A 204514-nucleotide genomic window follows, 5' to 3' on the forward strand; every position below is an offset into this window, starting at 1 on the left:
GCGCGGACGATCCGCCTGCGGAAACCGACTTGCGCGGAGGCGACGGTGATGGAGAACTCGCGGGGAACACCGAATTCTTCAATGAGGCCGCACCTGTACCTGGCGGACCGGGGTGCGCGGCGGATCATGCTGCTTGGAATCGGGACGGCGAGGGACTGATGCGCGAGATCAAGCCGGGCTGTTGCCATCGGCCGCCGTGCCCGCGTTTCAGCTGGCTCAGCGGCGCCTGGCGGAGTTCGCCAGACGCCGCTGAGCTGGTGGTGGATTCGTCAGGGCTCGGTGGGCGTCAGTTCCCATCCGGTGACGACCATGTCCGACTCGAAGCCGTCCGCGGTGCGGGCACGGGCCATGACCTCCAGGTATCCCGCTCCTGGGGGCGTGGTGTGAATGAAGGTGGCGTTGCCGTTCTCGTCGGCGGCCACCACCTGCTCGGTGTTCCCGAAGTCGACGGAATAGACGAACTCGGCGACGTCCGGTGAGTCTGTACGCAATACGATCGTGACCGGCCGGCCCGCGGGTGACGGGGTGCCGTCGGTCGGCAGGTCGGGCGAGCTGATGGCCGGTCGCGGAACCTGCACCGGCACGTAGAGGTTCGCCCTGGCCTCGGGGGAGACCACGCCCTCCGTGGTCTGGCTGGTGACGGTCAGGAAGTTGTCTCCTCGCCGGTCAGGGGTGACGACGACGGTGCTGCGGCCCTCGGCATCGGCGGTGGCGGTCGCCGACGGGCCGTCGTTCAGCCGGTAGGTGAACGACACCGTCCCGGGCACCTGACTCGAGAGTTGGATCGTCCGCGGCTCGCCGACTGCGGCGCCCCAATTCTGGTCGAAGACCTTCGGCGTGTGGTCGATGACCCGGAAGGAGTAGTTCGTCTCGGGCGAGCGGTTGAGGGTACGGTCGATCGCCTGAACCGTGAGGACGTCCGTGCCCAGCATGGTCGGCGTGATCTCGACGGTGGCCCGGCCGTCACGGCCCACCGGCACCTCGCGCAGCCCGGACGTGGTCGTCGAGTACCGGAACTTCGCCACGTCCCGGTCGCCGCCGGCCACGGCGAACGTGAACTTCCCGGTGATGCCGACGCCGCCGCCCGGAGCGTTTTCCGGATAGTCGGCGGAGGTCACGACCGGGGCGTGCGGACGGGTCGTGTCGATGGTGAGGGTGCAGATGGGTGACCACGCCGACACGGCGCCCGCGGCGTCGGTGGCGCGAGCCTTCAGGTGATATTTCTGGCCGTTGGTCAGAGTGGCCGGGACCGTGGTGAACGCCGTTCCGGAATACGTCATCTCGGTGGCGGTCCAGTCGATGCGCCGAGCGGGTTCGCCGGCCGGCCAGATCACGAACGCCGGGGTCAGCGTCTCGCCCGGGATCGTGCCGAAGTCGGCGTCGGTGAACTGGGCGGTGACCTGCGGGCCGGTGGTGCCGACGAAGATGCCGCCGGGCGCGCAGGCAATGCCGCCGACCCTCAGGGACGTGGGGACGGCCGGCGGATTGTTGGCGGCCGCCGCCCAGCTCGGGGAGGCGGACAGGGCAAGGACGACGGTCGCTGCGGCGACTGTGGAGGCGCGGTAAGCAAGGAAGGCCATGAATCCCCCGCGGGTAGTGATGTGCGCCGATCCTATGGGTGATCGTCCACCTGGGTTGATCGGCGCCAGCGGGTGAGGATCCGGTCGATGGCGTCCCGGATCCGGATTCGGGCCTCGTCCCGGGGGACGCCGGACATCAGCAGGTCGTCGTACGGGGTTTCCTCGTGCCGGATCGACGCGATCACCGCGCGGGTCACCGCGTCCTGGTCGAGGGCCCGGCCCGCGGCGCTGCGGCCCACCCGGCCGCTGCCGCGGATGCTCGTGTGCCGGCTGATCGACTCCGCGCGGTCCGGTGGGCAGCCGGGGAACAGCCGGGTGATCTCGGCGGCCAGGTCGTGCTGGAATGTCTCGTCGGCGGCCTCGCGGCGTTCCCGGTCGCGTTCGCGGCGGCGGGCGCGGGCCTCCTCGTCGGACAGGCACTGCTGTTCGGCCTGGTCGAGTGCGGCCTGTTCGACCAGCAGGCCCTGGCGTTCGTGGCGTTTGCGGGAGCGGTTGAAGCGGACGACCACCGCGGAGAGCCGGCTGGCCGCCTTGGCGCGACGGGTCAGCGCCGCGTCGCCGGCCGGGAGGAACACCAGGTGGTCGAGGTCGGCACAGGTGAGGCAGATCGGGCCGGCGTCCTCCATCGTCAGCATCTCGGCGCCGCTGTGGCCGCAGCTCGCGCAGGTGAAGTCGCGCAGCGGCAGCACCACCACGAGATCCGGGGGCCGGCTCTGCCGGGCGGTCAGCCGGTCCCGCTGGCGCTCCGGCAGGTCCGCGGGCATCCAGTGGGTGCGGTAGGCCCGTTCCAGCGCGGGGTCGGCGGCGGCGGTGAAGCGCAGCGGCCGGCGGTCGCGGGTGGCGGACGGGTAGTCGACCTCGCTGGGGCGCAGACCGCGGCCCTCCACCCAGCGGTGGAAGATCTCCAGGGCGTCGGTGAGCCGGTCGGCGGAGACCGCCGCGACGGACTCCAGGTCTGGGGCCCGGCCCTGCCGCCAGTCGGTCACCAGCCCGGGTGGCAGCCACCCCATCCCGGTGAGCACGTCGAGTGGGCACACGTGACGCTGCCGCTCCAGGGCCTGCTCGGCCGCGGTCACCACGCGGCGTTCCAGCTTGGCGGCGGGCGGCATGGAGGCACGCTACCCCGCCCCGGGAACGGGTGGGCACAGATGGGCCACAGGTTTCGTGATCCGATCCGGTCAATGCTTCGTATCACCCTGTGTCCGCAAGTGTCGACGGGACTCGATGGGCCCTGGGCGGCACATGAGAACGAGGGAGGTTTGATGTCCGTGTGGCGCCGTCTGTGCAGTGCCGCGGTTCTCTCCGCCGCGCTGGTCATGCTCGTCCCGGATCCGGCGCGGGCCGCGCCGGACGTACCGGTGCCTCCCGAGAACCTGCTGCTGGACCGGGGGACCGGTTCGATCTCGGCCGCTGACAAGGATCTCGTCGTGAAGGTCCGTCTGGCCGGCCTGTGGGAGATCCCGGCGGGGGAGATGGCCCAGCAGAAGTCGAACAGCGCCCGGATCAAGCGGATCGGCCAGAACATCGCCGACCAGCATGCCGCGCTCGACGAGCTGGCCCGTGCCGCCGCGAAGGAACTGAAGATCGCCCTGCCCAACGAGCCGAACAGCGACCAGCAGGGCTGGCTCGACGAGATGGAGGCGGCGGACGGTCCCGAGTTCGACGCGATCTACATCGAACGGCTGCGGTCCGCGCACGGCAAGATCTTCCCGGCGATCGCGACGATCCGGGCGAGCACCCGCAACGACACCGTCCGCAAGCTGGCCCAGCAGGCGAACCAGTTCGTCATGACGCACATGACCCTGCTGGAGAGCAGCGGGATCGTGGACTTCGCCGCACTGCCGACCGCGCCGGCCCCGAACGCGGCGGCCAGCAGCAAGCCGGCCACCCAGGTCCTCTCCGCGGCCGAACAGAACTCCGGTGAGAGCGGCACGAACATGCCGCTGATCGCCGCGGCCCTGGCCGGCGGGCTGGTCGTGGGCGGCCTCGTCACCCGGCAGATCGTCGGTGGCCGCGGCCGGAACGGGTACCGGTCGAGGCGCCCACGCTATTACGGAGGCTGAATCCTCGTCGCTAGGGTGTCGCGATGACCTCGTCGACGGATGGTGTGATCGTCACCGATTGGCTCCGTAGGGTCCTGCACCCGCGCCGGGGTGGCATCGTCACCGGCATCCGGCCGCTCGCCGGGGTCGACGACGCCTGGGCCGGGCTGCGGCGCGGCGTCTGGGCGCAGGACGCCGCGATCCGGGCGAACTCCACCGAGTCGTCGCGGGTGTGGCAGCTGGTCACCTCGTCCGCCGTGGAGGACCGGGCTCTCGGCGCCCGGCTGCTCGGCGAGGCGGCCCGGATCGGTGACGAGGGGGAGGACCACGCGCTGGTCCGGGCGGTCCGCGAGCGGTTCCAGTACGTCGATCACGGCGCCGACGAGTGGCTGGCCGACTTCCTGGTGGCCGCCCACGGTCTGCCCGAGGCGTGCCGGCGGGTGCTCGGCGGCTTCCACGCCGACCTGCCGTACACCGGGGTGGGTGTCTTCGGCCGCCTGCGGGAGCTGCTGGTGACGGCCGACGCGGCGACGTACGCCCAGGCCCGTGACGTGCTGCTGGACGTCCGGGACCGGATGGCGAAGGAGATCACCGGCAGCCTCCGCGCCGACCTGTTCTGGGCGGTCACCTATCTGCTGCCGCTCGGTCCGCAGGCGGGGCCGGAGGAGCGGGCCGCGCACGCCGAGGCGATGTCGTACGTCGGCCGGTTCGGCAACGCCGCGGTGCACGCCTCCGGGCTGGCCGCCGGCGACCTGGACACCCTGGAACGCTTCCTGCACGCCAACGACCGGGTGCGGCACGAGTTCTTCGCCGGCCGGATCTACCTGTCCGGTGTCGTGGAGACGGCGGGCGCGGCGGCCGGCCCGGTGCTGGCACGGATGCGGCCGGACTCCCCGTACCGCGACGACCCGCACTACAACGGCATCTGGTGCGGTCTGCTCGCTCACGTCGACGACGACACGGCCCGGGCCGCGCTGGACGAGCAGCGCCGCGCCGGGCACACGTGGGCGACCGGATTCACCGTTCCGGAAACGGCGCGGGTGGGCGTACAGGATGGATCGCCTTGTCCTTATCAGCCGCCGAAGGCGGTTTTTCCCGCCTGGCTGGACGTGGCCGTGCCGGTGGAGCCGGTGCTGCGCCTCCGCGACGCCGAGCGGGAGGAGGCCGAGCAGAAGGGCGTGAACGAGAGCGCCGAGCAGTGGGACGGTGTGCCGATCGGGCGGTGCGACACCGCCGCGGTGACCGCCTGGCTGGAGCATCGCGAGCGCTGGGCGATCCCGGCGACGCTGCCCGCACTGGCTCTCGCGCCGCGCTGGACCCATGAGCGGCTGATGGCCCTCGGCTTCACCCACTACCACTACTGGGTGCGGTCGCTGGTCCCGTTGCTGCTGCTCAGGCACGGGGTGAGTCACGTCGCGCCGCTGCTGTCGGCGTTCGGCGACGCGGCGTGCGCGGAGGCGGCGCTGGAGGTGGCGCAGCCGGTCGGGCACGCGTCGCTGGCCGCGCCGATGGCCCGCGCCTTCGCCGGGAAGAAGCATCGCCGCCTGGCCCGTTCCTGGCTGCTGCGCCATCCGGAGCACGCGGCCGCCGGGACGGTGGCGCTGTGGCGCACTGAACCGGACGACCCGGCGACCGGGCGGGTGCTGCGCTGTCTCGACGCGCAGGGGCACCGGGCGCTGCTCACGGCCCAGGCCGCCGACCGGGCCGCGGACCTGGTCACGCTCCTGGAACGGGACCCGCTCGACGCGCCGAAGGCCAGGAAGCCGAAGATCCCGGCCTATCTGACGGGCACGCCGCTGCCTCCGCTCACGGCCGCCGACGGCAGCCGGGCGACAACCGACGATCAAGACCATTTCCTGGTACGCCTGGCGTCGTGCGACACCGACGAGGTGCACCCGGCCGTCCTCGCCGCCCGGAACCGCTGGACCGCCGTGTCCCGGGCCGCCTTCGCGGACGCGCTGTTCGACCGCTGGGTGGCGGCCGGGGCGCCGGCCGCCGACGGCTGGTGCATGCAGGCGGTGGGCCTGATCGGCGACGACGCGGGCGCCCGGCGGCTGGCCGCGCACGCCCGGCAGTGGGCCGGGAACAACGCGGCGGCCCGTGCCCAGGCCGCCCTCGACGCGCTGCGGCACCGCGGCACCGACGCCGCCCTGATCGAGTTGAGCCTGCTCGCCGAGCGTTCCCGGTTCCCGGTCTTCAAGAGCCGCGCCCGGGAGCACATCGAGTCGATCGCCGACCTGCGCGGGCTCACCCCGGACGAGCTGGCCGACCGGCTGGTGCCGTCGCTCGGCCTCGACGAGGAGGGCGGGGACGTCCTCGACACCGGCGCCGGCACGTTCCGGGTCGGCTTCGACCACCAACTGGCCCCGGTCCTGCGGGACACCGGCGGCCGGATCCTCGCCGACCTGCCCCGGGGCGGCGACCCGCAGCGACGTAGGGCGGCCAAGGACCGGCTCACCGCGCTGCGCAAGGAGGCCCGCGCCTCGGCGTCGCTGCACGTGGCCCGGCTGGAACGGGCGATGTGCGCCCAGCGGCGGATCCCGGCCCCGATCTTCCGGGACCGGTTCGCGGCCCACCCGTGGACGACCCACCTGGCCCGCCGCCTGGTCTGGGGCGTCTTCGACGGCGAGACCCTGACCGGCACGATCCGGGTCGCCGAGGACGGCACGCCGGCCACCGTGGACGACGACCTGGCCGCGCTGCCGGACGACGCGACCCTCAGCGTGCTGCATCCGCTGCTCCTCCGGGACGGCGAGCCGGCCGCCTGGGGCGCGGTCTTCGCCGACTATCAGCTGCTCCAGCCGTTCGCGCAGCTCGACCGGCCGGTCCATCGGGACCTTCGGGACCTGCACCGGTACGCCGGGCGCGAGACCACCTACGCCGTGCTGCGCGGCCTGGAACGACGAGGCTGGACGCGCTGGTACGACGCCGCCGTCCAGATGGCGAAACCGCTGGGCGGGGGTGTGCACGCGCTGCTGCGCACCGATCCGGGCTGGCACGCCTCGGACACCGTCGACACCGCCCCGCCGCAGACCGTCGTCGACGTGATCCTGGTCGGTGCGGGCGGTCGGGGTCCCGGGGATCTGCCGCCGGTGGTCTTCTCGGAACTGGTGCACGATCTGCGCGTATTCGACTGAGTCGGTCGCGCATCCAAGAATTGCTATAATCCGGTATGCAATTCAACCGTGCAGCTCTGGACTCGCTCAAAGCCGATCCGGCGGCCTCGCCCATTCACCGGTCGCTCGGTTTCTACTACGGAAATGCGGAGCACGACGCGGCGCTGGACGCGTTCTACGCGCGTTTCGTGGGGCCCGGCGATCTGGTCTTCGACGTCGGGGCGCACGTGGGGGACCGGATCGGGAGTTTCCGGCGGCTCGGGGCGCGGGTCGTCGCGGTGGAGCCACAGCCGCTCTGCCTGCGCGCGATCCGGGAGATCTACGCAGGTGACGACGATGTGGTGGCGATTCCGGCGGTGTGCGGCGGGTCCACCGGGACGGTCGACTTCTATGTCAACTCGGCGAATCCCACGGTGTCCACGGCGTCCAGCGACTTCGTCCGGGCCGCCGACGGCGCCGACGGGTGGCAGGGTCAGGTGTGGGACGAGCAGTTCCGGGTCAGGTCCGTGACGCTCGATTCACTGATCGCCGAACACGGGATTCCGGCATTCGTGAAAATCGACGTCGAAGGGTTCGAGGAAACGGTTCTCTCAGGCCTGAGCAGTTCCGTTCCGGCGCTGTCCTTCGAATTCACGACAATTGAGCGGGAAGTGGCGCTGCGCTGTCTCGACCGGGTCACCGGGCTCGGTTTCAAGGAGTTCGACATCGCGATGGGCGAGTCGATGTCGATGACCTTCCCGGAGTGGGTGGGCCGGGACGAGATGGCCACCCACGTCCGGGAGCTGCCGCACGAGGCGAACGCCGGCGACATCTACTGCCGCTGAGCCCTAGACGGTGGTGGCGGCGGGTTCCGCCTCCAGGGATCCGCTCCACCAGGGGGCCTCACGGCGCAGCGACTCCTGCTGCCACAGCCAGCGGACGTCCTTGCCGAACGACCAGACCAGCGAGGCGATGCTGACCGCGATACAGGCCTGCGCCAGCGGGACCGGCAGCAGGCCGGCGCTCGTCACCACCAGGACGGCGCCCTGCGAGGCGGCCACCACCTTGCGGGAGAACCGCGGCGGCAGCGCGCCGTTCAGCCAGGGCATCGGGTAGGACGCGAGCACGTAGGCGTACCGGAAGAGGCCGATACCGACCGCCCACCAGCCCAGCGTGGTGCCCAGGTAGACACTCAGCGTGATGGCCAGGACCGAGTCGGCCTCCATGTCGAACCGGGCGCCGAACTGCGAGGTGGTGCCGGTCCGCCGGGCGATCTGGCCGTCCAGGCCGTCGCACGCCAGGGACACCGCGGCCAGCCCGATCAGCGCGACGTGGTGGGTGTTCCCGGCGACCGCGTCGGCGGTGAGGGCGATCACCCCGCCGGTCAGGATCAGCCGTCCGAAGGTGACGGTGTCGGCGTGCCCCCAGCGGTGGCCGTGGTGGTGTTCCAGGGAACGGCCCAGCAGCGTCCACGTACCGGCCGCGAAGACGATCCCGGCCAGCCAGCCCGCCGCCCCGAGCCCGACGGTAGCCCCCAGCAGGAGCAGGACGGTTGCTTGCACGATGCCGCCGAGGACCAATGGGCGTGCCGGAACCGTCACTATTCCTCCTGTAGCCGCTCGTTCACCTGCCGTCCGGTAACACGGCTCGGGGCGGCGGGCGGTTCAGCCGGAGATCTTGAATTCGGTGGGCGCGCCGAGCCGGTCCGCGATCCGCTCGGCGTACGCGGTCAGGAAGGACTGCCGGACGGTGCGGCTCTTCGAGTCGATCAGGTTCATGGCCCGGGCCGCCTGCGCCAGCAGCGAACCGAACAGCAGCTCGGTGGCGTACAGGCCGGTCACCGGCCCGGTGACGTCGACCAGGCCGAACTCCTGCATCCAGACGGCGTGGCAGCCGTTCGCCGCGGCCACCGCCCGCAGCAGCTGTGCCTTCGGCTGCTCGTACGGGTTGTCCACGGCGATCCGCCGCCCACCCGTGCGCCCGTCCCCGGTGTTCTTCCGGAGCAGTTCCTGTGCCGCCAGGGTGCGGGCCTCCGCGATCTCGGCGTCGTCGGTGCCCTCGGCCTCGGCCAGCAGCCCCCGTACCCGGTCCAGCAGTTGCCGGCCGGGCTCACCGGCCGGCGCCGGGCTGACCGGCCCGACGTGCGGCATCGACGTGAGCAGGCGCAGCACCTGGACCATCGACTCGATGGCGGTGGTCCGGTCGAGCCCGTTGCGGTCCGCCCACTCCGGCAGTGGTTCCGGCCCGGTGACGAGCCGGCTGTGCCGGGCGCTGTGCTCCCGCCGTACCGCCCGGACCATCTCGGACGTCTGCCATCCACGCTGTCCGGCCCGTTCGATCTCGCCGTGCAGGGCCGCGAGCAGCCTTCGGTCGACCTCGCGCGGGTCGGCGCTCGCGGCCAGCCGGAGGCCGGCCCCGCTGTCGAGATCGAGCGGGGTGTCAGCGACCGGCCGTTGGGCCGGGATGCGAGGCCGGCCTGCCGCCAACCGCTTCACCTTGTGTCGTTTCCGGCTGTTCCAGCGCACGGGAGGTTCACCTTGCTGTCGGAGTCGGGTTTCTTCCGGCCACCTCACCATCCGGGGTGGAGGGCCCGCCGGGTTTCGTGGGCCGTTGCACCCGATCGGGCAGTCGGCTACCGATCCGCAACCTCCGGCTGGGTCACCGACCGCTGGCGGGTAGTAACCCGGGAGCAGGTACCCCATTTGCAACCTTTCTGCAGGGGGTCAAACTTTGCAGCATCAGCCGCAGCCCGCCGAACGAGAGGCTTACCACCGAAGAGCAACAATGAGAGAGGCGTGATCTTTCCTTGCGCAGCTTCCGTGCCCGTGCCGCTGTTGTCGCCTCCTCCGTCCTGATGAGCCTCGGTCTCTGCGCCGCGCCCGCCCTGGCCGAGGGCCAGACCTCCACCATGGCGCTGACCTCGGCCACCCTGGCCGACCGGCTCACCGCGGTGAAGTCGGCCAAGTCCATCAACTACTACCCGTCGAACGCCGGCTGGTCAGCGATGTGGACCGGCTTCGACGCCGTCCAGATCGACACCGACCTGGCCAAGGTGGCGGAACTCGGCGCGGACAACGTCCGGGTGATCGTCTTCCCGCAGGTGTTCGGCTACCCGGCGCCGAAGGCGGAGTACACCGAGAAGCTGCGCAAGTTCATCAGCATCGCCGACGCGCACGGGCTCACCGTCAAGGTGACCCTCTTCGACTGGTGGGCCGGTTACTCCGACGTCGCCGGCAGCGTCGCCTGGGCCAAGGCCGTGCTGGACCCGTACGCGGGTGACCCGCGGGTCCTCGCCGTCGAGGTGAAGAACGAGATCCAGCCCGGCGACGCGGCCGCGATGACCTGGGTGAAGCAGTTCATCCCGGCGTTCCGGTCCGCGATCCCGAACCTGCCGCTGACCCTCTCGGTGGACGGTGGCACCGGCGCGGCCGGCATGGCGCAGATCAAGTCGGCGCTGACCGCCGCCCCGCTCGACTACTACGACTTCCACTTCTACGGCAACTCGGAGCGGGCTCTCCCGGAGATCCGCAAGGCGCAGTCCGCCGTCGCCCCGACCCCCGTCGTGATCGGTGAGACCGGCGTCAGCAGCGCGGTCTACAGCGAGGGCGAGCAGGCCATCTACCTGGCCCGGGTCTTCCGCGCCGCGACCGAGGCCGGAATCGCCTCGGTTTCGCCGTGGACGCTGAACGACTTCTCGGCCGGCGCCATCCCCACCAACTCGGTCGTGTCGACGATGCCCGCCCAGTACAAGTTCGGCCTGTTCCGCGCCGACGGCACCCCGAAGCTGGCCGCCACCGTGGTCCGGACCGCCTTCTCCGGCGTGCCGATGCCGAACAGCCTCCTCAACCTGAGCTTCGAGGCGGCGGAGATCGACTCGCCGTGGCGGCTGACCAACACCGCCGCCGGTACGGCCGTGATCACCACCGGGATGGCCCGTACCGGGGTCCTGTCGGCGTGCTTCTCCGGCACCACCCGCACCGCCGGCGGTCTGCCCGGCCTGGTCCTCTCGCCGATCACGCCGGTGCAGCCCGGCTACCGCTGGCGGGCCGAGGCGTACGCCCGCGGCGTCAACGCGACCGGCATCACCGAGATCGCGCTGAGCTGGTTCGACGCGAACGGCAAGTGGATCAGCCAGAACACCTCGAACCGTCTCCCGGCGGGCAACACGAGCTGGACCAAGCTGGTGGTCGAGACGGTCGCCGCTCCGGCCGGCGCCTACGCGGTGCAGCTGCACCTCAAGTCCGGCGACAACACCGGGACCGTGTGGTTCGACGACGCGGCGATCAGCTGACCGATGCGATACGAAAGGCGGGCGCGAGCCCGCCTTTCGCCGCTTCAGGCAAGCTGGAGAGACGGGCTGGGACGGACCGCGGTGCCGCCCAGCGGGATTCTCTGTAGTGGATGGAGCGTCATGACTCGCCGTTGGCATGTTGTTGCCCTGGCCCTGCTCGCCGTGTTCGCCCTGGCCTGCGAGGGCAGCGGCAACGCCCAGCCGAAGCCGACGAGGACCAGCGCCAAACCGGCCACCGGCTATCCGGCCTCGATGGTGGCGCTCGGCGACTCGATCACCGCGGGGCTGGGCAGCTGCGCCGTCTATGTGGCGTGCACCCGCAACTCCTGGTCGACCGGGAACAACGCGGCGATCGCCAGCCACTACGACCGGATCCGGGACAAGAACCCGAAGATCAAAGGGGAGGCGGACAACCTGGCCGAGCCGGGCGCCGAGGCCGACGCGCTGGCCGGGCAGGCCCGCCGGGCGGTCGACCTCGAGCCCCAGTACGTGACGATCCTGATCGGCGCCAACGACGCGTGCGCCCGCCGGGTGGAGGACATGACCTCGGTGGCCACCTTCCGTGACGAGATCGGCGCGGGGCTGACCCGGCTGAAGAAGGGCCTGCCGAAGACCCGGGTCCTGATGGTCAGCATTCCGGACCTGTACCGGCTGTGGCAGGTCGGCCGGGAGAGCGACAAGGCGGTCGAGGTGTGGAGCCGTGGCGGGATCTGTCCGTCCATGCTGGCCGAGCCGACCTCCACCGCGGCGGCCGACCAGCAGCGGCGGGAGCGGGTCCGGGACCGGATCGAGGCGTACAACACCGAACTGCGGAAGGCGTGCAGGGCGTACGGCGGCCGGTGCCGCTGGGACGGCGGCGCCGCGCACCGGATCCGGTTCGATCTCGACCTGGTGAGTGAGTTCGACTACTTCCACCCGAACGCGGACGGCCAGAAGGAACTGGCCGAAGTGGTCTATCCCGGTCGTTTCACATGGTGACGGTCATCACAGTCCACCAGAATGGCACTCCTTTACCAGCAACGGGTGATTTCCGGACACCGGACGGCGAGATATACAAGCGACAGAGCGGCAGCGAACGACTGAAAGGAGCCCGATGGCCACCTGGATCCTGGTGCCATGCCTGGGCCAGTTGCGCACCGAGCTGAACCGGATCGCGCCCGGCCGGGACACATCGAGCGACGGCACGATCGGTGACGTGGCGCACCAGAGCCGAAGCTCCGACCACAACGACGACGAGGTCGGGAACGTGCCGATCAGAGACGCGGACTCCAAGCACGAGGTGCACGCCGTCGACCTCGACGCCGATCTCCGCGAGTCGGACCTGACCATGGAGAAGGTGGTGCAGCACATCGTGGCCCGCTGTCGTAGCGGCGCCGAGAAACGGCTGCGCTACGTGATCTACAACCGGCGCATCTGGGAGGCGTCGAACAACTGGCGCCAGCGCTCCTACAGCGGGGACAACGCGCACACCCAGCACGCGCACTTCTCATCCTCGTACGAGACACGGTACGAAGCCTCGACCGCATCCTGGCATCTGGAGGACATTCCCGTGGCACTGACCGAAGCGGACAAGAAGTGGCTGGCCGCCCAGATCGACAAGGCGGCCACCACGGCCGCCGAGCGGGTGTGGAAGACGAAGTGGAACATCAACTTCGAGCCCGGCAGCACGCCGTACCTGGCGGAGGCCGGCAACATCCTGGCCCACGTCCCCGGTGAGCACGCCCGCGGCGAGGCTCTGCTGAACGAGATCAAGACGGACGTGGAAAAGCTGCTCGCCGAGTAGTGGACGGGAAGGGGCCGGCGACGGCCCCTTCCCGCACCTCAGACGGTCAGGGCCTGGCGGACCGTGCCCTCGGCCCCGGCGCCGCCGTCACCGGTCGAGGTGACCCGGCCGGCCTCCAGCACGTAGTAGCGTTCGGCGGCCCGCAGCGCGAAGCCGACGTGCTGTTCCACGAGCAGCACCGACATCCCGCCCCGGGCGGCCAGCGACAGGATCGTCTGCTCGATCTCGGCGACCACCGACGGCTGGATGCCCTCGGTCGGCTCGTCGAGCAGCAGCAGCCGGGGCCGGGTGATCAGCGCCCGGGCCAGGGCCAACTGCTGGCGCTGACCACCGGAGAGCAGCCCGGCCCGCCGTGACATCAGCTCCCTGAGCGCCGGGAAGAGGTCGAGCGCCTCGGCCATGGCCTCCCGGCCGCCCCTACGGCCGTCCGCCACCAGGCGCAGGTTCTCACTCGTGGTCAGGTGCGGAAAACTCTGCTGGCCCTGCGGCACGTACGCCATCCCGCGCGCCACCCGCTCGTGCGGCGCCAGCCGGCTGATGTCCTCCCCGTCCAGCAGCACCATGCCCGACCGGAGCCGGATCAGGCCGACCGCCGCCCGCAGCAGGGTGCTCTTGCCGGCGCCGTTGTGGCCCAGCACGGCCGCCACCCCGTCGTTCGGGACCGCCAGCGAGACGCCGTGCAGGACCGTGCTGCGGCCGTACCCGGCGTGGACGTCCTCGAATCGCAGCATCACGCCTCCTGAACCGCATGTCCGAGATAGACCTCCTGCACCCGGGGGTTCGCCTGCACCTCGGCGACCGAACCCTCGGCGAGCTTCCGCCCGGCGTGCATGACGGTGACGGTCCGGGCGAACCGCCGCAGGAAGTCCATGTCGTGCTCGATCACCACCACGGTGTGGTCCTCGCTGAGCCGTCCGAGCAGCTCTCCGGTGGCATCCCGCTCGTCGTGGCTCATCCCGGCGACCGGCTCGTCGAGCAGGAACAGCTCGGCGTTCTGCACCAGCAGCATGCCGATCTCCAGCCACTGTTTCTGGCCGTGCGCGAGCGTCCCGGCGGGCCGGTCCCGCACCGCGCTCAGCCGTACCGTCTCCATGGCCTTCTCGACCTCGGGTGGGACGGCCTTGCGCCTGCGCAGAAGGGTGAGCGGCCGGCGTGCCCATCCGGCCGCGATGTCGAGGTTCTGCAGGACCGTGAGCTCCTCGAAGACCGTCGCGGTCTGGAAGGTGCGGCCCACGCCCAGCCGGGCGATCCTGTGCACCTTCCTGCCGAGCAGGTCGTGGTCGCCCCAGGTGACCTTGCCGGTGGCCCTGGCCAGACCGGTGATCGCGTCGACCAGGGTGGTCTTGCCGGCGCCGTTCGGGCCGATGATGAACCGCACGTCACCCCGGGGCACGTCCAGATCCACACCGTCGACCGCGACGAACCCGTCGAACACCACCCGCAGGTCACGAACCGACAGTCCGCTCATGTCGTCACCTCCACCTTCGCCGGCGCCGGTGTCTCCACCACTGCCGAAGGCCGCGAGCGGCGGCGGATCATGCCGGCCAGCGAGGCCAGGCCACCCGGCAGGAAGACGATCGGCAGGATGAAGAGCAACCCTTCGAAGTACGTCCACGCGCTCGGCACCCGCTCGGACAGCGCGGTCTTGGCCCAGGCCACCGCGATCGCGCCGAGCGCCGGCCCGAGGAGGCTGGCCCGGCCGCCGACCGCGACGCCGATCACGAACTCGATCGACGGCACCACACCGATCATGGCGGGGGAGACGATGCCCACCGCCGGGACGAACAGCGCCCCGGCCAGGCCCGCCATGCCCGCCGCCGCCACGTAGGCGACCAGCTTGACGTTCGCCGGGTCGTACCCGAGGAAACGCACCCGCTCCTCGCCGTCGCGGACCGCCACCAGCAGCTCGCCGTAGCGGCTGCGCATCAGCTGCCAGGTCAGGGCCAGTACGCCGAGCAGGGCGGCGGCCACGATGAAGTAGACCGTCCGCCGGTTCACCGGGTCGTTCAGGTCGTACCCGAAGAAGCCCTGGATGTTGGTGAGCCCGTTGGTGCCGCCGGTGGTGCCCTGCTGGCCGATCAGCAGGATCGCGAACGCCGCGCAGAGCGCCTGGGACAGGATCGCGAAGTACGCGCCCCGCACCTTGCGCCGGAAGATCAGCAGACCGAGCAGCAGTGCCGTGAACATCGGCAGCAGGACCGTGGCGGAGAGCGCGAACAGGGGATTCGCGAACGGTCTCCACCACCAGGGCAGCTCGTCCAGTTGCCCGTACAGAAGCATGAAATCGGGCATCTGACCGGGACCCGCGTCGGCGAGCTTGAGATGCATCGCCATCGCGTAGCCGCCCAGGCCGAAGAAGAAGCCCTGGCCGAGCGTCAGCATGCCGCCGCGGCCCCAGGCCAGGCCGATGCCGACCGCCACGATCGCGAAGCAGAGGTACTTGGTGAGCAGGTCGAGCCGGAAGTCGCCGAGCGCCAGCGGCGCCACGCCGAACAGCAGCACCGCTCCGATCGCGAAGCCCGTCACGGGCTTCTTGAGGTGTCTCACGCCATGCTCCTCGTCCGGAGGGTGAACAGCCCCTGCGGGCGCCACTGGAGGAAGGCGACGATCGCGATGAAGACGATCACGCTGGCCACGCTGACCGTGGTCGTGTACTCCACCATGGACTGGAGCACGCCGAGGGCGAACGCCACGATGACGGTGCCCTGGAGCTGACCGATTCCGCCCACCACGACGACCAGGAACGCGTTGACGATGATGTTGGTGCCCATGGTCGGGCCGATCGGGCCGATCAGGGTGAGGGCCACCCCGGCGATGCCGGCCAGGCCCGAGCCGATGAAGAAGGTCAGCCGGTCCACCCGGGCGGTGGCCAGGCCGGACACGGCGGCCAGGTCCCGGTTCTGCACGACGGCGCGGATCCGGCGGCCCAGCGGGGTGGTCTTCAGCACGATGGTCAGGGCGGCGACCGCGGACAGTGCCAGGACCAGGATGAACACCCGGCTCGACGAGATCACCAGATCGTCGGTGATCCGGATGCTGCCGGTGAGCAGTTCGGGCGCGCGGGTCTGCACGTTCGGCGCGCCGAAGACGTCCCGGGCCAGTTGCTGGAGGACCAGCGAGACGCCCCAGGTCACCAGCAGGGTGTCCAGCGGCCGCGCGTAGAGACGGCGGATCAGCAGGAACTCGAGCAGCACACCCATCGCGCCGGCCACCACGAAGGCCACCGGCAGCGCGACCAGCAGGGACCGGCCGGCGTCGGTGATCACCTGCTGGAGCACGTACACGGTGTAGGCGCCGGCCATGATGAACTCACCGTGCGCCATGTTGATCACGCCCATCTGACCGAAGGTCAGCGACAGGCCGAGAGCGATCAGCAACAGCACCGCTCCGATGCTGATGCCGGTGAAGAGCTGACTGAGGACGAGAGTCACGGGAGGTAACCCTTCCGATGGGCCGCCCGGCGACGGGCGGCCCATCACGATCGTCAGGACAGGCCGGAGGCCCAGGGGTAACCCTTGAGGTACGGGTCCGGCGTGATCGCCTGACCGGAGTTCCACACCTCGGTGATCAGGCCGTCGTCGCCGATCCTGCCGATCCGGGCGGTCTTCGAGATGTGCTGCGTCGTGCCGTCCACGGTGACCTTGCCCTCGGGGGCGTCGAAGGTGATCCCCCCGGAAGCCGCCCTCACCTTCTCCACCTCGAAGGAGCCGGCTTTCTCGACCATCGCCTTCCACAGATAGACCGAGACGTACGCGGCCTCCATCGGGTCGCTGGTCGGCTTGTCGTCGCCGTACTTCGCCTTGTAGGCCTTGACGAACTTGTCGTTCGCCGCGCCCTCGGTGGTCTGGTAGTAGTTCCAGGCGGTGAGCTGACCGGCCAGGTACTGGGTGCCGATGCTCTTGACCTCCTCCTCGGCGATCGAGACGGAGACCACCGGCATGCCGTCGGCGGTGAGGCCGGCCGCCTTGTACTCCTTGAAGAAGGCCACGTTGCTGTCGCCGTTGAGGGTGTTGAACACCGCGCTCGCGCCGGCCGCCTTGACCTTGTTGACGATCGTGGAGAACTCGGTGGAGCCCAGCGGCGCGTAGTCCTCGCCGAGCACCTTCATGCCGTTCGCCTCGGCGTACGCCTTGATGATCTTGTTGGCGGTGCGCGGGAAGACGTAGTCCGAGCCGACCAGGTAAACGCTGGTCTTCCCCTGCGCCTTCAGGTAGTCCAGGCCGGGCACGATCTGCTGGTTGGTGGTGGCGCCGGTGTAGAAGATGTACGGCGACTGCTCCAGGCCCTCGTACTGCACCGGGTAGAACAGCAGCGACCTGTTCTTCTCGAAGACCGGGAGCACCGCCTTGCGGGAGGCCGAGGTCCAGCATCCGAAGACCGCCGCGACCTTGTCCTCGCTGATCAGTTTCTGCGACTTCTCGGCGAAGGTGGGCCAGTCGGAGGCGCCGTCCTCGCTGATCGGCTCGATCTTCTTGCCCAGTACGCCACCGGCCGCGTTGATCTCCTCGACGGCCAGCAACAGCGAGTTCTTGACCGTCACCTCACTGATCGCCATGGTGCCGGAGAGCGAGTTCAGCAGGCCGACCCTGATCGCCGAGCCGGAGGTGTCGATGGTGGCGCCGGCGCCGGCCGCGGTGGTGCTGTCGGTGGTCTTGGCGCCGCACGCGGTGAGTGTCACGGCTGCGGTCAGTGCCGCGACGATGGCCGCCGTGCGGCGTCCGCGATTCGAGAACATGAAACCTCCGTCAAAATCGGAGAGAGGCAACGCTAAAATTGACGTCCATGATTGCCCTGACCTGCGTCACTGCGGGTCGCCGGGTAACGCCAGTTTCGAATGCCTCGATTTCCATGCCGTTTCCCTCCGCTTAATACGCGGTTTCCGAGAAGATCGGCCGGGAAATGAAAAAAGCCGACCACAATGGGTCGGCAAATAGCGGTTACTTCCTGCTGGAAGCATCCTCGCGGCGGACGGCGATCCTGTCAAGGCAGCTGGGTGAGGACGTCGAACTCGACGCCGCGCGCCTCGGCCAGATAGATCCGCTGGTTCACGTGCCGCTGCCGCAGGCGCAGCAGACCCCGCGGGCCCTCGTAGCAGACCGACTCCGCGTTCGCCCCGATGGCGCCCAGGTCCAGCACGCCGGCCCGTTCCACCAGCGCGGCGAGCAGCAGCACACCCTCGTGACAGGACTCGCCGAGACTGCCCAGCGGCGGCGCCTCCGGGCCGAAGCGGGCCGCGTACCGGCCGTGGAAGTCCAGATTCTCCGGCGTGATCATGGAGGCGAAGAAGCCCGCCGTGCTGAACAGGTCCGCGGTGGCCGAGGCGCCGCTGGCCAGCAGCATGTTCTCGTCCATCAGGGTGCTCAGCCGCAGGCAGCGGGCGGCCAGGCCGGACCGCGCGAAGGCCCGGTTGAACCGCACCGCGTCCATGCCGACCAGCAGCATCAGCACCGCGTCCGCACCGGACCGCTCGATCCGGCGCAGCACCCCGGCGAAGTCGTGGGTGCCCAGTGGCACGTAGCTCTCGCCGGACACGGTCATCCCGGCGCCGGTCGCGTACCGGCGGGCGGCCCGGGCGGTCCGGCGCGGCCAGACGTAGTCGTTGCCCACGATGTACCAGTCGCGGACCGACCGCTCCCCGCCGAGCAGGCTCATCGCCGGGAACAGCTGCACATCCGGTGTCTCGCTGGTGAGGAAGACGCCCTCGGCGCGCTCGCCGCCCTCGTACAGCGCGGTGTAGACGTACGGCACCCGGCCGGCCACCCGCGGGGCCACCGCCTGCCGGACCGTCGAGATGTGCCAGCCGGTGACGCCCTGCACCGCGCCGGCCGCCACCAGCGCCCCCACCTCGGCGGCCACCTCGTGCGGGGGAGCGCCGCCGTCCACCGGCACCAGCCGCAGCTCGCGGCCGAGGACACCGCCGGCCCGGTTGACCTCCTCGGCGGCGAGCTCGGCACACAGCTCCGCGCTCGGCCCGAAGATCCCGGCCGGCCCCCGCAGCGGCAGGACGAGGGCCACGTCGAAGGACGACATGGCCCTCATGGTTTCGGATCGTTGTCATGAGTTCCAGGAGATCCGGTCCCCGTTCGGTAACATCCCGACGATGCGGGGATCCACCGACCTCATGTACCTGCTCACTCGTGCCGAGCGGCTGCTGACACGCCGGCTGGCCGCCATCCTCGACGTTGAGCGCTGCTCGATGGACGCGTGGCGCGTCGTCTCGGTCCTGTCCGACGGCCGGGGCCACTTCATGACCGAGCTGTCCGAGCTCAGCTTCCTGCCACCGGGCAGCCTCACCCGGCTGATCGACCACCTGGTCGAGGAGAACCTGGTCTACCGCCGCGGCGACGACGTCGACCGGCGGCGCATCCGGGTCCACCTGGCCGCCCGCGGCCGCCGCCTGCACGACCGGGTGGACGCCGGGATCAGGCGCAGCGTCGCGGACCTGCCGGCCGACGGCGAGCTGCTGGACCGCCTCGGCGACCTGATCGCGGCTCTCGATCCGAAGGTGGCGCCGGCCGTCACCCTCTGAACCGCCTGACGAACCGCTTCTGCCAGGGCGTCTCCACCGCCTGCGGGTGATAGTGCCGCCGGACCCAGGCCACCGCCTGATCCGGCGGCACGCCGTCGAGCACGGCCAGGCAGGCCAGCGCGGTGCCGGTCCGGCCGATGCCACCACCACAGGCGACCTCGACCCGCTCACCCTCGGCGCGGCGCAGGGCTTCGGTCAAGACCTCTTCGGCGTACGCGCGATCGCGCGGCAGCCAGAAGTCGGGCCACCTGATCCACCGGCTGGTCCACCCGAACTCCGGCGGCGGCGAGCCCAGCAGGTAGACCCCGAACCGGGGCGGGTGCCCGGTCGGCATCGCCCGTCGCAGCCCGCGGCCCCGGATCAGCCGTCCGGACGGCAGCCGCATCACCCCGTCGGCGTCCTCGTCCCAGCCATCCGCCATGGCTAGATCGTGCCAGTAGGGTGCTCACCTTGTGAGTCCCCTCGTCCAGACCCTCCTGCCCACCCGCCTCGGAACGAGTTTCCGCTGGCTGCTCGCGTCGTCCTGGACGACCAACCTCGGTGACGGCATCGCCGCCGCGGCCGGTCCGCTGCTTGTCGCCTCGCTCACCTCCGACGAGTTCCTGATCGCCCTGGCCGCCCTGACCACCTGGGCGCCGCCGCTGATCTGCGGTCTCTGGGCCGGTGTCCTCTCCGACCGGTACGACCGCCGAATGATCGTCCTGGCCGCCAACGCCTTCCGGGCCGTGGTCCTGCTGGCCATGATCGCCGCGCTGACCACCGGCCACCTGACGGTGGTGGCGGCGCTGACCGGCGTCGCGCTGATCAGCACGGCCGAGGTGTTCGCCGACAACACCACCGGCACGCTCACCCCGATGCTGGTGGACCGGGACGACCTGGCGCTGGCCAACGCCCGCCTCCAGACCGGCTTCATCACTCTCAACCAGCTGGCCGGGCCGTCGATCGGCGCCGCGCTGTTCACCCTGGGCCGGTCCTGGCCGCTGGTGTCCGAGGTGCTGCTGGTCCTCGCCGGGATGCTGCTGGTGAGCCGGATCAAGCTGCCGCCGCACGGCCGTACCGGCGGCCCGAGCGTGCGCCACGAGATCGTCGAGGGCTTCCGCTGGGTGCTGCACCACCCGCCGGTCCGTACCCTCTGCCTCACCATCCTGATCTTCAACCTGGCGTTCGGCGCCGCCTGGTCGGTGCTGGTGCTCTACGCCCGGGACCGGCTCGAACTCGGCGACTTCGGGTTCGGCCTGATCACCACCGTCTCGGCGGTCGGCGGCCTGTTCGGCACCGCCCTGTACGGCTGGATCACCGCCCGGGTGAGCCTCGGCAACGTGATGCGGATCGGCCTGATCATCGAGACCCTGACCCACCTGCTCCTGGCCGCGACCCGTTCACCGCTGGTGGCGCTGCCGGTGTTCTTCCTGTTCGGCGCGCACGCCTTCATCTGGGGCACCACCTCCACCACGGTCCGCCAGCGGGCCGTGCCGGAGCATCTCCAGGGCCGGGTCAGCGCGGTCAACACCATCTGCGTGTACGCCGGTCTGGTCGCCGGGTCGGTGATCGGCGGACTGCTGGCCAAGCAGTACGGCATCGTCGCCCCGTTCTGGGCCGCGTTCGCCGCCTCGGCCGTCTTCCTGATCCTCCTCTGGCCGCAGATGACCCGGATCGCCCACGACGATCAGCTATAGTCCCCGGCATGTCTTGCTTCAGCGTGCGACGCCGGCGTCCCGAGGGCCGCCGCTGAAGCTCTGCTTTCCTCCCGGCGGGTCGACACCCGCCGGCACTGGACAGCAGTGGTCGGTCCGACCCGCCTCCGCATTCGTCGAGAGGCCGGACCATGAATCTCGAATCACTCCTGCACGACCGGCTGGCGCCCGCCTTCGCGGCGGTCGCCGGCACACCGGTGGACCCGGCCGTCCGGTCCTCCCCGCACGCCGATCTCCAGTCCGGGGCGGCGCTCGCCCTGGCCGGCCGGCTGCACCGGCCACCGCGGGAGATCGCCGCCGACGTGGCCGCCACCGCTGACCTGACCGGGATCGCCGAGGTCACGGTCTCCGGGCCGGGCTTTCTCAACCTGACCGTCGCCGACGACTGGATCGCCGCGGCCCTGGACGCGATCGCCGGCGATCCGCGGCTGGGCGTGCCGCCGGTGACCGATCCGAAAAGGATCGTGATCGACTACTCCTCGCCGAACCTGGCCAAGGAGATGCACGTCGGCCACCTGCGGTCCACGATCATCGGCGACTCGCTGGCCCGGCTCCTCGACTGGCAGGGCCACGACGTGCACCGGGTCAACCACATCGGCGACTGGGGCACCCCGTTCGGCATGCTGCTCGAACACCTCGCCGAGGCGGCCGACGGGACCGGGCACTCGCTCGCCGATCTGACCGCCTTCTACCGGGCGGCCCGGGTGCGGTTCGACACCGACGACGACTTCCGGACCCGGGCCCGGCTGCGGGTGGTGGCGTTGCAGAACGGCGACGGGCCGACCCGGGAGCTGTGGCGGCGGCTGGTCGCCCAGTCGGAGAAGGCGTTCCTGGGCGTCTACGACCGCCTCGGGGTCACCCTCGGCCCGGAGCACTTCGCGGGGGAGAGCACCTACCAGGACGAACTCGCCGGCATCGCTGCCGAACTGGCGGAGAAGGGCCTGCTGACCGAGAGCGACGGCGCCCTCTGCGCCTTCCCGGCGGGCTTCACCGGCCGGGACGGGGCGCCGCTCCCGCTGATCGTGCGCAAGGCCGACGGCGGATTCGGGTACGCCGCGACCGACCTCGCCGCACTCCGGCACCGGGTGTCCGATCTCGGCGCGGACGAGTTGCTCTACGTGGTCGGGTCACCGCAGCGGATCCACTTCCGGATGGTCTTCGCGGTGGCCCGGGCGGCCGGGTGGCTGCCGGAGACGGTCAGCGCCGAGCACATCGGGTTCGGCTCGATCCTGGGCGCCGACGGCAAGATGCTCAAGACCCGGGCCGGTGACACGGTCCGGCTCTCCGGGCTGCTCGACGAGGCGGACTCCCGGGCCACCGATCCGGCGCTGGGCATCGCCGCGATCAAGTACGCCGACCTCTCCGGGGACCGGCGGGGCGACTACGTCTTCGACTGGGACCGGATGCTCGCCTCGACCGGGAACACCGGACCGTACCTCCAGTTCGCGTACGCCCGGATCTGCTCCATCTCACGTAGGGCCGAGGGCGCGCCGGGACCGATCCGGATCACTGAGCCCGCGGAGCGGGCGCTGGCCCTCGCGCTGATGGGTTTCGAACCGGCGCTGACCGCGGCAGCCGGACCGCGGGAACCCCATCGGATCGCCACCTATCTGTACGAGCTCGCCAGCACGTTCAGCCGGTTCTACGAGCGGTGCCGGGTGATCGACGCCGAACCGGAGACGCGGAGCAGCCGGCTGGCCCTCTGCGAGCTGACCGCACGGACCCTGCACACCGGAATGTTTCTCCTCGGTGTCGAGGCCCTCGACCAGATTTGATCACCACGCAATCCCCGATTCATCGACCGATCAGGTGATCGGCCGTTAGGGTGCTGGTTTCGGCGCCCACAAGGCGCGATCGATCCGATGTTGAGAGGTTCGCAATGACCCTTCCCACCGGCGTCTCGCGGCGGAGCGTCCTCGCCGCGTCGGCAGCCGCCACCGTCGCCGCGCCGCTCGTCTCCTCCTCGGGCGCGCAGGCCGGCGGCACGGCCGTGGAGAAGACCTACCGGCTCACCGTTCTGGGCACGTCGGACACCCACGGCAACGTCTACAACTGGGACTACTACAAGGACGCGGAGTACGACGACAGCGCCCACAACGATGTCGGCGTGGCCAAGCTGGCCGCGCTGGTGAACAGGCTGCGCGCCGAGGCGACCGGCCCGGTGCTGGTGCTGGACGCCGGTGACACCATCCAGGGCACCCCGCTGGCCACCTACTACGCCAAGCAGGAGCCGATCACCGCGACCGGTGAGAAGCACCCGATGGCCCGCGCCATGAACGTGCTGCACTACGACGCCGTCACGCTGGGCAACCACGAGTTCAACTACGGTCTGCCGCTGCTGAACCTGTGGATCCGTCAGCTCGGCTTCCCGGCCCTGGCCGCCAACGCGATCAGTGCGAAGACCGGAAAGCCGGCGTTCACGCCGTACGTCATCAAGAAGGTCTCGCTCGGCCGGCACGCGCCCACCCTGCGCGTCGGCATCCTGGGTCTCACCAACCCGGGCTCGGCGATCTGGGACCGGGCCAACGTCGAGGGCAAGATCGAGTTCACCGACATGATCGCCACGGCCGCCAAGTGGGTGCCGATCATGCGGGCCCGCGGCGCCGACGTCGTGCTGATCTCCGCGCACGGCGGCGACAGCGGCACCTCCAGCTACGGCCCGGAGCTGCCGAACGAGAACCCCACCGCGCTGATCGCCGAGCAGGTGCCCGGCATCGACGCGATCCTCTTCGGCCACGCGCACCGCGAGGTGCCGCAGCGGTTCGTCACCAACCTGAAGACCGGCGAGCAGGTGCTGCTCTCCGAGCCGTCGAAGTGGGGCCAGCGGCTCACGAAGATGGACTTCGACATCACCCGCGTCAAGGGCCAGTGGAAGATCACCACGAAGGCCGCGACGTCGCTGAACACCAACACCGTCGAGGCCGACCCCAAGGTCCTCGCCGCGGTGCGCAGGCAGCACGAGAAGACGGTGGCCTACGTCAACCAGGTCGTCGCCGCCTCGACGGTGGAGCTGTCCGCCGCCACCAGCCGGTACGAGGACACCCCGATCCTCGACTACATCAACAAGGTGCAGACCGACACCGTCACGGCGGCGCTGGCCGCTTCCGAGTACGCGAGCCTGCCGGTCCTGTCGATCGCCGCGCCGTTCAGCCGGACCGCGGTGTTCCCGCGGGGCGACGTCAAGATCAAGGACGTGGCCGGGCTCTACATCTACGACAACACCCTGGAAGCGGTCGTGCTGACCGGCGCCGAGGTGAAGGCGTACCTGGAGTACTCGGCGAAGTACTTCGTCACGCACGCGGTCGGCGCACCGGTGAACCCGGAGACGATCAGCGACCCGGCCGTGCCGGACTACAACTACGACGTGCTCTCCGGCGTCGACTACGACATCGACATCAGTAAACCGGTCGGCAGCCGGATCACCCGCCTCCAGATCGGTGGGGTGGACGTCGCCGCCGACGCGCGGTTCGTGGTCGCGGTCAACAACTACCGGCGCTCCGGCGGCGGCAGCTTCCCGGGCATCGTGAAGACCCAGGTCTACAACGAGCAGCAGGAGATCCGCCAGCTGCTCATCGACTGGGCGCAGGCGAAGGGCCGGATCGACCCGGCCGACTTCTCGGTGCGGAACTGGCAGCTCGTCCGCGAGGGCGTGCCGGTCTTCTGATCGGGGGAGCGGGCCGGGTGACCGGCCCGCTCACTCCGGCTCCTGCCAGTTGCCGCGGGCGTCGGCCGCCACGTACATGCCGGTGCTCTTGCCGGTGGGCAGCTCGAACGTGCACAGATAGGTGCGCAGCCCCTCGGTGTTCCGGTCGCTCTCGCCCAGGCAGGCCACAGCGGTGAACTCGCCGACTTCTCTGGTGATCCGGCTGTCCACGGCGAGGGTGTCCTGGAGGACCGTGGTGATCCGGTCCTCCTGATAGGCGTGGTAGGCCGGAACGACCACGGTGAAGGTCAGCGCCGCCCAGACGGCGGCGCCGCCCAGCACCGTCACGCCGTAGGCGATCCAGTAGGGCGAGCGCTTGCGGCCGTACCCGCGGGCCTGACCGGACCTCCGCAGCGCCGAGATGATGCCGAGCGCGCTGAGGAAGAACGTCCAGTACACCACCGGGCGCCAGGACGGCGCCTCCGGGCGGCCCGCCGCGTGCACCTCCCCGGGGAAGCGGACGAGCAGCTGGCCGTGCTTGTGACCGGTCGGGTCGACCGGCGGGGCCACCGGTGCCGGATCGGGTTCCGGCGGTCTGGCCCACGGCGGAGCGGTGGGGTACCGCCCCGGCTCCGGTGGAAGGTGGACTGTCATCGTTCCTCTTCCCTAGCGGCCGGATGCTTCTCCGTGCCGTCGGGAACATCGGCTGTGGTCCGCCCGAGTTGAGGATTAGTTGTTTTTCAGGTGCGGGGCTCAGCCGCCCGGGTTCACCGGTGGGTCGGTGGCCGGATCCGTCGTCGGTGTCGTCGGCGCCGTGGTCGTCGGGTCGGTCGTCGGGTCGGTCGGCGGGGTGGTCGTCGGGTCCGTGGGATCCGGCGCCGACGACGACACCGACGGCGAGGCCGACGACGGGCTGGCCGAACGGCTCGACGACGTCTTCTTCGTCCTGGTCGGCCGGGTGTTGGTCTCCGAGGTCTCCACCGCGGACGGGGAGTCCTCCGCGCTCGGCTGCGGCGGGAGGATCGGGTCGGCCTGGTTGCCCTGATTCTGCTCGCCGGTGCTGCCCTGGACCGGCTGGTCGCTCTTGAACGCGAACGCCACGCCGATGCCGCCGGCCACCAGGAAGAGGGCCAGGATCGCGAACATCAGCAGACGCTGCGCCGGTGGCTGCGCCGCCTTGGAGCCCGGCCGGGAGAACGGGACCGGCGCCGGGACGGCACGCTGCATCGGCGCCGGCCGGGGCGTGGCCGGGCTGATCGGCGTGGTCGGGAACTGGCCGGTCCCCATCCGGGTGACCGGGAACTGCCCGCTGCCCATCCGGGCGGCCGGGCTGATCGGGGCGGCCAGCGTGGTGCCGGTGAGCCGTTTCCAGTCCATCGGCCCGGCCACGGCGAACGCCGCCTCGGCGAACTCGGCGGCGCTCTGGAACCGGTCAGCCGGCTGCTTCGCCATCGCCCGGGCGATCAGGTCCCGAACCTCGTACGGAACGTGGTCGGGCAGTGGCTCCGGATCGTCCTCCAGATGGCGCAGCGCCACCTGGAGAGCGTTGTCCCCGTCGAACGGCGGCACACCGGCGATGCAGTGATAGGCCACCGCTCCCAGCGCGTAGATGTCGGTGGCCGGTGTCAGATTGCCCTTGGCCACCTGCTCCGGCGCCATGTAGAGAGCGGTGCCGACGATCGCGTTGACACCGGTGACGCTGGTCATCGCATTGGACCGGGCCACGCCGAAGTCGACCAGGATCACCGCGCCGGTCGGCTTCACGATCAGGTTGCCGGGCTTGACGTCGCGGTGGACGATCCCGTTCTCGTGGGCGGCGTGCAGCGCGTCGGCCGCCTGCGCCACGATCGACATGGTCTCGGCGACCCCGAGCGGGCCCTCCTTGACCCGGGCGGAGAGCGGCTCGCCCTCCACGAAGGCCATCACCAGATAGGCGACCTTCTCCGGGCCCTCGTAGTCGCCGTCGCTCGCGTAGTCGTAGACCTCGACCACGCCGGGGTGACGGAACGCCGCCATCATCCGGGCCTCGCCGTAGAAGCGGGCGGCGAACTCCGGATCCTCCAGCATCGCGGTGCGCAGCACCTTGACCGCGACGGTCCGGCCCAGCACGACGTCGGTGCCGCGCCAGACGTCGCCCATCCCGCCGGTGGCGACGCGCTCGTCCAACCGGTAACGGTTGTCCAGGAGGTTTCCCGCGTTGAGCACCAGCGGACCTTATCTGTAGGAGTTCAAGCCGAATGCCGCTCAACTGTACAGAGCCGTGGCCTTTCGTGGGAGGTCGGCAAGGGCCTGCGGAAACGGCCCCGCCGGGTCACCTCTCGCCGGGCGCCGGAGTCACCACGACGGCCGTCTCGGCCAGCTCGATCTCCTCGTTCTCGGCCTGCCGCTCCAGGGCGGCCCGCGCGGTGCCGGCGGCCACCCAACCGGCGGCGATGCCGACCAGGCCGGCCACGACGATCAGGCCCCAGGGGCGTCGCGGCCGCCGGCCGGCGAGGGCGCTCGCGGCCGCGTTGGCCCGGACCCACGCCTCGTCGGTGACATAGGTCACTCGGTCGCCGGCCCGCCCGGCGAGCTTCCGGCTCTTCCGCCCGGCCCGGCCGGCGCTGTCCCCGGCCGTGGCCCACGCGCTCTGGAGTTGCTCCCAGGCCTCCTCGGCGGTCTTCTCGGCCTGGTTCTTCCTCGAGAACATCGTCTGCACCTCCGGTTGCACGGACTTCCCGGCAGAGCTTGCCCCGGATCAACCCTCCGCAAACGTCCGCTGTGGACGCCATCACGGTTCCAAAACGATTTGACGCGGCGCAGTAGGGTTGACCGGGTTCACACGGACCACTCAGGTGACTAACAGGTTCGGCGCCTAACCTTTCGGGCAGTTTCTACCGAACCTTCCGGGGAGGAGTCGTGCTGACTTGTCCAAGGTCGGCATGGCCGATTCTCGCGTTTAAAGGAACAACGCCCGGAGCGACCGGGCGGGTGGAGGGAAGAGGCGTGACGCTGTCGATAACGACGTCGACGCTGGCCGACGGCGCGGTGGAGGTCTCCCCGCGAGGCGAGATCGATGTCGAGAACGCGTACGAGATCCGTGAGGCCGTGGCGGCTCAGCTGTCCTCCGGATCCCCTGCCCGGATCGAGCTCAACATGCGGCATGTGACCTTCATCGACTCGGTCGGCATCAGCGCCCTGGTGGCCGCGTTCCAGCTTGCCGGGGTCAGCGGTGTCAAGCTGGTGGTCACCCGGCCCAGCCGCTTCGCGCACCGGCAGCTCTGGGTCACCGGGCTCCTCGGCCTCTTCGGCAACCCGCAGCCCTTCGACGAGACCGTCAACGCCTGACGCCTGCCGCGGCGCCCGCTCAGAAGGCGGGCGTCTGCACCTGGACGGCGCCGACGTTGATCCGGACGTCGGCCTCCGCGGGCGCCCGGATCGGGGTGACCACGGCGAAGTTCTCGGCGAGCGCGGCCAGGTCGGTGCCGGGGTCCGGGGTCTCCTCGGCGGCCTGTACGGCGGTCCGGACGTAGCCGTCACCCGCCTCGGCGATGCTCATCTGCACCTGGCCGAAACCCGCCAGGGTCGCCTGCCGTAGTCCACGGATGCCGTCCACGTGCAGGTCCGGGACGTTCAGGTTGAAGATCGTGCCGGGTGGGGTGTGCAGCAGCGAGGGCAGCAGGCGGACCGCGAGGTCGGCCGCGCTGCCCCAGTGGTGCTGCTCGTCGTCGAGGTGGTCGAGGGCGGCGATGGCGGCGCCGCCACTGGCCGCGGTGGCCGCCGCCGGGGTCAGCACGTCGAGCGAGACGGCCAGGCCGTGCATCCCGGCGTGCGAGGCGGTGAGGCAGGCCCCGACCGTGCCCGAGTGCACCACGGCGGCACCCGCGTTGGCGCCCCGGTTGATGCCGGAGAGCACGATGTCCGGCGCCGGCCCGAAGGCGTCGCGCAGCGCCAGCAGGACGATGTAGGCGGGGGAGGCGGCCACCCCGTACGCCGGAATGTTCTTGATCCCGGCTAGCTCGCGCTGCTCCGAGACGATCTTGCCGTCCTTGACGACCGCGGTCATCGAGGCACTGCTACCACTGGACTCACTCAGCGGCGCGGCCACCACCACGTCGTAGCCGGCGTGCGCCACCGCGTGGGCGAGCCAGCGGATCCCGGGTGCCTCGATGCCGTCGTCATTGGTGATCAGAATGCGCATTCGGGGTTGCTTGCCCGGTTGAGGGGTCATCATGCCTTCTCTATCGGGGTCAGCCGGACCCGCTCGGTGAGGACCCGGACCGCGTCCACGTGCCCGGTGCCGAGCCCGTGCCGGGTGACGTTCAGCGCCCCTGCCGCCGCCCCGGTACGTACAGCCTCCTCGATATGGCCCCCGTGGGCCAGGGTGGCGGCGACCCCGGCCGTCATCGAGTCGCCGGCGCCCCGGTGTTCGGCGGGGGTGAGCCGGGGCAGCGCCACCGTGTAGATCTCCCCGTCGAAGAGGGCCAGCGCGCCCTCGTCGGCCCGGGAGACCAGCACCGTCTCGGCGCCGCTCTCGTGCAGCTGGATGAGGGCCTTCACCAGGGATCCGGTGCTGCCGTCCGGCGCCATCCCGTCGGCGATCAGCTCCTCGTGGCTGATCTTGAGGACGGTGATGCCGGCCTCCAGCACCGCGGCCAGGTGGCGGCTGCACAGGTCGGCGATCACCTTGCAGCCGTTCGACCGCAGATCGGCGGCGAGGCGGCCGTACACCTCGGGTTTGATCACCGAGGGATGGGCCGGGCCGCTCAGGATGGCGATGCCGGCCCGCAGGCCCTCGGCGAGCGTCAGGTTGTACAGCTCGTCCAGCTCGTGCCGGGACAGGGGGGTGCCGGGACGCTCGGCGATCTCCTGGCGGCTGCCGCCCCGCCGGTCGTGCACGTACCAGCCGCTGCCGTGCTCGCGCATGACCAGCCGCAGCGTGACGCCGGGCAGGGCCAGCAGCGGGGCCAGAACCCGGCCCACCTCGCCGCCGGCCGCCGCGCAGAGCGTCACCCGGGCCCCGAGCGACGTGATCATCCGGGTCTGCCAGATGCCCTGGCCGCCCGGATGGACGTGCAGCTCGGGCTCGTCGTGGTGTTGCTCGATGGTCACCGTCAGCTGTGGGGCCGGCGCGAAGACCATGACTCGCCCGTCACTCATGTCTCGCATTGTTATCTTTTCGCGCATCCGGCGTGGCGGTTCGCAAAAAGTACAGATCAGGTTTAAAGCTCGACGTTTACCAGCTGACCGGCGTGCAGTCCCGTGCCGCCCCGGCCGGCTCCACCTGGAGCGTGGCGTGGTCGATCCGGAAGTCCTCGTGCAGCGCCTCGCGCGCCGCGGTGAGCACCGTGCCCAGCTCCGCCTGCGGGTCCAGCCGCAGGTGTGCGGAGGCCACGTCCATGCCCTCGGTGAGCGTCCAGACGTGCAGGTCGTGCACGTCGCAGACGCCCGGCACGGCGGCCAGCCGCTCCCGGACCCGGGCCACGTCCAGGTGCTCGGGGGCGGCCTGGACCAGGATCCGGATCGCCGAGCGGCCCAGGGCGAAGGTGCGCGGCAGGATCATGAGGGCCACCAGGACGGCGACGATCGGGTCCGCGTACGCCCATCCGGTGCGCCAGATGATCAGCGCCGCCACGATGACCCCGGCCGACCCGAGCAGATCGCCGAGCACCTCCAGGTAGGCCCCGCGCACCCCGATGTTCTCCTTGGCCCCCGAGCGCAGCAGCGCGAACGCCACCAGGTTCGCCAGCAGGCCGCCGACCGCGACCACCAGCATCCAGCCGGCCGGCACGTGCGGCGGATCGGTGAACCGTTGCACCGCCTGCACCAGGACGAACCCGGCCACCACGGTGAGCAGTGCCGCGTTGGCGAGCGCGGCCAGCACCTCCAGCCGGTAGAGCCCGTAGGTGCGGCGCGAGTCGGTGCTCGCCCGGTGCGCGGCGGTGATCGCGGCCAGGGTCATCGCGATCGCCAGCACGTCGGTGAACATGTGCCCGGCGTCGGAGAGCAGCGCCAGCGATCCGGTGATCCCGGCCGCGACCGCCTCGACGACCATGAAGACGGTCAGCAGCCCGGCCGCCCACCAGAGGCGCCGTCGATGCCCGGACCCGCTGGTGAGCAGGTCCCGGGTTCCGTGGTCGTGGCCGGCTCCCATGTCGTTTACCCTCCGTCGTCCGGCAGGCCGCCGCTAATGTATGCGGACATTGCTATATGTGCAAACGGTTGTGACCCCGGTGCCGTGCGATGAGAATCTCGATGACCCGTTCCGCATCGGAAAGGAAGTTTCGTGCTTCGACGTACCCTTGCGAACGTTCTCTGCCTCACCGCGTGTGCGGTGACCGTAACCGCCGCACCCGCCTCGGCGGCCCTGACCAGCCCACTAACCAGCACAATCACCCTGCCGAGCGGCTTCCAGCCGGAGGGGATCGCGATCGGTGGGAAGCCCTACGCCTACTTCGGCTCCCGCGTCGACGGCGACATCTACCGCGCCGATCTGCGGACCGGAGAGGGCGCCGTGTTCAGCGAGGGCCCGGGGACCGCCTCGCTGGGCCTCAAGATCGACGACGGCCGGCTCTTCGTGGCCGGCGGCGCGGGCGGCGACGCCCGGGTCATCGACCTGGGCACCGGCCGGGTCATCCGGTCCTACCAGCTGCAACCGGTGGGCTCGACCACGTTCATCAACGACGTGATCGTCACCGATGAGGCCGCCTGGTTCACCGACTCGCGCAACCTCGTGCTGTTCAAGGTGCCCTTCGGCCGGCACGGCAAACTGCCCGGGGCGGCCACCGCGGTCCCGCTCACCGGCGACATCGCGCTGCTGACCGGCAACAACGCCAACGGCATCAGCCGGACGCCGGACGGCCGCGGCCTGATCATCGTGCAGTCCAACACCGGATTCCTGTTCCGGGTCTCCTACTCCGGCGTCACGTCACGCATCGACGTCGGGGACACGCTGCTCACCAACGGCGACGGCCTCTGGCTCCGCGGCCGCAACCTCTACGTGGTGCAGAACCGGCTCAACCAGATCGCCGAGATCAGGCTGAACCGGTCCGGGACGACCGGGACCCCGGTGTCGGTGACCACCGACCCGAGCTTCGACGTGCCGACCACCATCGCCGAGTACCGCGAGCGCTTCTACCTCCCGAACGCCCGCTTCACCACCCCGCCGACCCCGGAGACCACCTACGACGCGGTCTCCGTGCCGATCCCCTGAGGAAGCCAGCCGGGGTTCGTGCCCACCGTGGTCAGTCGCTGCGTCGCGCGGGACAGGGCCACGTAGAGGGTGCGGACCCCGGCCGGGTCGGTCGCGATCTGCGACGGCTCGACCAGCACGACGGCGTCGTACTCCATGCCCTTGGCCTCCAGCGCGGTCACCACCTGGACCCGCTCCGGCAGCCCGGCCACCCAGCCGGCCACCTCGTCGTGCCGCGGCACCGGCATGATCACGCCGATCGTGCCGTCCACCTCGGCGAGCTGCTTCTCGGTCAGCTCCCGCACCGCCTCCGGAAGACCGCCGGTGGTCACCGACACATCGGCCGGTTCGACGCCGGTGCTGCGCACCGCGGAGGGCAACGGCAGATCCGGCATGATCGTACGGATGACGCGCGCCGCCACCTCGAAGATCTCCGACGAGTTCCGGTAGTTCGTGGTCAGCGCGTAGCTGTTGCGCTTGCGGCTGCCCAGCGCGCGTTCGCGGGCCCGGTCCAGCTCGTCCAGGTCGCCGGACCACGCGGTCTGTGCCGGGTCGCCGACGATCGTCCAGGACGCGTACTGCCCGCGCCGCCCGATCATGCGCCACTGCATCGGCGTCACGTCCTGCGACTCGTCGACGACCACGTGCGCGAACTCCCGGTAGTCCTCCTCGCGCCGCACCTGCTGGGCGCGGGCCGCCGCCTGCCGGTCCGCGAACGTGCTGACCTCCTGGATCCCGTCCCGGACGTGGAACGGGTTCTTCGTCTTCCGCTGCGGCTGCCGGGGTCGGCCCATCAGCTCGTCCAGCTCGTCCAGCAGCGCCACGTCGGAGATCGTCGGCCCGTGCTCGCCCAGCGCGTCGAACGAGCCCTGCAACGCGGCGATCTCGTCCCGGGAGAGCAGCCCGTTCGCGTACGCCCGGAGCCGTCTCGGGTCGGCCAGCCAGCGCAGCACCCGCATCGGGGTGAAGCGTGGCCACCACGCCTTCAGGAACTCCCGGAAGTCGTTGCGGTCGGCCAGCTCCGACTCGAACTCCTTCTTCTCCGGCAGCCCGGTCACCCGCGCCTCCCGGGCCTGCGCCCAGAGCGCGTCGAAGACCCGGTCGAAGCCGTGCCCGCGGACCTCGTTGCGCCGTGCCCCGCGTTGCAGCACCTTGCGCCGGATCTGGTCCAGCGCCTGCGCGTCCAGCCGCAGCAGCGTGCCCCGGTAGAGCAGGCGCAGCTCGGTCGGCGCACCCGGCACCGCGTCGTGCGAGGCCCGCTCCAGCACCCGCCGCATCCGCAGCGAGCCCTTGATCGCGGCCACCTCGCCGGAGTCGACCCGGGTGGCGTCGTAGCCGGGCACCAGCGAGCCGAGCGAACGCAGCGTCGCCGTCTCCTCGCCGAGCGACGGCAGGACGGTCGCGATGTACTCCACGAAGACGCCGGACGGGCCCACCACCAGGATCCCGCCGCCCGCGAACCGGCTGCGGTCCGAGTAGAGCAGGTAGGCCGCCCGGTGCAGCGCCACCGCGGTCTTCCCGGTGCCCGGTCCGCCGGTCACGATCGTCACACCGGAGGCGGGGGAGCGGATCGCCTCGTCCTGCTCGCGCTGGATGGTGGCGACGATGTCCCGCATCCCGCGGCCGGTCGCCTTCGCCAGGCTGGCCAGCAGCGCGCCGTCACCGACCACGCGCATGCCGTCGGGGGCCGCGTCCGGATCGAGGAGGTCGTCCTCGATGCCGATGACCTTCTCCCGGCTGGACTGGATCATGCGGCGCCGGACCACACCGAGCGGCTCGGCCGCGGTGGCCCGGTAGAACGCCGCCGCGGCCGGCGCCCGCCAGTCCACCACCAGCGGTTTCGAGCCGTCGTCGCGGATGCCCATCCGGCCCACGTAGTGGGTGGCGCCGGTCTTGAGATCGAGGCGGCCGAAGACGAGCCCCTCGTACTCCGTGTCGAGGGCGTGCCGGCGGCGGGCCGCGTGGAAGACCATCGCGTCGCGCTCCACCAGCGCCCCGAAGGTGCCCACCCCGGCCAGGCGGTAGCCCTCCTTCTCGGCACGGGAGGCGTCCCGGCGCAGTTCGACGAGGCGGGCGTAGACGCGGTCCACGTGCTGCTGCTCGACCGCGATCTCCTGTTGCAGGACGGTGGTGTCGCTCAAGTCCGCTGTTCTCCCTCTCATGGCGCACCACCAAAGCGCGTTCGGCGCGAAGGGGGCAATCGAACTTACTCCTACGCCCCGGTCCGCGTCGAACGAGCCCCGGCGTCACCCCGTGGTCGGAACTTCCCAGGATCCTCGCCGAAACCTCGCGAGATGTGTATTTCCGGAGGAAACGATCGGGGTGGACCCTAGGCGGCGCGGGAGCAGCGGCTCGGGCGTGTCATCGCGCGCCGGGACCGCTTGGCGTCCCGGGCGGCCCGGCGGACGATCGCGACCAGCGCCTCCGACACCTCCGCCGGCCGCTCCAGCGGGAGCATGTGCCCGGCCCCGGCCAGCACGGTCAGCCGGGCCCCGGTGAGCGCCCCGGCGATCGACTCCGCGCAGGCCGGCGGGGTGAGCCGGTCCCGGTCGCCGACCAGCACCGTGGCCGGCATCCCGCTCAGCTCGGCCAGCGTGTCCAGCCGCAGCTGGGCGCCGATCGACTCGCGGAAGCCACCGATCGACCGCAGCGGCGCCCGGCCCAGGCTGCGCATGGTCAGCAGCATGGCCTCCTCGGCGCAGTCGTCACCGAAGAGCAGCCAGCGCAGGGCCGGCCGCAGCGCGGGCAGCACGGCCCGGTGCGGGCGCCAGGTGCCGGAACGGGCGAGCAGCCCCGCCCCGAAGGTCTCGCCGGCCCGCAGCAGGTTGGCCAGGCTGCCGGGCAGTCCGTACCGGGTGTGGGTGTGGCCCTCGGCGGTGGTCGAGATCAGGAGCAGGCCGGCCACCCGCGCGGCGAACTCGCCGGGATGGCGGTGGGCGTACTCCATGATCGTCATCCCGCCCATCGAATGCCCGGCCAGAACGACCGGGCCGGTTGGCGCGCAGCGGCGGATCACCTCGGCCATGTCGTCGCCGAGCCGGGCCAGCGTGGCCTCGCGCAACCGGGTGGCGCCGGACCGGCCGTGGCCGCGGGTGTCGAAGGCGATCACCCGTGGGGCCCGGCGGCCCATCCCGGCGAGAGCGGTGATCTGGTGCTGCCAGGTCCGGCGGTCGAGGCACCAGCCATGCGCCAGCACCACGGTGACCTGGGCGTCCTGGGGGCCGGAGATCGACACATGCAGCTTGACGCCGTCGGTCGTGGTGATCTCTGAACGCGTCTGCATGGGTACCTCCGTGATGGTCACGGTCCCCGTTTACCCACGGGTAATAATCATCACTCGCGATCATCGCGATTACCAGCGCGTTTCGATCCGATTTCCGGCTGACGCGGGCCGAAGGCCTCTGGACCGTGAGTTAGCTCGCAAACACTGTTGCGAACCGCCGGGCCGACGAGAATCACCTTCATGACGGCCACTCGCGATGCCCAGGTCAGCACGCCCGCAGCCGCCTTGAGCGAGCTCATCTCGGGCAACAAACGTTTCGTCTACGGCCACCCCCGCTACGGCCACGACGTCGCTCAGGCGGCGGCCACCGCGCAGGGGCAGAAGCCGCACTCGCTGGTTTTCGGGTGCATCGACTCCCGGGTGCCGCTGGAGGCGATCTTCGATCAGTCGTTCGGCTCGATCTGTGTGGCCCGTTCCGGGGCGCACGTGCTGGACCGCTCGCTGATCGGCTCGATCAACTTCGCGGTGACCGAGCTGGGCGTCGCGCTGATCCTGGTGGTCGGGCACAAGCGCTGCGGCGCGGTGCACGCCACCGTGCAGGCGCTGCGGGACGGCGCCACCCCGGGCAGCGACTCGGGCTCGGTCGGCTACCTGGTGGACCAGCTGGCGCCGGCCGTGCACGAGGTGGGGCTGGACGACGAGGACGCCGCGGAGAAGGCGATCCGCAAGCACGTCGCGCGTACGGCGGAGCGGCTGCGCGAGAACCCGGATCTGGCCGGGGAGATCGCCGCCGGCCGCGTCCGGGTGGTCGGCGCCGTCTACGACCTGGACAGCGGATGGGTCGAATTCCTCGACTGATCTTGTGCTGATCATGCGAAAAGGCGCCTCCCGGGAAAACCGGGAGGCGCCTTTTCGATGCGCTTGCTCAGCCCTCGAAGACGCCGGCGTCCACGAGACGCTTCTCGACGTCGGCCCAGCCGTGCTCCGGGTTGACGGTGTTCAGGCTGGTCAGCTCAGCACGGATCTTGGCACCGTGACCGGCGGCCGCCAGCACCCGGATCTCCTCGACGAACGCGTCCGAGTTGGTCTGCAGGTGCGTGGTCTTGCCGTTGGTCAGGTTGCGCACATACGCGAAGCGTCCGTTGGCGAGCGGGATGAGGTATTTGTACTCACCGAGCACGCTGAGGGCGCCACCGCTGCCCTGGCCGGCGCGGACTGATGCGCGGGCGGTCTTTGAAGTGTTGCTCGCCACGGCGGTACTCCTTGAAGGAAAGCTGAAAAGGCAGAAAAAAGGCCGTGGCAACTCTACACGACGGCACCGGGACCATACCGTCGGAGCAGGTAACGGCGTTGGGCAGGGTATGCCACTACGGCCGCTCCCATAGTCGATGTTGCGGATTCTCTGGCGCACCGTCCGTACCACCCGGCATCATGGGACACGATCAACCGCGGGTCGAGGTCGTAGGGGAAGACGCACCTCGGTCTCCGGGAGGTCACCGTGCCAACGTGTGGCGTCGTATACGTCCACTCGACCCCACTCGCCGTGTGCCAGCATGTCGAGTGGGCGATCGCGCGCGTCCTGACCGCGCCGGTCAATCTGCAATGGACCGTGCAACCGGTCGATCCGAGCATGCGCCGAGCCGAGTGCAGCTGGACCGGTCGCGCCGGTACTGGCGCCGAGCTGGCTGCTGCCCTGCGACAGTGGCCCATGATCCGATTCGAGGTCACCGAGGAACCCAGCCCGGGTGTCGACGGGGAGCGGTTCATGCACGTCCCCGGCCGTGGGCTGTTCCACGGGGTGACGGGCGCTTCGGGTGACATCCAGATCGGTGAGGACCGGCTGCGCGCCATCATGTCCTCGGTCCGTGCGCCCGAGGCGCTGTCGCATGCGCTGGAGAAGGCGCTGGGCACCGCGTGGGACGTCGAGCTGGAGCCCTACCGTTACGCCGGTGACGGTGCGCCGGTGACCCTGCTCACCCGGGTCGGCTGACCGTCTTGCACCCGGCTACCAGGGCAAAACTGCCTGAACCGTGCCCAAAGCGCGGGTGGGGGTCAAGTAGCGACGTTTGCCGTGAACTGGTTCGATGGCGATCGTGAAGACTCTGTCGCGCGCTCTCGTCGTACCTCTGCTCCTGCTTCTCGGAGCATGTGGCGACGAGCCGGCGCCGACCCCGGCCGCGACTGGATCCGTCCCTCCGGCGGCGAGCGTCCCGCCGTCGGCGCCCGGCGCCCCCGTGGGCGACCCGGCCGCGCGGGCCGCCGAGGTGGTCGCCCGGCTCAGTGACGAGGACCTGGCCGGGCAGGTGCTGATGCCCTACGCCTACGGCAGCTCGGCCACCGCGGTCGACCCGGACAACGCGAAGGCCAACCAGGGCCTGGCCGGCGTCGACACCCCGGCCGAGATGATCACGAAGTACCGGCTCGGCGGCCTCATCCTGGTCGGATTCACCGTGGACGACCCGACCAGCAAGACCAACCCCACCACCAACGTGGAGAACCCGAAGCAGGTCCGCGAGCTCACCGCCGGGCTCCAGCAGGCGGCCGCGGGACTGCCCGCCACCGCGCCGCTGATGATCGGCATGGACCAGGAGTACGGCGTCGTCACGCGGGTCGCCGACGGGGTCACCATGCTGCCGTCCGCGATGGCGTTCGGCGCCGCCCGGGAACCGGCCCTCACCGAGGCGGCCTGGCACGCCGCCGGCGAGGAACTCGCCGCGATGGGCATCACCGTCGACTTCGCCCCGGTCGCCGACACGCTGAACACCGGCGGCGGGGGCGTGATCGGATCACGCTCCTTCGGCAGTGACGCCAGGGTGAACGCCGGACAGGTCGCCGCCGCGGTCCGCGGCCTCCAGTCGGCCGGGGTCGCCGCGACGCTCAAGCACTTCCCCGGGCACGGTCACACCACCGCCGACAGCCACAGCGAGCTGCCGCTGATCGGCCAGAGCCGCAGGACGTGGGAGACGCAGGACATGCCGCCGTTCCGCTCCGGGATCGAGGCGGGCGCCGGCCTGGTCATGTCCGGCCACCTGAACCTGGCCTCGGTCGACAAGGGCGTCCCGGCCACCTTCTCCCACAAGATCATGACCGATGTGCTGCGCGGGCAGCTCAAGTTCACCGGGGTGGCCGTCACCGACGCCATGAACATGGCCCCCGCCAAGAAGTGGCCGGCCGGCGAGGCGGCCGTGCGGGCCCTCAACGCCGGCAACGACATGCTGCTGATGCCACCGGACATCGGCGCGGCCCGGGACGGCATCCTGGACGGCCTGAAGACCGGCAGCCTCAAGCGGGAACGCCTCACCGAGGCGGTCACCCGCATCCTCACCCTCAAGTTCACCACCGCGCTCACCCCGCAGCCGGACCTCACGGTGGTCGGTTCCGCGGCCCACGAGAAGGCCGTCGCCGCCGCCGATGCCGCCGCCGTCACGATCCTGCGGGGCCGGTGCGCCGGGCCGCTCACGACCGGGCCCGTCTCGGTCACCGCCCCGGCCAGCCGCGAGGTCGCCCGGACCAACCTGATCAAGGCCCTCCAGGCGGCCGGCGTCCCGGTCCAGACGGCCGGCGGCACGGTCATCCACCTGACCGGCTACGGCGACGAGCGAGTCGATCTCAACGACCGGGCGGCGATCACCGTGATGATGGACTCGCCCGGCCTGCTCGCGGCGGCCACCTCGCCGACGCTGATCGCCACCTACTCGTCGAGCAGGCTCTCCATGGAGGCGCTCGCCGCGGTGATCGCCGGAAAGGCCGCGGCGCCGGGCCGGTCACCCATCGCGGTCGGCAAACTCCCCCGGACCGCCTGCGCCGCTTAGACCCGTTCCGGTACGGGTGACCCCGCCCTCCGCCGAGATTCCCCGTCCCGCCCGCTCCGCGCGAGCAGGCTGCCGGGTCGCGCCCGTGCCGCGCCCGCCGGGCTGAGCTCGGTGGTCCGGCTCCCCGCGCGACCTGGCCGCGGGTCCAGGCCGTAGCGCGCCCGCCGGCCAGGAGATCCACTTCGGCTGGCCGCCAGGGCGGTCTCGCGGCCCGCGAGACAGCCCCAGCGCCAGCCGGGGTCGTGCCAGGGCTGTCCTCAATGCGTTTGGGGCAGCCCCCAGGGTCGGCCGGGACCACCGATCTCCGCCCGGCGGGCGCGGCACAGGCTGGACCCGGCAGATGCTCGCGTGGCGCCGGCGGGACGGCCGCAATACGGCGGGGCGGCGTCACGCGTACCGGAAATGGGGTTCGGTGGTTTCAGAGGGGGATGCTGCCGTGGGCGCCCCGGCCGGCGGGGGCGGCGGCCAGGGCCAGCGCGATGCGGCGGCGGGTGTGGGTGGGCTCAATCACCGCGTCGACCACGCCGATCTCCACCGCCCGGTCTATGCCGCCGGTCTGGGCCGACTCGTGGGTGGCCAGGTGCTCACGGACGCGGGCGCGTTCGCCGGGTGGGGTGGCGGCGAGGCGTTTGCGGTGCAGGACGTTCACGGCGGCCTCGGGGGTCAGGGCCGCCACCTCGGCGGTGGGCCAGGCGAAGACGGCGGTGGCGCCGAGGGCGCGGGAGTTCATGGCGATGTAGGAGCCGCCGTAGGCGCGGCGGGTGACCAGGGTGACCCGGGGCACCACCGCTTCGGCGAAGGCGTGCAGGAGCTTGGCGCCGCGGCGGACCACGCCGTCCCAGTCGCGGCCGGGGCCGGGCAGGTAGCCGGGAGTGTCGGCCAGGACGATCAGCGGGACGGCGAGGGCGTCGCACATGCGGACGAAGCGGGCGGCCTTCTCCGCGGCGTCGGCGTCCAGGGAGCCATCCAGGGCGATGGGATTGTTCGCGACCACGCCTACCGTGCGGCCGGCGAAACGGCCCAGGACGGTGACGATGTTCGGCGCCCAGTCGGCGTGCAACTCCGTGCCGGCAGCGTCGAACAGGGCCTGGACCAGCGGTTTCACGTCATAGGGCAGGTCCGGGGAGGACGGCAGGAGAGTGTCCAGGGAACCGCCGGCCCGGCTGCCGGGGGTCACGTCGTCGGGGGAGAGGCGGCCCTGGCGGCCCAGTAGGAGGATCATCTCGCGGGTCCGGCCCAGGGCTGCGGCGTCGTTCTCGGCGGTCAGATGGACCACCTCGGAGCCGGTCGCGCCGGAGCGACCGGAGGGGGCGTCGCCGGTCACGAAGACCCGGCCCGCCCGGCTCGCGATCACGATGTCGGTGAGGGCCGGACCGTACGCGGCGCTGCCCAGCGCCGGGCCGAGCACCGCGGAGATCTGCGGCACCCGGCCGGACGCCCGGACCATGGCCGCGAAGACCTGGCCGGCGCCGTCCAGCGCGACCACGCCCTCGGCCAGGCGGGCGCCGCCGGAGTGCCAGAGGCCGGCGACCGGGACGCGGTCGCGGACCGCGGTGTCGATCGCCGTGACGATGCGCCGGCAGCCGGCCAGGCCCAGTGCGCCGCCCATCCGGGTGGCGTCGGTGGCGAAGGCGACCGCCGGTGTCCCGTCGACCTGGCCGCGCCCGTGCAGCACGCCCGAGTCGTCCTTCGCCGCCAGCAGCCGAAGCGTGCCGCGGTCGAAGAGCGCCTTGAGCCGTTGTTCCGGATCGCGGTGGTCGACGGGATCGGTGTGACCGGAGGGGATCAGCGTCAGACCTTGGTGAAGATCAGTGCCACGTTGTGGCCGCCGAAGCCGAACGAGTTGTTCATCGCCGCGCGGATGTCCGCGGTCCGGGCCTTGTGGGCCGCGACCTCCAGGTCGAGGCGCTCGTCGGGTTCGTCGAGGTTGATCGTCGGAGGGATGATGCCGTCCCGGAGGGCCAGGATGGTGGCGATCGACTCGAGCGCGCCGGCCGCGCCGAGCAGATGGCCGGACATCGACTTGGTCGACGTCAGGATGGGGTGCGTCCCGACGGATGCCTTGATGCCCTTGATCTCGCCCATGTCGCCGACCGGGGTCGAGGTGGCGTGGGCGTTCACGTGGTGGATGTCGGCTCCGGTCAGCCCGGCGTCCTGGATGGCCATCCGCATGGCGCGGATGCCGCCCCGGCACTCCGGGTCGGGCTGGACGATGTCGTACCCGTCCGAGGTGATGCCCGCACCGGCGAGTCGCGCGTAGATCCGGGCGCCACGGGCCACGGCGTGATCGGCCCGCTCCAGGATCAGCGCGCCCGCGCCCTCACCGAGGACGAAGCCGTCCCGGTTCTTGTCCCACGGGCGGGACGCCTTCTCCGGCTCGTCGTTGCGGGTCGACATGGCCCGCATCGAGGCGAAACCGGCGAGCGGCAGCGGGTGCACCACGGCCTCGGTGCTGCCGGCCACCACCACGTCGGCCCGGCCGGCGCGGATCAGGTCGAGCCCGAGCGCGACCGCCTCGGCGCCGGTGGCGCAGGCGCTGGCCATGGCCCGGACACCGGCGCGGGCGCCGAGTTCCAGACCGATGTACGCGGCCGGTCCGTTCGGCATGAGCATCGGCACGGTGTGCGGGCTGACCCGCCGCGGCCCCGACTTCTCCAGGATGTCGTCCTGTTCGAGGGTGGTGATCGCACCCCCTATGCCGGTGCCGTAGCTGACCGCGAGCCGTTCCGGGTCGAGCCCCGAGTCGGCCAGGCCGGAGTCGGCCCAGGCCTCCTTCGCCGCGATCAGCGCCATCGCCTCGGCCCGGTCCATCCGGCGCAGCTTGACCCGCTCGATGACCTCGATGGGCTCGACGGCGAGCTGGGCGGCGATGCGGACCGGGAGTTGGCCGGCCCACTCCTGGGTGAGAGGACTCACCCCGGAGCGGCCGGCGAGCATTGCGTCCCAGGTGGACGCGACGTCCCCGCCCAGCGGGGTCGTCGCGCCGAGCCCGGTGACGACGACGTCTACGGTGCTCATGTCAGTGGTTCGCCTCGATGTAGCTGACGGCGTCGCCGACGGTCTTGAGGTTCTGCACCTCGTTGTCGGGGATCTTGACGCCGAACTTCTCCTCGGCGGCCACCACGACCTCGACCATGGACAGCGAGTCGACGTCCAGGTCGTCGGTGAAGGACTTCTCCTCGGCGACGTCGTCCGGGTTCACCCCGGCGACCTCCTCGAGGATCTCGGCGAGGCCGGAGGTGATCTCTGTGCGAGTTGCCATTGTGGGAATCTTTCCTCTCGATGGTGCGGTTTGGCGACGGTCAGGTGACGTCCGTGCTAAGGGCAGCGGACGACCTGGCCGGCGTAGGTGAGGCCACCGCCGAAGCCGAACAGCAGCACCGGCGCCCCGGAGGGCACCTCCCGCCGCTCGATCAGCTTGGACAGGGCCAGCGGGACGCTCGCCGCGGACGTGTTGCCCGACTCGACGAGGTCCTTGGCGACGATCACGTCCGGGCCCAGGCCGAGCCGCTTGACGATGCCGTCGATGATCCGGGTGTTGGCCTGGTGCGGGACGAAGGCGGCCAGCTCGGACGGCTCGATGCCGGCCCGCTTGCAGACCTCGATCGCGAACGGCGCGAGGGCGGTGGTGGCCCAGCGGAAGACCGTCTGGCCCTCCTGCTTGATGTAGGGCTGCCAGCCCGCGATGGTCAGGGCGTCGCCCTTGTCCGGGGCGGAACCCCACAGCACCGGGCCGATCGCGGCCTCCTCGCCGTCCGGGACGGCGCTGACCACGGCCGCGCCCGCCGCGTCGGCGAACAGGACGGCGGTGGTGCGGTCCGACCAGTCGACCACGTCGGAGAGCTTTTCGGCGCCGATGACCAGGGCGTTGCGGGTCGCGCCGGCCCGGATCGCGTGGTCCGCGGTGCCCAGCGCGTACGAGAAGCCGGAGCAGGCGGTGTTCAGGTCGAAGGCGGCCGGGGCGGCGATGCCGAGCCGGGCCGCGACCCGGGTCGCCACGTTCGGGCAGCGGTCGACCGCCGAGCAGGTGGCGACCACGACCATGTCGATGTCGGCCGCGGTGAGCCCGGAGGCGGCGAGTGCCTTCTCCGCCGCCCAGGTGGCCATGTCGGCGACCGACTCGGTGCCGGCGATCCGGCGCTCGGCGATGCCGACCCGGTCCCGGATCCACGCGTCGTTGGTGTCCAGCGTACGGGCCAGGTCGTCGTTGGTAACCACGCGCGAGGGCTGGTAGTGCCCCATCGCGACGATGCGGGAACCCGCGGTCATCGTGTTTCTCCTTCGTGGCGGGCGATCAGGTCGAGAGCGGCGGGCAGGTCGTCCGGGGTGTTGAGCGTGACGATCTCCGGGGCTCCGTCGCCCTTGAGTTCGCGCTTGACCAGGCCCGCGAGGGTGCCGGCGGGGGGCAACTCGATGATGCCCGTGACGCCGAGCTCCTTGAGGGTGCGCATGCACAGGTCCCAGCGGACCGGGGCGGTGACCTGACGGACCAGACGCTGGATGATCTCCGCGCCGTCCGTCACCGCCGTGCCGTCGGAGTTCGACAGCAGGGTCCGGACCGGATCATGCGCGACAACCTTACCCGCGGCGGTGGCCAGAACGGCCTCGGCGGAAGCCATGTAGGGGGTGTGGAACGCGCCCGCTACGGGTAGCGCGATGACCCGGGCGCGGGCCGGTGGCTCGGCGGCGAACTCGGCGAGCGCGGGCAGCGCGCCGGCGGCGACGATCTGGCCGGCGCCGTTGCGGTTGGCCGGGTGCAGGCCGTGCTTCTCGATCGCGGCGACCACCTCCTCGGGGTCACCGCCGAGGACCGCGCTCATCCCGGTCGGCTCGAGGGCGCAGGCGGCGGCCATCTCCCGGCCGCGGATCCCGGCCAGGGTGATCGCGTCCTCCGGCGACAGCACACCGGCCAGGGCGGCCGCGCCCAGTTCGCCGACGCTGTGGCCGGCGACCAGCCGGACGCCGGCCAGTGGCAGGTGCTCACCGGCCAGCAGGGCGGCGGCGACCAGCAGCGGCTGCGTCCGTGCGGTGTCCTTGATCTCGTCGGCCCCGGCCTCGGTGCCGAGATGAACCAGGTCGACGCCGGCGAGCGCGGACCATCCACGGAGACGGGACTCCGCGTCCGGGAGGTCGAGCCAAGGAGTCAGGAAGCCGGGCTTCTGCGAGCCCTGGCCTGGCGAGAGTACGGCGAGCACGTCTTCGACTCTTCCGGATCGGAGGCCTTTGCGCGGTAGCCGGGCACGACCAAACCCTACGACCAGCATTGTAGGGTTCCTACAAAACAGGGGCCTACTTGGGCAACTTTCACCCCATTCGTGACTACCGCGATCGTGTCTGATGGTGCGAGATCCGGCTCACGTCCCGGGGTCGAGGCGTCCCACCGTGAGGGCCATCCGCAGGGCGAAGGCGTCCCGGCCGTCCAGCGGGGAGAGGGCGGTGACCTCGGCGACCCGGCGCAGGCGGTAGCGGACGGTGTTCGGGTGGACGTAGAGCTCGCGGGCCGCGCTCTCCAGCACCCCGCCGGAGGCGAAGAACGCGTCCAGGGTCTCCAGCAGGCCGCTGCCGGCCCGGGTCAGCGCCCCGAAGACGTCGTGGCGCAGCTTGCGCCGGGCGTCCATGTCCCCGGAGAGGGCGCGCTCCGGCAGCAGGTCGTCGGCGGCCACCGGGGACGGCGCCCCGGGCCAGGCCGGCGCGGCCCGGAAACCGGCCAGCGCGGCGCGCGCCGACTCGGTGGCCTGGTCCAGGGACGGCACGGCCGGGCCGACCACCACCGGTCCCTCGCCGAACCCGCCGCTGAGCGCGGACGCGGCCGCCACCGGGTCGGTGGCGCCGCCGACCACGACCACCAGACGATCGCCGTGCACGCCGGCGATCACCTCGAGCCGGGCACGGCGGGCGGCCCGGTAGACGGCGTGCAGCACCGCGGTGACGTCGCCGCCGGGGGACCGGCCCACCACCACGGCCACCGGCGGCGCGTCCGCCCAGCCGAGCGCGGCGGCCCGGCTGGCCAGTACGTCCGACGAGTCGCCGCGCAGCAGGGCGTCCACCAGCAGGGCCTGGAGCCGGGCGTCCCAGGCGCCGCGGGACTCGGCGGCCCGCGCGTAGACCCGGGCCGCGGAGAACGCGATCTCCCGGGAGAAGCGCAGGATCGCCTGGATCAGGGCCTCGTGCTCGGCCGGCTCGGCGAAGCCGGGCACCTCGGCCTCGGCCACGTCGACCGTCACCTTGATCAGCTGGACGGTGTGGGTCAGCGTGATCACCCGGGCCAGCGCCCGGGGGGCGGCGGCGAACACCTCGTCGGAGATCTCGGTGCTGGCGGCGACCGTGCCGCCGGAGCGCAGCCACTCGACGAGCGACCGGACGCCGGCCTGTGCGACGAGCATCACCCAGGAGCGCTGGTCGGCCGGGAGCGCCCGGAACCACGGCAGCGTCTCATCCATGCGGGCCACGGCGGCGCTGGCGAGTGCGCCGGCGTGCCGTTCGATCCGGCGCAGAGTGCCGGGGAGCAGCGGATTCGCCGGCGTCTCCGGTCGCCCGGAAGGCGCGGGAGTGGCGCCGGTCTCAGTTTCTGCCACTGGCACAGCGTGCCACGGCGCCGCGGGTGTCCGGCATCCGGATGACAGGTGACGGAAGCGGAGACGGCATGCATTTTAGGGGTTTTTATGACATTCGACCGGCGTAGCGGTGCGCCTCTCCCGCGATTTCGGTCGGTGACCTGGCAAGGTGTCGGACTAGTGCGCTTCGGACCGGGGGTTAACGCCGGGCGTCACGGTGCCGATGAGGAAGCGGTGCCGGGAGCAGCCCGGTGCCGTGGGTATGTGATCGAGGAGGCGAGATGATGGAACGGGACGACGCGTTCGCGTACACCGACAGGGATCCCGCCCTCGACGACCTGCCGGCAGTGTCGCCGGCCGACGAGGAGCAGATCAGCGACCCGGGCACCGGACGGGTCGGATGCCGCACCGAACTGCGCGGCTGGGCCGGGGCCCACCTGCACGGCGCGGTCCGCCCACGCCGCCGGGCCGCCGGACGGGGGCGCCCACCGGGCCGCTGGTGCTGAGTCTCGTACGGGTGAGTGGCGGGCGCGTTTCCCCGTCCTGAGCGGCCCGGCCTGGTCAGGTGGAAACGGTGGACGACAAGAGACGGCAGATTCTCGACCAGGCACTCGCGCTGGTCGACGAGCGCGGGCTGGCCGCCATGTCGATGCGGGCGGTGGCCGAACGGGTCGGGCTCACCTCGATGGCGCTCTACCCGTACGTCGGGGGGAAGGACGCCCTCCTCGACGGACTGGTGGATCTGCTGCACCTGGAACTGGGTGCGGCGTTCGGCGACGACCTCGCGAGCATCGGCTGGCGGCAGCGGCTGTGCGCGCTGGGCCGGGCGGTCCGCTCGCTGGCCCGGGCCCATCCCAGCGCCTTCCCGCTGCTGCTGAACCGCTCCGCGGCCGGCCCGTCGGCGGCCTGGCTCACCGGAGCGCTCCAGGGCGTCCTGAGCGACGCCGGGGTGCCCGGGCCGGACGTGCCCCGGATCGCCCGGATGATCTGCGCCTTCCTGCTCGGCTACACGACCGGCGAGGTGACCGGCGGGCTGCCCGGATCGACCCCGGAAATGCTGGAGGGCGCCGCCGAGTTCGACGCCGACCTGGAGGACCTGGTCCGCCTGGTGGAGAACTCGGCAGCGCCCGCCACCGCTCAGGAGAGCGCGATCACACTCGGCGGCGAATGAGGAACGCCATGCCCGCCAGACCGGTCAGGATGACCAGCAGGACCGCGCCGTTGAGCAGGAACAGCCGGCGCATCTCGGTGAACGCCTCGGACATCTCCTCGACCGGGTTCACCTCGGCCCGGAGGTCCTCCCCGACACCACCGCCGATGCCGCCGTGCACCACGTCCGGTTTGGTCTCCAGCGGGGCGCCGGCGAGCCGCAGCGCCTCCGGCATGGACATCCGGCCGTAGAACCAGCCCTCGGTCTTCTTCCCGGACGGCTGCTTGGCCGGCCGATGCGCCCGCGGGCCGCCGGCGGCCAGAGGGTACAGGTGGTAGATCTGGTTCGGCGCGTCCTTGACCAGCAGGGTCACCGTGTATTTCGGCCCCAGCTTCGCCGCCTTCGGCGCCGACGTCGACGCCGTGGCCGTGGCGAGCCAGCCGACCTCGCTGACCAGCATCTCGAAGAGCTGCGGCCGCTCGTCCTCCCGGACCAGGACCGGCTCCGGGATGTCCGTGCCGGTGAGCTGAAGCGCCGTCGGCTTCGGTGGCGCCTTCGGCGCGGCCCGCACCGCCCCCGGCGCCGCCCCGACCGCCAGCGCGAGCGCCACGGCAAGCGCCGTCACCGCTGACGCCAGCCTCCTGATCGTCGTCCCCCGCACCATCCGACCTCCCCGCCCGTGGATGGACATGGCCCCACTCAACCTGCTGCTCGTGCCCGGCGGTGGAGCCGTGCACGGCCCAGGCCTCCAGCCTTCCCGGACACCGGCCCGGCCGCATCTCGAGGCAGGGTGAATTGGAGCCATGTGGGGGATGGCCGCGGAGACGGAACGGCCGTTGATCAGCGGCCGAATAGTACCCACCTCGCGCAAACGGCGGGGGTGGTGGTCACCCTCGTGACGGAGAGCATCACCGATTTCGGCGACCAGCTGTGGCAACCGGTCGCCGAATGCGGTAAGCGTCAGCTCAGACGCGCGCGAGCTGCGGAGATGCGAGCCAGTGTCCGCTCGCGGCCGAGCAGCTCGATCGACTCGAACAGCGGCAGGCCGACCGTGCGGCCGGTCACCGCCACCCGTACCGGTGCCTGAGTCTTGCCCAATTTGAGACCTCGCGCCTCACCGACCTGCTCGAGCGTGGTCTTGAGGGCCTCGGCCGACCAGTCGGTCAGGGCGGCGAAGGCGGCCGCCGTGCCGTCCAGGATGTCGTCCGCGCCGTCCTTCATCGCCTTCGCCCAGGACGCCTCGTCGTGCACCGGCTCGTCGAGGAAGAGGAAGTCGACGTTGTCGACGATCTCGGAGAGCACCCCGATCCGGGTCTGGGCGAGCGGGGCGATCGCGGCGAACACGTTCGCGTCGAAGGCGGCCGGCGACCACGGCGGGGCCGGGATCGTCTCGGTGCCGGTCAGCCACGGCGCGCACACCTGGGTGAACTCGCTCACGGTCAGCGCCCGGATGTACTCCCCGTTGAAGGCGCGCAGCTTCTTGACGTCGTAGAAGGCCGGGGCGTGGTTGACGTCCTCGATCCGGAACTCCTCCTCGATCACCGACCACGGGACGATCTCCCGGTCGCCGGTGGGCGCCCAGCCGAGCAGCATCAGGTAGTTGCGCATGGCGGCGGCCAGGTAGCCCTCGTCCCGGTACTGCTCGAGAGCGACCTTGTCGCGGCGCTTGGACAGCTTCTGCCGCTTCTCGTTGACGATCACCGGGACGTGGCCCCAGACCGGCGGCGTGGCGCCCAGCGCCTCCCACAGCAGCTGCTGCTTCGGCGTGTTCGGCAGGTGCTCCTCGGCACGGAACACGTGGGTGATGCCCAGGCTCATGTCGTCGACCACGTTGGCCAGCAGGAAGACCGCCGAGCCGTCGCTGCGGGCGATGACGAAGTCCTCGATCAGCCGGTTCTCGAAGGTGGGCTTGCCGCGGACCAGGTCCTCGACCACCGTCTCGCCCTCGTCGGGAGTCCGGAAACGCAGCGCGCGGCCCTCACCCGGGCCGAGTGCCCGGTCACGGCAGAAGCCGTCGTAGCCGGTGTGCTTGTTGCCCGAGCGGGCCACCACGTCGTCGCGGGTGCAGTCGCAGTAGTACGCCCGGCCCTCGCCGTACAGCCGGGTGGCGGCGGCGGTGTGATCGGCCGCGTAGGACGACTGGAAGTGGGGACCCTCGTACGCCCCGCGTTCGATGCCGATCCAGTCGAGCGCCGAGATGATGCCCTCGGTCCACTCGGGCCGGTTACGGGCTGCGTCGGTGTCCTCGATCCGGAGCACGAAGACACCGCCGTGCTGCTGGGCGTAGATCCAGTTCTGCAGCGCGGTGCGGGCGCCGCCCACGTGGAACATGCCGGTCGGAGAGGGAGCGAAGCGTACGCGAACAGTCACCGCCCCAGACTACCGACGTGGACGAGTGAGTTACGGGGAAGGGCCCGCGCTCGGAACCGAACGCGGGCCCAGCCCTCTTAGGAGTCGCCGCCGGTCTCGCCGACCGGAGCCGCGTTGACGTCGTCGATCGCGTACTTCTTGGCCGCCTCGGCCGGAACGTGCGCCGGCACCAGGCCCCGCAGCGCCAGCTCGCGCAGTGTCGCCACGGTGACCGACTCGCCGTCCACGTGGAAGTGGCGGCGCAGGGCGTGCCGGGTGTCGCTCATGCCGAACCCGTCGGTGCCCAGCGAGGTGTAGCCGTTCGGCACCCAGCGGGCGATCAGGTCGGGCACCGCCCGCATCCAGTCGCTGACCGCCACCGACGGACCCTCGGTCGCCTCCAGCTTCTGCTGGATGTACGGCTTGCGCGGGGTGTCGCCCGGGTGCAGCAGGTTGTGCTCCTCGGCCTCGATGGCGTCGCGGCGCAGCTCGGTCCAGGAGGTGACCGACCAGACGTCGGCGCTCACCCCCCAGTCCTGGGCGAGCAGCTCCTGAGCCTTGAGCGCCCACCGCATGCCGGTGCCGGAGGCGAGCAGCTGCGCCTTCGGGCCCTCCTTGAGCGAGTTCTCGCTGAACCGGTAGATGCCCTTGAGCAGTCCCTCGGTGTCGAGGCCGGCCGGCTCGGCGGGCTGGATCGCCGGCTCGTTGTAGATGGTGAGGTAGTAGAAGATGTTCTCCTGCTTCTCGCCGTACATGCGGTGCAGGCCGTTCTCCATGATGTGCGCGATCTCGAACCCGAAGGCCGGGTCGTAGGACACCACGGCCGGGTTGGTCGCCGCGATCAGCAGCGAGTGCCCGTCCTCGTGCTGGAGGCCCTCACCGTTGAGCGTGGTCCGGCCGGCGGTGGCGCCGAGCAGGAAGCCGCGGGTCATCTGGTCGGCGGCCGCCCACAGCTCGTCGGCGGTGCGCTGGAACCCGAACATCGAATAGAAGATGTACAGCGGGATCATCGGCTCGTCGTGCGTCGCGTACGACGTGCCGGCCGCGATGAAGCTCGCCGTGGAACCCGCCTCGTTGATGCCCTCGTGCAGGATCTGGCCGTTCGTGGCCTCCTTGTAGGACAGGAACAGCTCCCGGTCCACGGAGGTGTACGTCTGACCGTGCGGCGAGTAGATCTTCTTGGTCGGGAAGAGCGAGTCCATGCCGAAGGTCCGGGCCTCGTCCGGGATGATCGGCACCCAGCGGGCCCCGAACTCCTTGTCCCGCATGAGGTCCTTGAGCAGCCGGACGAACGCCATCGTGGTGGCGATCTTCTGCTTTCCGCTGCCGCCCTTGAGGCCGCTGAACGCCTTCGAGTCCGGGATCGCCAGCGACTTCGCCTTGGTCCGCCGGGTCGGGATCGACCCGCCCAGCTCACGACGGCGCTCGACCATGTACTGGAACTCGTCGGACTTCTCGCCGGGGTGGTAGTACGGCGGGAGGTACGGGTTCTCCTCGAGCTGCTTGTCGCTGATGTCGAGGTAGAGGCGGTCCCGGAAGCCCTTCAGGTCCTCCAGGGTCAGCTTCTTCATCTGGTGCGTGGCGTTGCGGGCCTCGAAGTGCGACCCGAGCGTCCAGCCCTTGACCGTCTTGGCCAGGATCACGGTCGGCTGGCCGGTGTGCTCGGTGGCCGCCTTGTACGCCGCGTACAGCTTGCGGTAGTCGTGCCCGCCGCGCTTCAGGTTCCAGATCTCGTCGTCGGTCATGCCCTCGACGAGCTTGCGGGTCCGCGGGTCACGGCCGAAGAAGTGCTCCCGCACATACGCCCCGGACTCGCCCTTGTAGGTCTGGTAGTCGCCGTCGGGCGTCACGTTCATCAGGTTGACCAGCGCGCCGTCGGTGTCGCCGGCGAGCAGGCCGTCCCACTCGCGGCCCCAGACGACCTTGATCACATTCCACCCGGCGCCGCGGAAGAAGGCCTCCAGCTCCTGGATGACCTTGCCGTTGCCGCGCACCGGGCCGTCGAGGCGCTGGAGGTTGCAGTTGACCACGAAGGTGAGGTTGTCCAGCTCCTCGCGGGCGGCCAGGCCGATCGCGCCGAGCGACTCGACCTCGTCCATCTCGCCGTCGCCGAGGAACGCCCAGACACGCTGCTGGCTGGTGTCCTTGATGCCGCGGTTGTGCAGGTAGCGGTTGTACCGGGCCTGGTAGATCGCGTTCAGCGGGCCGAGACCCATGCTGACCGTCGGGAACTCCCAGAAGTTCGGCATGAGACGCGGATGCGGGTACGACGGGAGGCCGCCACCCGGGTGCGACAGCTCCTGCCGGAAACCGTCGAGCTGGTGGGTGGTGAGCCGGCCCTCGAGGTAGGCCCGTGCATACATACCTGGGGAGGCGTGGCCCTGGTAGAAGATGTGGTCGCCACCGCCCGGGTGGTCCTTGCCCCGGAAGAAGTGGTTCATGCCGACCTCGTAGAGGCTGGCGCTCGACGCGTACGTCGAGATGTGACCGCCGACGCCGATCTCCGGGCGCTGCGCCCGGTGCACCAGCATCGCCGCGTTCCACCGGATGTAGGCCCGGATCCGCCGCTCGACGAACTCGTCGCCGGGGAACCAGGGCTCGTGCTCCGGCGGGATGGTGTTGATGTAGTCGGTGGACGTCAGTGGCGGAACGCCGACCTGTCGCTCCCGGGCCTTCTCGAGAAGGCGCAACATCACATAACGGGCTCTCTTAGCGCCTCGTTCGTCGATGACTCCGTTGAGCGACTCGACCCATTCGTTGGTCTCTTCAGGGTCGATGTCGGGAAGCTGGCTCGGCAGGCCATCGCTGATCACCGGGCGCTTGCGCTCCGTGGCCACAGGCAATCCTCTAGGTGTGAGTGACGGGATCCGTGCGACCCAAGGTGGCGAATCGCTCGGAATAGGTCTCCATCCTGCCCCCTCGCGGTGTGACTCGTCACGCCTACCGGCCGTCTCAGCGATGCTCGACACACGTACTGACCAGTAACTTTGTGACCCGGCGGGGACGTCAGCCCTTGACGAACGAGAAACGCACCTGACGGGACGGATTGTCGCCGTTCGGGTCGACCAGGCAGATCGACTGCCACGTGCCGAGCGCGATCTGGCCGTCGATCACCGGCAGAGTGGCGTACGGGGCGATCCACGCCGGAAGGACGTGGTCCCGGCCGTGCCCCGGCGAGCCGTGCCGGTGCTGCCACCTGTCGTCGGTGGGCAGCAGCTCGCCGATCGCGGTCAGCAGGTCGTCGTCCGAGCCGGCCCCGGTCTCGATGATCGCCACCCCGGCGGTCGCGTGCGGGACGAAGACGTGCAGCAGACCGTCCTTCTCGGACCGGACGAACCGGGCCGCCTCCCGGGTGATGTCCGTGACGGTGGCGGAGCGGCCGGTCCGGACGGTGATCACTTCAGTGCGCATCCGCCGACCCTAACGAGACCTTCTCAGGACGGTGGAGAACGAGCCGCCGAGCTGCGGCTGAGTGCGACTCAAGGTAGGTCCTGAAAGAGTCTCGAGATGTAGAGATCGAGCACCAGGAACACCGCCGCCGCGCAGAGCAGCCAGCCCACGCACCGGGCGACGGCCAGGGCGGCGGCCGACAAGATCATGTCACTGAGTACACCATCGGGTGACGCGATGTGTGCGTAGATCGAACTTTCTCGCAGTGGCACGGCTGGCGCGGGTCGGGAATGCTGAACTCCGTGACCACTCCGCAAAGCCTCGACGAGCGGTTCCGCGATGCGGTCTCGGCCCTTCGGCCACCGGAGTCCGGGCGTGCCCCCGGCGATCCGGTCCGCGACGGCAGCACCCTGACCGGCGCCCGTGCCCGGGACCTCTTCGACGCCCAGCTCACCAGCCGCCACCTCGACCTCGCCGCGCGCTGGCTGCGCAGCTTCAACGAGGGCTTCCACACCGGCGGGTCGGCCGGCCACGAGGGCAACGCCGCGGTCGCCGCGGCGCTGCGCGCCGACGATCCGGCCCTCCTGCACCATCGATCATCGGCCTTCTATTGCGTACGGGCGGCGAGCGCCGCCGGGGGAGGCGCCCCGGACGCGTCCCGGCGGCTCGAGGAAGCCGCCCGCGACATCCTGCGGGGTGTGGTCGCCTCGGTCCGCGACCCGATCACCGGCGGCCGCGACAAGATCTTCGGCAACCCGGCGCTGCACCTCGTCCCGGCGCTCTCGGCCGGCGGCGGCCACCTGCCCCGGGCGGCCGGCCTGGCGCACGCCCTCACCCGGCCCGGTGGCACCGCGCCGTGGCCGGCGGACGCCATCGTGGTGGCCTCCTTCGGCGACGGCGCGACGGCCCGCCCCGGCGCGTCGGCCGCCCTCGACACGGCCGGCCGGCTCGGGCACGCCGGGCAGCCGGCGCCGCTGCTGCTGATCTGCGAGGACGACGCCCCCGGCGGGGCCGGGCCGGACGGCTGGGTGGCCGGCGTGCTGCGCGGCCGACCAGGCCTGCGGTACTCGTTCGCCGACGGCTGCGACCTGGCGGCGGCGTACGACGCGGCGGCCGAGGCGGCCGAGTTCGTCCGCCGCGAGCGCCGCCCCGCCGTGCTGCACCTGGCCACCCTGCACCTGCTCGGCCTGCCCGGCGACCCCGATCCCGGCGACACCCTGGACCGCGACCCGCTGATCGGCACCGCCCGGCTGCTCGTCGAGGCCGGCCTGCTCGGCCCGGACGAGGTGATCACCCGGTACGACGAGGTCGGCTGGCAGGTCCGCAAGGCCGCCGAAGAGGTGCTCGGCGAACCGAAACTCGCCTCGATGGGGGAGATCGTCGCCTCCCTCGCGCCGCGCCGCCCACTGCGGGTCGCGCACGCCGTCTCCGAGGCGGCCGGGCACGCCCTCGGCCTCGGGGCGCCCACCCGCCTGCGGGCCTTCGGCGGCCGCCTCCCCGAGGACGCCGGGCCGATGACCCTGGCACAGACCATCGGCGCCACCCTCACCGACGCGCTGCTGGCCGGCCCCGGCACGCTGGTCTTCGGCCCCACGGTCACCCGCGGCGGACGGCACGGCGTCACCACCGGGCTGTCCGACTACGCCGCCGACCGGGTCTTCGACAGCCCGCCGGACGCCACCACGATCCTCGGGCTGGCCCTCGGCGCCGGGCTCGCCGGGCAACTGCCGGTGCCCGAGCTCGACTGCCTGGCCGCCCTGCACAGCGCCATGGAGCAGCTGCGGGCCGAGGCGGCCACCATGGCCTACCTGTCGGCCGGCGCCTACCGCAACCCGCTGGTGCTGCGCGTGCCCGGGCTCGCCCAGCCGTACGGGATCGGGGGTCACCTGGACAACGACAACGCGCTCGCCGCGCTCCGGGAGATCCCCGGTCTCGTGGTCGCGGCGCCCGCGCGGGCCGCCGACGCGGCGCCGATGCTGCGCTCCTGCATCGCCGCGGCGGAGGTCGACGGCAGCGTCTGCGTCTTCCTCGAGCCGGCCGCCCTCTACCAGACGAGGGACCTCTATCAACAAGGCGACAACGAGTGGCTGGCGCCCTATCCCGCCCCCGGCGGATGGGCCGAGGAGCACGTGCCGATCGGCCGCGCGCGGATCTACGGGCTGGGCGCCGCACAGGACCTGACCATCGTGACGTACGGCAACGGCGTCCGGATGTCGCTGCGGGTCGCCGCCCAACTGGCCGCCGACGGATACGGCTCCCGGGTGGTCGACCTCCGGTGGCTGAACCCGCTGCCCACGGCCGATCTGCTGCGTGAGGCCGCGGCCACCGGGCGGGTGCTCGTCGTCGACGAGACACGGCGCTCCGGAGGGGTCGGCGAGGGAGTGCTGGCGGCCCTGGTGGATGGGGCATTTGTCGGTTCCGTGCGCCGGGTGGCGGCCGCCGACGTGCCGGTTCCCCTGGGTCCCGCCGCCCAACAGGTCTTGGTAGGAGAGGATGCCATCACACAGGGTGCCCACGCCCTGCTGGCACGGTAAATTGCCACACACTCGGTGCGCCACTTGCGTACCGGCCCCGGAATGTGTGGACTACCCCCAGGTTCCGGAACAATTTTAGACGGCTAGGAGGATTTGGACAGTGAGCGCGACCGCGGGTCAGGCCGACGGCGTACGCAGCCTGGCGGACCGGTTCGGCTTCGAGCCGAACATGGTGGTCATGGAGATGGGTTACGACGAGGACGTCGATGAGGATCTCCGTGACGCCCTGACCGAACGCGTCGGAGAGCTGGTCGACGAGGACACCGACGAGGTGGTCGACGCGGTGCTGCTGTGGTACCGCGACGGCGACGACGACCTTTTCGAAATCTTGACCGACGCACTCGGCCCCCTCGCCGACAACGGCGTGGTGTGGCTGTTGACCCCGAAGGCCGGGCGTGACGGGCACGTCGAGCCGAGCGAGATCAGCGAGGCGGCCCCCACCGCGGGCCTCCAGCAGACCTCGACGGTGAACGCCGGCAAGGACTGGACAGGCGCGCGCCTGGTCTCCCCACGGGGTGCCAAGAAGAAGTAGCTCACTGCCCTCACCCCTCTCTGGTCGGCGCCCGGCGGGCGCCGACCATGCGGCGTTCGCCTGGTCTAGGCTGGGCGGATGCCGATCGAGCTGGGCGTGCCGGCGCCGGACTTCGTCCTCAAGGACCAGAACAACCAGGAGGTCCGCCTCAGCGACTTTCACGGTCGCAAGGCGGTCCTGCTGGTGTTCTACCCGCTGGCGTTCAGCCGCCGCTGCCACGGCGAGCTCACCGAGATCCAGGAGAACCTTCCGGCGTACGTGAACGACCACGTCCAGGTGCTGACGGTGAGCGTCGACTCGGTCTACGGCCACAAGGTCTGGGCCGAGCAGGAGCGCTTCGACTTCCCGCTGCTCGCCGACTTCTGGCCGCACGGCGAGGTGGCCCGCGCCTACGGCGTCTTCGACGACGAGCGCGGCTTCGCCAACCGCGGCACCTTCCTGGTCGACCCGGCGGGCCGGATCGCCTTCGCCGAGATGAACGGCCCCGGCGAGGCCCGCGACCAGGCCCCCTGGCGCGCCGCCCTCGCCACCCTGAGCCGCTGATCCCCGGCAGGGTAGGATGGCGACTCCGGCTTTCGCCGAGCCGGGCGCGTAGCTCAGTGGGAGAGCACTCGCCTTACAAGCGAGGGGTCGTAGGTTCGAAACCTACCGCGCCCACCAGTCGATTCACATCCGTGGGGGCGTTGCGCCCAGGCGGGTCATCCAGCTCAGGGCATGTGTGCCGAAGGGCTCGTCCGCTCCGGTCAGCGCGTCGCGTAGGTAGGTTGCCGCGGCGGTGGCCCCGGTGACCACCTCGGGTGGGTAACCGAGTTCCCGGCGGTGGGCCTCGAACTCGTCCTCGTCCTCGATCAGGACCCGGCCGTCGGGGCGGGAGCGGGTCACGTCGATGTCCAGGTCGACGACCGTGATGCGGCCGGGGGAGTGCTCGGCCGGGGTGGTCACGTCGCAGTAGACCTCCTGGGTGGAGGGCTCGGCCAGGAACATCGCCATCCACCAGCCGTCGTGCGGGATCAGGCGGACCGCGTCGTGGCGGGTGTGCTCGACCGGGCTGGCGCCGTAGCTGAAGCGGACCACGCTGCCCCTCGGGGTGCCGATCCACGTGCCGTGCTCGTCGTCGCCCAGCAGCAGGCCGGTGACGCTGCGGTGCGGGCGGCCGTCGTATTTGCGCAGCACCAGCTCGACCCTGTCCACGACGGCGAGACTATCCGCAACCGGGGCGCAACGGGGTGGGCGCTCAACCGGGGACGGACCGGACCGATCACTGTTGGTGTCCGCGGGGAACACCCGCGGTGGGCGGGTCCCGGCCGGTTTCCCCTTGGCAGCCAGGGCCCGCCCGGACGCACCAAAGGCCGTGATCATGGCCTACCGGGATCTCGCCATCTGAATTCATTCACGAGTCTCACCTTTTCGGGGGACGCGCGGAGCACCCTGGTTCGGGCTAGGGTTGTCGAGTGACATGTGTACCCGTGCAAAGAGCCTCAGGCGGCCCGGCGAGCGGTGGACAGCTGCCGGGGGATGTTCGGTTGTCCCGGCCGGCGAGCCGGGCCCAGCGCGATCACCAGTCGCTCCTGTACCCGGGCCGAGTCCGGCAGACGCCACTGTGACCGGCCGGGCGGCACTTCCCAGCGGACCGGTCCGTCGGCCGTCCGGCTGGGCGGCACCGGGATCCACGAGCCGGTGCCGTGGCGCACCACGTCGAGGCGCCGTTCCAGTTCGGGTCGCAGTGCGGTGCCCGGCTGGACGAGGAACATCCAGCTCCCGGCCGGGGTCACGGCGACCGGCCCGGCGTCCGGGCCGTGCCTGCCCAGCGACGCGGGCACCTCCAGGACGTCGAAGGCCGTTCCCGTGGTGAGGAGAACGGTGTAGGGGTGCCGCCGCCACCAGTCGGTGATCCGGGCCGGATCGTCGGTGGCAGAGGTGACCCAGGAGTCGATCGCCGGATGGCATCCGGTGATGGGACAACCCGGCCGTCCGCAGTCGAACCGGTTTCCGGTCAGGTACGAGCCGGGCATCACGGGCCACCCGTGTGCCGCATACCGCAGGGCGGCGCGGCGCAGGAGTGGCCGGTCGAGGATTGACGGTGGGACGAACGGCTGACGGCTGGTCCACTGCATAGCTCGATACCCCCGGGATCGGGCGGGAGTGCCGTTACCCGTCACGACAACCATCGTTGGGCTCGGCGGATCCACCCTTGCAACTTGCAGAAAAACTACGAGCATCGGTGAGCAGGCGATCACACACGCTGTGCGATCTGTGCACACGTGAGCGGTCCACACTGCGAGTGACACCGGATTGCTCGCCGGCGGAAAGACCGCCGGTTGAGTGGGGAGGCACCGTGGACGAGCTGCCGATCGGCCGTCGCGTCGCCTACTGGCGGGGCCGACGCAAAATGTCACAGCAGGTCTTCGCGGACCGGCTGGGTAAATCGAAGAGCTGGGTCGACAAGGTGGAACGCGGGGTTCGCCGGCTCGACAAGTTCTCAGTCGTGTACGACATCGCCGACGTGCTCCAGGTCGACGTCCAGCTGTTGCTGGGCAAAGAGGTGGAGCGCAAGCCGGAGACCCAGAACTGCATAGACCAGGTCGAGGTCGAGGAGATCCGCGCCGCTCTCGAGCGGTACGACCAGATGAGCGCGTTCTTCCAGGCGGTGCCGCACTCGCCGCCGCTCGCGGAGATGCGCAAGGCCGTCAGCCACGCCTGGCTGACCTATCAGCACGCCAAGTACGGGGTCCTGGCGCGCGCCCTGCCCAAGCTGCTCCGCGACGCCCAGGCGGCGGACAGCGCCCACGCCAACAGCGACGAGGCGTCGCACGCCGCGCACCTGCTCGGCCAGGTCTACCAGATCGCCTCGTCGGCGCTGCGCAAGGTCGGCGAGCACGAGCTGTCCTGGCTGGCCGCGGACCGTTCGATCGCGGTTTCCCAGCGGGCCGGTGACCAGTTGCTGGCCGGGCTGGCCAGCTACCGGGTCGGCAGCGCCCTGCTCGCGCTCGGCCGGGTCCGGCCGTCGCTCGAGGTCAACGTCAACATCGCCAACCGGCTGGCGCCCGGCCCGGAGCGGCCGCGTGCCGAGCAGCTCTCGGTCTACGGGATGCTGCTGCTCAACGGGGCCATGGCGGCCGCCCGGATCGGGGACAGCGCGACCGTCCGCGATCTGCTCTGCGGGGCCGACCAGGCGTCACTGGAGCTGGGTGGCGACTTCAACCACTACTGGACCAGCTTCGGGCCGACCAACGTGCAGCTGCACCGCTGCGCGACCGCGGTCGAACTCGGGGACGGGAAGCTGGCGGTGGAGACACACCTGGGCATGGACCAGAACGGGTTCCACGCCATGCTCCCGGAGCGGCGGGCACACCACTTCCTCGACATCGCGCGTGGTTACACGCAGATCGGCGATGTGGAGAAGGCGGGCGAGATGCTGCTGGAGGGCGACCGGCTCGCCCCTTCCGAGATCCGGTGCCGGCCACTCGCCCACGAAGTCCTTTCCGACGTGCTCCGGCGGACCCGGGGCACGCCCCCCGCTCCGATCGCGGAGCTGGCTGAACAGATGGGAGTCGGTGTATGAGGTGGGTCTGCGAGTGATGACGGGTAACCCCTCACCCGGTGTGCTGTACGTGCTGGTGTGCGGCTCACCGATGGCCCGGGACGTCGGGATCCTCGTCACCCTCGCCCAGAACGAGGGCTGGGACGTGTGCGTGATCACCTCGCCGGACGGCCGCAAGTTCGTCGACGTGGCGGCGCTGCAGGCGCAGACCGGACATCCGGTTCGATCCGCGTACAAGAGTCCCGGCGACCCGGACACGTTGCCGCAGGCGGACGCGATGATCGTCGCGCCCGCCACGGTCAACACGGTCAACAAGTGGGCCGCCGGGATCACCGACACGCTGGTGCTCGGCCTCCTCGTCGAGGCGTACGGCTACGGCGTCCCGATCGCCGTGGTGCCGTACACCAACAAGGTCATGGCGCTGCATCCGGCGTTGCACGAGAGCCTCGCGAAACTTCGCGACTGGGGGGTGCACGTCCTCTACGGGGAGGACGTGTGCCGTCTCGGCGGCCCCGGGCAGACCGACCGGTACCGGGGGCAGTTCCCCTGGCGGCGGGCCCTCCAGGCGGTCAGCAACCCGGTCGCCGCCCGAGTCGAGCCGGGGGCGGTCACCTAGCGGTATAGGCTCAGCCCTCGTGACCGACTCAACCGTCCGGACCGTGGTGGACGCCCTAGACACGCGATACCCGCGGAGCTGGGCGGAGTCCTGGGACCGGGTCGGGCTGGTGCTCGGCGAGTTCGACCACCCCGTCACCCGTGTCCTCTGCGTCGTCGACTGCGTGCCGGAGACCGTGGAGCAGGCCGTCGACCTCGGCGCCGACCTGATCGTGGCGCACCATCCGCTGTTCCTGAAGCCGGTGTCGTCGATCGCCCCGGACACGTTCAAGGGGCGCATCGTGCACCGGCTGATCCGTGCCGGTGTGGCGCTCTACACCGCGCACACCAACGCCGACGTGGCCAACCCCGGCGTCTCCGACGCGCTTGCCGCCCGTCTCGGCCTCACCGACCTGCGCCCGTTGGCGCCCGCCGAGGGCGCGGCCGCCGGCGAGGGGCGCGGTCTGGGCCGGATCGGCGTGCTGCCCGAGCCGCTCACACTGGCGGAGTTGACCCGGCTCGCGGCCGAGCGGCTGCCCGCCACCTCGGCCGGTGTGCGTTCCGCCGGTGACCCGGACCGGCCGATCCGTACGGTCGCCGTCTGCGGTGGCGCGGGCGACTCGTTCCTGCCGGACGCGACCCGGGCCGGCGTCGACGCGTACCTCTGCGCTGACCTGCGGCATCATCCGGTGAGCGAGCATCTCGCCGCCGGTGGCCCGGCGCTGCTGGACGTCGCGCACTGGGCGAGCGAGCGTCCCTGGCTCGACGACGTGGCGGCCTGGCTGCGCGAGGTCTTTCCCGTTGAAGTAGTGGTGTCGGACGTGGACACCGACCCCTGGACCGTCCATGCGAACCGCGATGATTTGGAGATCCGCCCGTGAAGGCCGCCCCGGAAGCCCAGCGCCGTCTGCTCGACCTGCAGGCCATCGACACCACCCTGGCCCAGCTCGCCCACCGGCGTAAGTCGCTGCCCGAGCTGGCCGAGATCGACGCGGTCGCGCGGGAGATCTCCGCGCTGGAGGACGAGCGGGTCCGCGCCCAGGTGGTCGTCGACGACCTGGACCGGGACATCGCCCGCCTGGAGAAGGACATCGACCAGGTCCGGCAGCGCAAGGACAAGGACCAGAAGCGGCTCGACGCGGGTGGTTCGCTGCGTGAGGTCGAGGGTCTCCAGCACGAGCTGGCCACGCTGAACCGGCGGCAGTCCGAGCTGGAGGACGCCGAGCTGGAGCTGATGGAGCAGAAGGAGACGGCGGAGGCCACCCTGGCCGAGGTGCAGGGCCGGCTGTCGGCCGCCGTCGGCCGGCGCACCGACGCCGAGCGCCGCCGCGACGAGGCGAACGGGGAGATCGCCAAGGAGCTGGAGTTCAAGACCCAGTCCCGGGGGCCGCTCGCCGCCGACCTGCCGTCCGACCTGGTCACCCTGTACGACAAGATCCGCACCGAGACCGGGATGGGCGCGGCCCTGGTGTACGCCGGGCGGTGTGGCGCCTGCCGGATCGAGCTGTACGGCGCCGACCTGAACCGGGTGAAGGCGGCCCCCAAGGACGACGTGGTCCGCTGTGAGGAGTGCCGCCGGATCATGGTGCGCACGTCGGAGTCTGGCCTGTGACCGGTCTGCGGGTGGTCATCGAGGCGGACGGTGGGTCGCGCGGCAATCCCGGCCCGGCCGGATACGGCGCGGTGGTCCGGGACGCCGCGACCGGTGAGGTCCTGGCCGAGCGGTACGACTCCCTCGGCGTCACCACCAACAACGTGGCGGAGTACTCGGGCCTGATCGCGGGTCTCGCGGCGGCCGCCGAGCTGAACGCCGAGCGGGTCGCCGTCAAGATGGACTCCAAGCTGGTCATCGAGCAGATGTCCGGCCGCTGGCAGATCAAGAACGCGGGTCTGCGCCCGCTCGCCGCCGAGGCCGCGGCACTGGTCGGCAAGTTCGCCGGGGTGACCTACGAGTGGATCCCGCGGGAGCGCAACAAGGCGGCCGACGAGCTGGCCAACCGGGCGATGGACGAGGCGGCCGGCGCTCCGGTGAGGCAGGCCCCGGTGAAGGCGGAGTCGCCCAAGTCGTGGGCGCCGCCGGCCAGCCTGGAGGACGCCACCCGGATCATCCTGGTCCGGCACGGCGCCACCCCGCTTACCGCGCAGGGCCGTTACTCGGGGCGCGGCGACGTGCCGCTCACCGATGAGGGCGAGGCGCAGGCGATGGCCGCGGCCGGGCGGGTGGCGGGCATTTCCCGCGACGTCGCGGCGGTGCTGTCGTCACCCCTTTCCCGGTGCATGCGTACGGCTGAGCTGATCGCGGCCGAGGCCGGTGGCGTGCCGGTGACCGTCATGGACGACCTGATCGAGTGCGACTTCGGCCAGTGGGAGGCGAAGACCTTCGCCGAGGTGCAGGAGCGGTGGCCGGACGAGGTGGCCGCGTGGCTGGCGTCGACGAGTGTGGCGCCGCCGGGCGGGGAGTCGTTCCAGGCGGTCGCGAAACGAGTGCGTGGTGCTCTTGCGTCGGTGCTCAGCGCGTACCCGGGAAAGGTCGTCGTTCTTGTCTCTCACGTGTCGCCGATCAAGTTGATCCTGAGGGACGCGCTGGCGGCGGGGGATGCCTTCCTGCACCGGTTGTTCCTGGACGCGGCGGGTGTGTCGACGATGGACGTGTGGCCGGACGGGAACATCGCGGTCAGATCGGTCAACGAGACAGCCCATCTTCGATGAGTAGATATTGACCCTCGCAGGGCGGACGTTTAGCTTCCTCGATTAGGAAACTTTCTTCAACGTTTCGCCCTGGAGGGCTCATGCGCGGTTTCACCCGCCGCCTCGTCGCCGGGGTGGCTGTAGCCTCGGCCGTCGTGGCCGCAGCACCCGCTCCCGCACAGGCACATTCGGACGACTCATATGCCAAGGTCGCGTACTTCACGCAGTGGGGTATCTACGGCCGTAACTTCCAGCTCGCCGACGTGCAGAGCTCCGGTGCGGCCGCCCGGCTGACCCACCTCAACTACGCGTTCGGCCCGGTCACCGCGGACGGCGTCTGCGCCTCCGCCGACCCGTGGGCCGACTGGCAGACGCCGTTCTCCGCGGAGAACAGTGTGGACGGTGTCGCCGACGTGGCGGGCCAGCCGTTCGCCGGTAACCTCAACCAGATCGCCGAGATCAAGGCGAAGAACCCGAAGCTCAAGGCGCTCATCTCGCTCGGCGGCTGGTCCGGCTCCAGGTACTTCTCCGACGCGGCCCTCACCGACGCCTCCCGGAAGAAGCTGGTCAGCTCCTGCCTCGACCTGTGGATCAAGGGCAACCTGACCGGCCTGCCCGAGGGTGTGGCGGCCGGCGTCTTCGACGGCGTCGACCTGGACTGGGAGTGGCCCGGCTCCGCCGGCGAGGTGGGCAACGTCATCCGGCCCGAGGACAAGCAGAACTTCACCCTGCTGGCCGCGGAGTTCCGGGCCCAGCTCGACCGGCTCGGTAAGGCGAACCGGAAGAAGTACCTGCTCACAGCGTTCGTTCCGGCGGCGCCCGCGAAGATCACGGCCGGCTTCGAGGTCAACAAGATCTTCAAGTACCTGGACTTCGCCACCGTGCAGGGCTACGACTTCCACGGCACCTGGGAGCCGGTCACCAACCAGCAGTCGGCGCTGCGCGTACCGGCCGGGGCGCCGGACAACCCGGACTTCTCGGCGGAGAACACGATCAACGCCTGGATCGCCGGTGGCGCACCGAAGCGCAAACTGGTGCTCGGCGTGCCCTACTACTCGCAGGGCTGGACCGGGGTCACCGGCACCGGCAACGGCCTGTACCAGCCGGCCGCCGGCCCGGCGCCGGGCGTCTTCGCCAACGGCACCGAGGACTGGAAGACGCTCAAGAAGCTGCCCGCGCAGGGCTTCACGGTGCACCGGGACCTGCGCAACGGTCACGCCTGGCTGTTCGACGGCACCACCTTCTGGACGTACGACGACCCGGCCGTGATGGTGCAGAAGGCGCTCTACATCCGGGTCAAGGGCCTGGGCGGCGCGATGATGTGGTCGCTCGACGGTGACGACGAGAACGCTTCGCTCACCAAGGCCATCTCGGCCGGTCTCCGCTAGCGGAACCGAGGCGGTGCGCCCCTTTCGGCGCACCGCCTCGCCCGTTCAGCGCATAGGGGATCGCCCGATCTTCCGATGTCTCGTTAGCGTGACGTAACGCACACGCAACGGAAGTGACAGAGGTGACCCATGGCTGAGCCGGAACGTCCCCGAACCGATAGAAGTCCCTGGAACTGGCTGCTCCTGGTGCCCATCGTGGTGCCGTTGCTGACCTTCCTCTACAACCACGACGAGCCGCGGCTCGCCGGATTCCCGCTCTTCTACTGGCTGCAGCTCGCCTTCATCCTGCTCGGCGTCGGCACCACGACCCTCGTCTACCAGATGACGAAGCGGAACCGGGGCCGGTCATGAGCGATCACATCACTGAGATCGTCATCTTCACGGTTCTGTTCCTGCTGGTCAGCGGGATGGGCTTCGTCGCCTCCCGGTGGCGGGCGCCGCAGGACATGGCCCACCTCGACGAGTGGGGGCTGGGTGGCCGCAGCTTCGGCGGCTGGATCACCTGGTTCCTGGTCGGTGGCGACCTCTACACGGCGTACACCTTCGTGGCGGTGCCCGCGCTGATGTTCGGCGCCGGAGCGGCCGGGTTCTTCGCGGTGCCCTACACCGTGATCATCTACCCGCTGTTCTTCCTCATTCTGATCCGGCTCTGGTCGGTGTCGCACCGGCACGGCTTCGTGACGCCGGCCGACTTCGTCCGCACCCGGTTCGACTCGCCGACGCTGGCCCTGGTGGTCGCGATCACCGGGATCATGGCGACGATGCCCTACATCGCCCTCCAGTTGATCGGCATCGAAGCGGTGCTCAAGACGATGGGCGTCACCGGCGAGAGCACTCTGGCCCGGCACCTGCCGATCATCATCGCGTTCGCGATCCTGGCCGCCTACACCTACCAGTCCGGACTGCGGGCGCCCGCGCTGATCGCCTTCGTCAAGGACACGCTGATCTACATCGTGATCCTGGTGGCGGTGCTGTGGCTGCCGTACAAGCTGGGCGGCTGGAACGCCATCTTCGACGCGGCCGACGCCAAGTTCCAGGCGTCACCGGCACCCAACGACGGCATCCTCCTGAACGCCAACAACCAGATGCAGTACATCACCCTGGCACTCGGGTCGGCGCTCGCGCTGTTCCTCTACCCGCACAGCATCACCGGTGTGCTGGCCAGCCGGAACCGGGGCGTGATCAAGCGCAACATGTCCGCGCTCCCGGCGTACAGCCTGCTGCTCGGCCTGATCGCGCTGCTCGGTTACATGGCCATCGCGGCCGGGGTCAAGCCGCTGCCCGGCGCCAAACCCGGCAGTGTGGACAGCAACACGGTCGTGCCGATCCTCTTCGACCAGCAGTTCCCGGCCTGGTTCACCGGCGTCGCGTTCGCCGCCATCGGCATCGGCGCGCTGGTCCCGGCCGCGATCATGTCGATCGCCGCGGCCAACCTGTTCACCCGCAACATCTACAAGGAATACCTGCGCAAGGACGCCACCCACGCGCAGGAGGCGAACGTCGCCAAGATCACCTCGCTGGTGGTGAAGATCGGGGCGGTGGCCTGCATCGTCTTCCTCGACCCGCAGTTCTCCATCGACCTCCAGCTCATCGGTGGCGTGATCATCCTCCAGACCGCGCCCGCCGTGGTCCTCGGCCTCTACACCCGATGGCTGCACCGGGGCGCACTCGTCGCGGGCTGGGCGGCCGGCATGGCACTCGGAGCCTGGATGCTCTGGCAGATCCCGAACGCGGCCACCGGGCGCAAGCACTTCGGCGGCTCGGCGTTCCCGCTGTCCGAATTCGGGTTCGACAGCACCAGGACGATCTACGTGGGCTTCGTGGCGGTGCTGGCCAACGCGCTGGTCGCGGTGCTCGTGACGCTCGCCCTGCGGGCCGCCAAGGTGGCCGAGGGCGTCGACGGCACCGCGCCCGACGACTACCTCGCCGACGAGGGCGACCCCCGCATCGAACGGGAACGCGCCGGCACTGTCGACAACATCTCGTCGACCTGACCCTTCTCGGGCACTTTCGCTATGCGCGCGGCAGCGGCAGATGCGGGACCGGAAGGTCCGATCGGTAGCTGAGCTCACCGGCCTCGTCACCCCAGCGGTTGGCGAGGCCGGCGGCCATTTCCCGGTACGCCGTCCCGGCGGCCGGCCAGGGAAGAACCATCTCGTCGCCCCCGGCGGTCACGGTGAGGGTGCCGTCCGTCTGCCGCAACTCCGCCCGCACCCCGCCCCTCGAGTCCACCAGGGTCACCACCGCACCGGCCGGAAGCGACGCCGCGGCGGCGGCCAGCCCCACCGCCAGGGCAGTCCCGTCCGCGACCGGGGCCACCGGCGGAGTCGGCACCCGGCGCGGCGCCGGCCGCAGCCACAGATCCAGCACACCCGGCCGGTCCACGATCTCCAGCATCCCGGCCGCCACCCGCCAGCCGGCACTCGGATCCGGGCCCGGGCACCGTGCCTGCGGCGGCCCGAGCAGCTCCGTCACCTGATCGACGGCGGCCCGGAACCCGTCCCGCCGGGCCAGCACCGCCTCCGGCCCGGCCGCCTCGTTCCGCTCGGCCAGGCTCAGGTACAGCGCGGTCACCTCGGCGCCGAACAGGAACGCGCCCGCGTTGCCCGGGTCCGCGTCGAAGCGGCAGCTCACGGTCCCCTCCGACGGGGTACGCCACACCCAGCCGACGGCCGCGACCAGATCCGGCAGCTCGTCCACCGACCAGCTCCAGCCGACCCGGGCGAGCGCGGCCACGGTCCGCGCCAGAACGCTCACCACGACCCCCGTTCCACCAGCACCGGCGGTCATTCTCGCGCATCAAGGTCGCATAGTCGCGCGGCCGCGGATGTGGGAGGAATATCAGCATTCAGCCGACTTGAGGGCGGCGGACGAGTCGGCCTGTACGCCGGACTATGTGCCCCGACCCGGCCGTGACCTGCGCAGATAGTGCCTCCGGACCCGTGTAGGGCGTCTCCAGGGCGTTTGCGGGTCTTTCCGCGGGCCGAACAGGGCGTCGATCGCCGCGCGAGTACGTTCCTCGCTGGCCGGCATCAGGTGGGTATAGGTCCGGAGCGTGAACCCCGGATCGGCATGGCCGAGATACGCCGCGAGGGCCTTGACCGTCTCCCCGGCATCTAGCAGCGCAGAGGCGTAGAAGTGACGCAGCGCATGCATCCCGTTGTCCCGACTTCGCCCGAGCCCAGCCGCCGCCACGGCCGGGTGCCAGAAATCCGGGTTGAAGTCGCTTCGGTTGATCGCGTTCTTGCGGGTGGTGGTGAACAGCAGCACGACGGTTTCCCGCCGGTCGCTGGCCGGGTCCTCCCACGGCAGCGTCACTGCCAGCGGTGGCACGTCGGCGATGTGCTGGGCAAGGATTTCGGCGATGGCGTCGGCCAGTGGAATGCGCCGGTCCTTGTTGTTCTTCGGCAGGCCGAAGACGAGCCGGGAGCGGACCCGCTTGACCTGTCGCCGGATGTGAAGCCAGCCGTTGACAAAATCGATGTCCTCGGCCGCCAGCCCGAAGATCTCCCCTTGTCGGAGCCCGCAGCCGCTACCGAGATCGACCATCGGTTGATATCGCGCCGGAATCGCCGCCCGTACGGCGCGGACCTGCTCCAGAGTCCACGGGACGACTTTGCGTTCATCCGGGCGCGGCGGGTCCACCGATTTCGCCGAACACGGATTCTTGCCGATGCGTTCGTCATCGACGGCCGCGCTGAAAATCGAGCGGAGATGAGCGAACGTGACCGCGCGGGTGGCGGATCCGATGACATCGACGAGTTGTGTGTCCCATTCGCGGATGTGGCCCGGCCGGATGGCCGCGAGCTGCCGGTGACCGAAGAACGGGTAGAGATGCCGCCGGACACGGATCTCCATGCTCTCGCGGGTGGACGGGTCAAAGCGCCGGGTCCGCAGCCACGTCTCGGCGTAGTCGCGGAACAGGATCTGACCGGCTGCCGGGTCGATGTAGGTGCCCCGGCGCTTGTCCGACTCGACGGAGATCAGATAGTCCTGAGCGGCGCGTTTGGCCCGGTCCGGAAAGGACTTCTTGCGCTCTCGGCCGGTGTTCGGGTCCTCGAACCGGACGCGGTAACGCATGCCTATCCCGTACAGCTTGGTTTTGACCTGATGGGTGCTCCCGTCCGGCCGAGTGACGGTGTTGAACCAGCGGTCCTCGATATGTCCCATCAGGCCGCCACCTTCACCTGGTCGCGGAACCACTGCCGGACGTCGGCCGGGTCGTAACGGATAGAGCGCCCGACGCGTGCGCCGGGAGGCCCGTAGTTGCGTTTGCGCCAGGTGTAGAGCGTCGCTTTAGGGACGCGGAGGTACTCAGCGACCTGGTCTATCTCCCAGAGGGCTTCCTCCGGTGTCGTTCTGGCCATGTGTCTCCTTGCTGGTGATCGTGAGGTACATGCGGACGAATCCGGTCCGGCGTGCGGATCGGGTACTGGTGCGAATCGCTACCTGGTCGCCGTAGAACTCGCTGTAGAAGGCGGTCAGATAGTTCTTCTGGATCGCGACGGTTTCGGTAGGGCCGATGAGCCGGACGGCGAGAAGCGGCGGAACCTCGATGGACACGACGTTTCCTTTCGGGTTTGTGTGATCACGCTGTGGAGTTTTCAAGGAACGGTTGACACGTACGTGTCAGGCGGCGAGAGGGTGGGCGGTGGCGGCCTGGTCGAGGTCGGCCAGGTCGAGAGCGTGGGCTCGGCGGCGGGCGGCGTCGGCGGCCGAGTTGGCGAGCAGGGCGTCGCCGGTGGTGATCCAGCCGGTCGCTTCGTAGCCAAGCCGGTAGACGACGAGGTCGGCTTCCTGGTCGTCCCACAGGTGGGGGAAGCCTTGGGTGCGTCGCCAGATGACGCGTTCCATACGTTTGAAGGCGAAGGTGACGGAGAAGCCCCGACTCTTCGTGGTGATGTGACCGCCGTGGCCGTATTGGTGGGCGTAGCGGCGTAGCCGTTCCCAGCCGTCAGCTTGGCCGAGGTCCCAGCAGGCGCGGATCATCCGGCCGACGTGGGTTGCTGGGTCGGCGTGCAGTTCCACGGCCAGGTCGTCGAAGCGGCGGAAGGAAGCGCCGGTGACCTCGGTTCCTTTGGTGACGTATTTGGCCAGGTAGCCGGTCAGTTTGGTGAGGTTGGCGTCGCCGCCGGGCACGTTGATGTGCTTGAGGTCGAGGCCTTTGCTGCCCCAGCCGATGTGCCAGCCGTTATCGCCGTTGGCGGGGTGTGGGGCGCTGGTGTAGCTGGTCTTGTCGAAGGCGTCTTCTAGGACGCTGGCGAACATGGCCCGGGTGACGATTCGGTCGGCCGGCACGATCGCGCTCGGGCAGTCCGGGTTGTAGCCGTCCAGGCGGAAGATGGCGTGGTAGTGGATGACGCCCCGGGCCTGGAATTCGTAGACCTTGACGTGACGGCGGCGCAGGTCGACGCCGAGCCGCTTCCCGAGCCGTTCCAACTCCCGGTCGACTTCCTGAACGGTGCGGCGCCACAGTTCGGGGGCGTCGTGGTTCCAGGTGACGTGCCCGGCGTAGTCGTAGCAGTCCAGGCAGAACGCCGTTCCGAGGGCCGGATCGGTGGTCTTGTGCCGGGCGGTGCAGCGGATCTCGGCGCCGTGCGGGCAGGTGTTGCCGAACGGCCGGCAGATCGACGCGCGGCAGGTGCAGCGTTCCCGGCTCTTGCAGTCGGCGGCATGAGTCTTCACCACACGGTGGTGGACCGGCCCGAACGAGGGTGCGGTGGCGGTCAGGAAGATCGCGATGTGCTGGCCGAGCGGGGGCAGGCCGTACCGGTTGCCTTCCAGCCCGGCGCGGATGATCTGGAAGGTGTCGCGGCGGTAGACCTCGGCGCAGGACGGGCAGACGCTGGCGCGGCGGTTGCCGCACGGGGTGTAGATGACGCCGTCGGGCATCGAGTTGGTGTCGATGGTGTGCATGTGCTGGCCGTCGCGGTTGCGGACGTCGATCTGGCCGGAGAGCCGGATCGGCCGGGTGCAGGCGGCGGCCGCGCTGACGTGGTCGAGCCATTCGGGGAACTGGCCGGAGCGGACCCGGCGGCGGGCGGTGGCGACCTCGCCGGGGTCGAAGCCGAGTTGGGTGTCTGGGTCGGCCGGGGCCGGGCCGGGGGTGGGGGTGGCCCAGGGCCAGTAGGTCTCGGCGTTCTCCCCCGCACCCACCACCGGGTTAGTGGTGGTGGGTGTGAGAGGCAGCGTCGAGCTGCTCATCGGGCGGCCCCGATCGGGCTGCCGTTGTGCGGGCGGGTGTTGCCCGGCACGGTCGGATGGTTGGCGAGTTCGGTCAGGATGTCGGCGGCTTCGGAAGTGGGGACTCGCAGCCGGACGGCGAGCTGGCCGTGGTTGATGTCTTCGCCGTTGGTCTCGCGGTGTGCGGCGGCGATGGTCCTGGCGTTGTTCAGCAGCGGTTCCGGGAACCGCGGACCGGGTGCAGCGGGTACCGTCGTCGGCTCGGCAGGCTCCGGGGCAGAGGCGGGTTTCACTACTGCCGGTGCGGTGGTCTTCTTGGCCGGAGTCCGGGTTGCTGGTGTCTTCTTCGCCGGGGTGCGTTTACGGGGTGTGGTGGTGGCCCTGGTCGTGGGTGCGGCGGCCGGCGGTTCCTCTACGCGCGTGGTGTCGGATGACGTGGCGGGTGAGGTGGCCAGCTTGTCAGCCGCGACCGGGTTGGTGGGCCGTTTGCTGGTGGCGGAGAAGACGAGCTTGGACAGGCCGAGGAAGGCCAGCGCGGGCAGGGCGGAGACCACCCAGCCGGAGTAGCCGGGCTTGGCGACGGCGAGCTGCGCGGTCAGCGAGAACAGCACCGCGCCGAACAACAGGACCATCGGGTAGCCGACCGGGGCATCCCGGTCACGGCGACGGCGACGGCCGATCTCGATGATGGCTGCGGTCGGGATCAACTCTGAGATGACCGCGTTAGCCCAGCCGAACCATTCGGCGGTGTCCGCCGGGCTGTTGTCGAGCGTCCATTCCTTGACGTGCGTGAACGATGCCGCACCGGCCATCAGGCCGACGATCAGGACGATGACGATCAGGACGAGGAACTGCACACCGTCGATGGAAATCCGCTTACGCGGGACGGTGGGCACGGGAGGGGTGGTCATGACGACCTCCCCGCAGGGTTGGCCGAGATGATGGCCCAGCCTTCACGAGCGTCGTCAGCGAGGACGGACTCGCCCAGGGCGTTGAGCTGGTCGGCCATGTTGTTGGCCTCGTGGCGGATGGCCCGCAGCCGGGCGGCAACCTCGCCGGTGTGCGAGGTGATGCCGTGACCTAGCAGGTAGCCGCTGCCCTTGAGTAGGTCGCGCTGCTCGTTGCGCAGGCGGGTGATGGCGCTGGTCAGTGTGCGAGTGGTGGAGTTCATGCGTAGACCTCCGGGTCGAGTGGGATGACGGCGATCACGCCGGTGCAGCCGTCGCAGAAGATGGGGGTGAGGCGAATGGAGGCGAGGTCGTTGATCAGGTCAGTCGGCGCGCTGTAGCGGGCCGGGTAGACGGCATAGCCGTCGCAGTCACCGCACGGCAGCGTGCAGGCGCAGCAAGATTCGAAGAGTTCGCCCAGGACGTCATCGCGTCCGGCGGGCATCTGCTGGTCGATGCAGAACCGGCAGTGATACCGGTCGAGGTGGGCCTCAGCCCACGCCATGGCCTCAGCCCAGGTGGCGAAGACCCCGGTGCAGTCCGCGGGCGGAGTGACCCAGCAGCAGGGGCAGTAGGCCTCCCACGGCCGTTCGTCGCCGAGGAAGTTCTCCGGGTTGAACGCGATCCGGACACGCTGCTGGTTGAGCAGGCTCATCGGGCACCGCCCAGGCGGCACTCGTAGCACATGCCGTGCCGGGTGGAGATGTAGTAGTCCTTGACCTCGCCGCACTTCGGGCAGGTCCGGCGGGTCCGGTGCATGCGGTCGATGACCGCGAGCTGAGCCGGGGTGGCCTCGCGCTTGGGCTTGGCCAGGTCGATGCGGTAGAGGTAGGCGACACGGTCGCCGCGCCGCCACAGGATCTGAGCGGCGATCTCCTGACCGCCGGGGCGTAGGCCCTGATCACGAAGTTGGCGGCGGGTGGCCAGGCCGGTCGGGGCCATGTTGAACGGGTAGGTGGGCGTGCCGCCGTGCCGTTCCCCGGTGGGGTCGTAGAACTTCATCGGGTCCTCCAGATCGGCCGGCACGTTGGCGGCCTGGTCGTCGCCGTGGGTGCACGGCTGGCCGAAGGTGGGAAAGGTGTAGGTGTCCCGGTCGATGTCGGCGGGCAGGAACGCGGCTTTGCAGGCTGCGCAGACGATCGCGCCGGTCTCGAAGGCCGTGACGGAGAGGCGGATCTTGCGGGGGCATTCGCATTCGCAGGAGACGCCGTTGTTGTTGTTCGTGCGCTCTTTGCCGGGGCCGAAGACCTCGGGGTGCCGGTAGACGCGCAGCACCCGGGACAGGCCGGTGATGACGTCGCCGTATTCGGCGGCGGCCTGGTCGGTGAGGGTGCAGGGGGAGTAGCCGAGCTTGTCGTCCTTGGTGGCCGAGAGGCCCAGCTCGGCGGCGAGGGTGGCGAACTTCTTGTTGTGCCAGCGGCCCTGGCGTGAGGTGTCCTGGATGCCGCGAACGTCGGCCAGACCGTGGGTCGCCTCATGCAGCAGGGTCACGAGGATCTCGGCCGAGGAACGTTTGAGGCCCTCACCGGAGACGAGTACTTCCGGTAGTTGCCGGTCGCCGTGCTGCCAGCGCAGCGAGGCGAAGTGGCCCCACTTCATGGAGGCGTTCGGTTTTGCCGGTGAGCCGGACCCGACGATCAGGACGACCTCGGGAACCTCGGGATGCCGGGCGCGGATCGCAGCCCAGGCGGTCTCCAGGGCGGAGACGATCCCGGCGGAAGTGAAGGGTTGACACGTACGTGTCAGGTCAGCGATCGGGGGTGTGGTCACGCGTCGGCCCTCCGAGGGGTACGGCCGGTGAAGAAGTACAGGTCGACGCCCGCGGGCACCGGCTCAGGCCGGACCGGGTCGGGTTCGCGGGAGTAGCCGAAGCCCTGGTCGAGGGCGGGCTCGGCGGGAGCGGTGCGGCAGCGGCCGCAGATCACTGCGGTAGCGGTGACGAGGGCGGCGGTCATCATCGGCCGGCCCTCCACTTGAGCCACGCGAGGAAGCCCTCACGGGTCGGCCATGTCTCAGCCCAGGTGCACGAGTCGGCGTAGGTTTCGACGTCGTCTTCGGAGGCGTGCTGCCAGTCGTATTCGTCGGCGGCAGCGCGGAGCGTGGCGATGACGTTCTCGGCGGTCTGATCGTCCTGGTCGTTCCAGTCGGCGACCGAAGTCAGACCAGGCTCGGAGAAGCTAGTCGTCTCGCCGTGCTCAGCGAGGTAGCCCAGCAGGTACCGCCAGGCACGATGTGCGTCTCCGCCGGAGGCGGGTCCGTACCAGAGGCTGTGGTTGGTGACGGTGCCGTCAGCAGCCATACCGAGGGCACCCGTCGCGCAGGCAGGCGGGAAGGGCCGGGCCTTGCCGTAGTAGTAGCGCTGGGTCCAGCCGCGGAGTTCGAGGTAGTCGGCGGCTCCGCGCAGGGTGAGAGCCGGGGTCACCACAACATCGGTGGTGGTGTCGGCAGCGGGGCCGGTCGGGTTTTGGGTACGGTTCATGACGCCACGTCCTTTCGTGGGCGGTGGTGGTGGCCGACGGGCCGGGCGTGCTTTCCAGGGCTAGGTCCCGGTTCGTCGGCTGTTCCTATGGGTTGGTGCTGGTAGTGCCGTTGTCAGCGGCGCTTGGCCGCGTAGGTGGCCAGATGCCGGCCGACCGGCCCGTACGGGCATCGGCGGCAGATGACGGTGTTGCGGAGGAAACGGACCGGCTTGCGCCAGGTGCCGCAGGCCGTGCAACGGATCGCAAGAGCCCGGCCGGTGTGGTCCCGGCGTACGCGAGGGATCAGAGCGGTGACAGTGGTCATGCGACAGCCCTCAGGTCGGTTGTCGCGTTGTCGGCCGTACGGGTGCGGCGCACCCAGGCGGCGTAGTCCGCGACGCGGATGATGTCGTCGTTGCTCAGGTACGCGGCCTTGACCAGCATGGGAATCCCGCGCTCGCCGATGAGGTAGCCGCATCCCTGGTTGTCGGGATCGACGGTGTTCGACGAGTAGCCCTTCTTCACCCAGCCGTGGCCGAGGATGATGTCCGAGGACACGTCGTTGGTGCAGCGGCCGGCGAACCGCCAGGCGAAGATGTCCCGCAGTGACGGCGGGATGATGTCCGAACTCGGACGTTGAGTCGCACCGGCGACGGTCACGGCTACCTTCCGGCCACGGGCGACAATGTCGCGCAGCAGCACGGAGAAGCGCTTCTGTTCTTTCTCGTCTCCGGCGGTTGCCGAGTAGTAGGCGATCTCGTCGATCGCTAGGAGGATGGCGCCGAAGGCGTCGCGGGGCTGGATCCTCTGTTGCCGCACGGAACGCAGGAACTTGTAGCGGTTGTCCATGACCACTTGCAGGCGTTCCAGAGTCAGGATTGCCAGCTCCAGATCCGGTCCGACGAACACGTCGGCGCAGTCCTCCCAGAGGCCGAGATCGACCTGCGTGCCGTCGAACAGGCACAGGTTGACGTCGTCGCAGAGGGTTGCCGTTCCGACGACGGTGTTGAGCAGCGACGACTTTCCCGCGCCGGGCTCGCCGCCCATGAGGATGTTGCGGAACGCCAGTGGCAGATAGACCGGCTGACCGAATTCGTCGATGCCGAGGAACAGCGGGTCGAAGAACGACAGGAGGCTTCCGACCGGGATGCTCGGGCCGGTGAACGGCGACACCGCGTTGCTGGAGTCACTCATGACGACCCACTTGCGGGTGCCTTGATCAGTGCGGAGACGCGGTTGATGTGTTCCGCGGTGAAGCAGGTCCGGACACCTGAGGTCGACATGCCAGCGGCGGCGGCGAGATCAGCGAGCCGGTACGGGCGAGGGTGGATGAACGTGCGGGCGTAGGCGACCAGGTCCCGGATGACCCGGTCCGCGTGGTCACGTTCGATGCGAGTAGCCGCGAGATCGGTCAGGACGTGATCGCGGCGAAAGGCGGGTACGGACATGACGCTCAATCCCCGATCAGATGAAGAGGGGGTCCGGCGTGGCGCTGGTGACCTGGGTCGATGGCCACGCCGGGACCGTGATGGAGGGTTCTTGACACGTACGTGTCAGGAAGGGTTAGGCGTAGTCGTTCGGGTCGATGTCGTCCGAGGGCGACGGTTCCGGTTGGCGTCCGCGACGCGACCGGGGTTCGTTGTCGTCCGGCGAGCGCCGAGGGCGCACCGGGACGTCGTTGAGGTTCACGCCGACCGGGGGTCCGGCCGGGGAGACCGGCGCGTTGGCCGGCATGTCGTCGGGCACGAAGTCCGGCAGACTCGACAGCACCGTGTCCTTGAGCGTGTCGCGGCGGGTGATGTCGAGACGGATCAACGCCGCGTACTTACGCGACGCACGGGTGACGCGGACCTCGTTGGCCCAGCAGCCCACAGCCAGTCGTTGCAACTGGCCTTCCTGCTCCAGGTCGTGCAGGGCGAGACCGGGCCGAAGCCAGACCCACACCCGTTCACCGGCCGGGGTAGGCCGGGCGAGCAGGATGAACGGCAGTGTGCCCTGCCGGTTCTTGGCGATGAATGCGGCGAAGCACATCCGCAGCCGATGCCGCACTGCCAGGCACCAGAACACCGACATCACACCGAACCGGATCACCCGGGCCAGAGCGGACGCGGCGAGCGCGACCACGACCACGAGCGACAGCCACAGCGGTGTGGAGGTCATCAGCAGCACCCAGCCGTAGACCAGGAAAGCGCCGATCAGGACCTCCGGCAGCCACCACCAGACCATCCTGATGACCGGCCACGCCAGGACCAGGAACCCGAGCAGAATGCCCAGGACGAAGCCCGACGCGATCCCCGTCAGGATGCCCAGGATCGGGTGCATGTAATGCGACGCGACAGTGCCGCCGAGCAGACCGGTCACGGTCAACGTGACCCAGAACGTGATGAGCGCCTTCCGGCGCTGGGTTTGCAGGACCGGGGCCTCAACGACCGTGACGGACTGCCCCCTGCCGTTGCCGCCGATCACCTTGCGGCGGCTAGACTTCTGCATGACGATTTCTCCCTCTCCGGAGGGCTAGGAGTTGCTGGAAGAGCAGGTGCGGGGCCGCTCATCGACGCCAATCTCTGGCGACCCCGCGTCCTGTGACTAGGTGGCCTCAGGAGCCAGACGGATAAGAAATCAGGCAGCCTTCAAAGCCGACGGGCCGGACAGAACCTCCAGACCGGACGCCTTGAAGGCGACACCGGAACGGGTCTTGCCGTTCTGCTCCGACACCCACGGCAGCGCCTCGAGGTCGACCGGGTGGACCTGGTCGCCGTCCTGGACGCTCGGACGCTCGGCGCTCACGATCGTGATGTTCATCTGAGCGCTCCACTTCTTGCCCGGGGTACGGCCACGCCCGAACACCGGCGCGGTCCACATCGGCAGGCCCGTGTCACGGGTGTCGAGCTTCTGAGCGCCCTTGTCGTCGAGCTTCGGCATGATCTCGTCCGCCATCTCGAAGATGACGCCGGTGGTGTTCAGCAGCAGACGCGGCTGAGTGCTGATGCGGGGCTGGTTTGCCATGAAACTGACTCCTCAAGTAGTGAGTCCCAGAGGGGACTCGTGATCCATAGGCCAGTCAGTCTGTACTGACTAGACAATGACAACGATGACTTGACCCACTGCGTCTGTCAAGGGTTTCGCCTAGACTGTCTAGACGATGCAGTTAGGAGACAACCCGTGCCCGTTTCGCGGCGAGGGCAACTACCCGTTTGGCAGCAGATCGCCGAGGAGCTTCGGACCTCGATCAACGATGGAACGCTGTTGCCGGGCTCACGCCTGCCCACTGAAGCTGAGCTGACCGAGCGTTACCAAGTCGCCCGCAACACCGCTCGACAAGCTCTGACCGCCTTGGTCAATGAAGGACTCGTAACTCCCGCTCGACCGCGCGGGTACTTCGTGCGAGATCGGAAGCCGCTCTACTACCGGCCCCAGCAGGAGTTCCGGCCAAGGCCGCTATCTCCTGAGATGGATATCTTCCTGGCTGAGCACTCGGCCGATGGCCGGCAGCCAGCGCAGTCCATCGAGGTGGCAATCGTCGATCCGCCTAGGGACGTCAAGAAGCGGCTGAACCTCGGTGACGGGGAACTGGCGGTCGTGCGTCGCCGGGTTCGTTACCTCGACGGGGAACCGTTCCACACGAACGACAGCTACTTTCCCCTGCGATTAGTCCAAGACACCGAGATTATGCGTCCCGAGGACATCGCTCGTGGAGCTAACCAGGTGCTTGCAGAGGTTGGATATTTGCAAGTTCGGGCTCTGGACGAGTTCTACGTTCGGATGCCAACGCCTGACGAAGCACGGCGGCTCAGTATCGGACCTGGAACGCCGATCGCCTATCACCTGGTAACCGGCCTTACGGAAGAAGGGCAGCCGGTGCGAGTCGTGCTCAATGTTCTTCCAGGAGACCGTCACGTCATCGCGTTTGAACGGACGCGCGTGGCCCTGCCAACACAGGCGGCGGAATGATGGTTGTTATCAAACGTGCAACCGCTGACGATGTCGAAACGGTGCTGAGCCTCCACGCCGAAGCCTCAGCGTGGCTAGCCGCCAAGGGCACCGACCAGTGGCAACCTGACGCCGTTGGGCGGAAAACCCGTGACAAGGTGAAAAATAGCATCGCAAAAAACGTCGCCTCAGGAACATGCTGGCTGGCCTGTGAAGGATCGACCGTGGTGGGCACCATCTCGGTTGACAGCTTCGCCGATCCTGAGTTCTGGAAAGACGAGGACAACCCGGGCGATGCCGTGTATGTGCATCGGATGATCGTTCGGCGAGACCATGCGGGCCGAGGGATCGGAAAGGTCCTGCTACGCCTAGCCGAAGAGGTAGCCCGAAACTCCGGACGCCACTGGGTGAGGCTCGACGCCTGGAGTACTAATGAGGGCCTTCACGGCTACTACCGCAGCATCGGATTTCAGAACGTTCGGACGCTCCGATTCAACCACCGAGGGTCAGGCGCTCTCTTCCAGAAGCCGGTTGAAGAGCGGGTAGAGCCACCTGAGTTCATGTGGCGGACAGGCGAACCAGTGTCTAGATCTTTGTGAGAACTTTCTATACGGGTTCAAGGCGGCCAGCTCCGCCGGCCGCTCGCGCCGCCCAGCAGGGCCGGGCCGGAGGCCCGCCGCCAGCGCCTCTGCTTCGCGGCAGCGCCAGCGGTTCCAGCCCTGCGGCAGGCGCGACACAACAAGTCCCCGGATCTGCCGAAGGTTCGGCTCTGATCCGGGGACTTCCTTAATGTGGTCACGTTTGCGGCCTACCAGCGCCCATTATTGTCAGCGATAATCGTGGCCGCTCGGGAGAACTTGCTCGCAGCATCTCCAATGTTGATGTTGGACAGTATGTCGGCGGCCGTCGCGAGGGACTGAGCCGCTTCCGCAAGCTGCCCTGGATTCAGCATTTGGCCAGCGGTGCTAAGACCTGCTGCGCTCGCCGCCAAATCTAGGTTCGAGAGGACCTCGGCAGCATATGCAAGACCGCTCGCGGCGCTGTCTAAGTTGGCGGTGCTCAGGATCTCTGCCGAGTAGGCGAGGGATGCTGCGGTGCTTCGATCTACGCCCCAGCTCGGGTCTGAAACAGCCGAGATTAGTTGCCTGAGTTCCGTCAGCGTGTCGGCGCTAGCGGTACCTGCCTCCTCCAGTTGGTCAGCAATACGCTCGAGTCGCGCAATAGGCGGCTCGAAAACGTCCAGAAGTAGCTCCGAAACTTGCTCGTCAGAGATCGGGCCTAGACTTGCCAGTACCTCGGTGTTATCACCCTCGTGGCGCTGTTTCATGGCAAGCAGTCGATCGGGAGGGTACAGCTTTTCGCCGGTTCGCCTGTCGTCTACTTCGTTGTGATGGGCATAGCACAGCAGCAGCAAGAACTTAAAAGAATTCCTGTCCTCGCCAGGAGGTAGGAGTGAATAGCGCGGCGATCTCGGCATGACGCCGTACACATGCGCCACCATGGCGTTCTTCTGATAAGTCTTTGGGCGTACCTCCTTGACCACAGGTTCCGGACACGAATCGAAGTAGCACCGGCCGTTACTCAATGCCCAAATCGCCGCCTCAGTGGCGGCCGGTATTGAAGCACGCTGCGAAGTCATAGTCCCGAAGCTACCGACATGACTACAGAACGAGAAGACTTGACTACGCGGCGAATCCGTGGGGGTCTCAAACCACTGCCCTCGCCGGGCGGGCTGGCTCCCGGGATGGACGCTGGCTGCTCGTCTTTTGCAGAGAGTGATAGTTGCGGTGGGTCGGGGTCATCCCGCTCGCCTGCCCGGAGGGATGCCAGACCTCCGCCAGGTCGTCAAACGATGAGGCTATTTGACGACCTGGCGGAGGCCCGGCATGGCGGAGCCCAGGCGACCGGGATGACCCCTTGGGGGTTGATTCGAGGGCGTCCTCGGGGCGTCGGGGCGTCTCCGGGGCGTCCGACGGCGACTGATGATGACCAACGTCGCCCAGTAACACCTATATATAAGGAGAGGTCAGCGCCGCCATCGCGGTGGTGACCTTGAGGGCGGCGGACGAGCCGGCCTGTACGCCGGATTCTGTGGCCGGTGACCCTGGGGTCGCCGGTGGCGGCCATCCATCTAGGCCTGCCGTTGCCGGCAGGCTCGAGCAGCCTACCCGCAGGCTCGGGCGAGCAGCCCTCGAACGCCTGCGCCGGCCACCGCCTTGCGGCAGTGGCCTTGCTTGGCCTTGCTCCGGGTGGGGTTTACCGAGCCACCCCGGTCACCCGGGGTGCTGGTGAGCTCTTACCTCACCGTTTCACCCTTACCCTCCCCGAAGGGAGGGCGGTCTGTTTTCTGTGGCACTTTCCCGCGGGTCGCCCCGGGTTGCCGTTAACAACCACCCTGCTCTGCGGAGTCCGGACGTTCCTCGGCGGCGCCCCTGCGGGCGCCGACGCGGCCGCCCAGCCGACTCGTCCGTCGCGCCGCCATCCTACGTGCCGGGGAGGTCGTGGGCCGGGCGGGGAGCAAGATCACCGGGCCGGGTGGGCGGGGAGCACGTAGATTCACTGCCACCATGGATTTCACGCACATCCTGCTTCTCGCCGCGGCCGGCGTCGCGGCCGGGGCGGTGAACGCGATCGCCGGCGGTGGGTCGCTGATCACCTTTCCGAGCCTGATCGCGACCGGGCTGCCGACGGTGGCCGCGAATGTCACCAACTCGGTCTCGGTCTTTCCGGGGTATGTGTCCAGCGTCGTGGGCAGCCGGGCCGACCTGGCCGGTCAGGGGCGGCGGGTGCGGGCCGCGCTGCCGGCCGCGGTCCTCGGATCGGCCGCCGGGTGTGCGCTGCTGCTGCTCACCCCGGAGCGGGCGTTCGAGATCGTGGTGCCGTTCCTGGTGCTGGGGGCGGCGGCGACGCTGGCGTTCCAGGAGCGGCTGCGCGGGCTGGTCGGGCATCCGCGGGCGATGTCACAGCGGCGGGCCGCGGTCACCCTACCGACCGTGGTGTTCGCCGGTGCTGTCTACGGTGGGTATTTCGGCGCCGCGCTCGGGGTGATGTACGTGGCGGTGCTGGCGCTGATCCTCGACGAGTCGCTGCAGCGGATCAACGCGCTGAAGAACGTGCTGTCGGCGACGGTCGGGTTCGTGACGCTGGTGGTGTTCGCCGCGTTCGCGGACGTGGACTGGGGTGCGGTGGCGATTCTGGCGCCGGCCGCGATCGTCGGGGGTTACGTTGGGGCGCGGCTCGCACGGCGTCTGCCGCAGCGGGTGCTGAAATACGTCATCGTCACGTTCGGTACGACGGTGGGCCTCATCCTGCTCTTCCGTGCCGTCACCGGCTGACCGTCGGTCACAGCGCCTGGATCTTGGGCCTTCGTCGACCGCGGGCGGTGTGTCAGGACTCAAGATCGCGCGGGATGGCAACCAACGCTCAAGATCGGGCGGGAGAGTGGCGGCCGCTCGGGATTGCCGCGGGGCGGGTCGGGCCGGGGGCCGGGGAACGGGTGCTTTGGCCGTACAAAATGGGGGTTGGGAAGAGGGTGACCGGAAATCACCAGCCGGCGGCGCGCGGGAACTGATGGCGGCGGATGCCGCCGGCCAGGTTGAGCAGCAGCTCCAGAGCGTCCTCCTCGTCGAGGCCGTGCAGGCTGCGGCAGGGGAGGGCGCGTAGCGCGCGAGGGAGTTCGGCGGCGTCGAGTCGCAGAACGATCAGCCGGCCGACGATCGCCGGCGCCCGTAGCAGGGTGGCCCAGTCGGCGGCGGTGGCCCGGTGTTCGGCGGAGATCAGCAGGAGCACCGGGGTTGTGCCGCCGAGGCCGCCGGCGAGGCGGCGCACGAAGCCGGGGCCGGCCGGGTCGAGGTGGACGTCGTGGCCGGCGGCGCGCAGCTCCAGAGCGATCCATTGTGCCCAGGGTTCGTCGGCGACGGCGTGGGAGACGAGTACGGGCACGCCCCCAGAATGCCGGACCGGGGTCCACAGTGCTGTCCGCGGTTCGACGTCCGTCGTTGGAGGGGTGTGAGAATGTCGTCCGTTGACGTGCAACTTGCACAACTCATAGTGTCGAAGCCGTGACTGCGGGTGGATCCTGGGGGAAACAGGTGAGCCTGGTCACGGGGGAAATCCTGGCAAAGCATCCGAAATCGAGGAGCGCTCGATGACTGTCGCGATCGGGATCAATGGGCTCGGGCGGATCGGCCGAAGTGTGACCCGGATCGTGGCTTCCGCCTCGAACCCGGGCGTGCAGATCGCCGCGGTCAACGACGTCGCGTCGACCGACAAACTGGCCTACGGGCTGCGCCGGGACAGTGTCCGCGGCGCCTTTCCGGGGACGGTGACCGCGAGCGGGGACTACCTCGTGGTGAACGACCACGCCATTCGGGCATTCCACCACGAGCGCCCGGAGCGGATTCCCTGGGCGGAGGAGGGCGTCGACGTGGTCATCGAGGCCACCGGCCGGTTCCGCGCCGGGGCGGCGGCCCGTTTTCACATCACCCACGGTGGCGCCCGTAAGGTGGTGATCAGCGCCTCCGCCGACGACCCGGACGCGTTCCTGGTGGTCGGCGCGAACCACAAGAGTTACGACCCGGCGCTGCACGACGTCGTCTCCCCGGCCTCGTGCGGGGTGAACGCGCTCACCGTGATGGCGAAGGTGCTGCTCGACCGGTTCGGGCTGCGGTCGGTGAACACGTCGGTGATGCTGGCCGCCCAGAGCTGGCAGCGGGTGCAGGACTCGCTGGTCGGCACGTCCCGGGAGGATCCGCGGCTGGGCCGGGCCGCCGGCGAGAGCATCATCCCGCACAACTATGTGGTCGGTGACCTGGTCCGGGTGGCGCTGCCGGAGATCGGCGAGATGCGGTACAGCTACTACTGCGTACCCACCCCGATCGGCTCGCTCGCCGAGCTGTCCGGGCAGACCGACCGGCCGGTGACCGCCGACGAGGTCAACCGGGCGATGGCCGAGGCGGCGGCCGGGCCACTGCGCGGCATCCTGGCGTACGACCCGGACCCGACCGTGTCGATCGACGTGAAGAACAACCCGGCGTCCTGCCTGTTCGATCCCTCCGGCACGCAGACCACCGCGGACGGTGGGGTGAAGGTGCGCGGCTGGTTCGACAACGAGTGGGGCTTCTCCAACCGGTTGCTGGATCTGGCGAGGCTGGTGGGCGACCGTTTACCGGTTCCGTCCAGCCGGGTGACGTGGAGCGTCGCCTAGGCTTTCCCCGTGATCGACCTGTCTGACGTGCGGGCCGCGGCGAAACGTGTCGAGGGCCGGGTCCGGCGCACCCCGGTGCTCGCGGCCGGGCCGGATCTCTGGTTCAAGCTGGAGTTCCTCCAGCACGCCGGGTCGTTCAAGACCCGGGGCATGTTCAACCGGATCGTCGATCCACCGGCGGCCGGGATCGTCGCGGCCTCCGGCGGCAACGCCGGCCTCGCCGCCGCCTACGCGGCCCGTGAGCTCGGCGTCGCGGCCGAGGTGTTCGTGCCGGTCACCGCCCCGGCGGTCAAGGTGGCGAAGCTCGGCGAGCTGGGCGCGCGGGTGGTCCAGGAGGGCGGGGAGTACGCGGAGGCGTACGCCGCGGCGACGATCCGTGCCGGAGAGACCGGCGCCCTGTTCTGCCACGCCTACGACGATCCGGAGATGGTGGCCGGGAACGGAACCATCGGGTTGGAGCTGCTGTCGCAGGTGCCGGACGGGTTCGGCGCCGTGCTGGTGGCGGTGGGCGGCGGTGGCCTGATCGGCGGGCTTCGTGCCGCTCTCTCGCGAGATATCCGGATCGTCGGAGTCGAGCCGGTCACCTCGTGCGCCTTCCATGCCGCGCAGCAGGCCGGTCACCCGGTGGACGTGCCGGTCTCGGGTGTGGCGGCGGATTCGCTGGGCGCCCGGCGAATCGGGGACGTCGGGTTCGCCCTGGCGCGTGACGCGACCTCCGTGCTGGTCGAGGACGACGCGATCGTCGACGCCCGCCGGAGACTGTGGGACGACTACCGGATCGTGGTCGAGCACGGCACCGCCGCCGCGTACGCCGCCCTGCTCACCAAGGCCTATCAGCCCGAACCGGGCGAGCGCGTGGTGGTGCTGCTCTGCGGGGCCAACACCGATCCGGCCGACCTGACCACCCGGCCGGGCCTGTGATCCGCGACCCACAGACAAGCATGGCCACCTCATGAACCGCCGCGTACGGTCGATCCGTACTTGAAGTATCAAGTGCACAGGGAGAGGGCATGCCGGTTCGTACGCGCGTCATCGTTCCGCTGGAGTTCCCCGACGGGTACCGCACCACCGCTGAGGTGATCACCTTCACCGGCCTAGCCGACGGGAAGGAGCACCTCGCGCTCGCTCTGGGCGACGTCGCGGAGGCCGGGGTGCCGCTCGTCCGCATGCACTCCGAGTGCATGACCGGGGACGTCTTCGGCTCACAGCGCTGCGACTGCGGCCCACAGTTGCGGGAAGCCGTGGAGCAGATCGCCGAGACCGGCGGTTACCTGCTCTACCTGCGCCAGGAGGGCCGCGGTATCGGGCTGTACGCGAAGCTCGACGCGTACGCCCTCCAGGACCTCGGGATGGACACGTACGAGGCGAACCGGGCACTCGGCCACGGCGACGACGAGCGGGACTACACCGCCGCCGCGCAGATGCTCCAGGCGCTCGGCGCGCCCGTCGTCGACCTGCTCACCAACAACCCGGACAAATCCCGCCAACTGCGGGATCTCGGTGTCGAGGTGCGGGCGGTCCGGCGGACCGGGGTGCACGCCTCCCCGGTGAACGTCCGCTACCTCCAGGCGAAGGTGACGCACACCCAGCACACGATCGATCTGGCCCCGGCGTCCTGAGGTTTTCCCTCAGTTTTCCCCGGGCGCGCCGAACCAGGGAACGTGGGAATCGAGGGAGTGAACTCGCGCATCGCGGAGATCCAGAGCCGGATCATCGCCTTGCAGACTCAGCGGGCCGGGACCACGTCGGCGAGCGTCACGTCCGCCCAGGGCACCTTCGCCAGTCATCTCCAGGGCGCGATCGCGTCCACCGCACCGACCGGCCAGACCTACAAACTCAACAGCAAGGGCATTCCGGAAGATCTTGCCGCGTACGGGAACGGCAAGATCCCGGAGACCGCCCTGGGCCGGGTCGGCAACACCGGGCACAAGCTCTGGGCGCCGGCGGCCGAGTCGCTGAACGGGATGATCGAGGACGCCCGGCGGGACGGCGTGGAGATCGGCATCACCGACTCCTACCGCCCCTACGCCGAGCAGGTCGACCTGGCCCGGCGTAAGGGCCTCTACTCGCAGGGTGGTCTGGCGGCCAAGCCCGGCACCAGCGAACACGGCTGGGGCATGGCCACCGACCTGGACCTCAACGCCAAGGCGCTCTCCTGGATGCGCAAGAACGCCGGCAACTACGGCTTCGTGGAGAACGTGGCCCGGGAGTCGTGGCACTGGGCGTACCGTCCCCCTACCTGATCTCAGGCGCGGCTTCCAGACGCGACTCTCGGCGCGGCTCTCAGGCGCGGCAGATGATCTCGCCGTGCGGGATGATCAGCCACCCGTCCGGATCGCCGGCCCATTGCCGCCAGCCGGCCGAGATCCGTTCCAGATCGGCCTCGGTGGCCGCACCGGTGCGCAGCGCCGTGGCGGCCATCTCCGACTTCAGCACCCGCTCCTCCCACATGCCGCCCCACCACTGCCGGTCCTCGTCGTCGGCGAAGCACCACACGCTCGCTGTCGCCGTGACGTCGGTGAACCCGGCCGCCCGCGCCCAGGACAGCAGCCGCCGCCCGGCGTCCGGCTCACCGCCGTTGCCGCGGGCCACCCGCTGATAGAGGTCCAGCCACTCGTCCAGCCCGGGCATCAGCGGGAACCAGGTGAAGGCCGCGTAGTCGCTGTCCCGGGCCGCGACCACGCCACCCGGCCTGGTCACCCGGCGCATCTCACGCAGCGCCCGGACCGGGTCGGACACGTGCTGGAGCACCTGGTGGGCGTGCACCACGTCGAAGCTGTCGTCCGGGAAATCCAGGGCGTGCACGTCGCCGACGGCGAAGTCGACGTTCGCCAGACCGCGCCGCGCGATCTCGGCGCGGGCCAGGCCCAGCGCCTCGCCGGTCTGCTCGAGGGCGGTCACCCGGCCGGGCGCCACCAGCTCCGCCAGCTCGGCCGTGATGGTGCCCGGGCCGCATCCGACGTCCAACAGGGAAATTCCGGAGGAAAGATGCGGCAGCAGGTACGCCGCCGAATTCTCTGCGGTGCGCCAGCGGTGCGAGCGCAAGACCGACTCGTGGTGTCCATGGGTGTAGGTCGCCATGGACCTCACGCTAGGCCTGTCGTCCGATAATGTGGGACAGTCATCCCATATATTGAGCAACCTGATTTCAGGATCAGCAGTTCAGAACGTATTTTGGTGGCCATGAGGATCGGTATCGTCGGCGCGACGGGTCAGGTCGGTGGCGTCATGCGCCGCATTTTGGCCGAGCGCGAGTTCCCTGTTACCCAGCTTCGGCTCTTCGCCTCCGCGCGGAGCGCGGGCCGCACGATTCCGTGGGGCGACGGCGAGGTGACCGTCGAGGACACCGCCACGGCAGACTACTCCGGCCTCGACATCGTGCTCTTCTCCGCGGGCAAGGGCGGCTCGAAGGAGTTCGCGCCGCGCTTCGCCGAGGCGGGCGCCGTCATCGTCGACAACTCGTCGGCGTACCGGATGGATCCGGACGTCCCGCTCGTCGTCGCCGAGGTCAACCCCGGCGCCGCCCGCGTCCGCCCGAAGGGCATCATCGCCAACCCCAACTGCACCACCATGGCCGCCATGCCGGTGCTGCGGCCGCTGCACGACGAGGCCGGGCTGGTGTCCTTCATCGCCACCACCTACCAGGCGGTCGGCGGCGCCGGCCTCGCCGGTGTGGCCGAGCTCGACGAGCAGATCAAGAAGGTCGCCGACCGGGCCACCGAGCTCACCCACGACGGCTCGGCGGTCGAGTTCCCCGAGTCCAAGGTCTTCCCGAAGCCGATCGCGTTCAACGTGATCCCGCAGGCCGGCTCGTTCGTCGACGACGGCAGCTTCGAGACCGACGAGGAGCAGAAGCTCCGCAACGAGAGCCGCAAGATCCTGGATCTGCCCGGGCTGCTGGTCTCCGGCACCTGCGTGCGCGTCCCGGTCTTCACCGGGCACTCCATCCAGGTGAACGCCCGGTTCGAGCGGCCGCTCAGCGTCTCCCGCGCACGGGAGATCCTGGCCGCCGCGGCCGGCGTCGAGCTTTCCGACGTGCCCACCCCGCTCCAGGCGGCCGGTCGCGATCCGTCCTACGTGGGCCGTTTCCGGGTCGACCCCACCGCGGAGAACGGTCTGTCGTTCTTCATCTCCAACGACAACCTGCGCAAGGGCGCCGCGCTCAACGCCGTCCAGATCGCCGAGCTGGTCGCCGCCGAGCTTCGCTGACGACCCACTTCTCGCGAACCGCACCGCCCCGGCCGAACACTCGGCCGGGGCGGTCTTTCTTCCACAATGGAAATCCGGGGACATTTTGCCCGAATCGGTAGCGCTTGGCCGGTTTTAGCGGCACAGTGATGGAATGAACGACAGTGGGCTGGGCGGATCAGGCTACTTCTGGTGCCTCCGCGACCACCGGGTGGAGAGCGGCGACGACGTGTGCCCCGCTCAATACCGGCTCGGTCCCTACGCCACGGCTGACGAAGCGACGCGGGCACTCGAGACGGTCGAGAAGCGCAATGCCGAGTGGGATGCCGAGGACGCCCGCTGGACAGGGGAAGCCAGCTGACGTCAAGCGCCGTATCGGCGTCTGCAGTCATTCCGCAAGGAGGAACACCTCGATGCCCGCTGCCAAAAAAGCCTCAAACCCCAGACCCCCATCCGGTACGGGCAATCGCACAGCCACCGGCACCACCCGATCCACGCAGGCACCCCGGTCCGCGGTGGCCGCGGGTTCCGCTCGGGCGGCGAAGGGCGCGGTCGCGGCGAGCAGCACCGTGTCGGCGCGGGCGGTCACCGCTCGCGCCACGATCACGACCCCGGTTGCTCGGCCGGCCGCCGCGGCGGGAAAGACGCCGGGGGCGAAGAGCGCGGCCGAGGCGTCCGGAGCCGAGAACACCGGCACGGCCAAGACACGTGCGACGAAGAACGCCGGCGGGGGCAAGGCGGTCGTGGCCAGGATTCCCGGCGTGGGGAAGACGCCCGGAACCAAGGGCGCCGGCGTGGCGAAGACGGTCGCGGGCAAGGGTGCCGGCACGAGGAAAGTGGTTGCCGCCAAGGGCACCGGCTCAGGGAAGACGACGGGTACGCGGCGGGTCGCCGCCGCTCTGGGCAACATCCCGAAGAACCAGGTGACCGTTTCCACGGGCATTGACGAGGAACACTCGGAGGATCCGGCACGCGGCCAAGGCGACGTGCCGGTCGATGAGGTGCCGTTCGTCGGCGACTGGTTCCGGCCGGATCGTGGCCCCGCCCAGCCGGCCCGGACCTCCGACCAGTGGGGCGCCGACCGGCCCGACCTGGAGGCGCTCGACACCGAGACCACACCGGGCCGAACCGAACCCGGCACCGCCGCCGGCTCCGGGCGAACCGGACCTGGCACCGAACCCGGCTCCGGGCGAACCGGGCTCGGCACCGAGGACGATTCCGACGGCGGGACCGGGGGTGCCGCGGGCAGCGGTTCTGCCGGGCCCACCGATCCGCGGGTCTCCAGCGCGGACGCGAGAGAACTCAGCCCCGCCCACCGGGCCGATGACGAGTTCGAGGATTGGGACGACGACGCCCTCACCCCGGCGGCGGACGCCGCCTCCGAACTCGCTGAGGTGACGGACCGGCCGGTCATCGAGCCGGCTGCCGGCAGGCAGGCCGGAACGGCAGCTGGACTGCGGTCCGGCAAGAGCCCGGCCGCGATGACCGCCGGGAACCTGAACGGCAAGGCGAGCCCCGCCGGGACCGAGGCGGCCGAGCGCGGGGAATTCGAGGAGGCGCCCGGTTCCCCGGCATCCGGGTCGGCGGTCGGCACGGCCACCCCGGCAAAGAAGGCGGGGACCAGAGCAGCCGGGGCAGGAACCAAGTCTGCGGCCAAGTCGGCTGCGGCCAAGGCGACTGCCGCCAAGGCGACTGCCGCCAAGGCGACTGCCACCAAGGCGACTGCCACCAAGACGGCAGCCACCAAGGCGACCGCGACCAAGACGGCAGCCACCAAGGCGACCGCGACCAAGACGGCAGCCGCCAAGACGGCAGCCAAGTCCGTTGCCAAGAAGGCGGCTGGAGCAGCCAAGACGACCGGTGCCAAGACGGCCGGGACAACGACGACCAAGAAGGTTGGTGCGGTGAAGGCCGCTCCGGCCAGGGGAAGAGCGGCTGTCGAGGCGACCCCGGCAAAGGCTGCCAAGGCCACGAAGAAGGCCACATCCGTCAAGGCCACCCCCGCCAAGACGACACCGGCTAAGGCGACCGCCGCGAAGACCGCGGCCAAGAAATCCACGGCGGCGAAGTCGGCCACCACGAAGTCCACAGCGGCCAAGACCGCGGGCACCAAAGCTACAGCGGCCAAGGCCGGCGGTGCGAGGACCACCGCGGCGAAGGCCGGCGCGAAGGCCATTGCGGTGAAGGCTGGTGCGAAGGCGACCGCGGTGAAGGCCGGCGCGAAGGCCACTGCGGTGAAGGCTGGTGCGAAGGCCACTGCGGCGAAGGCCGGCGCGAAGGCCACTGCGGTGAAGGCTGGTGCGAAGGCCACTGCGGCGAAGGCCGGCGCGAAGGCCACTGCGGTGAAGGCTGGTGCGAAGGCCACTGGGGCGAAGGCGGCTGGTATTAAAGCCAGCGCGGTGAAAGCTGGTGCTAAAGCCACGGGGGCGAAGGCGATTGGTGCCAAAGCTCCTGCGGCCAAGGCCGCTGGCGCGACGGCCGCCGGAACCAGAACGGCCGGGGCGAAAGCCACTGCGGCGAAGGCTGCTGGGACGAAACGGGCCGCGATCGGGACCGCTGGAGCGAAAGCCAGCGGGTCTCAGACGGCGGGTGCCAAGACGGCGGTAGGCACCAAAGCCAGCGGGGCGAGGGCAACTGGGGCGAAGGCCGCTCCGGCCAAGTCGACCGCCGCCAAGTCGACCGCCGCCAAGTCGACCGCCGCCAAGTCGACCGCCGCCAAGTCGACGGCCGCGAGGTCAACGGCCAAGGCGACGGCTGCCAAAGCAACGGCGACCAAGTCGACGGCAGCTAAGTCAGCGGCGGCTAAAGCGGCGGCCGTCAAATCGACTGCCGCCAAAGCGACCGCGAGTAAGGCGGCGGCCAAGACGACTGCGAGTAAGGCGGCGGCCAAGACGACGGCGGGCAAAGCGGCCAAGACCACCGGGGTGAAGGCGACGGCGAGCAAGGGCGTCAAGGCCACCGGAGTGAAGGCGACGGCGGGCAAGGCCGGTGGCACGACTGGTTCCGGGAGGTCGGCGGCGGCCAAGACCGCGGCCGCGAAGGTGTCGGCGGGCGGAGTGGCGACGGCCCGGACAGCCGGTACCAAGGCCGTCGCCGGGAAGTCGGCGGCACGATCCTCCACCCGGGCAGGAGCGGCCACGACCGGGGGAGCGGTGACGGCAGGTCGCTCCGCCGGTGCGAAGGCCACAGCCGCGAAGGCCACAGCCGCGAAGGCCACAGCCGCGAAGGCCACAGCCGCGAAGGCCACGACCGCGAAGGCCACGACCGCGAAGGCCACGACCGCGAAGGCCGCCAAGAGGATCAACGGATCGGGTACGACCGGAGCGGGCCGTGCTACCGGTAACGCGGCCAAGGCGACGCGGGTGTCGCGCACTTCCGGGGCCAACTCGGTGGCGGACGGCGCCCCCGGTGGTGGCCGGAGCGCTCGCAACACAGCCAAGGCCGTACCGGTGACAGCCTCGCGAGCGGCCACCCGCCGCCGGTGAGTGAAAGCGGGCCACGCCGATCGGCGTGGCCCGCGCCGTTCCGGCCCGCTGCCCGGGGAGTGATGGGCGGTGGGTGGGATGGGGACGGTGGGGGTATGCCTTGGCGGGGCTTCGTCGTCGTGGGGGAGCGATGGAGCCGGGCTTGAGGATCGCCGGCCTGATAGGAATGTCGCGTGCCGATCAAAGTGGTGGTGGCTCCGCAGATCGACTTCTCGGGGCTGCGGCGGGAGCTGGGGTTGCCGGGTGAGTTCCCGGCGGCGGTGCTGTCCGAGGCTGAGGAGAGCGCGCGGGTCACGCCGCTGCCGGGGGTGGACCGGACCGGGGTGGAGTTCGTGACTCTCGATCCGGCGTCTTCCCGGGATCTCGATCAGGCGGTTCATCTGAGCCGGCGGGCCGGGGGCGGCTATCGGGTGCGGTATGCGATCGCCGATGTGGCGGCGTATGTGCGGCCCGGTGGCGTGCTGGAGGCGGAGAGCTGGGCTCGGGGGCAGACCGTCTATCTGCCGGACGGGCGGATTCCGCTGCACCCGCCGGTGCTCAGCGAGGGCGCGGTGAGCCTGCTGCCGGACGGGGACCGGGCGGCCGTGGTCTGGACGATCGACCTGGACGGCGACGGGGAGACGGTCGCGGTCGAGGTGGAACGGGCCCGGGTTCGCAGCCGCGCCAAACTGGACTACGAGACGGTGCAGCGGCAGATCGACGCGGGCACCGTGCCGGAGCCGCTGGCGCTGCTGCCGGAGATCGGCACTCTGCTGGCCCGGCGGGCCGCCGAGCGGGGTGCGGTGAATCTGCCGTTGCCCTCGCAGGAGGTGGAGCGGGATGGCGACGGCTGGCGGCTCGTGCTGCTGGCGCCGCTGCCGGTCGAGGAGCACAACGCGCAGATCTCGCTGCTCACCGGTATGGCCGCGGCCCGGATCATGCTGGCCGGTGGGATCGGGCTGCTGCGTACCATGCCGGCGCCGAAACCGGAGGCGGTGCAGACGTTGCGCGCCGCCGCCGGGCCGCTCGGCGTGACGTGGCCGGCCGGCGCCTCGGTGGGTGAGGTGGTGGCGTCGGTGGACCCGTCCGGCCCGCGCGGGGCCGCCTTCCTGGACCAGGCCGCCGACCTGCTGCGCGGCGCCGCCTACACCGCCTTCGGCGCTGACACGCCGTCGACGCCCGGCAGCGGCAGCGGCGTGCGCCCCGAGGCCGGAGACGGTGGGGCGCGGGGTGGGCCGGCGAAGGCCGGAGACGGTGGGGCGCGGGGTGGCCGGGGAGGGGCGGAAGTGCCCGCGGAGACCGGGCACGGCGGGGTGGGTGCGCCGTATGCGCATGTCACGGCGCCGTTGCGACGGCTCGCGGATCGGTATGCCACAGAGATCTGTCTCGCGCTGTACGCCGGAAGGGCTGTCCCGGACTGGGCGATGGAGGCTCTGCCCCGGCTGCCGAAGGCGATGTCGTCCACGGACCGGGTCGCCTCGGCGGCCGACCGGGGCGCGATCGACCTGGCCGAGGCGGTTCTGCTGGAGGGCCGGGTCGGGGAGGTCTTCGAGGCGGCGGTGCTGGACCGGGACGAGCCGTCCGGCAAGCGCCCAGCCGGCGGCACGATCGCGCTGGACGACCCGGCGGTCCGGGCCAAGTGCCTGGGTGACCTGCCGCTCGGCAGCCGGATCGACGTGCGGCTCACCGCGGCCGACCCGGTGACCCGCACGGTCCGTTTCGAGCGCGCGTGACCGGTGGCCCGGCGAGGACAGGACGGGGCCCGCGGCGGAAAGCGCTGCGGACCCCGTACCGGAAAATGGGTTTGATCTAGAAGGTGTGCTCCGCGGCCGGGAATTCGCCGCCACGGACCTCGGCGGCGAATTGTCGCGTGGCCTCGGTGAGGGCGCCGGCCAGGTCGGCGTAGCGCTTGACGAAGCGCGGCGCCTTGCCGGTGCGGAGACCGGCCATGTCCTGCCAGACCAGCACCTGGGCGTCGGTGTCGGGGCCGGCGCCGATGCCGACCGTGGGGATCGGCAGTTCCTTGGTGACCTGCTTGGCGACGTCGCCGGGGACCATCTCCAGGACCACGGCGAAGGCGCCCGCGTCGGCGACCGCGCGGGCGTCGGAGAGGACCTCGGCGCCCTCGTTCTCCCGGCCCTGGACGCGGTAGCCGCCGATGGCGTGCTCACGTTGCGGGGTGAAGCCGATGTGCGCCATCACCGGGATGCCGGCGCCGGTGATCGCCTCGATCTGCGGGGCCATCCGGCGGCCGCCCTCGAGCTTGACGGCGTGGCAGCCGCCCTCCTTCATGAACCGGACGGCGGTGCGCAGGGCCTGGGTGGGGCCCTCCTCGTAGCTGCCGAACGGCAGGTCGCCGACGATCAGGGCGGTCTTGGTGGCCCGGACGACGGCGCGGACCAGCGGCAACAACTCGTCGATGGTGACCGGGACGGTGGTCTCGTACCCGAAGACGTTGTTGGCCGCCGAGTCACCGACGAGCAGGACCGGTACGCCGGACTGGTCGAAGATCTGTGCGGTGTACATGTCGTAGGACGTGAGCATCGGCCAGCGGTCGCCGCGGACCTTGGCGTTGAGCAGGTCGCGGGTGCGGACCCGGCGGGTGGGCGGGCCGCCGTACAGGGTCGGAATCTCCGACATCGTTCAACTCCTCCCTCGAGGCCGCGTGGATGCGGTCCCCGGGTCCGCACATCCTCGCACTTCCCATCCGACCACCCCGCCCCCCGCCCTTAAAAAGGAACTAAAATCCTCGTCCTTCGCGAAACAGGTTGGTAATAGGGAGGCGACGATCACGGCCGAACGCCTTCCCGGAGATCTTGGTGCCCGGGGCGGACTGGCGCCGCTTGTACTCCGCGAGGTCGATCATGCGGAGCGTCCGGTCGACCAGGGCCGGGTCGTTGCCGGCCGCGATCAGCTCGTCGCGGCCCAGGTCGCGGTCCACGTACCCCTTGATGATCGGGTCGAGGATCTCGTAGTCGGGCAGCGAGTCGGAGTCCTTCTGGCCGGGGCGCAGCTCGGCGCTCGGCGCCTTGGTGATCGAGTTCTCCGGGATCGGGGGCGTGCCGGGCTGGGTGTTCCGCCATCGTGCGAGCTGCCACACCATGGTCTTCGGCACATCCTTGAGCGGATTGAACCCGCCGACCGAATCGCCGTAGAGGGTCGAGTAGCCGACCGCCAGCTCGCTCTTGTTCCCGGTCGTCAGGACCAGGTGGCCCTCCTGGTTGGAGAGCGCCATCAGGATCACGCCGCGGACCCGGGCCTGGAGGTTCTCCACCGCGAGGCCGGAGAGCGACATGTTCGCCAGGAAGCCGTCGACCATCGCCTGGATGGGCTCGGTGCGGTAGTCGAGGCCGGTGCGTTTGGCCAGGTCGGCGGCGTCGTCCCGGGAATGGTCCGACGAGTGGCCGCTGGGCAGTGAGACGCCTACCACCCGCTCCGGGCCGAGGGCGTCGACGGCGATGGCGGCGACCACCGCGGAGTCGATGCCGCCGGAGAGGCCGAGGATCACCGAGCGGAAGCGGTTCTTGTCCACGTAGTCGCGCAGGCCCAGGACCAGGGCGGACCAGATCTCGGCCGCGTCCTCGATCCGGCCGGCGATGCCGCCGCTGCGACGTTGGTGCGGAATGTCCGTCCTGAGGGCGATCTCCCGGCGGCCGATCCGCATCCCGTCGCCGTGCTCCGGGGCCGGCGGCCCATCAGCCGCCCGCGGAAGGTCCAGGTCGTGGACCAGCAGCTCCTCGACGAACTGACCGGTACGGGCGAGCAGCTCCCCCTCCGCGGACACGATCATCGAGTCGCCGTCGAAGACCAGCTCGTCCTGTCCGCCGACCATGTTCACGAACGCGACAGTGGCGCCCGCCTCGACCGCCCGCCGCCGGACCAGCGCGAGCCGGACGTCGTCCTTGTTCAGCTCGTACGGCGAGGCGTTGATGTTGACGACCAGCCCGACGCCGGCCCGCCGTGCCGCGGTGAACGGACCGCCGGCCTGCCAGATGTCCTCGCAGACGGTGAGCGCCACGTCCACCCCGCCGAGCCGGACCACGGTGAGCGTGTCGCCGGGTTCGAAATACCGGTCCTCGTCGAAGACGCCGTAGTTGGGCAGGTGGTGCTTGTAGTAGGTGGCCACCACCTCGCCGCGGTGCAGCAGCGCGGACGCGTCCCGCCGGCCGGCACCGGGCTCGGCGTCGGAGCTGATCGCGGCCGGGCCGTCGGCGTCCACGTAGCCGACCACGACTGCCACCTCGCCCAGCCCGTCGGCGGCGAGATCGGCGGCCAGCGATCGCAGCGCCCGCCGGGATGCCTCCACGAACGAGTTGCGGAAGACCAGATCCTCGATGGGGTAGCCGGTCAGCATCATCTCCGGGAACGCCACCAGGTGCGCGCCGGAGCCGGCCGCCTCCCGTGTCCAACGGCGTACCGCGGCCGCGTTTCCGGGGATGTCACCGACTGTCGAGTTCACCTGAGCGAGGGCGATGCGCAGCGTGGGCATGCCCTCATTCTTCCCTCCGAACCGGTGAATGGATCCTGACCCGGGCCGACGTCACAGGGGGCGCGCAGCGTAGTCTCACCTCGATAGGTAGACATCCGGACGAGGGGTGGCAGTGGACCGACAGCAGGAGTTCGTGCTTCGCACGCTCGAGGAGCGCGACATCCGTTTCGTCCGGCTCTGGTTCACCGACGTCCTGGGCACGCTGAAGAGCGTCTCGGTGGCTCCGGCCGAGCTCGAGTCCGCCTTCGAGGAGGGCATCGGCATCGACGGCTCGGCGATCGAGGGCTTCGCCCGGGTCTACGAGTCCGACATGATCGCCATGCCGGATCCCACCACGTTCCAGGTCTTCCCGTTCGAGGGCGGCTCCAGCGGCGAGAGCGCCCGGATGTTCTGCGACATCCTCATGCCGGACGGCAGCGCCGCCTGGGCCGACCCGCGCCACGTGCTGCGCCGCGCCCTGGCCAAGGCCGCTGAGAAGGGCTTCACCTTCTACACCCACCCCGAGGTCGAGTTCTTCCTGATCCAGGACGGGGCGAACGACGGCTCGGTGCCGGTCCCGGTGGACAGCGGCGGCTACTTCGACCACACCACCCACGCGGTGGCCCGCGACTTCCGCCGCCAGGCCGTGCTGGCCCTGGAGCGGATCGGCATCTCGGTCGAGTTCAGCCACCACGAGGTCGCGCCCGGCCAGCAGGAGATCGATCTGCGGTACGCGGACGCCCTCACCACGGCCGACAACATCATGACGTTCCGGCACGTGGTCAAGGAGGTGGCGCTGTCGCAGGGCGTCAAGGCCACCTTCATGCCGAAGCCGTACACCGATCAGCCCGGCTCCGGCATGCACACCCACCTGTCGCTGATGGAGGGCGAGCGCAACGCCTTCTTCGACAGCGAGGACCCGCAGCGGCTGTCCAAGACGGCGCGCGCGTTCATCGCCGGTCTGCTGGTGCACGCCCGGGAGTACACGGCCATCACCAACCAGTGGGTGAACTCCTACAAGCGGCTCTTCCCGCTCCAGCTGCCGGACCGGATCACCGAGTCCCCGGCGTTCGTGAGCTGGGGTCACCTGAACCGGTCGGCGCTGGTCCGGGTGCCGGCGTTCGGCAAGCCCAGCTCGGCCCGGGTCGAGGTCCGGTCGATCGACTCCGCCGCGAACCCGTACCTGGCCTTCGCGGTCATGCTCGGCGCCGGCCTCAAGGGCATCGAGGAGGGGTACGAACTGCCCCCGGGCGCCGAGGACGACGTCTGGTCGCTGTCGCCGGCCGAGCGCAAGGCCGCGGGGTATGACGCCCTCCCGGAGAACCTGTCCGAGGCGATCGAGGTGATGGCCGGCTCCGAGCTGGTCGCCGAGGTGCTCGGCGAGCACGTCTTCGACTTCTTCCTGCGCAACAAGCGCCAGGAGTGGGAGCAGTTCCGCCGCGAGGTCACGCCCTACGAGCGTCAGCGGTACCTGGGCGCGCTCTGAGCCTACGGAACGAGAGAAGGGCCGGGAGTGTGCGCTCCCGGCCCTTCTCTGTAGGCGCCAGACGGCGGCGGTGTCCGAGCCGCCGCCGTCTGGCTGGTGCAGCCGCCGGGCGCAGGGTGGGGGCGACCCATAACCGGCAACTGACCGATAAGGCACCCGGTGGACCGCCCGTTCCCCAGATCCGGTCCACCGGGTGCCGGCTCATTCGCGGCGTGGCCCCATGCCGCCGTGTGTCCTCGGCCGGCTCGGCGGCCTCCGGTCGCGGTCCCAGGTGGGGCGGGTGCTGACCGAACCGCTGGGGCGGGTGTTGACCGAACCGCTGGGCCGGATGCCGCAGAACCCCTCCACCCGGGCACGGTCCTTCTCGCCGGCCTGCCGGACCAGTTCGCGGAAGCGCTCGTCGTCCAGCGCGCGGCGGCGGTTCTCCCGGTCGTGGCGGGTGAACTCGCGGCAGAGGTCGGCGACCCGGTCCGGGCGGGCGCCCGGCGAGCCGGACGACCGGGGGCGGGCCGACGCGGACGGTGTGGGCGGTGTGGGCGGCGTCGGCTTCGGCTCGGGCGCCGCGCTCGGTGAGACGGACGCCGCCGGGGCGCTCACCGGGCCGGGAAGGGTGCTGTTGTTCGCGGCCAGGGCGACCCCGCCGACCGTCGCTGTCGTCGCGAACGCGGCCGCCGCCACCTTGACGGTGAGCAGTTTCGACAACGCCGACCAGAAGACCGGGAACCTGCGGGTGCGCCCGGCGGAGGACGCGGTGGCCGCCCGGAACGCCGCCACGGCGGCGGCCTCACCGGCCAGCTCCCGGGCGGTGGCGGGGGCCTTAGCGGCGGCCAGCACCCGGTCCAGGGACAGCCCGGTCCGGTCGCCGCGCAGCAGGCTCTCCGCGGTCGTCCGGTCCATCGGGATCCACTCCTCGTCGCTGGTCATCTCATCTCCTTCAGCGCCGGGGCTGCCGAAGTCGTCACAGCGGGTTTCCAGGAGGGCGATCGGGGCGGCTCAGGTGGGTGTCGTGGGTCCCGCTGGGCGAGCTTGGCGGCGAGCTGGCGCAGCCCCCGGTACGCGGCGGTCCGGACCGCCCCGGCCCGGCGCCCGAGGATCCGGCCGGTGCTCGTGGCGTCCAGCCCGACGACCACCCGCAGCATCACCGCCTCGGCCATCTCCGGCGGCAGCGACGCGATCAGGGCCACCGCGTCGGCGGTGGTGACCAGCTCCAGGGCCCGGTCGGCGGTGTCGTCACCGGCGCTCATCTGGGCCAGGAACTCGACCGGGACACCGGCCTGCGGCCGGCGTCGCTGGGCGCGCAGCAGATCCATGGCCCGGTGCCGGGCGATCGTCGCGGTCCACCCCCGGAACCCGTCCCAGTCGCCGGAGAACTTCCGCAGGTCCCGGGCGATCTGCAACCACGACTCGGAGGCGACGTCCTCGGCGTCGTCGCCGACCAGCACCCGGAGGTAGCGCACCAGCGCCGGTTGCTGGGCCCGGTAGAGCCGGCGGAACGCCTCCTCGTCCCCGGCCTGCGCCGCGGAGACGACGGCGTCGAGGTCCTCCGATGCCACCATCCAATGACCTCCGAGCCTCTCGTCGGCCACACCCCGGCATGCGGCCTCCTCTGGTACAGCGCCCCCTGACCGAAAAACGTCACCACCATGATCGATACGGCCGATCGACGTGGTCGATCGGCTCCGATACGGTCTGGGTCGACGATTTCGGGACAAGGGAGTTTGCCGTGCTGGAGGAACTGCTCGAGGGCGCCGGGCGCAGCATAGTGTTCGGGCTGATCGGCATCGGGTTGATGGCGGTCGGGTTCGTGTTGATCGATGTGCTCACGCCGGGCAAGCTGCGCGACCTGATCTGGGTGGAGAAGAACCCGAACGCCGCGCTGCTGCTGGCCTCGAATCAGCTCGGCATCGCCGCCATCGTCTTCACCTCGATCTTCACCACGTGGGACTCGTTCGGTGAGGGGCTGGCCTCGACCGCGCTGTTCGGCCTGGTCGGCATCGGCATCATGGGCCTGGCCTTCCTGGTGCTGGACTGGCTGACCCCGGGCAAGCTGGGCGAGGTCATCTGCACCCAGGAGAAGCACCCGGGGGCACTGGTCAGTGCCGCGTCGCACTTCGGCGCCGCGCTGATCGTCTGCGCCTGCATCGCTTGATCCAGGTTCTGTCCGGCGGATCGCCGGACAGAACCTGGCCCGCGTTACGGCCGAAGTCACCGATGGCTTCGGCCATGCCCAGACGACGGATCCGGGGCAGATCCTCCGCGATCGCCCCGGCCGCCATGATCAGTGGGATCGCGGCCGGCTGCGCCACCGCGACCAGATCGAAGAACAGCTCCAGTGTGGACACCCGGATGCCGGCGGACTCGCTCGTCGTCATGCCGGGAGCGTAGGCGAGAACTGTTTCTGTCGTACCCCCGCTCTAGCGTGCGAGGGGTGAACCGAACGGATCGGCTGTACGCGCTCGTCGAGGAGCTGCGGGCGGTGGCGCCCCGCCCGCGCAGCGCCCGCTGGCTGGCGGAGCGCTTCGAGGTCAGCGTGCGCACGGTGGAGCGCGACATCTCGGCACTCCAGCAGTCCGGCACCCCGGTCTACGCCGAGACCGGCCGCACCGGGGGCTACTGCCTGGACCGCTCGCACACGCTGCCCCCGGTCAACCTGACCCCGGAGGAGGCGGTCGCCATGGCCCTCGCCCTGCGCTCGATGGGCGGGACTCCGTTCCGGCAGCCCGCGGCCAGCGCGCTGCGCAAACTGGTCGCCGCCATGCGCCCGGAGGACGTGGCGGCCGCGCGAGCCCTGGCCGGGCGGATCCACCTGGCCGGCGACCCGCCACCGACTCCGATGCCACGGCTGGCCGGCCGGGCCGTCGGCGTGGACCGGGTGCTCCGGATCGGCTATTCCGACCGCCACGGCGCCGTGACCGAGCGGGAGGTGGAGCCGCTCGGCTACGCCGGCATCGGCGACCGTTGGTATCTGATCGCCTGGTGCCGCCTGCGGGACGCGGTGCGGGTGTTCCGGCCGGACCGGATCACCACGGCGACACCGACCCGGGAGGCGGTGCGGCACCGGCCGCTCAGCGAGACCGGCCTGGACATCCCGCACCACCTGTCCCCGTTCAGCCTGACCGGCGATCTCAGCCCGCGGGCGGGGTGAAGATCTGGAACTGATTGCCCGACGGGTCGAGCACATGGGCGAGGGTCAGCCCGTCCGCCGTGGTCCGCTTCACCAGCACCTTGCCGCCGGCCGCCTCGGCCTGCCGGCAGGTGGCCTCGGTGTCGGCCACCACCACCGAGAAGACCGCGTGGCTCGGGCCCCCGGTGCTCGCCAGACCGCCCTGGAGGCCGCCCTCACCCGGCGTGGTGATGATCCGGTAGGCGGCGCCGGCCGTCTCGTCGTCGGCGAAGGTCCATCCGAACAGCTCGCCGTAGAACCGCTCGGCCGCCGCCGGCTGGTCGGTGCCGATCTGGAACCACCCGATCTGGTTGACCGCTGTCATCGTCTTCTCCTAGGAACTCGTGGTCGGAACTAGGGACCACTCTGGTGAAGCGTCCCGACAACGTCCTGTCGGTGTTTCCGCGGGCGGCAACGGTTAGCCTCGACGGGTGGCCACCGCTCTAGTCATCGAGAACGACCCCAGTGACGACGCCCGGCGCCTCGGCGACTGGCTGACCGAAGCCGGCCTGGAGCTCACCGTGCTCCGGCCGCACGCCGGTGACGAGCTTCCCGAGACGCTCGACGGCTATCTCGCCCTGATCGTGCTGGGTGGCGAGCAGAACGCCTACCCGGCGGCCGACGGCACCCCCGGCGCCCCCTGGTTCCCGGCCCTGGAGGGGCTGCTGCGCAAGGGGGTCCGGCACCGGGTGCCGACGCTCGGCGTGTGCCTCGGCGGGCAGCTGCTGGCCATCGCGCACGGCGGCCACGTCGAGCGCGGCACGGCCGGGCCGGAGATCGGTCCCGGGCTGGTCGGCAAACGCGACGCCGCCGACAACGACCCGCTGTTCAAGTGGGTGCCGCTGCTGCCCGACGTGACCCAGTGGCACCGTGACGAGATCACCGAGCTGCCGCTGAACGCGACCCTGCTGGCCGCCTCCTCCCGCTACCCGAACCAGGCGTTCCGGATCGGTGACCGGGCCTGGGGCCTGCAGTTCCACATCGAGTGCGACGCCGACATGATCGCCGACTGGGTGCGCGCGGACAGCGCCACCCTGGCCGAGCTCGGCTACGACCCGGAGGCCGTGGTGCTGGCCACCGCCGGGTCGCTCGCCGACGTGGAGGAGGTCTGGCAGCCGTTCGCGGTCCGCTTCGCCTCCCTGGCGCTCGGCACCCTGCCCGACGCCGACATCCCGAACCAGGTCGTCGGCCGGACCCTGCCACTGCTGGAGCAGTGATGACCAGGCCCACCCGCCTGGCCCGGTACGGGTTCGCCGACAACGGCGCCCGGGCCACCGACCTGCTCGGCCCGCAGGGGCTGCGGCTGTGGGACACCGAGGCGCAGGCGCCGGTCGACGAGCGGGCCGCCGGGCTGCTCGAGGCGCTCTCCAAGGCCGCCGACCCGAACCTCGCGCTGCGCCAGCTGCACCGCATCGTCGAGTCGGTGGAGCGGCGCGGCGACGACCCCGGCGAGCTGCTCGGGGCGCTGGCCGACGACCACGGTCTGCGGCGGCGGCTGCTCGCCGTGCTGGGAGCGTCGTCCACCCTCGGGGACCTGTTGGTGGCGAACCCGGGGGAGTGGCTGACGCTGGCCACCGGGACGAGCGGCGGGCCACCGGACGCCGACGGAGGGCTGGCCGACTTCACGGAGCTGACCGTTCCGGCACTGCGTACCGCGTACCGGATCTCGCTTCTGAGAATCGCGGCAGCCGACCTGACCGGCGGCAGAGGGCTGGAACCCACCATGGCCGCCCTCTCCCGCCTGGCCGATGAGACGCTGGCCGCCGCCTACGCGATCGCGGTGGCCGCCCTGCCGGAGAGCGTGGCGGAGCCGCGTCTCGCGGTCGTCGCGATGGGCAAGTGCGGCGGCAACGAGCTGAACTACGTCTCCGACGTCGACGTGATCTTCGTGGCGGCGGGTGACGAGGACCTGAGCGCCGGAACCACGATCGCCGCCCGGATCATCGAGATCGGCGGCCAGGTGGCCTGGCCGGTCGACGCCGCGCTGCGCCCGGAGGGCAGTCGCGGCCCGCTCGTGCGCACCCTCGCCAGCCATCAGGCCTACTACCGGCGCTGGGCCCGGACGTGGGAGTTCCAGGCGCTGCTCAAGGTCCGTCCGGCGGCCGGCGATCTGGCCCTGGCGCAGGAGTGGATCGCCGATCTGGCGCCGCTGGTCTGGCACGCGGCCGAGCGGCCCGAGGCGGTTCCCGACGTCCGCGACATGCGCCGCAAGATCATCGACAACGTGCCGAAGAAGGAACTGGACCGGGAGATCAAACGCGGTCCGGGCGGGCTTCGTGACATCGAGTTCGCGGTGCAGCTGCTCCAGCTCGTGCACGGCCGGGTGGACGAGACGTTGCGCGGCGGCGGCACGCTCCCGGCGCTGCGCGCCCTGGTCGCCGGCGGCTACGTGGGCCGCGAGGACGGCGAGACGCTGCTGCGCGGCTACCGGTTCCTGCGCGGCGTCGAACACCGACTGCAACTGCAGAACCTTCGGCGTACGCACACCGTGCCGGACGATCCGGACGGGCTGCGCTGGCTCGCGGCCGCCCTCGGGTACACCGCCGTGCCCGGCCGGGACGCCGTCGAGGCCTTCCGGTCCGACTGGGTGGGGCACGCCGCCAACGTCCGCCGCCTGCACGTCAAGCTGCTCTACCGGCCACTGCTGGAGGCGGTCGCCCGGGTGCCCGCCGAGGAGCTGCGGATGACCCCGGAGTCGGCCCGCCGCCGGCTGGAGATCCTCGGGTTCGCCGACCCGGCCGCCGCGCTGCGTCACCTGGAAGCGCTGACCGGCGGCGTGACCCGCACCTCGGCGATCCAGCGCACCCTGCTGCCGATGCTGCTCCAGGACTTCGCCGACGCCCCGGAACCCGACCGTGGCCTCCTCAACTACCGGCAGGTGTCGGACAAACTGGGCAGCACGCCGTGGTATCTGCGACTGCTGCGCGACGGCGGCCCGGTGGCCCGCCGCCTGGCCCGGGTGCTGAGCCTCTCCCGGTACGCCACCGACCTGCTCACCCGCGACCCGGAGGCGCTGCGACTGCTCGCCGAGGACACCGAGCTCCAGCCCCGGCCGCGGGAGACGCTGCTGGACGGGTTCGCGGCGGCCGGCGACCGGCACACCGACCCGGTGAACGCCATCGGCGCGGTCCGCGCGCTGCGCCGCCGGGAACTGTTCCGGCTGGCCAGCGCGGACATCCTGAGCCATGGCGGAGACCTGGCCCCGGACCGCCCGCTCGGCGTCGACGCCATCGGGGTGGCACTCTCCGACGTCACCGACGCCACCCTGAACGCGGCGCTGCGGATCGCCCGGCGCGCCAAACCCGGCCCGGACGGGCTGCGGTTCGCGGTCATCGGCATGGGCCGGCTCGGCGGGTACGAGATGAGCTACCCCTCCGACGCCGACGTGCTGTTCGTCTACGAGCCGCCGGCCGGCTGTCCCGAGGGGGAGGCCAGCGCCGCGGCGCACGCCATCGCCGAGGAGATGCGCCGGCTGCTCAACGCACCCGCCCCGGATCCGGCCCTGGGCGTCGACGCCGACCTGCGCCCGGAGGGCCGGCAGGGCCCGCTGGTGCGCAGCCTCCAGGCCTACCGGCAGTACTACGACCGCTGGTCGAAGGTGTGGGAGGCGCAGGCGCTGCTGCGAGCCCGGTTCGTCTGCGGCGACGTGGAGCTGGGGCAGCGGTTCGAGGCGCTGGCCGACCGGATGCGCTACCCGTCCGGCGGCCTCACCCGCGAGCAGGTGGTCGAGATCCGCCGGATCAAGGCCCGGGTGGAGACCGAGCGGCTGCCCCGCGGCGCCGACCCGAACACGCACACCAAACTCGGCCGGGGCGGTCTCTCCGACGTCGAGTGGGCTGTCCAGCTCACCCAGCTGCGGTACGCCCACGACCTGCCCGGGCTGCGTCGCACCCGGACCCTGGAGGCGCTGTCCGAGGCCGCCGGGGCGGACCTGGTCAGCGAGTCCGACGCGGCCGAGATGGCGGCCGGCTGGACGCTGGCGGCCCAGGTCCGCAACGCCCTCACCCTGGTTCGCGGCCGCCCCACCGACCAGCTGCCCCGGCACGGGGTCGAGTTGGCGGGCGCGGTGCTCCTGCTGGGCGGCGGCGACCCGGGTGAGTTCGTGGACCGGTACCTACGGTTGACCCGGCGGTCCCGGGCCGCGATGGAGCGGGTGCTGGAGTCCTGATCAGCACGGCTCGTTGGTGGCGTCCCCGCGCAGCATGCGGTAGGTGTTCCCGGCGGTGCTGAGCACGTAGACGGCCCGCCACCGGGTGCAGGTCTCGTCGAGCCGTTCCGGTGGCCCGTGCCCGTCCTCCTGCTCGCTGCGGAAGGTCACCTCGGCCCGCAGCCGCCCGGACGCCGCCTCGGCCAGCCGGACCAGGACGACGTCCGAGTCCCGGGTCGTCGACGTGCCCTCGGCGAACGCCGCCATCTGCCGGGCGTCCGCCGGGTCGATCTCACCGGCCGGGTCGAGCACCCCGGCGACGGCCCGGTAGTCCCGTTCGTTGATCCCGGTGAAGTACGTCTCCAGCATGTCCGCGACGTCGCCGGCCCGCGGATCGGTGACCGCCGCGGCCACGGTGACCAGGTCCACCGTGTCGTCCTCCAGGATCGGGGTGGTCGGCGCGGCGCTCGGAACCGGTGCGGCCCGTGGGGCGGGACGGTCCGGGCCCAGCAACCGAGGTCCGCCCAGGACGGCGGCCGTCACCAGCGCCGCGATCAGGACGGCGATCGGCAGAGCGGGAATCAGCCGGCTACGGGCCGGCGGCCCGTTCGGCTCCGGATCGGCCGGTTCCGGAATCCAGATCGGCGGTGGTTCGGGCGGCTCCCAGATGGCCGCCCGCGGCGCCGGGCGGGGACGGTGACAGACCGCGCACTCGTCCGGCGTGCCGGTGTTCCGTTCCCCGCAGTCGATACAGACCCACATGCATCTGCCAACGAGCCCGGCCCATCCAGGGCGGCGGATGTCACGCGTGCGGGTGTCAGCCGGTCGCGGCCGCTATCACTCTTGTCAGTGCGGTATGCACCTGACGAAGGTCCTCGATCGGCATGCCGAGCCGCTCGACCACCGCGGGCGGGATCCGCTCCGCCTCGACTCGCAGCTCCCGGCCCCGCCCGGTCAGCGTGATCGCCAGGCTGCGCTCGTCGGCCCGGTCCCGTTCACGCCGCAGGTAGCCGATCGCCTCCAGCCGCTTGAGCAGCGGGGACAGCGTGCCCGGGTCGAGTTGCAGCAGCTCGCTGAGGCGGCGCACGGAGAGCGGGGCGTGCTGCCAGAGGGCGAGCATCACCAGGTACTGAGGGTGGGTCAGGCCCATCGGCTCCAGCAGCGGGCGGTAGATCGCCACGACACTGCGGGCGGCCACCGACAGCGCGAAGCAGACCTGCTGCTCCAGCGCCAACGGGTCTTCCACGGGTTCGCTCATCACCGGCTACTCTAGCAATCGTTGGTGTACCAATGATTGGCCTGCAAACTGTTTGAGGAGCGCGTCGTGTCGAGGTTCTCGGAGTGGTTCCACCGGACGTTCGACGACTGGGCCTTCCGGTCGTTCATCGGCCCTGCACAGACCGGGGGCGCCGTCCAGGGGTGCGACGAGCCCGCCCGCGAGCAGTGGAAACGCGACCTGGAGAACCGGAAGCGCTACACCCGCGAGCAGCGTGAGCGCAAACGCGCCGAGAGGGCCTCCCGGCACAGCTCCAGCAGCCGTTCGTCGTCGCTCACCTGACTCGACGACCACGAGTTCTCCCGGACGTTGTGCCGCCGGTCCGCCGCGACCTCGGCCCGCAGCAGCGGCTCCAGCGCCTCCGCGAGCGGCCCGGCGGCCGCCTCGGCGATCCTCGGCCGGGTGAGCGGGTTGCCCTGCCAGGCGGCGGCCAGCACCGGCGCGGCCCGCTCGGCGTCACCGTTGATCCGCCATAGCGCGAGAGCGGCCCGGGCCGGTGCCCACCAGTGTCCTTCCGGCGGCGCGTCCAGGTACGTCGCGACCAGCGGCGCGGTCGCGGCGGCCGCCGGTCCCATCGCGGCGATCTCCTCGAACGCGTCGGCGCCGGCCGGGCCGTCCAGCCGGGCGGTCAGCAGCGACAGGGCGCCCGGGTCCCGGTCGATGCGCCACAGCGCCCCGGCCGAGGCCACCGCGAGACGCGGGTCCTCGCCGGTCGCGGCCCGGCGCAGGGCGGGCAGCGCCGTCGCGGCGGCCGGCCCGATCCGGCCGAGCGTCGCGGCCGACCAGTCGTCCAGCGGCGAGGCCAGCAGCCGGGGCACCGCCGGGGCGGCGGCCGGGCCGAAGGCGCGCAGCGTGGCCTGAAAGCCGTACCACTCGGTGGGTCTGCGTTCGCCGGGAGCGAGGATCGGGAACACGGACAGGATCTCCGGCACGATCCGGTCGGCCGACCCGGGGTAGGAAGCGAGCAGGTATACCGAGGATTGCGGTCGCTGCGGCAGCCGCAGGGCGGTGAGCAGCGGCGACAGGGCCCGCTCGTCGCCGAACCCGGCGAGGATCTTGAGGTACGGATGGAGTCCGGGCGAGTCCGCGGAGTACCGGACGGTCCACTCCGGCAGGCCGTCGCGCCAGGGCAGCGCGTCGATCGCGGCGAACCGCCCGGCCACCGTCTCCACGGCGGGGGCGGCGACCGGTCCCCAGTCGCCGAGCATCTTCGCGGCCGTCTCGGCGATCCGCGGGGGACGATCGAGCAGGTCGGCGACCAGGGGAACCACCGCGCGGTAGTCGCCACGCCACCGGTCGATGATCTTGTTGGCGGCGAACATCGCGTCACCGGCGAGATCGTCGTGCTTCGAGGCGAGCAGCGGGGTGACGATCGCGACCCGGTCCGCCACCCGGGGGCCGAGCGGGTCGGTGAGGTTCTCGATGATCCGCTCGCAGTGCGGCGCCCGCCGCCCCTGATTGCTCGCCTCCCACGTCTCCCGGATCGAGCCGATCAACGTGTTCGTGGTGAACCCGGCAGGCTCGGCGGGGGCGCCGGGTTCGGCGTAGGCCCGTTCGAACAGGCCGGTCACGCCGTCGAGCGGCACCCGGTACGGATCGGTGTGCGCCACGGCCGCCAGCGCGGCCACCGCGGTGGAGGCCGGGCCGGTTCCGGCGAGCGCGAGCAGATGAGCGACCCCGGCGTCGTCGAGCTCCACGCCGCACAGCGCGTCGAGCAGGGCCCGGCGCACGGCGGGGTCGGCCTCCGTGTTCAGCAGGTCGGTGAGCAGGGCGGGCAGGTCCGGTACGGCCGGGCCCAGCGCGACCAGGAGCTTCGGCGCGGCGGCCCGCACCTGAGGGTCCGGGTCGGCGGCGAGGCCGGTCAACGGAGCCAGGGCCGCCACGGCCAGCGCGTTGGCCCGGACCGCCTGCCGGAACATGGCGGCGCCGTCCTCGTCGAGCTCCGCCTCGTCCGGCCATTCGCCGAGGGCCGCGATGCTCGCCAGCAGCTCGGCGATCCCCTCCCGGCCGGGCAGGCCCGGGGTGGTCACCGCCTCGATCAGGTATGGCATCGCGGCAACGGTGGAGTCGTAGACGTCGCCCTGGTGGTGGACGCAGCCGTACATGGCGTCGAGGCTCTCCTCGCGGGTCGCCGGATCCGGGTCGGCCAGGCCGCGGATCCAGCCCGGCACGTCCTCGGCCGATCCGTAGGCGTGCTCCAGCGAACCCCAGTCGATGTCATCGATGCCCGTGAACATCGACGCAGCCTAGATCAGGCTGCTCGTCAGCGTGTAGCGGCCGGCGGCCGGGACCCGGACCCTGGTCCACTCGCCGTCGGCGGTTACCGTGGCGCCGCCGGAGGCGGTGAGCCAGCGGTGGTGACGCACCCGGACGGCCACCTCGCCGGCCGCGGGCGCGTCGAAGACGATCGTCGCGCCGTCCTGCCGGACCAGCGTCGCCGGGGCGGCCACGACCGGGCGCGGATCGGCCACCTCGTAGAGCCGCCAGTGGGCGTCACTCCAGACCAGCGACAGGTACGGCAGACCGGCGGTGACCATCTCCGCCTCCGTCCGGCCGGGCCACGCCAGCTCCACGTCGGGGACGGCCACGAACTGGACCGCCTCGTTGTCCAGCCAGGCCCGGTAGGAGTCGGGGGTCAGCGCCACACCGGTTCCGGGAGCGCCCGGGACGGTGGTGAAGAACAGCGGGTTCCGGTCGATGTCGGCCTGCCGCAGCCAGCCCCGGGCCAGCGGGATCCCGCCCATCGAGGCGGCCTCCCAGTAGGACCGGGTGGTCGGGATCTCCACCCGCCCGGTCAGGGTTCCGGCCGCCAGCCGGTCCCGCAGCGGCCGGAAGTAGGCCTCGTCCGCCGACGAGTTGCCGATGTCGCGCACGTCACCCGGCACCACCATCGGCTGCCACCACGCCACCGCGACGATCAGCGCGATCAACGCGAGCGCCGGCCTCCAGCGGCGACTCACGCCAGGCGCTCCTCCCGCCCATTCGGGGGTACGAGGCAGCGCGGCGTAGGCGGCCAGCACCGGGAGGGCGAACATCGTCGCGAGGCGGGTGGCGTTCAGGCCCACCGGGGTGTGGATCAGCGCGGCGGCCAGCACCCCGGCCGACGACAGCAGCGCCCCGATCCGGACCGGCCGCAGCGGCACGAGCAGCGCCACCAGCAGCCCGGTCACCACGGCGTGCAGGGTGTCGGTACGGCTGATGTTCATCCATCCGCCGTCACCGAAGAGCAGCGCGGTCACCGCGAGCGGCACCGCCGCGGGCACGGCGAGCAGCAACCCGTCCCGGAGCCGGCGGCCGCCGGCGGGGAGGGCGGAAAGGATCAGGGCGGCTCCGGCCAGGCCGGTGAACAGGCCGGCGACCGGGCTTGTCGCACCGGCCAGGAACGCGGGGGCCGCCGCGAGGCGGCGCCATCGGGGGAAGGTGAGCAGGACCACGGCGGCGAGGCCGAAGCAGACCCCGAGGCCGTACGTCACCCGGCCGCTCACCAGGTTGCCGGCGAACCCGGCCACCCCGAGGAGAGCGCCGAGCAGGGGGCGGGCCGCGCCGGTCCGGCGGAACAGCACCGCCAGCAGCACCGGCCCGGCGACCAGGGTGAGCACGCCGGTCAGCCGCACCCCGAGCAGGGCCATCACCGGCTGTGACACCAGGCTGTAGCCGAACTGCTCGACCCCGGCGTACCAGCGCAGATCGACCGGGGTGACGCCGTGTTCGGTGAAGAAACCGGCTCGGGCGACCTGGGCAGCGAGGTCCGAGCCCATCGGGGGAAGCAGCAGATAGCCGGCGCCGAGGAGCACCGCGACCAGCGCGGTGATCCACTCCACCCGGTGCCGGACCCACATCCCGCCGACCCTACCGCCACCATCCTGGTAGCAGCCTGTCACGGTAGGGTCCCTGTCATGCCTGGTCCCCGTCTCGTCCGTTACCTGGGCCTGGCAGGGAGTCTGTTCCTGGCGGGAGCGGCCTGGCTGGGCGGCGCGAGCAGCCCGTGGGAACCCACGGTGACGCCACGCACCATCCTGGCCGGGCGCGAGGGCGTGCTGCTGCCGCTCTGCTGGCTGCTCGGCACGGCGCTGCTGATCGGCGCGTGGTGGGCCGGGCGCCGGGCGGTCCCCAGCCTGCGGTGGGCCTACGTCACGGCCGGGCTGTGGGCACTGCCACTGCTGCCGTTCCTGCCGCTGGGCAGCTACGACGTCTACTCGTACGCCTGTCAGGGCTGGCAGCAGGCGGCCGGGCTCAACCCGTACGCCGGCGGTGTCGATCTTCTGGGTTGTCCCTGGGCCGACGCCGTGGCACCGACCTGGCGCACCTCCCCGGCCCCGTACGGCCCGGTGTTCCTGGTCCTGGCGGCGATCGCCGCGAAGCTGGGCGGCTCGCTCACCGGGACCGTCGCCCTGCTCCGCCTGATCGCCGTGCTCGGCGTCGTGGCACTCGGCTGGTGTCTCCCGAGGCTCGCGCGCCGGGCCGGGGTGCCGCCGGAGCGTGCCGTGTGGCTGGTGCTGGCGTGCCCGCTCGTACCGATCCATCTGGTTTCCGGCGCCCACAACGAGGCGGTGATGGTGGCGCTGATGGCCGGCGGGCTGACCGCGGCCGTCGCCCGCCGTCCGCTGCTCGCCGGGATCCTGCTGGGCCTGGCCGTCGGGGTGAAGGCGACCGCGGTCGTGGTGCTGCCGTTCGTGGTGCTGCTGTTCCCGGGGCTGCCCCGGAAGGCGATGGTCGCCGGGGGAGCGGCGGGTGCGCTGGCGGCCGTCTCGTTCGGCTCCGGGCTGGGCCTGGGCTGGGTGTCCGGTCTCGCGGGCAGCGGGGTGTCGGTGCAGTGGACCGCGCCGCCGACCGCGATCGGCATGACGCTGGAGCTGTTCGGTGTGCCCGGCGCGGTGGCCGTCACCCGGGTCCTGGGGATGATCGCGCTGGCCGGGGTACTCATCGTGCTGTGGCTCCGCGCCCGGCACGGCGACCCGCTGCGGGCGGCCGGCCTGGCGCTGGCCGCGACCGTGCTGCTCGCGCCGGTGTTCCACCCTTGGTACGCGCTGTGGCCGCTGGCCGTCCTGGCCGTCACCGTCCGGCGCGACACCCGTTGGCTGGTGGTGCCGCCCGCGGTGGCCGCCGCCCTGTGCCTGCCGGACGGCTACAACCTCGCCCTCGCCACCAAGGCGCAGGGCGCGATCGTGATGACCCTGCTCGCCGGTTACTTAGCGTGGAAAGTACTGAATGAAGCGAAAAGCTATAGTCGCCGTCCTGGCGCTGATCACGGTGACGCTGATCGTCATCGCCGGGTTCCGTAACACGTACTTCGACTCCCGGGTCTACTACGGGGCGATCGTCTACTGGTTCCGCGACGGCGGCATGGTCTACGACTTCCTGCGGCCGGGCACCCCGTACGGGTTCACCTACCCGCCGTTCGCCGGGCTGGTCATGTACCCGATGGCGCTGCTGCCGCTGCTCGGCGTGATGACCGTCGCGACGATCATGACGGTGGCCACCACGGCGCTGCTGGTGCACTGGCTGGCCGGCCCGGAGATCGAGCGCCGGGGCTGGACGCGGTGGTTCGCCCTGTCGGTGGGGGTCTGCCTGGCGCTGTCGTTCGAGCCGGTGCGCGAGACGATCACCTTCGGCCAGGTCAACATGCTGCTGCTGGCGCTGGTCGCCGGCGACATGCTGTTCGGGCTGGCCCGCGGCCGTAGGTGGGCCGGCGTCGGCATCGGCCTGGCCACCGCGATCAAGCTGACCCCCGGCGTCTTCATCCTCTACCTCCTGGTCACCCGGCGCTGGCGGGCCCTCGGCACGGCGATCGGCACGGCGGCCGGGGCCACCCTGCTGGCCGGGGCGATCTTCCCGGACGAGTCCCGGGAGTTCTGGACGTCGGCGCTGTGGGACACCAACCGGGTCGGCCTGCTCTACTTCCTGTCCAACCAGTCGGAACGCGGTCTGCTGGCCCGGCTGCCGATCGAGGTCATCGAGTCACGGGTGTGGCTGGTCTGCGTGCTCGCCACCATGGCGGTGTGGGCCTGGCGGGTGGCGAGGAGCCGCGACGACGTGGTCGGCGGCCTGGCACTGACCGGCATCCTGGGCTGCCTGATCAGCCCGGTCACCTGGATCCACCACTGCGTGTGGCTGATCCCGGCGCTGGTGCGGTGCATTCTCCACGGTCGTCCCTATCTGGGCTGGTCGGCGTACCTTCTGATGACCTCGCACGTGACGTGGCTGTGGGAGAAGCGGCCGCGACCACCGCTGGAGCTCATCGGCGGCAACATCTATGTCTGGTTCAGCCTGGCTCTGCTCATCTGGACACCGGTCGGCACGCGCCGTTCGTCTGACGTCCACGAACCGGACAAGATCATCGCGTAGTCGGGGCGCATCTCACCCACTGGACCGTGGCCCGCTCCGCCGGGGTCAAGGCGTCGTCGTCTCCCCAAGGCCAGCTCGGACGAGTGGCGCGAGTGGTGAGCGCCGACGGGCGCTCCCCGGACGCGAAACGGCGGCCACGCTCAGCGTGGCCGCCGTTGTCGTCAGTGCGCGAGTGTCAGACGTTGTAGTACATCTCGAACTCGTGCGGGGTCGGGCGGAGCCGGACCGGGTCGACCTCGTTGGTGCGCTTGTAGTCGATCCAGGTGGAGATCAGGTCCTCGGTGAAGACGCCACCGGCGGTGAGGTAGTCGTGGTCGTCCTCGAGTGAGTTCAGCACGGCGTCGAGGGAGCCCGGCACCTGCTTGACGTTGCCCCACTCCTCCGGCGGCAGGTCGTACAGGTCCTTGTCGATCGGGGCCGGCGGCTCGATCTTGTTCTTGACGCCGTCCAGGCCGGCCATCATCATCGCCGAGAACGCCAGGTACGGGTTCGACGACGGGTCCGGGACGCGGAACTCGACACGCTTGGCCTTCGGGTTGCTGCCGGTCACCGGGATACGGGTGCAGGCGGAGCGGTTGCGCTGCGAGTACACCAGGTTGACCGGGGCCTCGTAGCCGGGCACGAGACGCCGGTACGAGTTGACGGTCGGGTTGGTGAACGCGAGCAGCGACGGCGAGTGGTGCAGCAGGCCGCCGATGTACCACCGGGCCATGTCGGACAGACCCGCGTAGCCGGTCTCGTCGTAGAACAGCGGCTCGCCGTTCAGCCACAGGCTCTGGTGGGTGTGCATGCCGGAGCCGTTGTCGCCGAAGAGCGGCTTGGGCATGAACGTGACCGTCTTGCCCTCGGCCCGCGCGGTGTTCTTGATGATGTACTTGAACAGCTGCATCTGGTCGCCGGCGTGCAGCAGGGTCGAGAACTTGTAGTTGATCTCGGCCTGGCCCGCGGTGCCGACCTCGTGGTGCGAGCGCTCGACAGTGAAGCCGGAGTCGATCAGCTTGCGGACCATGATGTCGCGCAGGTCCGAGTAGTGGTCGACCGGCGAGACCGGGAAGTAGCCACCCTTGTAGGTGGTCTTGTAGCCGAGGTTGCCGCCCGGCTCCTCACGACCCGAGTTCCACGCGCCCTCGATCGAGTCGATGTAGTAGAACGACTGGTGGGCCGAGGTCTCGTGGCGGATCGAGTCGAAGATGTAGAACTCCGCCTCGGCGCCGAAGTAGGCGGTGTCGGCGATGCCGCTGGCGGCCAGGTAGGACTCGGCCTTCTTGGCCACGTTCCGCGGGTCACGCGAGTAGGCCTCGCGGGTGAACGGGTCGTGGATGAAGAAGTTCAGCGCGAGCGTCTTCTGGATCCGGAACGGGTCCACGAAGGCGGTGGCGACGTCCGGCAGCAGCATCATGTCGGACTCGTGAATGGCCTGGAAGCCGCGGATCGAGGACCCGTCGAAGGCGAGGCCGTCGGTCACCACACTGTCGTCGAACGACTCGACCGGGATGTTGAAGTGCTGCATCACACCCGGGAGGTCACAGAAACGTACGTCGACGAACTTGACGTCCTCGTCTTTGAGGTATCGCAGGAGTTCCTCGGGATTGGCGAACACACGTCCTCCTGGCACAGTATTTCCGATACCGGGCGGCACATGCCGCCACCTGGCAGGGCTGGTCGCGACGTTATGGGTACGGAGTTGCCCCGGCGTATCCCTATTGTTTCCGCCGTGTTACGTAACGCTTCGAGCAGGCACGGCGAGGACGCGAGCCGACCTTCGGACACTATCGCGTACTCTCAGCCGCCGTGGCTGCATCAACAAACGGGGCCGGACTCGGCCCACGGCTCGGCGCGCTGATCGTCGACTGGGTCCTGTGCCTGCTGATCGCGAGCCTCTACGCCAGCCCGAGAGAGCAGTCGTGGCCGGCAGTCCTGGTGCTGATCGCCGCCAACACCTTCTTCCTCGGCCTGTTCGGTCAGACGCCGGGCATGCGCCTGTTCCGGATCCGCTGTGACGCGTACGGGATCGGGGGTGTGATCGGCCTCGGCCGCGGCCTGCTCCGCGCCGTGCTGCTCGCCCTCTTCGTGCCCGCGATCCTGCTCGACAAGGAGGGCCGGGGACTGCACGACCGGGCCGCCGGCTCGATCGTGGTGCCCGTACCCCGGCCCTGAGGCTCACGGCCGGAACGCCCGGCGGATCTCCTGCTCCGGCGGCTCCTCGCCCCGGCCGGCCACCACGTTGCCGCCCGGCGTCCGTATCCCGAAGGCCTGCTGATCGGTGACCAGGTCGTGGTCCTCGCGGACCGGGACCGGCTCGCCGCCGCCCCGCCGCCGGCCCAGTTCGGGCGCGACAGTGCCGGGCCGGTTCGGCTCGGCCGGTGTCTCCGGCCGCGTCGCCGCGCGGCTGCGCAGACCCCACGGGCCGCCGTCCGGACGGGCCCGCTCCGGCGCGTCGATCACCCCGGAACCGCCGCGCCGACGGGCCTCCTCGGCGCCGAACAGGTCGGACCAGGGCGGCAGGCCGCGATCCCGGCGGGTCGGCCGGTAGGGCGGGGGAGCGGCCGGCGAGGTGGGCCGGTTCAGCACCGGCGGCGCGGTGCCGCCGGGACGCTGCGGGGCGGCCGGGCGGCGCATCTCGGCCTCGCTACCGGGCCGGGCTTCGCGTCCCTCACCCGGATTCTTCAGTACGGGCGGAGCCGCCTGCCCGGTCGGACGGCCGAACGAGTCCACTCCGGACCCGGTGGGCCTGGCCGGCGTCCCCGGACGCTGCCGCCCACGGTCACCGGGCCGGGTCTGTCCGGGCTGGGGCGTCACCCCGGTCCGTCCGGGCTGGGGCGTCACCCCGGTCCGTCCCGGCGGCGGCGTCACCCCGGTCCGTCCCGGCGGCTGGGTCACCCCCGGGGTGGTCCGGCCGGGACGCCCGGTCCGGGCAGGCGGCGGCGTCACACCCGGAGTGGTACGCCCGGGGCGCGCGGCCGGGGAGGTCGGCGGAAGGGCCGCCGGACCGGTACGCCGGATCTCCCGCCCACCCGGCGGCACGACCGGTGCGCTCGGTGCGCTCGGCCGCCGGATCGTCCGCCCCGGCGGCAGCCCACCCGGCGGAACCGGCACGTTCCGTCCCGGCCGCCCCAACTGCGGAGGCAGACCGGGCCGCACACTTCCGGGCGGAATCACCGACGGCCCACTGCCCGGCGGCAACGTTCCCGGCGGGAGGGTGCCCGGCGGCAACGTTCCGGGCGGCAGCGTTCCGGGCGCCGGCGGCAGGACACCGGGCGGCAACTGGCCGACCGGCGCCGGAAGACCGGGCGACAGGCCCGGCGGCAGGCTTCCGGGAGGCGTCACACCGGGCGGCAGAGAGCCCGGGGGTACGGTGCCCGGCGCCACCGGCAGCGGAATCGCGGCTCCGGGCGGGAGCAGACCCGGCGGCAGTTGCCCGGGCGGCAGCGTGCCCGGCGGAAGCTGCGCCGCGGGCGGGTTGCCGACCGGCAGCGGCTGGAACCCGGGACCGATCTGTGCCGGCCCCGGCCCACCCGGGAGGCCGCCCCCGCCGGGCAGCCCGGCCGGCTGGCTCAGCACCGCGTTCATCGGCTGCACCGGCGGGCCGACACCGCTGGACAGCGTCCCGATGTAGTCGAAGAACTGGCCGCCGTAGTAGAAGGCCAGCTTCTGCGCCTCGTACCGGTACTTCTCCTGGACCCGCGACTGGTCCTCCTCGATCTCCTCCAGCCGCGCCGCGTCCCAGCCGACGCCCTCGGTGACGAAGGCGCCGACGTGCTCCAGGAAGTCGATGTTCCGCGCCTCCCGCAGCTCGTCCTCGTAGTCCCGGACCAGCCGCTCCATCGCGTACCGGGCCTCGGTGGAGACGTTGACCAGGTGACGCAGCGCGGTCACGTTCTGCTGGGCGGCGTCCATCCACACGTCCAGGTAGGCGAGCGTCTCCCCGGGCCCCCGTTGCAGGAACGCGTCCCGGGCGGCCGGTGACTGCCACGCCTCGTCCCGCAGCACATTGCTCTGGTCCAGCAGGAACATCTTCACGTCCGCCATGAACGACCAGGCGTTCTGCCACTGGTCGGCGAGCGCCGCCATCTGCTCCGGGTGCATGTTCCGGATCCGCTGACGGATCTCCTCGATGCCGGTGGTGTTGCCGCCGCCGGGCGAGCCGGTGAACGGCGTCTGCGAGGACGGGTAGCTGCCGTAGTGCGTCTGCCCGCTGTACGGGCTGTACCCGTAGTTGGGGTTGGCGGTCGCGCCGTAGTAGTCAGCCATCGGATCAGCCGTTCACTCGGTACTTCTCGGCGATGGACGGGGCGGGAACCTCCTGCCCCTGGGTGGCGATGCCGGTGACCACCCGGTTCGTCTCCACGATCGCGCCGTCGGCATTGCGTTCCGACGTGACGGTGACCTGCTCGCGGGTGCCCGAGTCGGTGGTCTCGACGGTCCGGTGCACGGTCTGCCCGTCGCCGTCGCGGATCTCGGTGCTGCGGCCGATCACGTGCTCACCGTCGTACCGTGTCCGGGTCTCCGTCGTCCCGGTCTGCCTGCCGTCGGGTCCGAAGGTCTCCTCGACGTCGATGTCGACGTCCCCGGTCTGCCGGGTCGAGGTTCGGGTGGTGACCGACGACACCGTCTCGCCGTCGCTGCCGAACACCGTGGTGGTGACCGTGGTGATCCCGCTGCCCGGCGCGCTGAACGTCGTCACCTCGCGGCGCTCGCCGTTCGGCCCGGCCGCCGTCTCCAGCGACTGGTACGCCGACAGCGGAGTGACCGACGTCGTCGTCCACTCGCCACTGTCCGCTGCCGGGACCGCCGGCCGCGCGGCCGCCTGCTGCTCCTGGAAGGTCAGGCCGACACCCTCCGGCAGGCCCCCGGGACGGGGCACGCTCTTGTCGCCGTACGCGAAGAGCACGTCGTTGAGAGAGGCCGCGGAGAGGGCGTCGCCGCTGCCGTAGCTGTCCGCGACGGTCCGGGCCGCGTTACCGATGTTGCCCACCGACTCGGCCAGCTTCTGCATGTAGACGGTCAGTTCCCCGGCGTTCGCCACCAGGCGCGCCCGGACCGCGTCCGCCTCACCCAGCACGTCACCGTCGAAGGCGGCGGACGGCATCCGGCCGAGCGGCGCCAGGTACGCGGCGCGGGACATGATGTCCGTCTGCTGACTCGCCATGAGGGTCGCGTAGTCGCGGAGGCCGTCCAGGTCGACGTCCACCGACGGGCCGCCGCCGAGCCACGGCGTGCGGGTGTTCTTCGCGGTCTGGTCCGCGTAGGGATTGTCTGCGCCCATCACGCCTCCCCCATTTGATCAAAATGATTGTCGATCGCGGTGAGCGGTGACGCAGAAGAGTACGCCGGAGCCCCGGAACAGGTTCGACGAGATTTCCTAGAAATAGCTTCGAACCGGATCCGGGCGGCCGGCGTACGGACTGGCATAACCCACTCACGAGAATTGGGGAGAAGATCGTGGCAGGAACTCCGGGCATGGGTCAGGTCCATGCCACACAGGAACAGCTCAGCGCGATGGCCGGCCGTTGCTCGGACACCGGACAGAACATCTCCAGCGGGATGAACCAACTCCTCGGCCAGATCCAGGGCCTCAGCGGCGGCGCCTTCGCCGGAACCGCGAACAACGCCCTCCAGGACGTCTCGGCGCAACTCAACGACGGCCTCACGAAGATCATGCAGGCGCTCGAGGAACTCGGCGGCAAGATGTCGACCGCCTCGCAGACATACGGCACCAACGACGAGGAAGCCGCCCAGGACCTGCGAGCCGCCGCTGCCGGTGGCGCCGACAGCTCCGTCATCAACGCCCTTCGCGGCTGACCCGGAACGGAGACCAGACCATGAACATCACCTACAACTTCGGGCAGATCGCCGACGTGTCGGCCGCCATCAACACCTTCCAGGGCCAGATGGACCGCGAGCTCAACGACCTGTACACCGCCTTCACCCAGCTGTTCGCCCAGGACTGGACCGGCGCCGCGGGCACCGCGTGCGACGAGGCCCGGCAGAAGTGGAACCAGGGCGCCACCGAGATCAAGTCCGCGCTGGCCGGCGTCGGTGTCCGGCTGGGCGCCTCGGCCGAGCGCATGCAGCAGGTGGACGCGCAGATCGCCAGCAGCATGTGATCGCGCGCCGATGCCCAAAACGGGCCGCCGGCTCCGCCGGCGGCCGCTCCACGCCCACCCGCCCCTTCCATCCGCCCCTTCCACCCGCCCCTTCTACCCGCCCACCCACCCACCCGCCCGCCGTCCGCCCGCCGTCCGCCCCGCTTGCGGATCTTGGACGATTGCCCACCGGATCCGGTGGTCGGCCGTCCAAGATCGCCGTCTGTTGGGCGCTTGCCCGCGGGGCCGTCTGCGTCAGGCGTCCGGCCGTGCGGATCTTGGACGATTGCCCACCGAATTCGGTGGTCGGCCGTCCAAGATTGCTGCCCGCTGCCTGCTGCCTGCTGCCTGCTGCCTGCTGCCTGCGGCCTGCGGCCTGCGGCCTGCGGCCTGCGGCCTGCGGCCTGCGGCCTGCTTGTTTGTGGGGCCGTTTTTGTCGGGCGTCCGGTTACGCGGATCTTGGGTGATTGGCCACCGGATTCGGTAGGCAATCGTCCAAGATCGCAAGCGGGGCGGAGCGGAGCGGGGCGGGGCGGAGCGGGGGAAAGGGTTTTGGGGAGCGGGGCATGATTTATTTGAATCGTTGTGGAGGAGTGCGGAGGATATGCGTCATGAAGGTCGCGGCGCTGTTCCTGTCGATCATTGTTCCGATTCTTGGAGTGCCCGTTCCCGCGTTCGCCGCGCCCGGCCAGAATTGCGCCGAACCGGGCCGTGATCAAATAGGCGGATCATGGCCGCGGGCGATGTTGCAGGCCGATGCCGTCACCCCGCTGGAGAACGGCGCCGGAATCACCGTGGCTGTCCTCTCCACGGGCGTCGACGCCGGCCAGCCGCAATTCGGCAACCGGGTCCTGGCCGGCGCCGGCGTCATCGGGGCCGGCCGCGCGAACCAGGACTGCACCGGCGCCGGGACCCAGGTCGCCGGCGTCATCAGCGGCCGGCGCGCCGGCGGTGACAACGACGTGGCGGGCCTGTCCCCGGCGTCGCGGATCCTTCCGGTCCGGGTGATGCTCGACGACCCGGCCGGCTCCGAGCCCACCCCGGACTCGCTGGCCCAGGGCATCACCGTGGCCGTACAGAACGGCGCCGACGTGGTGGTGGTCGCCGCGCCCGTCTACGACGACGACCGCGACCTCGAGGCAGCCGTCGCCACCGCGGCCGCACGGAACGTCGTCGTGGTCGCCGCGGTCGGTGATCTGGGCGGACCGGACGAGCCCAACCCCAAGCCGTACCCCGCCTCCTACCCGAATGTCCTCGGGGTCGGCGCCATCGACCAGACCGGCCGGATCTGGCCGGACTCGCAGCGCGGCGACTACGTCGACCTGGTGGCCCCCGGCGTGGCGGTACCCACACTCCAGACCGGCCGCGGCCTGGTCGAGGTGGACGGCACCGCGGTGGCCGCCGGTTTCGTGGGCGCGACGGCCGCACTGACCCGGGCCCGCCGCCCCGGGCTGAACGCCGCCGAAACCGCCCGCCACCTGGTGGCGACTGCCAGTCCCGCCCCCACCGGCCCGGCCTTCGGCGCCGGCGTGATCAACCCGTACGCGGCGCTGACGGCCCAGGTGGTGGACACCGAGGCCCGCCGCCTGCCGGCATTGCAGGCGCCCCCCACCGCCGCCGACGCCGCCGAGCTCCAGCGCCGCACGATAGCCCTGACCGGCGCCGCGACAGCCGCGGTCCTGGTTCTGGTCCTCCTGCTGACGGCCGCCGCACTGCGCCGGAGCCGCCGCCGCCACTGGCGCCCCGGCCTGCCGCCCCGCCTGCACACCCCACCCGAGCCGCTGGAGCCCGGCCCTCCGGTGATGCTCCTGGACGAGCCCTCCAAACCTCTCGACCCGGCACCCCGCCGCTAGGTGGTGCGGGGAAAGGTGGCCCCCGCCGAGTGGAAGGTACTTGGGGTGCCGGGCGTGCCGGATCGCCCTTGAAGTCGGCGACCCGCTCGGCCGGCCCGCAGGTGGACCGGTGGATGTGTGGCGGCTTGGATCCGGCGGATGGACCGGTGGTGCGCGGTGGCCGGGACCGGGCAGGTGGATCGGTGGTTGTGTGGTGGCCTGGGACCGGCAACCAGGTTGCGTTGGTGCCACGGGACTGCCGGGTTTCGGCGGGGGCGGCGGACGCCGTACCGGAAATGGGGTCAATCGGGGTTGGCGGCCGGCCGGGTGGCGGCCTCCGCATCGAGGGTGACCCCCGCCGGGAGGGAATTGATCAGCGCGGTGGGGACCTCGATGGCGTTCGCGGCGGCGTAGCCGAGGCGGGCCACCGTGTCGGCGTCGGGGATCGCGTGGCGCAGGCCGATGTCGGTGATCAGCACGAAGCCGCCGGATCCCGGTACGCGGACCAGCTCGAACCGCCCCGCCGGGACCTGGACCGCGTCGGCGAGCGGGCGGCCGTTGCCGGTGGCGCCGCCGGTCGGGATGGTGGCGCCGAACGCGCCGGCGGAAGCGCCCACCGAGATCGCCGGGGGTTTGTCCGCGGCCGTGGTCACCGCGCAGGCCGATGCGCCCTGGTCGATGGTGGCGAGCTGGGGCACGACCTGCGGGCCGCGGACCGACGGGTCGTCGTTCTGCAGGGCGCGGCTCTCCGGGATGGCGGTCAGGTCGTTGACCGAGATCTGCTCGGGGCGGTCCGGGAAGCCGGCGTTGAGGACCGCCTGCTGGAGTGGCGTGATGGCGGCGCGGCCGTCGTTCAGGACGAGGTAGAACTGCTGGCCGCTGCCGGTCTGGGTGACCAGGATGTCGCCGTTGTCGAAGCCGGGCGCGGCGGGGGACGGGTTGCCGCGGCCGTTGACGTTGATCGGGGCGATGTCGGCGCCGGACGGGAGGGCGTCGAGCCAGGCGGTGCCGATCCGGACCGGTTGGGCGGCGCCGAACAGGGCCTGCACCGTCGTACGCGAGTCCTTGATCTCATGTTTGCGGCCCTGCCAGATCAGGTGCATGTCGCCGGTGATGACGTCCGTGGTGAGCAGGGCGCGGTCGCCGGCGGGGGTGGCCGCGGGGGAGCCCGCGCCGACCAGCAGGACCGTGCTGGGGCGGTTGCCGGGGACCGCGCACACGGTCCACGGCAGGCGGGTCTGGCGGGCCGCTTCGGGCAGTGAGGCGGGGGCGCCGGCGATGCCGATGGTGACGCCGCGCGGGGTGCCGGTCAGCGACTTGGCGGCGATCCGGAAGACCGGCGGGTCGGGGCGGCCGGCGGCCAGTTTCGCGGACGTGAAGTTGAGGGTGGGGTTGAGCCGGCCACGCAGGTAGACGAAGCTGGCGCCGGTCTCGCGTTCGACCACCACCGAGCCCTCCCGCTGCCACTGGTTCGCGCCGGTCCGGGTGAGCAGGCCGTAGATGCCGAATCCGGCGGCGACCAGGATCGCCACCATGATCCCGCCGAAGAGGGCGCCGACGCCGCGGCGCAGCGGCGTCTGGGCCGGGTCGGTCTCGCGCATCACCAGCGCCGAGATCACCCGCTGGTTCATGAACTGGTACGACTGCAACTGGTCGCGGCGCGAGATCACCGGCGGTCACCCCCCGAACGACGCGAACAGGCCGCGGATGTCGTCGAAGACGCCGATGACCGCGCAGGCGAGCGGGATCAGCGCCATGATCGCGACGATGTCCAGGATGTCGGCGGCGCGCCCCAGGTACGGCGACGGTGCCTTGCGGCTGTAGATCAGCGCCGACGGCAGGGCCACCGCGACCACCACGGCCGCGCCGGCGACCAGCACCACCCCGGAGACGGCTCCGGTGACGACCGGGCCGACACCGAGCCCGGCCAGCCCGGCCAGCCCGGCCGTCAGCAGCGGCACCCGCTGTTGCGGGGTGGGCAGCAACCGGGCCCGCAGCAGCAGCGCGGCGATCGCGGCGACCATCAGCAGCACGGCCGCGGTGTCCGGGCCGGACAGCGCCAGCCAGGCCATCGCCACCACACTGCACAGCGCCGCCGACAGGATGAACCCGGTCAGCATCTCGGCGGCCCGGACCACGGCGGCGAACACGTCCGCCCGGCGCGGCATCGGCTTGTCCGCCAGGATCTCCTCGGCCCGGTTCGGCAGGTCCGGGAACGGCAGCCGGCCCAGCCAGCCGGCCAGCACCGGATAGGCCGGGAGCAGCCCGATCGCGGCGGTCAGCGTCACCGCGGCGGCGCCCTCCGCGGACATTCCGGCGAGCGCCAGCGTCGCGGCCGGCAGACCGGTGAGGGCGGCCGCCATGCCGGCCACGAAGAGCCGGGCCGGGCCGGCCACCCCGGCGTGCCCGATCACGCTGACCACCAGCAGCGCGGACGAGCCGAGGACCAGGCCGGGGGCGCCCACGCCGAGGAATCCGCCGTCGGGCGGGGTGAGGAGCCAGGCGCCACCGAAGAACGCGTACGGCAGGCCGCTCGCGGCCACCACCCCGCCGGCGTTCGCGTCCCCGAACGCCCGGGACAGCAGGATCCCGAGGACCGCGCAGGCCAGTGACACCACCAGGGCGACCACGCCGGGCAGCACCCAGGCGGGACCGGTGGCGGCCAGCCCGGCCAGGCCGAGCAGCAGGGCGGCGGCGGTGACCGCGAGCCCGCAGCGCCGGGTGGCGGCCGGGCTCCACGACCGGGCGGCCCGCCGGGAGCCGCTGGCGATCACCTCGACCACGTCGTCGTACGCCAGCTCCGGCCAGTCCTCCCGGGCCGGGTCGAGGTGCAGGAGCTCCCCGTCGCGGACGCCCTGCGCGGCCAGGCTGCGCCCGGGTTCGAGGGCGGTGCCGGTGGCGCGGCGCAGCACCCATCCGCCGTACCGTTCGGCCGGCTCGCCGAGCGCGCCCTCGGCATGCCGGAGCAGGTGTGGCAGCAGCTCGGCGACGAGCATGTTGTCGGGCAGCGCGAGGTCGAGGCGGCGGGTCGGCGCCGCGATGGTCACCCGGGCCAGCGAGGGCCCGCTCGGTGCGGGTGCGCTCACAGTGGACAACGTAGCAAGCTGCGAAGATCCATTCACGTGCACGAATGACGGATAGGATGGTCGTCGCTACGTCACCCACGGGGAGCCCAGTGTGACAGTAACGATCATCAAGCGACCGCCACGCCGGCCCGCGCCCGTGATGCCGTCCGGCGAGGTGCCGCTCGACCCGCCGCCCGAGGTGCCACCGCCGCAGGGAAAAGGCTGGCAGCGGATGCTGATGATCCTGCCGATGGGCGCCGGCGCGGCCGCCATGGGCCTGATGATGGGCACCCAGCGCAGCGGCCCGATCGCCTATGTGGCCGGTGCGATGTACGGCGTCTCCATCCTCGGCATGATCGCGATGATGGCCGGCAACCAGAGCGGCCCCGGCAAACGCGAGATGATCGAGGCGCGCCGGCAGTACCTACGGCATCTCTCCCAGCTCCGGGCCCAGCTGCGGGAAACCATCCGCCGCCAGCGGGAGGCGCTCTACTACCGCAACCCGGATCCGGAGACCCTCTGGACGTTCACCGAGAGCGGCCGCCTCTGGGAGCGCCGCCGTGGCGACGCCGACTTCACCGTGGTCCGCATCGCGGTCGGCCCGCAGGAGGTGGCCACCCGTCTCGTCCCGCCGCAGACCCGGCCGGTCGACGAGCTGGAGCCGCTCTGCGCCATGGCGCTGCGCAGGTTCGTGAGCACCTACTCGGTGGTGCCCGACCTGCCGGTCTCGGTGGCGCTGCGCGACTTCTCGCACATCTACGTGCGCGGCGCCGACCAGCCGGTGCACGACTTCAGCCGGGCCCTGATCGCCCAGATGGCCACCTTCCATGCCCCCGACGACCTGCGGATCGGCGTCTGCGTGCCGGACCACGAGCGCCCCCGCTGGGAGTGGGTGAAATGGCTGCCGCACGGTCAGCACCCGGGCAAGACCGACGCCATCGGCCCGGTCCGGCTGGTCGCCCCGAGCGTCCCGGCGCTCGAGGCGATGCTCGACGACGTGCTGGTCAACCGGCCCCGGTTCGACCCGGCCGGCGCGCCCGGCGGCGGCCCGCACGTCATGGTGATCATCGACGGCGGCTCGACGGCCGGCTCCGACCACCTGATGACCGAGGGCGGCGTCGCCGGGGTCACCATCGTCGACCTGTCGGTGCCGCCGCCCCGGCTCCTCGACGACAGCTCGGTGGTCCTGGAGATCGCCGCCGACGGCACGGTCACCGGCACCACGATGGACGGTCCCACCGAAGTCGGGACGGCGGACGTGCTGAGTCTCGCGGAGGCCGAGGTGCTGGCCCGGGAGCTGGCGCCGCTGCGGTTGTCGGCCGCCTCGTTCGCCGACCAGCCGGCCATCTCCCAGGACACCGGGCTGGCCGAACTGCTGGAACAACCCGACCCGTACGGCATCGACCTCAACGAGCTGTGGGCCAGCCGCCCCAACCGGGACCGGCTGCGCGTCCCGATCGGGGTCGGTCTCGACGGCCGCCCGGTCGAGCTGGACCTCAAGGAGTCCGCGCAGGACGGCATGGGCCCGCACGGCCTGCTCGTCGGCGCCACCGGCTCCGGCAAGTCCGAGCTGCTGCGCACCCTGGTGCTGGCGCTCGCCATGACGCACAGCCCGGAGATCCTCAACCTGCTGCTGGTCGACTTCAAGGGTGGCGCCACCTTCGCCTCCCTGGACCGGCTGCCGCACACCGCCGCGATGATCACCAACCTGGAGGACGAGCTGCCCCTGGTCGACCGGATGCTCGGCGCCATCCAGGGCGAGCTGACCCGGCGGCAGGAGCTGCTGCGCAAGGCGGGCAACTACGCGTCCCAGCGCGACTACGAGCGGGCCCGCTCGGCCGGGGTCCCGCTGGCCCCGCTGCCCAGCCTGCTGTTCATCGTCGACGAGTTCTCCGAGCTGCTCAGCGCCCGGCCCGACTTCATCGACATGTTCGTCCAGATCGGGCGGGTCGGCCGGTCACTCGGCATCCACCTGCTGCTGGCCTCGCAGAAACTCGAGGAGGGGCGGCTGCGCGGGCTCGAGTCGCACCTGTCGTACCGGATCGGGTTGCGCACCTTCTCGTCGATGGAGAGCCGGGCCGTGCTCGGCGTGCCGGACGCCTATGAACTGCCCCGATCGCCGGGGCACGGCTATCTGCGTACCGGAACCGAGGGTTTGATCCGGGTGAAGGCCGCCTACGTCTCCGGGGTCGTCCGGCAGAACGGCGACCTGCCCGGCGCCGGCGGCCGGGGCGGCAACCCGATCCGCGCCTTCTCCACCTTCTACGTGGCGCCGCTTCCTTCCGACTCACCGGACGAGGACGCCGCCCCGCCGGAGGAGACCGCGACCGGGGACACGCTGATAGAGGTGCTGGTCCGGCAGATGGAGGGCAAGGGCGCGCCGGCCCACGAGGTGTGGCTGCCGCCGCTGGACAAGGCGCCCACCCTGGGCCAGATGCTGCCGCCGGTCGTCACCGTGCCGGAGCGCGGGCTCACCGTCGACGCCGAGGAGCGGTTCGGCGCCCTGCACGCGCTCGGCGGGATCATCGACAAGCCGTACGAGCAGCGCCGCGACCCGATGTGGCTGGACCTGGCCGGGGCGGCCGGCAACGTGATGGTGGTCGGGTCCGCCCAGTCCGGCAAGTCCAACCTGCTGCGCACCCTGGTGGTCAGCCTGGCGCTCACGCACACCCCGCGCGAGGCGCAGTTCTACGGGCTCGACTTCGGCGGCGGCCCGCTCAGCGCGCTCGCCGACCTGCCGCACGTCGGCGGGGTGGCGACCCGGCGCGACGTGGACAAGGTCCGCCGCACCATCGCCGAGCTGCACGGTCTGATGCGGGCCCGGGAGGAGATGTTCGCCCGGGAGAACGTGGAGGGCGCCGCGGCCTACCGGCGGGCCAAGGCGCAGGGCCGGTTCGCCGAGGACGCGTTCGGTGACGTCTTCCTCGTGGTCGACGGCTGGTCCACGCTGCGCACCGAGTTCGAGGACCTGGAAGGCGCCGTGCACGAGCTGGCCAACCGCGGGCTCGGCTTCGGCATCCACATCCTCGCCGCCACGAACCGGTGGATGGACGTCCGCCCGCAGATCCGCGACGTCTTCGGCACCCGCGTCGAGCTGCGCCTCGGCGAGGCCAGCGACTCGGTGATCAACCGGCGTGAGGCGGTCAACGTGCCGGAGGCCGCGCCCGGCCGCGGCCTCACCCCCGACGGCTACCACTTCCTCGCGGCACTGCCCCGCATCGACCGCGAACAGCGCGTCGACGACCTGGCCGACGCGGTCGCCGAGCTGGTCCGGCACGCCGCCGACCACTGGACCACCACGCCCGCCCCGCCGGTGCGCCTGCTGCCCGCCGAGTTGCCGTTCGAGGGTCTGCCCCCGGCCCGCGGCGGCGCCGTCCCGATCGGCATCGCCGAGGTCGACCTGCAACCCGTCCACCTCGACTTCGACGCCGAACCGCACGCGCTGCTCTTCGGCGACGTGGAGAGCGGCAAGAGCTCCTTCCTGCGCAGCCTGGCCCGATCCATCGCCGCGTCACACACCCCCGCCGAGGCCCGGCTGCTCCTCGTCGACCTGCGGCGCAGCCTGCTCGGCTGCGTCGCCCCCGAGCACACCATCGGCTACGGCACCTCACACCAGGTCACCGCCGACCTGATCAACCAGGTGGCGGTGGCCATGCGGGAACGCCTCCCCGGCCCGGACGTCACCCCCGAGATGCTCAGCGACCGCAGCTGGTGGAAGGGTCCCGAACTGTACGTCCTCGTCGACGACTTCGACCTGATCGCGTCGGCCAGCCCGAACCCGCTCACCCCCCTGCTCGAATTCCTGCCCCAGGCCCGCGACATCGGCCTGCACGTGGTGATCACCCGCCGGATCGGCGGCGCCGGGCGCGCCATGTTCGACCCGGTCATCGGCCGCATCCGGGAACTCGCCTCACCCGGGATCATGATGTCCGGATCCCGCGAGGAGGGCCCGCTCTTCGGCAACATCAAACCCCAGCCGCTGCCGCCGGGCCGCGCGTGGATGATCACCCGACGGCACGGTGCGCGGTTGGTCCAGCTCGCGTGGTCCCCGCCGGGCCGTTGATTTCCTTTCCGGTACGCGTGTCGCCGCCCCCGCCGATTGCGGCCGTTCCCGTGAGTCCGCGCGAGCGTCTGCCGGGTCCGGGCCGTGCCGCGCCCGCCGGGCGTGAGGAAATGGTCCGGCTGGAAGCCGGCCGGGGTCGGGGTCAGCGGCGGGGGAGGCCCACGTACTGCTGCTCGATCGGGGTCTGGTTCAGGAACAGGTAACGGTCGTCGCCGTCGCCGATCAGGGCCATCATGTCGTCGTTCATCGACTGGAGGAGCTGAACGCTCTGCGGGCGCAGCTTGCACGCGGCCGCCACCAGGGTCGCCTCGTCGCCGCCGAGCCGCTGGAGGACCACCAGGCCGGCCTCCTGTACGGCCGCGACCCCGGGCCGGTCCAGCTGCCGCAGAATGGTGAGCTGGGTGTGCCACGGGCCCAGCGGTGGGCTCGCCGCCGGGCCGGTCATCCCCAGGTCGAAGACGGTCATCAGCGGTGTCTGGGCGGTCCCGCCGTACGGCCCGCCCGGCTCCTGCCCGATCACGGTGAGCCGGTTCTGCTGCCCGGTGGCCCGCTCCCCGAACCCGGCCCACGCCCGTGGCTCGGTCGTCACCACGACCACCCGCACCCCGACCGAGAACGCCCTGAAGATCAGCAACTGGGCCGCCCACACGCCGCCGACCAGCGTGACCCGGACCGGCTCGGGTGCGAACAACCGCAACGGCACCGGCGCCTGCCGCTGGTCCCGCCCGAGCAGCAGCCCCGGCGGGGCGGCCGGGGTGACCGTCACCCGGCGCAGCCCGGCCCGCGGGATCGCGTGCCAGCCGATCCGCAGCCGGCTGACCCGCCCCGACGGCCCGGTCCGATCCGGTCCGCGGTCACCGTCCTCCGGACCCGTCGGCGGCCCGTCCGGTGGCCGCTCCGGCCCGTACGTCCCCGGCCGGGCCAGCGGCGCCGACGTCACCGCAGGCGCGGACAGGCCCCGCGCCACCGGCTCGGCCACCACCTGCTGCTGGGCGAACGGGTCGGCCGACTCCGGCGCCGGCCGCTGCACCGGCACCGACGCCCGCCCCGACGTCACCTGCCCCGGCTGCCGGGGCGCGGGCACCGGCTGCTGGTAGGCGGCCCCACCCTCCTGCGGCCACGGCTGGCTCATCCGGCGCCGCCTCCGGTCGGGGCGGTGGCGTAGGCGGCCGGGCCCTGTTCGCCGTCGAGGGGGAGCAGTTCGCCGCCGGCCCGCCGGACGCCCTCCTGGAGCACCCGGTCCAGGGCGGTCAGGTCCGCGTCCGGGCGGGCCGCCATCCGGATGAACGCGCGCACCGCCACCTCGTTCCCGGCGCCCGCCCGCAGCAGCAGCGCCACACTGGTCTGCGCGGCCGGGGCGGTCGCCGCCCAGGCGAACAGCGACCCGATCTCGGTGGCCGACGCGGGCCAGGTCTTCAGCCAGTACGTCCGGTGGATCAGCCGCGCCGACCGCCAATGCGTCCACGCCTCGTCCACGCCCGGGCCGTCGGCCAGCGCCCACGGTTCCACATCGCACGATCGGGCCAGCAGGGCCAGCAGCTGATCCGCGTCCAGCGGCCGGCCGGTGATCCCCAGCCGTCGTAGGTTGGCCGTCACCTTCCGGCCCAGCCCGGCGACCAGCGTGGCAGCCGCCTCCGGGTCGGCGGTGTGGTCGAGCAGTGCCTCGGCCAGCGCCTGCGCGTCGATCCGGACGCTGATCGACGTCTCCCGGTAGGCCGGCACCGGCCCGGCGCTCACCGACTCCACCAACTGCCGGTACGACGCCCCGGACGGCGAGGCAGCCGGCACGTCCGGGCTCGGCGCCGGCACCGTGTGCGTGACCAGCTCCATCACGAGGCCCGGCTGCCCGGCGCCGGTGAGTGCTCCGGCCAGTGCGTCCAGTGGCACCTCGGTGACGGCCGGGTCGACCGCGACGACGCTGTACCAGCCGGCCTCGTCCCGGGCCACACCGACGGCGCCGTCCGAAGCGGTCACGTCCCGTACGGTCAGGCCGGGCGCCACCGAGCGGAGTGCGGCCAGCACCGGCCCGGACCGTGGATCCAGCCGGGCGGCCCGGCGGCGGCGGTGCTCGGCGGCGACCCGCCGGTGCTCCAGCCACCAGCGGTGCTGCCGGCGGGAGAAGAAGATCAGCATCATCGCGGCCGCTCCGGCCAGGGTGACCGCGAGGGTGGCGATGTTCTGCGTGACGGCGAAGACGAGGGCCAGCGCCGCCACCTCTGCCGCCACGATCTGCGCCAGGCTGAACGGGCCCAGATGGCCGCGCCGGGGCACGGCCCGGACCGAGGTCTCCGGCGGCCGGTACTGCGGCGCGGCCCGCGGGACCGGCCGTGGCGGGGGAGGCTGGGCGGCGCCGCCGCGAACCGGCGTGCCCGGCGGCCGCAGCGGCGCGGCGGCGCCGTACGTCGGTCCCTCACCCCGGTGCACCCGTCGCCTCCCCCGTACCGTCGGTATCGGTCTGCTGTCCCACCGTAGTTCAGCGGATCGCCACCCGCAGATCCGCGAGCATCAACGTCCGCAGATCGTCGCGGCTGGGCATCCGGCCCATCGCCCGCAGCCGTCCGGACTGCGCCTTCCGCATGCCTTCCAGCAGCTTGCGGGCCTCCCGGGCGTTGCCGAAGTTCCGGTCGCGTTCGAGCCGTCCGAAGTGCTCCCACAGCGCCTCCGGCAGGCCCTCGTCGAAGACGTAGTCGTCGTGCCGGGCGATCCGGTCGGCGATCATCACGAGTTCGTCCGGTCCGTAGTTCTCGAACTCCAGGGTCTTGGCGAACCGGGACGCCAGACCGGAGTTGGCGTCCAGGAAGTCGGACATCTCCTTGGTGTAGCCGGCGACGATCACCGCGACCTTGTCCCGGTGGTCCTCCATCAACTTCACCAGGGTGTCGATCGCCTCCTGACCGAAGTCGGCGGCCGCCCCGCCGGCACGGGCCAGCGTGTACGCCTCGTCGATGAACAGCACGCCGCCCATCGCGTCCTCGAACACCGAGGTGGTCTTCTCCGCGGTGTGCCCGATGTACTGCCCGACCAGGTCGCGCCGGGACACCTCACGGAACTGCCCGTTCGGCAGCACCCCCAGCGCCTTCAGCAGCCGGCCGTAGATCCGGGCGACGGTCGTCTTCCCCGTCCCGGGGGCGCCCGTGAAGATCAGGTGGTGGCTGACCGCGCCCACCGACAGGCCCGCGCCGCGCCGCCACTCGTTCACCTGGATCTCGTCGATCAGGGCCCGGACCTCGTTCTTCACCCCGGCCAGGCCGATCATCGAGTCGAGTTCGGTGAGCAGCCGGTCCACCTCGGCGGCGTCCTGTGCGGCGCCGGCCGCGACCACGCCCGCCTGTGGCAGCCCGCCGGTGTCGGTCAGCGTCACCGTGGCCTGGGCGCCCGGGTCGACGGCGACCGGTGGCTCCGCGGTCTGCTCGACCCGGCACTGCTCGACCACCGCGGTGCAGCCCGGCCCGATCACGATCCCGGAGCCGTGCGTCTGATGCACCCAGGTCTCCACGATGCGGGTCGCGCTCGCGTAGGCCACCACGATGCCCGCGTCACCGGTGCCGGAGACCTCGCAGCGCTCGATCACCGGGCGGGCCGACTGGTAGACGTAGATCCCCCGGTAGCCGCAGTCGCTCACCTTGGTGCCGCGGATCTCCGGGTCGGCGCCCAGCCGCACGATCACCCCGTCGTCCGAGACGCCGCGGATCTCGCACGAGTCGACAGTGCCGCCCGCGTCGGAGTAGACGAACCCGTGCCGGCCGCGCACCACCCGCACCTCGGTGGCGTCGACCATGGATCCGCCGTCGGCGTGCAGGGCCGAGCCGTGGCCGGCGGACAGCTCGCAGCGCCGCAACCGCACCCGGCCGCCGCCGATCGCCACGGCCGGATAGTCGTCCGAGGTGAGGGCCAGGCCCTCCACGTCGACCTCGCCCGACGACACGGCCAGTGCCGGACCGTCCAGACCGGACGCGTCCACGACGGCGGAACCGGGATCGCCGGAGGCGCGCACGTTGAGGCGGCGCCCGGTCAGTTCGATGCGCTCCCGGTAGGTGCCGGGAGCGAGGACGACGGTGGCCCCGTCCGGGGCGACCTCGAGAGCGTCGCGGAGAGTCGGGTACGTGCCGGGGACCGCCAGGGTGCTGACCACGAGCGGAACTCCTTCGTGCGAGTCTGCGTCACCGTCCGGCGTGGACCGCCGGAAAGCGGCGTAGACCCGAGGCTAGCGCCCCGAACGAATCATGAAGGCCCCTGTCGATGAATCAACCCCGTTTTCGGTACGGCAAGCAGCCCACCCACCCACGAAACGCCCACCCGAGCCGGACGGCGGTGCACTCGTCACCCCGCAAAACGCCGCCGGTGTCGAGGCAAGTGATCTGCCGACGCCAGCGGGGTTTGCTGGCGGCGGGAGATCACCTGCCTCGACACCGGTTACAAGGCGTTTTGCCGCGGAGCGAAGCGGAGCAAAGCTAGCGAGGCCGTTGCTGGCGGAACGCGCCCTTGCTCGGCCGCATGTTCTTCGGGATCGCGCCCTTCGGCATCTGGGGGCGCGCCATGAGGGCGCCGAGGCGCTTGTCCAGGGCGTTCACGTCCTTGCCGGTGAGGTTGCGGGGCAGCTTCAGCATGGTCGAACGCAGCTTGCGGACCGGGAGCTGGCCCTCCTCGCTGCCGATCACGAAGTCGTAGAGCGGAGCGTTGCCGATCACCTTCACCAGCCGCTTGCGCTCCTGGCCGATGAGGTTGCGGACGCGCGCCGGGTCGCCCTCGCCGAGCAGGATGACGCCGGGCCGGCCGATCACCACGTGCACCATGTCGAACTGCGTCGTGGAGCTGGCCGCGGGGCGGACCCGCCAGTCACCGCGCATGTTCTCCATCAGCGAGGCGGCGGCGCCGGGCTGGCCCTCCGCGACGTTCATCATCGCGGTGTTCGACCGCAGGTTGAGCACGATCAGCACGGCCAGCAGGGTGAACAGGATGCCGACCGGGATCCAGAGGTAGCCACCCGTCAGGAGCACGACAACGACGGTGATCGCCACCGGGATCGCGACCGCCACGACGACAAGCGGGACGAACCATTTGTCCTGCTTCGCCGTGAACGCGAACACCTGGCCGATCTGCTTCAGGCGCTCGCGGAACGACACCTTCTCCTGGGGTTTTGCCATAGCCGCAAAGTGTAGTGGGGCTCAGGTACCTTACGGCGTCCCGGGGACCCGGACGGCCGTGGGTAAGGAGGGTGCGACGTCGCGGATGAGGCGGCCGCCCCATGCCCCGCTGCCGCCTTCGGGCGAAGAGTCGGTGTCACACCAACCGACAGGAGCCCCGCAAATGATTCCCTTCAGCGACCCCGACACTCAGTTCCGCCTGGTCCGCGATCACCTCGACGCGCGCATCCGGGACGCCGAGGACCACCGGCTCGTCCGGGAGGCCGCGACCGTACGGGTACGCCGTACCGGCCGATGGCCCAGGTGGCGGAGAGACGATCGGCGGCCTCTCGCATCGTGATCGGGGCGGAGGTTCCGTCGTACGGGCGTGGCATGCTCGACCTCATGGTGGTGAGCGCGTACAGCACGGTCCTGGTCGGACGGGATGCCGACCTCGCCACCCTGCACGACGCGTTCCAGCGGGCCGGCGGCGGTGAGGCGCCGGCCCTGCTGATCGGGGGCGAGGCCGGCGTCGGCAAGACCCGGCTGGTCGAGGAGTTCGTCCGCGGGCTGGACGCGCGAGTCCTCGTCGGCCAGTGCCTCGAGCTGGGGGAGGAGGGCCTGCCCTTCGCCCCGTTCGCGGCCGCCCTGCGCGAGCTGGCCCGGCACGACGGCGGCGCGGTGTTCGCCGGGCGGGAGGCCGAGTTCGCCCGGCTGCTGCCCGAGCTGGGGTCGCCGCCGGAGCTCGGCGGCAGCCACCGGGGCCATCTGTTCGAGCTGGTCGGGGCACTGTTCGCCCGGCTCGGCGAGCAGCGCCCGGTGGTCCTCGTGGTGGAGGACCTGCACTGGGCCGACCGGTCCACCCGTGATCTGATCGGATTTCTGGTTCGCTCGGCCCGGGTGCCGCGCCTGCTGCTCGTCGCGACGTACCGGACGGACGAGCTGCACCGCGGCCACCCGCTGCGGCCGTTCCTGGGCGAGCTGGAGCGGGTCCGTGGTGTGCACCGACACGATCTCGACCGGCTCGACCGCGACGGCACCGCCGAGCTGCTCGGCCACCTGCTCGGCGCCGAGCCCGACCGGCCCACCGTCGACGCCGTCTGCGAGCGTGCCCAGGGCATCCCGTTCTTCATCGAGCAGTTCGCCGCCTCCGCCGACCCGCGCTGCGGTGACATCCCGGAGACGCTGCGCGACCTGCTGCTCGCCCGCGTCGACCAGCTGCCCGAGGCAGCCCAGCGGGTGCTGCGGGTGGCCGCGGTCGGCGGCACCCGGTTCGGCCACGAGCTGCTCGCCCGGGTCGCCGACGTCGACGACGCCGCACTGGAGTCGGCGCTGCGGGCCGCCGTCGCCGCCCAGATGATCGTCTTCGACCCCGACGGGGGCTACGAATTCCGGCACGCGCTGGTCCGGGAGGCGGTCCACGACGACCTGCTGCCCGGCGAGCGGGCCCGGCTGCACGCCCGCTATGCCCAGGCCATCGAGGCCGAGCCACGGCTGGTGGCGGCCGACCGGGCGCCCGCCGAGATCGCCCACCACTGGTTCTGCGCCCGCGACCACGCCCGGGCGCTCGTCGCCGCCGGCCGGGCCGCCGACGCGGCCGGTCGCCGCTACGCGTTCGCCGAGCAGGCCCGGCTGCTGGAGCGCGCCCTCGAGCTGTGGGAGCAGGTTCCCGACGCCGCCGAACTGCTCGGCAAGTGCCACCTCGACCTGCTGGAGGAGGCGGCGCTCGCGGCCATCGACGCCGGTGACCACGGGCGGGCCGGCCGGCTCACCCGGGCCGCGCTCGCCGACCTGGACGGCGAGGCCGAGCCGACCCGGGCCGCCCGGCTGCTCATCCGGCGGGCCAAACTGCTGCGCAACGCCGGGAAGAGCGACGGGGCGGCGGAGGCCCGCGAGGCGTACCGGTTGCTGCAACTCGCCCCGCCCGACCTGCCCTGGCTGAAACTGCTCGGCGACGTGGCCTATGTGTTCTCCGGCATCGACGGCGACGAGGCCGGCCGGATCGCGGCACAGGTGATGGCGTGCGCCGGCGAGTTCGGTGACGAGGCCGCCCGGATCGCCGCCGAGATCACCTTCGGCAAGGTGTGCAGCGGCCACCTGCCGGCCGAGCAGAGCCTGCCCGCCGTGCGCCGGGCGATCGAACGCGCCCGTGCCTCCGGCGACATCCCGAACCTCGCGCACGGCCTGGTCAACATCTCCGACACGCTGTACGAGATGGGGGCGTACGCGGAGTCCGCCGCCGCGGCCGCCGAGGGCGTCCCGCACGCCGACCGGGTCGGTGTCAGCCGCACCACCGGCGTCTACCTGCTGGCCAACCACGCCGAGGCGCTGATGGCCCTGGGCCGGTGGGACGAGGCCGACGCCCGCCTCGCCGAGGCCGCCCGCCACGACCCGCCCGGCACCCTCGCCGTGCCGTGGCTGCGGTTGCGCGCCCGCCTCCGCCTGGCCCGCGGCCACGACGGCGCGGAGGCCCTGGTCGCCCAGGCGGCCGCCTACCTGGCCAAGCCGTTCCTCAACCCCGACCTGCGGTTGGGGCTGCTGGAGCTGCGCATCCACGCGGCGCTCGCGGCGGGCGACCCGGCCACGGCGCGGGCCGCCGCCCGGGTTGCCCTACGGGACCGCTATCTCCACCACCTGCCCCGCTACTCGTGGCCGTTGCTGGCCGCCGCGGCCCGTGCCCTGCCGGCGTCTCCACTTTCCGCGCCTTCGGGCGGGGTCCGCGCTCTGCCGGGGTCTCCGCTTCCCGCGCCTTCGGGCGGGGTCCGCGCTCTGCCGGGGTCTCCGCTCCTCGCATCCTCCGGCGGCGGCTCTTTCGCCGCACCCGGGGTGACGTCCACGGCGAGCTGGGTCGTGGTGAACCAGGCTGTCCCCGACGGCCTGGCCCCGGGGCGAGGATGGTCCGGTGCGGGGCATGTTCACCTGCCGACCGCCACGACCCACGAGGCCGCCCCGGGCGAGGAGCCCGGGCTGGCCGGTCTGATCCGCGCGGCGGCCGAGCGCCTGCCGGAGCGTCATCCGGCCGAGTCGGCGTACGCCGCTCAGGTCTCCGCACTGCTCGACGGTGGCGCCGACCGGTGGCAGGCGGCGGTCACGGCCTGGCGGGCGGACGGCCAGCCGTTCCCGTTGGCCGCGGCGCTGCTCGACTACGCGGAGGCGGTCGCCGCCGACCGCACGGCGGCGACCGAGGCGATCACCGAGGCCGGCGCGATCGCCACCGCGCTGGGCGCCCGGTCGCTGGCCGGTGCCGCGGACACCCTGGCCCGCCGGCTCGGCGTGGGCGGTGGCCACGCCCCAGCCGCCGGGACCGAGGTGCTGACCGCCCGGGAGCGTGAGGTCCTGCGCCTGGTCGCCGAGGGCCAGAGCAACAGCCGGATCGCCCAGCGCCTGTTCATCTCCCCGAAGACGGCGAGCGTCCACGTCTCTCGCATCATCGCCAAGCTGGAGGTCACCAACCGGGTCGAGGCCGCCGCCGTGGCCCACCGCCTCGGCCTGCTGGACGGCTGACAACGGCCGCCATCCGCGCCTCGCCTCGCTTCCCCGCGGTGAGGGCGACCGGGGCCGGGCCTGGCGGCGCGGCGCGGCCTGGCGGAAGCGGCCGGGCCTGCGGAAGCGGCCGGGCCTGTGGAAGCGGCCGGGCCTGTGGAAGCGGCCGGGCCTGTGGAAGCGGCCGGGCCTGTGGAAGCGGCCGGGCCTGTGGAAGCGGCCGAGCCTGGCGGAAACAGTCGGACGCGGCGTCGGTGTTTCTGTCAATCGGTTGGGAAACGCTAAAGACGGGTGGCCGGGGTCCGATGTTGGGGGTCGGCTCTCCCGTAGGGAGACCTCAGCCCATCCGAGTCCTTCCCCCGGAGGCAAGTAATGGATACCGCTGTCGAGGTGAGTTATGGCGTGGCCGAGCTGCTGTTCGGGCCGAACTCGCTGGTGCCGTGGTGGGCCTGGCTGGCTCCGTTCGCCATGATCTTTCTGAAGCTGCTCGCGCCGGTCCTCCTTCCGGAGGTCGCGGAGGCGCGATGGGGTTCCGGCAGCGACGCCGAGAGGACCAGGCGGTCCAAGAAGTCCAAGAAGTCCAAGAAGAAGTAGCCGGTCAGAAGCCCCGCGCCGAATGGTGCGGGGCTTCTTCCGTGCGTGGCCGGGATGCGGTGCCATTGCCCGTGCGTGGCCGGGATGCGGCGCCATTGCCCGTGCGTGAGGACACGACGCCGGAAGCGGGCGACGGCGCCCCACGCCGCCGGGCGCGGGGCGCCGAAGGCTCAGCCCCGGGCTTCGAGAGCCTGACGGTACAGACGGCCGGCCCGGTACGACGAGCGGACCAGTGGCCCGCTCATCACGCCCGCGAAGCCGATCTGCTCGGCCTCCTCGCGGAGCTCGACGAACTCCTCCGGCTTGACCCAGCGCTCGACCGGGTGGTGCCGCGGGGTGGGCCGAAGATACTGCGTGATGGTGATCAGCTCGCACCCGGCCGCGTGCAGGTCGCGGAGGGCGGCGGAGATCTCGGCGCGCTCCTCGCCCATGCCGAGGATCAGGTTGCTCTTGGTGACCAGGCCGGCCGCACGGGCCTGGGTGATCACGTCGAGGGAGCGCTCGTAGCGGAAGCCGGGGCGGATGCGCTTGAAGATCCGCGGGACGGTCTCCACGTTGTGCGCCAGCACCTCGGGCGCGGCGCCGAAGACCTCGGCGAGCTGGGCCGGGTCGGCGTTGAAGTCGGGGATCAGCAGCTCGACGCCGCAGCCGGGCTGGAGCTTGTGGATCTGGCGGACGGTCTCCGCGTAGAGCCAGGCGCCGCCGTCGGGCAGGTCGTCACGCGCGACGCCGGTGACCGTGGCGTAGCGCAGGCCCATGGTGGCGACGGACTCGCCGACCCGGCGCGGCTCGTCGGCGTCGAACTCGGCCGGCTTGCCGGTGTCGATCTGGCAGAAGTCGCAGCGACGGGTGCACTGGTCGCCGCCGATGAGGAAGGTGGCCTCGCGGTCTTCCCAGCACTCGTAGATGTTGGGGCAGCCGGCCTCCTGGCAAACCGTGTGCAGACCCTCTTTCTGCACCAGGCCGCGCATCTCCGTGTACTCAGGGCCCATCTTCGCCTTGACCTTGATCCACGGCGGTTTCCGCTCGATGGGAGTCTCGGCGTTGCGCGCCTCGATGCGCAGCATGCGGCGGCCCTCGGGAGCAATAGTCACAGTCCGAAGATACGCCCGCCACCGCCGGGCGCGATGCGGGGGCGACGAGGCTCACGTGACCGACGTTGTGACAGCCGTCACCCGATATTCAGGTGATCGGCACATCGCGGGCTGTTAGCGTGCCGAGCACGGCGTTGATGGGACCGAGTAGCGCTTCGATCCGCCGGCCGAGAGAGCCACCCGGCAGCTGTGAAGGGTGGCCCGCGCGCCGGAGCGTGAAGACACCCCGGAGCCGCAGCACGACAAAGAGGCGCCCTGACAAGGGGCGCGAAGGTGCGGTGGTACCGCGAGGATCCCGCTCGCCCGCACCTCCCTGGGGCCGCGTTGCAGCACCAGAGGAGGTAACCCGCCATGCAACGCATCCTCTCCACCCAGCTGGCGACCACGGAACCCGGCACCAAGGTCACGATCGCCGGCTGGATCCACCGCAGGCGGCTGCTCAAGTCGGTGGCCTTCCTGATCGTCCGGGACGCCGCCGGGCTCAGCCAGGTGGTCGTCACCGACCCGGCCACCCGCGAACAGCTGGAACGGCTCACCGAGGAGACCGTCGTCGAGGTGACCGCCGTGGTCACCACCAACGAGCAGGCGCCGCAGGGTGTCGAGCTGACCTCCCCGGAGATCCAGGAAACGAGCCGGGTCGCCGTACCCCTGCCGTTCGAACTGCATCGGCCCGCGCTGAGCGCGAGCCTGCCCACCCAGCTGGACCACGCGGCGCTGGCGCTGCGGCATCCGTCGCGGGCCGCGAACCTGCGCATCTCCGCCGCCGTGACCAGGGGTTTCCGGCGAGCGCTGGAGGAGCAGCGGTTCGTCGAGATCCACACGCCGAAGATCGTCGCCTCGGCGACCGAGTCGGGTGCGAACGTCTTCGAGCTCGACTACTTCGGGCGGCCCGCCTATCTGGCGCAGTCGCCGCAGTTCTTCAAGCAGATGATGGTCGGCGTCTTCGAGCGGGTCTTCGAGGTGGGGCCGGTGTTCCGGGCCGAGCCGAGCGACACGGCCCGGCATCTCGCCCAGTACACGTCGCTGGACGCCGAGATGGGCTTCATCCGCGACCACCGGGACGTGATGGCGGCGCTGACCAGGACGATCGCCGGGATGCTCGGCGAGGTCACCGGGATGGTCGAGACCCCGGGCGTGCCGGACGAGATCCCGGCCGTGCACTTCGCCGAGGCCCTGCGGATCGCCGGGGCGCCGGAGGACGAGCCCGACCTGGCCCCCGCGCACGAGCGGGCGGTCGGCGAGTGGGCGCTGCGCGAGCACGGGTCGGCGTTCGTCTTCGTGACCGGCTACCCGATGCGCAAGCGGCCCTTCTACACCCACCCGGACCCGGCCGACCCGACCTGGTCGAACAGCTTCGACCTGCTGTTCCGCGGCCTGGAGATCGTCACCGGCGGTCAGCGGCTGCATCGGTACGAGGACTACGCCGCCGTACTGGGCGAGGAAGGCGAGCCGGGCTACCTGGACGCGTTCCGCTACGGCATGCCCGCGCACGGCGGCTGGGCGATCGGCCTGGAGCGCTTCGTGGCCCGGCTGACCGGCGCCGCCAACGTCCGGGAGGTGACGGCGTTCCCGCGTGACCTGCACCGGGTCGCGCCGTAGTAGTTCAATGCCAGCGTGATTATCGACCTCGATGTGCCGGGGCCGTCGGCCGAACCGGCGCGACGTTCCCGGCACCGGTCGCGTGGCCTGCCCCTGATGCTGGCTGCGACACTGCTGGTCCTGCTGGGCGGGTCGACGGTGCCGTCGAAGGACCTCGCGCCGCTGGTCGCCGACCTCGGCCCCGGGAACCTGACGTGGCTGCTGACCGACCGGATGATCTACAGCGTGACCGGCCGGCCGGGGGAGGACGTCCTCGACGTGACGGCCCGGCCGGTCGACGGCGAGGTGCTCTGGACCCGGCCGCTCGGGGGCGTGGGCACGATGCCGGTGCTGCACGAGTTTGGCCCGCACCTGGCGGTGGAGTTCCCCGACGAACGGATACTGCTGCTGGACGCCCGCACCGGGCAGATCCGCCGGGCCGACGACGGCGCCCGCGTCGCCGGCGACCGGATCCTGCTCCGGCAGAAGGGCCGGATCGGCCTGCTCGACCCGGTGACCGCCCGGCCCGTCTGGTGGCGGGAAGTGGACGGCTGGCCGATCGCGGTCACCGGCGGCGACGGTCAGGTGCGGGTCGTCAACCTGGGCGGCACCGGTGCCGTCTACGACCGGGACACCGGCGCGACCGTCCGTACCGCTGCGAACCTCGGCGTTCAGGGCGCCGTCTACACGACGGCCGTCTCCGGCGACTGGATGTTCCTGTTCACCGGAAACTCTATGACCGTGGTGCGGATGCGCGATCTGAAGCGGCTGTGGACGGCCCAGCTGATCGGGCCCACCGCCGCGGAGCCGTGTGGTGACGCGTTCTGCGTGACCGGCGCCACCGGGGTGACCGCCGTGAGCCAGCGCACCGGGTCGATCATCTGGATCGGGACGCGATGGCGGTGGTCCGGTGGGTTCGCGAGCGGGGAGGACGGGCGGATCGTCCGGCTCGACCCTGCCACCGGTGAGGTCGAGGCCGACCTGGGGCAGGCCCGGCCGGCCGGCACGATGCTGGTGCGGGAGGGCGGCGTGGTGACCGACGCGGTGACCGGACGGCTCCGCGGTGTCGTGGACATCACCGTTCCCTCGCACTGCGCGAGCACGGCGAGCCATCTAGCGTGCCAGGACGACAAGACGACGAAGGTGTGGCGGCTCCCATGATCATTGATCTCGACCGGGCTCCCGCGCCCGCGCCGCCACGCCGGGCCCGGCACTGGCGTCCCGCGTCGGCCCTGGTGCTGCTGCTGGCGCTGCTGCTCGGCCCGGATCACCTCGAACGGCCGGTCCCGCCGCTGGAACGGGTGGCCACCACCGAGACCGCCACCGGCGCCTGGCTGCTCACCGACGACACCGTCTACAGCACCCGCACCCTGGCGAACGGCCGGGTCGACGTCCTGGCGCACGATCTGACCACGAACCGGCTCCGCTGGCGCCGGCAGACCGAGTGGTTCGGCGCGATGCCGGCGCTGTCGGTGTCCGGTTCGGCCGTGGTGGCCGGCGGCAACATGGGCGGCGGGCCGGTGGTGGCCGATACGCGTACCGGCGCCGACGCGGCCACCGCGCTCCAGACGGCACTGCCCGCGGGCGACGCGCTCGTCCTCTGGGACGAGGAGTCACGCCTCGGCCTCCGCGACCCGGCGACGAACGAGGTCGCCTGGTGGCGGCCGTTCTACCAGGCCCCGGAGTCGGCCGCCGCCGACGGCCGCTACCTGGTCGTGCTGGAGGAGACCGGTGGGGCGGTCACCCTGCGGCGCTCCGACGGCCGGGTGGCCGGGCGCAACGATCAGGCATCCCCGTCCGGCGAGCCGTCCGAGATCCGGATCGTCGGCGACCACGCCTACCTGCTCGGCGAGTACGCCCTGACCGCCCTGCACCTGCCCGACCTGACCGAGAAGTGGACCGTCCGCTCGGTCATCCCGAAGTTCGTCGAACCCTGCGGCACCCGCATCTGCGTCTCCGGCGGCGGCGGCCTGCACGCCCTCAACCCCGAGGACGGCACGGTGACCTGGACCGACCTCCACTGGAAGAGCTGGACCGACGGTTTCGCCCTGACCGTCGACGGAGAGGTCACCCTCGTCGACCCGGAGACCGGCGCCGCCCGTACCGGTCTCGGCCCCGGACTTCCCCTCGGCGACCTGCTGCTGCGCCCCACCGGCGACGGCCTCCGCCTGATCGACTGGCACACCGGCCAGACCCGCGGCGCGATCTCCGGGACGCTCTCCATCGCCTGCCGCCGCGCCGGCGTCCACCTGGCCTGCCAGCAGTCCGACGGCCTGATCCAGGTGTGGCGCCTCCCCTGAAATCATTTCATTTCGTACGGGCTACGTGTGCCGCCGTGGGCAGACGGCGATCTCCCCGCCGGGTCGCGCCTTTGCCGCCCGCGCCGGGCGGAGCTGCCCACTCACCCTCACCCCAAGGCCGGCTGTGAGCTAGAGAAGGACCGCCAGGGTGACCACCGCGACGATCACGAAGGGGATGATCGTCGTGCTGACGAGGATGGCCCAGGCGACCGGGTGCCCGAAATTGAGCACCAGCCCACCGCCCGGTTTGGGAACGAAGACCCGTTTGTCCTGCGGGTTGCGGTAGAGAGCCATCAGATCAGCGTGGCCAGGTGGCGTTCGACGATCGGCATGACCTCGGTGACCGGGACCGGGCGGCCGACCTCGGCGCTGAGCGAGGTGACGGCGGCGTCCCGGATGCCGCACGGGACGAAGCGGTCGAAATTCGACAGGTCGCAGTCGCAGTTCAGGGCGAAACCGTGCAGCGTGACACCGCGTGACACCCGGATGCCGATCTGGGCGATCTTGCGGTCCAGGCCGCCGTCGGTGGCCCGGACCCACGCCCCGCTGCGGCCCTCGATGCGATCGGCCACCACACCGAACTCGGCGCAGACGTCGATCAGCAGCTGCTCGGTCCGGCGGACGTAGGCGACCACGTCGACCGGGTCGGGCAGGCGCAGGATCGGGTAGCCCACGATCTGCCCCGGACCGTGCCAAGTGATCTTGCCGCCGCGGTCGACGTCGACGACCGGGGTGCCGTCGAACGGCCGGTCGGCCGGCTCGGTGCGCTTGCCGGCGGTGAAGACGCTGGGGTGCTCCAGCAGCAGGACCGTGTCCGGCTGGGAACCGGCGACCACCGCCTCGTGCAGGCGTTTCTGCTCCTCCCAGGCCTCCAGGTAGTCGACCAGGCCGGGACGCAGGACGGTCAAGACGGAAGACGTCACGCCGCCAGCCTAGTCCTCTTCCGTCCGGTCGACCGGGTCCACTCCCGGCGTGATCCGCCACACCAGCACGTCCTGCACCTGCTCCGGCTCGCCCAGCAGGTCGGTGGTGAGCCGCAGCAGCGCGTCCCGGTTGAGCGGGCCCTTCGGGCCGGTGACCTCGGCGGGCAGGAAGATCGCCTGGAGCTTCCAGTAGCGGAAGTCGATCCGTGCCTGGGCCCGGTCCAGATTCGTGATCCGCGACACCTGGCCCCAGCGGGCGGCCCGGTAGAACAGCTTGTCGGTCGGCCGGTTCGGTGCGCCGACCCGGCCCACCAGGTGCCGGCCGGTCTCCAGGTAGTCCTGCGGGCCGAGGAAGTACCCGGCCGGGATCCGGAACTGGGCGTCGCCACCGCGCGCCATCGTGTACGCCTGCCAGCGCATGCTGTCCACGGCCACGTCGATGGAGAGCGGAAGCGAGGTCATCACACCGTCACCGGTGACGTAGTCCTGCCATTTCCCGCTCGCGATGAATTCCGGCTCCGGCGCCCGCTCCAGGGTGCGCAACGGCAGCGGGGCGATCGGGGCGAGCGCCGCCACGATCAGCACGCCGACGGTGAGCCGGGCCAGCGGCCCGCGCTTGAAGAACTCGTCGGCCAGCAGCGCCAGCACGATCGCGAAGACCGCGACCACGACCAGCGTGAACCGGACCGGCAGCGCCGAGTCGAACAGCGGGACGTCGACGAACAGCGCGTACAGCAGCGGGGTGTCGCTGTGCTCCTCGCCCATGAACCGCAGCCGCGGGCCGAGCGAGAGCAGGAAGAAGAAGAGCCCCACCACGGCCAGCGCGCGCAGCGTGACCCGGCGCTCCGGCGACGACCGCCTCCACAGCAGGCCCAGCGCCACGACGACGAGCAGCACGAGCGGGGCGCCCAGGAACGAGGTGGCCTCGGTCGCGTTGGGCGCCAGGTCGGCGCCCCAGCCGAACAGACCGGCCACCGACCGCAGCGGGAACGCCACGTACGACACCAGGTCCTCGGAGTAGAACCGCATCTTGAAGCCGGTGCCGGAGAACTTGAGCGGCCCGTTGAAGTGCATGTACAGCGGCCAGGACAGCAGTGCCCCGGCGACCACCGCGGTCACGCCCAGCGACACCAGGACCCGGCCCGCCGACTCCTTCACGGCGCGCAGACCCGGCTTGGAGAACACCCACACGCCGAGGAAGAGCGCACAGGCCAGGGCGCAGAAGAACAGCGCCTCGGCGGCCACCGAGAAGCCCATGGTGCAGAGCAGGCCGAGGACCACGCCGTTGCGCACCCGGTGGCCCTTCTCCGGCAGCTTCAGCACCCACCACGCGACGATGCCGACCATCCAGCCGGACGTCCAGTTGAGGTGGCCGTTGGCGTGCGAGACGAGACCCGGGCTGAACCCGAAGAGCAGGCCGCCGAACGCCGCGGCCAGCCCGTTGCGCACCAGCCAGCGGCGCAGGAACAGGTACCACACGAAGGCGGAGCCGGCCAGGTTCAGCGTCAGGATGGTGGCGAAGGTGACCTGCGGGCCGGCGAAGTGGGTCAGCGGCGCGAACACCACGGCGTAGAACGTGCTGGACGTGTTCATCGCCAGGTTCACGCCGCGTGGCGCGTTCAGCAGGGTGGTGAAGAAGGGGTTGTTCATGTGCTGGAGCAGGTAGACGCCGTACGACATCATCCACTCGAACTGCCCCTGGTCGCTCACGTTGTCGGCGACCACGTGCCGGTACGGCGCCCGCCACAGTCCCTGGCAGACGTAGACGGCCGCGGCCAGCGACACGAGAGCCATCGCGAGGTGCGACTTCCAGGCCCGCCACATGGAGGCGGGCCGGGCGGCGGGTTCAGGTGTCGTCGGGTCGGCCGGGTCGTCGGATTCCCGGGTCGTCGGGTCCGTGATCGGGGCGGGCGCGGCGATCGTCACGTCGCGGAGATTATCCAGCCCCGAATTCATCGTTCGATCGGGTCCACGCCGGGACGAATGCGCCACACCAGAACATCGTCCACTTTCTCCGGTGGACCGAGCAGATCGGTGGCGGTCGTCTCCACAGCGTCACGGAACAGCGTCATGTGGTCGGAACCGGTGATCTGTTCGGGTAGGAAGAGCACTTCCACATTCCAGTAGGCGAAGTCACGCCGGGCCTGCTCGCGGTCGGCGTTGCTCAGCTGGGCGACGTAGCCGTACAGGGCTGCGCGGGTGAACAGCCAGTCGGTCGGCCCCGGCGGCGCGCCGATCCGGCCGATCTCCTTGCGGCCCTCCTCCCCGTTGATCATCGGGCCGAGGAAGTAGCCGTCCGGGATCCGGAACTGCGGTCCACCGCGAGCCATCGTGTACGCCTGCCAGCGCTGCCCGTCGGCCGTCACGTTGAGCGCGAACGGCAGGGCGGAGATCACACCGTTCTCCGACACGTACCGCTGCCAGGTGCCCTTCGCGATGAAGTCCGGCTCCGGCGCCCGCTCCTGATGGCGCACCGGCAGCGGGAAGATCGGCAGGAGCGCGGCCACGATCGCCGCGGTCACCCCGGTCTGGAGATTGGGCGACAGCCGCCGGTCCACCAGCTCCTGGGTGATCAGGGCCAGCAGGATGCCGAAGACTCCGACGACGACCAGCGCCAGCCGCAGGGGCAGCGCCGAGTCGAACAGCGGCAGGTGGGCGAGCGCCGCGTAGGGCAGCGGGATGGGCAGCTCGTCGTCCATCCAGTTCACCCGAGGGCCCCAGGACAGCACCAGGAAGACGCCGCCGACCACCAGGATCGCCCGCAGCGTGGCCCGGCGGGCCGGCACGGCCCGCTGCCACACCAGGACCGCGGAGACCACCATCAGGAAGATCAGGGGTACGCCGAAGAACGACGACTCCTCGGTGCGGTTGGGCGCCAGGGTGGAGCCCAGCCCGAACAGCGCGGCCAGCGACCGGCTCGGGAACGACAGGTACGCCGCCACGTCCTCGGCGAAGTAGCGCTGGTTGAACCCGGTCCCGGAGAACGTCTGCGGGCCGGCGAAGTGCATGTACAGCGGGTAGGCCAGGAGCGCCCCGGCCACCACGGCGGTCACCCCGAGCGCCCGCAGCACGGTGCCCGCCGCGGCCTTCGCCTCGGCGCGGACCGGCCCGGCCAGCGCCCAGGTCACGATGAAGATGCCGCTGGCCAGGGCGGTGTAGAAGAGGCCCTCGGCGGCGATCGTGAAGCAGCCGGCCAGCATGACGCCGAGGACCAGCCCGTTGCGCAGCCAGCGGCCCGGCTGCCGCAGCCGCAGCACCTGCCAGATGACGACCGGGGCCACCCACCCGGCCGTCCAGTTCAGGTGGCCGTTGGCGTGCGAGATGAAACCGGGGGCGAACCCGCAGAACATGCCGCCCAGCCCGGCCGCGAGCGGGCTGCGGACCAACCAGCGGCGCATGAACAGGTACCACGCGAACGCGGACCCGGCGAGATTCAGGGTGAGAATCGTCACGTAGCTGATCTGCGGGCCGGCGAAGTGGGTCAGCGGCGCGAACAGCACCGTGTACACCGAGATCGACGTGTTCGCCGCCAGGTTGACGCCCCACGGCACGTTCAACAGGTCGCTGAAGAACGGATCCGAGCCGTGGCCCAGCGTGTACACCCCGTACCCCAGCAGCCACTCGAAGAACGCCTGGTCCCCGATGTTGTCGGAGAGACCGTGACGGTACGGGTCGCGCCAGAGACCGTTGGTCACGTAGACGGCCAGCGCGAGCGCTGTCAGAGCGACGGCCAGATGGGCACGCCAAGGGCGGCCACGCGGAGGTGGCGAGGACTCGGCGGGCGGATCGGCGGACGCGGCGGGGGCGGGGGTGACGACGGACATCAGCCGCAGGTTAGCAAGAAAGCCTGATTTTCTAGGGGGCCATGGCCGGCTGCGCGCCGAGGGTCGCCGCCAGCGCGGCGCCGATTCCGGGGTACGCCCACGCGAACCCGGCCTGCGACAGCACCCCGGGCAGCACCCGCTGACTGCGCTGCGCCTCCCCGGCCAGCCCGCCGATCACCAGGTCGAGCACCGGGCCGGGCACCGAGAACAGGGCGGGCCGGTGCAGCACCCGGGCCAGTTCCCGGGTGAACTCGGCGTTGGTCACCGGCTGGGGTGAGACGAGGTTCACCGGACCGGCCAGGTCGTCGCGGTCCAGCAGGAACTCGGCGGCGGCCAGCCAGTCGGCCAGGGCGATCCAGGACATCCACTGTCGCCCGCCACCGATCCGGGCGCCCGCGCCCAGCTTGAACGGCAGAAGAAGCGGCTTGACCAGCGAGCCCCCGGCGTCGATCGCCGGAGCGGTGCGCAGCAGCACCACGCGGGCGCCGGCGTCCTCGGCCGGCCGGGCCGCGGCCTCCCACACCCGGCACAGGTCGGCCAGGAACGTGTTGCCGGCCGGGGCCTCCTCGGCGACCGCCTGATCGCCGGTGTCGCCGTACCACCCGACGGCGGAGCTCTGGAGCAGCACCCGGGGACGCTCGTCCTCCGGAAGCCGGCCGATCGTCTGGGCGATGGTGTCGGTGGTGTCGATCCGGCTGGACCGCAGCACCCGCTTGTACGCCGCGGTCCACCGGTGGTCGCCGACATTGGCGCCGGACAGGTTGATCACCGCATCCGCACCGGCCAGCACGGCCTGGTCGAGCCGGCCCTGCGCCGGATCCCAGGACGACTCGTCCGGCCGTTCGGAGGGGCGCCGGACCAGCCGGACGATGTCGTGGCCGCTCTGTCGCAGCCGTTCGGCGAGCCGGGTGCCGAGGAATCCGGACGCTCCGGCCATGACGATCCGCATACCTGACCCTTTCCCGAAGATCGGTCGTTTCAAAACAGACCGGGGGGTACGCCCAACGGCGCACCCCCCGGTCCATGTCGTCCTTAGAGGCCCAGGTCGGCCTCGAAGTGGCCGCCCTCCAGACGCTCCTTCAGCGTGCCCAGGAAGCGGGCCGCGTCCGCGCCGTCCACGATCCGGTGGTCGTAGCTCAGCGCCAGGTAGACCATCGACCGCGGCGCGATGATCTCGCCCAGGTCCGGGTCGTTCACGATCACCGGGCGCTTGACGACCGCGCCGAGACCGAGGATGCCGACCTGCGGCTGGTTGATGATCGGGGTGTCGAAGAGCGCGCCCCGGCTGCCGGTGTTGGTCAGCGTGAACGTGCCGCCACCCAGCTCGTCCGGCCCGATCTTGTTGTTGCGGGTGCGCTCGGCGACGTCGGCGATCCGCTTGGCCAGACCGCCCAGGTTCAGGTCGCCGGCGTCCTTGATCACCGGGACGACCAGGCCCTTCGGCGCGTCCACCGCGATGCCCAGGTGCTCGGAACCGTGGTAGGTCACGGTGCCGGCCTCGACGTCGATCGAGGAGTTGACCACCGGGTGCTGCTGGAGCGCCTCGACCGTGGCCAGCGCGAAGAACGGCAGGAAGGTGAGCTTCACGCCGTGCTTGGCCTGGAAGTCGGCCTTCGCCTTGTTCCGCAGGTTGGCGATCTTGGTGACGTCCACCTCGACGACCGTGGTGAGCTGCGCGGAGACCTGCAGCGACTCCACCATGCGGCGGGCGATCGTGGCACGGATCCGGGTCAGCTTCTCGGTGCGGCCACGCAGCGGGCTCGGCTCCGTCTTGGCGGCGGCCTTCTCGACCGGTGCGGCAGCCCTCTCGGCCTGGGCTGCCGGGGCCGGGGCGGCCTTCGCGGCGGCGGCCTTCTCGGCCGCGTCGATCACGTCCTGCTTGCGGATGCGGCCACCCACGCCGGTGCCGGTCAGGGTGGACAGGTCCACGCCCTTCTCGGCGGCCAGCTTGCGGACCAGCGGGGTGACGTAGCCGGCGTCGCCGGACCCGTTCGACTCGACCGCGGCGGGCGCCGGGGCCTTCGCGGGCTCCGGGGCCACCTGCGGGGCCGGAGCCGACTCGATCTTCGGAGCCGGAGCGCTCTCCACCTTCGGCGCGGGCGCCTGGGTGGGCGCGGGCGCAGGAGCCGGAGCCGGCTTCTCCGGGGCCGGAGCGGCGGCCGGGGCGCTGCCCGCGGCGCCGATGACGGCCAGCACCGCGCCGACGTCCGCGGTCTCGTCCTCGCCGACCCGGATCTCCAGCAGCGTGCCGGCGACCGGCGACGGGATCTCCGTGTCGACCTTGTCGGTGGAGACCTCGACCAGAGGCTCGTCCGCCTCCACCTCCTCGCCGACCTGCTTCAGCCAGCGGGTGATGGTGCCCTCGGTGACGCTCTCACCGAGCGCCGGAAGCTTGATCTCCGTGCCCTCGGCGGTGCCCGCCGGGGCGGCGGTCTGCGGCGCGGGCGCCTCCGCCTCGACCGGCTTCTCCGTCGACGGGGTGACCGGAGCGGCGGGCTCCGGCTCCGCGGCCGCCTGCTGGGCCGGCGCGGGCGCGGCCGAACCGGCGTCCTCACCCTCCCCGGCGATGACGGCCAGCTCGCTGCCGACCTCCGCGGTCTCGTCCTCGCCGACCACGATCCGGGTGAGCACACCCGCGGCGGGCGAGGGGATCTCCGTGTCCACCTTGTCGGTGGAGACCTCGAGCAGCGGCTCGTCGGCCTCGACGCGCTCGCCCTCCTGCTTGAGCCAGCGGGTCACCGTTCCCTCGGTGACGCTCTCACCCAGCCGCGGCATGGTTACCGATACCGGCATCTTTTCCCAAACTCCTTAACGCGGTGAACGATCGATTCAGCTTCAGCTGTGCGCGTGCAGCGGCTTGCCCGCGAGCGCGAGGAAGGCCTCGCCCAGCGCCTCGTTCTGCGTCGGGTGGGCGTGTACGAGCTGAGCGACCTCCTCGGGGAAGGCCTCCCAGTTGGTGATCAGCTGGGCCTCGCCGACGAGCTCGCCGACCCGGGCACCCACCATGTGGACGCCGACGACCGGCCCGTCGTTGACCCGGACCAGCTTGATGAAGCCCGCGGTCTTGAGGATCTGGCTCTTGCCGTTGCCCCCGAGGTTGTAGTTGTACGTCGAGACCTTGTCGTCGCCGTACTGCTCCTTGGCCTTGGCCTCGGTGATGCCGACCGACGCGACCTCGGGGTCGGAGTAGGTGACCCGCGGGATGCCGGCCTCGTCGATGACGGCCGGCTTCTTCCCGGCGATCTCCTCGGCGACGAAGATGCCCTGCTGGAAGCCGCGGTGCGCGAGCTGGAGGCCGGGGACGATGTCACCGACGGCGTAGATGTTGCCGACACCGGTGCGCAGGCGCTCGTCGACGATCACGAAGCCACGGTCCAGGGTGATGCCCTGCTGCTCGTAGCCCAGGTTGGCGGTCGTCGGGCCACGGCCGACCGCGACCAGCAGCACCTCGGCCTCGAGGGTCTCGCCGCCGGCGATGGTGACCCGCACGCCGTTGTCGGTGTGCTCCACCTTCTCGAACGGCTTGCCGACCTTGAGGTTGATCTTGCGCTTGCGGAAGGCGCGCTCGACCTGCTTCGAGATGTCGGCGTCCTCGGCGGCGACCAGGCGGGGCAGGGCCTCCACGATGGTCACGTCGGCGCCGAACGACTTCCACACGCTGGCGAACTCGACGCCGATGACGCCGCCGCCCAGCACGATCGCGGAAGCCGGGACCCGGTCCATCTTGAGGGCGTGCTCGCTGGTCAGCACCCGCTTGCCGTCGACCTCCAGGCCGGGCAGCGAGCGCGAGTAGGAGCCGGTGGCCAGGATGATGTTGCGGCCGGTGTAGCGCTTGCCGTCCACCTCGACGGTGTCCTTGCCGACGAGCTTGCCCGCCCCCTGGACCACCGTGATGTTCTTGTTGTGCGTGAGCATGCCGCTCAGGCCCTTGAAGAGCCGGCTGACCACGCCGTCCTTGTAGGCGTTCACCCCCGCCATGTCGATGCCGACGAGGTCGGCCTTCACCCCGAACTGCTCGCTCTCACGAGTCTGGTCGGCGATCTCCGCGGCGTGCAGCAGCGCCTTCGTGGGGATGCACCCGCGGTGCAGGCAGGTCCCGCCGAGCTCGGCCTTGTCGATCAGGGCGACCGAAAGATCGAACTGGGCGGCCCGGAGCGCGGCCGCATAGCCACCGCTTCCCGCGCCGAGAATGACGATGTCGAAGGTTCCGCCGTTGGGCTGGCTCACGTTGACTCCAGTGGTCGCATCGTCTCCGGTGTGGGTCACACAATGGAAACGGTCACAGTCCCGTCACCGACATCTTGTCACTTCTCGGCCCGGTCAATGCAGCCAGGTGCCCTACGACACGTTGCCCCGACGTACCCTTGCGGGATCGAAGGTGAGGAGGGAACGGTGGCATGGTTTCGGCGGCGTCCCCGGCCGGGCGGCCCCGGCGGACGGCCGGTCGACCGCGCCGATCTCGAGCATCTTACGCAATTCGCCCGCTCCCGGCGGGGAGTTGAAGCATTCATCGAGCCACAGACGACGGTGACCGAGACCACGCTGTTGCTCGTCGCACACGACGGCGAGTGGACCAGGCGACGGATCGAGTCACCTGAGGTTGCGCGCCGATTCGCCCACCAGTTGGCGATGCCGGTCTACGACGTCCGGCTGCTGGGCTATCCACAGCGGATGCGGGACTACAACGAGCGGCAGCGGCGCCGCCCGGCCTGATCACCGGGCGGCCCGCGGCCGTCGTCAGGCGAGGTCGTCGATCACCTGGAGCAGCGTGCGGACCGGCACGCCCGTCCCGCCCTTGGTCCAGTAGCCGTTCGCCTCACCGGTGTGGTAGCTGGGGCCGGCGATGTCGATGTGCGCCCACTCGACACCCTCGGTGACGAACTCCCGCAGGAAGACGCCGCCCTGCAGCATGTGCCCGGCCCGGTCCAGGTTGGCGTTGGTCTGGCAGATGTCGGCGATCTCCGACTCCATGCCCTTGCGCACGTCGTCCGGCAGCGGCATCCGCCAGGCCGGCTCACCGACCGCCGTGCCCGCCGCCTCGACCAGCCCGGTCGCCTCGTCCGAGCCCATCAGCCCGGAGATCCGCTTGCCCAGCGCGATCACCTGGCCGCCGGTCAGCGTCGACGTCTCGAACAGGTAGTCGGTGCCGTCCGCGCAGGCCCGGGCCATCGCGTCGCCCAGCACCATCCGGCCCTCGGCGTCGGTGTTGAACACCTCGACCCGCTTGCCGTTGAACATGGTGACCACGTCGCCCGGCCGGTACGCCGACCCGGACGGCATGTTCTCCGCGATCGCCAGGTAACCGGAGACCGCCACACCCGGCTCGAGCTCGGCCACCGCGATCAGCGTGGCGGCCACCGCGGCGGCGCCCGCCATGTCCGACTTCATCTCCCACATGCCGGCGGCCGGCTTGATGCTGACGCCACCGGTGTCGAAGGTGATGCCCTTGCCGACGAGCGCGATCCGCTTCGGGTCGGTCACCCCGGACGGCGTGTAGGTCAGCTTCACCAGCCGCGGCGGCGCCTCGGAACCCTGGCCGACCGCCACGATGCCGCCGTACCCACCGGCCTTGAGCTGCTCGAAGTCGAGCACCTCGACCTCCAGCCCGGCCTCGGTCGCGGCCGCCGCCACCTGATCGGCGAGGTCCGCCGGGCGTAGCGCGTTGGGCGGGGTGTTCACCCAGTCCCGGGTCTGGCGCACCGCCCGGGCGACGATCCCGGCCCGGCGCAGCTCGGCCGCCGCCGCCTCGTCGGCCGCGTCCGGCACGTGCAGGCGCAGCTCGGCCACCGGGTCACGGCGGCCCTTCGCCGGCTTCGACTTGTACCCCGCGAAGCGGTAGCCGCCGAGCAGCGCGCCCTCCAGCGTGGCGCGCAGCACCGGCGTGGCGCCCGCGTCGTCCGGCACCGGCAGGGCCAGCACCACGGTGTTGCTGCCGGCCAGCGCGCGGACCGCCGCACCGGCGCCCCGGCGCAGCGTCTCCAGATCGGGCGCCGGACCGTCCGGCTCGGTGCCGAGGCCCACCGCCACCAGGATCGGCGCGGCGATCGTGCCGAGGGTGGCCAGTTTGGTCACCTCGCCGGGCGCGCCGGTCGCGCCGAGCAGAGCCAGCGTCGAGATCAGCTTGCCGTCGAAGGCCGCGGCGATGCTCTCGGCGCCGGCCGCTGGCAACAGGCTGCCGTCCTCGTCGGGCTGGCTGTGCAGGCCGATGACGATGGCATCGACCGCCGATTCGGCCGGGTCGGTGTCGACCAGGCTGAGGGTGGGCTGGGTCACTCGGACACTCCGGGACGTCTGGGCCGGAACGGCGCCGGTAGGCGCGCTCCCGGCTATTGGGAAAACGGTGTTGTCCCAGCGACTCTAAACCGGGCCAAGGTCACCGGTAAGTTGAGTCTCATGTCTGCCGAGCTTCTTCAGTCTCCCCTGCATGCGCGCCATGTCGCCCTCGGCGCGAAGTTCGCCGCCTTCGGCGGTTGGGACATGCCGCTGGAGTACGCCGGAGGAGGCGTCCTGAAGGAGCACGCGGCGGTCCGCGAGTCGGCCGGCGTGTTCGACGTGTCCCACCTCGGCAAGGCCACCGTCCGCGGGCCCGGCGCGGCCGCCTTCGTGAACTCGTGCCTCACCAACGACCTCGGCCGGATCGCCCCCGGCAAGGCGCAGTACACGCTCTGCTGCGACGAGACCGGCGGCGTGGTCGACGACCTGATCGCGTACCTGTACGACGACGACCACGTCTTCCTCATCCCGAACGCGGCCAACACCGCCGAGGTGGTCCGCCGCCTCACCGCGACCGCCCCGAACGGGATCACGGTGACCGGCGAGCACCGCTCCTACGCCGTGCTGGCCGTCCAGGGTCCCCGTTCCGAGGCCGTCCTCGGTGAGCTGGGCCTGCCCGCCGACCACGGCTACATGTCCTTCGCCACGGCCGCCTTCGCCGGGGGCGAGCTGGTCGTCTGCCGTACCGGGTACACCGGCGAGCACGGCTACGAGCTGGTCGTCCGGTGGGACGACGCGCCCGCCGTCTGGGACGCGGTGATCGCCGCCGGGGTCCGCCCGTGCGGCCTGGGCGCCCGCGACACGCTGCGCACCGAGATGGGCTACCCGCTGCACGGCCAGGATCTGAGCCTAGACATCAGCCCGGTGCAGGCCGGCGCCGGCTGGGCGGTCGGCTGGTCCAAGCCGGCCTTCTGGGGCCGCGGCGCCCTCATCGCCGAGAAGGCCGCCGGCCCCCGGCGCAAGCTGCGCGGGCTCGAGATCACCGGCCGCGGCATTCCGCGTGGTCACATGCAGGTGTACGCCGGGGACAAGCTTGTCGGCGAGACCACCAGCGGCACCTTCTCCCCGACCAAGAAGGCCGGCATCGCCCTGGCCCTGATCGACACCGACCCGTCCCTGCCCGACGGCGCCCTGGTCGAGATCGACATCCGCGGCCGCCGCACCGAGGCCCGCCTGACGAGGCCCCCCTTCGTCACCCCCCAGGTCCGCTGACCCCCGCCCTCCCGCCCGCCTTCCCGCCCGCCTTCCCGCCCGCCCGCCCGCCTTCCCGCCCGCCCGCCTTCCCGCCCGCCCTCCGCCCTCCCGCCCGCCCTCCGCCTTCCCGCCCGCGATCTTGGACGCTCCGCCACCGCATCCGGTGGTCCAACGTCCAAGATCGCCGACCCCCCGGGGCATCCCGACGGGTGCGCTGGTCCTGCCCTCCCGCCTTCCCGCCCGCGATCTTGGACGTTTCGCCACCGCATTCAGTGGCCCACCGTCCAAGATTGCCGACCCGCCGGGGCGCCCCCTGGGCATCCTGCGGGTGCGCTGGTCCTGCCCTCCCGCCCTCTCGCCCGCGATCTTGGACGTTTCGCCACCGCATTCGGTGGCCCACCGTCCAAGATCGCTGGCCCCTCGTGATCATTGCTGGCCCCCACGCGACCTTGGACGTTTTGCCACCGGATGCGGTGGTCCGGCGTCCAAGATCGTGGCGGAGCGGAGGTCAAGGCGGCGGAGCGGACGTCAGGGTGGCGGAGCGGACGTCAGGGTGGCGGGGACGTCAGGGTGGCGGAGCAGACGTCAGGGTGGCGGAGCAGACGTCAGGGTGGCGGAGCAGACGTCAGGGTGGTGGGGACGTCGGGGTGGTGGGGGCGTCAGGCGAGAGTTACGAGCACCAGAGTTACCGTTACCGCGCACTCCACGGCCGCACCGAGGACGTCGCCGGTGATGCCGCCGAATCGCCGTACCGTGTGACGCAGGAGAAGGACCACCGCGAACATCGCGGCGGCGACGGCGGCCGGCCCCTGCCACGGACGGCCCGGCACGGCGGCGGCCGCGACCGCCGCGACGCAGGCCGCGGCCGTCAGCACCGCCGGCAGGGGGACACTGGAGGCGACCAGCGCGCCCAGCCCCTCCGGCCGGGCGGCGGGCACACCGCGACGGCACGCCACGGTCACCGCGAGACGCCCGGTCGCCCAGGCGGTCACCACGGCCCACGGGCCGGCCTCGGTCAGCGCCCCGGCCTGGATCAGCAGCGTCGCGGCGATCGCCGCCACCCCGAACGGGCCGATGTCCGCCTTTTTCATGATCTCCAGGGCGGCGGAGCCGGACCGGTACGACCCGAGCGCGTCGATCGTGTCCGCCAGCCCGTCCAGATGCAGCCCCCGGGTGAGCAGCGCACCCGCCGCCACCGTGACCCCGGCCGCCACCAGCGCCGGCGACCCCAGCGCCCGCAGGCCCTCGTGCACGCCGGCCAGGATCAGCCCGAGCAGCGCGCCCACGGCCGGCGCCACCGCCATCGCCACCGCCGCCGCGGACCGGTCCACCCGGCCGGCCCGCACCGGCAGCACGCTCAGCGTGGTGACCGCCAGCCGGACGCCGTCAAGCACTCGCGATGGTGGCCGGCCCCGGCCCGTGCGGCCCCGGCTCGGCGAACTCGGTGAGGTCGTCATCGTCATCGTCGTCGGAGAGATCGTCAGAGAGATCGTCGGAGAGATCGTCCAGGCCGTCGTCGCCGACCTCGTCCAGCAGGGCCGGATGCACCGGGGACGCCGAGGCCAGGCCCACCGCCGTACGGATCAGCGGCAGCACTGCCAGCGCATTGGCCCCCTCGCCGAGGTCGAGGCCCACCTGGAGCACCGGGGTCAGCCCCAGTACGTCGGCGCCCTGCTTCACCAGCGCGAGCGTGCCCGCCTCCGGCAGCAGGCACCAGTGTCGGGTCTGGCTGGCCAGATCCCGCGCCACCAGCCCGGCCGCGATGCCCAGCGGACCGTCCAGCAGCACCGGGATCCGGCGGGCCGCCGCACCGAGCAGCACACCGGTGGCGACCGCCACGTCCAGGCCGCCGATCTGGCGCAGGATGTCGGTGGCCCCGCGCGGCTCCTGCCGGATCCGGTGCAGCGCGTCCCGGATCGCGGCGCAGCGCACCATCCACGCGGCGTCGTCGAAACGGCCGCCCGGCGCCTGCACCCGGGGCAGTGTCGCGACCGGCTCGGCCCCGGTCGTGGCGGCCAGCACCGCGGTCGCCGCCGCATCCGTCCCGGCGCCGATCCCGGCGAGCAGGATCGCGTCGCGGCCCGCGTCGGCGGCACCGTCGGCCAGCTGCCAGCCGTCCCGCAGCGCGGCCTCGACCGCCTCCTCGCTCGCGGCCGGGCCGTCCTCCATGGCGCCGGTCTCCGCCGTGCGCAGCACCGCGATGTCGGCGCCGGCCTGCCCGGCGAGCCGGCCCAGCAGACCCGTACCGGCCTCGGCCTCGGCGACCCGGCGCTCCACGTCGGCGGTGTCCACCCCGGCGACCGCGCCACCGGTGTGCCGGCCCGCGATCACCACGACCCGTACGCCGACCCACGCCCGCGGGGTGACCGTGCTCTGGGTGGCCGCCGCGAACTCGACCGCTTCGCCGAGCGCGCCCAGCCCACCGCCGGGCAGGTCGATGGTGACCAGGCGGTCCCGCGCGTCGGGGCCGGAGTCGCTGCTGGGCAGCGGCAGGTCCATGCCGGGTTTGATCTCGGTGAGCCCGGACGCGACAAGCGGCAGCGTCATGGTGGAACCGCTCAGCGCGGCGGCGAGGTCCGGTTCCGGCTCGGCGGGCACGACCGGCTCGACCACCGTGGCCGGATGTGCGGGCGGCGGCGGTGGGGGAGTGGGGGTGACCGGGGTGGTGACCGGGACCGGCCGGGAGACCACGGTCGGCGCCTCGACCGGCGCCTCGACGGGGGCCTGGGCCGGGGCCAGGGGGCCGTTGCGCAGCCAGGTCGGCTGACCGGCCACGATCAGCACCGCCCCGTCGCAGGCCGCGGCCAGCGCCTGGTTGGTGGTGCCCAGCGCGTCCGCGAACGCGCGCCCCACCGGCGTCACCGGCACCAGCGACAACCCGACCTCCGGGCTGACCAGCACCACCCGCGCCACCGCGCCGCGCACCGCCTCGGCGAGGGCCGCCACGTCGGCCTCGTCGTCCTTGGGCTGCCGGGCCGGGTCCAGCACCGCGGCCACCCAGCCGCCCAGGTCGTCGACGAGCAGCGTCTCGTCCGGACCGGCCTGCGCGATCAGCTCGGTGAGCCGGGCCGGGTCGCCGCCGGTCTCCTCGGTCGTCCAGGACTGCGGCCGCCGCAATTGATGTGCCTCGATGCGGGCCAGCCACTCCGGATCGTCCTCACCGCCGACCGCGGTGGCCACGTACCGCACCGACGGCGCCGAGGCCACGAGCGATTCGGCGAACCCCGATTTACCGGAGCGGATCCCGCCGAGCACCAGAACCGTGTTCCACCGATCTTCGGACATGCCCCGTACCTTAGAGCCTCCCGAGCCGGTTCCCACGCCCGGACGCCGTAGGGTGGAGGCCCAGCGAGTCACGCGACGTGAGGGGGCGGCTCAATGCCGTGGAGTTGGCGGTACGAGGACGTCGACGGTAAGCCGGTCGAGGGTCCGGCCGAGACGTTCAGCAGCCAGGCGGACGCCGAGTCCTGGATCGGGCAGGAGTGGCGGGCCCTGCAATCGGCCGGGGTCAGCACGGTCACGCTGGTCGAGGACGACCGGGTCGACTACCAGATGAGCCTCCAGCCGGCGGAATGACGTGACCTACGAACCGGTGTACGCCCGTACACCGCGCAGCGCCTTCATACCGAGCCCGGTCTTCGTCGGCATCGTCGCGATCTTCGTGGTCAGCGGCGTGCTGACCTGGACCCGTTTCGGCAACGTAGGGATCGACGTCTTCCTGTTCGTCCTCTCGGGCTGGCTGATCTCGCTCTGCCTGCACGAGTACGCGCATGCAGTGACCGGCTACTTCTCCGGTGACCTGAGCGTCGCCGACCGCGGCTATCTGAGGCTCAACCCGCTGAAGTACACGCATCCGCTGCTGTCCATCGTGCTGCCGCTGGTCGTGGTGATCCTCGGTGGCATCGGCCTGCCCGGCGGCGCCGTCTGGATCGACCACCAGCACATCCGCAGCCGGGCCAAGGCGTCGCTGATCAGCGCGGCCGGCCCGCTCGTCAACGTGGTGCTCGGGCTCGTGGTGGCGGTGCCGTTCCTGGCCGGGCTGGCACCGGAGCTGACCCAGGACGTGACCGGCCGCTACACGGTGTCCGGCTCCGCCGAGCACCTGGAGTTCTGGGCCGCGCTGGCCCTGCTCGCCTTCCTCCAGGTGACCGCCAGCGTGCTGAACCTCCTGCCGGTGCCGGGCCTGGACGGGGGCAACATCATCGCCCCGTGGTTCAGCCCGGCCTACCAGCGGGCGTGGAACATGGTCGCGCCCTGGGGCTTCCTCATCCTGTTCCTGCTGCTCTGGCAGACACAGGTCGGCGACTGGTTCTTCACCATGGTCAACTGGATCGCCGAGCTGATCAGCGTGCCCACATGGCTGTACGCCTACGGCTTCGAGCTCCTGAGGTTCTGGAGCTGAGCCTGCTGGCTCCGCTTCGCTCCGCAGTCTGATCGCTGCCGGCTCCCCGCCACCGCAAACCCCGCGGCGTCGGCAAACCGGCAGCGATCAGGGGCGATCGGCCGGGCTGGAGGTGAGCGACGGGTCGCGGGTCACGACCGGCTCCACGATCTCGTCGATCGCCTTCAGCAGGCCGTCCTCCAGCCGGACCCCGGACGCCTTGACGTTGTCCCGGACCTGCTCGGGCCGGGACGCGCCGATGATCGCCGCCGAGACGTTCGGGTTCTGGAGCACCCACGCCACCGCCAACTGCGCCATCGTCAGCCCCGCCTCCTCGGCGAGCGGCTTCAGCCGGGCCACCGCGTTCAGCACGTCGTCCTCCAGCCAGCGGGCGATGAACCCGGCGCCGGACTTCTCGTCGGTGGCCCGGGACCCGGCCGGCGGCTGCTCCCCGGCCCGGTACTTCCCGGTCAGCACCCCCTGCGCCAGCGGCGACCAGACGATCTGCCCGAGCCCCAGCTCCCGCGACGCCGGCACCACCTCGGCCTCGATCACCCGCCACAGCATCGAGTACTGCGGCTGGTTCGACACGAGACGGATCCGCAGCTCAGCCGCCAGTGGCGCGGCGGCCCGGATCTGCTCGGCGGTCCACTCGGACACCCCGATGTAGTGCGCCTTGCCCTGGCGTACCACGTCGGCGAACGCCTCCATGGTCTCCTCGAGCGGCGTGTGGTGGTCGTACCGATGGGCCTGGTAGAGATCGACATGGTCGGTGCCGAGCCGGCGCAGCGAGCCGTCGATCGACTCCAGGATGTGCTTGCGGGAGAGCCCGCTGTCGTTCGGGCCCGGCCCGGTCCGCCAGAACACCTTCGTGAAGATCTCCAGGCCCTCCCGGCGCTCACCCTTCAGCGCCCGGCCCAGCACCTCCTCGGCCCGGGTGCCGGCGTAGACGTCCGCGGTGTCGAAGGTGGTGATGCCGCAGTCGAGGGCCGCCCGCACGCACGCGGTGGCGGCCTCCTCCTCGACCTGCGAGCCGTGGGTGATCCAGTTGCCGTAGGCGATTTCGCTGACCCGCAGGCCGGAACGGCCGAGATGACGGAATTCCATCCCCCGACCGTATCTCCTACAACACCGGACGGGTTTCGTCCGGCAGCAGGTCCACCACCGGCGCCGGGTCGCGATGGGCCATGTCGACCAGCGGCTCACCCTCCCGGTCCAGCGCACCCCACAGCCCCGCCGCGTTGCGCACCAGGAACGCCGACGGGTGGATCACCACGGCCGCGTGCACCGCCGCCACCACCAGCTGCCCGGTCCGGTCGAGCACCCCGAACCGCTCGCCGGCGTCCACCACGGCCAGGCCCTCGTCGGTGAAACCGTCCACCGGCCCGCCCACGTGCAGCACCGTCGCGAACCGCCGGAACCGCGGCCGCACCGCGATCCGCCCGTGCCGGTCCACCGCGCCCCACAGGCCGGCCTGCCGGACCACCGCCAGCCCACGCCGGAACGGCCGCGCGTCCTCGTACGCGCCCGGCGCCACGACCAGCCGGTTCTGCCGGTCGATCGCGAACCAGCCGGTCGCGTCGCCACGGGTCACCCAGGCCAGGCCCTCGGCGAACCGGCCGGCCGCCAGATAGCCGTGCGCGGCCGGGATCACCAGCTCACCACCGGTGTCGATCAGCTCCCAGGCGTGCGAGTCGGGACGGCGCACCCAGGCGACACCCTCGGCGAACGGTTGCGCCTCGGCGTACCGGGGTTCCACGGCGGCCGCGTAACCCCACAGCCCGGCCCCGTCGTCGAGCAGCGGCGTCGGCGCCTCCGGCAGACCCAGCAGCTCGTCCCGGGTACGCGGGTAGGGACCCCACCCGTCCCCGGTCCGCCGCGTGATCGCGTCCAGCGCCAGCTCGATCCGCTCCACCAGCTCCGGATCCTCACCCCGGCGCACGTCCAGCGCCCGCTCGAAGTGGTTCACCGCCTCCAGGTAACGGCCCTGCTCGAACGCCGACCGCCCGGCCAGCTCACTGATCTCCGCCCGGATCCGCGCCGGCAACTCCGGCGAATCGGCCTGCGCGAACAGCCGGTCCGCCTCGGCGAACTCGCCCCGCCACTGCAACACCTGCGCCAGCCGCGCCTGCGCGATCGACACCGGCCGCAGCTCCCCGCTGGCCTCCGCGTGCCGTACCGCCTCCCGCCCGTCGGCGAGAGCGTCGTCCAGCTCACCGAGCACCCGCGACACCACGGCACGCAGCCCGAGCAGCCCGGCGCGTACGTTGTCGCGCTCCGCGTACTCAAGCCGGTCGGTCAACCGGTCCACCAGATCCCACAGGCGGTCCTGCTCGCCGACCTGCTCCCGCAGCGTCCGCGGATCGAACTCCCACGTGTAGGACGCCAGGATCTGCTCCGGATCGGCCCGCCGCCGGTCAGCCGGGGCACGCTGGTCACGCCGCTGCCGTACCGGCTCGGTCCGGGCCTCCGGCCGCGCTTCCCGCGACCGTCCGGCCACTCCAGCGATTGCCGCGCCGCCGGCTTCCTCCTCCGCCGGCGTCACCCCGTTCAGCTGTACGTCGGGAGCACCCGAATCCCGCTCGCCCCGCCCAGCCTCGGCCGGCGAACCCGTCTCGACCGGGTCGTCCCCGTGCCCGGAATCCGTTCCCGGCGCGACCTCGTGACCGGGGTCGTCCTCGCCGCTCGTTCCCACCGCGGCGGAAGCCGTCGTCTCCTCGGCCTGACGGTTCAGCTCGCCCTCGTGGGCGGTCTCCCGCTCACCCGCATCGCCCTCGGCATCGTCGGGAATCCCGCCCTCAGCCGCGCTCCCCGCCTCCGGGGAGGACCCGGGCTCATCGGCCTCCGCGCTGTCACCGGTCGCCACTTCGTCCGGGACGACGACGTCGGAAGGAACCTCCGCCACGGAGACCTGACCCTCCGGCGCTCCACCGTCGAATGTCGCACCGGCCGGGGCGTCGCGCTCCGCCACGCCGGAGGCCTCGCTGACGGCGACATCGGTCTCCGGCACGGCGGCCGGTGAGGCGCTGTCCACGGCCGGGACGGACTCGGTCGCCTGCCCCGTCGCCGCGTCGCCTTCGGCCGATGACCCCGCACCCGTATCGCCGATCGCGTCAGTGGTTGCCGGGGCCGGGTCTTCCGTGGATTCGTCGGTGGTTCCCAGGCTCTGGGTGGACTCGTCGGTAGTGCCCGGGGTTCGGGCGGACTCCTCCGTGAGTTCGTCGGTTCCCGCGAGCAGGTAGGAGACCGCCGGAGCGGCAACCTCAGAGGACGGGACCACCGTCACCGCGGCCTGCGCGGACTCGCTGCGCGAACCCTCGGCTCCGTGCACCGCCTCCGAGGCGTCCGCCGCGGTCTCCGTGGAGATCTCCTCCGCACCACCGTGCGGGACGGCGCTCTCATGACCCGGGACGTCCGGGAGGATCCCCTCCGCCGCGAGTGGCGACTCCTCGCCGGCGAAGCCCTCCGGCCGGGCAGCGTCATGATCCCGCACGGCAGACCCCGAGGTCACAGCCGTCTGCTCGGCAGCACCGTCCTGGACCGTGGCGGCCTCGTCCCCGGCGGGGTCGAGCCGCTCGCCCACGACGGTGGCATCCGGTGCCGTGACATCGGTCCGCGAAGCGGACTCTTCAATCCGAGCGGATCCGTCGGCCTGACCGGACCCGTCAACCCGAGCGGATTCGTCGGTCTGACCGGATTCGTCGGCCTGACCGGACCCGTCAATCCGAGCGGATTCGTCGGTCTGACCGGATTCGTCGGCCTGACCGGACCCGTCAATCCGAGCGGATTCGTCGGTCTGACCGGGCTTACGCGCCGCGAAGGGCGCCTCCGGATCGGCGGAAATCTCCACATGGGCATGCTCGTCGGAGCTGTCGGCCTCGGCGATGACTTCCGCATCGGTGGAGACGCCGGCCTCTGCCGATTCGTCCGTGCCGGTGAGGTAATCGGCGTGGAGCCGCTTCGGTGCGTCGGTGGCGTCGGGCATCGGGTCGTCGACGTCGCCCAGCGCTTCGTGGTCCCCGGCCGGGATTCCTTCCGCTTCGGCGGACGTGGTCTCCGCTTCGGGCTCGGCCTCTTCCGGTTCCGAGTCGTCGTCGGGTTCGCCAGGGGCGAACCAACCCAGCGGCTGAGCCGTGTCGGGCACCTCTTCGACCGCAACGGGGGGCTCAGCCTCGGGAACCGGCGTCGTAGCCCCGAGCCCGCTCAGAGACAGCAGCCAGCCGAGACCGTGCGTCTCCGGCTCCCCGGTCGACGGCTCGCCCGCGCCCGGCCCACCGGTCACCGGAGCGACGGCGCCCGGCCCACCGGTCACCGGAGCGACGGCGCCCGGCTCACCGGTCACCGGAGCGACCGCGCCCGGTCCGCTGGTCGACGGTCCTGCCGCGAGCGGCGCGCCGGTTGACGGCGGGGCAGCGGGATCGGTGGCGAACGGCGCGCCGGTCACCGGCTGGGCTGCCGCCTCTGTTGCGAACGGCCGGGCCGTCGGTGCTTCCGCGGACCGGTCGATGTCCTCGGCCGGTGCGGCCGCCGCGTGGCGCGGGTCGGCGCCCACGCTGTGACGGCCGGCGGGGGACTGGGTCCCGTCGCCGCCGTGCCGAGGACCCGCGACGGCGGTGTGCTCGTCCGGCTTCGGCGCCTGACCTGATGCCGCGAACGAGGCCAGCGCCCGGGGATCGATGGCCTGAGTGCGCTCCGCGCCCGGCCCGAATCCTTCGGCCCCGGTTCGCCGCAGGTCGAACGGCCGGGTCGGATCCTCGGGATTCGACCCGGGACCGTGGTCTCCGGTCCCGGCGGGAGTCTGGCCCGAACGCCGCGGGTCGAGCGGCCGGGTCGGATCCTGGCCCTGGTGTCCGTCTTCCCAGCCCGCCGGGAACGACACACCCGGTGTGGCACCGGCGACCGGCACCGTGTGACCCGGGTCCGCCTGGCTCGGCGCGCCCGGCTGGAACGCTGCCGGTCCGGAGACCGGCGCGACGTTGCCCGGCGTGGTGGGTGATCCGGGTGTGATGGGTGATCCGGGGATGACGGGCGTGGCCGCTTCCGCTGCCGGTACGGCATGGCCGGGCATGCCGGTGCGGCTGTCCGGACCGAACGGTGCTGCCGGCCCGGAGACCGGAACGATCCCGCCGGGCCCGGTGGGTGCCGGCAGGCCGGGCGTCTGTCCGGGGACCACCGGATAGACGGCGGCCGGAGGCACGGCGGACTGCGGGGTGACCCGGGTCGGCTGAGCGGCCGGGCGCGACGGAGCCGGCGAGTTCCGCTCCTGCGGCGCCGGGCGGAGGTCGAACGGCGCGTCCGGGGTGCGGCTGGAACGCGGTGAACGGCGCTCGTCGGCATACGCCGGGAATGTCTCGGAGGGCACCGGGCGAGCGGCACCGTAGGACGGACCGGCCGGGGAGACCGGGCGGCCCTCGCCACTCCGGTGGGGCACGACCTGCTCCGGCGACGGGCGATGACCCTGGTGACCCGGCTCCTGCTCCGGTCGTGTCGAACCCGGCACATGGCCGGCGGGCGCGACCGGCCCACCCGGACGTCCGGGCTGACCGGCCGCGACGGGTCCGCCGTGGCCTTGAGGGACAGGGCCGCCGTGGGCGGGCGGAACGGGTCCGCCGTGACCAGGAACACCTGGGCGCCCCTGGGAACCGGGACCGCCTGTGGAAGCGGGCCGTCCCTGCGGAATCGGGCCGCCCGAGGAAGGAGCGGCAAGCGAATTCGGACCGCCGTGAGGAACAGCGCCACCCGCCGCGGAACCGCGTGGACCGGGCCCGCCATGTTGGCCGGGGCCGCCGGGCGGAACGGGTCCGCCGTACTGGCCGGGCCCACCAGGCGGGACAGGCCCGCCGTGCTGGCCGGGGCCGCCCCGTGAGACCGGAGTGCCGGGCGTGGCCGGGCCGCCGGGCTGTTGCGGACCGCGGCCCCATCCGCTGCCGCCGGGTGCGTCGGGCGGCGCGGGATGCTGAGGACCGCGGGCCGCCGGCGTCCGTCCGGCCCGGCCGGGGGAGACCGGCGCGGCCGGCATCGGGTGCCCGGGATTGACCGGGACCGGGGGCCGACCGGGCGCGCCGGAATGGGCAGGGCCGCCGGGAGCGCCAGGGCCGCCAGGAGAGCGGGGGCCGCCGTAGGCACCGGGAGCGCCAGGGCCACCGGGAGCGCCAGGGCGACCGGGACCGCCGGGAGTGACGGGGGTGCCGGGGGCACCGGAAGGGGCAGGGCCGGAGCCGGCCGACCGGCCGTAGACCGGGGCCGCCCCGCGCCGCGGGTCGGGGCCGCCCGGCGCGGCGGGACCGCGCCCCTGGTCGACGCGGTCGTGCATGTGGATGGGCCGGTTCCAGGAGGGCTCGTCGCGCGGGGCCGCGGGCGCGGACGGGCGCGGTTCCTCGTACCGGAACTGGTTTTGATCCTCGGGTCGTGGGGTGACCGACGCACGGCCCCGGCCCGCACCGCTGACCGGCGCCGAACTGGCCGGACCGGAACCGCCGCGGGACGCCTCGTAGACGGGCGTGTGCACGGCCTTGCGGCGGCCCGGGTCGCCGGGGTAGCGCTGGCCGGGCAGGGGTTCCCACTCCCAGGTGATCTCGTAGACCCAGGCGGGTTCGTCATCCCAGCCGTCGGCGCTCGGCCGGGAGCTCCAGCCGTTCATCGGGCGCCCAGCGGGTGACCCGTCGAATGGCAACGCTCCGTCACGGCGAACTCCACCTGTCAAGAAAAGGGGCCGCGTTCGGCCGGGGATCTGCGTAGAGTCTCCCGGCTCCGTCGCGGGGGTTTCGAAAGGAGATTAACGGCGTGGACCAGCGAGACGCCAGCGTGCCGACGATCTCTCGAATAGGTCCGTTCCGCGCCTCCATTGCTACTTTCGGTGCGCTGATCGGGTCGGGTTTCCGGCGGTACGCGACCTACCGGCAAGCCACCATAGCCGGAACGTTCACCAACATCGTGTTCGGCTTCCTCCGCTGTTACGTACTGCTCGCGGTGGCCGCGACCGCCGCGGGGCAGCGTCCCGCCGGGTACACCGCCGAGCAACTCGCCACGTACGTCTGGGTGGGTCAGGGTTTACTCGCTGTCATCGGCCTCTGGGGCTGGACGGAGCTGGCCGACCGGATACGCAGTGGTGACATCGCGGCCGACCTGTTACGTCCGGTGCACCCACTGACCGGGTTTCTCGCCGCCGACCTGGGCCGGGCGCTGCACGGCATGCTCACCCGGTTCGCTCCGCCGCTGCTCGCGGGGGTGGTCTTCTTCCCGCTGCACACGCCGACCCGGTGGCAGACGGTGCCTCTCTTCGCCGTCTCGGTGGTGCTGGCCGTGGTGATCTGTTTCGGCTGCCGGTTCGTGGTGAACGCGTCGGCGTACTGGCTCCAGGACGCCCGTGGGCCGATCACCCTGTGGACGTTGAGCGCCGGTGTGCTCGGCGGGCTCTACTTCCCGTTGCGGCTGCTGCCGGTGGAGTTGACGGTGGCGTTGTGGGTGGCGACGCCGCTGCCCAGCCTGTTGCAGACGCCGCTCGACGTGATCGCCGAGCGGGACGGCCCGGCGTTGCAGGCCGGGCTGGTGGCGCTGCAGGTGGTGTGGGCGGTGCTGATCCTGGCGCTGGGCGCGCTGGTGCAGCGGCGGGCCGAACGGCGGCTGGTGGTGCAGGGTGGGTGAGCTGCGCGCCTATGCCGCTCTCGGGGCGGCGCAGGTCCGGTCGGCGACCGCCTACCGTACGTCGTTCCTGATCGAACTGTTCGGCAACATGGGCGCCACGGTCTTCGATGTGCTCACCGTGCTGGTGCTGTTCCGGGTCACGCCGGCGCTCGGCGGGTTCTCGCTGGCCGAGGCGATGTTGATCACCGGTCTGAGCGCGGCCGGGTTCACGCTGGCCGATTTCGCGGTGGGGAACGTGGACCGCCTCAAGTCGCTGGTGCGGGCCGGGACGCTGGACGCCGTACTGGTCCGGCCGCTGGGCGCGCTGCCGCAGCTGCTGCTCATGGATCTGCCGATCCGCAAGGCGCTGCGGGTGGTGTTCGGGTTCACGGTACTGGGCCTGGCGGTCGCCGCCAACGACATCGACTGGACGCCGGCCCGGGTGCTGCTGCTCGTGGTGGCCCCGGTCGCGGCGGCGGTCTTCTTCGGGTCGATCTTCGTGTCGAGTGCGAGCCTGGCGTTCTGGTGGGTGGAGTCGGGCGAGGTGGGCGCGGCGTTCACCTACGGCGGGCGGGACTTCACCTCGTACCCGATGTCGGTCTACGGCGGTTGGTTCCGCGGCCTCTTCGCGTACGCCCTGGGGTTCGCCTTCGTGGCCTATCAGCCGGCGCTGGCGTTACTCGGCGTGCCCGATCCGCTCGGTCTGCCGGCCTGGTCCGGCTTTCTCTCCCCGCTGGTCGCGCTCGCCGCCGCGGCCTTCGCCGCCGGCGTCTGGCGCGCCGGGATCCGTCACTACCGGAGCACAGGTTCATGATCGAAATGCGCGAGCTTCGCAAAGATTTCACTGTACGGGTGAAAGCCGGCCGCCTCCGAAGAGCGAAACGGACCGTCTCCGCCGTGGACGGGGTGTCCCTGAGCATCGGCCGTGGCGAGATGGTCGGCTACATCGGACCGAACGGCGCCGGCAAGTCGACGACCCTGAAGATGCTCACCGGCGTGCTGACCCCGTCCTCCGGTGACGTGTCGGTGTGCGGCCTGGCCCCGGTGCCGCAGCGCACCCGGCTGGCGCTGCGGATCGGCGTGGTGTTCGGCCAGCGCTCGCAGCTCTGGTGGGATCTGCCGTTGCGTGAATCGTTCCGGCTGCTGCGGCACATCTACCGGGTGCCGGCCGCCGAGCACGCGGCCCGGCTGCGCCGCTGCCGGTCGCTGCTCGACCTGGACGCGTTCCTGGACACCCCGGTCCGGCAGTTGTCGCTGGGTCAGCGGATGCGCGGCGAGCTGACCGCGGCCCTGCTGCACGGTCCGGAGGTGCTGTTCCTGGACGAGCCGACGATCGGCCTGGACGTGGTGAGCAAGCAGGCGGTCCGCTCGTTCCTGGCCGAGCTGGGCGGGTCCGGTGACGTGACGCTGGTGCTGACCACGCACGATCTGGCCGACATCGAGCGGCTCTGCGAGCGTCTCGTGGTGATCGATCACGGCCGGGTGGTGCACGACGGCAGCATCGAGGCCCTGCACGCCCGGTACGGGTCCCGCCGCAGCATCGTCGCCGACCTGGCCGAGCCGCTGCCGGACGGGTTCGAGCTGCCCGGCACGAAGCTGGCCGGGGTGACCGCGAACGGTCACCGGGTCACCTTCGTCCTGGAGTCGTCGACGGCCGGCGCCGCGGTGGCGGGCCTGGTCGCGGCGGTCGACGTCCGGGACCTGTCCCTGCTGGAGCCGGACATCGAGGACGTGGTCGCCCGCCTCTACACGGCTAACGGTGCTCCATGACGAGGATGGCCCAGGAGTTCGGCTCCAGCGCCTCGTAGCTGTGCGGCACGTCACCCGGGAAGGTGACGTAGTCGCCCGGACCGATCTCGACCAGTTCGGCGACCGGGCCGACCCTGATCCGCCCGGCGGACACCACGATGTGCTCGACGCTGCCCGGGATGTGCGGTTCGGCGTCGCGCCGCGCGCCCGGTTCGAGTTCCAGGACGTAGATGTCGCGCCGTGCGTTCGGCGCGCCGGTGGCCAGCAGGGTCCCGTAGAAGTCGGCGCTGTCGGAGCGCACCCGGGGGCCCTCGCCGGCCCGGATGACGCGCACCGGTGAGGCCGGCGGTTCGATCAGCCGGCTGAACGGGATGCCGAGCGCCACCCCGAGCGCCCACAGCGTCTCGATGCTCGGGTTGCCGGACCCGGCCTCCAGTTGGGACAGCGTGGACTTGGCCAGGCCGGCCCGGCGGGCCAGTTCGGCCAGGGAGATCCCGGCCCGGTCGCGTTCCCGGCGCAGGTTCGCCGCGATGAGGGCCAGCGGGGGTGCCGGCTGCTGCATGTTCGCTCCATCGGTCTCATCGTTCGGTTTGACGAACGCTCGCCGCTCGTTCACTATTTCGAACTATGGGTACGTTATATCGAACGCGTGCGCAGGTCCGGGACATCGGCGCTCTGGCCGCGGCCACGCTCGCGGTGGGCGCGTCCTTCGGCGCCATCACGATCGCGTACGGGCTACCCGCGTGGGTTCCGGTCGTCATGTCGGTGCTGATCTTCGCCGGTGGCTCCCAGTTCCTCGCCGTCGGCCTCCTGGCGGCCGGCAACCCGGTCGCCGCCGTCCTGGCCGGCCTGCTGCTCAACGCCCGGCACCTGCCGTTCGGCCTGGCCGTCGCCGACGTGCTCGGCACCCGTTGGCGGGACCGGCTGGTCGGCGCGCACATCATGACCGACGAGACCGTCGCCTTCGCCCTGGCCGAGTCCTCCCCGCAGGCCCGCCGCCGGATCTACTGGCTGGTCGGGGCCACCCTGTTCGTGGTCTGGAACACCGGCGTCGTGCTCGGCGTCCTGCTCGGCGGCGCCACCGGCGACCCGGACGCGCTCGGCCTCGACGCGGCGTTCCCGGCCGGCCTGATCGCGCTGATCCTGCCCTCGCTACGGGACCGCGACACCCGCCTCGTGGCGATCGCCGGCGCGGCCGTCGCGGTGCTGCTCACCCCGGTGCTCCCGGCCGGCCTGCCGGTCATGTGCGCGCTGCTCGGCCTGCTCGTCCTGTTCCGCCCCACCCGCCGCCCACCCACCCACCCGGCTCCCAGCGCTGCCTCCGCCCCCGCGAAACAGCCCTGAGTACCAGTCACCCGTTTCCGGCTGGCTGCCAGTGCTGTTTCGGGGAGCGTGAGGCAGCTCTAGCCCTGCGGGCCGGCCGGAAAAGGATCTTCGCTACCTGCGTACTGGAGGAATGATGCTGATCACCGCGATCCTGATTCTCGCGGTCGGCACCTATGCGATCCGCCTCAGCGGCGTGGTGCTGCGCGACCGTCTGGAACTCTCCGAGCCCCTGCAACGGCTGCTGCCGATGTCGGCCGCCGCGCTGCTGGCCGCCCTGGCCGGGACGGCCGCGCTGATGGCCGGCAGCGAGTTCGCCGGTTTCGCCCGCCCGGCGGGGGTCCTGGTCGGCGGTTTGCTCGCCTGGCGGAAAGCGCCGTTCGTCGTGGTCGTCGTGGTCGCGGCCGCCGTCACCGCCCTGCTGCGCCTGGCGGGCGTGGAGTAGGCCATCGCCGTGCTGCGCCGGGCCGAGGGCCGCTCCCCCTTGCGCGATCGTGCTGCGCCCGGTCGCTCCCTCGGGGCGATCTTGGGCGCCGGACCACCGCATCCGGTGGCAGAACATCCAAGATCGCGGGAGCGTGGGAGCGTGGGGTGAGTGGGCAGCTCAGCCCGGCGGGCGCGGCAAAGGCGCGACCCGGCAGTGGCTCGCGCCGAGCAGGCGGAACAGCCGTTTTGCGGTGGGGTGCGGCCATGCCCGTACCGGAAAGGGTCGAAAAAGACGGAACGCGGAGACCGAGTGGTCTCCGCGTCGCGTGAGGGACGTCAGACGGTCGCGCCGAGCTGAACCTTCGGCTTCGGCACGCGCATCCGCCGGAAGGTCAGGCCGCGCATGATCCCGTAGAAGTAGAGGCCGCCCAGCTTCTGCGTGGTCTGCGGGAAACGCGCCCGGACCTGCTTCTTGATCCGGCGGGCGATGAGGACGCTGTCCACGAAGACGGCCAGCGCCAGAACGGCCCAGAGCACGTTGCTGGCGTAGTAGACCGCCGGGATGTTGATCGACGAGCCGATCAGCACGACCACCGCGCCGGCGATGAAGAACGACCCGACAGTCCGCCGGGAGTCGACGATGTCGCGGACCAGTGAACGCTCGGGGCCGCGATCCCGGGCGAGCAGGTAACGCTCGTCGCCGTTGCGCATGCCCTCGGCGGCCTCGGCGCGCTCGGCCCGCTGCCGCTCGCGCATCTGCTTGTACGCCTCTTTGCGGCTGGACGGAGCGGGGTCCTGCACGCGGCGGCCCTGGGCGGCCCGCTTCGGCGTGACCACCCCGAGTTCCTTCTTGCTGGGCGTGTAGCCCTTGGGGCGCGGCTCGCCGGCGACCACCTCCTGCTCGGCGGGGGAGGCGTCGACGGTGGCTGGCTTACGGCGAAACAGCGAGGGCACGTAAGAAGGGTAGCCAAACGGCGCGGTGTGTCACACACCGCGCCGTTGATCGTGACGAACCTGCAGCTCAGAGACGCTCGACGTGGGCGCCGAGAGCGGCCAGCTTCGCTTCGAAGTCCTCGTAGCCACGCTTGATCAGGTTGACGCCGTAGACCCGCGAGGTGCCCTCGGCGGCCAGCGCCGCGATCAGGTGCGCGAACCCGGCCCGCAGGTCGGGGATGCGCAGATCGGCGGCGTGCAGCTTGGACGGGCCGGCGATCACCGCGGAGTGCATGAAGTTGCGGCGGCCGAACCGGCACGGGGTGCCGCCCAGGCAGTCCCGGTAGACCTGGATGGTGGCGCCCATCTGGTTCAGCGCCTCGGTGTAGCCGAGCCGCTGCTCGTACACCGTCTCGTGCATGATCGAGATGCCCCGGGCCTGGGTCAGCGCCACCACCAGCGGCTGCTGCCAGTCGGTCATGAAGCCGGGGTGCACGTCGGTCTCCAGCGCGACGGCCTTCAGCTCGCCGCCCGGGTGCCAGAACTTGATGCCGCCCTCGGAGCCGGACACGCCCGCGCGGGCCACCCGGTCGTCGGTGATCTTCAGTTCGCCGCCGATCGAGCGGTAGACGTTCAGGAACGTCATCATGTCCTGCTGGCGGGCGCCCAGGACCTCGATCTCGCCACGGGTGGCGAGCGCCGCCGCGGCCCAGCTGGCCGCCTCGATCCGGTCCGGGATCGGCTTGTGCTCGTAGCCGTACAGCCGGGGCACACCCTGGATCTCGATGACCCGGTCGGTGTGCACTTTGATGATCGCGCCCATCTTCTGCAGGATGCAGATCAGGTCGATGATCTCCGGCTCGATCGCGGCGTTGCGCAACTCGGTGACGCCCTCGGCGCGGACCGCGGTGAGCAGCACCTGCTCGGTGGCGCCGACGCTCGGGTAGGGCAGCTCCAGCTTGGCGCCGTGCAGCCCGTTCGGGGCGCTCAGGTGCATGCCCTCGGGGGTCTTGTCGACGACCGCGCCGAACTCACGCAGGGCGCCGATGTGGAAGTCGATCGGGCGCGGGCCGATGTGGCAGCCGCCCAGGTCCGGGATGAACGCGTGACCGAGGCGGTGCAGCAGCGGCCCGCACAGCAGGATCGGGATCCGGCTGGAGCCCGCGTGGACGTTGATCTCGTCGGTGCTGGCGCTCTCCACGTTGGTGGGGTCCATCACCAGCTCGCCGTCCTCGACGCCGGCGGTGACCTTCACACCGTGCAGTTCGAGCAGTCCGCTGACCACCTCGACGTCGCGGATCCGCGGCACGTCGAAGAGGCGACTGGGGGACTCACCGAGCAGGGCGGCCACCATGGCCTTGGAGACGAGGTTCTTGGCGCCACGAACCCGGATCTGCCCCTGCAACGGCGTGCCACCGTGCACGACCAGGACATCTTCGGTCAACGTAACCTCCAGCCGGCGGGCGTGTCGCGCCCGATGATCGAGTAAGCAGAGCGCGGGCGGGGGTACCCGATTCTGCAACCGGGGAAGCATAGCGCTGAGTGACAACCACGGCAGCCGTGGCGATGCGTGAAACGCCGTTAAATGCTGATGGATGAGGCGCGCCAAGAGAATCCACCGTGCGGGTGGATTCAATCGACTACTCAGAGTTACGGCAAGGCGAGCATCTGGTCGAGGGCGACCCGGGCCTCATGGGCGGTCTTCTCGTCCACCGTGATCACATTCGGCACCCGTCCGGCGACCAGTTCCTCCAGCGTCCACACCAGGTGGGGGAGGTCGATCCGGTTCATGGTGGAGCAGTAGCAGACCGTCCGGTCAAGGAACATGATCTGTTTGTCCGGGTGGGCCAGCGCGAGACGGCGGACCAGGTTCAGCTCGGTGCCGACCGCCCACGCCGAACCGGGCTCGGCCGCGTCCAGGGCCTTGATGATGTACTCCGTGGAGCCCACGTAGTCGGCCGCCCGGACCACGTCGTGGCGGCACTCCGGGTGCACCAGGACGTTGACGCCCGGCACCCGCTCACGCACCTCGCGGACGCTGTCGATGGTGAACCGGCCGTGCACCGAGCAGTGGCCCCGCCACAGGATCATCCGGGCGTTCCGCAGCTGCTCACCGGTCAGGCCGCCCTGCGGCTTGTGCGGGTCGTAGAGGACGCAGTCGTCCAGGTCGAAACCCATCTCCAGCACGGCGGTGTTGCGGCCCAGGTGCTGGTCGGGCAGGAAGAACACCTTCGACCCCTGCTCGAACGACCAGTCCAGGGCGCGCTTCGCATTCGACGAGGTGCACACCACGCCCTTGTTGCGGCCGACGAAACCCTTGATGTCGGCGGACGAGTTCATATACGTCACCGGGACGATGTCGCCCGCGATGCCGAGGTCCTGGAAGTGCTCCCACGCCGTCTCGACCTGGCCGAGCACCGCCATGTCGGCCATCGAGCAGCCGGCCGCGAGGTCGGGCAGGATGACCCGCTGCTCCTTACCGGTCAGGATGTCGGCGCTCTCGGCCATGAAGTGGACACCGCAGAACACGATGAACTCGGCGGAAGGGCGGGCCGCCGCCTGCTGGGCCAGCTTGAACGAGTCGCCCGTCACATCGGCGAAGCGAATCACCTCGTCACGCTGGTAGTGATGCCCCAGCACGAACACCCGGTCGCCGAGCGCCGCCTTCGCCGCCTCGGCCCGGGCCACCAGGTCCGGGTCGCTCGGGGCGGGCAGCTCACCGGGGCAGTCCACGCCCCGCTCGCTGGCCGGGTCGGTGCCCTGCCCGAGCAGGAGCAGAGCCACAGGGGTGTTCGCGGGTTCGGTCCAGGTCGACGTCACGCCAGCCATGTTCGCACAGCGGATGAGACGGTAGCTGCGCCCCGGAGGGTGTGCTGCCACACTCGCGGTGTGCGCGTACTGATCTGTCCGGACAAGTTCGCCGGTACCCTTTCCGCCCCCGAAGTCGCCCAGGCCGTCGCCGACGGCTGGTCCGTCCCGGGTGACGTCCTCGTGCAACGGCCGCTCGCCGACGGCGGCCCCGGATTCGTCGAGGTCCTGGCCGCCGCGCTGGACCCGGTGGCCCGTGCGGCGCCAGCCGCCCGGGTCGGACCGTGCGGCGCCAGCCGCCCGGTCAGGCTGGACGGCCGGCGGATCCCGGTGGACACCGTCGACCCGCTCGGCCGCCCGGCCCGGGGCGAGATCCTGTACGCGAACGGCGTCGCCTACGTGGAGAGCGCCCAGGCCTGCGGGCTGCACCTGCTCTCCGCCGCCGAACGCGACCCCAGGGTGACCACCTCCTACGGCCTGGGCCTGCTGCTGGCCGCCGCCGTCGAGACCGGAGCGGCCGAGGTGGTCGTCGGGCTGGGCGGCTCCGCGGTCAACGACGCCGGCGCCGGCATGCTGGCCGCGCTGGGCGCCGCCCCGGTCGACGACGCCGGCCAGGCCCTGCCGTACGGCGGGATCCCGCTGATCACCGCGGCCGCCCTGGGCGGTGTCCCCCGGCTGCGGCAGGTGCGCCTGGTCGCCGCCACCGATGTGGACAACCCGCTGACCGGCCTGCACGGCGCCAGCAACGTCTTCGGCCCGCAGAAGGGCGCCGGCCGGGAGGACGTGCTGCGCCTGGACGCCGCCCTGGAGCACTTCGCCGGCGTGCTGGAGAAGGCGTTCGGGATCGAGGACCTGGCCACCCGCCCGGGCGGCGGCGCGGCCGGCGGTCTGGGCGCCGCGCTGATCGCCCTCGGCGGCACGGTCACCTCCGGCATCAACCTGGTCACGAACCTGATCGGCCTGGACCGCGAACTGGACGCCGCCGACCTGGTGATCACCGGCGAGGGCTCCTTCGACCACCAGTCGCTGCGGGGCAAGGTGGTCGCCGGGATCGCCGCCGGGGCCCGCGACCGGGGCCTGCCGTGCGTGGTGCTGGCCGGCCGCAACGAGACCGGGCACCGGGAGGCCGCGGCCGCCGGGGTTACCGAGACGCACACTCTTGTGGAGCATTTCGGCGACGTCGAGACGGCTCTCGCGGAACCGGCCCGTGGCCTGCGGGAACTCTCAAGTCGCCTGGCCGGGCAGTGGAGTCGTTCTTAGTCCGTTTCAGGGGCGGGGGCCGGGGTGGCCGGACGGGCGGTGATCTGTTCGGCCCCGGATTGGGAATCCGGGCGATTGGGGTTAGCGTTGCCTGGTACGGCACATGACCGCACCTGGCAGGGAGATACCTAGTGACCACTGAAGCGCACACCGAGTCGACCGAGGCGACCGCCCCGACCGGCGTCATCCTCACCGACGTCGCCGCGGTGAAGGTCAAGGCCCTGATCGAGCAGGAGGGGCGCGACGACCTGCGCCTGCGCATCGCCGTACAGCCCGGTGGCTGCTCCGGCCTGCGCTACCAGCTCTTCTTCGACGAGCGTTCGCTCGACGGGGACGTCGTCAGCGACTTCGACGGCGTCGAGGTCGTGGTGGACCGGATGAGCGCGCCGTACCTTGCGGGCGCGACCATCGACTTCGCCGACCGGATCGACGCTCAGGGTTTCACCATCGACAACCCGAACGCGCAGAACTCCTGCGCCTGTGGTGACTCGTTCCACTGAGGCAACCTTTGAACAGGCCGTCCCGTTGTACGGGGCGGCCTGTTCGCTGCTTCGGGCCGGTAGTCTCATCCCGTAACGCCCCCTGTTCCCTACCCCGAGGGCCGAAATGAAGATCGCCGTCACCGGCTCGATCGCCACCGACCATCTGATGCACTTCCCCGGCAAGTTCGCCGAGCAGCTCATCGCGGACCAGTTGCACAAGGTCTCGCTCTCCTTCCTCGTCGACGACCTCGTGGTCCGCCGTGGCGGTGTCGCCCCCAACATCGCCTTCGGGATGGGCAAGCTGGGCCTGCGCCCGCTTCTGGTGGGCGCGGTCGGCGCCGACTTCGGTGACTACCGTTCCTGGCTCGAGCGGCACGGGGTGGACTGCGGCTCGGTGCACGTCAGCGACACGGCGCACACCGCCCGGTTCGTCTGCACCACCGACGACGACCTCAACCAGATCGCCTCCTTCTACGCCGGGGCGATGGCCGAGGCGCGCAACATCGAGCTGCGGCCGGTGCACGAGCGGGCCGGCGGCCTCGACCTGGTGCTGGTCGGCGCGAACGACCCGGCCGCGATGATCCGGCACTCCGAGGAGTGCCGCGAGCGGGGTTACGCGTTCGCCGCCGACCCGTCGCAGCAGCTCGCCCGGATGGACGGCTCGGACGTGCTGAGCCTGATCGGCGGCGCGGAGTACCTGCTGACCAACGAGTACGAGCGGTCCCTGCTGGAGACCAAGGCCGGCCTCACCGGCGACCAGGTGCTGGAGCAGGTGAAGATCCGGGTCACCACGCTCGGCAAGGACGGTGTGGAGATCACCGGCCGGGGCATCGAGCGGATCCACGTGCCGGTCGTCCCGGACGTCATCGGCGAGGACCCGACCGGGGTGGGCGACGGCTTCCGGGCCGGCTTCTTCGCCGGTGTGTCGTGGGGGCTCGGGCTGGAGCGGTCCGCCCAGGTCGGCTCGCTGGTCGCGGCTCTGGTGCTGGAGACGGTCGGCACCCAGGAGTACGACATCAAGGCTCCCGACTTCACGAAGCGGTTCGCGTCGGCGTACGGCGACGAGGCGGCCGCGGAAGTCGCGCCGCTGCTCCCGGCGTGACCACGACATGGTGTTAGCGGTCTTCGCCGGGCTCCCCGGCGTCGGTAAGAGCACCCTGGCCGCCGCGGTGGCCGCCGACCTGCCCGCGACGGTCCTGGCCGTCGACACGGTCGACTTCACACTGCGGCGGTACGGGGTGCAGGAGCCCCGGCCCGGCTACGCCGCCTACGGGGTGGTGGCCGCGGTGGCCGAGGAGCAGCTCCGGATCGGCCACCACGTGATCATCGACGCGGTGAACCCGGTCCGGGCGGCGCGGCAGCTCTGGGTGGACCTGGCCGAGCGGATGGAGGTGCCGCTGCGGGTCGTCGAGGTGATCTGCGGCGACGACGTGGAGCACCGGCGCCGGGTCGAGGAGCGGTTCAAGGCGCGCGACCACGAGGGCATCCCGGACTGGGTGCGGGTCCTGGAACGCCAGGCGGAGTACGAGCCCTACCTGGGCCCGCGCCTGGTCGTCGACACCCACCTGGCCAAGGACCCGGTCCCCTCAGTGGTGGGCTACCTCGACGATCGCCGCCGCTGACTCAGCGGAGCCATTCAGCTCAGCCTTCTCACGTCGAAGGCCTGGCCGTCGGCGGCGACGAACTCCTGGCCCTTCATCCGGCACCAGGCGGGGATGTCGTTGGCCGCGGCCGGGTCGTCGGCGAGCACCCGCACGATCTCACCGACCGCCACGCCCGGAATGGCCCTGGCCAGCCGGATCACCGGGATCGGGCAGCGCAGGCCCCGGCAGTCCAGGGTGATCAGATCCCGGCCTCCTTCCGGATGGCGGCCACCACGTCCGGCAGCACGGTGAGGAATCTCTCGACGTCCGCCTCGGTGGTCTCCCGGTGCAGCGACACCCGGACGTTGCCGTGGCTGAGCACACCCATCGCCTCCAGCACGTGACTCGGGCGCAGCGTCGACGAGGTGCACGAGGAACCGGACGAGACGGCGAAACCGTGCCGGTCCAGGGCGTGCAGCAGGGCCTCGCCGTCGACGTACAGGCAGCTGAACGTGACCAGGTGCGGCAGCCGCTCGACCGGGTCGCCGACGATCTCCACGTCCGGCACGGTGGCGGCCACCCGCTCCCGGATCCGGTCGACCAGGGCGCTCAGCCGGACCGCCTCGCTCCGCGCCTCGGCCACCACGGCACGGAGGCTCGCGGCCGCCGCGACCACGGCCGGCAGCGAGAGCGCGCCCGGGTGGCGGGGGCGATAAAGATCATCTTGAGGGTACGGGGACAGCCAGCGCACACCCTTGCGCACCACCAGCACCCCGACTCCCGCCGGACCGCCCCACTTGTGTGCCGAGGCGCTCAGCAGCGACCAGCCCGGCGGCACCGGCGCCCGGCCCACGGTCTGCGCCGCGTCCACGAACAGCGGCACCCCGGCCTCGGCGCACAGCTCCGCGGCGGCGGCCACCGGCTGCACCGTGCCCACCTCGTGACTGGCACTGATCAGGCTCGCCAGGGCCACCCCGCCGGCCCGGACCGCGGTGGCCCACGCGTCCAGGTCGAGCCGGCCCAGCCGGTCCACGCCGACCTCCACCGCCTCGGCCGTACGCGCGGCGTGCAGCACCGCCGAGTGCTCGATCGCCGAATGCACCAGCACCCGGCCCACCCGCGCGCGGCCGCCCAGCCCGCCGAGGACCGCCGCCTGGGCCGCCGCCGTGCCGGATGGCTGGAAACTCACCTCGTCCGCCCGTACGGCCAGGATCTCGGCGACCACCGCGGTGGCCGCCTCGTGCAGATGCTGGGCCCGCCGCCCGGCCGCGTAGAGCCGGGACGGGTCGGCCCAGCCGTCGGCGAGGGCGGCGAGCAGCGCCTCCCGTGTCACCGGATGCGGCGGAGCCGCGGTGGCCGAGTCCAGGTAAGCGGGCGCCCCGGCCGGATCGCCTGTGTAATCCACACAGGGAACGGTATCGTCCGGTTGTCCGGGTGTTTTCCAGGACGGGTCGCTCCCACGCCAGGGCCCCAAGCCCCCCGGTGGCTGATCGCCGTGGCCTGGTCGAGTAATGTGCGACCGTCAGTGAGCCTTGCCGCCAGGTGTCCGGTTTCGGCAGGCGGCGCTGCTAAGGAGGCAGAAGCAGGTGGGCGCAAGGAGTTCGGCCACACGGCCGCGGGCAGTAGGCCGGGCGGCCGGGCTGGTTCTCGGCGGCGCGACGCTGCTGACGCTGCTCTCGGGCTGTTCGATCGAGGACTGGGGTTCCGCATTCGGTAACTTCGGCTGGCCGAGCCGGGGCATCAGTCTGCAGGCCCACGAGATGTACGACCTGTGGATCGCGTCGACGATCGCCGCCCTGACGGTCGGCATCGGCGTGTGGGGTCTGATCTTCTGGTGTGTGATCCGGTACCGCAAGCGCGGCGAAGAGCTGCCCGTGCAGACCCGGTTCAACATGCCGATGGAGATCCTCTACACGGTCACGCCGATCCTGATCGTCGCGGTTCTCTTCTTCTACACCGCGGTCGTGCAGACCAGTGTCGACAAGCTGTCCAAGAATCCGGACCAGGTCGTCGAGGTCGTGGCGTTCAAGTGGAACTGGCAGTTCAACTACCGTGACGGGATGGGCGAGGACGCCAACACGGTCGCCTCGACCATCGGCTCGTCCGATGTGATCCCGATCCTGGTCCTCCCGGTCGGACAGACGATCCGGTTCGAGGAGACCAGCAAGGACGTCATCCACTCGTTCTGGGTGCCGGAGATGCTGTTCAAGCGGGACGTCTTCCCGGGCAGCGTGCGCAACGTGTTCGAGGTGACCCTCGACAAGGAGGGCCGTTACGTCGGCCGGTGCGCCGAGCTGTGCGGCACGTACCACGCTTTCATGAACTTCGAGCTGGTGACGGTCTCGTCCGAGAAGTTCGACCGGTTCCTCGCGGCGAAGAAGGCCGGGCAGTCGACGCCGGAGGCGCTCATCGCGATCGGCGAGGCGCCGTTCGCCACGAAGACGTCGCCGTTCAACACGCGTCGTCAGCAGCACTCCTGGAACCAGCCCGACACCGTAGCCGCAGGGAAGTAAGGGGACTCTCGATGAGGACCGAATACAAGATCTTCGCCGCGGTCGCCGTGTTCCTCTTCGGCGCGGCCGCCGTGTACGGGCTCTACACGCTCAACACCGGGAACGCGTCCGGCACCGCCGACGGGTACGAGGGCGGCACCGAGTGGGTCGGCGTGGTCGCGCTGATCCTCTCCGGACTGCTGTGCACGATGTGCGCGGGCTTCTTCTGGTTCGTCGCCCGGCGTATCGACCTGCGCCCGGAGGACCGGGAGGACGGCGAGATCGCCGAGGGCGCCGGCGAGGTCGGCTTCTTCAGCCCGGGCAGCTACTGGCCGTTCGGCATCGCGCTGGCGGCGGCGGTGGCCGGCATCGGCCTGGTGTTCTGGATGTGGTGGCTGCTGGCCTTCGGCCTGGTCTGCGTCATCCTCACCTCGTGCGGCCTGCTGTTCGAGTACTACTCGGGCACCCGGCACCCGGAAGCTCACCTCTGAGTCTCTCCAGCTGAGAAAAGCCCGCCTTCCCGTCAGGGGAGGCGGGCTTTCTCGTTGCGCCTAGGCCGCGGCAGACCGCTGAGCGGGCGCCACACGCCTTTTCTCGCCGCTGGGCATCCACAGGTGTACGACGATCGGGGCGACCACCTCAGCGGCTCCACAGCGGGTGCAGACCAGCTCAGGGCAGTCGTCGTGGCCGTCCTCGCACGGCGGCACCTCGAACAGCATGTCGCCGTCGCAGATGGCGCACCGGAGTTCGCGCTCCTGCACGGGGTTCTCCCTCCACGGGAAGCCGGATTACCCGAATGTCATTCAGACGTTGTCATGTATATCGGACATCACTGGGCATTCTCGACGGCGTGTTGCGGGATTCTTGCGGCTACTCGGCGCTTTTTGCCGCCTGCGCGGCCGCCACCCAGCGGTCCAGCCGGGCGGTCGTGGCGCCGGAGTCGATCGCCGCGGCGGCCCGCTTGATGCCGTCCCGCAGCGTCTCGTGGAAGTCGCCCGGGAAGCCGCTCTGCGCCGCGAACGCGGCCGCCGCGTTGAGGAGCACGGCGTCGCGCACCGGGCCCTGCTCACCGGCGAACGTGCGGCGGGCCACGTCGGCGTTGAACGCCGCGTCACCACCCCGCAGATCGGCCGGCCGGCTGCGCGCCAGGCCCAGGTCGGCGGCGTCGACCAGCAGCTCCTCCACCTTGCCGTCCCGGGCCATCCAGACCCGGGTGGGCGCCGCCGTGGTGAACTCGTCCAGCCCGTCCTCGCCGCGCACCACCAGCGCCGAGTCGCCGCGCCCGGCGAACACCTCGGCCATCACCGGGGCCATCCGCGGGTCGAAGCAGCCGACCATGGCCGCCGTCGGGCGGGCCGGGTTGGTCAGCGGGCCCAGCACGTTGAAGAAGGTCGGCACGCCCAGCTCACGCCGGGTCACCGCGGCGTGCCGCATGCCCGGGTGGTAGCGGGCCGCGAAGCAGAAGCCGATGCCCGCCTCCTCGACCGTGCGGGCCACCCCGGCCGGGCCCAGGTCCAGCGGCAGGCCGAAGTGCTCGAGCAGATCGGCCGTGCCGGTGGTGGAGGACGCCGACCGGTTGCCGTGCTTGACCACGGTCACCCCGGCGGAGGCCGTGACGATCGCCGCCATGGTGGAGATGTTCACCGTGTTGGCCCGGTCGCCGCCGGTGCCGACCACGTCCACCGCCCGGGTCCGGGTCTCCTCCGGCAGCCGGACCAGCGTGGCGCTGGCGAGCATCGCCTGCACCAGGCCGGCCAGCTCGGCCGGAGTCTCACCCTTGGACCGCAGCGCTATCGCGAACCCGGCGATCTGCACCGGCGTCGCGTTGCCGGCCATGATCTCGCCCATCGCCCACGCGGTGTCCTCGGTGGCGAGCTCCTCGCCACGAAGCAGTGCGCTGGTCAGATTGGGCCAGGTGCGTGCGCCCATGGCGGGGCCTCCCAAAGAGGGTTTCGTCAGAGAAGTCAGCGGGGAACGGTGCCCAGGGTGCCGAGCGGGACGGCTCCGTCGCGGCGGGCGCGGAGCATGCCGGCCACCGTCTGACCGGTGGTCACCGGGTCGAGCGGGGCGACCAGCGTGGCGTCGACCTGCGCGTAGGCGGCGAGCCAGCGGTCCGCGGCGCGGGCGATGACGACGCAGGTGGGCGGCGGGTTCAGATACTCGTCCTTGGTCTGACGGGCGATCCCGATGCCGCCGGCGGGGGTCGCCTCGCCGTCCAGCATCATCAGGTCGATCTCGTACTCGTCGAGCAGCCGGCGGCACTCCTCCCAGGAGGCCGCCTCGCAGAACTCGACCTTGAGATCAGCGGCGGGACGCGTGCCGATGGCGAGCCGGATCCGGTCTCGCACGGCGGCGTCGTCGCTGTAGAGCAGAACGGTGTACTCGCTCATCTTGTGCCCCACCTCACGTCCTAGGTCCCGCCGATCGTACCGAACTTGTTATCCGGCGTCGGGTGCCGGGCGGCCCGCTTTCTCGGCCGCCTCGGCACGGTCCAGGGCGCGGTCGATCCGGCGGGCCTCACGCTCCGACTGACGGACCCACTGGACCACCAGGATGCCGAGCATCGTGACGCTGACGATCTCGCCGCCGGCCCACAGGATCCCGCCCGCGGTGACCTGGTCGGCCTTGGGATCCAGCCAGCTCAGGCCCAGGCTCGGGTACCAGTCGCCGCCGAGCAGCTCGGTGCTCTGCATGATCGTCAGCCCCAGCACCGTGTGGAACGGCACGCTCAGCACCATGAGCAGGGCGCGGCCCGGGTACGGCCAGCGGTTCGGCAGCGGGTCCAGACCCAGCAGCGGCCAGAAGAAGAGGCAGCCGGTGATGATGAAGTGCAGGTGGACGAACTCGTGCGCCCAGACGTGTTCCAGGGTCTGCCGGTACGCCCCGGTGAAGTAGAGGACGAACGGGTTCGCGATGAACAGCCCGAACGCGACCAGCGGGAACGTCAGGACCCGGACGTAGCGGCTGTGCAGCACGGCGAGCAGCGTCCTGCGCGGCGGCCCGTGCAGGACCCGCAGCGCCAGGGTGGTCGGCGCGCCCAGGGCCAGGAAGATCGGGCCCACCATGGACAGCACCATGTGCTGGACCATGTGCACCGAGATCAGGGTCGTGTCGTACGCCTCGATGCCGGTGACGGTCACCGCCGCGATCGAGCCCAGTCCACCAGCGACGAACGCCGCCGTGCGCCCGGCCGGCCAGTGGTCACCACGCTGCCGTAGGCGCCAGACGCCGTACCCGTAGAGCGCCGCCGACACCAGCAGACCCAGCGCGATCAGGCTGAAGACGTTGAGTTCGGTGAAGACGGCCGCCGGGGTGAACGGCGGAAGACCAGTGTCCCCGGCATCGGCCGCGAGTGTGGGCAAAACGTGAGAACGCACCACTCGAGGCTAGGCCTACCCGCTGCTCACGGATTATTCCGGGCCTCCCACCCGGCCGGATTGGGGACCCCGGAGGACCTTGGGCCTATCTCGGATGAATAATGAGGCCGTGACAGCGGCAGCCATCGACAAGAGCCGGATCCACTCGCTGACCCGACCCAACATGGTCAGCGTCGGGACCATCGTGTGGCTCTCCAGTGAGCTCATGTTCTTCGCGGCGTTGTTCGCGATGTACTTCTCCATCCGTGCGGCGGACCCCGGCATGTGGGAACACCACACCGAGGCGCTCAACATCCCGTACGCCACGACGTTCACGGTGATCCTGGTTCTCTCGTCGGTGACCTGCCAGCTCGGCGTCTTCGCCGCCGAGAAGGGCGACGTGTTCGCGCTGCGGCGCTGGTTCACGATCACCTTCGTGATGGGGCTGATCTTCGTGCTCGGCCAGGTCAACGAGTACGTGACCCTGGTCGGCCACGGCGTGAAGATCAACGCCGACGGGTACGGGTCGATGTTCTACCTGACGACCGGGTTCCACGGTCTGCACGTGACCGGCGGCCTGATCGCCTTCATCATCTACATGATCCGGACGACCATGGGCCGCTTCACGCCGGCTCAGGCCACCTCGGCCATCGTCGTGTCCTACTACTGGCACTTCGTCGACGTGGTGTGGATCGCCCTGTTCGCCATGATCTATTGGCTTCAGTAGCAGCGCCGACGGCGAGGATCGCAACAACAAACCAGAGGGACATAACCCATGACTTCTGACACCCCCGCCCGCAGGCGTGCCCGGGTGTTCTCCCGGCGGCGCGGCGCGCCCAGCCGGGTGCGCCGGAGGCTCGGCGCCGCGGCGCGCATGTTCGCCGCACTGGCGCTGGCCGGCGGCGTCTACACCGCGTTCACCCCGGGCGCGTTCGCCGAGGACAACGTCCCGCTCTCCGCTGCCGCGCAGGAGGGCAAGGCGCTCTTCGACACCAGCTGCATCACCTGTCACGGGCGTGACGGCCAGGGTGTCGACGGGCGTGGACCCAGCCTGATCGGCGTCGGCTCCGCCTCGGTGGAGTTCCAGGTCGGCACCGGCCGCATGCCGATGGCCCGCCAGGAGGCCCAGGCCGAGCAGAAGCCGCCGCAGTTCGACGAGACCCAGACCGAGCAGCTCGGGCAGTACATCCAGGAGCTCGGCGGCGGCCCGGAGATTCCGGAGGGCCCGCTCGTCGAGGACCTGGAGGCCAACCCGGGAGCGCTGGCCGAGGGCGGCAAGCTGTTCCGGGTCAACTGCACCTCCTGCCACGGCTTCGGTGGCGGCGGTGGCGCGCTCTCCTCGGGCAAGTTCGCCCCGAGCCTGGGCGACGCCACGGCCGAGCAGATCTACGCCGCCATGCTCACCGGCCCGCAGAACATGCCGGTCTTCGGTGACAACCAGCTCACGCCGGACCAGAAGAAGCAGATCATCACCTACATCCAGGTCCAGCTCCAGGAGGACAAGGACCCGGGCGGTCTGTTCAACCTGGGCCGTTACGGGCCGTCGACCGAGGGTATGGCCATCTTCCTGGTCGGCATCACCCTGCTGGTCTTCACGTCTCTCTGGATTGCGGGGAAGTCATGACGGCGGTCCATCACTCCGGCGAGGCCGGTACGCCGGTCGACGTCAACGACCCGCACCTGACGCGGTTCGACGTCGTCAAGGAAGGCCTCCGGCGCGACGACATCGAGATCGTCACGTACGAGTCGCACTTCCACGGGCAGAACTCCAAGGCGGAGAAGCGGGTCGTCCGCAACATCTCCTTCCTGTTCGTGCTCTCCGGCCTGTTGAGCGCGGCGTTCCTGGTCTTCTACATCGTCTGGCCGTGGGAGTTCGAGCTCGGCCACACGCTGAGTGACTACTACACGCCGATCCTGGGCGTCACGCTCGGCCTCGGCCTGCTGGCGCTCGGCTTCGCGATCCTGGCCTGGGCCAAGAAGCTGCTGCCGCACGAGCTGTCCATCCAGCAGCGGCACGGCGACCCGTCGTCCGACGACGAGCGCCTGATCACCGGGCAGACCATGCTCTACGTGGCGGACGAGCTGGGCGTCCAGCGCCGGCCGCTGCTCAAGGGCGCGATCGGCCTCGGCATGCTGCCGCTCGGCCTGGCCGCCGCGGCCCCGCTGGTCGGTGGCCTGATCAAGAACCCGCACGGCGACCCCGAGCCGATGATGTTCCGCACCGGCTTCAACCCGGTGGAAAACGGGAACAAGCTGGTCCGCCTCACCCGTGAGGACGGCACCCCGATCCGCCCCGAGGACGTCAGCACGGGCGGCCAGATGACCGTCTTCCCGGGCATCCCGCACGGCGCCACCAACCAGCACGCCGACTCGCCGACGCTGCTCATCCACCTCCGGGCGGACGACGCGGCCGAGACCCGGAAGAACGCCGAGGCGGACGCCAACGGCCGTAACAAGGGCTCGATGTACGGCAACTACGTGGCGTACTCCAAGATCTGCACGCACGCGGGCTGCCCCGCCAGCCTCTACGAGCAGCAGACCAACCGTCTTCTCTGCCCGTGCCACCAGTCGCAGTTCCTCATCACCAACAACGCGCAGCCGGTCTTCGGACCCGCGACTCGGCGTCTGCCGATGCTGCCGCTTACAGTGGACGAGGAAGGTTTCTTCGTGGCAGCGTCCGACTTCAAGGACACCGTCGGACCTGACTTCTGGGAGCGGCCGTGAAGCGCCGAAAGATGGACCTCTCCGAGGCTCCGACCAACTTCGCCAAGGGGGTGGACGACCGGTTCCAGGCAGCCACCCCGCTGCGCGGCCTGCTGAACAAGGTCTTCCCGGACCACTGGTCCTTCCTGCTCGGCGAGATCGCCCTGTTCTCGTTCATCGTGCTGCTGCTCAGCGGCGTGTTCCTCACCCTCTTCTTCGACCCGTCGATGAGGGAGGTGGCGTACGACGGCTCCTACCTGGGCCTGCGCGGCGTCGAGATGTCGGCGGCCTACGCGTCCACGCTGCACCTGTCGTTCGAGGTCCGCGGCGGCCTCTTCATGCGGCAGATGCACCACTGGGCGGCGCTGCTGTTCATGGCGTCGATCATCGTGCACATGGCCCGCATCTTCTTCACCGGCGCGTTCCGCAAGCCGCGTGAGATCAACTGGGTCATCGGCGTCATCCTCTTCCTGCTGGGCTTCTTCGCCGGCTTCACCGGTTACTCGCTCCCGGACGACGGCCTCTCCGGCACCGGTCTGCGCATCGCCTCGGCGATCATGCTGACCATCCCGGTCATCGGCACCTGGCTCTCGGCGGCGGTCTTCGGCGGCGAGTTCCCCGGCGAGTTCATCATCGGCCGGTTCTACATCGCGCACGTGCTGCTCATCCCGGGCCTCCTGCTCGCGCTGATCGCGGCCCACCTGGGCATCGTGTTCAAGCAGAAGCACACCCAGTGGCCGGGCCCGCTGCGCACCAACGAGAACGTGGTCGGCGAGCGGATGTTCCCGCGCTACGCGATGAAGCAGGGCGGCTTCTTCATGGCCGTCTTCGGTGTCATCGCGCTGATGGCCGGCGTGTTCCAGATCAACCCGATCTGGCTCTTCGGCCCGTACCGCGCGGCCGAGGTGTCGTCGGCCTCGCAGCCCGACTTCTACGTCATGTTCATGGACGGTCTCGTCCGGCTCATGCCGAACTGGCAGATCTACATCTTCAACTACAGCATCCCGCCGATGTTCTGGCCGGCCGTCGTGGGCCTGGGCGCGCTGTTCACCCTGCCCATGGCGTACCCGTGGCTGGAAGCGCGCAAGCTCAAGGACAAGCGCACCCACCACCTGCTCGAGCGCCCGCGGGACAACCCGGAGCGCGTCGGCATCGGCATGATGTCGCTGACGTTCTTCCTGGTCGCCACGCTCTCCGGCGCCAACGACGTGATCGCGGACAAGTTCCACATCAGCCTGAACGCGATGACCTGGGCGGGCCGCATCGGCCTGGTCATCCTGCCGCCGCTGGCCTACTACATCGCGTTCCGCATCTGCCTCGGTCTGCAACAGCACGACCGCCAGGTGCTGGCACACGGCGTCGAGACCGGCATCATCAAGCGTCTCCCGAACGGCCAGTTCGTCGAGATCCACCAGCCGCTCGGCCCGGTCGACGACCACGGCCACCCGATCCCGCTGGAGTACGCCGGCTGGGTCGTCCCGAAGAAGATGAACCGCATCGGCGCCCTGGCTCCGGCGATCAAGGGCTTCTTCTACCCGGTCGAGAAGCCGGCCGAGACCCCGGTCTCCCCGGCCGTGGGCGGCCCCGTGAAGCGCGAGGAGATCAAGTCCGGCCGCTGAGGCCGGGTGTCACTCTCCGGAAGGCCCGTCAGACATCTGCCTGGCGGGCCTTCTCCCTTTTCCGGTACGGGCACGCCCGTACCGGAAGAAATCACCCCGTCCCGCCGAGCCACGCGAGGCGCTGCCCACTCCCGGCCGCGGCGCGCCCGCCGGGCCGGAGTGGGTGGTCACCCGCCCGGTACGACCGTCACGCGGTCTCCCTCGGTGAGAAGACCGACGAGGTAGTCGACCTCGTCGCCGCCGAGGCTCGTCCGGGCCACCGGGAAGTGGCTCCACTCCAGGCGGAACGGGGTGGTGGCGCCCCATCGGCCGCGGAGGCAGTCGTCGACGGCGTCGAGGTTCCAGCCGAAGTAGCCACCGGGGCCGTTGATCGCCTCACCGAGCGCGCAGTAGAAGCCGTTCACGTCGGTGACGTACCGGCCGTCCAGGTGGTAGACCGCACCCGCGGGCCGGTCGGGGGAGTCGTGCCGGTGGCCGGCCAGGGCCAGCCGGAGCCACTCGTGACGCGTCGCGGTGTCCAGAGGGTGCCAGGTGCCCGGCGCGCCGGGCGGCCGCTCCAGCCAGCCGTCCCAGAGCGCCCGGGCCCGCGCCGGGATCGGGTCGATCATCCCGCCGTCCAGGTCGACGTCGAACAGCTCCGGGCCGAGCGGGGACGGCCGGACCGCCGTCACGTCCGCGAACACTCCCGGTTCGAGGGTGCCCAGCTTCCGCCCGTCGGCGGCCAGGCCGGAGACGGAGGCGGCGATCCGAAGGCGCCCCGGGCGCCATCTCGCCAGGCGATCCCGGAACCACGGCTCCGGCCGGAAACCGATCAGGCGCACGCTGGGTGGCTCCAGCTCCGGACGCTCGCGGTAGACGCCCTCGACCGCACGGCAGCGGGCCAGCGTGGTGTCGTCCGGCAGGCTGAGCCGGAACCGGTCGACGGAGCCGGCCGGCATCTCGGTTTCCGGCCGCAGATGGTGCTCGGCGTGCACCCGCCCGGTCAGCTCGACCCGGCCGTCGCCGGCGCCCACCACGGTCACGTCCCGCAGCCACGTGTCGTGCGGCGGGGCCTCCAGGCACACCTCACCGAGGCGGCCCCGCAACCCCGGCTCGGGATCGCAGTCCACCAGCGCGAACCGTTCCAGGCCGGGCTCGGGCAGGTCGGCGAACAGCCCGTCGATCTCGGCGCACGTCCCGACCGGCCGGGACAACTCGGGCTCGGGTAGGTCGTCGCTGTACTCGTCGGTCAGCAGCCAGAGCGGGCGCAACGTCAGTCGGCGTCCGGCAGGCCGATGGCGAAGGCGTCCTCGAGGTCGTGCTTCGAGTAGGCGCGGAAGGCCACGAACGTCTCGCTGTTGATCACGCCGGGCGTCTTGGAGATCCGCCCCGCGATCACCTCGGCGATGTCGTCGAAGTGCGGCACCCGGACGATCGCGATCAGATCCACGCCTCCGGCCACGGAGTAGACCTCACTCACCCCGTCCAGTGCGGCCAGCGCTCCGGCCACCTCCGGAATCGAGTCGGTCGCGCAGTCGATGTGGACGATCGCGGTGTTCACCAGCGCACTCCTCGTCTCTGAGGACAAAAGTGGGTCGCGCTCATGCTATGCCCACCCGGCCCCGCCCCGCACACGCCCTCAGACCTGGACGGTCAGGCCGGTGGCCGTCCGGATGGCCTCGGTGAGGTGCTCGCCCGGCGCGACGTGGGCGCCCGGCAGGAGCACCGACCGGTGGACCGTGCCCTCGACGACCGAGCCCGCGCCGAGCACCGACGCGACGGCCTCTCCGGTGACCCGGGCCGAGGGGTCGGCCAGGGTGGCGCCGCCGGCGACGTGCAGGTTGGCGGCCAGGTAGTCGGCCGGGGTGCCGGTGTCCAGGTAGAAACCCTGGTAGCCGATCAGCTCCAGCTCGCCGGCCGCCTCGGCCGGGCGCCACACGGTCCGGACCAGGCTGCTGTCCACGTCGGCCAGGTCCTTGGCGTAGCGCCACGGGATGAGCGAGAAGCCGGCGAACCGGTGCCCGCTGAACCCGCCGGTCTCGCCCGGACGGCACGGCATGGTCAGCATCCGCACGGTCTCGCCGGACCAGCCGTCCAGCAGGGCCGCGATGTCCTTACCCGGGTCGCGGGCCGGATCGTGCAGGTAGGCGTCGGCGTTCCCGGCCAGGATCGCGCGGCCGTCGATCCACGGGCGCAGCCGGCCGATGCCGCCGGAGGTGCCGATCGGGCCGTCCGGCTCCACCGACAGGTGGGCGCGGTGGCCGACGTGGGCCACCACCTGCGAGGCCAGGTAGGCGGCGTTCACGGCGACGTCGGCCGGGCCGGACAGGCCGAGACCGGCCAGCCGGCGCAGGGCGTGGTCGAGCAGGGGCAGGTTGCCGACCGGGCAGAGCGACTTCGGCAGCGTCTCGGTGATCGGCCGCAGGCGCCGGCCCTCACCGGCGGCCAGCACCGCGCCGCACACCGGCACGGGGGTGGGAGGAATCGTCACGTCACTCCCCAGAGGCCGGGGACGGGATGTGGTAGCTGCCGGCCGGGATGGACGGCGGCAGTTCGCCGGCGCGCGGCCCGAGGCCGTAGATGCCGAGCAGCCGGGCGGTGGGCCAGGTCAGGTCCGGCAGGTCGTCGACCGGGAACCAGCGGGCTTCCAGGACCTCGCCACCGTCGACCGCCAGCGGGGTGCTCGACGCCGGCACCGAGCCGAACCAGACGGTGTCGACCACGCCACCGTTCGGGTGGACGATCGCGTTCGGGTTGCCGGGCGTCAGATCACCGGGCTCCACGCGGACCCCCGCCTCTTCGAAGAGCTCGCGGGCGGCGCCCACCGCGGGCAGTTCGCGGCGCTTGAGAAGGCCGGCCGGAAGGCCCCAGCCGCGGCCCGGCGGCTGGCGCAGCAGGAGGATGCGCCGGGGACCGTCGGTCTCCGCATCGCTGATGATCGTCACCGCGCCGACCAGGTACTTGGGCGAGACCATCCGGGCCACGTGCCGGCGGACCGGTAGTGGCAGCCCGTAGAAGGCCTGATACGCGAGGCCGCGGATCTGCCGGGGAATGTTCACGGCGTAAGGCTAACGGGGGAGGCTGTGCGGCTCAGTCGGGGTGGTCGACCAGGGCGATGAGCTGCTCGACGACCGCGTCCGGTTCGAGATTGCGCTCGCACACGGCGACCAGCAGCGTTTCCAGGTCGGGGTAGCCGAGTTCCTCGGCGAGCCGGCGCAGCGGAACCTCGCTGGCCAGGCCCCGGTCGTGCTTGCGGAGGGTGAGCCCGATGGTGGCCCGGCCCAGGCGGACCTTGTCGGCGATGCTGATGCCCGGCTCGTTCTTCTCGTCGAAGAACCGGTTGATCTGCATCTGCGCCTGGCTGGACTTGACGAAACCGAGCCACTCCTTGCGGGGGCCACGCGGCTCGCTGGGCTCGGTCTCGACGTGACCGTCGGACTCGGAGAAGATCTCGACGACGTCACCGTCGCGGAGGGGGGAGCTGAGGGGGGCGAGACGTCCGTTGATGGTGGCGGCGAGGCACTGGTCGCCCTGTCGGGGGCCCAACTCGTACGCCAGGTCGACCGGGGTGGACTGACTGGGTAACTCGTAGGCGTTGCCGTGAGCGAAGACCGTGATCTGGCCCTCGGCGAGGTCACATCGGAGCGAGTCGAGGAACTGTGTCGCGTCCGTCGTGTCCTGTTGCCAGTCGAGTACTCGTTTCAGCCAGGTCAGCTGATCGGCGCCGGGTGGCTCGTCGGCCACCTTGGGATATCGGTAGCTGGTGGCGACGCCGTACTCCGAGTAGCGGTGCATGGTCTTGGTGCGGATCAGCACCTCGACCAGCTTGCCCTCCGGGCCGACCACGGTGGTGTGCAGAGATCGGTACAGGTTGTTCTTCGGCGAGGCGATGAAGTCCTTGAACCGGCCGGCCACCGGGCGCCAGCGCCCGTGGATGGCGCCGAGAGCGGCGTAACAGTCGGTGTCCGGGCCGTCCACCACCACGGCGATCCGGGGAAGATCGAGGGGTACGGTGTGCCCGCCCGCGACCGTGTCCTTCCAGATCGAGTAGTAGTGCCGGGGACGCGGGGTCACCTCGGCGGTCACCCGGGAGCGGCGCAGCGCGGACCGGGCGTGGTGCGACACGTCGGCGAGGTAGTCGTCCCACCCGGGGCGGTTCTTCACGTGCTCGTCGATGCGGGCGAACGAGTCCGGCTCGAGGTGGAAGAGCACCACGTCGTCGAGGTCGCGCTTGAGGGCCTGGATGCCGAGCCGGTCGCAGAGCGGGACGAGCACGTCCAGCGTGGCCGTGGCGATCCGGGCCCGGGAGGCGGTGGAGCGGGCGCCCAGCGTGCGCATGTTGTGCAACCGGTCGGCCAGCTTGATGATCAGGACCCGGACGTCCTTGCCGGCCGCGACGATCATCTTGCGGATCGTCTCGCCCTCGGCGGCCTTCCCGTAATACGCCTTGTCGAACTTGGTCACACCGTCGACCAGGTGGGCCACCTCGGGGCCGAAGTCGCCCTGGAGCGCCTCCAGCGTGTAACTGGTGTCCTCCACCGTGTCGTGCAGCAGCGCGGCGACCAGGGTGGTGGTGTCCATGCCGAGCTCGGCGCAGATCTGCGCGACCGCCAGGGGATGCGTGATGTACGGATCGCCGCTCTTGCGGAACTGGCCGCGGTGCATGCTCTCCGCGATCGCGTAGCTGCGGCGCAGCACGGCGACGTCGGCGGAGGAGTGGATGCTGCGGTGTGTGCGGGCCAGTGTCGCGACCGGATCGTCGTCGTCGCCCTGGAAGCTGAACAGTGAGCGCAGCCGCCGCGTGAAGGAGAGGTCCTGGGACGTGGTCGGCAGGGCATGACCGAAGGCGGCGCCGTGGCCGGCGTCGACGTCCACCCGGACACCCCCTCACCGATCGCCCGCGCATCAGCCGATGCGTGGAGTCGCCTCGCGTTTTGCTGCCGCAAGAGAATCATCGGAAGGGTCCGCTCGCCAAGGCGCGGGCCTACAAATGTGACGAACGATTACCGGGATTCTTTTGCTTCAGTTGCGCGTGCCTTACAGCCTATGCGAGCGAGCGTCATCCGAACGGTCACTTACCGATAGGCGAACGGCTGAGTCTTGATGCGATGCGGCGGCTTCAGCCCTGGTGAGAAGGGAGGTGAAACGCGCGGCGCCACGAACCGGTGACACCCAGTCGCCCGAGGTTTCCACCAAGCGGGTGTCCGGCCGCTCCAGCCATGCCAGGATCCGCTCGCTCTCCTCGGCCGTCGCGGCCGGCGCCGGGCCGGGGCCGGGCAGCACCGTCTCCGCCGTCAGCCTCGCCGCGTCCAGGGTCGGGCGGGGATGCTCGCGCGGCGGGGAGGTGGCCGCCGCCGCCAGCCGGCCGTGCCGGATCACCGAGATCTCCCAGCCGCCCTTGTCGTCCCGGCGGGCCGCCACGATCTCCTCCAGCCGGGTCAGCGCCTCCAGCCGCTGCATCCGCACCAGGGCCCGCAGCAGGGCGATCAGCCGGGACCGGACGACCGCGGCCTCCTCGAACCGCTCACGGTCGGCGAGCGTGTCGATCCGGGCCAGGACGGCGTCCACCACCGGGCCCGGGTCGCCCGAGGTGGCGGTCCGGAAGGGCAGGGCGGCGCGGGCGTCGTACTCCTCCGGGGTGATTTCGTGCTCGCAGGGCGCCGGGCACCGGCCCAGCTCGGCCAGCGCGCAGGCCGGCGTCTTCGAGCGCAGCGAGAGCTTGTGGTTGCACTGCCGCAGCGGCACCGCGTCGTAGACCCCGGCGGCGGCCAGCTCCGCCGTCCGGCGGGACGAGAACGGGCCCAGGTAGGTGGCGCCGTCCTCGGTCAGCTTGCGGACCACGGACAGACGTGGGTAGGCCTCGGCGGTCAGTTTCAGCCACACCACCCGCTCCGGGAACTTCGACCGGCGGTTGTACGGCGGCGCGTGCGCGGCGATCAACCGCAGCTCACGGACCTCCGCCTCGAGCGGGTGGGCGCACTCCACCGCCTCCACCCGGACCGCCGCGGTGAGCATCTCGGAGATCCGCGCCCGCTTCTCGCCGGCCGTGAAATAGCTGCGCACCCGGGTGGCGATGTCCTTCGACGTGCCCACGTAGAGCGGCCGGTCGTCGGCGGCCCGGAACAGGTAGACCCCCGGGACGTGCGGCAACCCGTCGGCCAGGTGCCGCTGCCGGCGCTGGGCGGGCGTGACCGCCCGGGCGAACTCGACGGCGTCGCCCAGCGTGTGCACCTGAAAGCTGCCCAGCCGCTCGATCAGGCCGTGCAGCACGTCGACCGTGGCCTTCGCGTCGTCCAGCGCACGGTGGTTCGGCTGCACCGTGGACCGGAAGAAGTGGGCCAGCGTGCCCAGCTTGCGGTTGGGCACCTCGTCGCGGGTCAGGGCGCGCCGGGCCAGCGCCGCGGTGTCCAGCACCCGTGGGTTCGGCCAGGGGTAGCCGTGCCGGGCGCAGGCGGCCTTGAGGAAGCCCACGTCGTACGGCGCGTTGTGGGCGACCAGGACCGCCCCGCGCAGGAACTCCAGCAGCGACGGCAGCACCGTCTCGATCGGCGGCGCCGGCCGCAGCATCGCCTCGGTGATGCCGGTCAGGACGGTGATGAACGGCGGCAGTGCCTCACCCGGGTTGACCAGCGTCGCGAACTCGCCCAGGCGCTCACCGGCACGCACCTTGACCGCGCCGATCTCGGTGATCCCGGCGCCGTCCGGAGCACCGCCGGTGGTCTCCAGGTCGAGCACCACGAAAGTGGTGTCCGCGAGGGACAGCGCCGCCGGATCCACCGACCCGTCAGCGGACAGCAGCGTGTCCAGAGTGCCCTGCACGTACGCCGGTTGTGTCACGGGCCGGAACTTTAAAGCGCGGGTACGACATAAACCGGGGCCGGGGTGAGAAAAGATCACCTGCTCCGCTGGGCCAATAGGTCGTGAGCGGTGTGAGAATGGGTGGATGTCCGTGCTGTTCGACCCCGACGACCGCCCCGAGGAGGAGGCGGCGCCGGAGGCTGCGGACTACGCCCCCGAGCCGGTTCTGCCCGAGGCGGTCCGTCAGCGGATCACCGCCCTGGCAGCCGCCGCGCTGCCCGGCCTGCCTCCCGACGAGATGCCGGTGCCGCTGCGCCGGGTGGCCCGCTTCGCGCCCAACCGCAGAGCCCGCCTCGGCGGCCGCGACATCGCCGCCCAGCTGGTCTCCGACCCGGTCTTCCGGCAGCGCATCGGCGGCCGCATCATGGCCGAGGCCGGTGATCTCGGCACGGCCGTGACCAGCGGCGTCGCACCGGCGGCGGCCGATCCGGTCGAGGTGGCGGCACTGGCCTACCTGGCCCGTCCCGAGGGCTGGCGGGAGTTGATCGGCGCCGCCGGCGACGCCGTCCGGGCCGAGGCGGACAGCGCCGCGGTGGCCGCCCAGGTGCGTGCCGCCGAGCAGCGCGCCACCCGCGCCGAGCACGACCGGGCGGTCGCCCGGGTCGAGGCCGAGAAGCTGCGCGACGAGCTGGCCCGGGTCCGCGAGGAGCTGAACCAGCTGCGCGAGGAGTCGCGGGCCACGGCCAAGGCGCTGCGGGAGGCGCAGGCCGCACAGAAGCGCGCCGGCGACCTGCTCGCCACCGAGAAGGGCCGGGCCGCGCGGGTCGCCCTCGATCACGAGGCGGAGCTGCGCCGTCTGCGCTCCCGCCTCGCCGACGCCGAGGCCACCGCGGCCACCGGCAAGCAGGCCGCCAAGGACGCGCGGTCGGTCGACGACGCCCGCCTCTGGCTGCTGCTCGAGACGATCGGCCAGGCCGCCACCGGCCTGCGGCGGGAGCTGGCCCTCGGCCCGGCCGACAAGCTGCCGGCCGACTTCGTGGCCGAGGTCTCCGCCGACCGCCCCGGCGCGCCCGAGCGGTCCCGCGCCCGCGCCCAGGACACCGACGACCCGGGCCGCCTCGACCAGTTGCTCGCCCTGCCCCGGGCGCACCTGGTCGTCGACGGTTACAACGTCACCAAGCGCGGCTTCGCCGACATGTCTCTCGAACAGCAGCGCAAACGCCTGATCACCGGTCTCGGCGGGATAGCCGCACAGACCGGCGACGAGGTCACCGTCGTCTTCGACGGGGCCGAGCGGGTGCACGGTCTGCCACCCGCGCCGCGCGGTGTGCGGGTGCTCTTCTCCCGCAAGGGCACCACCGCCGACGAGCTGATCCGCCAGCTGGTCCGGGCCGAGCCGCCGGGCCGCCCGGTCGTGGTGGTCTCCTCCGACCGGGAGGTGGCTGACGGGGTGCGGCGGCACGGCGCCTACCCGATGGGCGCCGATTCGTTGCTGCGCCGGCTGTCGCGCTCGTAAAACTGTCGTACCCCTCGCTTAGCGTGACTGTCACCGATGGTGGCGGTCCGCTGGCGGACCGTCTCTCCGAATGGAGGGAAGGTCATGATCATCGATTGTGGGCGCTGCGCCGAGCGGACCGTCGACTGCGACGGCTGCCTGGTCAGCGTGCTGATGGACACCCCTGACGGGATCGCCGACCTGACGCCGGGAGAGTTGCGGGCGATCGAGACGTTCGAGCTGGCCGGGTTCGAGGTGGAGTTGTTGCGGACGCCACCCCCGCCGGTCGTGGTGCGGTTGCTCCCGCCCGGCCGTGACGTGGCGTGATCATGACGGGCGGGCGGCCGGATCGTGCCGGCCTCTCTAGGATGGGCGATCACACGTGCCCTGTCGCGCGTTCGGCAGGGCTGGGAGGGGCAGGTGAGCGGTGTGATGGCACCCCGGCTCTGGGCGGGCGGCGCCCTGATCGTGCTGCTGGTGGCCCTGATCGGGTTCGTGGCCGTGGCCGTGCCCTGGCACCGTGCTCCGGCCCCGCGCGCCGACCAGCTCGCCGCCCTCGGCCAGTTCCCGGCCGACCAGGTGGCCCGCTCCCGCGCCTTCCACGCCGAGCTGCGCCCGCTGTCGTATGCGGGGATGCTCCTCGGCCTGCTGATCGCCCTCGCCCTCGGTCTCACCCCGCTCGGCGCCCGGCTGGTCGAGCTGGCCGGCCGCCCGTTCGGTGACCACTGGCTGGCCCGGGCCGTCCTCGGCGGGCTCGCCGTGGTGTTCGTCGCCGAGCTGCTCACCCTGCCGCTGGCGATCTGGCGGCACACCGTGGTGGTGCGCTACGGCATCTCCACCCAGACCTGGGGCAGCTGGGCGGTCGACCTGCTCAAGTCGTTCGGGGTGGGCGCGGTCCTCGGTGGGGTGGTGCTGGCCGCCTTCTTCACCGTCACCCACTTCGCGCCGCGCTGGTGGTGGGCCTTCGGGGCGGCCGGAGCGGCCGGGCTCGTGGTGCTGCTCTCGTTCGTGCTGCCGGTGGTGGTCGAGCCGATCTTCAACCGGTTCACCCCGATGGCGGACGGCCCGTTGCGGAGCGAGTTGCTCGCGCTCGCCGAGCGCGACGGCGTCCCGGTGAAGGACGTCCTGGTGGCGGATGCCTCCCGCCGCACCCGCGCGGTGAACGCCTACGTCTCCGGGCTCGGCCCGACCCGCCGGATCGTCGTCTACGACACCATGCTGACCGAGGCCACGCCCGGCGAGGTGGTCTCGGTGACCGCGCACGAGCTGGGCCACGCCAAGGACAACGACGTGCTCACCGGCACGATCATGGGCGCGCTCGGGTCCGCCGTCGCGGTGATCGTCCTCTATCTGCTCGGCTCGTGGACCGGGCTGCTGCGCCTGGCCGGGGTGGAGTCGATCGCCGAGCCCCGCGCGATCGGCCTGCTCCTGGCCGTCACCACGGTCGCCGGCCTGATCGCCGGCCCGGCCCAGTCGTTCGTCTCCCGCCGGGTCGAGGCCCGTGCCGACAGCCACGCGCTCGAGCTGACCGGCGACCCGGCTACCTTCGAGGCGATGCAGCGCCGCCTCGGCACCGTCAACCTCGCCGACCCCGATCCACCGTCCTGGGAGCACGCCATGTTCGCCTCGCACCCGTCCACCGTGCAGCGCATGGCCGCCGCCCGCGCCTGGGCCCAGGGCGCCCGCTGATGCGCACGCTCCTGGTCACCAACGACTTCCCGCCCCGGCCCGGCGGGATCCAGCAGTTCGTGCACAACCTGGCGGTCCGGCAGCCGGCCGGGTCGATCGTGGTCTACTCGTCCACCTGGCGCGGGTCCGCGGCGTTCGACGCCGAGCAGCCGTTCGAGGTGGTCCGCGAGGACACCGGCATCCTGCTGCCCACCCCGTCGGTGGCCCGCCGGGCGGCCGGGCTGGCCCGCGCGCACGGCTGCGACCGCGTCCTGTTCGGGGCGGCCGCGCCACTCGGCCTGCTCGCCCACGGCCTGCGCCGCGACGCGGGCGTCGAGCGGGCGGTCGGCATCACCCACGGGCACGAGATCGGCTGGGCGGCCCTGCCCGGAGCCCGCGGCCTGCTGCGCCGCATCGCCCGGGGCAACGACGTGATCACCTACCTGGGGGAGTACCAGCGCACCCGCCTCGACCGGGCCCTGCACGGCCTTACCGAGCTGCGGCGGCTCGCCCCTGGTGTGGATGTGGAGAAGTTCCATCCCGGTGTGGACGGCGAGGCCGTCCGCAGGCGGCACGGGCTGACCGGCCGCCCGGTGGTGGTCTGCGTCTCCCGGCTCGTCCCGCGCAAGGGCCAGGACATGCTGATCCGCGCCCTCCCGGAGATCCGCCGCCGGGTGCCGGGCGCCGCGCTGCTGCTGGTCAGCGGCGGTCCGTACCGTAAAACGCTGGAACGGCTGGCCCGGGAGCACGACGTCGAGGCCGACGTGGTGTTCACCGGCTCGGTCCCGTGGGCCGAGCTGCCCGACCACTACGCGGCCGGCGACGTCTACGCCATGCCCTGCCGGACCCGTGCCGCCGGTCTCGACGTGGAGGGCCTCGGCATCGTCTACCTGGAGGCCTCCGCCACCGGCCTGCCGGTCGTCGGCGGCGACTCGGGCGGCGCCCCCGACGCGGTCCGCGAGGGCGAGACCGGCTACGTGGTCGGCGGCACCGACGTCCCGGCCATCGCGGCCCGGGTCGCCGAGCTGCTCGGCGACCCGGTGCGGGCGAAGGCGATGGGCGAGGCCGGCCGGGCCTGGGTGGAGCGCGAGTGGCGCTGGGAGAAGCAGGCCGCCCGCCTCACCGGCCTGCTCACCGGTCCCTAGGCCCAGCCCTCCGGATTGCTGAAGGACTCTCGGCTCACGCCCGATCCGGTGACCGGCCACGTGCCGAAACGCTCCTCGTGCAGGTGGGCGAAGAGGTAGACGAGCGACTCGCACCCGGCTTCCTCGACGGCCAGGCCCGGGTTCGCCCGGACCGCCTCGTAGAACTCCCGGCCGGCGGCGACGATGAAGCCACGCGCGTAGAGGAAACCGTCGTCGGATCCGTCGGCCACCTCGTGGATGTCCCGGCGGTCGATGTCGAACAGCTTGCGCTCCATGACGCGGTCCAGGTCGGTGAGTTCGCCGCTGTTCAGATCGGCGCTGAGTGCCCGGAGACGGTCCAGGAAGGGGTGCAACCAGGGATCCAGGGCGTAGAGCCAGTCCGGGAAGGTGCGCGGTTCCCGCTGGATCAGCCGCTGGCGGACGGCGGCCGGTTCGTCGCCGAGTTCCGCCCAGGCGGCTTCAAGGAGATCCCAGAACCGGGCCTCGTCGGCGGGCGATGGCAGGACCGCCCCCGAAGTGTCGGTGGTCATGGCCGGAACATATCAACACGCGCGACGGTCCATCGCGGACCATTCGGGCGTGAGTGAATGCGGAATCCCGGACAAGCCGGTGGACGATGCCCGGCCGCACGGCGTAGGAACGAAGCGGAGTCCTACCTCGATGGAGGCCATCGATGCCGGACGGCGCCGCTGCACCGGAATCCACCCCCACCGGCGAGACCACCCGGGACGAGCACTCCACGGAGACGGTGTTCACCACACCGGACGACGGGGAGCTGGAGCTGCCCTACTGGCTGACCAGCACCGAGGAGGCCGCCAACACCACGTTCCTGCAGATGATGCGGCGGCTGCCGAGACTGCTGAGGGAGGCGTGGCTGCTCGGGTGGCGGGCCAGCCGCCGGACCACCGTCGCGGTGCTGACCCTGCAACTGGCCGCCGGGCTGGCCGCCGCCTTCGGGCTGATCAGCGTGGTCGGGGTGCTGGACGGGCTGCTCCAGACGGGACCGACGCCGGAACGGGTGCGGGCCGCCGTACCCTCGCTGTTGCTCTTGATCTTGGCGCTGGCCGTGCGTGGCCTGCTCACCTCGGCCGCGACGGCGGCGCACGGACGGCTCTCCCCGATGGTGTACGAGGCCGCCGAGATGCGGCTGCTCGATCTGACCACGCGCGTCGATCTGGTCACCTTCGACGACCCCGAGTGGCGCGACGCCATGGAACGGGCCCGGGACCGGGGGATCTTCGCGGCCCAGCAGGTGGTCGATCACGGCATCGAGGTGCTCACCCACCTGGTCGGGCTGGTCGCGGCCGCGAGTGTGCTGGCCGTGCTGCACCCGGCGCTGCTGCCGATGCTGGTGCTGGCGGTGGTGCCGACGGCCTGGGCGGCGGTGCGGGCGGCCCGGCTCGGCTACCGCAGCAAGCTGCGATTGATCGCGGTTTGGCGGCGTCAGCGGATGCTCGCCTACCTGCTGGCGGCGCGGGAGCCGGCCGCCGAGTTGCGGGCCTTCACGATCCGGCGGTTCCTGCTCACCGAGGTGGGCCGGCTGCTGCGGGTCTCCACGTTGGAGGAGATCCGGGTGATCGGCCGGGTGGTCCGGACCAACCTGGTGGGGCAGGCGCTGAGCGGTCTGGTGACCGGCGCGGCGTACGCGATGCTCTGCTGGCTGCTCTGGACCGGCCGGATGGAGCTGGCCGCCGGTGGCGCGGCCGCCTACGCCATCAACATCGGCATCGACAAGCTGCGCGAGCTGGCCTTCACCGTCAACCGGGTGTACGAGCAGGGCCTGTACTTCGCCGACTTCCAGGGCTTCTGCGAGATGTCGCTGGCGCACGCCGAACCGGAGCCGGGCCGGCGCGCGCCGCAGGACTTCCAGGAGATCCGGCTGGACCGGGTGACGTTCAGCTATCCGGACGCCGACCGGCCCGCGGTCAAGGAGGTCAGCATGGCGCTGCGGCGAGGGCAGGTCATCGCGCTGGTGGGGGAGAACGGCTCGGGCAAGTCGACGCTGGCCGCCGTCCTGGCCGGGCTGCACCGGCCGCAGCACGGCACGGTCACCTGGGACGGGGTCGACGTGGCGCGGCTGGATCCGGATTCGGTACGTGATCGGATCGCCGTGGTCATGCAGGAGCCGATCCGGTGGCCGCTGTCGGCGCGGCTCAACATCGCGATCGGGCGGCACGACCGGCCGGCGACCCTCGACCACGTGCAGGCGTCGGCGCGGGCCGGGGACGCGCACGAGTTCGTGATGGAACTGCCCCGGGAGTACGAGACCCTGCTGTCCCGGCACTTCACCGACGGCGCCGACCTGTCCGGCGGGCAGTGGCAGCGGCTCGCCGTGAGCCGGGCCTTCCACCGGGACGCGCCGCTGCTGATCTGCGACGAGCCGACCGCCAACCTGGACGCGCGGGCCGAGCACGAGGTCTACCGGCGGCTGCGGGACCTGGCCGAGGGGCGGACCGTGGTGCTGATCACCCACCGGATGGCGAGTGTCCGGGAGGCGGACCGGATCTACGTGCTCGATCACGGGGTGGTCGTCGAGGAGGGCGACCACGAGGAGCTGATCGCGGCGGACGGGCTGTATGCGCAGTTGTTCACCCTGCAGGCCAGCGCCTACCAATCCGCGTGAGCCCTACCCTCGATCCTCGTCGCGTCGGCCCCGTCGGTGGCTCCGCCCCTTCCCCGCCCGCGTCCCGTCGCCCGGCTCTCCACGGCTCCTTCCTCCGTCGCGCCGCCTTCCGGGGGTCCGCTGCCGGCGCGGGAGGATGGGGTCATGAGCGACTCCGGCGTGCGGATCGACCCTGCCCTGCTGCGGCGGCTCGGGGTGGAGCCGGCGTCCGCCACGCTGCTTCAGTTCTCCACCGCGTTCTGCGCGCCGTGCCGGGCGGTGCGCCGGGTGAGCGCCGAGGTCACCGCCCTTCTCCCGGCGGTGCGCCACGTCGAGGTGGATGCCGAGAGCCATCTCGATGAGGTTCGGGAGCTGGGCATCTGGCGTACCCCGACGTTGTTGATCCTGGATGCCGAGGGGCGTGAGGTTCGGCGGGCGACCGGTGTCCCGACGAAGCCGCATCTGATCGCGGCGCTCGCCGAGCTGCTTCCCCCTCAGCCCTGAGCGGCTGCGGTCAGGGCGCCGGGGCGAGGGTCCGGGGCGGGCACGCCGGTGCGGATCAGTCGGCGGCAGCCGGGGGCCAGCAGCATCGAGGCGCTCGCCACGAACAGGACGACGGCGCACACCGTCAGCACGCGATCGATGCCGAACCGGCCGGCCAGCGGCCCGGCCAGGGCGTTGCCCACCGGCATGGCCAGGTACGAGGTCAGGTAGTCCCAGGAGCTGACCCGGCCGAGCGCGCGGTGCGGCACGTTCTCCTGGAGTGAGGTGTCCCAGGCGACGTCGTAGAAGAGGAGCCCGGCGTACCCGAAGACGGCGCCGATCATGACGGCGGCCAGCGTGCCGGGCCAGACGTAGGCGAAGGCCCAGACCGACATCAGCGGCAGGGCCAGGAGCCCGGCGAAGAGCAGGCGCCGGGGCCGGAACCGCATGCCGACCGCGGAGCCGATCACCCCGCCCAGGCCCTCGGCCGCGGCGATCCAGCCGATCGCGTGCGCCCCGCCGAGCCGCTGCACCGCGACCATCTGCACCAGGACGAGGATGACGCCGTTGCCGATGTGGTAGACGCTCGCGCCGATCAGGTTGGTGAGCAGCCAGTCCCGGCTGCGGATCTCCCGCCATCCGGCGGACAGGTCCCGGCGGACCGACGAGCGGGGGCCGCGCGGGGCCCGTACCCGGATCATGGCGGCCGCGACCATCGAGGCGAGGAAGCTGACCGCGTTGATCGTGAAACCGGCCGGCGCGCCGAAGGCGGCGACGGTGACGCCGGCGGTGACCGGGCCGGCCACGCCGCACGCCGACTGGAGGAGGCTGAGCGTGGCGTTGGCCTTCTGCCGGTCCTCGGCCGGCACGAGCAGGGGTTTGAGCGCGCTCATCGCCGGGCTGAAGAAGCTGCCGGCGCCGGCTGACACGACGGTGAGGGCGCAGAGCAGGGCCAGGTGGTAGCCGCCGGTGGCGAACATCCCGGCGATCGCGGCGGTGGCGCCGAACCGGATCAGGTCGGAGCCGACCATGACGTGCTGCGGCTGGAGCCGGTCGGCCCAGACGCCGCCGAACAGCGTGCCGGTCAGCAGGGTTAGCACGTTGGCGGCCATGACCAGGCCGAGGTCGCGGGCGCCGCCGCCGGTGGTGGTGAAGATCGCGACGGCGAGAGCGACGGTCTGGAACGCGTTGCCCAGCCAGGAGAGGCCCTGGCCGGTGGCGAGCAGCCGGAAGTCACGGGTCATGCGGCGAAAGATTAGTTCGGCGTCTAACTATCAACAATCGAATAATTAGATCCGTGGCAGACTTCACTGGTGGAAGACAGCGTGGACCGGCATGTGGCCAGGTGGGCGGCCTTCTGGAAGGACGAGCCCGCGTTTGCGCCCGAGGTCGAGGGCGTCCTGGTCCGGATGATGTACATCAAGAAGTGGATCGAGCGTGCGGATGCCGCGGCGTTCGCGGCCTCCGGGGACGACTTCACGTTGCAGGATTACAAGACCCTGCATGTGCTGATGGTGCAGCCGTGGCCGACCGAGGCCACGCCGGCGCAGCTGGCCGAGGCGGCGAACGTGACGAGGGCCGCCATGACCAGCCGTCTGGATCGGCTGGAGGAGGCCGGTCTGATCACGCGGCAGGTGGACGGCAGCGATCGGCGGCGGGTGCTGGTCCGGCCCACGGCAAAGGGCCGGGACATGTGGAACAAATACATCTTCGAGGGCATCGCCCGGGATCAACGGGCCCTCGCGGCGCTTCGCCACGAGGAGCTGGTCCAGCTCAACGGCCTGCTGCGGAAGGTCCTGCTGTCTCTGGAGGAGTAGCAGGGCGCGGCGAATTGCCCGGAGGCCGCGTTTCGCTAACGCGGCCTTATTTGTTGATTCGGCGCCTTGGTGGAAGAAACGCCGAATCTGTCCGAAACGTCTAGAACTTCGGTGCGTCGGGCGCCTCGAGGAGGCCCAGGCGCAGCGCGGTCATGAGCGCCTGGGCCCGGTTCGCCGCACCCAGCTTCTCGTAGAGCTTCGAGATGTGGGTCTTCGCGGTCGACTCCGACACGAACAACTGCTTGGCGATCCCCGCCACGCTCATGCCGTCGGCGAGCAGCCGCAGCACCTGACCCTCACGTGGGGACAGCTGCGGGCCGGACGGCGCGAGCCGCCGCTTCATGGCCTCGGCCAGATCGGCCGCGGTGAACGCGCTGGGCGCCGACGCGGCGTGCCGGGCGGCGGCCACCACCTCGTCCGCCGGGGCGGTCTTGGGCACGAACGCGCTGGCCCCGGCCTCGAGAGCGCCGAAGAGCTGGTCATCGCCCGCATACATGGTGAGGACGACGATGCCCATGTTCGCGTTGTTCTTCCGCAGGGCTCGGGTGGCCTCCAAGCCACTGCCGTCGGGCAGGCGGAGGTCCATGATCACGACATCGGGCTGGAGTGCGCCGGCCTGGCGCACCGCCTCCGCCGCCGTGGCGGCCTCGCCGACGACCTCGAACTGGCGGTCGCGCTCGAATGCGTGTCGCAGCCCCTTACGAATCAGGTCGTGATCGTCGACAAGGAGGACCTTGGTGCGCGTCGTCGGCGCCGGACTGGTCGACATGCTCGGGTTACTCCCCTTCTGGAGCTGAAACGCTATCCCGCACGCTATCGCGCCGAGGCGGGGTTCCGAGCACTACGGCGACGGTTGTCCCGCTGGGGTGTCGCGGTGTGATCTTGAGACGTCCTCGGATACGTTCGGCGCGCTCGGCCATGATGGTAAGGCCGTAACGGCCGTCCGGGCGGGTGTCCGCGAACCCCTTGCCATCATCGGACACTTCGATCTCAGCGTAGGGCGGGTCGACCGTACACGTGACCCAGAGGTTCGAGGCGCCCGCGTGTTTGCGGGCGTTGGTGATCGCCTCCTGGGCGATGCGCAGCAACTCCGCCTCGGTGGCGGCCGGCAGCCGGGCCGTCGACTCGTCGAAGGTGAAGTGCACCCGCAGGCCGGCGCTGGTGCCGAGCGTCCGCGCGTACTCCGCGATGGCGGCGGCCAGCCCGCCGTTGCGGTCGACCTCGGAGCGCAGCTCGAACAGGCTCAGCCGCAGCTCGGTGATCACCCGGGTCACCTCGGCCCGCAGCACGCGCAGCTCCTCGGCCGTCTCCTCGGCGCCCTCCGGCAGGGTGGCCTGGGCGTTGTCGATGCCGTAGCCGACCATCACCAGCTCCTGCGCCACCCCGTCGTGGATCTCCCGGGCCAGCCGCTGCCGCTCCTCGTTGGTGGCCAGCGAGCGCACGTCGTCGAAGAGCAGGGCGGCCTCCAGCCGCAGCGAGGCCGGGCCGGTCACCTCGGTCACCGCCTGGATCACCGGGGACGGGTACGCCCCGGAGGCGTCCGTCTCGAGAATGACCAGCCCGATCGTCCGCACCCCGGCGACCAGCGGCACCACCAGCGACGACACGTCACCGCCCGGGTGGGTGCGCGCCTGCGAGCGGCTGGCCGGCTGCGGCTGCTGGGTGGCCCAGGCGTCGGCGATGGCCGAGTCCGCGTCGAGGGTGGTCTCCCAGTCCACCCGCTCGGCGCCGGTCTGCGCCAGCACCACGAGCCGGCCGCCGCCGCTCGCCGACAGCACCGCCGCCCGGTGGCCGGGCGCCACCGCGCGCAACTCCTCCAGCAGGTGCTCGGAGATGCCGCCCGGGTCCAGCGTGGCGCCCGGCAGTGACCGGGCCACGCTGCGGAGCTGGGTGAGCAGGCGGGTCGCCTCGGCGTACGGCTGCGGGGTCGGCTCGGGGGGCTGGAGCAGCTGGCGCATCGTCTCGGCGGCGAACGTGATGATCGCGCCGAGCACCAGCCACTGCCCGCAGGCGGCCAGATAGCCCGGCTGGCGCAGCGGGTCGCCCGGCTCGGCCAGCACGCCGCCCACCACCATCGTGGCCGCGGCCACAGCGAGCAGCGTGATCCCCTCGGCCGGGCGGCGGCGCAGAGCCGCGGTGAGCAGCGGGACCGCCAGGTACGGCAGCACGGCCTCGGCGCCGAACCCGGCGTCGACCCGGTCGGCGGCGTGCGCGGCGGCAGCGATCCAGCCGGCCGCCAGACAGGTCACCACCACCTCGGCGAGTCGGCCCAGCGGGGCCAGCACGGCGTGCCCCCGGGCCACGAAGCTCGGCACCGCCGCGATCGCCAGCAGGCCGATCCACCCGAGCTGGGCCGGATCGCCGGTGGCGGTCAGGGTGAGCGCGGCGACCAGCAGGAGCATGACGACGCGGGCGGCGGCTTCGGCCGGGCGGATGCGCGCGGGACCACTGACGAGGGCTGGCACGTGACGGATGGTATCGGCCCGGTCCGGCATCGGCTCGTCAGCACGATGCCCCGGTGGCGCGCCGAGGCCCTCGCAACGGGTAGCCTCCCTGCATGGCGGACACCTCGACACAGTCGATTCAGGTCCATGCGCCCCTGGCCCGGGTGGCCGCGGTGATCTGCGACTTCCCGCGGTACCCGGAATGGGCCGAGTCGATCAAGAAGGTGGAGGTTCTCGAGGAGTACGAGGACGGCTACGCGGCGCGGGTGCGCTTCCAGATCGACGCCACCGTCCTGGTCGACGAGTACACGCTGGAGTACGCGTACGCCGACGACCTCTCCCGGATCGAGTGGCACCTGGTCGAGCCGTCGAAGACGCAGCGTTCCCAGGACGGGTCGTACGACCTGGTGGAGAACGCGGACGGCAGCACTACCGTGACGTACACCCTTGCGGTGGATCTCGCGATCGGGATGCTCGGGATGTTCCGCCGGAAGGCGGAGAAAATGATTATGGACACGGCGCTGAAGGAGCTCAAGCGCCGTGTCGAGAGCCTGCCCGCGACCTGAGCGCGGGCCGAGGGGAGCAGGGATGCCCGGGTCAGCGCGGGAGGAGGCCGAACGGCTGGTCGCGGCGATCCTCGCCCGGGCCTCGGCGTCGTCGGCGGGCGGCCATCCGTCCGGGGACGGTTTCGGCCTCCTGGGTGACTCCGTCGCGGGCCTGATCGGCGTGCTGTCCCGCGACGACCTGGCCACCGGCAGCGCCGAGTGCTGCGTCTGCCCGGTCTGCCGGGCGATCGCGGCCGTGCGCGACCCGAACCCGGAGACCGCCGCGCGGATCGCCGCCAGCGCCGGTGACATCGCCAGCGGCGTGGCCGGCCTGATGCGCGCGTTCTCCTCGCTGGCCGCGGAGCCGCCCCGCCCACCGGCGCCACGCGCCAAGCCGGCGCCCGACCCGGACCGGGCCTGGGCCGCGGCCACCCGGGTGGAGGACGATGCGGAGCCGCCCGCGCCGGACACGGCGGCCGACCCGTGGGGTGCGGCCAGCGCGGCCGACGCCCGGGAGGCGGCC

Annotated in this window: 187 protein-coding genes, 1 tRNA gene, 1 other RNA gene and 1 pseudogene; 86 read left to right on the forward strand and 104 right to left on the reverse strand. The window is 71.3% G+C overall.

All coding sequences use genetic code 11. The features are described 5' to 3' along the window. Nucleotides 1-269 precede the first annotated feature (269 nt). Complete coding sequence (locus KZ829_RS23145; RefSeq protein ID WP_220146017.1) at nucleotides 270-1580, reverse strand: hypothetical protein; 1311 nt, start codon at nucleotides 1578-1580, stop codon at nucleotides 270-272. 32 nt (nucleotides 1581-1612) lie between these two features. After that, nucleotides 1613-2689 (reverse strand): DUF2293 domain-containing protein, encoded by a 1077-nt coding sequence (locus KZ829_RS23150; protein ID WP_220146018.1) that lies wholly within the window; start codon nucleotides 2687-2689, stop codon nucleotides 1613-1615. A gap of 153 nt (nucleotides 2690-2842) precedes the next feature. On the opposite strand from KZ829_RS23150, the gene KZ829_RS23155 reads away from it, so the two are divergent. Genes KZ829_RS23155 through KZ829_RS23165 form a run of 3 tightly spaced genes read left to right on the forward strand, consistent with a single transcriptional unit; the run spans nucleotide 2843 to nucleotide 7562 of the window. Next, on the forward strand, nucleotides 2843-3643 hold the full coding sequence (locus tag KZ829_RS23155; RefSeq protein ID WP_220146019.1) for a DUF4142 domain-containing protein: 801 nt from the start codon (nucleotides 2843-2845) through the stop codon (nucleotides 3641-3643). Between the two features lie 23 nt (nucleotides 3644-3666). Then, nucleotides 3667-6759 carry a DUF4132 domain-containing protein gene (locus tag KZ829_RS23160; protein WP_220146020.1) on the forward strand — a complete coding sequence of 1031 codons (3093 nt, stop codon included), beginning with the start codon at nucleotides 3667-3669 and terminating at the stop codon, nucleotides 6757-6759. Nucleotides 6760-6794: 35 nt separating this feature from the next. Continuing rightward, complete coding sequence (locus tag KZ829_RS23165) at nucleotides 6795-7562, forward strand: FkbM family methyltransferase (protein ID WP_220146021.1); 768 nt, start codon at nucleotides 6795-6797, stop codon at nucleotides 7560-7562. Nucleotides 7563-7565: 3 nt separating this feature from the next. Here the strand turns inward: KZ829_RS23165 and KZ829_RS23170 are convergent, their stop codons facing one another. Continuing rightward, nucleotides 7566-8318, reverse strand: coding sequence for a CDP-alcohol phosphatidyltransferase family protein (locus KZ829_RS23170; protein WP_220146022.1), 753 nt, complete (start codon nucleotides 8316-8318; stop codon nucleotides 7566-7568). 63 nt (nucleotides 8319-8381) lie between these two features. Further along, nucleotides 8382-9203, reverse strand: coding sequence for a hypothetical protein (locus tag KZ829_RS23175; RefSeq protein WP_220146023.1), 822 nt, complete (start codon nucleotides 9201-9203; stop codon nucleotides 8382-8384). 320 nt (nucleotides 9204-9523) lie between these two features. Between KZ829_RS23175 and KZ829_RS23180 the strand changes: the two genes are divergently transcribed. From KZ829_RS23180 to KZ829_RS23190, 3 genes are all read left to right on the forward strand, one after another. After that, complete coding sequence (locus KZ829_RS23180) at nucleotides 9524-11008, forward strand: glycoside hydrolase 5 family protein (RefSeq protein WP_246636115.1); 1485 nt, start codon at nucleotides 9524-9526, stop codon at nucleotides 11006-11008. Nucleotides 11009-11128: 120 nt separating this feature from the next. Further along, nucleotides 11129-11986, forward strand: a complete 858-nt coding sequence (locus KZ829_RS23185; RefSeq protein ID WP_220146024.1) for a GDSL-type esterase/lipase family protein — start codon at nucleotides 11129-11131, stop codon at nucleotides 11984-11986. Between the two features lie 115 nt (nucleotides 11987-12101). Then, nucleotides 12102-12791, forward strand: a complete 690-nt coding sequence (locus KZ829_RS23190; protein WP_220146025.1) for a hypothetical protein — start codon at nucleotides 12102-12104, stop codon at nucleotides 12789-12791. 38 nt (nucleotides 12792-12829) lie between these two features. Here KZ829_RS23190 and urtE read toward each other — a convergent pair whose 3' ends face one another. The 6 genes from urtE to KZ829_RS23220 all read right to left on the reverse strand — a co-directional run bounded on the left by urtE (nucleotide 12830) and on the right by KZ829_RS23220 (nucleotide 18821). Next, on the reverse strand, nucleotides 12830-13522 hold the full coding sequence (gene urtE / locus KZ829_RS23195) for an urea ABC transporter ATP-binding subunit UrtE (RefSeq protein WP_220146026.1): 693 nt from the start codon (nucleotides 13520-13522) through the stop codon (nucleotides 12830-12832). Continuing rightward, a complete protein-coding gene (gene urtD / locus KZ829_RS23200; protein WP_220146027.1) occupies nucleotides 13522-14259 on the reverse strand; it encodes an urea ABC transporter ATP-binding protein UrtD in 738 nt (245 codons plus the stop codon). The genes urtE and urtD overlap by 1 nt, the downstream gene beginning before the upstream one ends. Beyond that, a complete protein-coding gene (gene urtC / locus KZ829_RS23205) occupies nucleotides 14256-15338 on the reverse strand; it encodes an urea ABC transporter permease subunit UrtC (RefSeq protein WP_308285629.1) in 1083 nt (360 codons plus the stop codon). Before urtC ends, urtD begins: the two co-directional genes overlap by 4 nt. After that, nucleotides 15335-16222 (reverse strand): urea ABC transporter permease subunit UrtB, encoded by an 888-nt coding sequence (gene urtB, locus KZ829_RS23210; protein ID WP_220146029.1) that lies wholly within the window; start codon nucleotides 16220-16222, stop codon nucleotides 15335-15337. Before urtB ends, urtC begins: the two co-directional genes overlap by 4 nt. Before the next feature lie 53 nt (nucleotides 16223-16275). Next, nucleotides 16276-17526 (reverse strand): urea ABC transporter substrate-binding protein, encoded by a 1251-nt coding sequence (gene urtA, locus KZ829_RS23215; protein ID WP_220146030.1) that lies wholly within the window; start codon nucleotides 17524-17526, stop codon nucleotides 16276-16278. 245 nt (nucleotides 17527-17771) lie between these two features. Next, nucleotides 17772-18821, reverse strand: coding sequence for a substrate-binding domain-containing protein (locus KZ829_RS23220; protein ID WP_246636116.1), 1050 nt, complete (start codon nucleotides 18819-18821; stop codon nucleotides 17772-17774). A 70-nt stretch (nucleotides 18822-18891) separates the two neighbouring features. On the opposite strand from KZ829_RS23220, the gene KZ829_RS23225 reads away from it, so the two are divergent. After that, entirely contained in the window at nucleotides 18892-19320 is a 429-nt protein-coding gene (locus tag KZ829_RS23225; RefSeq protein ID WP_220146032.1) for a MarR family transcriptional regulator, read from the forward strand. Here the strand turns inward: KZ829_RS23225 and KZ829_RS23230 are convergent. Then, entirely contained in the window at nucleotides 19310-19741 is a 432-nt protein-coding gene (locus tag KZ829_RS23230) for a protein-tyrosine phosphatase family protein (RefSeq protein ID WP_220146033.1), read from the reverse strand. The genes KZ829_RS23225 and KZ829_RS23230 overlap by 11 nt on opposite strands. A 31-nt stretch (nucleotides 19742-19772) precedes the next feature. Here KZ829_RS23230 and KZ829_RS23235 point away from each other — a divergent pair, with 31 nt between their 5' ends. From KZ829_RS23235 to KZ829_RS23245, 3 genes are all read left to right on the forward strand, one after another. Then, entirely contained in the window at nucleotides 19773-20996 is a 1224-nt protein-coding gene (locus KZ829_RS23235; protein WP_220146034.1) for an MFS transporter, read from the forward strand. Nucleotides 20997-21145: 149 nt separating this feature from the next. After that, nucleotides 21146-22789, forward strand: coding sequence for an arginine--tRNA ligase (gene argS / locus KZ829_RS23240; protein ID WP_220146035.1), 1644 nt, complete (start codon nucleotides 21146-21148; stop codon nucleotides 22787-22789). A gap of 104 nt (nucleotides 22790-22893) precedes the next feature. Next, nucleotides 22894-24678 (forward strand): bifunctional metallophosphatase/5'-nucleotidase, encoded by a 1785-nt coding sequence (locus KZ829_RS23245; RefSeq protein WP_220146036.1) that lies wholly within the window; start codon nucleotides 22894-22896, stop codon nucleotides 24676-24678. A 30-nt stretch (nucleotides 24679-24708) separates the two neighbouring features. On the opposite strand, the gene KZ829_RS23250 is transcribed toward KZ829_RS23245, so the two are convergent. The 3 genes from KZ829_RS23250 to KZ829_RS23260 all read right to left on the reverse strand — a co-directional run bounded on the left by KZ829_RS23250 (nucleotide 24709) and on the right by KZ829_RS23260 (nucleotide 27346). Continuing rightward, nucleotides 24709-25311: a hypothetical protein gene (locus KZ829_RS23250; RefSeq protein ID WP_220146037.1), complete on the reverse strand. Its 603-nt coding sequence runs from the start codon at nucleotides 25309-25311 to the stop codon at nucleotides 24709-24711. A 99-nt stretch (nucleotides 25312-25410) separates the two neighbouring features. Next, nucleotides 25411-26862: a serine/threonine-protein kinase gene (locus tag KZ829_RS23255; RefSeq protein WP_220146038.1), complete on the reverse strand. Its 1452-nt coding sequence runs from the start codon at nucleotides 26860-26862 to the stop codon at nucleotides 25411-25413. Between the two features lie 106 nt (nucleotides 26863-26968). Further along, complete coding sequence (locus KZ829_RS23260; RefSeq protein ID WP_220146039.1) at nucleotides 26969-27346, reverse strand: hypothetical protein; 378 nt, start codon at nucleotides 27344-27346, stop codon at nucleotides 26969-26971. Nucleotides 27347-27642: 296 nt separating this feature from the next. On the opposite strand from KZ829_RS23260, the gene KZ829_RS23265 reads away from it, so the two are divergent. After that, entirely contained in the window at nucleotides 27643-27984 is a 342-nt protein-coding gene (locus tag KZ829_RS23265) for an STAS domain-containing protein (RefSeq protein ID WP_220146040.1), read from the forward strand. Nucleotides 27985-28003: 19 nt separating this feature from the next. Here the strand turns inward: KZ829_RS23265 and surE are convergent, their stop codons facing one another. The 3 genes from surE to KZ829_RS23280 form a co-directional block, all read right to left on the reverse strand. Further along, complete coding sequence (gene surE / locus KZ829_RS23270) at nucleotides 28004-28837, reverse strand: 5'/3'-nucleotidase SurE (protein WP_183226139.1); 834 nt, start codon at nucleotides 28835-28837, stop codon at nucleotides 28004-28006. Nucleotides 28838-28866: 29 nt separating this feature from the next. Next, nucleotides 28867-29805, reverse strand: coding sequence for a 1-phosphofructokinase family hexose kinase (locus KZ829_RS23275; protein ID WP_238487763.1), 939 nt, complete (start codon nucleotides 29803-29805; stop codon nucleotides 28867-28869). 67 nt (nucleotides 29806-29872) lie between these two features. Beyond that, nucleotides 29873-30790: a cation diffusion facilitator family transporter gene (locus KZ829_RS23280; RefSeq protein WP_220146041.1), complete on the reverse strand. Its 918-nt coding sequence runs from the start codon at nucleotides 30788-30790 to the stop codon at nucleotides 29873-29875. 132 nt (nucleotides 30791-30922) lie between these two features. On the opposite strand from KZ829_RS23280, the gene KZ829_RS23285 reads away from it, so the two are divergent. After that, nucleotides 30923-31849, forward strand: a complete 927-nt coding sequence (locus KZ829_RS23285) for an SMP-30/gluconolactonase/LRE family protein (RefSeq protein WP_220146042.1) — start codon at nucleotides 30923-30925, stop codon at nucleotides 31847-31849. Here the strand turns inward: KZ829_RS23285 and KZ829_RS23290 are convergent. Both KZ829_RS23290 and KZ829_RS23295 read right to left on the reverse strand, forming a co-directional pair. Next, on the reverse strand, nucleotides 31819-33969 hold the full coding sequence (locus KZ829_RS23290) for a HelD family protein (RefSeq protein WP_220146043.1): 2151 nt from the start codon (nucleotides 33967-33969) through the stop codon (nucleotides 31819-31821). The genes KZ829_RS23285 and KZ829_RS23290 overlap by 31 nt on opposite strands. Nucleotides 33970-34157: 188 nt before the next feature. Then, the gene (locus tag KZ829_RS23295) at nucleotides 34158-35111 is read right to left on the reverse strand and encodes an alpha/beta fold hydrolase (protein WP_220146044.1); all 954 of its coding nucleotides are present in this window, start codon (nucleotides 35109-35111) and stop codon (nucleotides 34158-34160) included. Nucleotides 35112-35291: 180 nt separating this feature from the next. On the opposite strand from KZ829_RS23295, the gene KZ829_RS23300 reads away from it, so the two are divergent. After that, nucleotides 35292-35909: a carbonic anhydrase gene (locus KZ829_RS23300; protein ID WP_220146045.1), complete on the forward strand. Its 618-nt coding sequence runs from the start codon at nucleotides 35292-35294 to the stop codon at nucleotides 35907-35909. 67 nt (nucleotides 35910-35976) lie between these two features. Here KZ829_RS23300 and KZ829_RS23305 read toward each other — a convergent pair whose 3' ends face one another. Further along, nucleotides 35977-36303 (reverse strand): hypothetical protein, encoded by a 327-nt coding sequence (locus KZ829_RS23305; protein WP_183226133.1) that lies wholly within the window; start codon nucleotides 36301-36303, stop codon nucleotides 35977-35979. A gap of 246 nt (nucleotides 36304-36549) precedes the next feature. On the opposite strand from KZ829_RS23305, the gene KZ829_RS23310 reads away from it, so the two are divergent. Together KZ829_RS23310 and KZ829_RS23315 are read left to right on the forward strand one after the other, a co-directional pair. Next, entirely contained in the window at nucleotides 36550-37041 is a 492-nt protein-coding gene (locus KZ829_RS23310) for a DUF3145 domain-containing protein (RefSeq protein WP_220146046.1), read from the forward strand. A 94-nt stretch (nucleotides 37042-37135) separates the two neighbouring features. Beyond that, on the forward strand, nucleotides 37136-38863 hold the full coding sequence (locus tag KZ829_RS23315) for a glycoside hydrolase family 3 protein (protein WP_220146047.1): 1728 nt from the start codon (nucleotides 37136-37138) through the stop codon (nucleotides 38861-38863). A 418-nt stretch (nucleotides 38864-39281) separates the two neighbouring features. Here KZ829_RS23315 and KZ829_RS23320 read toward each other — a convergent pair whose 3' ends face one another. From KZ829_RS23320 to KZ829_RS23345, 6 genes are all read right to left on the reverse strand, one after another. Next, nucleotides 39282-40562 (reverse strand): acyl-CoA carboxylase subunit beta, encoded by a 1281-nt coding sequence (locus KZ829_RS23320; protein ID WP_443611885.1) that lies wholly within the window; start codon nucleotides 40560-40562, stop codon nucleotides 39282-39284. A 92-nt stretch (nucleotides 40563-40654) separates the two neighbouring features. After that, nucleotides 40655-41881 carry a beta-ketoacyl-ACP synthase II gene (gene fabF, locus KZ829_RS23325; RefSeq protein ID WP_220146048.1) on the reverse strand — a complete coding sequence of 409 codons (1227 nt, stop codon included), beginning with the start codon at nucleotides 41879-41881 and terminating at the stop codon, nucleotides 40655-40657. A gap of 1 nt (nucleotide 41882) precedes the next feature. Further along, nucleotides 41883-42125 carry an acyl carrier protein gene (locus tag KZ829_RS23330; protein WP_183226129.1) on the reverse strand — a complete coding sequence of 81 codons (243 nt, stop codon included), beginning with the start codon at nucleotides 42123-42125 and terminating at the stop codon, nucleotides 41883-41885. Nucleotides 42126-42181: 56 nt separating this feature from the next. Next, nucleotides 42182-43132, reverse strand: coding sequence for a beta-ketoacyl-ACP synthase III (locus tag KZ829_RS23335; protein WP_188121591.1), 951 nt, complete (start codon nucleotides 43130-43132; stop codon nucleotides 42182-42184). Next, nucleotides 43129-44058, reverse strand: a complete 930-nt coding sequence (locus tag KZ829_RS23340) for an ACP S-malonyltransferase (protein ID WP_204295238.1) — start codon at nucleotides 44056-44058, stop codon at nucleotides 43129-43131. Before KZ829_RS23340 ends, KZ829_RS23335 begins: the two co-directional genes overlap by 4 nt. Nucleotides 44059-44217: 159 nt before the next feature. After that, complete coding sequence (locus KZ829_RS23345) at nucleotides 44218-45372, reverse strand: PucR family transcriptional regulator (protein ID WP_204295245.1); 1155 nt, start codon at nucleotides 45370-45372, stop codon at nucleotides 44218-44220. 326 nt (nucleotides 45373-45698) lie between these two features. On the opposite strand from KZ829_RS23345, the gene KZ829_RS23350 reads away from it, so the two are divergent. Both KZ829_RS23350 and KZ829_RS23355 read left to right on the forward strand, forming a co-directional pair. Further along, on the forward strand, nucleotides 45699-45923 hold the full coding sequence (locus tag KZ829_RS23350) for a hypothetical protein (RefSeq protein ID WP_183226126.1): 225 nt from the start codon (nucleotides 45699-45701) through the stop codon (nucleotides 45921-45923). Nucleotides 45924-45991: 68 nt separating this feature from the next. Then, nucleotides 45992-46588 carry a TetR/AcrR family transcriptional regulator gene (locus tag KZ829_RS23355; RefSeq protein ID WP_220146049.1) on the forward strand — a complete coding sequence of 199 codons (597 nt, stop codon included), beginning with the start codon at nucleotides 45992-45994 and terminating at the stop codon, nucleotides 46586-46588. Here the strand turns inward: KZ829_RS23355 and KZ829_RS23360 are convergent. The 4 genes from KZ829_RS23360 to KZ829_RS23375 all read right to left on the reverse strand — a co-directional run bounded on the left by KZ829_RS23360 (nucleotide 46569) and on the right by KZ829_RS23375 (nucleotide 52327). After that, entirely contained in the window at nucleotides 46569-47231 is a 663-nt protein-coding gene (locus tag KZ829_RS23360; RefSeq protein WP_220146050.1) for a hypothetical protein, read from the reverse strand. The two genes, KZ829_RS23355 and KZ829_RS23360, sit on opposite strands and share 20 nt — an antisense overlap. 296 nt (nucleotides 47232-47527) lie before the next feature. After that, a complete protein-coding gene (gene gltX / locus KZ829_RS23365; protein ID WP_220146051.1) occupies nucleotides 47528-48937 on the reverse strand; it encodes a glutamate--tRNA ligase in 1410 nt (469 codons plus the stop codon). A 77-nt stretch (nucleotides 48938-49014) separates the two neighbouring features. Then, the gene (gene aceE / locus KZ829_RS23370; RefSeq protein ID WP_220146052.1) at nucleotides 49015-51753 is read right to left on the reverse strand and encodes a pyruvate dehydrogenase (acetyl-transferring), homodimeric type; all 2739 of its coding nucleotides are present in this window, start codon (nucleotides 51751-51753) and stop codon (nucleotides 49015-49017) included. A 169-nt stretch (nucleotides 51754-51922) separates the two neighbouring features. Further along, on the reverse strand, nucleotides 51923-52327 hold the full coding sequence (locus KZ829_RS23375) for a secondary thiamine-phosphate synthase enzyme YjbQ (protein ID WP_220146053.1): 405 nt from the start codon (nucleotides 52325-52327) through the stop codon (nucleotides 51923-51925). A gap of 269 nt (nucleotides 52328-52596) precedes the next feature. Between KZ829_RS23375 and KZ829_RS23380 the strand changes: the two genes are divergently transcribed. From KZ829_RS23380 to KZ829_RS23395, 4 genes are all read left to right on the forward strand, one after another. Beyond that, complete coding sequence (locus KZ829_RS23380) at nucleotides 52597-54840, forward strand: transketolase C-terminal domain-containing protein (RefSeq protein WP_220146054.1); 2244 nt, start codon at nucleotides 52597-52599, stop codon at nucleotides 54838-54840. 100 nt (nucleotides 54841-54940) lie between these two features. Then, nucleotides 54941-55372 carry a DUF3052 domain-containing protein gene (locus KZ829_RS23385; protein ID WP_183226119.1) on the forward strand — a complete coding sequence of 144 codons (432 nt, stop codon included), beginning with the start codon at nucleotides 54941-54943 and terminating at the stop codon, nucleotides 55370-55372. A 78-nt stretch (nucleotides 55373-55450) separates the two neighbouring features. After that, a complete protein-coding gene (locus KZ829_RS23390; protein ID WP_220146055.1) occupies nucleotides 55451-55915 on the forward strand; it encodes a peroxiredoxin in 465 nt (154 codons plus the stop codon). Between the two features lie 42 nt (nucleotides 55916-55957). Further along, nucleotides 55958-56032 (forward strand) — tRNA-Val (locus KZ829_RS23395). Nucleotides 56033-56038: 6 nt separating this feature from the next. Here KZ829_RS23395 and KZ829_RS23400 read toward each other — a convergent pair. Beyond that, nucleotides 56039-56563, reverse strand: a complete 525-nt coding sequence (locus tag KZ829_RS23400) for a ribonuclease FAU-1 family protein (protein ID WP_220146056.1) — start codon at nucleotides 56561-56563, stop codon at nucleotides 56039-56041. A 287-nt stretch (nucleotides 56564-56850) separates the two neighbouring features. Continuing rightward, a complete protein-coding gene (locus KZ829_RS23405) occupies nucleotides 56851-57486 on the reverse strand; it encodes a bifunctional DNA primase/polymerase (protein WP_220146057.1) in 636 nt (211 codons plus the stop codon). A gap of 221 nt (nucleotides 57487-57707) precedes the next feature. Between KZ829_RS23405 and KZ829_RS23410 the strand changes: the two genes are divergently transcribed. The 8 genes from KZ829_RS23410 to mctP all read left to right on the forward strand — a co-directional run bounded on the left by KZ829_RS23410 (nucleotide 57708) and on the right by mctP (nucleotide 65577). Next, on the forward strand, nucleotides 57708-58934 hold the full coding sequence (locus tag KZ829_RS23410; protein WP_188121608.1) for a helix-turn-helix domain-containing protein: 1227 nt from the start codon (nucleotides 57708-57710) through the stop codon (nucleotides 58932-58934). 16 nt (nucleotides 58935-58950) lie between these two features. Continuing rightward, nucleotides 58951-59529 (forward strand): flavoprotein, encoded by a 579-nt coding sequence (locus tag KZ829_RS23415; RefSeq protein WP_220146058.1) that lies wholly within the window; start codon nucleotides 58951-58953, stop codon nucleotides 59527-59529. A gap of 19 nt (nucleotides 59530-59548) precedes the next feature. Next, on the forward strand, nucleotides 59549-60388 hold the full coding sequence (locus tag KZ829_RS23420; RefSeq protein ID WP_220146059.1) for a Nif3-like dinuclear metal center hexameric protein: 840 nt from the start codon (nucleotides 59549-59551) through the stop codon (nucleotides 60386-60388). After that, the gene (locus KZ829_RS23425) at nucleotides 60385-61119 is read left to right on the forward strand and encodes a zinc ribbon domain-containing protein (protein ID WP_220146060.1); all 735 of its coding nucleotides are present in this window, start codon (nucleotides 60385-60387) and stop codon (nucleotides 61117-61119) included. The genes KZ829_RS23420 and KZ829_RS23425 overlap by 4 nt, the downstream gene beginning before the upstream one ends. Nucleotides 61120-61124: 5 nt before the next feature. Continuing rightward, nucleotides 61125-62216: a bifunctional RNase H/acid phosphatase gene (locus tag KZ829_RS23430; protein WP_246636156.1), complete on the forward strand. Its 1092-nt coding sequence runs from the start codon at nucleotides 61125-61127 to the stop codon at nucleotides 62214-62216. Between the two features lie 80 nt (nucleotides 62217-62296). Then, entirely contained in the window at nucleotides 62297-63583 is a 1287-nt protein-coding gene (locus KZ829_RS23435; RefSeq protein WP_220146061.1) for a glycoside hydrolase family 18 protein, read from the forward strand. Nucleotides 63584-63712: 129 nt separating this feature from the next. Next, nucleotides 63713-63934: a DUF3311 domain-containing protein gene (locus KZ829_RS23440; protein WP_183226110.1), complete on the forward strand. Its 222-nt coding sequence runs from the start codon at nucleotides 63713-63715 to the stop codon at nucleotides 63932-63934. Then, the gene (mctP, locus tag KZ829_RS23445) at nucleotides 63931-65577 is read left to right on the forward strand and encodes a monocarboxylate uptake permease MctP (protein WP_220146062.1); all 1647 of its coding nucleotides are present in this window, start codon (nucleotides 63931-63933) and stop codon (nucleotides 65575-65577) included. The genes KZ829_RS23440 and mctP overlap by 4 nt, the downstream gene beginning before the upstream one ends. A 19-nt stretch (nucleotides 65578-65596) precedes the next feature. Here the strand turns inward: mctP and KZ829_RS23450 are convergent, their stop codons facing one another. The 15 genes from KZ829_RS23450 to KZ829_RS23520 all read right to left on the reverse strand — a co-directional run bounded on the left by KZ829_RS23450 (nucleotide 65597) and on the right by KZ829_RS23520 (nucleotide 76178). Beyond that, nucleotides 65597-66340, reverse strand: a complete 744-nt coding sequence (locus KZ829_RS23450) for a DUF6301 family protein (RefSeq protein ID WP_220146063.1) — start codon at nucleotides 66338-66340, stop codon at nucleotides 65597-65599. A gap of 135 nt (nucleotides 66341-66475) precedes the next feature. Next, entirely contained in the window at nucleotides 66476-67753 is a 1278-nt protein-coding gene (locus KZ829_RS23455; protein ID WP_220146064.1) for a tyrosine-type recombinase/integrase, read from the reverse strand. Further along, nucleotides 67753-67950: a helix-turn-helix transcriptional regulator gene (locus KZ829_RS23460; RefSeq protein ID WP_220146065.1), complete on the reverse strand. Its 198-nt coding sequence runs from the start codon at nucleotides 67948-67950 to the stop codon at nucleotides 67753-67755. The genes KZ829_RS23455 and KZ829_RS23460 overlap by 1 nt, the downstream gene beginning before the upstream one ends. Nucleotides 67951-68212: 262 nt before the next feature. Continuing rightward, nucleotides 68213-69787 carry a replication initiator gene (locus KZ829_RS23465; RefSeq protein WP_220146066.1) on the reverse strand — a complete coding sequence of 525 codons (1575 nt, stop codon included), beginning with the start codon at nucleotides 69785-69787 and terminating at the stop codon, nucleotides 68213-68215. Next, a complete protein-coding gene (locus KZ829_RS23470) occupies nucleotides 69784-70677 on the reverse strand; it encodes a hypothetical protein (RefSeq protein ID WP_220146067.1) in 894 nt (297 codons plus the stop codon). The genes KZ829_RS23465 and KZ829_RS23470 overlap by 4 nt, the downstream gene beginning before the upstream one ends. Beyond that, nucleotides 70674-70937, reverse strand: a complete 264-nt coding sequence (locus KZ829_RS23475; protein ID WP_220146068.1) for a hypothetical protein — start codon at nucleotides 70935-70937, stop codon at nucleotides 70674-70676. The genes KZ829_RS23470 and KZ829_RS23475 overlap by 4 nt, the downstream gene beginning before the upstream one ends. Beyond that, complete coding sequence (locus KZ829_RS23480; protein ID WP_220146069.1) at nucleotides 70934-71368, reverse strand: hypothetical protein; 435 nt, start codon at nucleotides 71366-71368, stop codon at nucleotides 70934-70936. The genes KZ829_RS23475 and KZ829_RS23480 overlap by 4 nt, the downstream gene beginning before the upstream one ends. Then, nucleotides 71365-71715 carry an RRQRL motif-containing zinc-binding protein gene (locus KZ829_RS23485; RefSeq protein ID WP_220146179.1) on the reverse strand — a complete coding sequence of 117 codons (351 nt, stop codon included), beginning with the start codon at nucleotides 71713-71715 and terminating at the stop codon, nucleotides 71365-71367. The genes KZ829_RS23480 and KZ829_RS23485 overlap by 4 nt, the downstream gene beginning before the upstream one ends. 764 nt (nucleotides 71716-72479) lie before the next feature. Next, nucleotides 72480-72671, reverse strand: a complete 192-nt coding sequence (locus KZ829_RS23490) for a hypothetical protein (protein ID WP_220146070.1) — start codon at nucleotides 72669-72671, stop codon at nucleotides 72480-72482. Continuing rightward, nucleotides 72668-73192, reverse strand: a complete 525-nt coding sequence (locus KZ829_RS23495; RefSeq protein WP_220146071.1) for a DUF6197 family protein — start codon at nucleotides 73190-73192, stop codon at nucleotides 72668-72670. The genes KZ829_RS23490 and KZ829_RS23495 overlap by 4 nt, the downstream gene beginning before the upstream one ends. A 113-nt stretch (nucleotides 73193-73305) precedes the next feature. After that, a complete protein-coding gene (locus KZ829_RS23500) occupies nucleotides 73306-73497 on the reverse strand; it encodes a hypothetical protein (protein WP_220146072.1) in 192 nt (63 codons plus the stop codon). Beyond that, nucleotides 73494-74345, reverse strand: coding sequence for an FtsK/SpoIIIE domain-containing protein (locus KZ829_RS23505; RefSeq protein WP_372453891.1), 852 nt, complete (start codon nucleotides 74343-74345; stop codon nucleotides 73494-73496). Before KZ829_RS23505 ends, KZ829_RS23500 begins: the two co-directional genes overlap by 4 nt. 17 nt (nucleotides 74346-74362) lie before the next feature. Beyond that, nucleotides 74363-74620 (reverse strand): hypothetical protein, encoded by a 258-nt coding sequence (locus KZ829_RS23510; RefSeq protein ID WP_220146074.1) that lies wholly within the window; start codon nucleotides 74618-74620, stop codon nucleotides 74363-74365. A gap of 115 nt (nucleotides 74621-74735) precedes the next feature. Beyond that, nucleotides 74736-75662, reverse strand: coding sequence for a hypothetical protein (locus KZ829_RS23515; protein ID WP_220146075.1), 927 nt, complete (start codon nucleotides 75660-75662; stop codon nucleotides 74736-74738). 129 nt (nucleotides 75663-75791) lie between these two features. Further along, nucleotides 75792-76178 (reverse strand): hypothetical protein, encoded by a 387-nt coding sequence (locus KZ829_RS23520; RefSeq protein ID WP_220146076.1) that lies wholly within the window; start codon nucleotides 76176-76178, stop codon nucleotides 75792-75794. 156 nt (nucleotides 76179-76334) lie between these two features. Between KZ829_RS23520 and KZ829_RS23525 the strand changes: the two genes are divergently transcribed. Next, the gene (locus KZ829_RS23525) at nucleotides 76335-77123 is read left to right on the forward strand and encodes a GntR family transcriptional regulator (RefSeq protein WP_220146077.1); all 789 of its coding nucleotides are present in this window, start codon (nucleotides 76335-76337) and stop codon (nucleotides 77121-77123) included. After that, nucleotides 77120-77701: a GNAT family N-acetyltransferase gene (locus KZ829_RS23530; RefSeq protein WP_220146078.1), complete on the forward strand. Its 582-nt coding sequence runs from the start codon at nucleotides 77120-77122 to the stop codon at nucleotides 77699-77701. The genes KZ829_RS23525 and KZ829_RS23530 overlap by 4 nt, the downstream gene beginning before the upstream one ends. A 209-nt stretch (nucleotides 77702-77910) precedes the next feature. Here the strand turns inward: KZ829_RS23530 and KZ829_RS23535 are convergent, their stop codons facing one another. Together KZ829_RS23535 and rnpB are read right to left on the reverse strand one after the other, a co-directional pair. Further along, nucleotides 77911-78741 carry a hypothetical protein gene (locus tag KZ829_RS23535; RefSeq protein ID WP_220146079.1) on the reverse strand — a complete coding sequence of 277 codons (831 nt, stop codon included), beginning with the start codon at nucleotides 78739-78741 and terminating at the stop codon, nucleotides 77911-77913. A gap of 423 nt (nucleotides 78742-79164) precedes the next feature. Then, nucleotides 79165-79568: RNase P RNA component class A (gene rnpB, locus KZ829_RS23540), an RNA gene on the reverse strand. 101 nt (nucleotides 79569-79669) lie between these two features. Between rnpB and KZ829_RS23545 the strand changes: the two genes are divergently transcribed. Further along, nucleotides 79670-80437: a sulfite exporter TauE/SafE family protein gene (locus KZ829_RS23545; protein ID WP_220146080.1), complete on the forward strand. Its 768-nt coding sequence runs from the start codon at nucleotides 79670-79672 to the stop codon at nucleotides 80435-80437. A 208-nt stretch (nucleotides 80438-80645) separates the two neighbouring features. On the opposite strand, the gene KZ829_RS23550 is transcribed toward KZ829_RS23545, so the two are convergent. Then, on the reverse strand, nucleotides 80646-81044 hold the full coding sequence (locus KZ829_RS23550) for a toll/interleukin-1 receptor domain-containing protein (RefSeq protein ID WP_220146081.1): 399 nt from the start codon (nucleotides 81042-81044) through the stop codon (nucleotides 80646-80648). Nucleotides 81045-81249: 205 nt separating this feature from the next. On the opposite strand from KZ829_RS23550, the gene KZ829_RS23555 reads away from it, so the two are divergent. The 4 genes from KZ829_RS23555 to KZ829_RS23570 all read left to right on the forward strand — a co-directional run bounded on the left by KZ829_RS23555 (nucleotide 81250) and on the right by KZ829_RS23570 (nucleotide 84551). Next, the gene (locus KZ829_RS23555) at nucleotides 81250-82308 is read left to right on the forward strand and encodes a type I glyceraldehyde-3-phosphate dehydrogenase (protein WP_220146082.1); all 1059 of its coding nucleotides are present in this window, start codon (nucleotides 81250-81252) and stop codon (nucleotides 82306-82308) included. A 9-nt stretch (nucleotides 82309-82317) separates the two neighbouring features. Beyond that, nucleotides 82318-83229, forward strand: coding sequence for a serine/threonine dehydratase (locus KZ829_RS23560; RefSeq protein ID WP_220146083.1), 912 nt, complete (start codon nucleotides 82318-82320; stop codon nucleotides 83227-83229). Nucleotides 83230-83318: 89 nt separating this feature from the next. Beyond that, a complete protein-coding gene (locus KZ829_RS23565; RefSeq protein ID WP_220146084.1) occupies nucleotides 83319-83927 on the forward strand; it encodes a GTP cyclohydrolase II in 609 nt (202 codons plus the stop codon). A gap of 42 nt (nucleotides 83928-83969) precedes the next feature. Further along, complete coding sequence (locus KZ829_RS23570) at nucleotides 83970-84551, forward strand: M15 family metallopeptidase (protein WP_220146085.1); 582 nt, start codon at nucleotides 83970-83972, stop codon at nucleotides 84549-84551. Nucleotides 84552-84591: 40 nt separating this feature from the next. Here the strand turns inward: KZ829_RS23570 and KZ829_RS23575 are convergent, their stop codons facing one another. Next, entirely contained in the window at nucleotides 84592-85389 is a 798-nt protein-coding gene (locus KZ829_RS23575; RefSeq protein ID WP_220146086.1) for a class I SAM-dependent methyltransferase, read from the reverse strand. 102 nt (nucleotides 85390-85491) lie between these two features. Here KZ829_RS23575 and KZ829_RS23580 point away from each other — a divergent pair, with 102 nt between their 5' ends. Next, complete coding sequence (locus KZ829_RS23580) at nucleotides 85492-86517, forward strand: aspartate-semialdehyde dehydrogenase (protein WP_220146087.1); 1026 nt, start codon at nucleotides 85492-85494, stop codon at nucleotides 86515-86517. 133 nt (nucleotides 86518-86650) lie between these two features. After that, a complete protein-coding gene (locus KZ829_RS23585) occupies nucleotides 86651-86857 on the forward strand; it encodes a hypothetical protein (RefSeq protein WP_183226098.1) in 207 nt (68 codons plus the stop codon). A 27-nt stretch (nucleotides 86858-86884) separates the two neighbouring features. On the opposite strand, the gene KZ829_RS23590 is transcribed toward KZ829_RS23585, so the two are convergent. Next, nucleotides 86885-87313 (reverse strand): hypothetical protein, encoded by a 429-nt coding sequence (locus tag KZ829_RS23590; protein WP_220146088.1) that lies wholly within the window; start codon nucleotides 87311-87313, stop codon nucleotides 86885-86887. On the opposite strand from KZ829_RS23590, the gene KZ829_RS23595 reads away from it, so the two are divergent. Further along, a complete protein-coding gene (locus tag KZ829_RS23595; protein WP_220146089.1) occupies nucleotides 87291-89981 on the forward strand; it encodes a hypothetical protein in 2691 nt (896 codons plus the stop codon). The genes KZ829_RS23590 and KZ829_RS23595 overlap by 23 nt on opposite strands. 173 nt (nucleotides 89982-90154) lie before the next feature. Beyond that, nucleotides 90155-91693 carry an RNB domain-containing ribonuclease gene (locus KZ829_RS23600; RefSeq protein ID WP_220146090.1) on the forward strand — a complete coding sequence of 513 codons (1539 nt, stop codon included), beginning with the start codon at nucleotides 90155-90157 and terminating at the stop codon, nucleotides 91691-91693. Nucleotides 91694-91769: 76 nt separating this feature from the next. On the opposite strand, the gene panB is transcribed toward KZ829_RS23600, so the two are convergent. Together panB and KZ829_RS23610 are read right to left on the reverse strand one after the other, a co-directional pair. After that, nucleotides 91770-92600 (reverse strand): 3-methyl-2-oxobutanoate hydroxymethyltransferase, encoded by an 831-nt coding sequence (panB, locus tag KZ829_RS23605; RefSeq protein WP_183226094.1) that lies wholly within the window; start codon nucleotides 92598-92600, stop codon nucleotides 91770-91772. A gap of 100 nt (nucleotides 92601-92700) precedes the next feature. Beyond that, entirely contained in the window at nucleotides 92701-94449 is a 1749-nt protein-coding gene (locus KZ829_RS23610) for an NAD+ synthase (protein ID WP_220146091.1), read from the reverse strand. A gap of 112 nt (nucleotides 94450-94561) precedes the next feature. On the opposite strand from KZ829_RS23610, the gene KZ829_RS23615 reads away from it, so the two are divergent. Beyond that, nucleotides 94562-95914, forward strand: a complete 1353-nt coding sequence (locus KZ829_RS23615; RefSeq protein WP_220146092.1) for a glutamine synthetase family protein — start codon at nucleotides 94562-94564, stop codon at nucleotides 95912-95914. Between the two features lie 201 nt (nucleotides 95915-96115). Here the strand turns inward: KZ829_RS23615 and KZ829_RS23620 are convergent, their stop codons facing one another. After that, complete coding sequence (locus tag KZ829_RS23620; RefSeq protein WP_220146093.1) at nucleotides 96116-96838, reverse strand: hypothetical protein; 723 nt, start codon at nucleotides 96836-96838, stop codon at nucleotides 96116-96118. Continuing rightward, complete coding sequence (locus KZ829_RS23625) at nucleotides 96835-97470, reverse strand: RNA polymerase sigma factor (protein WP_220146094.1); 636 nt, start codon at nucleotides 97468-97470, stop codon at nucleotides 96835-96837. The genes KZ829_RS23620 and KZ829_RS23625 overlap by 4 nt, the downstream gene beginning before the upstream one ends. A gap of 167 nt (nucleotides 97471-97637) precedes the next feature. On the opposite strand from KZ829_RS23625, the gene KZ829_RS23630 reads away from it, so the two are divergent. Beyond that, nucleotides 97638-98063: a DUF350 domain-containing protein gene (locus KZ829_RS23630; RefSeq protein WP_183226089.1), complete on the forward strand. Its 426-nt coding sequence runs from the start codon at nucleotides 97638-97640 to the stop codon at nucleotides 98061-98063. Here the strand turns inward: KZ829_RS23630 and KZ829_RS23635 are convergent. Further along, nucleotides 98008-98286: a hypothetical protein gene (locus KZ829_RS23635; RefSeq protein ID WP_220146095.1), complete on the reverse strand. Its 279-nt coding sequence runs from the start codon at nucleotides 98284-98286 to the stop codon at nucleotides 98008-98010. The genes KZ829_RS23630 and KZ829_RS23635 overlap by 56 nt on opposite strands. 56 nt (nucleotides 98287-98342) lie before the next feature. Here KZ829_RS23635 and KZ829_RS23640 point away from each other — a divergent pair, with 56 nt between their 5' ends. Next, nucleotides 98343-99059 carry a helix-turn-helix transcriptional regulator gene (locus KZ829_RS23640; RefSeq protein WP_220146096.1) on the forward strand — a complete coding sequence of 239 codons (717 nt, stop codon included), beginning with the start codon at nucleotides 98343-98345 and terminating at the stop codon, nucleotides 99057-99059. Here the strand turns inward: KZ829_RS23640 and KZ829_RS23645 are convergent. Continuing rightward, a complete protein-coding gene (locus tag KZ829_RS23645) occupies nucleotides 99040-99402 on the reverse strand; it encodes a VOC family protein (protein WP_220146097.1) in 363 nt (120 codons plus the stop codon). The two genes, KZ829_RS23640 and KZ829_RS23645, sit on opposite strands and share 20 nt — an antisense overlap. A gap of 106 nt (nucleotides 99403-99508) precedes the next feature. Between KZ829_RS23645 and KZ829_RS23650 the strand changes: the two genes are divergently transcribed. Both KZ829_RS23650 and KZ829_RS23655 read left to right on the forward strand, forming a co-directional pair. Beyond that, nucleotides 99509-100294 (forward strand): type 1 glutamine amidotransferase, encoded by a 786-nt coding sequence (locus KZ829_RS23650; protein WP_220146098.1) that lies wholly within the window; start codon nucleotides 99509-99511, stop codon nucleotides 100292-100294. Continuing rightward, nucleotides 100294-103245: a bifunctional [glutamine synthetase] adenylyltransferase/[glutamine synthetase]-adenylyl-L-tyrosine phosphorylase gene (locus tag KZ829_RS23655; RefSeq protein WP_220146099.1), complete on the forward strand. Its 2952-nt coding sequence runs from the start codon at nucleotides 100294-100296 to the stop codon at nucleotides 103243-103245. Before KZ829_RS23650 ends, KZ829_RS23655 begins: the two co-directional genes overlap by 1 nt. On the opposite strand, the gene KZ829_RS23660 is transcribed toward KZ829_RS23655, so the two are convergent. Together KZ829_RS23660 and KZ829_RS23665 are read right to left on the reverse strand one after the other, a co-directional pair. Continuing rightward, a complete protein-coding gene (locus tag KZ829_RS23660) occupies nucleotides 103246-103986 on the reverse strand; it encodes a hypothetical protein (RefSeq protein ID WP_220146100.1) in 741 nt (246 codons plus the stop codon). Nucleotides 103987-104041: 55 nt separating this feature from the next. Then, the gene (locus KZ829_RS23665; RefSeq protein WP_220146101.1) at nucleotides 104042-104482 is read right to left on the reverse strand and encodes a MarR family winged helix-turn-helix transcriptional regulator; all 441 of its coding nucleotides are present in this window, start codon (nucleotides 104480-104482) and stop codon (nucleotides 104042-104044) included. Nucleotides 104483-104548: 66 nt separating this feature from the next. Here KZ829_RS23665 and KZ829_RS23670 point away from each other — a divergent pair, with 66 nt between their 5' ends. Beyond that, on the forward strand, nucleotides 104549-104782 hold the full coding sequence (locus KZ829_RS23670) for a hypothetical protein (RefSeq protein ID WP_220146102.1): 234 nt from the start codon (nucleotides 104549-104551) through the stop codon (nucleotides 104780-104782). On the opposite strand, the gene KZ829_RS23675 is transcribed toward KZ829_RS23670, so the two are convergent. Together KZ829_RS23675 and KZ829_RS23680 are read right to left on the reverse strand one after the other, a co-directional pair. Beyond that, on the reverse strand, nucleotides 104698-106737 hold the full coding sequence (locus KZ829_RS23675; protein WP_220146103.1) for a HEAT repeat domain-containing protein: 2040 nt from the start codon (nucleotides 106735-106737) through the stop codon (nucleotides 104698-104700). The two genes, KZ829_RS23670 and KZ829_RS23675, sit on opposite strands and share 85 nt — an antisense overlap. A 9-nt stretch (nucleotides 106738-106746) precedes the next feature. Next, nucleotides 106747-108339 carry an enterotoxin A family protein gene (locus KZ829_RS23680; RefSeq protein ID WP_220146104.1) on the reverse strand — a complete coding sequence of 531 codons (1593 nt, stop codon included), beginning with the start codon at nucleotides 108337-108339 and terminating at the stop codon, nucleotides 106747-106749. 57 nt (nucleotides 108340-108396) lie between these two features. Between KZ829_RS23680 and mptB the strand changes: the two genes are divergently transcribed. Beyond that, nucleotides 108397-109782, forward strand: coding sequence for a polyprenol phosphomannose-dependent alpha 1,6 mannosyltransferase MptB (gene mptB, locus KZ829_RS23685; protein WP_220146105.1), 1386 nt, complete (start codon nucleotides 108397-108399; stop codon nucleotides 109780-109782). Beyond that, nucleotides 109709-110845, forward strand: coding sequence for a glycosyltransferase 87 family protein (locus tag KZ829_RS23690; RefSeq protein ID WP_220146106.1), 1137 nt, complete (start codon nucleotides 109709-109711; stop codon nucleotides 110843-110845). The genes mptB and KZ829_RS23690 overlap by 74 nt, the downstream gene beginning before the upstream one ends. 175 nt (nucleotides 110846-111020) lie before the next feature. Here KZ829_RS23690 and glnA read toward each other — a convergent pair whose 3' ends face one another. After that, nucleotides 111021-112445 carry a type I glutamate--ammonia ligase gene (gene glnA, locus KZ829_RS23695; protein ID WP_220146107.1) on the reverse strand — a complete coding sequence of 475 codons (1425 nt, stop codon included), beginning with the start codon at nucleotides 112443-112445 and terminating at the stop codon, nucleotides 111021-111023. A 191-nt stretch (nucleotides 112446-112636) separates the two neighbouring features. Here glnA and KZ829_RS23700 point away from each other — a divergent pair, with 191 nt between their 5' ends. Next, nucleotides 112637-113002 (forward strand): RDD family protein, encoded by a 366-nt coding sequence (locus KZ829_RS23700; RefSeq protein ID WP_220146108.1) that lies wholly within the window; start codon nucleotides 112637-112639, stop codon nucleotides 113000-113002. Nucleotides 113003-113005: 3 nt separating this feature from the next. Here the strand turns inward: KZ829_RS23700 and KZ829_RS23705 are convergent, their stop codons facing one another. Together KZ829_RS23705 and KZ829_RS23710 are read right to left on the reverse strand one after the other, a co-directional pair. Then, complete coding sequence (locus KZ829_RS23705; RefSeq protein WP_220146109.1) at nucleotides 113006-115096, reverse strand: hypothetical protein; 2091 nt, start codon at nucleotides 115094-115096, stop codon at nucleotides 113006-113008. A 4-nt stretch (nucleotides 115097-115100) separates the two neighbouring features. Continuing rightward, a complete protein-coding gene (locus tag KZ829_RS23710) occupies nucleotides 115101-116111 on the reverse strand; it encodes a hypothetical protein (RefSeq protein ID WP_220146110.1) in 1011 nt (336 codons plus the stop codon). A 176-nt stretch (nucleotides 116112-116287) separates the two neighbouring features. On the opposite strand from KZ829_RS23710, the gene KZ829_RS23715 reads away from it, so the two are divergent. The 3 genes from KZ829_RS23715 (at nucleotide 116288) to KZ829_RS23725 (ending at nucleotide 118784) form a co-directional block, all read left to right on the forward strand. Further along, the gene (locus KZ829_RS23715) at nucleotides 116288-116647 is read left to right on the forward strand and encodes a WXG100 family type VII secretion target (protein WP_308285630.1); all 360 of its coding nucleotides are present in this window, start codon (nucleotides 116288-116290) and stop codon (nucleotides 116645-116647) included. Nucleotides 116648-116667: 20 nt separating this feature from the next. Continuing rightward, the gene (locus tag KZ829_RS23720; RefSeq protein WP_188121655.1) at nucleotides 116668-116952 is read left to right on the forward strand and encodes a WXG100 family type VII secretion target; all 285 of its coding nucleotides are present in this window, start codon (nucleotides 116668-116670) and stop codon (nucleotides 116950-116952) included. A gap of 590 nt (nucleotides 116953-117542) precedes the next feature. Next, nucleotides 117543-118784, forward strand: a complete 1242-nt coding sequence (locus KZ829_RS23725) for a S8 family serine peptidase (RefSeq protein WP_220146111.1) — start codon at nucleotides 117543-117545, stop codon at nucleotides 118782-118784. Nucleotides 118785-119065: 281 nt separating this feature from the next. Here the strand turns inward: KZ829_RS23725 and eccB are convergent, their stop codons facing one another. Both eccB and eccD read right to left on the reverse strand, forming a co-directional pair. After that, nucleotides 119066-120433: a type VII secretion protein EccB gene (gene eccB / locus KZ829_RS23730; RefSeq protein ID WP_220146112.1), complete on the reverse strand. Its 1368-nt coding sequence runs from the start codon at nucleotides 120431-120433 to the stop codon at nucleotides 119066-119068. 6 nt (nucleotides 120434-120439) lie between these two features. Beyond that, the gene (gene eccD / locus KZ829_RS23735) at nucleotides 120440-121849 is read right to left on the reverse strand and encodes a type VII secretion integral membrane protein EccD (protein ID WP_220146113.1); all 1410 of its coding nucleotides are present in this window, start codon (nucleotides 121847-121849) and stop codon (nucleotides 120440-120442) included. A 91-nt stretch (nucleotides 121850-121940) separates the two neighbouring features. Here eccD and eccCa point away from each other — a divergent pair, with 91 nt between their 5' ends. Beyond that, nucleotides 121941-125891, forward strand: a complete 3951-nt coding sequence (gene eccCa / locus KZ829_RS23740) for a type VII secretion protein EccCa (protein ID WP_220146114.1) — start codon at nucleotides 121941-121943, stop codon at nucleotides 125889-125891. A 142-nt stretch (nucleotides 125892-126033) separates the two neighbouring features. Here the strand turns inward: eccCa and KZ829_RS23745 are convergent, their stop codons facing one another. The 4 genes from KZ829_RS23745 to KZ829_RS23760 form a co-directional block, all read right to left on the reverse strand. Then, nucleotides 126034-127023 (reverse strand): hypothetical protein, encoded by a 990-nt coding sequence (locus tag KZ829_RS23745; protein ID WP_220146115.1) that lies wholly within the window; start codon nucleotides 127021-127023, stop codon nucleotides 126034-126036. Continuing rightward, nucleotides 127020-128315 (reverse strand): type VII secretion protein EccE, encoded by a 1296-nt coding sequence (locus KZ829_RS23750; RefSeq protein WP_308285631.1) that lies wholly within the window; start codon nucleotides 128313-128315, stop codon nucleotides 127020-127022. Before KZ829_RS23750 ends, KZ829_RS23745 begins: the two co-directional genes overlap by 4 nt. 49 nt (nucleotides 128316-128364) lie before the next feature. Continuing rightward, a complete protein-coding gene (locus tag KZ829_RS23755; RefSeq protein ID WP_220146116.1) occupies nucleotides 128365-130023 on the reverse strand; it encodes a right-handed parallel beta-helix repeat-containing protein in 1659 nt (552 codons plus the stop codon). A 319-nt stretch (nucleotides 130024-130342) separates the two neighbouring features. After that, on the reverse strand, nucleotides 130343-131035 hold the full coding sequence (locus KZ829_RS23760; RefSeq protein WP_220146117.1) for a DUF4191 domain-containing protein: 693 nt from the start codon (nucleotides 131033-131035) through the stop codon (nucleotides 130343-130345). A gap of 372 nt (nucleotides 131036-131407) precedes the next feature. Between KZ829_RS23760 and KZ829_RS23765 the strand changes: the two genes are divergently transcribed. Continuing rightward, nucleotides 131408-134518 carry a helix-turn-helix transcriptional regulator gene (locus KZ829_RS23765; RefSeq protein WP_220146118.1) on the forward strand — a complete coding sequence of 1037 codons (3111 nt, stop codon included), beginning with the start codon at nucleotides 131408-131410 and terminating at the stop codon, nucleotides 134516-134518. Nucleotides 134519-134869: 351 nt separating this feature from the next. Then, nucleotides 134870-135091: a hypothetical protein gene (locus KZ829_RS23770; RefSeq protein WP_220146119.1), complete on the forward strand. Its 222-nt coding sequence runs from the start codon at nucleotides 134870-134872 to the stop codon at nucleotides 135089-135091. A 170-nt stretch (nucleotides 135092-135261) separates the two neighbouring features. Here the strand turns inward: KZ829_RS23770 and lipA are convergent, their stop codons facing one another. Then, on the reverse strand, nucleotides 135262-136185 hold the full coding sequence (gene lipA, locus KZ829_RS23775) for a lipoyl synthase (protein ID WP_308285632.1): 924 nt from the start codon (nucleotides 136183-136185) through the stop codon (nucleotides 135262-135264). Nucleotides 136186-136536: 351 nt separating this feature from the next. On the opposite strand from lipA, the gene aspS reads away from it, so the two are divergent. The 3 genes from aspS to KZ829_RS23790 are packed head-to-tail and all read left to right on the forward strand — an operon-like array spanning nucleotide 136537 to nucleotide 140063. Beyond that, nucleotides 136537-137784, forward strand: coding sequence for an aspartate--tRNA(Asn) ligase (gene aspS / locus KZ829_RS23780; RefSeq protein ID WP_220146120.1), 1248 nt, complete (start codon nucleotides 136537-136539; stop codon nucleotides 137782-137784). Nucleotides 137785-137799: 15 nt separating this feature from the next. Continuing rightward, entirely contained in the window at nucleotides 137800-138924 is a 1125-nt protein-coding gene (locus tag KZ829_RS23785; protein WP_220146121.1) for a PQQ-binding-like beta-propeller repeat protein, read from the forward strand. Further along, nucleotides 138921-140063, forward strand: a complete 1143-nt coding sequence (locus KZ829_RS23790; RefSeq protein ID WP_220146122.1) for a PQQ-binding-like beta-propeller repeat protein — start codon at nucleotides 138921-138923, stop codon at nucleotides 140061-140063. Before KZ829_RS23785 ends, KZ829_RS23790 begins: the two co-directional genes overlap by 4 nt. A 129-nt stretch (nucleotides 140064-140192) precedes the next feature. On the opposite strand, the gene KZ829_RS23795 is transcribed toward KZ829_RS23790, so the two are convergent. The 7 genes from KZ829_RS23795 to lpdA all read right to left on the reverse strand — a co-directional run bounded on the left by KZ829_RS23795 (nucleotide 140193) and on the right by lpdA (nucleotide 149037). Next, a complete protein-coding gene (locus KZ829_RS23795; RefSeq protein ID WP_220146123.1) occupies nucleotides 140193-140357 on the reverse strand; it encodes a peptide ABC transporter substrate-binding protein in 165 nt (54 codons plus the stop codon). Beyond that, a complete protein-coding gene (gene lipB, locus KZ829_RS23800; RefSeq protein WP_220146124.1) occupies nucleotides 140357-140986 on the reverse strand; it encodes a lipoyl(octanoyl) transferase LipB in 630 nt (209 codons plus the stop codon). The genes KZ829_RS23795 and lipB overlap by 1 nt, the downstream gene beginning before the upstream one ends. Before the next feature lie 9 nt (nucleotides 140987-140995). Continuing rightward, a complete protein-coding gene (locus KZ829_RS23805) occupies nucleotides 140996-142912 on the reverse strand; it encodes a DUF6311 domain-containing protein (protein ID WP_308285633.1) in 1917 nt (638 codons plus the stop codon). A 26-nt stretch (nucleotides 142913-142938) separates the two neighbouring features. After that, nucleotides 142939-144810 carry a DUF6311 domain-containing protein gene (locus KZ829_RS23810; protein WP_220146125.1) on the reverse strand — a complete coding sequence of 624 codons (1872 nt, stop codon included), beginning with the start codon at nucleotides 144808-144810 and terminating at the stop codon, nucleotides 142939-142941. A gap of 31 nt (nucleotides 144811-144841) precedes the next feature. Then, nucleotides 144842-145759 carry a TIGR01777 family oxidoreductase gene (locus tag KZ829_RS23815; protein WP_220146126.1) on the reverse strand — a complete coding sequence of 306 codons (918 nt, stop codon included), beginning with the start codon at nucleotides 145757-145759 and terminating at the stop codon, nucleotides 144842-144844. A gap of 83 nt (nucleotides 145760-145842) precedes the next feature. Continuing rightward, on the reverse strand, nucleotides 145843-147603 hold the full coding sequence (sucB, locus tag KZ829_RS23820; RefSeq protein ID WP_220146127.1) for a 2-oxoglutarate dehydrogenase, E2 component, dihydrolipoamide succinyltransferase: 1761 nt from the start codon (nucleotides 147601-147603) through the stop codon (nucleotides 145843-145845). A gap of 42 nt (nucleotides 147604-147645) precedes the next feature. Further along, nucleotides 147646-149037, reverse strand: a complete 1392-nt coding sequence (lpdA, locus tag KZ829_RS23825) for a dihydrolipoyl dehydrogenase (RefSeq protein WP_220146128.1) — start codon at nucleotides 149035-149037, stop codon at nucleotides 147646-147648. Nucleotides 149038-149202: 165 nt separating this feature from the next. Between lpdA and KZ829_RS23830 the strand changes: the two genes are divergently transcribed. Then, complete coding sequence (locus KZ829_RS23830) at nucleotides 149203-149523, forward strand: hypothetical protein (protein ID WP_220146129.1); 321 nt, start codon at nucleotides 149203-149205, stop codon at nucleotides 149521-149523. 24 nt (nucleotides 149524-149547) lie between these two features. Here the strand turns inward: KZ829_RS23830 and KZ829_RS23835 are convergent, their stop codons facing one another. After that, entirely contained in the window at nucleotides 149548-151083 is a 1536-nt protein-coding gene (locus KZ829_RS23835) for a leucyl aminopeptidase (protein WP_220146130.1), read from the reverse strand. Between the two features lie 120 nt (nucleotides 151084-151203). Between KZ829_RS23835 and gcvT the strand changes: the two genes are divergently transcribed. Continuing rightward, on the forward strand, nucleotides 151204-152295 hold the full coding sequence (gene gcvT / locus KZ829_RS23840) for a glycine cleavage system aminomethyltransferase GcvT (protein ID WP_220146131.1): 1092 nt from the start codon (nucleotides 151204-151206) through the stop codon (nucleotides 152293-152295). Nucleotides 152296-152936: 641 nt separating this feature from the next. On the opposite strand, the gene KZ829_RS23845 is transcribed toward gcvT, so the two are convergent. Both KZ829_RS23845 and KZ829_RS23850 read right to left on the reverse strand, forming a co-directional pair. After that, entirely contained in the window at nucleotides 152937-153734 is a 798-nt protein-coding gene (locus KZ829_RS23845) for an adenosylcobinamide-GDP ribazoletransferase (RefSeq protein WP_220146132.1), read from the reverse strand. Further along, nucleotides 153664-155562: a bifunctional adenosylcobinamide kinase/adenosylcobinamide-phosphate guanylyltransferase gene (locus KZ829_RS23850; protein ID WP_220146133.1), complete on the reverse strand. Its 1899-nt coding sequence runs from the start codon at nucleotides 155560-155562 to the stop codon at nucleotides 153664-153666. The genes KZ829_RS23845 and KZ829_RS23850 overlap by 71 nt, the downstream gene beginning before the upstream one ends. A gap of 93 nt (nucleotides 155563-155655) precedes the next feature. Between KZ829_RS23850 and KZ829_RS23855 the strand changes: the two genes are divergently transcribed. Next, nucleotides 155656-155853: a hypothetical protein gene (locus KZ829_RS23855; RefSeq protein ID WP_183226043.1), complete on the forward strand. Its 198-nt coding sequence runs from the start codon at nucleotides 155656-155658 to the stop codon at nucleotides 155851-155853. A 1-nt stretch (nucleotide 155854) separates the two neighbouring features. Further along, a complete protein-coding gene (locus KZ829_RS23860; protein WP_220146134.1) occupies nucleotides 155855-156679 on the forward strand; it encodes a site-2 protease family protein in 825 nt (274 codons plus the stop codon). An 87-nt stretch (nucleotides 156680-156766) separates the two neighbouring features. Here the strand turns inward: KZ829_RS23860 and KZ829_RS23865 are convergent, their stop codons facing one another. Further along, nucleotides 156767-157765, reverse strand: coding sequence for an aldo/keto reductase family protein (locus KZ829_RS23865; RefSeq protein WP_220146135.1), 999 nt, complete (start codon nucleotides 157763-157765; stop codon nucleotides 156767-156769). Nucleotides 157766-157781: 16 nt separating this feature from the next. Then, complete coding sequence (locus KZ829_RS23870; protein WP_220146136.1) at nucleotides 157782-162020, reverse strand: WG repeat-containing protein; 4239 nt, start codon at nucleotides 162018-162020, stop codon at nucleotides 157782-157784. A gap of 1421 nt (nucleotides 162021-163441) precedes the next feature. Here KZ829_RS23870 and KZ829_RS23875 point away from each other — a divergent pair. The 3 genes from KZ829_RS23875 to KZ829_RS23885 are packed head-to-tail and all read left to right on the forward strand — an operon-like array spanning nucleotide 163442 to nucleotide 166051. Then, nucleotides 163442-164302 carry an ABC transporter permease gene (locus KZ829_RS23875; protein WP_220146137.1) on the forward strand — a complete coding sequence of 287 codons (861 nt, stop codon included), beginning with the start codon at nucleotides 163442-163444 and terminating at the stop codon, nucleotides 164300-164302. Further along, on the forward strand, nucleotides 164295-165095 hold the full coding sequence (locus tag KZ829_RS23880; protein ID WP_220146138.1) for an ABC transporter permease: 801 nt from the start codon (nucleotides 164295-164297) through the stop codon (nucleotides 165093-165095). Before KZ829_RS23875 ends, KZ829_RS23880 begins: the two co-directional genes overlap by 8 nt. Then, nucleotides 165092-166051: an ABC transporter ATP-binding protein gene (locus KZ829_RS23885; RefSeq protein WP_220146139.1), complete on the forward strand. Its 960-nt coding sequence runs from the start codon at nucleotides 165092-165094 to the stop codon at nucleotides 166049-166051. The genes KZ829_RS23880 and KZ829_RS23885 overlap by 4 nt, the downstream gene beginning before the upstream one ends. On the opposite strand, the gene KZ829_RS23890 is transcribed toward KZ829_RS23885, so the two are convergent. Then, nucleotides 166035-166592 (reverse strand): helix-turn-helix domain-containing protein, encoded by a 558-nt coding sequence (locus KZ829_RS23890; RefSeq protein WP_220146140.1) that lies wholly within the window; start codon nucleotides 166590-166592, stop codon nucleotides 166035-166037. The two genes, KZ829_RS23885 and KZ829_RS23890, sit on opposite strands and share 17 nt — an antisense overlap. A 65-nt stretch (nucleotides 166593-166657) precedes the next feature. On the opposite strand from KZ829_RS23890, the gene KZ829_RS23895 reads away from it, so the two are divergent. Continuing rightward, nucleotides 166658-167374, forward strand: coding sequence for an AzlC family ABC transporter permease (locus KZ829_RS23895; RefSeq protein ID WP_220146141.1), 717 nt, complete (start codon nucleotides 166658-166660; stop codon nucleotides 167372-167374). Between the two features lie 115 nt (nucleotides 167375-167489). Beyond that, complete coding sequence (locus KZ829_RS23900; protein ID WP_220146142.1) at nucleotides 167490-167798, forward strand: AzlD domain-containing protein; 309 nt, start codon at nucleotides 167490-167492, stop codon at nucleotides 167796-167798. 317 nt (nucleotides 167799-168115) lie between these two features. Here the strand turns inward: KZ829_RS23900 and KZ829_RS23905 are convergent, their stop codons facing one another. The 3 genes from KZ829_RS23905 to nadA form a co-directional block, all read right to left on the reverse strand. Then, nucleotides 168116-168733: a DUF3043 domain-containing protein gene (locus KZ829_RS23905; protein ID WP_220146143.1), complete on the reverse strand. Its 618-nt coding sequence runs from the start codon at nucleotides 168731-168733 to the stop codon at nucleotides 168116-168118. 67 nt (nucleotides 168734-168800) lie between these two features. After that, entirely contained in the window at nucleotides 168801-170168 is a 1368-nt protein-coding gene (gene murA, locus KZ829_RS23910; RefSeq protein WP_239140249.1) for a UDP-N-acetylglucosamine 1-carboxyvinyltransferase, read from the reverse strand. A 194-nt stretch (nucleotides 170169-170362) separates the two neighbouring features. Then, complete coding sequence (nadA, locus tag KZ829_RS23915) at nucleotides 170363-171541, reverse strand: quinolinate synthase NadA (protein ID WP_220146144.1); 1179 nt, start codon at nucleotides 171539-171541, stop codon at nucleotides 170363-170365. Nucleotides 171542-171601: 60 nt separating this feature from the next. Between nadA and KZ829_RS23920 the strand changes: the two genes are divergently transcribed. From KZ829_RS23920 to KZ829_RS23935, 4 genes are all read left to right on the forward strand, one after another. Further along, the gene (locus KZ829_RS23920; RefSeq protein WP_220146145.1) at nucleotides 171602-172780 is read left to right on the forward strand and encodes a glycerate kinase family protein; all 1179 of its coding nucleotides are present in this window, start codon (nucleotides 171602-171604) and stop codon (nucleotides 172778-172780) included. Between the two features lie 131 nt (nucleotides 172781-172911). Further along, a complete protein-coding gene (erpA, locus tag KZ829_RS23925; RefSeq protein ID WP_183226029.1) occupies nucleotides 172912-173280 on the forward strand; it encodes an iron-sulfur cluster insertion protein ErpA in 369 nt (122 codons plus the stop codon). A gap of 106 nt (nucleotides 173281-173386) precedes the next feature. Beyond that, on the forward strand, nucleotides 173387-174364 hold the full coding sequence (locus KZ829_RS23930; RefSeq protein WP_220146146.1) for a carbohydrate kinase family protein: 978 nt from the start codon (nucleotides 173387-173389) through the stop codon (nucleotides 174362-174364). Nucleotides 174365-174371: 7 nt separating this feature from the next. Next, nucleotides 174372-174884 carry a P-loop nucleotide/nucleoside kinase family protein gene (locus tag KZ829_RS23935; RefSeq protein ID WP_220146147.1) on the forward strand — a complete coding sequence of 171 codons (513 nt, stop codon included), beginning with the start codon at nucleotides 174372-174374 and terminating at the stop codon, nucleotides 174882-174884. A 14-nt stretch (nucleotides 174885-174898) separates the two neighbouring features. On the opposite strand, the gene KZ829_RS23940 is transcribed toward KZ829_RS23935, so the two are convergent. After that, nucleotides 174899-175108, reverse strand: a complete 210-nt coding sequence (locus KZ829_RS23940) for a sulfurtransferase TusA family protein (RefSeq protein WP_208467703.1) — start codon at nucleotides 175106-175108, stop codon at nucleotides 174899-174901. Then, nucleotides 175105-176250: a cysteine desulfurase family protein gene (locus KZ829_RS23945; RefSeq protein ID WP_220146148.1), complete on the reverse strand. Its 1146-nt coding sequence runs from the start codon at nucleotides 176248-176250 to the stop codon at nucleotides 175105-175107. The genes KZ829_RS23940 and KZ829_RS23945 overlap by 4 nt, the downstream gene beginning before the upstream one ends. Before the next feature lie 181 nt (nucleotides 176251-176431). Between KZ829_RS23945 and ctaC the strand changes: the two genes are divergently transcribed. Together ctaC and KZ829_RS23955 are read left to right on the forward strand one after the other, a co-directional pair. After that, nucleotides 176432-177358 carry an aa3-type cytochrome oxidase subunit II gene (gene ctaC / locus KZ829_RS23950; RefSeq protein WP_220146149.1) on the forward strand — a complete coding sequence of 309 codons (927 nt, stop codon included), beginning with the start codon at nucleotides 176432-176434 and terminating at the stop codon, nucleotides 177356-177358. A gap of 11 nt (nucleotides 177359-177369) precedes the next feature. Continuing rightward, entirely contained in the window at nucleotides 177370-177828 is a 459-nt protein-coding gene (locus KZ829_RS23955; RefSeq protein WP_220146150.1) for a cytochrome c oxidase subunit 4, read from the forward strand. Between the two features lie 60 nt (nucleotides 177829-177888). Here KZ829_RS23955 and KZ829_RS23960 read toward each other — a convergent pair whose 3' ends face one another. The 4 genes from KZ829_RS23960 to KZ829_RS23975 form a co-directional block, all read right to left on the reverse strand. Then, on the reverse strand, nucleotides 177889-178098 hold the full coding sequence (locus KZ829_RS23960; protein WP_220146151.1) for a hypothetical protein: 210 nt from the start codon (nucleotides 178096-178098) through the stop codon (nucleotides 177889-177891). Nucleotides 178099-178207: 109 nt separating this feature from the next. After that, on the reverse strand, nucleotides 178208-179266 hold the full coding sequence (trpD, locus tag KZ829_RS23965; RefSeq protein WP_220146152.1) for an anthranilate phosphoribosyltransferase: 1059 nt from the start codon (nucleotides 179264-179266) through the stop codon (nucleotides 178208-178210). Between the two features lie 35 nt (nucleotides 179267-179301). Then, complete coding sequence (locus tag KZ829_RS23970; protein WP_183226021.1) at nucleotides 179302-179727, reverse strand: hypothetical protein; 426 nt, start codon at nucleotides 179725-179727, stop codon at nucleotides 179302-179304. Between the two features lie 48 nt (nucleotides 179728-179775). Beyond that, complete coding sequence (locus KZ829_RS23975; protein WP_308285634.1) at nucleotides 179776-180714, reverse strand: cytochrome c oxidase assembly protein; 939 nt, start codon at nucleotides 180712-180714, stop codon at nucleotides 179776-179778. 109 nt (nucleotides 180715-180823) lie between these two features. Between KZ829_RS23975 and ctaE the strand changes: the two genes are divergently transcribed. From ctaE to qcrB, 4 genes are read left to right on the forward strand one after another with little or no spacing between them, the layout of a single operon-like run. Then, the gene (ctaE, locus tag KZ829_RS23980) at nucleotides 180824-181420 is read left to right on the forward strand and encodes an aa3-type cytochrome oxidase subunit III (protein ID WP_220146153.1); all 597 of its coding nucleotides are present in this window, start codon (nucleotides 180824-180826) and stop codon (nucleotides 181418-181420) included. A gap of 48 nt (nucleotides 181421-181468) precedes the next feature. Continuing rightward, a complete protein-coding gene (qcrC, locus tag KZ829_RS23985; protein ID WP_220146154.1) occupies nucleotides 181469-182317 on the forward strand; it encodes a cytochrome bc1 complex diheme cytochrome c subunit in 849 nt (282 codons plus the stop codon). Further along, complete coding sequence (qcrA, locus tag KZ829_RS23990; protein ID WP_220146155.1) at nucleotides 182314-183417, forward strand: cytochrome bc1 complex Rieske iron-sulfur subunit; 1104 nt, start codon at nucleotides 182314-182316, stop codon at nucleotides 183415-183417. The genes qcrC and qcrA overlap by 4 nt, the downstream gene beginning before the upstream one ends. Further along, entirely contained in the window at nucleotides 183414-185015 is a 1602-nt protein-coding gene (gene qcrB / locus KZ829_RS23995) for a cytochrome bc1 complex cytochrome b subunit (protein WP_220146156.1), read from the forward strand. The genes qcrA and qcrB overlap by 4 nt, the downstream gene beginning before the upstream one ends. Before the next feature lie 167 nt (nucleotides 185016-185182). On the opposite strand, the gene KZ829_RS24000 is transcribed toward qcrB, so the two are convergent. The 6 genes from KZ829_RS24000 to KZ829_RS24025 form a co-directional block, all read right to left on the reverse strand. Beyond that, complete coding sequence (locus tag KZ829_RS24000; RefSeq protein WP_220146157.1) at nucleotides 185183-186265, reverse strand: barstar family protein; 1083 nt, start codon at nucleotides 186263-186265, stop codon at nucleotides 185183-185185. 2 nt (nucleotides 186266-186267) lie between these two features. After that, nucleotides 186268-186555 (reverse strand): Lrp/AsnC family transcriptional regulator, encoded by a 288-nt coding sequence (locus KZ829_RS24005; RefSeq protein ID WP_183217263.1) that lies wholly within the window; start codon nucleotides 186553-186555, stop codon nucleotides 186268-186270. A 78-nt stretch (nucleotides 186556-186633) separates the two neighbouring features. Beyond that, nucleotides 186634-187485 carry a sugar phosphate nucleotidyltransferase gene (locus tag KZ829_RS24010; protein WP_308285635.1) on the reverse strand — a complete coding sequence of 284 codons (852 nt, stop codon included), beginning with the start codon at nucleotides 187483-187485 and terminating at the stop codon, nucleotides 186634-186636. A gap of 1 nt (nucleotide 187486) precedes the next feature. Further along, on the reverse strand, nucleotides 187487-188053 hold the full coding sequence (locus KZ829_RS24015) for an NUDIX hydrolase (protein ID WP_220146158.1): 567 nt from the start codon (nucleotides 188051-188053) through the stop codon (nucleotides 187487-187489). Between the two features lie 31 nt (nucleotides 188054-188084). Then, entirely contained in the window at nucleotides 188085-189869 is a 1785-nt protein-coding gene (locus KZ829_RS24020; RefSeq protein ID WP_220146159.1) for a RelA/SpoT family protein, read from the reverse strand. Nucleotides 189870-190031: 162 nt separating this feature from the next. Then, complete coding sequence (locus KZ829_RS24025; RefSeq protein WP_220146160.1) at nucleotides 190032-191831, reverse strand: DEDD exonuclease domain-containing protein; 1800 nt, start codon at nucleotides 191829-191831, stop codon at nucleotides 190032-190034. A 106-nt stretch (nucleotides 191832-191937) separates the two neighbouring features. On the opposite strand from KZ829_RS24025, the gene KZ829_RS24030 reads away from it, so the two are divergent. The 4 genes from KZ829_RS24030 to KZ829_RS24045 all read left to right on the forward strand — a co-directional run bounded on the left by KZ829_RS24030 (nucleotide 191938) and on the right by KZ829_RS24045 (nucleotide 196100). Next, on the forward strand, nucleotides 191938-193308 hold the full coding sequence (locus tag KZ829_RS24030; protein WP_183217271.1) for an NYN domain-containing protein: 1371 nt from the start codon (nucleotides 191938-191940) through the stop codon (nucleotides 193306-193308). A gap of 84 nt (nucleotides 193309-193392) precedes the next feature. Then, nucleotides 193393-193614 (forward strand): hypothetical protein, encoded by a 222-nt coding sequence (locus tag KZ829_RS24035; RefSeq protein ID WP_204295390.1) that lies wholly within the window; start codon nucleotides 193393-193395, stop codon nucleotides 193612-193614. Between the two features lie 105 nt (nucleotides 193615-193719). Then, a complete protein-coding gene (locus tag KZ829_RS24040; protein WP_220146185.1) occupies nucleotides 193720-194976 on the forward strand; it encodes a M48 family metallopeptidase in 1257 nt (418 codons plus the stop codon). Further along, entirely contained in the window at nucleotides 194976-196100 is a 1125-nt protein-coding gene (locus tag KZ829_RS24045) for a glycosyltransferase family 4 protein (RefSeq protein WP_281428205.1), read from the forward strand. Before KZ829_RS24040 ends, KZ829_RS24045 begins: the two co-directional genes overlap by 1 nt. Here KZ829_RS24045 and KZ829_RS24050 read toward each other — a convergent pair. Beyond that, a complete protein-coding gene (locus KZ829_RS24050; RefSeq protein ID WP_220146161.1) occupies nucleotides 196097-196630 on the reverse strand; it encodes a DUF4240 domain-containing protein in 534 nt (177 codons plus the stop codon). The genes KZ829_RS24045 and KZ829_RS24050 overlap by 4 nt on opposite strands. 143 nt (nucleotides 196631-196773) lie before the next feature. Between KZ829_RS24050 and KZ829_RS24055 the strand changes: the two genes are divergently transcribed. Continuing rightward, nucleotides 196774-198723: an ABC transporter ATP-binding protein gene (locus tag KZ829_RS24055; protein ID WP_220146162.1), complete on the forward strand. Its 1950-nt coding sequence runs from the start codon at nucleotides 196774-196776 to the stop codon at nucleotides 198721-198723. 144 nt (nucleotides 198724-198867) lie between these two features. Continuing rightward, a complete protein-coding gene (locus KZ829_RS24060; RefSeq protein ID WP_220146163.1) occupies nucleotides 198868-199206 on the forward strand; it encodes a TlpA family protein disulfide reductase in 339 nt (112 codons plus the stop codon). Here KZ829_RS24060 and KZ829_RS24065 read toward each other — a convergent pair. Continuing rightward, nucleotides 199197-200429, reverse strand: coding sequence for an MFS transporter (locus tag KZ829_RS24065; RefSeq protein ID WP_220146164.1), 1233 nt, complete (start codon nucleotides 200427-200429; stop codon nucleotides 199197-199199). The two genes, KZ829_RS24060 and KZ829_RS24065, sit on opposite strands and share 10 nt — an antisense overlap. Nucleotides 200430-200498: 69 nt before the next feature. Between KZ829_RS24065 and KZ829_RS24070 the strand changes: the two genes are divergently transcribed. Further along, nucleotides 200499-201002, forward strand: coding sequence for a MarR family winged helix-turn-helix transcriptional regulator (locus tag KZ829_RS24070; protein WP_308285636.1), 504 nt, complete (start codon nucleotides 200499-200501; stop codon nucleotides 201000-201002). Nucleotides 201003-201102: 100 nt separating this feature from the next. On the opposite strand, the gene KZ829_RS24075 is transcribed toward KZ829_RS24070, so the two are convergent. Both KZ829_RS24075 and KZ829_RS24080 read right to left on the reverse strand, forming a co-directional pair. After that, the gene (locus tag KZ829_RS24075; protein ID WP_014688640.1) at nucleotides 201103-201771 is read right to left on the reverse strand and encodes a response regulator transcription factor; all 669 of its coding nucleotides are present in this window, start codon (nucleotides 201769-201771) and stop codon (nucleotides 201103-201105) included. Between the two features lie 7 nt (nucleotides 201772-201778). Then, nucleotides 201779-203467, reverse strand: coding sequence for a GAF domain-containing sensor histidine kinase (locus KZ829_RS24080; protein WP_372453892.1), 1689 nt, complete (start codon nucleotides 203465-203467; stop codon nucleotides 201779-201781). Between the two features lie 92 nt (nucleotides 203468-203559). On the opposite strand from KZ829_RS24080, the gene KZ829_RS24085 reads away from it, so the two are divergent. After that, nucleotides 203560-204012, forward strand: a complete 453-nt coding sequence (locus KZ829_RS24085; RefSeq protein ID WP_220146165.1) for an SRPBCC family protein — start codon at nucleotides 203560-203562, stop codon at nucleotides 204010-204012. Nucleotides 204013-204034: 22 nt separating this feature from the next. Continuing rightward, nucleotides 204035-204514: pseudogene (locus KZ829_RS24090) on the forward strand (hypothetical protein); the annotation flags it as partial.

Source organism: Actinoplanes hulinensis, from assembly GCF_019429605.1.
Classification (GTDB): domain Bacteria; phylum Actinomycetota; class Actinomycetes; order Mycobacteriales; family Micromonosporaceae; genus Actinoplanes; species Actinoplanes campanulatus.

What these genes read in the sequence shown, in the direction of transcription:
- KZ829_RS23145 (WP_220146017.1), bottom strand. Translation starts at nt 1,580, where the DNA reads ATGGCCTTCCTTGCTTACCGCGCCTCCACAGTCGCCGCAGCGACCGTC.
- KZ829_RS23150 (WP_220146018.1), bottom strand. Translation starts at nt 2,689, where the DNA reads ATGCCGCCCGCCGCCAAGCTGGAACGCCGCGTGGTGACCGCGGCCGAG.
- KZ829_RS23155 (WP_220146019.1), top strand. Translation starts at nt 2,843, where the DNA reads ATGTCCGTGTGGCGCCGTCTGTGCAGTGCCGCGGTTCTCTCCGCCGCG.
- KZ829_RS23160 (WP_220146020.1), top strand. Translation starts at nt 3,667, where the DNA reads ATGACCTCGTCGACGGATGGTGTGATCGTCACCGATTGGCTCCGTAGG.
- KZ829_RS23165 (WP_220146021.1), top strand. Translation starts at nt 6,795, where the DNA reads ATGCAATTCAACCGTGCAGCTCTGGACTCGCTCAAAGCCGATCCGGCG.
- KZ829_RS23185 (WP_220146024.1), top strand. Translation starts at nt 11,129, where the DNA reads ATGACTCGCCGTTGGCATGTTGTTGCCCTGGCCCTGCTCGCCGTGTTC.
- KZ829_RS23190 (WP_220146025.1), top strand. Translation starts at nt 12,102, where the DNA reads ATGGCCACCTGGATCCTGGTGCCATGCCTGGGCCAGTTGCGCACCGAG.
- urtE (WP_220146026.1), bottom strand. Translation starts at nt 13,522, where the DNA reads ATGCTGCGATTCGAGGACGTCCACGCCGGGTACGGCCGCAGCACGGTC.
- urtD (WP_220146027.1), bottom strand. Translation starts at nt 14,259, where the DNA reads ATGAGCGGACTGTCGGTTCGTGACCTGCGGGTGGTGTTCGACGGGTTC.
- urtA (WP_220146030.1), bottom strand. Translation starts at nt 17,526, where the DNA reads ATGTTCTCGAATCGCGGACGCCGCACGGCGGCCATCGTCGCGGCACTG.
- KZ829_RS23220 (WP_246636116.1), bottom strand. Translation starts at nt 18,821, where the DNA reads ATGTCGTCCTTCGACGTGGCCCTCGTCCTGCCGCTGCGGGGGCCGGCC.
- KZ829_RS23225 (WP_220146032.1), top strand. Translation starts at nt 18,892, where the DNA reads ATGCGGGGATCCACCGACCTCATGTACCTGCTCACTCGTGCCGAGCGG.
- KZ829_RS23230 (WP_220146033.1), bottom strand. Translation starts at nt 19,741, where the DNA reads ATGGCGGATGGCTGGGACGAGGACGCCGACGGGGTGATGCGGCTGCCG.
- argS (WP_220146035.1), top strand. Translation starts at nt 21,146, where the DNA reads ATGAATCTCGAATCACTCCTGCACGACCGGCTGGCGCCCGCCTTCGCG.
- KZ829_RS23245 (WP_220146036.1), top strand. Translation starts at nt 22,894, where the DNA reads ATGACCCTTCCCACCGGCGTCTCGCGGCGGAGCGTCCTCGCCGCGTCG.
- KZ829_RS23250 (WP_220146037.1), bottom strand. Translation starts at nt 25,311, where the DNA reads ATGACAGTCCACCTTCCACCGGAGCCGGGGCGGTACCCCACCGCTCCG.
- KZ829_RS23260 (WP_220146039.1), bottom strand. Translation starts at nt 27,346, where the DNA reads ATGTTCTCGAGGAAGAACCAGGCCGAGAAGACCGCCGAGGAGGCCTGG.
- surE (WP_183226139.1), bottom strand. Translation starts at nt 28,837, where the DNA reads ATGCGCATTCTGATCACCAATGACGACGGCATCGAGGCACCCGGGATC.
- KZ829_RS23275 (WP_238487763.1), bottom strand. Translation starts at nt 29,805, where the DNA reads ATGCGAGACATGAGTGACGGGCGAGTCATGGTCTTCGCGCCGGCCCCA.
- KZ829_RS23280 (WP_220146041.1), bottom strand. Translation starts at nt 30,790, where the DNA reads ATGGGAGCCGGCCACGACCACGGAACCCGGGACCTGCTCACCAGCGGG.
- KZ829_RS23295 (WP_220146044.1), bottom strand. Translation starts at nt 35,111, where the DNA reads ATGCAGACGCGTTCAGAGATCACCACGACCGACGGCGTCAAGCTGCAT.
- KZ829_RS23300 (WP_220146045.1), top strand. Translation starts at nt 35,292, where the DNA reads ATGACGGCCACTCGCGATGCCCAGGTCAGCACGCCCGCAGCCGCCTTG.
- KZ829_RS23315 (WP_220146047.1), top strand. Translation starts at nt 37,136, where the DNA reads ATGGCGATCGTGAAGACTCTGTCGCGCGCTCTCGTCGTACCTCTGCTC.
- fabF (WP_220146048.1), bottom strand. Translation starts at nt 41,881, where the DNA reads ATGAGCACCGTAGACGTCGTCGTCACCGGGCTCGGCGCGACGACCCCG.
- KZ829_RS23330 (WP_183226129.1), bottom strand. Translation starts at nt 42,125, where the DNA reads ATGGCAACTCGCACAGAGATCACCTCCGGCCTCGCCGAGATCCTCGAG.
- KZ829_RS23335 (WP_188121591.1), bottom strand. Translation starts at nt 43,132, where the DNA reads ATGACCGCGGGTTCCCGCATCGTCGCGATGGGGCACTACCAGCCCTCG.
- KZ829_RS23350 (WP_183226126.1), top strand. Translation starts at nt 45,699, where the DNA reads ATGATGGAACGGGACGACGCGTTCGCGTACACCGACAGGGATCCCGCC.
- KZ829_RS23360 (WP_220146050.1), bottom strand. Translation starts at nt 47,231, where the DNA reads ATGGTGCGGGGGACGACGATCAGGAGGCTGGCGTCAGCGGTGACGGCG.
- KZ829_RS23375 (WP_220146053.1), bottom strand. Translation starts at nt 52,327, where the DNA reads ATGCGCACTGAAGTGATCACCGTCCGGACCGGCCGCTCCGCCACCGTC.
- KZ829_RS23380 (WP_220146054.1), top strand. Translation starts at nt 52,597, where the DNA reads ATGCTGAACTCCGTGACCACTCCGCAAAGCCTCGACGAGCGGTTCCGC.
- KZ829_RS23390 (WP_220146055.1), top strand. Translation starts at nt 55,451, where the DNA reads ATGCCGATCGAGCTGGGCGTGCCGGCGCCGGACTTCGTCCTCAAGGAC.
- KZ829_RS23405 (WP_220146057.1), bottom strand. Translation starts at nt 57,486, where the DNA reads ATGCAGTGGACCAGCCGTCAGCCGTTCGTCCCACCGTCAATCCTCGAC.
- KZ829_RS23415 (WP_220146058.1), top strand. Translation starts at nt 58,951, where the DNA reads ATGACGGGTAACCCCTCACCCGGTGTGCTGTACGTGCTGGTGTGCGGC.
- KZ829_RS23435 (WP_220146061.1), top strand. Translation starts at nt 62,297, where the DNA reads ATGCGCGGTTTCACCCGCCGCCTCGTCGCCGGGGTGGCTGTAGCCTCG.
- KZ829_RS23440 (WP_183226110.1), top strand. Translation starts at nt 63,713, where the DNA reads ATGGCTGAGCCGGAACGTCCCCGAACCGATAGAAGTCCCTGGAACTGG.
- mctP (WP_220146062.1), top strand. Translation starts at nt 63,931, where the DNA reads ATGAGCGATCACATCACTGAGATCGTCATCTTCACGGTTCTGTTCCTG.
- KZ829_RS23455 (WP_220146064.1), bottom strand. Translation starts at nt 67,753, where the DNA reads ATGGGACATATCGAGGACCGCTGGTTCAACACCGTCACTCGGCCGGAC.
- KZ829_RS23460 (WP_220146065.1), bottom strand. Translation starts at nt 67,950, where the DNA reads ATGGCCAGAACGACACCGGAGGAAGCCCTCTGGGAGATAGACCAGGTC.
- KZ829_RS23465 (WP_220146066.1), bottom strand. Translation starts at nt 69,787, where the DNA reads ATGAGCAGCTCGACGCTGCCTCTCACACCCACCACCACTAACCCGGTG.
- KZ829_RS23470 (WP_220146067.1), bottom strand. Translation starts at nt 70,677, where the DNA reads ATGACCACCCCTCCCGTGCCCACCGTCCCGCGTAAGCGGATTTCCATC.
- KZ829_RS23475 (WP_220146068.1), bottom strand. Translation starts at nt 70,937, where the DNA reads ATGAACTCCACCACTCGCACACTGACCAGCGCCATCACCCGCCTGCGC.
- KZ829_RS23480 (WP_220146069.1), bottom strand. Translation starts at nt 71,368, where the DNA reads ATGAGCCTGCTCAACCAGCAGCGTGTCCGGATCGCGTTCAACCCGGAG.
- KZ829_RS23485 (WP_220146179.1), bottom strand. Translation starts at nt 71,715, where the DNA reads ATGAAGTTCTACGACCCCACCGGGGAACGGCACGGCGGCACGCCCACC.
- KZ829_RS23490 (WP_220146070.1), bottom strand. Translation starts at nt 72,671, where the DNA reads ATGATGACCGCCGCCCTCGTCACCGCTACCGCAGTGATCTGCGGCCGC.
- KZ829_RS23495 (WP_220146071.1), bottom strand. Translation starts at nt 73,192, where the DNA reads ATGAACCGTACCCAAAACCCGACCGGCCCCGCTGCCGACACCACCACC.
- KZ829_RS23500 (WP_220146072.1), bottom strand. Translation starts at nt 73,497, where the DNA reads ATGACCACTGTCACCGCTCTGATCCCTCGCGTACGCCGGGACCACACC.
- KZ829_RS23510 (WP_220146074.1), bottom strand. Translation starts at nt 74,620, where the DNA reads ATGTCCGTACCCGCCTTTCGCCGCGATCACGTCCTGACCGATCTCGCG.
- KZ829_RS23515 (WP_220146075.1), bottom strand. Translation starts at nt 75,662, where the DNA reads ATGCAGAAGTCTAGCCGCCGCAAGGTGATCGGCGGCAACGGCAGGGGG.
- KZ829_RS23520 (WP_220146076.1), bottom strand. Translation starts at nt 76,178, where the DNA reads ATGGCAAACCAGCCCCGCATCAGCACTCAGCCGCGTCTGCTGCTGAAC.
- KZ829_RS23530 (WP_220146078.1), top strand. Translation starts at nt 77,120, where the DNA reads ATGATGGTTGTTATCAAACGTGCAACCGCTGACGATGTCGAAACGGTG.
- KZ829_RS23535 (WP_220146079.1), bottom strand. Translation starts at nt 78,741, where the DNA reads ATGACTTCGCAGCGTGCTTCAATACCGGCCGCCACTGAGGCGGCGATT.
- KZ829_RS23545 (WP_220146080.1), top strand. Translation starts at nt 79,670, where the DNA reads ATGGATTTCACGCACATCCTGCTTCTCGCCGCGGCCGGCGTCGCGGCC.
- KZ829_RS23555 (WP_220146082.1), top strand. Translation starts at nt 81,250, where the DNA reads ATGACTGTCGCGATCGGGATCAATGGGCTCGGGCGGATCGGCCGAAGT.
- KZ829_RS23565 (WP_220146084.1), top strand. Translation starts at nt 83,319, where the DNA reads ATGCCGGTTCGTACGCGCGTCATCGTTCCGCTGGAGTTCCCCGACGGG.
- KZ829_RS23575 (WP_220146086.1), bottom strand. Translation starts at nt 85,389, where the DNA reads ATGGCGACCTACACCCATGGACACCACGAGTCGGTCTTGCGCTCGCAC.
- KZ829_RS23580 (WP_220146087.1), top strand. Translation starts at nt 85,492, where the DNA reads ATGAGGATCGGTATCGTCGGCGCGACGGGTCAGGTCGGTGGCGTCATG.
- KZ829_RS23585 (WP_183226098.1), top strand. Translation starts at nt 86,651, where the DNA reads ATGAACGACAGTGGGCTGGGCGGATCAGGCTACTTCTGGTGCCTCCGC.
- panB (WP_183226094.1), bottom strand. Translation starts at nt 92,600, where the DNA reads ATGTCGGAGATTCCGACCCTGTACGGCGGCCCGCCCACCCGCCGGGTC.
- KZ829_RS23610 (WP_220146091.1), bottom strand. Translation starts at nt 94,449, where the DNA reads ATGCCCACGCTGCGCATCGCCCTCGCTCAGGTGAACTCGACAGTCGGT.
- KZ829_RS23620 (WP_220146093.1), bottom strand. Translation starts at nt 96,838, where the DNA reads ATGACCAGCGACGAGGAGTGGATCCCGATGGACCGGACGACCGCGGAG.
- KZ829_RS23625 (WP_220146094.1), bottom strand. Translation starts at nt 97,470, where the DNA reads ATGGTGGCATCGGAGGACCTCGACGCCGTCGTCTCCGCGGCGCAGGCC.
- KZ829_RS23635 (WP_220146095.1), bottom strand. Translation starts at nt 98,286, where the DNA reads ATGACGACGAGCGAGTCCGCCGGCATCCGGGTGTCCACACTGGAGCTG.
- KZ829_RS23645 (WP_220146097.1), bottom strand. Translation starts at nt 99,402, where the DNA reads ATGACAGCGGTCAACCAGATCGGGTGGTTCCAGATCGGCACCGACCAG.
- KZ829_RS23655 (WP_220146099.1), top strand. Translation starts at nt 100,294, where the DNA reads ATGACCAGGCCCACCCGCCTGGCCCGGTACGGGTTCGCCGACAACGGC.
- KZ829_RS23660 (WP_220146100.1), bottom strand. Translation starts at nt 103,986, where the DNA reads ATGTGGGTCTGTATCGACTGCGGGGAACGGAACACCGGCACGCCGGAC.
- KZ829_RS23665 (WP_220146101.1), bottom strand. Translation starts at nt 104,482, where the DNA reads ATGAGCGAACCCGTGGAAGACCCGTTGGCGCTGGAGCAGCAGGTCTGC.
- KZ829_RS23675 (WP_220146103.1), bottom strand. Translation starts at nt 106,737, where the DNA reads ATGTTCACGGGCATCGATGACATCGACTGGGGTTCGCTGGAGCACGCC.
- KZ829_RS23680 (WP_220146104.1), bottom strand. Translation starts at nt 108,339, where the DNA reads ATGTGGGTCCGGCACCGGGTGGAGTGGATCACCGCGCTGGTCGCGGTG.
- mptB (WP_220146105.1), top strand. Translation starts at nt 108,397, where the DNA reads ATGCCTGGTCCCCGTCTCGTCCGTTACCTGGGCCTGGCAGGGAGTCTG.
- KZ829_RS23690 (WP_220146106.1), top strand. Translation starts at nt 109,709, where the DNA reads ATGAAGCGAAAAGCTATAGTCGCCGTCCTGGCGCTGATCACGGTGACG.
- KZ829_RS23705 (WP_220146109.1), bottom strand. Translation starts at nt 115,096, where the DNA reads ATGGCTGACTACTACGGCGCGACCGCCAACCCCAACTACGGGTACAGC.
- KZ829_RS23710 (WP_220146110.1), bottom strand. Translation starts at nt 116,111, where the DNA reads ATGGGCGCAGACAATCCCTACGCGGACCAGACCGCGAAGAACACCCGC.
- KZ829_RS23720 (WP_188121655.1), top strand. Translation starts at nt 116,668, where the DNA reads ATGAACATCACCTACAACTTCGGGCAGATCGCCGACGTGTCGGCCGCC.
- KZ829_RS23725 (WP_220146111.1), top strand. Translation starts at nt 117,543, where the DNA reads ATGAAGGTCGCGGCGCTGTTCCTGTCGATCATTGTTCCGATTCTTGGA.
- KZ829_RS23745 (WP_220146115.1), bottom strand. Translation starts at nt 127,023, where the DNA reads ATGAGCCAGCCGTGGCCGCAGGAGGGTGGGGCCGCCTACCAGCAGCCG.
- KZ829_RS23760 (WP_220146117.1), bottom strand. Translation starts at nt 131,035, where the DNA reads ATGGCAAAACCCCAGGAGAAGGTGTCGTTCCGCGAGCGCCTGAAGCAG.
- KZ829_RS23765 (WP_220146118.1), top strand. Translation starts at nt 131,408, where the DNA reads ATGCTCGACCTCATGGTGGTGAGCGCGTACAGCACGGTCCTGGTCGGA.
- KZ829_RS23770 (WP_220146119.1), top strand. Translation starts at nt 134,870, where the DNA reads ATGGATACCGCTGTCGAGGTGAGTTATGGCGTGGCCGAGCTGCTGTTC.
- aspS (WP_220146120.1), top strand. Translation starts at nt 136,537, where the DNA reads ATGCAACGCATCCTCTCCACCCAGCTGGCGACCACGGAACCCGGCACC.
- KZ829_RS23790 (WP_220146122.1), top strand. Translation starts at nt 138,921, where the DNA reads ATGATCATTGATCTCGACCGGGCTCCCGCGCCCGCGCCGCCACGCCGG.
- KZ829_RS23795 (WP_220146123.1), bottom strand. Translation starts at nt 140,357, where the DNA reads ATGGCTCTCTACCGCAACCCGCAGGACAAACGGGTCTTCGTTCCCAAA.
- KZ829_RS23810 (WP_220146125.1), bottom strand. Translation starts at nt 144,810, where the DNA reads ATGTCCGTCGTCACCCCCGCCCCCGCCGCGTCCGCCGATCCGCCCGCC.
- KZ829_RS23815 (WP_220146126.1), bottom strand. Translation starts at nt 145,759, where the DNA reads ATGCGGATCGTCATGGCCGGAGCGTCCGGATTCCTCGGCACCCGGCTC.
- sucB (WP_220146127.1), bottom strand. Translation starts at nt 147,603, where the DNA reads ATGCCGGTATCGGTAACCATGCCGCGGCTGGGTGAGAGCGTCACCGAG.
- gcvT (WP_220146131.1), top strand. Translation starts at nt 151,204, where the DNA reads ATGTCTGCCGAGCTTCTTCAGTCTCCCCTGCATGCGCGCCATGTCGCC.
- KZ829_RS23845 (WP_220146132.1), bottom strand. Translation starts at nt 153,734, where the DNA reads ATGACGACCTCACCGAGTTCGCCGAGCCGGGGCCGCACGGGCCGGGGC.
- KZ829_RS23850 (WP_220146133.1), bottom strand. Translation starts at nt 155,562, where the DNA reads ATGTCCGAAGATCGGTGGAACACGGTTCTGGTGCTCGGCGGGATCCGC.
- KZ829_RS23855 (WP_183226043.1), top strand. Translation starts at nt 155,656, where the DNA reads ATGCCGTGGAGTTGGCGGTACGAGGACGTCGACGGTAAGCCGGTCGAG.
- KZ829_RS23865 (WP_220146135.1), bottom strand. Translation starts at nt 157,765, where the DNA reads ATGGAATTCCGTCATCTCGGCCGTTCCGGCCTGCGGGTCAGCGAAATC.
- KZ829_RS23885 (WP_220146139.1), top strand. Translation starts at nt 165,092, where the DNA reads ATGATCGAAATGCGCGAGCTTCGCAAAGATTTCACTGTACGGGTGAAA.
- KZ829_RS23890 (WP_220146140.1), bottom strand. Translation starts at nt 166,592, where the DNA reads ATGCAGCAGCCGGCACCCCCGCTGGCCCTCATCGCGGCGAACCTGCGC.
- KZ829_RS23895 (WP_220146141.1), top strand. Translation starts at nt 166,658, where the DNA reads ATGGGTACGTTATATCGAACGCGTGCGCAGGTCCGGGACATCGGCGCT.
- KZ829_RS23900 (WP_220146142.1), top strand. Translation starts at nt 167,490, where the DNA reads ATGCTGATCACCGCGATCCTGATTCTCGCGGTCGGCACCTATGCGATC.
- nadA (WP_220146144.1), bottom strand. Translation starts at nt 171,541, where the DNA reads ATGGCTGGCGTGACGTCGACCTGGACCGAACCCGCGAACACCCCTGTG.
- KZ829_RS23930 (WP_220146146.1), top strand. Translation starts at nt 173,387, where the DNA reads ATGAAGATCGCCGTCACCGGCTCGATCGCCACCGACCATCTGATGCAC.
- KZ829_RS23935 (WP_220146147.1), top strand. Translation starts at nt 174,372, where the DNA reads ATGGTGTTAGCGGTCTTCGCCGGGCTCCCCGGCGTCGGTAAGAGCACC.
- KZ829_RS23955 (WP_220146150.1), top strand. Translation starts at nt 177,370, where the DNA reads ATGAGGACCGAATACAAGATCTTCGCCGCGGTCGCCGTGTTCCTCTTC.
- trpD (WP_220146152.1), bottom strand. Translation starts at nt 179,266, where the DNA reads ATGGGCGCACGCACCTGGCCCAATCTGACCAGCGCACTGCTTCGTGGC.
- KZ829_RS23970 (WP_183226021.1), bottom strand. Translation starts at nt 179,727, where the DNA reads ATGAGCGAGTACACCGTTCTGCTCTACAGCGACGACGCCGCCGTGCGA.
- qcrC (WP_220146154.1), top strand. Translation starts at nt 181,469, where the DNA reads ATGACTTCTGACACCCCCGCCCGCAGGCGTGCCCGGGTGTTCTCCCGG.
- qcrA (WP_220146155.1), top strand. Translation starts at nt 182,314, where the DNA reads ATGACGGCGGTCCATCACTCCGGCGAGGCCGGTACGCCGGTCGACGTC.
- KZ829_RS24030 (WP_183217271.1), top strand. Translation starts at nt 191,938, where the DNA reads ATGTCCGTGCTGTTCGACCCCGACGACCGCCCCGAGGAGGAGGCGGCG.
- KZ829_RS24035 (WP_204295390.1), top strand. Translation starts at nt 193,393, where the DNA reads ATGATCATCGATTGTGGGCGCTGCGCCGAGCGGACCGTCGACTGCGAC.
- KZ829_RS24040 (WP_220146185.1), top strand. Translation starts at nt 193,720, where the DNA reads ATGGCACCCCGGCTCTGGGCGGGCGGCGCCCTGATCGTGCTGCTGGTG.
- KZ829_RS24045 (WP_281428205.1), top strand. Translation starts at nt 194,976, where the DNA reads ATGCGCACGCTCCTGGTCACCAACGACTTCCCGCCCCGGCCCGGCGGG.
- KZ829_RS24050 (WP_220146161.1), bottom strand. Translation starts at nt 196,630, where the DNA reads ATGACCACCGACACTTCGGGGGCGGTCCTGCCATCGCCCGCCGACGAG.
- KZ829_RS24055 (WP_220146162.1), top strand. Translation starts at nt 196,774, where the DNA reads ATGCCGGACGGCGCCGCTGCACCGGAATCCACCCCCACCGGCGAGACC.
- KZ829_RS24060 (WP_220146163.1), top strand. Translation starts at nt 198,868, where the DNA reads ATGAGCGACTCCGGCGTGCGGATCGACCCTGCCCTGCTGCGGCGGCTC.
- KZ829_RS24065 (WP_220146164.1), bottom strand. Translation starts at nt 200,429, where the DNA reads ATGACCCGTGACTTCCGGCTGCTCGCCACCGGCCAGGGCCTCTCCTGG.
- KZ829_RS24075 (WP_014688640.1), bottom strand. Translation starts at nt 201,771, where the DNA reads ATGTCGACCAGTCCGGCGCCGACGACGCGCACCAAGGTCCTCCTTGTC.
- KZ829_RS24085 (WP_220146165.1), top strand. Translation starts at nt 203,560, where the DNA reads ATGGCGGACACCTCGACACAGTCGATTCAGGTCCATGCGCCCCTGGCC.